The 224603-nt window shown below is 69.0% G+C and carries 204 protein-coding genes, 16 tRNA genes and 1 other RNA gene (2 of these 221 only partly in view); 161 read left to right on the forward strand and 60 right to left on the reverse strand.

The annotated features are described in order from the left end of the window. The 8 genes from ppk2 to hemA form a co-directional block, all read right to left on the reverse strand. Window positions 1–314, reverse strand: partial view of a polyphosphate kinase 2 gene (gene ppk2, locus AC1PK7_RS03985; RefSeq protein ID WP_371181155.1) — the start only. It extends 475 nt beyond the left edge of the window; the window shows 314 of its 789 coding nt (coding positions 1–314); the start codon lies at window positions 312–314; the stop codon falls past the left edge of the window. After that, a complete protein-coding gene (locus tag AC1PK7_RS03990; RefSeq protein WP_017911650.1) occupies window positions 311–655 on the reverse strand; it encodes a helix-turn-helix domain-containing protein in 345 nt (114 codons plus the stop codon). Before AC1PK7_RS03990 ends, ppk2 begins: the two co-directional genes overlap by 4 nt. Window positions 656–668: 13 nt before the next feature. Then, window positions 669–1187, reverse strand: coding sequence for a molybdenum cofactor biosynthesis protein B (gene moaB / locus AC1PK7_RS03995; RefSeq protein WP_481099956.1), 519 nt, complete (start codon window positions 1185–1187; stop codon window positions 669–671). Window positions 1188–1399: 212 nt separating this feature from the next. Then, on the reverse strand, window positions 1400–2032 hold the full coding sequence (locus AC1PK7_RS04000; RefSeq protein ID WP_481099957.1) for a hypothetical protein: 633 nt from the start codon (window positions 2030–2032) through the stop codon (window positions 1400–1402). Window positions 2033–2333: 301 nt separating this feature from the next. Continuing rightward, a complete protein-coding gene (locus tag AC1PK7_RS04005) occupies window positions 2334–4049 on the reverse strand; it encodes an O-linked N-acetylglucosamine transferase, SPINDLY family protein (protein ID WP_481099958.1) in 1716 nt (571 codons plus the stop codon). Window positions 4050–4089: 40 nt separating this feature from the next. Continuing rightward, window positions 4090–4542 (reverse strand): N-acetyltransferase family protein, encoded by a 453-nt coding sequence (locus AC1PK7_RS04010; RefSeq protein ID WP_481099959.1) that lies wholly within the window; start codon window positions 4540–4542, stop codon window positions 4090–4092. Beyond that, entirely contained in the window at window positions 4539–5624 is a 1086-nt protein-coding gene (prfA, locus tag AC1PK7_RS04015) for a peptide chain release factor 1 (RefSeq protein WP_481099960.1), read from the reverse strand. Before prfA ends, AC1PK7_RS04010 begins: the two co-directional genes overlap by 4 nt. Next, a complete protein-coding gene (hemA, locus tag AC1PK7_RS04020) occupies window positions 5602–6885 on the reverse strand; it encodes a glutamyl-tRNA reductase (RefSeq protein WP_041499938.1) in 1284 nt (427 codons plus the stop codon). Before hemA ends, prfA begins: the two co-directional genes overlap by 23 nt. Window positions 6886–6951: 66 nt before the next feature. Between hemA and AC1PK7_RS04025 the strand changes: the two genes are divergently transcribed. The 53 genes from AC1PK7_RS04025 to AC1PK7_RS04285 all read left to right on the forward strand — a co-directional run bounded on the left by AC1PK7_RS04025 (window position 6952) and on the right by AC1PK7_RS04285 (window position 48681). Continuing rightward, window positions 6952–8622: a tetratricopeptide repeat protein gene (locus AC1PK7_RS04025; protein ID WP_481099961.1), complete on the forward strand. Its 1671-nt coding sequence runs from the start codon at window positions 6952–6954 to the stop codon at window positions 8620–8622. Continuing rightward, window positions 8619–9272, forward strand: a complete 654-nt coding sequence (gene lolB / locus AC1PK7_RS04030; RefSeq protein ID WP_481099962.1) for a lipoprotein insertase outer membrane protein LolB — start codon at window positions 8619–8621, stop codon at window positions 9270–9272. The genes AC1PK7_RS04025 and lolB overlap by 4 nt, the downstream gene beginning before the upstream one ends. Continuing rightward, on the forward strand, window positions 9269–10135 hold the full coding sequence (gene ispE / locus AC1PK7_RS04035; protein WP_481099963.1) for a 4-(cytidine 5'-diphospho)-2-C-methyl-D-erythritol kinase: 867 nt from the start codon (window positions 9269–9271) through the stop codon (window positions 10133–10135). Before lolB ends, ispE begins: the two co-directional genes overlap by 4 nt. A gap of 13 nt (window positions 10136–10148) precedes the next feature. Beyond that, window positions 10149–10225, forward strand: a tRNA-Gln gene (locus AC1PK7_RS04040). A 141-nt stretch (window positions 10226–10366) separates the two neighbouring features. Further along, complete coding sequence (locus AC1PK7_RS04045) at window positions 10367–11326, forward strand: ribose-phosphate diphosphokinase (RefSeq protein ID WP_010341263.1); 960 nt, start codon at window positions 10367–10369, stop codon at window positions 11324–11326. Between the two features lie 167 nt (window positions 11327–11493). Then, a complete protein-coding gene (locus AC1PK7_RS04050) occupies window positions 11494–12141 on the forward strand; it encodes a 50S ribosomal protein L25/general stress protein Ctc (RefSeq protein ID WP_017907366.1) in 648 nt (215 codons plus the stop codon). A gap of 54 nt (window positions 12142–12195) precedes the next feature. Continuing rightward, window positions 12196–12780, forward strand: coding sequence for an aminoacyl-tRNA hydrolase (gene pth, locus AC1PK7_RS04055; RefSeq protein ID WP_010341265.1), 585 nt, complete (start codon window positions 12196–12198; stop codon window positions 12778–12780). A 73-nt stretch (window positions 12781–12853) separates the two neighbouring features. Then, the gene (ychF, locus tag AC1PK7_RS04060) at window positions 12854–13945 is read left to right on the forward strand and encodes a redox-regulated ATPase YchF (protein ID WP_010341267.1); all 1092 of its coding nucleotides are present in this window, start codon (window positions 12854–12856) and stop codon (window positions 13943–13945) included. Between the two features lie 159 nt (window positions 13946–14104). Further along, window positions 14105–14190, forward strand: a tRNA-Tyr gene (locus AC1PK7_RS04065). A 32-nt stretch (window positions 14191–14222) separates the two neighbouring features. Beyond that, window positions 14223–14296: transfer RNA gene (locus AC1PK7_RS04070), tRNA-Gly, on the forward strand. 30 nt (window positions 14297–14326) lie between these two features. Then, window positions 14327–14402: transfer RNA gene (locus AC1PK7_RS04075), tRNA-Thr, on the forward strand. Between the two features lie 45 nt (window positions 14403–14447). Then, entirely contained in the window at window positions 14448–15638 is a 1191-nt protein-coding gene (tuf, locus tag AC1PK7_RS04080) for an elongation factor Tu (protein ID WP_152182225.1), read from the forward strand. A 165-nt stretch (window positions 15639–15803) separates the two neighbouring features. Continuing rightward, window positions 15804–15879: transfer RNA gene (locus tag AC1PK7_RS04085), tRNA-Trp, on the forward strand. A 50-nt stretch (window positions 15880–15929) separates the two neighbouring features. Then, window positions 15930–16343, forward strand: coding sequence for a preprotein translocase subunit SecE (secE, locus tag AC1PK7_RS04090; RefSeq protein WP_010341346.1), 414 nt, complete (start codon window positions 15930–15932; stop codon window positions 16341–16343). Window positions 16344–16356: 13 nt separating this feature from the next. Continuing rightward, the gene (gene nusG, locus AC1PK7_RS04095) at window positions 16357–16914 is read left to right on the forward strand and encodes a transcription termination/antitermination protein NusG (protein ID WP_010341344.1); all 558 of its coding nucleotides are present in this window, start codon (window positions 16357–16359) and stop codon (window positions 16912–16914) included. A 200-nt stretch (window positions 16915–17114) separates the two neighbouring features. Further along, complete coding sequence (rplK, locus tag AC1PK7_RS04100) at window positions 17115–17543, forward strand: 50S ribosomal protein L11 (protein ID WP_010341342.1); 429 nt, start codon at window positions 17115–17117, stop codon at window positions 17541–17543. A gap of 3 nt (window positions 17544–17546) precedes the next feature. Further along, window positions 17547–18245: a 50S ribosomal protein L1 gene (rplA, locus tag AC1PK7_RS04105; protein WP_010341341.1), complete on the forward strand. Its 699-nt coding sequence runs from the start codon at window positions 17547–17549 to the stop codon at window positions 18243–18245. 479 nt (window positions 18246–18724) lie between these two features. Next, complete coding sequence (rplJ, locus tag AC1PK7_RS04110) at window positions 18725–19267, forward strand: 50S ribosomal protein L10 (protein ID WP_010341340.1); 543 nt, start codon at window positions 18725–18727, stop codon at window positions 19265–19267. A 63-nt stretch (window positions 19268–19330) separates the two neighbouring features. Next, complete coding sequence (gene rplL, locus AC1PK7_RS04115) at window positions 19331–19699, forward strand: 50S ribosomal protein L7/L12 (RefSeq protein WP_019797548.1); 369 nt, start codon at window positions 19331–19333, stop codon at window positions 19697–19699. A gap of 296 nt (window positions 19700–19995) precedes the next feature. Further along, the gene (gene rpoB / locus AC1PK7_RS04120) at window positions 19996–24147 is read left to right on the forward strand and encodes a DNA-directed RNA polymerase subunit beta (protein WP_010341337.1); all 4152 of its coding nucleotides are present in this window, start codon (window positions 19996–19998) and stop codon (window positions 24145–24147) included. 130 nt (window positions 24148–24277) lie between these two features. Beyond that, window positions 24278–28495: a DNA-directed RNA polymerase subunit beta' gene (rpoC, locus tag AC1PK7_RS04125; protein WP_010341336.1), complete on the forward strand. Its 4218-nt coding sequence runs from the start codon at window positions 24278–24280 to the stop codon at window positions 28493–28495. A gap of 228 nt (window positions 28496–28723) precedes the next feature. Next, entirely contained in the window at window positions 28724–29098 is a 375-nt protein-coding gene (rpsL, locus tag AC1PK7_RS04130) for a 30S ribosomal protein S12 (protein ID WP_003469157.1), read from the forward strand. Between the two features lie 12 nt (window positions 29099–29110). Next, the gene (gene rpsG, locus AC1PK7_RS04135) at window positions 29111–29578 is read left to right on the forward strand and encodes a 30S ribosomal protein S7 (RefSeq protein ID WP_010341334.1); all 468 of its coding nucleotides are present in this window, start codon (window positions 29111–29113) and stop codon (window positions 29576–29578) included. Window positions 29579–29716: 138 nt separating this feature from the next. Beyond that, entirely contained in the window at window positions 29717–31807 is a 2091-nt protein-coding gene (gene fusA / locus AC1PK7_RS04140; RefSeq protein ID WP_010341333.1) for an elongation factor G, read from the forward strand. A 90-nt stretch (window positions 31808–31897) separates the two neighbouring features. Further along, window positions 31898–33088, forward strand: a complete 1191-nt coding sequence (gene tuf, locus AC1PK7_RS04145) for an elongation factor Tu (RefSeq protein WP_043093035.1) — start codon at window positions 31898–31900, stop codon at window positions 33086–33088. A gap of 472 nt (window positions 33089–33560) precedes the next feature. Next, window positions 33561–33872: a 30S ribosomal protein S10 gene (gene rpsJ / locus AC1PK7_RS04150; protein ID WP_010341589.1), complete on the forward strand. Its 312-nt coding sequence runs from the start codon at window positions 33561–33563 to the stop codon at window positions 33870–33872. 11 nt (window positions 33873–33883) lie between these two features. Next, on the forward strand, window positions 33884–34534 hold the full coding sequence (gene rplC, locus AC1PK7_RS04155; protein WP_010341590.1) for a 50S ribosomal protein L3: 651 nt from the start codon (window positions 33884–33886) through the stop codon (window positions 34532–34534). Between the two features lie 12 nt (window positions 34535–34546). Further along, window positions 34547–35152: a 50S ribosomal protein L4 gene (gene rplD, locus AC1PK7_RS04160; protein ID WP_010341591.1), complete on the forward strand. Its 606-nt coding sequence runs from the start codon at window positions 34547–34549 to the stop codon at window positions 35150–35152. Further along, the gene (rplW, locus tag AC1PK7_RS04165) at window positions 35149–35448 is read left to right on the forward strand and encodes a 50S ribosomal protein L23 (RefSeq protein ID WP_010341592.1); all 300 of its coding nucleotides are present in this window, start codon (window positions 35149–35151) and stop codon (window positions 35446–35448) included. The genes rplD and rplW overlap by 4 nt, the downstream gene beginning before the upstream one ends. Window positions 35449–35458: 10 nt before the next feature. After that, complete coding sequence (gene rplB, locus AC1PK7_RS04170; protein WP_010341593.1) at window positions 35459–36286, forward strand: 50S ribosomal protein L2; 828 nt, start codon at window positions 35459–35461, stop codon at window positions 36284–36286. A gap of 6 nt (window positions 36287–36292) precedes the next feature. Beyond that, complete coding sequence (gene rpsS / locus AC1PK7_RS04175) at window positions 36293–36562, forward strand: 30S ribosomal protein S19 (RefSeq protein ID WP_010341594.1); 270 nt, start codon at window positions 36293–36295, stop codon at window positions 36560–36562. Between the two features lie 12 nt (window positions 36563–36574). Beyond that, entirely contained in the window at window positions 36575–36910 is a 336-nt protein-coding gene (rplV, locus tag AC1PK7_RS04180) for a 50S ribosomal protein L22 (RefSeq protein ID WP_003470663.1), read from the forward strand. 17 nt (window positions 36911–36927) lie between these two features. Continuing rightward, window positions 36928–37662, forward strand: a complete 735-nt coding sequence (rpsC, locus tag AC1PK7_RS04185; RefSeq protein WP_010341595.1) for a 30S ribosomal protein S3 — start codon at window positions 36928–36930, stop codon at window positions 37660–37662. A gap of 5 nt (window positions 37663–37667) precedes the next feature. Next, a complete protein-coding gene (gene rplP / locus AC1PK7_RS04190; protein ID WP_003470657.1) occupies window positions 37668–38081 on the forward strand; it encodes a 50S ribosomal protein L16 in 414 nt (137 codons plus the stop codon). Continuing rightward, a complete protein-coding gene (gene rpmC, locus AC1PK7_RS04195) occupies window positions 38081–38266 on the forward strand; it encodes a 50S ribosomal protein L29 (RefSeq protein ID WP_010341597.1) in 186 nt (61 codons plus the stop codon). The genes rplP and rpmC overlap by 1 nt, the downstream gene beginning before the upstream one ends. Window positions 38267–38277: 11 nt before the next feature. Beyond that, window positions 38278–38547: a 30S ribosomal protein S17 gene (gene rpsQ, locus AC1PK7_RS04200; protein ID WP_010341599.1), complete on the forward strand. Its 270-nt coding sequence runs from the start codon at window positions 38278–38280 to the stop codon at window positions 38545–38547. 14 nt (window positions 38548–38561) lie between these two features. Further along, window positions 38562–38930: a 50S ribosomal protein L14 gene (gene rplN / locus AC1PK7_RS04205; RefSeq protein WP_003486699.1), complete on the forward strand. Its 369-nt coding sequence runs from the start codon at window positions 38562–38564 to the stop codon at window positions 38928–38930. 15 nt (window positions 38931–38945) lie between these two features. Then, window positions 38946–39263, forward strand: a complete 318-nt coding sequence (gene rplX, locus AC1PK7_RS04210) for a 50S ribosomal protein L24 (protein ID WP_010341604.1) — start codon at window positions 38946–38948, stop codon at window positions 39261–39263. An 11-nt stretch (window positions 39264–39274) separates the two neighbouring features. Then, window positions 39275–39817 carry a 50S ribosomal protein L5 gene (rplE, locus tag AC1PK7_RS04215; protein WP_010341606.1) on the forward strand — a complete coding sequence of 181 codons (543 nt, stop codon included), beginning with the start codon at window positions 39275–39277 and terminating at the stop codon, window positions 39815–39817. A 111-nt stretch (window positions 39818–39928) separates the two neighbouring features. Continuing rightward, window positions 39929–40234 (forward strand): 30S ribosomal protein S14, encoded by a 306-nt coding sequence (gene rpsN, locus AC1PK7_RS04220; protein ID WP_010341607.1) that lies wholly within the window; start codon window positions 39929–39931, stop codon window positions 40232–40234. 252 nt (window positions 40235–40486) lie between these two features. After that, complete coding sequence (rpsH, locus tag AC1PK7_RS04225) at window positions 40487–40885, forward strand: 30S ribosomal protein S8 (RefSeq protein ID WP_010340446.1); 399 nt, start codon at window positions 40487–40489, stop codon at window positions 40883–40885. Between the two features lie 16 nt (window positions 40886–40901). Beyond that, on the forward strand, window positions 40902–41429 hold the full coding sequence (gene rplF, locus AC1PK7_RS04230) for a 50S ribosomal protein L6 (protein WP_017908703.1): 528 nt from the start codon (window positions 40902–40904) through the stop codon (window positions 41427–41429). A gap of 91 nt (window positions 41430–41520) precedes the next feature. Further along, the gene (gene rplR / locus AC1PK7_RS04235) at window positions 41521–41880 is read left to right on the forward strand and encodes a 50S ribosomal protein L18 (RefSeq protein WP_010340448.1); all 360 of its coding nucleotides are present in this window, start codon (window positions 41521–41523) and stop codon (window positions 41878–41880) included. Between the two features lie 155 nt (window positions 41881–42035). Continuing rightward, window positions 42036–42581: a 30S ribosomal protein S5 gene (gene rpsE, locus AC1PK7_RS04240; RefSeq protein ID WP_010340449.1), complete on the forward strand. Its 546-nt coding sequence runs from the start codon at window positions 42036–42038 to the stop codon at window positions 42579–42581. Next, window positions 42574–42765 (forward strand): 50S ribosomal protein L30, encoded by a 192-nt coding sequence (gene rpmD / locus AC1PK7_RS04245; protein ID WP_010340450.1) that lies wholly within the window; start codon window positions 42574–42576, stop codon window positions 42763–42765. Before rpsE ends, rpmD begins: the two co-directional genes overlap by 8 nt. A 6-nt stretch (window positions 42766–42771) precedes the next feature. After that, window positions 42772–43215: a 50S ribosomal protein L15 gene (gene rplO, locus AC1PK7_RS04250; protein WP_010340451.1), complete on the forward strand. Its 444-nt coding sequence runs from the start codon at window positions 42772–42774 to the stop codon at window positions 43213–43215. 7 nt (window positions 43216–43222) lie between these two features. Continuing rightward, window positions 43223–44593 carry a preprotein translocase subunit SecY gene (gene secY / locus AC1PK7_RS04255; RefSeq protein ID WP_010340452.1) on the forward strand — a complete coding sequence of 457 codons (1371 nt, stop codon included), beginning with the start codon at window positions 43223–43225 and terminating at the stop codon, window positions 44591–44593. A 339-nt stretch (window positions 44594–44932) separates the two neighbouring features. Beyond that, window positions 44933–45289 (forward strand): 30S ribosomal protein S13, encoded by a 357-nt coding sequence (rpsM, locus tag AC1PK7_RS04260; protein WP_010340453.1) that lies wholly within the window; start codon window positions 44933–44935, stop codon window positions 45287–45289. 9 nt (window positions 45290–45298) lie between these two features. Then, the gene (rpsK, locus tag AC1PK7_RS04265; RefSeq protein WP_003470632.1) at window positions 45299–45691 is read left to right on the forward strand and encodes a 30S ribosomal protein S11; all 393 of its coding nucleotides are present in this window, start codon (window positions 45299–45301) and stop codon (window positions 45689–45691) included. 14 nt (window positions 45692–45705) lie between these two features. Next, window positions 45706–46335 (forward strand): 30S ribosomal protein S4, encoded by a 630-nt coding sequence (gene rpsD / locus AC1PK7_RS04270; RefSeq protein ID WP_010340454.1) that lies wholly within the window; start codon window positions 45706–45708, stop codon window positions 46333–46335. A 51-nt stretch (window positions 46336–46386) separates the two neighbouring features. Then, window positions 46387–47385, forward strand: a complete 999-nt coding sequence (locus AC1PK7_RS04275; protein WP_010340455.1) for a DNA-directed RNA polymerase subunit alpha — start codon at window positions 46387–46389, stop codon at window positions 47383–47385. 200 nt (window positions 47386–47585) lie between these two features. Next, window positions 47586–47969: a 50S ribosomal protein L17 gene (rplQ, locus tag AC1PK7_RS04280; RefSeq protein WP_010340456.1), complete on the forward strand. Its 384-nt coding sequence runs from the start codon at window positions 47586–47588 to the stop codon at window positions 47967–47969. A gap of 199 nt (window positions 47970–48168) precedes the next feature. After that, window positions 48169–48681, forward strand: coding sequence for a disulfide bond formation protein B (locus AC1PK7_RS04285; RefSeq protein ID WP_043095224.1), 513 nt, complete (start codon window positions 48169–48171; stop codon window positions 48679–48681). 137 nt (window positions 48682–48818) lie between these two features. Here the strand turns inward: AC1PK7_RS04285 and AC1PK7_RS04290 are convergent, their stop codons facing one another. Together AC1PK7_RS04290 and AC1PK7_RS04295 are read right to left on the reverse strand one after the other, a co-directional pair. Beyond that, complete coding sequence (locus tag AC1PK7_RS04290) at window positions 48819–49721, reverse strand: alpha/beta hydrolase family protein (RefSeq protein WP_481099964.1); 903 nt, start codon at window positions 49719–49721, stop codon at window positions 48819–48821. Window positions 49722–50038: 317 nt separating this feature from the next. Continuing rightward, the gene (locus tag AC1PK7_RS04295; protein WP_481099965.1) at window positions 50039–52177 is read right to left on the reverse strand and encodes a TonB-dependent receptor; all 2139 of its coding nucleotides are present in this window, start codon (window positions 52175–52177) and stop codon (window positions 50039–50041) included. Window positions 52178–52377: 200 nt separating this feature from the next. On the opposite strand from AC1PK7_RS04295, the gene AC1PK7_RS04300 reads away from it, so the two are divergent. Together AC1PK7_RS04300 and AC1PK7_RS04305 are read left to right on the forward strand one after the other, a co-directional pair. Next, window positions 52378–53772 carry a class II 3-deoxy-7-phosphoheptulonate synthase gene (locus tag AC1PK7_RS04300; RefSeq protein WP_209248491.1) on the forward strand — a complete coding sequence of 465 codons (1395 nt, stop codon included), beginning with the start codon at window positions 52378–52380 and terminating at the stop codon, window positions 53770–53772. A 235-nt stretch (window positions 53773–54007) separates the two neighbouring features. Then, window positions 54008–55168 (forward strand): mechanosensitive ion channel family protein, encoded by a 1161-nt coding sequence (locus tag AC1PK7_RS04305; RefSeq protein WP_481099966.1) that lies wholly within the window; start codon window positions 54008–54010, stop codon window positions 55166–55168. Window positions 55169–55274: 106 nt separating this feature from the next. On the opposite strand, the gene AC1PK7_RS04310 is transcribed toward AC1PK7_RS04305, so the two are convergent. The 3 genes from AC1PK7_RS04310 to typA form a co-directional block, all read right to left on the reverse strand. After that, window positions 55275–57302: a ricin-type beta-trefoil lectin domain protein gene (locus tag AC1PK7_RS04310; RefSeq protein WP_481099967.1), complete on the reverse strand. Its 2028-nt coding sequence runs from the start codon at window positions 57300–57302 to the stop codon at window positions 55275–55277. 463 nt (window positions 57303–57765) lie between these two features. Further along, window positions 57766–58248 (reverse strand): DUF2127 domain-containing protein, encoded by a 483-nt coding sequence (locus AC1PK7_RS04315; protein ID WP_481099968.1) that lies wholly within the window; start codon window positions 58246–58248, stop codon window positions 57766–57768. Window positions 58249–58264: 16 nt separating this feature from the next. Next, window positions 58265–60094, reverse strand: coding sequence for a translational GTPase TypA (gene typA / locus AC1PK7_RS04320; protein ID WP_010340464.1), 1830 nt, complete (start codon window positions 60092–60094; stop codon window positions 58265–58267). A 199-nt stretch (window positions 60095–60293) separates the two neighbouring features. Between typA and AC1PK7_RS04325 the strand changes: the two genes are divergently transcribed. From AC1PK7_RS04325 to prpE, 10 genes are all read left to right on the forward strand, one after another. After that, window positions 60294–60788 (forward strand): peptidylprolyl isomerase, encoded by a 495-nt coding sequence (locus tag AC1PK7_RS04325; RefSeq protein ID WP_010340465.1) that lies wholly within the window; start codon window positions 60294–60296, stop codon window positions 60786–60788. 91 nt (window positions 60789–60879) lie between these two features. Further along, window positions 60880–61257, forward strand: a complete 378-nt coding sequence (locus AC1PK7_RS04330; RefSeq protein WP_481099969.1) for a glutaredoxin family protein — start codon at window positions 60880–60882, stop codon at window positions 61255–61257. A gap of 36 nt (window positions 61258–61293) precedes the next feature. Then, window positions 61294–62280 carry a malate dehydrogenase gene (locus AC1PK7_RS04335; RefSeq protein WP_152247409.1) on the forward strand — a complete coding sequence of 329 codons (987 nt, stop codon included), beginning with the start codon at window positions 61294–61296 and terminating at the stop codon, window positions 62278–62280. Window positions 62281–62349: 69 nt separating this feature from the next. Then, window positions 62350–63228, forward strand: a complete 879-nt coding sequence (locus tag AC1PK7_RS04340; protein ID WP_481099970.1) for a LysR family transcriptional regulator — start codon at window positions 62350–62352, stop codon at window positions 63226–63228. 78 nt (window positions 63229–63306) lie between these two features. Next, entirely contained in the window at window positions 63307–63927 is a 621-nt protein-coding gene (gene gstA, locus AC1PK7_RS04345; protein ID WP_481099971.1) for a glutathione transferase GstA, read from the forward strand. A 98-nt stretch (window positions 63928–64025) separates the two neighbouring features. Continuing rightward, entirely contained in the window at window positions 64026–66536 is a 2511-nt protein-coding gene (locus AC1PK7_RS04350) for a S9 family peptidase (protein WP_481099972.1), read from the forward strand. Window positions 66537–66558: 22 nt separating this feature from the next. After that, the gene (locus AC1PK7_RS04355; RefSeq protein ID WP_481099973.1) at window positions 66559–66867 is read left to right on the forward strand and encodes a hypothetical protein; all 309 of its coding nucleotides are present in this window, start codon (window positions 66559–66561) and stop codon (window positions 66865–66867) included. 70 nt (window positions 66868–66937) lie between these two features. After that, a complete protein-coding gene (locus AC1PK7_RS04360; RefSeq protein ID WP_267097059.1) occupies window positions 66938–67204 on the forward strand; it encodes a hypothetical protein in 267 nt (88 codons plus the stop codon). 61 nt (window positions 67205–67265) lie between these two features. Continuing rightward, complete coding sequence (locus tag AC1PK7_RS04365) at window positions 67266–67592, forward strand: hypothetical protein (RefSeq protein ID WP_481099974.1); 327 nt, start codon at window positions 67266–67268, stop codon at window positions 67590–67592. A 128-nt stretch (window positions 67593–67720) separates the two neighbouring features. After that, a complete protein-coding gene (gene prpE, locus AC1PK7_RS04370; protein ID WP_481099975.1) occupies window positions 67721–69592 on the forward strand; it encodes a propionate--CoA ligase in 1872 nt (623 codons plus the stop codon). A gap of 48 nt (window positions 69593–69640) precedes the next feature. Here the strand turns inward: prpE and AC1PK7_RS04375 are convergent, their stop codons facing one another. The 6 genes from AC1PK7_RS04375 to AC1PK7_RS04400 form a co-directional block, all read right to left on the reverse strand. Continuing rightward, window positions 69641–70249: a glutathione binding-like protein gene (locus AC1PK7_RS04375; RefSeq protein ID WP_481099976.1), complete on the reverse strand. Its 609-nt coding sequence runs from the start codon at window positions 70247–70249 to the stop codon at window positions 69641–69643. 122 nt (window positions 70250–70371) lie between these two features. Next, window positions 70372–70833, reverse strand: coding sequence for a cell wall hydrolase (locus AC1PK7_RS04380; RefSeq protein WP_010340474.1), 462 nt, complete (start codon window positions 70831–70833; stop codon window positions 70372–70374). Between the two features lie 299 nt (window positions 70834–71132). Then, the gene (locus AC1PK7_RS04385; RefSeq protein WP_481099977.1) at window positions 71133–72443 is read right to left on the reverse strand and encodes a hypothetical protein; all 1311 of its coding nucleotides are present in this window, start codon (window positions 72441–72443) and stop codon (window positions 71133–71135) included. A 276-nt stretch (window positions 72444–72719) separates the two neighbouring features. After that, window positions 72720–73874 (reverse strand): glycerophosphodiester phosphodiesterase family protein, encoded by a 1155-nt coding sequence (locus AC1PK7_RS04390; RefSeq protein WP_420009012.1) that lies wholly within the window; start codon window positions 73872–73874, stop codon window positions 72720–72722. Window positions 73875–74083: 209 nt separating this feature from the next. Further along, complete coding sequence (locus tag AC1PK7_RS04395) at window positions 74084–74980, reverse strand: glycerophosphodiester phosphodiesterase family protein (RefSeq protein ID WP_420009013.1); 897 nt, start codon at window positions 74978–74980, stop codon at window positions 74084–74086. A 23-nt stretch (window positions 74981–75003) separates the two neighbouring features. Further along, window positions 75004–77502, reverse strand: coding sequence for a TonB-dependent receptor (locus AC1PK7_RS04400; protein WP_481099978.1), 2499 nt, complete (start codon window positions 77500–77502; stop codon window positions 75004–75006). A 112-nt stretch (window positions 77503–77614) separates the two neighbouring features. Here AC1PK7_RS04400 and AC1PK7_RS04405 point away from each other — a divergent pair, with 112 nt between their 5' ends. After that, window positions 77615–78736, forward strand: a complete 1122-nt coding sequence (locus tag AC1PK7_RS04405) for an ROK family protein (protein ID WP_481099979.1) — start codon at window positions 77615–77617, stop codon at window positions 78734–78736. A gap of 105 nt (window positions 78737–78841) precedes the next feature. Here AC1PK7_RS04405 and AC1PK7_RS04410 read toward each other — a convergent pair whose 3' ends face one another. From AC1PK7_RS04410 to AC1PK7_RS04435, 6 genes are all read right to left on the reverse strand, one after another. Further along, complete coding sequence (locus AC1PK7_RS04410; protein ID WP_481099980.1) at window positions 78842–80170, reverse strand: MFS transporter; 1329 nt, start codon at window positions 80168–80170, stop codon at window positions 78842–78844. 86 nt (window positions 80171–80256) lie between these two features. Beyond that, window positions 80257–82305 carry an oxidoreductase gene (locus tag AC1PK7_RS04415; RefSeq protein ID WP_481099981.1) on the reverse strand — a complete coding sequence of 683 codons (2049 nt, stop codon included), beginning with the start codon at window positions 82303–82305 and terminating at the stop codon, window positions 80257–80259. Window positions 82306–82912: 607 nt separating this feature from the next. Continuing rightward, a complete protein-coding gene (locus AC1PK7_RS04420) occupies window positions 82913–83935 on the reverse strand; it encodes a zinc-binding alcohol dehydrogenase family protein (RefSeq protein ID WP_481099982.1) in 1023 nt (340 codons plus the stop codon). A 42-nt stretch (window positions 83936–83977) separates the two neighbouring features. Continuing rightward, complete coding sequence (locus AC1PK7_RS04425) at window positions 83978–85012, reverse strand: aldo/keto reductase (RefSeq protein WP_481099983.1); 1035 nt, start codon at window positions 85010–85012, stop codon at window positions 83978–83980. Between the two features lie 45 nt (window positions 85013–85057). After that, complete coding sequence (locus AC1PK7_RS04430) at window positions 85058–86353, reverse strand: SGNH/GDSL hydrolase family protein (protein ID WP_481099984.1); 1296 nt, start codon at window positions 86351–86353, stop codon at window positions 85058–85060. Next, entirely contained in the window at window positions 86350–87600 is a 1251-nt protein-coding gene (locus tag AC1PK7_RS04435; protein ID WP_481099985.1) for an MFS transporter, read from the reverse strand. The genes AC1PK7_RS04430 and AC1PK7_RS04435 overlap by 4 nt, the downstream gene beginning before the upstream one ends. A gap of 98 nt (window positions 87601–87698) precedes the next feature. On the opposite strand from AC1PK7_RS04435, the gene AC1PK7_RS04440 reads away from it, so the two are divergent. The 4 genes from AC1PK7_RS04440 to AC1PK7_RS04455 all read left to right on the forward strand — a co-directional run bounded on the left by AC1PK7_RS04440 (window position 87699) and on the right by AC1PK7_RS04455 (window position 91677). After that, a complete protein-coding gene (locus AC1PK7_RS04440) occupies window positions 87699–88610 on the forward strand; it encodes a LysR family transcriptional regulator (RefSeq protein WP_420009022.1) in 912 nt (303 codons plus the stop codon). 277 nt (window positions 88611–88887) lie between these two features. Then, window positions 88888–89985 carry an OmpA family protein gene (locus tag AC1PK7_RS04445; protein ID WP_160966123.1) on the forward strand — a complete coding sequence of 366 codons (1098 nt, stop codon included), beginning with the start codon at window positions 88888–88890 and terminating at the stop codon, window positions 89983–89985. 314 nt (window positions 89986–90299) lie between these two features. Continuing rightward, the gene (locus AC1PK7_RS04450; protein WP_481099986.1) at window positions 90300–90797 is read left to right on the forward strand and encodes a hypothetical protein; all 498 of its coding nucleotides are present in this window, start codon (window positions 90300–90302) and stop codon (window positions 90795–90797) included. A gap of 49 nt (window positions 90798–90846) precedes the next feature. Further along, a complete protein-coding gene (locus AC1PK7_RS04455) occupies window positions 90847–91677 on the forward strand; it encodes a pseudouridine synthase (protein ID WP_481099987.1) in 831 nt (276 codons plus the stop codon). On the opposite strand, the gene AC1PK7_RS04460 is transcribed toward AC1PK7_RS04455, so the two are convergent. Both AC1PK7_RS04460 and kbl read right to left on the reverse strand, forming a co-directional pair. Further along, window positions 91628–92020, reverse strand: a complete 393-nt coding sequence (locus AC1PK7_RS04460) for an HNH endonuclease (RefSeq protein ID WP_481099988.1) — start codon at window positions 92018–92020, stop codon at window positions 91628–91630. The two genes, AC1PK7_RS04455 and AC1PK7_RS04460, sit on opposite strands and share 50 nt — an antisense overlap. A gap of 1 nt (window position 92021) precedes the next feature. Then, window positions 92022–93224, reverse strand: a complete 1203-nt coding sequence (gene kbl, locus AC1PK7_RS04465) for a glycine C-acetyltransferase (protein ID WP_420009025.1) — start codon at window positions 93222–93224, stop codon at window positions 92022–92024. A 194-nt stretch (window positions 93225–93418) separates the two neighbouring features. Here kbl and AC1PK7_RS04470 point away from each other — a divergent pair, with 194 nt between their 5' ends. The 5 genes from AC1PK7_RS04470 to AC1PK7_RS04490 all read left to right on the forward strand — a co-directional run bounded on the left by AC1PK7_RS04470 (window position 93419) and on the right by AC1PK7_RS04490 (window position 98555). Further along, window positions 93419–94441, forward strand: coding sequence for a sulfate ABC transporter substrate-binding protein (locus AC1PK7_RS04470; RefSeq protein ID WP_420009026.1), 1023 nt, complete (start codon window positions 93419–93421; stop codon window positions 94439–94441). A gap of 4 nt (window positions 94442–94445) precedes the next feature. Next, window positions 94446–95546 carry an ABC transporter permease subunit gene (locus AC1PK7_RS04475; RefSeq protein ID WP_420009027.1) on the forward strand — a complete coding sequence of 367 codons (1101 nt, stop codon included), beginning with the start codon at window positions 94446–94448 and terminating at the stop codon, window positions 95544–95546. Further along, entirely contained in the window at window positions 95546–96502 is a 957-nt protein-coding gene (gene cysW, locus AC1PK7_RS04480) for a sulfate ABC transporter permease subunit CysW (RefSeq protein ID WP_481099989.1), read from the forward strand. The genes AC1PK7_RS04475 and cysW overlap by 1 nt, the downstream gene beginning before the upstream one ends. 7 nt (window positions 96503–96509) lie before the next feature. After that, complete coding sequence (locus tag AC1PK7_RS04485) at window positions 96510–97550, forward strand: sulfate/molybdate ABC transporter ATP-binding protein (protein ID WP_371181074.1); 1041 nt, start codon at window positions 96510–96512, stop codon at window positions 97548–97550. A 306-nt stretch (window positions 97551–97856) separates the two neighbouring features. After that, window positions 97857–98555, forward strand: a complete 699-nt coding sequence (locus AC1PK7_RS04490) for a TorF family putative porin (RefSeq protein WP_481099990.1) — start codon at window positions 97857–97859, stop codon at window positions 98553–98555. A gap of 85 nt (window positions 98556–98640) precedes the next feature. On the opposite strand, the gene tdh is transcribed toward AC1PK7_RS04490, so the two are convergent. Beyond that, complete coding sequence (gene tdh, locus AC1PK7_RS04495; RefSeq protein WP_029561876.1) at window positions 98641–99672, reverse strand: L-threonine 3-dehydrogenase; 1032 nt, start codon at window positions 99670–99672, stop codon at window positions 98641–98643. 151 nt (window positions 99673–99823) lie between these two features. Here tdh and AC1PK7_RS04500 point away from each other — a divergent pair, with 151 nt between their 5' ends. From AC1PK7_RS04500 to AC1PK7_RS04545, 10 genes are all read left to right on the forward strand, one after another. Further along, entirely contained in the window at window positions 99824–101983 is a 2160-nt protein-coding gene (locus tag AC1PK7_RS04500; protein ID WP_481099991.1) for a S46 family peptidase, read from the forward strand. Window positions 101984–102151: 168 nt separating this feature from the next. Beyond that, window positions 102152–102796: a histidine phosphatase family protein gene (locus tag AC1PK7_RS04505; protein ID WP_481099992.1), complete on the forward strand. Its 645-nt coding sequence runs from the start codon at window positions 102152–102154 to the stop codon at window positions 102794–102796. Between the two features lie 426 nt (window positions 102797–103222). After that, on the forward strand, window positions 103223–104482 hold the full coding sequence (folC, locus tag AC1PK7_RS04510) for a bifunctional tetrahydrofolate synthase/dihydrofolate synthase (protein ID WP_481099993.1): 1260 nt from the start codon (window positions 103223–103225) through the stop codon (window positions 104480–104482). Window positions 104483–104552: 70 nt separating this feature from the next. After that, complete coding sequence (locus tag AC1PK7_RS04515; RefSeq protein ID WP_481099994.1) at window positions 104553–105653, forward strand: SPOR domain-containing protein; 1101 nt, start codon at window positions 104553–104555, stop codon at window positions 105651–105653. Between the two features lie 95 nt (window positions 105654–105748). Continuing rightward, window positions 105749–106510, forward strand: a complete 762-nt coding sequence (locus tag AC1PK7_RS04520; RefSeq protein WP_420009034.1) for a CvpA family protein — start codon at window positions 105749–105751, stop codon at window positions 106508–106510. Between the two features lie 28 nt (window positions 106511–106538). Then, window positions 106539–108005, forward strand: coding sequence for an amidophosphoribosyltransferase (purF, locus tag AC1PK7_RS04525; protein ID WP_010341100.1), 1467 nt, complete (start codon window positions 106539–106541; stop codon window positions 108003–108005). Next, a complete protein-coding gene (locus AC1PK7_RS04530) occupies window positions 107998–108588 on the forward strand; it encodes a hypothetical protein (RefSeq protein ID WP_481099995.1) in 591 nt (196 codons plus the stop codon). The genes purF and AC1PK7_RS04530 overlap by 8 nt, the downstream gene beginning before the upstream one ends. After that, window positions 108585–109391, forward strand: coding sequence for a ferritin-like domain-containing protein (locus AC1PK7_RS04535; protein ID WP_481099996.1), 807 nt, complete (start codon window positions 108585–108587; stop codon window positions 109389–109391). Before AC1PK7_RS04530 ends, AC1PK7_RS04535 begins: the two co-directional genes overlap by 4 nt. A gap of 234 nt (window positions 109392–109625) precedes the next feature. Further along, on the forward strand, window positions 109626–110870 hold the full coding sequence (locus AC1PK7_RS04540; RefSeq protein WP_481099997.1) for a zinc-dependent metalloprotease: 1245 nt from the start codon (window positions 109626–109628) through the stop codon (window positions 110868–110870). A gap of 12 nt (window positions 110871–110882) precedes the next feature. After that, complete coding sequence (locus AC1PK7_RS04545; protein WP_481099998.1) at window positions 110883–111500, forward strand: hypothetical protein; 618 nt, start codon at window positions 110883–110885, stop codon at window positions 111498–111500. Between the two features lie 301 nt (window positions 111501–111801). Here the strand turns inward: AC1PK7_RS04545 and lpxH are convergent, their stop codons facing one another. From lpxH to AC1PK7_RS04585, 8 genes are all read right to left on the reverse strand, one after another. Then, window positions 111802–112539, reverse strand: coding sequence for a UDP-2,3-diacylglucosamine diphosphatase (gene lpxH, locus AC1PK7_RS04550; RefSeq protein ID WP_481099999.1), 738 nt, complete (start codon window positions 112537–112539; stop codon window positions 111802–111804). Between the two features lie 205 nt (window positions 112540–112744). Then, entirely contained in the window at window positions 112745–113269 is a 525-nt protein-coding gene (locus tag AC1PK7_RS04555) for a phosphatase PAP2 family protein (RefSeq protein WP_481100000.1), read from the reverse strand. After that, window positions 113253–114386 (reverse strand): glycosyltransferase family 4 protein, encoded by a 1134-nt coding sequence (locus AC1PK7_RS04560; RefSeq protein ID WP_481100001.1) that lies wholly within the window; start codon window positions 114384–114386, stop codon window positions 113253–113255. The genes AC1PK7_RS04555 and AC1PK7_RS04560 overlap by 17 nt, the downstream gene beginning before the upstream one ends. 477 nt (window positions 114387–114863) lie before the next feature. Beyond that, window positions 114864–116390, reverse strand: a complete 1527-nt coding sequence (ppx, locus tag AC1PK7_RS04565; protein ID WP_010341110.1) for an exopolyphosphatase — start codon at window positions 116388–116390, stop codon at window positions 114864–114866. 55 nt (window positions 116391–116445) lie between these two features. After that, entirely contained in the window at window positions 116446–118542 is a 2097-nt protein-coding gene (gene ppk1, locus AC1PK7_RS04570) for a polyphosphate kinase 1 (RefSeq protein ID WP_481100002.1), read from the reverse strand. Window positions 118543–118553: 11 nt separating this feature from the next. After that, window positions 118554–119879 carry a phosphate regulon sensor histidine kinase PhoR gene (gene phoR / locus AC1PK7_RS04575; RefSeq protein ID WP_481100003.1) on the reverse strand — a complete coding sequence of 442 codons (1326 nt, stop codon included), beginning with the start codon at window positions 119877–119879 and terminating at the stop codon, window positions 118554–118556. 64 nt (window positions 119880–119943) lie between these two features. Then, window positions 119944–120633, reverse strand: a complete 690-nt coding sequence (phoB, locus tag AC1PK7_RS04580) for a phosphate regulon transcriptional regulator PhoB (RefSeq protein WP_010341114.1) — start codon at window positions 120631–120633, stop codon at window positions 119944–119946. 83 nt (window positions 120634–120716) lie between these two features. Then, entirely contained in the window at window positions 120717–122360 is a 1644-nt protein-coding gene (locus AC1PK7_RS04585; protein ID WP_481100004.1) for a M48 family metalloprotease, read from the reverse strand. A 149-nt stretch (window positions 122361–122509) separates the two neighbouring features. On the opposite strand from AC1PK7_RS04585, the gene grxC reads away from it, so the two are divergent. The 3 genes from grxC (at window position 122510) to AC1PK7_RS04600 (ending at window position 124402) form a co-directional block, all read left to right on the forward strand. Next, window positions 122510–122821: a glutaredoxin 3 gene (gene grxC, locus AC1PK7_RS04590; protein WP_420009044.1), complete on the forward strand. Its 312-nt coding sequence runs from the start codon at window positions 122510–122512 to the stop codon at window positions 122819–122821. Further along, the gene (locus tag AC1PK7_RS04595) at window positions 122818–123231 is read left to right on the forward strand and encodes a carboxymuconolactone decarboxylase family protein (protein ID WP_010341117.1); all 414 of its coding nucleotides are present in this window, start codon (window positions 122818–122820) and stop codon (window positions 123229–123231) included. Before grxC ends, AC1PK7_RS04595 begins: the two co-directional genes overlap by 4 nt. Window positions 123232–123394: 163 nt before the next feature. After that, window positions 123395–124402 carry an isocitrate dehydrogenase gene (locus tag AC1PK7_RS04600; protein WP_153751193.1) on the forward strand — a complete coding sequence of 336 codons (1008 nt, stop codon included), beginning with the start codon at window positions 123395–123397 and terminating at the stop codon, window positions 124400–124402. A 144-nt stretch (window positions 124403–124546) separates the two neighbouring features. Here the strand turns inward: AC1PK7_RS04600 and AC1PK7_RS04605 are convergent, their stop codons facing one another. Beyond that, window positions 124547–125347 carry a Bax inhibitor-1/YccA family protein gene (locus AC1PK7_RS04605; RefSeq protein ID WP_481100005.1) on the reverse strand — a complete coding sequence of 267 codons (801 nt, stop codon included), beginning with the start codon at window positions 125345–125347 and terminating at the stop codon, window positions 124547–124549. A gap of 154 nt (window positions 125348–125501) precedes the next feature. On the opposite strand from AC1PK7_RS04605, the gene AC1PK7_RS04610 reads away from it, so the two are divergent. From AC1PK7_RS04610 to AC1PK7_RS04675, 14 genes are all read left to right on the forward strand, one after another. Continuing rightward, a tRNA-Pro gene (locus AC1PK7_RS04610) sits at window positions 125502–125578 on the forward strand. Between the two features lie 44 nt (window positions 125579–125622). Beyond that, window positions 125623–125699: transfer RNA gene (locus AC1PK7_RS04615), tRNA-Arg, on the forward strand. 36 nt (window positions 125700–125735) lie between these two features. Further along, window positions 125736–125812 (forward strand) — tRNA-His (locus AC1PK7_RS04620). Window positions 125813–125888: 76 nt separating this feature from the next. Continuing rightward, window positions 125889–125964: transfer RNA gene (locus AC1PK7_RS04625), tRNA-Lys, on the forward strand. A gap of 89 nt (window positions 125965–126053) precedes the next feature. Further along, a tRNA-Leu gene (locus AC1PK7_RS04630) sits at window positions 126054–126138 on the forward strand. A 190-nt stretch (window positions 126139–126328) separates the two neighbouring features. Beyond that, window positions 126329–127624: a trigger factor gene (tig, locus tag AC1PK7_RS04635; RefSeq protein ID WP_481100006.1), complete on the forward strand. Its 1296-nt coding sequence runs from the start codon at window positions 126329–126331 to the stop codon at window positions 127622–127624. 142 nt (window positions 127625–127766) lie between these two features. Beyond that, the gene (clpP, locus tag AC1PK7_RS04640; protein WP_010341121.1) at window positions 127767–128393 is read left to right on the forward strand and encodes an ATP-dependent Clp endopeptidase proteolytic subunit ClpP; all 627 of its coding nucleotides are present in this window, start codon (window positions 127767–127769) and stop codon (window positions 128391–128393) included. Between the two features lie 128 nt (window positions 128394–128521). Next, window positions 128522–129808, forward strand: coding sequence for an ATP-dependent Clp protease ATP-binding subunit ClpX (gene clpX, locus AC1PK7_RS04645; RefSeq protein ID WP_010341122.1), 1287 nt, complete (start codon window positions 128522–128524; stop codon window positions 129806–129808). A gap of 178 nt (window positions 129809–129986) precedes the next feature. After that, a complete protein-coding gene (lon, locus tag AC1PK7_RS04650) occupies window positions 129987–132455 on the forward strand; it encodes an endopeptidase La (RefSeq protein ID WP_010341123.1) in 2469 nt (822 codons plus the stop codon). An 88-nt stretch (window positions 132456–132543) separates the two neighbouring features. Then, window positions 132544–132957, forward strand: a complete 414-nt coding sequence (locus tag AC1PK7_RS04655) for an HU family DNA-binding protein (RefSeq protein ID WP_157835168.1) — start codon at window positions 132544–132546, stop codon at window positions 132955–132957. A gap of 11 nt (window positions 132958–132968) precedes the next feature. Next, a tRNA-Val gene (locus AC1PK7_RS04660) sits at window positions 132969–133043 on the forward strand. Window positions 133044–133070: 27 nt separating this feature from the next. After that, window positions 133071–133147 (forward strand) — tRNA-Asp (locus AC1PK7_RS04665). A gap of 117 nt (window positions 133148–133264) precedes the next feature. Beyond that, window positions 133265–133341: transfer RNA gene (locus tag AC1PK7_RS04670), tRNA-Asp, on the forward strand. A gap of 176 nt (window positions 133342–133517) precedes the next feature. Continuing rightward, window positions 133518–135506, forward strand: a complete 1989-nt coding sequence (locus AC1PK7_RS04675) for a peptidylprolyl isomerase (RefSeq protein ID WP_481100007.1) — start codon at window positions 133518–133520, stop codon at window positions 135504–135506. A 409-nt stretch (window positions 135507–135915) separates the two neighbouring features. Here the strand turns inward: AC1PK7_RS04675 and AC1PK7_RS04680 are convergent, their stop codons facing one another. After that, the gene (locus AC1PK7_RS04680) at window positions 135916–137130 is read right to left on the reverse strand and encodes a lytic transglycosylase domain-containing protein (RefSeq protein WP_481100008.1); all 1215 of its coding nucleotides are present in this window, start codon (window positions 137128–137130) and stop codon (window positions 135916–135918) included. Continuing rightward, complete coding sequence (gene gloB, locus AC1PK7_RS04685; protein WP_481100009.1) at window positions 137127–137894, reverse strand: hydroxyacylglutathione hydrolase; 768 nt, start codon at window positions 137892–137894, stop codon at window positions 137127–137129. The genes AC1PK7_RS04680 and gloB overlap by 4 nt, the downstream gene beginning before the upstream one ends. Before the next feature lie 12 nt (window positions 137895–137906). On the opposite strand from gloB, the gene AC1PK7_RS04690 reads away from it, so the two are divergent. The 3 genes from AC1PK7_RS04690 to dnaQ are packed head-to-tail and all read left to right on the forward strand — an operon-like array spanning window position 137907 to window position 139804. Next, complete coding sequence (locus AC1PK7_RS04690; RefSeq protein WP_481100010.1) at window positions 137907–138566, forward strand: hypothetical protein; 660 nt, start codon at window positions 137907–137909, stop codon at window positions 138564–138566. Between the two features lie 12 nt (window positions 138567–138578). After that, the gene (rnhA, locus tag AC1PK7_RS04695) at window positions 138579–139037 is read left to right on the forward strand and encodes a ribonuclease HI (protein ID WP_481100011.1); all 459 of its coding nucleotides are present in this window, start codon (window positions 138579–138581) and stop codon (window positions 139035–139037) included. Between the two features lie 29 nt (window positions 139038–139066). After that, on the forward strand, window positions 139067–139804 hold the full coding sequence (gene dnaQ / locus AC1PK7_RS04700; RefSeq protein WP_420009050.1) for a DNA polymerase III subunit epsilon: 738 nt from the start codon (window positions 139067–139069) through the stop codon (window positions 139802–139804). A gap of 199 nt (window positions 139805–140003) precedes the next feature. On the opposite strand, the gene AC1PK7_RS04705 is transcribed toward dnaQ, so the two are convergent. Continuing rightward, complete coding sequence (locus AC1PK7_RS04705; protein ID WP_048490132.1) at window positions 140004–140708, reverse strand: PP2C family protein-serine/threonine phosphatase; 705 nt, start codon at window positions 140706–140708, stop codon at window positions 140004–140006. Between the two features lie 208 nt (window positions 140709–140916). Here AC1PK7_RS04705 and AC1PK7_RS04710 point away from each other — a divergent pair. The 3 genes from AC1PK7_RS04710 (at window position 140917) to AC1PK7_RS04720 (ending at window position 143796) form a co-directional block, all read left to right on the forward strand. Continuing rightward, window positions 140917–141007, forward strand: a tRNA-Ser gene (locus AC1PK7_RS04710). Window positions 141008–141415: 408 nt separating this feature from the next. Continuing rightward, window positions 141416–143287: a rhamnogalacturonan lyase B N-terminal domain-containing protein gene (locus tag AC1PK7_RS04715; protein WP_481100012.1), complete on the forward strand. Its 1872-nt coding sequence runs from the start codon at window positions 141416–141418 to the stop codon at window positions 143285–143287. A 104-nt stretch (window positions 143288–143391) separates the two neighbouring features. Beyond that, a complete protein-coding gene (locus tag AC1PK7_RS04720; RefSeq protein ID WP_481100013.1) occupies window positions 143392–143796 on the forward strand; it encodes a DUF6165 family protein in 405 nt (134 codons plus the stop codon). Between the two features lie 46 nt (window positions 143797–143842). Here the strand turns inward: AC1PK7_RS04720 and AC1PK7_RS04725 are convergent, their stop codons facing one another. Together AC1PK7_RS04725 and AC1PK7_RS04730 are read right to left on the reverse strand one after the other, a co-directional pair. Continuing rightward, on the reverse strand, window positions 143843–144097 hold the full coding sequence (locus tag AC1PK7_RS04725) for a DUF2798 domain-containing protein (protein ID WP_481100014.1): 255 nt from the start codon (window positions 144095–144097) through the stop codon (window positions 143843–143845). 199 nt (window positions 144098–144296) lie between these two features. After that, window positions 144297–145346 (reverse strand): glycosyltransferase family 9 protein, encoded by a 1050-nt coding sequence (locus tag AC1PK7_RS04730; RefSeq protein ID WP_481100836.1) that lies wholly within the window; start codon window positions 145344–145346, stop codon window positions 144297–144299. 20 nt (window positions 145347–145366) lie between these two features. Here AC1PK7_RS04730 and AC1PK7_RS04735 point away from each other — a divergent pair, with 20 nt between their 5' ends. Genes AC1PK7_RS04735 through AC1PK7_RS04765 form a run of 7 tightly spaced genes read left to right on the forward strand, consistent with a single transcriptional unit; the run spans window position 145367 to window position 149525 of the window. After that, the gene (locus AC1PK7_RS04735) at window positions 145367–146116 is read left to right on the forward strand and encodes a 3-deoxy-D-manno-octulosonic acid kinase (protein ID WP_017907817.1); all 750 of its coding nucleotides are present in this window, start codon (window positions 145367–145369) and stop codon (window positions 146114–146116) included. After that, window positions 146116–146874: an MBL fold metallo-hydrolase gene (locus AC1PK7_RS04740; RefSeq protein WP_481100015.1), complete on the forward strand. Its 759-nt coding sequence runs from the start codon at window positions 146116–146118 to the stop codon at window positions 146872–146874. The genes AC1PK7_RS04735 and AC1PK7_RS04740 overlap by 1 nt, the downstream gene beginning before the upstream one ends. Beyond that, complete coding sequence (gene moaA / locus AC1PK7_RS04745) at window positions 146871–147905, forward strand: GTP 3',8-cyclase MoaA (protein WP_481100016.1); 1035 nt, start codon at window positions 146871–146873, stop codon at window positions 147903–147905. Before AC1PK7_RS04740 ends, moaA begins: the two co-directional genes overlap by 4 nt. A gap of 3 nt (window positions 147906–147908) precedes the next feature. Beyond that, window positions 147909–148283, forward strand: a complete 375-nt coding sequence (locus AC1PK7_RS04750; protein ID WP_481100017.1) for a nuclear transport factor 2 family protein — start codon at window positions 147909–147911, stop codon at window positions 148281–148283. 31 nt (window positions 148284–148314) lie between these two features. Next, entirely contained in the window at window positions 148315–148833 is a 519-nt protein-coding gene (moaC, locus tag AC1PK7_RS04755; RefSeq protein WP_371181183.1) for a cyclic pyranopterin monophosphate synthase MoaC, read from the forward strand. After that, window positions 148830–149075, forward strand: a complete 246-nt coding sequence (locus tag AC1PK7_RS04760; RefSeq protein ID WP_481100018.1) for a MoaD/ThiS family protein — start codon at window positions 148830–148832, stop codon at window positions 149073–149075. The genes moaC and AC1PK7_RS04760 overlap by 4 nt, the downstream gene beginning before the upstream one ends. A 3-nt stretch (window positions 149076–149078) precedes the next feature. Continuing rightward, window positions 149079–149525, forward strand: coding sequence for a molybdenum cofactor biosynthesis protein MoaE (locus AC1PK7_RS04765; RefSeq protein WP_481100019.1), 447 nt, complete (start codon window positions 149079–149081; stop codon window positions 149523–149525). 443 nt (window positions 149526–149968) lie between these two features. On the opposite strand, the gene ffs is transcribed toward AC1PK7_RS04765, so the two are convergent. Together ffs and AC1PK7_RS04775 are read right to left on the reverse strand one after the other, a co-directional pair. After that, window positions 149969–150065, reverse strand: an RNA gene (gene ffs / locus AC1PK7_RS04770) — signal recognition particle sRNA small type. Between the two features lie 260 nt (window positions 150066–150325). Then, window positions 150326–150418, reverse strand: a tRNA-Ser gene (locus tag AC1PK7_RS04775). 237 nt (window positions 150419–150655) lie between these two features. Here AC1PK7_RS04775 and dnaX point away from each other — a divergent pair. The 4 genes from dnaX to AC1PK7_RS04795 all read left to right on the forward strand — a co-directional run bounded on the left by dnaX (window position 150656) and on the right by AC1PK7_RS04795 (window position 154098). Beyond that, entirely contained in the window at window positions 150656–152515 is a 1860-nt protein-coding gene (gene dnaX / locus AC1PK7_RS04780; RefSeq protein WP_481100020.1) for a DNA polymerase III subunit gamma/tau, read from the forward strand. Between the two features lie 6 nt (window positions 152516–152521). Beyond that, a complete protein-coding gene (locus tag AC1PK7_RS04785; RefSeq protein ID WP_481100021.1) occupies window positions 152522–152842 on the forward strand; it encodes a YbaB/EbfC family nucleoid-associated protein in 321 nt (106 codons plus the stop codon). A gap of 218 nt (window positions 152843–153060) precedes the next feature. After that, window positions 153061–153675, forward strand: a complete 615-nt coding sequence (gene recR / locus AC1PK7_RS04790) for a recombination mediator RecR (protein ID WP_019802203.1) — start codon at window positions 153061–153063, stop codon at window positions 153673–153675. 75 nt (window positions 153676–153750) lie between these two features. Continuing rightward, a complete protein-coding gene (locus tag AC1PK7_RS04795; RefSeq protein WP_010342491.1) occupies window positions 153751–154098 on the forward strand; it encodes a histidine triad nucleotide-binding protein in 348 nt (115 codons plus the stop codon). Between the two features lie 84 nt (window positions 154099–154182). On the opposite strand, the gene AC1PK7_RS04800 is transcribed toward AC1PK7_RS04795, so the two are convergent. The 4 genes from AC1PK7_RS04800 to AC1PK7_RS04815 are packed head-to-tail and all read right to left on the reverse strand — an operon-like array spanning window position 154183 to window position 158555. Beyond that, window positions 154183–154701 (reverse strand): Slp family lipoprotein, encoded by a 519-nt coding sequence (locus AC1PK7_RS04800; protein WP_150410546.1) that lies wholly within the window; start codon window positions 154699–154701, stop codon window positions 154183–154185. After that, window positions 154698–156647, reverse strand: coding sequence for a transglutaminase TgpA family protein (locus AC1PK7_RS04805; RefSeq protein WP_481100022.1), 1950 nt, complete (start codon window positions 156645–156647; stop codon window positions 154698–154700). The genes AC1PK7_RS04800 and AC1PK7_RS04805 overlap by 4 nt, the downstream gene beginning before the upstream one ends. After that, the gene (locus tag AC1PK7_RS04810; protein ID WP_041499967.1) at window positions 156640–157596 is read right to left on the reverse strand and encodes a DUF58 domain-containing protein; all 957 of its coding nucleotides are present in this window, start codon (window positions 157594–157596) and stop codon (window positions 156640–156642) included. The genes AC1PK7_RS04805 and AC1PK7_RS04810 overlap by 8 nt, the downstream gene beginning before the upstream one ends. A gap of 5 nt (window positions 157597–157601) precedes the next feature. Next, on the reverse strand, window positions 157602–158555 hold the full coding sequence (locus AC1PK7_RS04815; protein ID WP_152243124.1) for an AAA family ATPase: 954 nt from the start codon (window positions 158553–158555) through the stop codon (window positions 157602–157604). Between the two features lie 36 nt (window positions 158556–158591). Here AC1PK7_RS04815 and AC1PK7_RS04820 point away from each other — a divergent pair, with 36 nt between their 5' ends. From AC1PK7_RS04820 to AC1PK7_RS04830, 3 genes are read left to right on the forward strand one after another with little or no spacing between them, the layout of a single operon-like run. After that, the gene (locus AC1PK7_RS04820; protein WP_481100023.1) at window positions 158592–160436 is read left to right on the forward strand and encodes an ArnT family glycosyltransferase; all 1845 of its coding nucleotides are present in this window, start codon (window positions 158592–158594) and stop codon (window positions 160434–160436) included. A gap of 48 nt (window positions 160437–160484) precedes the next feature. Next, entirely contained in the window at window positions 160485–161462 is a 978-nt protein-coding gene (locus AC1PK7_RS04825; RefSeq protein WP_481100024.1) for a glycosyltransferase family 2 protein, read from the forward strand. Then, on the forward strand, window positions 161459–163306 hold the full coding sequence (locus tag AC1PK7_RS04830) for a hypothetical protein (RefSeq protein WP_481100025.1): 1848 nt from the start codon (window positions 161459–161461) through the stop codon (window positions 163304–163306). The genes AC1PK7_RS04825 and AC1PK7_RS04830 overlap by 4 nt, the downstream gene beginning before the upstream one ends. A 1-nt stretch (window position 163307) precedes the next feature. On the opposite strand, the gene AC1PK7_RS04835 is transcribed toward AC1PK7_RS04830, so the two are convergent. After that, complete coding sequence (locus AC1PK7_RS04835; protein ID WP_481100026.1) at window positions 163308–163880, reverse strand: Maf family protein; 573 nt, start codon at window positions 163878–163880, stop codon at window positions 163308–163310. Between the two features lie 134 nt (window positions 163881–164014). On the opposite strand from AC1PK7_RS04835, the gene AC1PK7_RS04840 reads away from it, so the two are divergent. The 16 genes from AC1PK7_RS04840 (at window position 164015) to AC1PK7_RS04915 (ending at window position 176895) form a co-directional block, all read left to right on the forward strand. Next, on the forward strand, window positions 164015–164524 hold the full coding sequence (locus AC1PK7_RS04840; RefSeq protein ID WP_010342480.1) for a YceD family protein: 510 nt from the start codon (window positions 164015–164017) through the stop codon (window positions 164522–164524). A gap of 101 nt (window positions 164525–164625) precedes the next feature. Continuing rightward, window positions 164626–164820, forward strand: a complete 195-nt coding sequence (rpmF, locus tag AC1PK7_RS04845) for a 50S ribosomal protein L32 (protein WP_010342479.1) — start codon at window positions 164626–164628, stop codon at window positions 164818–164820. Between the two features lie 97 nt (window positions 164821–164917). Next, window positions 164918–165901: a beta-ketoacyl-ACP synthase III gene (locus AC1PK7_RS04850; protein ID WP_420009064.1), complete on the forward strand. Its 984-nt coding sequence runs from the start codon at window positions 164918–164920 to the stop codon at window positions 165899–165901. Window positions 165902–166448: 547 nt separating this feature from the next. Further along, window positions 166449–167393 carry an ACP S-malonyltransferase gene (gene fabD, locus AC1PK7_RS04855; protein ID WP_481100027.1) on the forward strand — a complete coding sequence of 315 codons (945 nt, stop codon included), beginning with the start codon at window positions 166449–166451 and terminating at the stop codon, window positions 167391–167393. A gap of 91 nt (window positions 167394–167484) precedes the next feature. After that, window positions 167485–168228 (forward strand): 3-oxoacyl-ACP reductase FabG, encoded by a 744-nt coding sequence (gene fabG, locus AC1PK7_RS04860; protein WP_152243112.1) that lies wholly within the window; start codon window positions 167485–167487, stop codon window positions 168226–168228. Between the two features lie 205 nt (window positions 168229–168433). Next, window positions 168434–168673: an acyl carrier protein gene (gene acpP / locus AC1PK7_RS04865; protein WP_010342475.1), complete on the forward strand. Its 240-nt coding sequence runs from the start codon at window positions 168434–168436 to the stop codon at window positions 168671–168673. A 129-nt stretch (window positions 168674–168802) separates the two neighbouring features. Continuing rightward, window positions 168803–170038, forward strand: a complete 1236-nt coding sequence (gene fabF / locus AC1PK7_RS04870; protein WP_242161390.1) for a beta-ketoacyl-ACP synthase II — start codon at window positions 168803–168805, stop codon at window positions 170036–170038. A gap of 184 nt (window positions 170039–170222) precedes the next feature. Next, window positions 170223–171572 (forward strand): aminodeoxychorismate synthase component I, encoded by a 1350-nt coding sequence (locus tag AC1PK7_RS04875; protein WP_420009066.1) that lies wholly within the window; start codon window positions 170223–170225, stop codon window positions 171570–171572. A 68-nt stretch (window positions 171573–171640) separates the two neighbouring features. Next, window positions 171641–172708, forward strand: a complete 1068-nt coding sequence (gene mltG, locus AC1PK7_RS04880; protein ID WP_481100028.1) for an endolytic transglycosylase MltG — start codon at window positions 171641–171643, stop codon at window positions 172706–172708. After that, window positions 172705–173376, forward strand: coding sequence for a dTMP kinase (gene tmk / locus AC1PK7_RS04885; RefSeq protein WP_371181195.1), 672 nt, complete (start codon window positions 172705–172707; stop codon window positions 173374–173376). The genes mltG and tmk overlap by 4 nt, the downstream gene beginning before the upstream one ends. Next, a complete protein-coding gene (locus AC1PK7_RS04890; RefSeq protein WP_481100029.1) occupies window positions 173373–174329 on the forward strand; it encodes a DNA polymerase III subunit delta' in 957 nt (318 codons plus the stop codon). The genes tmk and AC1PK7_RS04890 overlap by 4 nt, the downstream gene beginning before the upstream one ends. Before the next feature lie 2 nt (window positions 174330–174331). Next, window positions 174332–174685 carry a PilZ domain-containing protein gene (locus AC1PK7_RS04895; RefSeq protein WP_160966255.1) on the forward strand — a complete coding sequence of 118 codons (354 nt, stop codon included), beginning with the start codon at window positions 174332–174334 and terminating at the stop codon, window positions 174683–174685. An 87-nt stretch (window positions 174686–174772) separates the two neighbouring features. Then, window positions 174773–174847: transfer RNA gene (locus AC1PK7_RS04900), tRNA-Val, on the forward strand. A gap of 194 nt (window positions 174848–175041) precedes the next feature. Beyond that, window positions 175042–175524 carry an ImmA/IrrE family metallo-endopeptidase gene (locus AC1PK7_RS04905; protein ID WP_481100030.1) on the forward strand — a complete coding sequence of 161 codons (483 nt, stop codon included), beginning with the start codon at window positions 175042–175044 and terminating at the stop codon, window positions 175522–175524. Beyond that, window positions 175521–175979, forward strand: coding sequence for a hypothetical protein (locus AC1PK7_RS04910; RefSeq protein ID WP_481100031.1), 459 nt, complete (start codon window positions 175521–175523; stop codon window positions 175977–175979). The genes AC1PK7_RS04905 and AC1PK7_RS04910 overlap by 4 nt, the downstream gene beginning before the upstream one ends. A gap of 145 nt (window positions 175980–176124) precedes the next feature. Continuing rightward, window positions 176125–176895: a DNA-formamidopyrimidine glycosylase family protein gene (locus tag AC1PK7_RS04915; RefSeq protein WP_481100032.1), complete on the forward strand. Its 771-nt coding sequence runs from the start codon at window positions 176125–176127 to the stop codon at window positions 176893–176895. A gap of 180 nt (window positions 176896–177075) precedes the next feature. On the opposite strand, the gene AC1PK7_RS04920 is transcribed toward AC1PK7_RS04915, so the two are convergent. Continuing rightward, the gene (locus AC1PK7_RS04920) at window positions 177076–177801 is read right to left on the reverse strand and encodes an ArsR/SmtB family transcription factor (RefSeq protein ID WP_481100033.1); all 726 of its coding nucleotides are present in this window, start codon (window positions 177799–177801) and stop codon (window positions 177076–177078) included. Between the two features lie 13 nt (window positions 177802–177814). Here AC1PK7_RS04920 and AC1PK7_RS04925 point away from each other — a divergent pair, with 13 nt between their 5' ends. After that, entirely contained in the window at window positions 177815–178372 is a 558-nt protein-coding gene (locus AC1PK7_RS04925) for a nuclear transport factor 2 family protein (protein WP_481100034.1), read from the forward strand. A gap of 79 nt (window positions 178373–178451) precedes the next feature. On the opposite strand, the gene AC1PK7_RS04930 is transcribed toward AC1PK7_RS04925, so the two are convergent. The 5 genes from AC1PK7_RS04930 to AC1PK7_RS04950 all read right to left on the reverse strand — a co-directional run bounded on the left by AC1PK7_RS04930 (window position 178452) and on the right by AC1PK7_RS04950 (window position 185641). Then, window positions 178452–181664: an error-prone DNA polymerase gene (locus AC1PK7_RS04930; RefSeq protein ID WP_481100035.1), complete on the reverse strand. Its 3213-nt coding sequence runs from the start codon at window positions 181662–181664 to the stop codon at window positions 178452–178454. Next, a complete protein-coding gene (locus tag AC1PK7_RS04935) occupies window positions 181661–183085 on the reverse strand; it encodes a Y-family DNA polymerase (RefSeq protein WP_481100036.1) in 1425 nt (474 codons plus the stop codon). The genes AC1PK7_RS04930 and AC1PK7_RS04935 overlap by 4 nt, the downstream gene beginning before the upstream one ends. Before the next feature lie 10 nt (window positions 183086–183095). After that, window positions 183096–183716 carry a translesion DNA synthesis-associated protein ImuA gene (imuA, locus tag AC1PK7_RS04940; protein WP_481100037.1) on the reverse strand — a complete coding sequence of 207 codons (621 nt, stop codon included), beginning with the start codon at window positions 183714–183716 and terminating at the stop codon, window positions 183096–183098. Continuing rightward, entirely contained in the window at window positions 183716–184324 is a 609-nt protein-coding gene (lexA, locus tag AC1PK7_RS04945) for a transcriptional repressor LexA (protein ID WP_481100038.1), read from the reverse strand. The genes imuA and lexA overlap by 1 nt, the downstream gene beginning before the upstream one ends. A 75-nt stretch (window positions 184325–184399) precedes the next feature. Beyond that, window positions 184400–185641, reverse strand: a complete 1242-nt coding sequence (locus AC1PK7_RS04950) for a citrate/2-methylcitrate synthase (RefSeq protein WP_481100039.1) — start codon at window positions 185639–185641, stop codon at window positions 184400–184402. A gap of 119 nt (window positions 185642–185760) precedes the next feature. Here AC1PK7_RS04950 and prpB point away from each other — a divergent pair, with 119 nt between their 5' ends. From prpB to prpF, 6 genes are all read left to right on the forward strand, one after another. Further along, window positions 185761–186648 carry a methylisocitrate lyase gene (prpB, locus tag AC1PK7_RS04955; protein ID WP_010342451.1) on the forward strand — a complete coding sequence of 296 codons (888 nt, stop codon included), beginning with the start codon at window positions 185761–185763 and terminating at the stop codon, window positions 186646–186648. A gap of 31 nt (window positions 186649–186679) precedes the next feature. After that, window positions 186680–187288, forward strand: a complete 609-nt coding sequence (locus tag AC1PK7_RS04960) for a DUF1003 domain-containing protein (RefSeq protein WP_481100040.1) — start codon at window positions 186680–186682, stop codon at window positions 187286–187288. Window positions 187289–187328: 40 nt separating this feature from the next. Then, window positions 187329–188492 carry a bifunctional 2-methylcitrate synthase/citrate synthase gene (prpC, locus tag AC1PK7_RS04965; RefSeq protein ID WP_153751164.1) on the forward strand — a complete coding sequence of 388 codons (1164 nt, stop codon included), beginning with the start codon at window positions 187329–187331 and terminating at the stop codon, window positions 188490–188492. A 290-nt stretch (window positions 188493–188782) separates the two neighbouring features. Further along, a complete protein-coding gene (acnD, locus tag AC1PK7_RS04970) occupies window positions 188783–191398 on the forward strand; it encodes a Fe/S-dependent 2-methylisocitrate dehydratase AcnD (protein ID WP_481100041.1) in 2616 nt (871 codons plus the stop codon). Between the two features lie 30 nt (window positions 191399–191428). Then, entirely contained in the window at window positions 191429–191932 is a 504-nt protein-coding gene (locus AC1PK7_RS04975) for an SRPBCC family protein (RefSeq protein WP_481100042.1), read from the forward strand. Between the two features lie 39 nt (window positions 191933–191971). Beyond that, window positions 191972–193165 carry a 2-methylaconitate cis-trans isomerase PrpF gene (gene prpF / locus AC1PK7_RS04980; RefSeq protein WP_481100043.1) on the forward strand — a complete coding sequence of 398 codons (1194 nt, stop codon included), beginning with the start codon at window positions 191972–191974 and terminating at the stop codon, window positions 193163–193165. A gap of 59 nt (window positions 193166–193224) precedes the next feature. Here prpF and AC1PK7_RS04985 read toward each other — a convergent pair whose 3' ends face one another. Beyond that, a complete protein-coding gene (locus tag AC1PK7_RS04985) occupies window positions 193225–193746 on the reverse strand; it encodes a hypothetical protein (RefSeq protein ID WP_481100044.1) in 522 nt (173 codons plus the stop codon). A gap of 637 nt (window positions 193747–194383) precedes the next feature. On the opposite strand from AC1PK7_RS04985, the gene AC1PK7_RS04990 reads away from it, so the two are divergent. From AC1PK7_RS04990 to pbpC, 14 genes are all read left to right on the forward strand, one after another. After that, window positions 194384–196603 carry a TonB-dependent receptor gene (locus AC1PK7_RS04990; protein WP_481100045.1) on the forward strand — a complete coding sequence of 740 codons (2220 nt, stop codon included), beginning with the start codon at window positions 194384–194386 and terminating at the stop codon, window positions 196601–196603. 75 nt (window positions 196604–196678) lie between these two features. Further along, a complete protein-coding gene (locus AC1PK7_RS04995; RefSeq protein WP_481100837.1) occupies window positions 196679–197668 on the forward strand; it encodes a nucleoside hydrolase in 990 nt (329 codons plus the stop codon). Between the two features lie 508 nt (window positions 197669–198176). After that, window positions 198177–203066 (forward strand): alpha-2-macroglobulin family protein, encoded by a 4890-nt coding sequence (locus AC1PK7_RS05000; RefSeq protein ID WP_481100838.1) that lies wholly within the window; start codon window positions 198177–198179, stop codon window positions 203064–203066. A gap of 472 nt (window positions 203067–203538) precedes the next feature. Next, window positions 203539–204627, forward strand: coding sequence for an MFS transporter (locus AC1PK7_RS05005; protein WP_481100046.1), 1089 nt, complete (start codon window positions 203539–203541; stop codon window positions 204625–204627). 29 nt (window positions 204628–204656) lie between these two features. After that, complete coding sequence (locus AC1PK7_RS05010; RefSeq protein WP_481100047.1) at window positions 204657–205316, forward strand: HAD family hydrolase; 660 nt, start codon at window positions 204657–204659, stop codon at window positions 205314–205316. After that, window positions 205313–206104, forward strand: coding sequence for a DeoR/GlpR family DNA-binding transcription regulator (locus tag AC1PK7_RS05015; protein WP_481100048.1), 792 nt, complete (start codon window positions 205313–205315; stop codon window positions 206102–206104). Before AC1PK7_RS05010 ends, AC1PK7_RS05015 begins: the two co-directional genes overlap by 4 nt. Before the next feature lie 230 nt (window positions 206105–206334). Beyond that, window positions 206335–209256 carry a TonB-dependent receptor gene (locus AC1PK7_RS05020; protein ID WP_481100049.1) on the forward strand — a complete coding sequence of 974 codons (2922 nt, stop codon included), beginning with the start codon at window positions 206335–206337 and terminating at the stop codon, window positions 209254–209256. A gap of 19 nt (window positions 209257–209275) precedes the next feature. Next, window positions 209276–210217: a glycerophosphodiester phosphodiesterase family protein gene (locus AC1PK7_RS05025; protein WP_481100050.1), complete on the forward strand. Its 942-nt coding sequence runs from the start codon at window positions 209276–209278 to the stop codon at window positions 210215–210217. A 147-nt stretch (window positions 210218–210364) separates the two neighbouring features. After that, complete coding sequence (locus AC1PK7_RS05030; protein ID WP_481100051.1) at window positions 210365–211615, forward strand: efflux RND transporter periplasmic adaptor subunit; 1251 nt, start codon at window positions 210365–210367, stop codon at window positions 211613–211615. Between the two features lie 21 nt (window positions 211616–211636). After that, on the forward strand, window positions 211637–212407 hold the full coding sequence (locus AC1PK7_RS05035; RefSeq protein WP_481100052.1) for an ABC transporter ATP-binding protein: 771 nt from the start codon (window positions 211637–211639) through the stop codon (window positions 212405–212407). Further along, window positions 212404–214845 carry an ADOP family duplicated permease gene (locus AC1PK7_RS05040; protein ID WP_481100053.1) on the forward strand — a complete coding sequence of 814 codons (2442 nt, stop codon included), beginning with the start codon at window positions 212404–212406 and terminating at the stop codon, window positions 214843–214845. The genes AC1PK7_RS05035 and AC1PK7_RS05040 overlap by 4 nt, the downstream gene beginning before the upstream one ends. Before the next feature lie 42 nt (window positions 214846–214887). Further along, a complete protein-coding gene (locus tag AC1PK7_RS05045; RefSeq protein ID WP_481100054.1) occupies window positions 214888–216282 on the forward strand; it encodes a sigma-54-dependent transcriptional regulator in 1395 nt (464 codons plus the stop codon). Window positions 216283–217081: 799 nt separating this feature from the next. Next, entirely contained in the window at window positions 217082–217570 is a 489-nt protein-coding gene (locus AC1PK7_RS05050) for a sensor histidine kinase (RefSeq protein ID WP_481100839.1), read from the forward strand. Between the two features lie 302 nt (window positions 217571–217872). Further along, on the forward strand, window positions 217873–220266 hold the full coding sequence (pbpC, locus tag AC1PK7_RS05055; RefSeq protein ID WP_481100055.1) for a penicillin-binding protein 1C: 2394 nt from the start codon (window positions 217873–217875) through the stop codon (window positions 220264–220266). A gap of 571 nt (window positions 220267–220837) precedes the next feature. Here the strand turns inward: pbpC and AC1PK7_RS05060 are convergent. Both AC1PK7_RS05060 and AC1PK7_RS05065 read right to left on the reverse strand, forming a co-directional pair. Beyond that, window positions 220838–221422: a ferritin-like domain-containing protein gene (locus AC1PK7_RS05060; RefSeq protein WP_481100056.1), complete on the reverse strand. Its 585-nt coding sequence runs from the start codon at window positions 221420–221422 to the stop codon at window positions 220838–220840. Between the two features lie 37 nt (window positions 221423–221459). After that, window positions 221460–221942, reverse strand: a complete 483-nt coding sequence (locus AC1PK7_RS05065; RefSeq protein WP_010341348.1) for a peroxiredoxin — start codon at window positions 221940–221942, stop codon at window positions 221460–221462. A gap of 169 nt (window positions 221943–222111) precedes the next feature. Between AC1PK7_RS05065 and AC1PK7_RS05070 the strand changes: the two genes are divergently transcribed. Further along, window positions 222112–222579 carry an Hsp20/alpha crystallin family protein gene (locus AC1PK7_RS05070; protein WP_160946351.1) on the forward strand — a complete coding sequence of 156 codons (468 nt, stop codon included), beginning with the start codon at window positions 222112–222114 and terminating at the stop codon, window positions 222577–222579. A 135-nt stretch (window positions 222580–222714) separates the two neighbouring features. Beyond that, window positions 222715–223602 carry a DnaJ C-terminal domain-containing protein gene (locus tag AC1PK7_RS05075; protein ID WP_048490191.1) on the forward strand — a complete coding sequence of 296 codons (888 nt, stop codon included), beginning with the start codon at window positions 222715–222717 and terminating at the stop codon, window positions 223600–223602. Between the two features lie 225 nt (window positions 223603–223827). Here AC1PK7_RS05075 and pilH read toward each other — a convergent pair whose 3' ends face one another. Both pilH and AC1PK7_RS05085 read right to left on the reverse strand, forming a co-directional pair. After that, window positions 223828–224205 (reverse strand): twitching motility response regulator PilH, encoded by a 378-nt coding sequence (gene pilH, locus AC1PK7_RS05080; RefSeq protein WP_010340114.1) that lies wholly within the window; start codon window positions 224203–224205, stop codon window positions 223828–223830. Window positions 224206–224287: 82 nt separating this feature from the next. Then, window positions 224288–224603, reverse strand: partial view of an acrylyl-CoA reductase family protein gene (locus AC1PK7_RS05085; protein WP_481100057.1) — the 3' end only. The gene runs 689 nt beyond the window's last position; the window shows 316 of its 1005 coding nt (coding positions 690–1005); its start codon lies off the right edge, out of view — the gene reads right to left on this strand; its stop codon occupies window positions 224288–224290.

The following is a 224603-nucleotide window of genomic DNA, read 5'->3' on the forward strand; positions in this document are numbered from 1 at the left end:
CCGGCACGGTTGTACCAACTGCGGTCCATCAGCACGATCTCGCCGGCGGCCGGCAGGTGCGCGATGTGGCGCTGGAAATACCACTGCGTGGCCTCGCGGTCGGTCGGCTTGGGCAGGGCGACCACGCGGCACTGGCGCGGGTTCAGGTGTTCGGCGATGGCCTGGATCGCGCCGCCCTTGCCGGCGGTGTCGCGGCCTTCGAACAGCACCAGCACGCGCTCACCGCTGTGCTGCACCGCCTGCGCCATCGCGGTCAGCTCCAGTTGCAGCGGTTGCATCAGAGCCTTGTACTGCTTGCGCTTGAGGTGACTCATTTGCTGCTCCGCTTGCGGGTACCGGTACCTGCCATGCTGCGCGCCACTTCCAGCAGCGCGCCCTGCTGGCGGGTGTCGAGGGCGCGGTAGGCCTGCAGCAGATCGTGTTCGCCGCGGGTACGTGCCGGGTCCAACTGGCTGGCCAGTTCGCCGAGCAGCGCACCGGCGGGCACGCCGAAGGTGCGTGCCAGGGCGGTGAGCTGGGCGCGTCCGGGCAGCTTCTCGCCGGCCATCCAGGCCTTGACCGTGGCCGCGCCGGCGCGCGGGATGGCCGCGGCGATGTCCGCGGCGCTCATGCCGCTGGCCTTGGCCAGCAGGCGCAACGTGGTGTCCAGGGGCATGCGGGAGTCCAGGTCATTCCTTCAGCCGCGGGCGCAGCGTGGCCAGATTGCAGGGACGGGTGCGGGCATCCAGTTGCGCGGCGATGATCCGCTCCCAGGCGGTGCGGCAGGCCGAGGTGGAGCCGGGCAGGCAGAACAGGAAGGTGCCATTGGCCAGGCCGGCGAAGGCGCGCGACTGCAGCGAGGAGGTGCCGATCTCCTCGACGCTGATTGCACGGAACAGCTCGCCGAATCCGGGCATCTCCTTGTCCAGCAGCGGCAGCAGCGCCTCGGGCGTGGAATCGCGGCCGGTGAAGCCGGTGCCGCCGGTGACCAGGATGCCGTCCACCTGCGGGTCGGCGATCCAGGCCGAGACCGTGGCGCGCATCCGGTAGCGATCGTCCGGCAACAGCGCCCGCGCATGCAGGCGATGACCGACGCCCTGGAGGGCGGCGACCAGGTAGTCGCCGGAGCTGTCCTGGTCGAGGGTGCGCGTGTCCGAGACAGTCAGCACGCACAGGTTCAAGGCGATGAAGTCGGCGTTGGCGCTCATGCCGGCAGCCTAGCCGCTCGCCCGGCCGGCGTACAGCCTGGGCGCGCCGGCGCTTCAGCCGCGGATGCGCTGTGCCAGTTCCATCGAGCAGCGGCACGGACAGGATTGCCGACCGCCGAGGGGTGAATGCCTGAACGCGGCATTCGTGGGCGTGGTCCGCGGTGCGGGCGGGAAGCAACGCACACGCACGCTGCAGGCACGTGTCTGTCGACTCAGGCGTGGATGCGGACGGAGGGCACTTCGTCGCCTGGCAGGACCAGGGCACGTGGCCGGAAGCGGCTGACGCGCGCGGCGCGATCGGCGGCCAGCGGCAGGCGCTCGGGTTCGCGCTGCAGTGCGCGACGCTGCGCATCCGCGCTGTGCCACTCGGTGCATTCGAGCAAAGTGCGGCCGTCGTCGGACAGGTACAGATGCGCGGCGATCAACCCACGCAGCGCGTGCGGGCCATCCTGCAGCGCGGCGAAGGCGGCATCGGCGCGGTCCTGCGCCTGCGCCGCATCGCGTGTCGCGATGCGGGTGACCACCACGCAGGACGGCGCACGATGGGGGGCGGACACGCCGCTGCGGATGCGCTGGTAGCGACGCAGCGTCCGTCGCAGCGCCGGCAGGCGTGCACGCAGCAGTCCATGCAGTTCCGGCGCCGCGTCGTAGCAGCAGCGCGCGTACAGCAGGTCGGGGGCATCGCCCAGCGATTCCATCCAGGTCAGGGCCTGCAGGCGGTGGTCGCACAGGCCGCGCACGCAGTCGAACAACGCGGTCCTGTCGGAGACGGCGGCCTCGGCCAGCAGCATGCTGCGCGCGGGTGCGGGAGGAGGGGGCAGGGGAGTGGGGGACGACAGCGACATCGCGGGATCTGCACGGGGAGCGTGCGTGCAGTGTCGGACCTCAAGTTGACTTGAGGTCAAGCATCTAGGCTGATCCAAGTGGTGGAGGTGCATATGCACATCTTGCGTCTCGCAGTCGCTGCCGGTGTGGTCTGCAAGGATCGGAAGTCCTCGTCGCTGGGTGAGTCGCGACGTCGCACGCACTCGGCGATCGGAGCATGTGATGCCAAGTTTTATCGGATAGACGAGGGCGAGAGGGAATCCGTTTCAGCGCCTCGCGCTACTCGATACATCTTGCGGCATGCAGCGCTTGCCCACGCGATTAGGCAGCGGCCGCGCCTTGCCAACCGTGGCGGGCCGCGGTGTCGCGCAGCAGCGCGGCGAAGTCCTCGGCGAAGCCCTGCATGTCGAACAGGCCGCTGTCCGCGCGCCGCGCGTGCAGTTGTTCGCGCAACGCCTGCAGCGCCGCGGGATCGCGCCCCAGGCGCACCGCGGTGGCGACGAATGCCGCGTCGTCGGCGGCATTCATCTCGTCCAGGCCGAGATGATGGTTGAGGCTGCCGGCCACGCGCGCGGCGAAGGTGCTGCCGGGGCAGGTCAACACCGGGCAGCCGGCCCACAAGGCATCGGAGGCGGTTGTGTGCGCGTTGTACGGATGCGTGTCCAGGAACAGGTCGGCGTGCCGATAGCGCGCCAGATAGTCCGGATGCGCCAGCTTGGGCATGAAGCGCAGGCGCGTCGCGTCCACGCCGGCCGCCGCAGCGGCCGCACGCAGCCGGTCATCGGCCTGGCCCGGGCCGGACAGCAGCCACAGCACGCTGTCGGGCACCTGCCGCAGCACCTCCAGCATCCGCGCCATGCTGCGCGGGCCGAGCTTGTAGCTGTTGTTGAAGCAGCAGAACACGGTGCCGCGCTCGGGCAGGCCGCAATCGCGACGCGTCGGCGGGGTGCCGACGACGCGGGTGTCGTCGGACGGCTGGAACGCGCGCGGCAGCCGCAGCACCCGCTCGCTGTAGTGCGCGTCCAGTGCCGGCGGCAGCGCGTAGGCGTCGCCGACCACGTAGTCGATCCATGGCGCGCCGGAGGTGCCGGGGTAGGCCAGCCAGTTCAATTGCACCGGTGCCGGACGCAACGCCAGCACTTCCGGCGTGCCGCCGCCGCCCCAACCGCGCAGATCGAACAGCAGGTCGATACCGGCGTCGCGGATCTGTTGCGCGGTCTGCCGATGCGGCTGCCCGGCCACGTCGTGCCAAGCGTGTGCAGCCGCCTGCAGGCGCGCGCGCAGCGCGCTGCGGTCGTCGCCATTGAGCGCGAACAGGTGCACCTGCAGGTCGGTATGCGTGCGCAGGCGCTCGAACAGGGCGACGGTCAGCAGGCCGGTGGGATGCGCGCCGAAGCCGTTGGACAGGAAGCCGATGCGCAGCGCGCCATCGCGGCGCACCTGTGCAGCCGGCAGAGGCGCGACGGTACGCGCCAGCGCCTGGGCGCGGTTGCGTGCGCAGCGCAGTTGTTCGTCCGCGCCTGCGTCCTCGTTGAGGAAGGCGAACGGTTCGATCGCCGGGTGTCCTTGCCGCACCGCGCTGCGCACCTGCTGTGACAGCGCGTCCAGCCCGCGCCAGTCGCACAGCTTGCGGCGCCAGTTCAGCAGGTAGGCTGCGATCGATGGCTCCTGCGGCAGCAGGGCGTGCGCATGTGCGTAGGCCTGCGCCGCCGCTTCGGCCTCGCCGCTGTCCTCCAGCGCGTGGCCCAGCCACACCGCGATGCCCGGGTGCTGCGGCGCTTGCTGCAGCGCCTCGCGCAACGCGTGCGCGGCTTCGGCATGGCGACCCTGGGTCCAGCGCACCCGGCCCAGGCGCGCCAGCGCCTCCGGATGACCGGGGCGCAACTGCAGCGCGCGCAGCGCGGCCTGTTCGCCGGCCGCCACCGCGCCGGCGCCAAGTTCGGCGTCGGCGAGCATCACCCAGGCCAGGAAGTCCTGCGGATCGCGCCGCACCGCGGCCTGCAGTTGCAGGCGTTCGTCGGCGCCGCCGCCGTTCATGCGGCCGTGGCGGCCGCGACCGACCGTGGGTGGCGCACGCTCACGGCACCAGCGCCTTGACGTAGTGCTGCGCGCTCAGCTCCTGCTGCCAGCCGCAGGCGCGGTACAGGGCCTGCGCAGCGAGATTGTCCTGCGCCGTCTCCAGCACGATGCGCACTGCGCCGTCGTCCGCGGCATGGCGTTCGGCGGCGTGCAGCAGCGCCTGCGCCACGCCGTGCCGGCGGTGCGCGGGTGCCACGTACAGATCGTTGAGGATCCACAGCCGTGCCGCCCGCACCGAGGAGAAGGACGGATACAACTGCACGAAGCCGGCGGCCTGTGCATCGCGTTCGGCCAGCAGCACGACCGACTCGGCGTTGGCCAGGCGCGCGGCGAGAAAGGCGTGCGCAGTCGCCGCATCCGGCGCCTGCCCGTAGAACTGGCGGTAGGCGTCGAACAGCGCCGCCAGGACCGGCAGGTCGTGCGCAGCGGCCTGGCGCACGCGCACGCTCATGGGCTGTCGCTCAGGCGCGCCAGTTCGTCGACCTGGTGCTCGTGGCTCAGGCGCCCGATCAGCGCATCCAGGTCACCCTCGATCACGTTCGGCAGGTCGTACAGGGTCAGGCCCTCGACGCGGTGGTCGGTGATGCGGCCCTGCGGGAAGTTGTAGGTGCGGATGCGCTGGCTGCGGTCGCCGCTGCCGACCTGCAGCTTGCGGTCCTGCGCCTCGGCCGCGGCCTGCTTGCTGCGCTCGGCCTCCAGCAACTGCGCCTTGAGCCGCTTCAGCGCCTTGTCGCGGTTGGCATGCTGGCTGCGTTCGGTCTGGCACTCCACCACCACGCCGCTGGGCACGTGGGTGATGCGGATCGCCGACTCGGTCTTGTTGACGTGCTGGCCGCCGGCGCCGGAGGAGCGGAAGGTGTCGATCTTCAGGTCGGCCGGGTTGATCGTGATCTCCTCCACGTCGTCGGCTTCGGGAATGATCGCCACCGTTGCCGCCGAGGTGTGGATGCGGCCCTGCGACTCGGTCGCCGGCACGCGCTGCACGCGGTGCGTGCCGGATTCGAACTTCAGCTTGGAGTAGGCACCGCGGCCGACGATGCGCGCCACGACCTCCTTGTAGCCGCCGTGCTCGCCGGGGCTGTCCGATTCCACTTCCACCTTCCAGCCCTGGCGTTCGGCGTAGCGCGCGTACATGCGGAACAGGTCGCCGGCAAAGATCGCCGCCTCGTCGCCGCCGGTGCCGGCACGCACTTCCAGGAACAGGTTGCCGTCGTCGCGCGGATCGCGCGGCACCAGCAGCAGCGCCAGTTCCGCGTCCAGCTCGGCCAGGCGCGCCTGCGCGGCGGCGATTTCCTCCTCGGCCAGCTCGCGCAGTTCCGGATCGGCGCGCATCGCCTCGGCCGAGGCCAGGTCGGCCTTGGCCGCCGCCTCGGCGGCCAGCGCGGCGGCGACCGGTTCCAGTTGCGCGAACTCGCGCGAGTAATCGCGGAAGCGCGTGTTGTCGCTCACCACCTCGGGGTCGGACAGCAGGCGTTCGAGTTCTTCGCGACGCTCGGCCAGCGCCTCCAGCTTACGGCGCAGGGTCGGTGTCATCGGTCTTCAGGATCGGGTGGAAATAGCCCGGCTTCTCCGGGAACAGGCGCTCGGCGGCGCGCGCCAGCTCGGCGTCGCCGCGCAGCGCCGCCTCGCGCAGCGCCGCGGTGGGCGGGTGCAGCAGTCGGTTGGTCAGGGTGTTGGCGAGGAACTCCAGCACCTCGTCGGCCGGCTTGCCGTGCGCCAGTTGCTGCCGCGCCTTGGCCAGCACGTCGTCGCGGGTGCTGTCGCCGTGCGCGCGCAGGCGCTTGAGCGGCGCCTGGCGGGTGCTGGCCTGCAGCGCCTCCATGTAGCGCACCACCTGCAGGTCGATGATCGCCTCGGCCGCCTCGGCGGCCTCGCGGCGGCCGCGACGGTTGTCCTCGACTGCGCGCTCCAGGTCGTCGACGGTGTACAGGTAGGCGTCGGCCAGGTCGGCCACGGCGGCCTCGATGTCGCGCGGCACCGCCAGGTCGAACAGCAGCATCGGCTTGTGCTTGCGTGCGCGCAGCGCCTGTTCGACCTGCGCCCGCGTCACCACCGGCTCGCGCGCGGCGGTGGCCGAGAACACCACGTCGGCTTCGTGCAGGTGGCGCTCCAGCTCGCTCAGTGGCAGCGCCACGCCGCCGTGGCGGCTGGCCAGTTCCTGTGCGTGGGCGAGGGTGCGGTTGGCGATCAGCAGGCGCCGCACGCGGCCCTCGCTGAGATGCTTGGCGGCCAGCTCGATGGTCTCGCCGGCGCCGACCAGCAGCACGGTCGATTCGCTGAGCCGGGCGAAGGAGCTCTGCGCCAGGCGCACCGCGGTGGAGGCGACCGAGACCGGATTGGCGCCGACCCGGGTGTCGGTGCGCGCGCGCTTGGCCACCGAGAAGGTCTGCTGGAACAGCCGGTCCAGGCGGCTGCCCATCGCCCCGTGCTCGCGCGCCAACGACCAGGCGTCCTTCACCTGGCCGAGGATCTGCGGCTCGCCCAGCACCATCGAGTCCAGCCCGGTAGCGACGCGGAACAGGTGCCGCACCGCGTCCGCGTCCTGGTGCTGGTACAGGTAGCCGTGCAGGCCGGCGGCATGCGAATCCAGCCAGTCGGCCAGGTGCTGCGCATCGCCGGCGATGGCGTACAGCTCGGTGCGGTTGCAGGTGGACAGCAGCGCCGCCTCGGCGACGTCGGGCAGCGCGCGCAGCGATTGCAGCGCGCGCGGCAATGCGTCGCCGGCGAATGCCACCCGTTCGCGCAGGTCGACCGGCGCGGTCTGGTGGTTCAATCCGAGCACCCACAACGTCATCTGTTCAGTTGCTTGCGATAAGCTGCTGGCCATTCAGGGCCCCATTTTACGGCCCGGCCGCTTCCGATGCCCGCACTGATTCGCATCCGTACCTTTCTGCTGCTGTCCGCAATCGCCGCCGTGGCCGCACCGGCCGCGGCCAAGGCGCCGAGTCCCGCCCAGGACGTGATGACCCCGGTGCTGGCCGGCGAGTTCGCCCTGCAGGCCGGGCAACTGGCCGACGCGTCGCGCTGGTATCTGCAGGCCGCCAACGACAGCCCCGGCGACGCCGGCCTGGCCGAACGCGCCACCCGCATCGCGATGCTGGCCAACGACAGCACCGCCGCCGCCCAGGCCCTGGCGCTATGGCGGCAGCGCGCGCCCGAGTCGCTGGCCATGCGCAGCGCCGAGGCCTCGCTGGCCCTGCGCAGCGGCAACCTGCGCCAGGCGCGCAGCCTGCTGGTGGCCATGCTGCGCGACAAGGACCCGCGCGGCTGGCGTTTCGCGCTGATCGCCCTGGTCAGCGGCAACCGCGATCCGGAAGTGGCGGCCAAGGCCCTGGACCAGTTGCTCGACGCCAATGCCATCCCCGACCAGCTCGAGGCCTGGCAGGAGTTCGGGCGCCTGGCGCTGCGCCTGGACCAGCCCAAGCTGGCCGAGCGCATCGTCGACCAACTGGTCAAGCGCTTCCCGCAGGAGCCGCGGGTGGCGCTGCTGCATGCCACGCAGTTGCAGCAGGCGGGCAAGACCGAGCAGGCGCGTGCGCTGCTGCAGGGCGTGGAGCCCAAGGTGGAGGGCGACCCGGAACTGCGCACCGCGCTGGCCTATGCCTACGATGCCATCGGCGACACCGCTGCCGCAGCGCGGGTGCTGGCGCTGGGGCCGCAGACCACCCAGAACTATGGCCTGCGCGCTTCGATGCTGGCCAAGCTGCAGGACAACGCGGCCCTGACCGCGCTGTACGACGAACTGCGCAAGGGCGCCGACCGGCCCGATCCGGAGCGGCGCCTGCTGCTCGGCAAGATCGCCGAGTTCCTCAAGCGCAACCAGGAGGCGGTGGACTGGTACCGCGGCGTGCCGGGCGGCCCGCTGCGCAGCGAGGCGCGGCTGCGCGCCGCCGGCGCGTTGTACGCGCTCGGCCAGAAGGACGCGGCCTTTGCCGAGGCGCGCGCGCTGCAGGACGACGCCGAGGCCGACGATGCCGCGCGCCGCGACGCCTACGTGCTGGAGGCGGAACTGCGCCAGCGCAGCGGCGACGACGCCGGCGAGCTGCAGGTGTTCGAGCGCGGCCTGGCCGCGTACCCGGACGACAACGCGCTGCTGTACGCGCGCGGGCTGTCCTGGGAGCGTCGCGACCGCATCGACCGCGCCGAGGCCGACCTGCGCAAGATCCTGGTCACCGAGCCGGAGAACGTGGCGGCGCTGAACGCGCTCGGCTACACCCTGGCCGACCGCACCAAGCGCTATCGCGAAGCGCTGCAGCTGATCGACCGCGCACGCACCGCCGATCCCGACAATGCCGCGATCATCGACAGCTATGGCTGGGTGCTGTACCGGCTCGGCAAGACCCAGGAGGCGCTGGTGCAACTGCGCCGCGCCTGGAGCCTGGTGAAGGATCCGGAGATCGCCGCGCATATCGGCCAGGTGCTGTGGGAGCAGGGCAAGCACGAAGAGGCCAACAAGTACTTCGACGAGGCGCGCAAGCTCGATCCGGACAATCGCGCGCTGCGCCGGGCCCTGGAACAGGTGGCGCCGTGAGGGCTGGTCTGCGCACCGCCTGGGCGCTGGCCGCCGGGCTGTCGCTGGCCGGTTGCAGCGTGGTGCCGACCCGCACTCCGGCGCCGGTCGTCGTCGCTGCACCCGATGCCGCCGCGCAACAGGCCGAGGCGGCGCGCACGCAGTGGCTGCAGGCGCATCCGGACTGGGCGTTCCAGGGCCGGGTGGCGATCACCAAGGGGCGCAACGGCGGCAGCGGCCGCATCGACTGGACCCAGCGTCAGCGGCAGTACGAAGTGCAGCTCAGTGCGCCGGTGACCCGGCAGAGCTGGCGCCTGATCGGCGACAGCCACTCCGAGGCCGGGCGCCTGGAAGGGCTGGAAGGCGGGCCGCGCGACGGCGAGAACGCCGAACAGTTGCTGCTGGAAGCGACCGGCTGGGAGATCCCGGTCAACCTGCTGCCGGATTGGGTGCGCGGGCTGGTGGCGACCGACGCGCAGGCGCCGGAGCGGGTCGACTACGACGCGCAGGGCCGGCCGCACACGCTGCAGCAGATGGGCTGGGAGATCGAATTCCAGGACTGGTACCCGCCCAGCGACGGCCGTCCGGCGCTGCCGCGGCGCATCGAGGCGCGCAACGGCGACGCCAAGGTGCGGCTGCTGGTCGACGCCTGGACCGTGCCCGCGTCATGAGCGGGGCCGTCGATGGCGGGGGCTGGTCGTCCTGGCCGGCCCCGGCGAAGCTGAACCTGTTTCTGCAGATCACCGGCCGCCGGCCGGATGGCTACCATCAGTTGCAGACCGTGTTCCGCCTGCTGGACTGGGGCGATACGGTGCACCTGCGGCTGCGCGAGGACGGCGTGGTGGCGCGGATCGGGCCCTCCGTCGCCGGCGTCGCCGAGGCCGACGACCTGCTGGTGCGTGCTGCGCGGCTGTTGCAAAAAGCGGCGAACGTCGTGCAGGGTGTCGATATCCGCGTCGAAAAGCGCATTCCGGCAGGCGGCGGATTCGGCGGCGGCTCGTCCGACGCGGCGACCGCGCTGGTGGCGCTGAACGCGCTGTGGCGCGCCGGGCTGGACGAGGATGCCCTGGCCGAACTCGGCCTGTCGCTGGGCGCGGACGTGCCGGTGTTCGTGCGCGGACGCGACGCCTGGGCCGAGGGCGTGGGCGAGCAACTGACCCCAATCGCCCTGCCGCCCGCCTGGTACGTGCTGGCCGATCCGGGCGTGCACGTGCCCACCGCGGCGCTGTTCCAGTCCCCGGATTTGACGCGGGATGCTGCGCCCGCGAAAATAGCGGACTTCGTTTCAGGTTTCCTGCTCGGTAACGCGTTCGAGCCGGTCCTGCTTCGCCGCGAACCGGCCGTCCAGGCCACGTTCCAGGCGCTTGCGCAGATCGGTACGCCACGCCTGACCGGGTCGGGAAGCGGTTGTTTCGTCGAGTTCGCCGATCGCGCTGCCGCCGTGCGCGCGCTGGCGGACTTGCCGGACGGGATGCGCGCCTGGGTGGCGGGCGGCGTCCCGCGTTCGCCGCTGCTCGACGCGCTGGAGGCTTGACACAGGTTTACGCAGGGGCGTCGCCAAGAGGCCCAAGGCACCAGGTTTTGATCCTGGCATTCGTAGGTTCGAATCCTACCGCCCCTGCCATTTAGGTATGCAGATCCCTCTGCAAAAAGCCCGCACCTCCATGTGCGGGGATTCAATGGGAAAGGCATCGCTTCTCCTCGCGTTCCGATTCACCCTCTTTCCGTCGCCACACGCTCTTCGCAGCCACCCGAGAGACCCCTCATGCAAGACCAACGCAACCTGCTGGTGTTCTCCGGCAACGCCAACAAGCCCCTGGCCAAAAGCATCTGCCGCGAGTTGGGCGTGCGCCCGGGCAAGGCGATGGTCTCCAGCTTCTCCGACGGCGAAGTGCAGGTGGAGATCGAGGAGAACGTGCGTCGGCAGGAAGTGTTCGTGATCCAGCCGACCTGCGCGCCCAGCGCAGAGAACCTGATGGAGTTGCTGGTGATCATCGACGCGCTCAAGCGCGCCAGCGCCGCCAGCGTCACCGCGGTGGTGCCGTACTTCGGCTATTCGCGGCAGGACCGGCGCATGCGCTCCTCGCGCGTGCCGATCACCGCCAAGGTCGCGGCGAAGATGTTCAGCGCGGTCAACGCCGACCGCGTGCTGACCGTGGACCTGCACGCCGACCAGATCCAGGGCTTCTTCGATATCCCGGTCGACAACGTCTACGCCTCGCCGCTGCTGCTGGCCGACATCTGGCGCGCCTACGGCACCGACAACCTGATCGTGGTGTCGCCGGACGTGGGCGGCGTGGTGCGCGCCCGTGCGGTGGCCAAGCGCCTGGACGATGCGGACCTGGCGATCATCGACAAGCGCCGCCCGCGCGCCAACGTGTCCACGGTGATGAACATCATCGGCGACGTCGAGGGCAAGACCTGCGTGCTGGTCGACGACATCGTCGACACCGCCGGCACCCTGTGCGCCGCCGCGGCCGCGCTGAAGGAGCGCGGCGCCCTGAAGGTCGCCGCGTACTGCACGCATGCCGTGCTGTCCGGCCCGGCGGTGAGCAACATCACCAATTCGCAGCTGGACGAACTGGTGGTCACCGACACCATCCCGCTGTCGGAGGCCGCCCGCGCTTGCGGCAAGATCCGCCAGCTCAGCGTCGCCGAACTGCTGGCCGAAACCATCCGCCGCATCGCCTTCGGCGAGTCGGTGAGCTCGTTGTACGTGGATTGATCAAGAGCCGGGATTGGGGATTCGAAATTCGGGATTCGCAACAGCGCCGCTTCGGCCAATCCCCAATCCCGAATCTCCAATCCCGGCTTTCCAACGACTCTTCTGGTCGCGGAAGAGTCCTTCAAACCGCCGCGAGGCGGTTCATTCAACCAAGGTAGTAAACGCAAATGGCAACCACGCATGAAATCAAGGTGCAGCGCCGCGAAGTCGAGGGCAAGGGTGCGAGCCGCCGCCTCCGTCGCGACGGCCTGATCCCGGCGATCGTCTACGGTGGCGATCTGAAGCCGGTCAACATCCAGCTCGACCACAACGAAGTCTGGCTGGCCAGCCAGAACGACTGGTTCTATTCGTCCATCCTCAGCCTGAGCCTGAACGGCGACGTGCAGAAGGTGCTGCTGCGCGATATGCAGCGTCACCCGTTCAAGCAGCTGATCATGCACATCGACTTCCAGCGCGTGAACGACAACGAAGCCCTGCACGCCTCGGTGCCGCTGCACTTCATCAACGAGGACGTGTCCCCGGCCGGCAAGTCGGCCGAAGTGGTCGTCACCCACGAGCTGAACGAAATCCAGGTCGTGTGCCTGCCGAAGGACCTGCCGGAGTTCGTCGAAGTCGACCTGGCCGCGCTGTCGGTCGGCGACGTGATCCACCTGTCCGATCTGAAGCTGCCGGCCGGCGTCGAGCTGCCGGAACTGAAGCTGGGCAAGGAGCACGACGTGGCGGTGGTCATCGCCAAGCACGGTCGTGTCGAGGAAGAGCCGGAAGCCACCGACGCGGCGGCCGCCGCCGAGCCGGCCAAGAAGGACGGCAAGTAATCGCCTGCGCGGCGTCCGGGCCACCGGTCCGGACGCCGCGGCGATGCATTGCGCATGACTGGTCTGCGTCTGATCGTCGGCCTGGGCAACCCCGGTGCCGAACACGCGAATACCCGGCATAACGCCGGGTTTCGTTTTGTCGACGCGTTGGCCGAGCGGGCCGGCGCGCGCTGGAGCGTGGACGCCAAGCTGTTCGGCGAGACCGCCAGGGTCGAGGTCGCGGGGCAGTCGGTGTGGCTGCTGAAGCCGGCCACCTTCATGAACCTCAGCGGCAAGTCGGTGACGGCGGCCTTGCGCTTCTGGAAGATCGAACCGGCGCAGGCGCTGCTGGCGCACGACGAACTGGATCTGGCGCCGGGCACGGCGCGGCTCAAGTTCGACGGCGGCCACGGCGGCCAGAACGGACTGCGCGATACCATCCGGCTGCTCGGGCATGCGGGCTTCCACCGCCTGCGCATCGGCATCGGCCATCCCGGCCACAAGGACAAGGTGGTGCCGTGGGTGCTGGGGCGCGCCGGCAAGGACGACCAGGTCCTCATCGATCGCGCCATCGACGACGCCATCGACGTGCTGCCGCTGGCCGTGCAGGGCGACTTCAACGAGGCGATGAAGCGGTTGCATACGAGCAGGGATTCGTGATTGGGGATTGGGGATTCGTGGCCGCGCGGCTGGCGAATCCCCAATCCCGAATCCCAAATCCCGGATCACACATATGGGCATCAAATGCGGCATCGTCGGCCTGCCCAACGTCGGCAAGTCGACCCTGTTCAATGCGCTGACCAAGGCGGGTATCGCCGCGGCCAACTTTCCGTTCTGCACCATCGAGCCGAACGTGGGCGTGGTGCCGGTGCCGGATCCGCGCCTGAACGCGCTGGCGGCGATCATCAATCCGCAGAAGGTCGTGCCGACCGCGGTCGAGTTCGTCGACATCGCCGGCCTGGTCGCCGGTGCGGCCAGTGGTGAAGGCCTGGGCAACAAGTTCCTTGCGCACATCCGCGAGGTCGATGCGATCACCCACGTGGTGCGCTGCTTCGAGCATGGCGACATCATCCACGTGAACAACAAGGTCGACCCGGTCTCCGACATCGAGACCATCGACACCGAGCTGGCCCTGGCCGACCTGGACAGCGTGGAGAAGGCGCTCAATCGCGCCGAGCGTTCGGCCAAGGGCGGCGACAAGGACGCGGCTGCGCGCAAGCCGGTGCTGGCCAAGCTGCAGGCCGCGTTGGCCGAGGGCAAGGCCGGCCGCAACGCCGGGCTGGACGAGGAGGAGAAGGCGCTGGTGCGCGATCTGTTCCTGCTCACCCTCAAGCCGGTGATGTACATCGCCAACGTGCTGGAAGACGGTTTCGAGAACAATCCGCACCTGGACGCGGTGCGCGCGCATGCCGCGGCCGAGGGCGCCGAGGTGGTGCCGGTGTCGGCGGCGATCGAGGAAGAGCTGTCGCAGTTGGACGACGCCGACCGCGACGCGTTCCTGGCCGACCTGGGCCTGAGCGAGCCGGGTCTGAATCGGGTGATTCGCGCCGGCTACACCCTGCTGGGGCTGCAGACCTATTTCACCGCCGGGGTGAAGGAAGTGCGCGCCTGGACGGTCAAGGCCGGGTCGACCGCGCCGCAGGCCGCGGCGGTGATCCACACCGACTTCGAGAAGGGCTTCATTCGCGCCGAAACCATCGCCTACGACGACTTCATCAAGTACAAGGGCGAGGCCGGCGCCAAGGAAGCCGGGCGCCTGCGCCTGGAGGGCAAGGAGTACCGCGTGCAGGAAGGCGATATCCTGCATTTCCGCTTCAACGTCTGATGCGTGCGCGTGTCCTGGCCGGGCGCGCGCAGGCCACGACGATTTCCTGCGACATCGCGTCAAAATACTGTTGACAAGGCGAGGATGTCAGGGAAGAATAGCGGGCTGTTTCACCCCTCTCTGATTTCGGCGTCGCAGCCGGGTTCGAGTGGGTAAGTTGGAGGGATACCCAAGCGGCCAACGGGGGCAGACTGTAAATCTGCTGGCTTACGCCTTCGGTGGTTCGAATCCACCTCCCTCCACCAGTTATTTTGTTGTGGCAGTGCGGCATCCCGTAGCGGGAGTAGTTCAACGGTAGAACCTCAGCCTTCCAAGCTGATGGTGCGGGTTCGATTCCCGTCTCCCGCTCCATTGAACGCGCTTGTGTCACAATAGAACAACGCTCACGTAGCTCAGTCGGTAGAGCACCTCCTTGGTAAGGAGGAGGTCGAAGGTTCGATTCCTTTCGTGAGCACCATATTCAGTCGTCAAATCTTTCTACGATCACCGAGAAGAAGCAGCCATGGCCAAGGGTAAGTTCGAGCGCACCAAGCCGCACGTCAACGTCGGCACCATCGGTCACGTCGACCACGGCAAGACCACGCTGACCGCGGCGCTGACCAAGATCGGCGCAGAGCGCTTCGGCGGCGAGTTCAAGGCGTACGACGCGATCGACGCGGCGCCGGAAGAGAAGGCGCGCGGCATCACGATCTCGACCGCCCACGTGGAATACGAATCCCCGACGCGCCACTACGCGCACGTGGATTGCCCGGGTCACGCGGACTACGTCAAGAACATGATCACCGGTGCGGCGCAGATGGACGGCGCGATCCTGGTGTGCTCGGCCGCTGACGGCCCGATGCCGCAGACCCGCGAGCACATCCTGCTGTCGCGCCAGGTCGGCGTGCCGCACATCGTGGTGTTCCTGAACAAGGCCGACATGGTCGACGACGCCGAGCTGCTCGAGCTGGTCGAGATGGAAGTGCGCGAGCTGCTGAGCAAGTACGACTTCCCGGGCGACGACACCCCGATCATCCACGGTTCGGCCCGTCTGGCGCTGGAAGGCGACCAGAGCGAGATCGGCGTGCCGGCGATCCTGAAGCTGGTGGACGCGCTGGACTCGTTCATCCCGGAGCCGCAGCGCGACGTGGACAAGCCGTTCCTGATGCCGGTGGAAGACGTGTTCTCGATCTCGGGCCGCGGCACCGTGGTGACCGGCCGTATCGAGCGCGGCGTGATCAAGGTGGGCGACGAAATCGAAATCGTCGGCATCCGTGCGACGCAGAAGACCACCGTGACCGGCGTGGAAATGTTCCGCAAGCTGCTGGACCAGGGCCAGGCGGGCGACAACGCGGGCCTGCTGCTGCGCGGCACCAAGCGTGACGACGTGGAGCGCGGCCAGGTGCTGTGCAAGCCGGGTTCGATCAAGCCGCACACCGAGTTCGAAGCCGAGGTGTACGTGCTGTCGAAGGATGAGGGCGGCCGTCACACCCCGTTCTTCAAGGGCTACCGTCCGCAGTTCTACTTCCGCACCACCGACATCACCGGTGCGGTGCAGCTGCCGGAAGGCGTGGAAATGGTGATGCCGGGCGACAACGTCAAGATGGTGGTGACGCTGATCAACCCGGTGGCGATGGACGAAGGCCTGCGCTTCGCGATCCGCGAAGGCGGCCGTACCGTCGGCGCCGGCGTGGTGGCCAAGATCATCAAGTAATGCCCTCTGGCGGCTGCGGCCGCCAGGCTCGACGGCAGGACGGCGGCTTCGGTCGCCGGAATCCGACGAAGTGTAGGCGGCTCCGGCCGCCGGGTTCAGCGAAGGGCGGGCCGGAACCTTCGGTCCGCCTTCGCCGTCTCAGGGAAGTGCAGTCGTTCTTACTACACGCCAGTAGCTCAATTGGCAGAGCAGCGGTCTCCAAAACCGCAGGTTGGGGGTTCGAGTCCCTCCTGGCGTGCCAATCTGCCGCTCCCTATCCAGTGACCTCGGTCGCATAGCAGCAAGAGTCGGATGAACAGCAAGATCGAGCATTCCAAAGGCCCCGCCGCATCTTCCGGCGGCGATATCGTCAAGTACGTCATCGCTGCGCTGCTGGTGGTCGCCGGCCTGTTTGTCTGGTTCTGGTTCGGCGAGCCGAGTCGCGCGACGCAGCTGGGTAGCTGGTCCGGGCCGCTGCGTGCGCTGGCGGTGGTGATCGGCCTGGTGGCCGGTGCCGCGGTGTTCCTGCTGACGGCCAAGGGTCGCGAAGGCCGCGAGTTCCTGTCCGAGTCCCGTTTCGAACTGCGCAAGGTGGTGTGGCCGACCCGTCAGGAAGCCATTCGCACCACCTGGGTGGTGATCGTGGTGGTGATCATTCTGAGTCTGCTGCTGGGTGGGTTCGATTTCCTGATCCAGAAGCTGATGCAGTGGTTCGTGAGCCGTTGAGGAGAGTGCAGCAGTGAAGCGTTGGTATGTCGTTCACGCCTATTCAGGCTTCGAGAAGTCCGTGGCGCAAGCGCTGCGCGACCGTATTGCGCGTGACGAGATGCAGGAGCGCTTCGGCGACGTGCTGGTCCCCACCGAGGAAGTGATCGAGATGCGCTCCGGCCAGAAGCGCCGTTCCGAGCGCAAGTTCTTCCCGGGCTACGTGCTGGTGCAGATCGAGACCCATGACGAAGGCGGCATTCCGCGCATCGACAACGAAAGCTGGCACCTGGTCAAGGAAACGCCGAAGGTGATGGGCTTCATCGGCGGCACCGCCGATCGTCCGCTGCCGATCCGCGACGAAGAGGCCGATGCGATCCTGCAGCGCGTTCAGGATGGCGTGGAGAAGCCGCGTCCGAAGGTGCTGTTCGAGCCAGGCCAGATGGTCCGCGTCACCGACGGTCCGTTCAACGACTTCAACGGCGTGGTCGAGGAAGTCAATTACGAGAAGAGCCGCCTGCGCGTGGCGGTGCTGATCTTCGGCCGCTCCACCCCGGTGGAGCTGGAATTCGGCCAGGTCGAGAAGGCCTGAGCCCGCGCCGGCGCGGCTGCGCCGGGCGCCAAAATCTCTGCTATACTGCGCGGCTCCCTGTCCAGGCAAGCCGCCGGGCAGAACGGAAGCCGCCGCGAGGCGGCTTTCTGCGCACTTCAAAAACGTGATGGCGGGACACGTGATTTTCCCGTCGCGATGGGGAGCCTGCGGTTTAGGCGCTAGCACCCGGAGACACTAAAATGGCAAAGAAAGTCGTCGGTTACATCAAGCTGCAGGTGAAGGCCGGTCAGGCCAACCCCTCGCCGCCGGTCGGTCCTGCGCTGGGTCAGCGCGGTCTGAACATCATGGAATTCTGCAAGGCGTTCAACGCCGCCACGCAGAAGCTGGAGCCGGGCCTGCCGACTCCGGTCATCATCACGGCCTACTCGGACCGTACCTTCACCTTCGTCACCAAGAGCACCCCGGCCAGCGTGCTGCTGAAGAAGGCCGCGGGCGTCAGCTCCGGCTCCAAGCGCCCGAACACCGAGAAGGTGGGCAAGGTGACCCGCAAGCAGCTCGAAGAGATTGCCAAGGCGAAGGAAGCCGACCTGACGGCGGCGGAGCTGGAAGCGGCGGTACGCACGATTGCGGGTTCCGCCCGCAGCATGGGCCTGACGGTGGAGGGTTAAGCAATGGCACAGACCAAGCGACAGAAAGCGATCCGTGCTGCCGTGCAGCCGGGCAAGGCGTATTCGATCGACGAAGCGCTGAAGATCGTCAAGACCACCAGCAAGGCCAAGTTCGTCGAAGCCGTCGACGTGGCCGTGCGTCTGGGCGTGGACGCCAAGAAGTCCGACCAGCAGGTGCGCGGTTCCACCGTGCTGCCGGCCGGTACCGGCAAGAGCGTGCGCGTGGCCGTGTTCGCCCCCGCCGGCGCCAAGGCTGACGAGGCGCTGGCCGCCGGTGCCGACGCCGTCGGCATGGACGACCTGGCCGAGAAGATGCAGGGCGGCGACCTGAACTACGACGTGGTCATCGCCACCCCGGACGCGATGCGCGTCGTCGGCAAGCTGGGCACCCTGCTGGGCCCGCGCGGCCTGATGCCGAACCCCAAGGTCGGCACCGTGTCCGCCAACCCGGCCGAAGCGGTGAAGAACGCCAAGTCGGGTCAGGTGCGCTACCGCACCGACAAGGCCGGCATCATCCACTGCACCATCGGCAAGGCCAGCTTCGAAGACGAAGCGTTGAAGAACAACCTGCAGGCGCTGCTGCTGGACCTGGTCAAGGCCAAGCCGGCGACCTCGAAGGGCACCTACCTGCAGAAGATCTCGGTGAGCTCGACCATGGGTCCGGGCGTCACCATCGATCAGGCCTCGCTGTCCCTGAAGTAATCGCAATACGGCGCCGCCCGTCAGGCGGCGCCGGTTTCACCCTTTTGAAGGCGTCGCCCGGGGCAACCCGATGCGAAGCCGTCAAAGACCGCAGGCGCGGTCTGCGCATACCGACGACGGGCAAGGAAGCTCGACACGGCAAGGAGTCGCCGTCGGTACAGCGGGATCGCTTAATCAGCCCCTCGGGGCCAGCCGGCGTAGATGGTGCCGCCTTTCTGGAGTTTTTCTGGTGCAGGCCAGCCCGGTGTTCCGGGCGCGCTCACTCCAGGTCTGGAACGGCCACCAACTGGGATGCCATGCGGCATCCCCGGCATCCAGGATGGAGGCCGCCCAGGACCGCAAGCGGCAGGAGCCGCGAGCGGAGTAAGTTTGAAGCAGGGATCCGAGATTCGGGATTGGGGATTGGCAAGAGCGGCGGTATCGCTCCTGACGCATCCCAGGTCGCGCATTTCAACTCCCGGCTTTAACGGAGGAGTGCAATGGCTCTCAATCTGTCCCAGAAGCAAGAAGTCGTCGCCGAACTGGCCGACGTCGCCGCGAAGGCCCACTCCTTGGTTGCTGCCGAGTACGCCGGCATCACGGTCTCCCAGATGACCGCGATGCGCAAGAAGGCGCGCGAAACCGGTGTGTACTTGCGTGTTGTCAAGAACACCCTGGCCGCGCGTGCCGTTGCCGGTACCGAATACGAGTGCGTCCAGGACGCGCTGGTCGGTCCGCTGCTGTATGCGTTCTCGACGGAAGAACCCGGCGCTGCCGGTCGTCTGATCAAGGAATTCGCCAAGGGTAACGACAAGCTGCAGGCCAAGGTCGTGTCGCTGGGTGGCCAGCTGTATCCGGCCGCTCATCTCGAGGTGTTGGCGTCGCTGCCGACCCGCGAGCAGGCGCTGGCCATGCTGGCACGCGTGCTGGCCGAGCCGGCGAGCATGTTCGCCCGTGCGGTCAAGGCCGTGGGCGACAAGCAGGGTGGCGGCGACGCCGCGCCTGCCGACGCCGAAGCGGAAGCCCCGGCCGAAACGGCTTAAGTTCGCGACACCTGAAACGGTTCACTAGAACCTCATCCAGAAAAAATTCCAAAGGTAATCACAATGTCCCTGTCTAACGAGCAGATCGTCGACGCAATCGCCGAAAAGACCCTCATGGAAGTGATGGAGCTGGTCAAGGCCATCGAAGACAAGTTCGGCGTCTCCGCCGCCGCTCCGGTCGCCGCTGCCGGCCCGGCCGTGGCCGCTGCCCCGGTCGAAGAGCAGACCGAGTTCAACGTCATCCTGGTCGACGCCGGCGCCAAGAAGGTCGACGTCATCAAGGCCGTCCGCGCCATCACCGGCCTGGGCCTGAAGGAAGCCAAGGACCTCACCGAGGCCGGCGGCGTCCTGAAGGAAGCCGTGTCGAAGGAAGACGCCGACAAGTTCAAGAAGGACCTGGAAGCCGCTGGCGCGAAGGTCGAAGTCAAGTAAGCAGTCCCTTGCATCGCCAGCCGTTCAAGGCGATGCACTGAAGGCTGGGGGCGAAAGCCCCCGGCCTTTGGCCGTTGTTGTAACGCCGGGATTGGATATTCGGCATTGGAGATTCGAGAGGCGGTCGCTGACCCATCCCGAATCCCCTCATCCCCAATCTCGGCTTCACCGAGTTGGTAGTTGGAAGTAGCGGGAGAAGGCGTGCTGGTGCCGGCAATACCAGCGACTTCCAACTGACAATTTATGTTCACTCAGGGCCGCGGACGCGTGGCCCGCATCAGCCAAGGTGATACCTCATGACGTCTTATTCGTTCACCGAAAAGAAGCGTATCCGCAAGGACTTCGGCAAGCAGCGCTCGATCCTCGAAGTGCCGTTCCTGCTCGCCATCCAGGTGGATTCCTACCGCGAATTCCTGCAGGAGAACACCGACCCGAACAAGCGTTCGGACCACGGCCTGCACGCGGCCCTGAAATCGGTGTTCCCGATCTCCAGCTACAGCGGCAACGCGGCGCTGGAGTACGTCGGCTACAAGCTCGGCGAACCGGTGTTCGACGAGCGTGAATGCCGCCAGCGCGGCATGAGCTACGGCGCGCCGCTGCGCGTGACCGTGCGCCTGGTGATCTACGACCGCGAGTCCTCGACCAAGGCGATCAAGTACGTCAAGGAGCAGGAGGTCTACCTCGGCGAAATCCCGCTGATGACCGACAACGGCACCTTCATCGTCAACGGCACCGAGCGCGTCATCGTCTCGCAGCTGCACCGTTCGCCGGGCGTGTTCTTCGACCACGACCGCGGCAAGACCCACAGCTCGGGCAAGCTGCTGTACAGCGCCCGCATCATTCCGTACCGCGGCTCCTGGCTGGACTTCGAGTTCGACCCGAAGGACGCGCTGTTCACCCGTATCGACCGCCGCCGCAAGCTGCCGGTGTCGATCCTGCTGCGCGCGCTCGGCTACTCGAACGAGGAGATGCTCTCGGAGTTCTTCGAGATCAACACCTTCCACATCGACCCGAAGGAAGGCGTGCAGCTGGAGCTGGTGCCCGAGCGCCTGCGCGGCGAGACCCTGAACTTCGACCTGGCCGATGGTGACAAGGTCATCGTCGAAGCCGGCAAGCGCATCACCGCGCGCCACGTCAAGCAGCTCGAGGCCTCCGGCATCGCCGCGCTGGCCGTGCCCGACGAGTACCTGGTCGGCCGCATCCTGTCGCACGACGTGGTCGACGCCTCGACCGGCGAACTGCTGGCCAGCGCCAACGACGAGATCAGCGAAGATCAGCTGACCGCGTTCCGCAAGGCCGGCGTCGACGCCGTGGGCACGCTGTGGGTCAACGACCTGGATCGCGGTCCGTACCTGTCCAATACCCTGCGCATCGATCCGACCAAGACCCAGCTCGAGGCGCTGGTCGAGATCTACCGCATGATGCGTCCGGGCGAGCCGCCGACCAAGGATGCCGCGCAGAACCTGTTCCACAACCTGTTCTTCACCTTCGAGCGCTACGACCTGTCCACGGTCGGCCGCATGAAGTTCAACCGCCGTGTCGGCCGCAAGGAAGTCACCGGCGAGTCGGTGCTGTACGACAAGAAGTACTTCGGCGAGCGCAACGACGAGGAGTCCAAGCGCCTGGTCGCCGAGCACGGCGACAGCTCCGACATCCTGGACGTGATCAAGGTCCTGACCGAGATCCGCAACGGCCGCGGCGTGGTCGACGACATCGACCACCTGGGCAACCGTCGCGTGCGCTCGGTCGGCGAAATGGCCGAGAACGTGTTCCGCGTGGGCCTGGTCCGCGTCGAGCGCGCGGTCAAGGAGCGCCTGTCGATGGCCGAGTCCGAAGGCCTGACCCCGCAGGAGCTGATCAACGCCAAGCCGGTGGCCGCCGCGATCAAGGAGTTCTTCGGCTCCTCGCAGCTGTCGCAGTTCATGGACCAGAACAACCCGCTGTCGGAAGTGACGCACAAGCGTCGCGTCTCCGCGCTGGGCCCGGGCGGCCTGACCCGCGAGCGCGCCGGCTTCGAAGTGCGCGACGTGCATCCGACCCACTACGGCCGCGTCTGCACCATCGAAACCCCGGAAGGCCCGAACATCGGCCTGATCAACTCGCTGGCGGTGTATGCCCGCACCAACCAGTACGGCTTCCTGGAGACGCCGTACCGTAAGGTCGTGGACGGCCAGATCACCGACGAGGTCGAGTACCTGTCGGCGATCGAGGAGAACGAGTACGTCATCGCCCAGGCCAACGCGCTGCACGATGCCAAGAGCCGCCTGACCGAGCAGTTCGTGCCGTGCCGCTACCAGGGCGAGTCGCTGCTGAAGCCGCCGGCGGAAGTGCACTTCATGGACGTGTCGCCGATGCAGACCGTGTCGATCGCGGCCGCACTGGTGCCGTTCCTGGAGCACGACGACGCCAACCGCGCGCTGATGGGCGCGAACATGCAGCGCCAGGCCGTGCCGACGCTGCGTGCGCAGAAGCCGCTGGTCGGTACCGGCATCGAGCGCGCCGTGGCGCGCGACTCGGGCGTGACCGTGAACGCGCGCCGTGGCGGCGTGATCGAGCAGATCGACGCCGGCCGCATCGTGGTCAAGGTCAACGAGGCCGAGATCGGCGGCGGCACCGACGCCGGTGTCGACATCTACAACCTGATCAAGTACACCCGCTCCAACCAGAACACCTGCATCAACCAGCGTCCGCTGGTGAACGTGGGCGACGTGATCGCGCGCGGCGACGTGCTGGCCGACGGCCCCTCGACCGACATCGGCGAGCTGGCCCTGGGCCAGAACATGCTGATCGCGTTCATGCCGTGGAACGGCTACAACTTCGAAGACTCCATCCTGCTTTCCGAGCGCGTGGTGGAAGAGGATCGCTACACCACGATCCACATCGAAGAGCTGACCTGCGTGGCGCGCGACACCAAGCTGGGGCCGGAGGAAATCTCCGCCGACATCCCCAACGTGTCCGAGCAGGCGCTGAACCGTCTGGACGAGAGCGGCGTGGTGTACATCGGTGCGGAAGTGCGCGCCGGCGACATCATGGTCGGCAAGGTCACGCCGAAGGGCGAGAGCCAGCTGACCCCGGAAGAGAAGCTGCTGCGCGCGATCTTCGGCGAGAAGGCCTCCGACGTGAAGGACAGCTCGCTGCGCGTGCCGCCGGGCATGGACGGCACCGTCATCGACGTGCAGGTGTTCACCCGCGACGGCATCGAGAAGGACAAGCGCGCCCGCCAGATCGAGGAAAACGAGATCAAGCGGGTCAAGAAGGACTTCGACGACCAGTTCCGCATCCTGGAAAGCGCGATCTATGCGCGTCTGCGTGGCCAGCTGATCGGCAAGGTCGCCAACGGCGGTCCGAACCTGAAGAAGGGCGACACCATCAGCGACGCCTACCTGGACGGTCTGAAGAAGTCCGACTGGTTCGCGCTGCGCATGAAGGACGAGGACGCCTCCGAGGCGATCGAGCGCGCGCAGAAGCAGATCCAGGCGCACGAGAAGGAGTTCGAGCGTCGCTTCGCCGACAAGCGCGGCAAGATCACCGCCGGCGACGACCTCGCCCCGGGCGTGCTGAAGATGGTCAAGGTGTTCCTGGCGGTGAAGCGCCGCATCCAGCCCGGCGACAAGATGGCCGGTCGCCACGGCAACAAGGGTGTCGTGTCGATGATCCAGCCGATCGAGGACATGCCGTACATGGCCAACGGCGAGACTGTGGACATCGTGCTGAACCCGCTGGGCGTGCCGTCGCGTATGAACATCGGTCAGGTGCTGGAAGTGCACCTGGGTTGGGCCGCCAAGGGCCTGGGTCGCAAGATCCAGAACATGCTCGAGGCCCAGGCCAAGGTGGCCGACCTGCGCAAGTTCCTGGCGCAGATCTACAACCACGACCAGAAGCTGGGCGAGGACCGCGTGGATCTGGACCAGTTCAGCGACGCGGAACTGCTGGCGTTGTCGAAGAACCTGACCGACGGCGTGCCGATGGCCACCCCGGTGTTCGACGGTGCGACCGAGGCCGAGATCAAGCACATGCTCGAACTCGCCGACCTGCCGATCAGCGGCCAGACCCAGCTGTACGACGGCCGCACCGGCGAGGCGTTCGATCGCCACACCACGGTCGGCTACATGCACATGCTGAAGCTGAACCACCTGGTCGACGACAAGATGCACGCGCGCTCCACCGGCCCGTACTCGCTGGTCACCCAGCAGCCGCTGGGCGGCAAGGCGCAGTTCGGCGGCCAGCGCTTCGGCGAAATGGAAGTCTGGGCGCTGGAAGCCTACGGCGCGGCCTACACCCTGCAGGAAATGCTGACGGTGAAGTCCGACGACGTGCAGGGCCGCAACCAGATGTACAAGAACATCGTCGACGGCGAGCACGAGATGGTCGCCGGCATGCCGGAGTCCTTCAACGTGCTGGTGAAGGAAATCCGCTCGCTGGCGATCAACATGGAACTGGAAGACTGAGGGCAGGGAATGAGGAGTCGGGACTAGGAAACCGCCCGGGCGTTTGCCCACAGGCCGCCGGCGTTTCCTGTCCCGCCTCTCCGCTTCCAACGATTCCCTATTCGCTATTCCCGATTCCCGGAGAAATCAAATGAAAGACCTGCTCAACCTCTTCAACCAGCAGCGCCAGACGCTGGACTTCGACGCGATCAAGATCGCGCTGGCCTCGCCGGACCTGATCCGTTCGTGGTCCTTCGGCGAAGTGAAGAAGCCGGAAACCATCAACTACCGCACCTTCAAGCCCGAGCGCGACGGCCTGTTCTGCGCCGCCATCTTCGGCCCGATCAAGGACTACGAGTGCCTGTGCGGCAAGTACAAGCGCATGAAGCACCGCGGCGTGGTCTGCGAGAAGTGCGGCACTGAAGTGACCCTGGCCAAGGTGCGCCGCGAGCGCATGGGCCACATCGACCTGGCTTCGCCGGTCGCGCACATCTGGTTCCTGAAGTCGCTGCCCTCGCGCATCGGCCTGATGCTGGACATGACCCTGCGCGACATCGAGCGCGTGCTGTACTTCGAAGCCTACGTGGTGACCGAGCCGGGCCTGACCGCCCTGGAGCGCCGCCAGCTGCTGACCGAAGAGCAGTACCTGACTGCGCGCCAGGAGCATGGCGACGACTTCGACGCCGCCATGGGCGCCGAGGCCGTGTACGAACTGCTGCGCACCATCGACCTGCAGTCGGAAATGACCCGCTTGCGCGAAGAGATCGCCAGCACCGGTTCGGAAACCAAGCTCAAGCGCCTGACCAAGCGCATCAAGCTGATCGAGGCCTTCATCGAGTCCGGCAACCGTCCGGAGTGGATGGTGATGACCGTGCTGCCGGTGCTGCCGCCGGATCTGCGTCCGCTGGTGCCGCTGGACGGCGGCCGCTTCGCGACCTCCGATCTGAACGACCTGTACCGCCGCGTCATCAACCGCAACAACCGCCTGCGCCGCCTGCTCGAGCTGAACGCGCCGGACATCATCGTGCGCAACGAAAAGCGCATGCTGCAGGAATCGGTCGATGCGCTGCTGGACAACGGCCGCCGCGGCCGTGCCATCACCGGCACCAACAAGCGCCCGCTGAAGTCGCTGGCCGACATGATCAAGGGCAAGCAGGGCAGGTTCCGCCAGAACCTGCTCGGCAAGCGCGTGGACTACTCCGGCCGTTCGGTGATCGTGGTCGGCCCGACCCTGCGCCTGCACGAGTGCGGCCTGCCGAAGAAGATGGCGCTGGAGCTGTTCAAGCCGTTCGTGTTCGCCAAGCTGCAGCGTCGAGGCCTGGCCACCACCATCAAGGCCGCCAAGAAGCTGGTCGAGCGCGAAGAAGCCGAGGTCTGGGACATCCTGGAAGAGGTGATCCGCGAGCACCCGGTGCTGCTGAACCGTGCGCCGACCCTGCACCGTCTGGGCATCCAGGCGTTCGAGCCGGTGCTGATCGAAGGCAAGGCGATCCAGCTGCACCCGCTGGTCTGCACCGCGTTCAACGCCGACTTCGACGGTGACCAGATGGCCGTGCACGTGCCGCTGTCGCTGGAAGCGCAGCTGGAAGCGCGCGCGCTGATGATGTCCACCAACAACATCCTGTCGCCGGCCAACGGCGAGCCGATCATCGTGCCGTCGCAGGACGTGGTGCTGGGTCTGTACTACATGACCCGCGCGCTGGAGAACAAGAAGGGCGAGGGCATGGTCTTCGCCAACATCGCCGAAGTGAAGCGCGCCTACGACAACCGTGCGGTCGAACTGCACGCCAAGGTCAAGGTCCGCATCACCGAGACGGTGATCGACGAGGACGGCAACCGCACCAAGAAGGCCTCGATCGTGGACACCACGATCGGGCGCGCGCTGCTGGCCGAAATCCTGCCGGAAGGCCTGCCGTTCGCGCTGGCCAACACCGAGCTGACCAAGAAGAACATCAGCCGCCTGATCAACTCCAGCTACCGTCAGCTGGGTCTGAAGGACAGCGTCGTGTTCGCCGACAAGCTGATGTACACCGGCTTCGCCTACGCCACCCGCGCCGGCGTGTCGATCGGCATCGACGACATGCTGATCCCGTCGGAGAAGAAGGGCATCCTCGGCGAAGCCGAGCAGGAAGTGCTGGAGATCCAGGAGCAGTACCAGTCCGGTCTGGTCACCGCCGGCGAGCGCTACAACAAGGTCGTGGACATCTGGTCGCGCACCAACGAGCGCATCGCCAAGGCGATGATGGACACCATCGGCACCGAGAAGGTGGTCAACGCCAAGGGCGAGACCATCGACCAGAAGTCGATGAACTCGCTGTACATCATGGCCGACTCCGGCGCGCGTGGTTCGCAGGCGCAGATCCGTCAGCTGGCCGGCATGCGCGGTCTGATGGCCCGCCCGGACGGTTCGATCATCGAGACGCCGATCAAGGCGAACTTCCGCGAAGGCCTGAACGTGCAGGAGTACTTCAACTCCACCCACGGTGCCCGTAAGGGTCTGGCCGATACCGCGCTGAAGACCGCCAACTCCGGTTACCTGACCCGCCGCCTGGTCGACGTGGCGCAGGACGTGGTGATCACCGAGCCCGATTGCGGCACCACCGACGGCCTGACCATGACCCCGATCGTGGAAGGCGGCGACGTGGTCGAGCCGCTGCGCGACCGCGTGCTCGGCCGCGTGGTGGCCGAGGACGTGTTCCTGCCGGGCAACGACGAGGATCCGATCGTCACCCGCAACACCCTGCTCGACGAGCAGTGGGTGGCCAAGCTGGAAGAGGCCGGCGTGCAGTCGGTCAAGGTCCGCTCGACCATCACCTGCGAATCGGCGTTCGGCGTGTGTGCGCGCTGCTACGGCCGCGACCTGGCTCGTGGCCACCTGGTCAACATCGGCGAAGCGGTGGGCGTCATCGCCGCGCAGTCGATCGGCGAGCCGGGTACCCAGCTGACCATGCGTACCTTCCACATCGGCGGCGCGGCCTCGCGTGCGGCGGCGGTGGACAACATCACGGTCAAGACCACCGGTTCGATCAAGTTCAACAACCTCAAGTCGGTCGAGCACGCCAACGGCTCGCTGGTGGCGGTGTCGCGTTCGGGCGAACTGTCGGTGCTCGACGGCCACGGCCGCGAGCGCGAGCGCTACAAGCTGCCGTACGGCGCCACCATCACCGCCAAGGACGGTGATGCGGTCAAGGCCGGTCAGTCGGTGGCGAACTGGGATCCGCACAACCACCCGATCGTGTCGGAAGTGGCCGGTTTCATCCGCTTCATCGACTTCATCGACGGCGTCACCGTCATCGAGAAGACCGACGAACTGACCGGCCTGGCCTCGCGCGAGATCACCGATCCGAAGCGTCGCGGCACCCAGGCCAAGGACCTGCGCCCGATCGTGCGCATCGTCGACGCCAAGGGCAACGACCTGACCATCCCGGGCACCGATCTGCCGGCGCAGTACCTGCTGCCGCCGCGCTCGATCGTCAACCTGCAGGACGGCGCGCCGGTCGGCGTGGGCGACGTGGTCGCCAAGATCCCGCAGGAAGCGTCCAAGACCCGCGACATCACCGGTGGTCTGCCGCGCGTGGCAGACCTGTTCGAAGCGCGCAAGCCGAAGGATCCGGCGATCCTGGCCGAGCGTTCGGGCATCATCAGCTTCGGCAAGGACACCAAGGGCAAGCAGCGCCTGATCATCAAGGACACCGACGGGTCGGAGCACGAAGAGCTGATCCCGAAGTACCGCCAGATCATCGTGTTCGAAGGCGAGCACGTGGCCAAGGGCGAAACCGTGGTGGACGGCGAGCCGAGCCCGCAGGACATCCTGCGTCTGCTGGGCGTCGAGCCGCTGGCCGCGTACCTGGTCAAGGAAATCCAGGACGTGTACCGCCTGCAGGGCGTGAAGATCAACGACAAGCACATCGAGGTCATCACCCGGCAGATGCTGCGCAAGGTCGAGATCACCGACCAGGGCAACAGCAAGTTCCTCAACGGCGAGCAGGCCGAGCGCCAGCGCGTCATCGAGGAGAACGCCCGCCTGGCGACCCGCAACGAGCTGCCGGCCAAGTACGAGCCGGTGCTGCTGGGCATCACCAAGGCGTCGCTGGCGACCGAGTCGTTCATCTCGGCCGCGTCGTTCCAGGAGACCACCCGCGTCCTCACCGAGGCGGCGGTCCGCGGCACCAGCGACACGCTGCGCGGCCTGAAGGAAAACGTGATCGTGGGTCGCCTGATCCCGGCCGGTACTGGCCTGGCGTACCACAACACGCGCCGCCGCAACGCCAGCGGCCTGACCGAGTCGGAGATGCAGACCCTGTCCGGCGGCAGCGCCGAGCCGGCGGTCGAGACCTCCGCCCCGGCGGCTGCCGGCAGCGAAGAGTAAGCAACACGCCGGACCGGTCCCGCCCGCGGGGCCGGTCTACCACGCGAAAGGGGGCGCAGCGGAAGCGCCCCGTATTCCGGCCCCGGATGGGCCAGCAAGTAAAAATTCCGTTGTGTTGACGGCGCTTTGACTTGCCCGCTATACTTTCCTGTCTCGGCAGGCCGTCCTTCGGCCTGCCTTCGTTTTCACGCATCCAGGCCCGACGGCCTCAATCAGAAGAATCCACTGATGGCGACGATCAACCAGCTGGTCCGCAAGCCGCGGCAGGCGACCACCTACAAGAGCGCCTCTCCGGCGCTGGACAAGTGCCCGCAGCGCCGTGGCGTCTGCACGCGCGTGTACACCACCACCCCGAAGAAGCCGAACTCGGCCCTGCGCAAGGTCGCCAAGGTGCGCCTGACCAACCAGGAAGAGGTCATCAGCTACATCGGCGGCGAAGGCCATAACCTGCAGGAGCACTCCGTGGTCCTGATCCGCGGCGGCCGCGTCAAGGATCTGCCGGGCGTGCGCTACCACACCGTGCGCGGTTCGCTCGACGCCGCCGGCGTCGCCAAGCGTCGCCAGGGTCGTTCCAAGTACGGCGCCAAGCGCCCGAAGAGCTAAGGGAAAGTACACATGTCTCGTAAAGGTAATACGCCGCAGCGCGCCGTTCTCCCGGATCCCAAGCACGGGAGCGAAACCATCGCCCGCTTCATCAACATGGTGATGCTGAGCGGCAAGAAGTCGGTCGCCGAAAAGATCGTGTACGGCGCGATGGACGTGATCGGCGAGAAGAACCCCAACGCCATCGAGCTGGTGCAGAAGGCGCTGGACAACGTCGCTCCGGCGGTCGAAGTCAAGTCCCGCCGCGTCGGCGGTGCCACCTACCAGGTGCCGGTCGAGGTGCGTTCCTCCCGTCGCATGGCGCTGGCGATGCGTTGGCTGATCGACTCGGCGCGCAAGCGTGGCGAGAACTCGATGCCGCGCAAGCTCGCGGCCGAGCTGGTCGACGCCTCGGAAAACCGTGGCGGCGCCATCAAGAAGCGCGAAGAGACTCACCGCATGGCGGAAGCGAACAAGGCGTTCGCGCACTACCGCTGGTGACCTTCCGGGCCTTGGAAACGGGGCCCGCTGGCACCATCTGAGTGCCGCTAGCCGCGCCGTTGTGCGTGGCACAAATCCGAAGGCCGCCGCAAGGCGGCGTTCGGCCATCCGAAATCCAAGAAATTTGAGAGGCTCCCTGTGGCCCGTACCACTCCCATCGAGCGTTACCGCAACTTCGGCATCATGGCTCACATCGATGCCGGCAAGACCACCACCTCCGAACGCATCCTGTTCTACACCGGCGTCAGCCACAAGATCGGCGAGGTGCATGACGGTGCCGCGACGATGGACTGGATGGAGCAGGAGCAGGAGCGTGGCATCACGATCACCTCCGCGGCCACCACCGCGTTCTGGACCGGCATGGACAAGTCCATGCCGCAGCACCGCTTCAACATCATCGACACCCCCGGGCACGTGGACTTCACCATCGAAGTCGAGCGCTCGCTGCGCGTGCTCGACGGCGCGGTGTTCGTGCTGTGCGCGGTCGGCGGCGTGCAGCCGCAGTCCGAGACCGTGTGGCGTCAGGCCAACAAGTACGCGGTGCCGCGTCTGGCGTTCGTCAACAAGATGGACCGCACCGGCGCCAACTTCGATAAGGTCGTCGAGCAGCTGAAGGCCCGCCTGGGCGCCTACCCGGTGCCGATGCAGGTGCCGATCGGCGCCGAAGACGGCTTCGAGGGCGTGGTCGACCTGGTCAAGATGAAGGCGATCCACTGGGATACCGCCTCGCAGGGCACCGTGTTCGAATACCGTGACATCCCCGCGCACCTGGTCGACAAGGCCACCGAAGCGCGCGCGTTCATGGTCGAGGCCGCGGCCGAAGCCAACGAAGACCTGATGGACAAGTACCTCAACGAGGGCGACCTGTCCGAGGCCGAGATCCTGGGCGGTCTGCGCGAGCGCACCCTGAAGGTGGAAGTGGTGCCGGTGTACTGCGGCACCGCGTTCAAGAACAAGGGCGTGCAGGCCATGCTCGACGGCGTGATCCAGCTGCTGCCGTCGCCCAGCGACCGTCCGCCGGTCAAGGGCATCGACGAAGACGAGAAGGAAGACAGCCGTCCGGCCACCGACAACGCCCCGTTCTCGGCGCTGGCGTTCAAGATCATGACCGACCCGTTCGTCGGCTCGCTGACCTTCTTCCGCGTCTACTCGGGCACGCTGAACTCCGGCGACCAGGTGTACAACCCGGTCAAGTCGAAGAAGGAGCGCGTGGGTCGCATCCTGCAGATGCACTCCAACAACCGCGAAGAGATCAAGGAAGTGCGCGCGGGCGACATCGCTGCGGCGGTGGGCCTGAAGGACGTCACCACCGGCGACACGCTGTGTGCGCAGGACCACATCATCACCCTGGAGCGCATGGTGTTCCCGGAGCCGGTGATCTCGATGGCGGTCGAGCCGAAGACCAAGTCCGACCAGGAAAAGATGGGCATCGCGCTGAGCCGTCTGGCGCAGGAAGATCCCTCGTTCCGCGTCAACACCGACGAAGAGTCCGGCCAGACCATCATCCGCGGCATGGGCGAGCTGCACCTGGAAATCATCGTCGACCGCATGAAGCGCGAGTTCAACGTCGAGGCCAACGTCGGCAAGCCGCAGGTGGCCTACCGCGAGACCATCCGCAAGGCGGTCAAGCAGGAAGGCAAGTTCGTGCGTCAGTCCGGCGGTAAGGGCCAGTACGGTCACGTCGTGCTCGAGATCGAGCCGCAGGAACGCGGCCAGGGCTATACCTTCGAGAATGCGATCGTCGGCGGCGTGGTGCCGAAGGAATACATCCCGGCGGTGGACAAGGGCATCCAGGAGGCGGTGGCCAACGGCGTGATGGCCGGCTACCCGATCGTGGACGTCAAGGTGCGCCTGATCGACGGTTCGTACCACGACGTCGACTCGTCGGAAATGGCGTTCAAGATCGCCGGCTCGATGGGCTTCAAGGAAGGCTTCAACAAGGCCAACCCGGTGCTGCTGGAGCCGATCATGAAGGTCGAGATCGTCACCCCGGAGGATTACCTGGGCGACGTGATGGGCGACGTGAGCCGTCGTCGCGGCATCCTGCAGGGCCAGGACGACAGCCCGTCGGGCAAGGTGATCAACGCGATGGTGCCGCTGGGCGAAATGTTCGGCTACGCCACCACGCTGCGCTCGATGTCGCAGGGTCGCGCCACCTTCTCGATGGAGTTCGACCACTACGCCGAAGCGCCGGCCAACATCGCCGACTCGGTCATCAAGAAGAACTGAGATTAGAGCGACGGGATGCGTGCCGCGGACTCGATCCGCGCCGCATCCCGCTCTCTCGTCCCCCAATACGAATCACGAGGTAAAGAAGACATGGCAAAGGGTAAGTTCGAGCGCACCAAGCCGCACGTCAACGTCGGCACCATCGGTCACGTCGACCACGGCAAGACCACGCTGACCGCGGCGCTGACCAAGATCGGCGCAGAGCGCTTCGGCGGCGAGTTCAAGGCGTACGACGCGATCGACGCGGCGCCGGAAGAGAAGGCGCGCGGCATCACGATCTCGACCGCCCACGTGGAATACGAATCCCCGACGCGCCACTACGCGCACGTGGATTGCCCGGGTCACGCGGACTACGTCAAGAACATGATCACCGGTGCGGCGCAGATGGACGGCGCGATCCTGGTGTGCTCGGCCGCTGACGGCCCGATGCCGCAGACCCGCGAGCACATCCTGCTGTCGCGCCAGGTCGGCGTGCCGCACATCGTGGTGTTCCTGAACAAGGCCGACATGGTCGACGACGCCGAGCTGCTCGAGCTGGTCGAGATGGAAGTGCGCGAGCTGTTGAGCAAGTACGACTTCCCGGGCGACGACACCCCGATCATCCACGGCTCGGCCCGTCTGGCGCTGGAAGGCGACCAGAGCGAGATCGGCGTGCCGGCGATCCTGAAGCTGGTGGACGCGCTGGATTCGTTCATCCCGGAGCCGCAGCGCGACGTGGACAAGCCGTTCCTGATGCCGGTGGAAGACGTGTTCTCGATCTCCGGCCGCGGCACCGTGGTGACCGGCCGTATCGAGCGCGGCATCATCAAGGTGGGCGACGAAATCGAAATCGTCGGCATCCGTGCCACGCAGAAGACCACCGTGACCGGCGTGGAAATGTTCCGCAAGCTGCTGGACCAGGGCCAGGCGGGCGACAACGCGGGCCTGCTGCTGCGCGGCACCAAGCGTGACGACGTGGAGCGCGGCCAGGTGCTGTGCAAGCCGGGTTCGATCAAGCCGCACACCGAGTTCGAAGCCGAGGTGTACGTGCTGTCGAAGGACGAGGGCGGCCGTCACACCCCGTTCTTCAAGGGCTACCGTCCGCAGTTCTACTTCCGTACCACCGACATCACCGGTGCGGTGCAGTTGCCGGAAGGCGTGGAAATGGTGATGCCGGGCGATAACGTCAAGATGGTGGTGACGCTGATCAACCCGGTGGCGATGGACGAAGGCCTGCGCTTCGCGATCCGCGAAGGTGGCCGTACCGTCGGCGCCGGCGTGGTGGCCAAGATCATCAAGTAATGCCCTCGGCGGCGCAGGCCGCCGGTCACATCGCCAGCGACTGCGGTCGCCGGCATCGCGAAGGGTCGGCGCATGCCGGCCCTTCGTCGTTTCGGGCCATGCAGAAATCTTGCGATTTGCGGCGCCGTGGTGTTGCGGAGGCGTGAAGTCGTCGCTATAATGCGCGGCTCGGCGTTCCTGGGTAGGGCGCCGGTAAGACAGCGAAAAGAGAGGCAGGACGCCGCTCGTGTTCGCAGGACCGGGAAGGTCGCGTCGCATGGAGCACTCAACAGCCCCGGGTTGTTGACGCTGCTCTAGCTGCGCATTATACTTTTCCGTCTGGGCAGGCCGGGTCGACTGGTCTGCCCCAGTTTTTGGGGCGGAGGAATGCCCCCGCCGAGCCGGATGCTCTGCGGTACGACATCAGGAAACAACCGGGGCAGGTATCCCAGAGGCCTTGCCCGTCGCTCTTTTAACGAAGGAACCCACCGTCATGGCGGACCAAAAGATCCGGATTCGGCTGAAGGCGTTCGATCATCGTTTGATCGACCGTTCGGCCAGCGAGATCGTCGAGACAGCCAAGCGGACCGGCGCGCAAGTGCGTGGCCCGATCCCGCTGCCGACCAAGATCGAACGCTACACCATCCTCGTTTCCCCGCACGTCGACAAGGACGCGCGTGACCAGTACGAGACCCGCACGCACAAGCGCGTGCTCGACATCGTCGACCCCAACGACAAGACCGTGGACGCGCTGATGAAGCTCGAACTCGCGGCTGGCGTCGATGTCCAGATCAAGTTGACCTGAGGACTACGACCATGACGAAGAAGTATTCGTTGGGCTTCGTGGGCCGCAAGGCCGGCATGAGCCGCGTCTTCACCGAAGACGGCCGCTCCATCCCGGTCACCCTGATCGAAGCGACCCCGAACCGCATCACCCAGCTCAAGACCGTCGAAGCCGACGGCTACAGCGCCGTGCAGATCACCGTGGGCGCCCGTCGCGCCGCGCTGGTCAACAAGCCGGCGTCCGGCCATTTCGCCAAGGCGAAGGTCGAAGCGGGTCGCGGCCTGTGGGAGTTCCGCGTCGAGGACGCGCAGCTGGGCGAGTTCGCCGTCGGCGGCGAAATCAAGGCGGACATCTTCGCCGTCGGCCAGAAGGTCGACGTGCAGGGCGTCACCAAGGGTAAGGGCTTCCAGGGCACCATCAAACGGCACAACTTCCGCATGGGCGATGCCACCCACGGTAACTCGCTGTCGCATCGCGCGCCGGGTTCGCTGGGTCAGCGCCAGACCCCGGGTCGCGTTTTCCCGGGCAAGAAGATGTCCGGCCACATGGGCGCGGTGCAGCAGAGCACGCAGAATCTGGAAGTGGTCAAGGTCGACGTCGAGCGTGGCCTGATCGCCATTCGCGGCGCTGTGCCTGGCGCTGCCGGTGGCGACGTGATCGTGCGTCCGGCTAGCAAGGCATAAGGAGAGATGACGATGGAACTCGTTATCACGGGTAGCAACAACAAGGTCTCGGTCTCCGACGCCGTGTTCGGCCGCGATTTCAGCGAGGATCTGGTCCACCAGGTCGTCGTCGCCTATCGCAACGCCGGCCGCGCCGGCACCAAGGCGCAGAAGACGCGTTCGGAAGTCAACGGCACCACCAAGAAGTCGAAGAAGCAGAAGGGCGGTGGCGCTCGCCACGGCGCGCTGACCGCTCCGATCTTCGTCGGCGGTGGCGTGACCTTCGCGGCCAAGCCGCGCAGCTTCGAGCAGAAGGTCAACCGCAAGATGTACCGCGCGGCCATCTGCGCGATCCTCTCGGAACTGAACCGCCAGGGCCGCCTGATGGTCGTCGACGCGTTCGACGTCGAGGCCAGCAAGACCAAGGGCCTGGTCGAGAAGCTGAAGGGTCTGGAAGTGGGCAAGCGCCCGCTGATCGTGACCGAAGAAGCGTCCGAGCATCTGTACCTGTCCGCCCGCAACCTTCCCTACGTGGAAGTGCGCGACGTGCAGGGCCTGGATCCGGTGTCGCTGGTCGGGGCCGATACGGTCGTGATCACCGCCGATGCGGTCAAGAAGGTCGAGGAGTGGCTGGCATGAGCAGCAACGAAAAAATCTTCAGCGTGCTGCGCGCTCCGCGTGTCTCCGAAAAGACCGCGCGCCTGCAGGAACTCTCCAATCAGTACGTCTTCGAGATTTCGAACGAAGCCACCAAGGCCGATGTCAAGGCCGCGGTCGAGCAGCTGTTCGACGTCAAGGTCGAGTCGGTCAACGTGTTGAACGTCAAGGGCAAGAACAAGTCCTTCCGTTCGCGCAGCGGTCGTCGCGGCGATTGGCGCAAGGCGTACGTGCGTCTGGCCGAAGGCCAGTCCATCGACGTAACGGCCAAGGCCTGAGGTACATCCCATGCCATTGATGAAATTCAAGCCCACCTCCGCAGGCCGTCGTTCGGCCGTGCGCGTGGTCACGCCCGATCTGCACAAGGGCGCCCCGCACGCTGCACTGGTGGAAAAGCAGAGCAAGTCCGGTGGTCGTAACCACCACGGCCGTATCACCACCCGCCACGTCGGCGGTGGCCACAAGCAGCACTACCGCGTCATCGACTTCAAGCGCAACAAGGAAGGTATCCCGGCGCGCGTGGAGCGGATCGAATACGATCCCAACCGCACCGCCCATATCGCCCTGCTGTGCTACGCCGACGGCGAGCGCCGCTACATCATCGCGCCGAAGGGCCTGAAGGCCGGCGATCAGGTGATCGCGGGTTCGGATGCGCCGATCAAGACCGGCAACACCCTGCCGCTGCGCAACATCCCGGTCGGTACCACCGTCCACGGGATCGAGCTGAAGCCGGGCAAGGGCGCGCAGATCGCGCGTGCCGCGGGCGCCGCGGTGCAGCTGGTCGCGCGTGAAGGCATCTACGCCACCCTGCGTCTGCGCTCCGGCGAAATGCGCAAGGTGCCGTCCGAGTGCCGCGCCACCATCGGCGAAGTCGGCAACGACGAGCACAACCTCGAGAAGCTGGGCAAGGCGGGCGCCAAGCGCTGGCGCGGCGTGCGTCCGACCGTTCGCGGTGCGGCCATGAACCCGGTCGACCACCCGCACGGTGGTGGTGAGGCGAAGGCCGGTCAGGGTAATCCGCATCCGGTCACCCCGTGGGGTGTCCCGACCAAGGGTTACAAGACGCGCCATAACAAGCGCACCGAACAATTCATCGTCCGCGATCGTAGGGGCTAATCGACCATGGCACGTTCACTCAAGAAGGGCCCGTTCGTCGATCACCACCTCGTCAAGAAGGTGGAGGCCGCGGCCGGTAGCAAGCGTCCGATCAAGACCTGGTCGCGTCGCTCGATGATCCTGCCGGAGATGGTGGGTTTCACCATCGCCGTGCATAACGGCAAGAACCACGTTCCGGTGCTGGTCAACGAGAACATGGTCGGCCACAAGCTCGGCGAATTTGCCGTCACCCGGACCTTCAAGGGTCACGGTGGCGACAAGAAGTCGGGCCGGTAAGGAGAGATGACGATGGAAGCGAAAGCAATCCTGCGCACCGCGCGCATCTCCCCGCAGAAGGCCCGCCTGGTCGCCGACCAGGTCCGTGGTCTTTCCGCCGAGCGGGCGGTCAACCTGCTGAAGTTCTCGGACAAGAAGGCTGCCCACCTGATCAAGAAGGTGGTGGAGTCGGCGATCGCCAATGCCGAGAACAATCAAGGCGCGGATGTCGACGAGCTGAAGGTCAAGACCATCATGGTTGATGAAGGTCCGACCCTGAAGCGTTTCATGGCGCGGGCGAAAGGCCGCGGTACCCGCATCCTCAAGCGCACCAGCCACATCACTGTGGTTGTGGGCGCCGCCAAGTAAGCGGAAAGGAAAAGACGATGGGTCATAAAGTTCATCCGATCGGAATCCGCCTGGGTATCGCCAAGGACTGGAATTCCAAGTGGTACGCCAACAAGGCCGAGTTCGCCGGTTACCTGGCAGCCGACCTCAAGGTCCGGGAAATGCTGCGCAAGAAGCTGGCGCAGGCGGGCATCAGCAAGATCCTGATCGAGCGTCCGGCCAAGACCGCGCGCGTGACGATCCACACCGCCCGCCCGGGCGTGGTGATCGGCAAGCGCGGTGAGGACATCGAGAAGCTGCGCAAGGAAGTGAGCGAGATGATGGGCGTCCCCGCCCACATCAACGTCACCGAAGTGCGCAAGCCGGAACTGGACGCGCAGCTGGTCGCCGAGTCGATCGCGCAGCAGCTGGAGCGTCGCATCATGTTCCGCCGCGCGATGAAGCGCTCGGTCGGCAACGCGATGCGCCTGGGTGCCCTGGGCATCAAGGTCAACGTCGCCGGCCGTCTGAACGGTGCGGAAATCGCCCGTTCCGAGTGGTACCGCGAGGGCCGCGTGCCGCTGCACACGCTGCGTGCCGACATCGACTACGGCTTCGCCGAAGCCAAGACGACCTACGGCATCATCGGCATCAAGGTCTGGATCTACAAGGGCGAGATCTTCGATTTCTCCCAGGTTGGCCAGGAAAAGCAGGACGATTCCCCGCGCAACGATCGTAACGATCGCGGCGACCGTGGCGACCGTCCGTCGCGTCCGGCCCGTGAAGCGAGGTAACGGCAATGTTGCAACCCAAGCGAACCAAATACCGCAAGATGCACAAGGGTCGTAACGACGGCCTGGCGTGGAGCGGAAACGCCGTCAGCTTCGGCGAGTACGGGCTGAAGGCCACGGCGCACGGTCAGCTGACCGCGCGCCAGATCGAGGCGGCGCGCCGCTCGATCAGCCGCTACGTCAAGCGCGGCGGCAAGATGTGGATCCGCGTGTTCCCGGACAAGCCGATCACCAAGAAGCCGATCGAAGTGCGAATGGGCTCCGGTAAGGGTAACGTCGAGTACTGGGTCGCGCAGATCCAGCCCGGTCGCATGATCTATGAAATCGAAGGCGTCGGCGAAGATGTCGCGCGCGAGGCGTTCCGCCTGGCCGCTGCCAAGCTTTCGGTGACCACCACCTTCGTGACCCGGACGGTACGCTGATGGACATCAAACAACTCCGCGAGAAGTCGGCCGACGATCTGAAGGCCCACCTGACCGATCTGCGCAAGGAGCAGTTCGCCCTGCGCATGCAGCAGGTCACCGGGCAGCTGCCGAAGACTCACGAAACCCGCCGGGTGCGCCGCGAGATCGCTCGCGTCAAGCACCTGCTCGGCAGCACGAAGTAAGGATGGCCGCGATGAGCGACAATAACGAAAGCAAGACGCTGCGCACGGTCGAAGGCCGTGTGGTCAGCAACAAGATGGACAAGACCGTCACCGTGCTGGTGGAGCGTCAGGTCAAGCATGCGCTGTACGGCAAGTACATCAAGCGCTCGACCAAGCTCCACGCCCACGATGCCGACAACGCCTGCAACGAAGGCGATGTCGTGCGCGTGACCGAGATTGCGCCGATGTCCAAGACCAAGAACTGGCGGGTGGTGGAAATCGTCACCCGCGCGGCCGAATAAGGGAGATCTGAATCATGATCCAGATGCAGAGCTACCTCGACGTCGCCGACAATTCCGGTGCCAAGGAAGTGATGTGCATCAAGGTGCTCGGCGGCTCCAAGCGCCGCTACGCGCACATTGGCGACATCATCAAGGTCACCGTCAAGGACGCGATTCCGCGCGGCAAGGTCAAGAAGGGCGAAGTCTACGACGCCGTCGTCGTGCGTACCCGCAAGGGCGTGCGTCGTCCGGACGGTTCGTTGATCCGCTTCGATGGCAACGCCGCGGTGTTGCTCAACAACAAGCAGGAGCCGATCGGTACGCGCATCTTCGGGCCTGTGACCCGCGAGCTGCGTTCCGAGAAGTTCATGAAGATCGTCTCGCTCGCTCCCGAAGTGCTGTGAGCGGAGGACATACACATGGCTAACCGTATCAAGAAGGGCGACCAGGTCGTCGTCACCACCGGCAAGGACAAGGGCAAGCAGGGCGAAGTCGTCCGCGTCGACGGCGACCGCGTGGTCGTCTCCAACGCGAACATCGTCAAGCGCCACACCAAGCCGAACCCGCAGGCGGGCGTCGCCGGTGGCGTGGTCGAGCGCGAAGCGTCGATCCATATTTCCAACGTTGCGATCCTCAACCCGGCCACGGGCAAGGGCGACCGCGTTGGCTTCAAGGTGCTGGAGGATGGACGCAAACTGCGTGTGTTCCGCTCCAGCGGTGAGGCGCTCGACGCCTGAGGAATGACACAATGACTTCCCGTCTCGAAAAGATCTACAAGGAAGAAGTGGTACCGGCTCTGATGAAGAAGTTCGGTTACACCAATCCGATGGAAGTGCCGAAGCTGGTCAAGGTCACGCTGAACATGGGCGTGGGCGAAGCCGCGACGAACAAGAAGATCCTGGAAAACGCCGTCGCCGACATGGCCAAGGTCTCCGGCCAGAAGCCGGTGGTGACCAAGTCGCGCATCTCGGTGGCTTCGTTCAAGATCCGCGATGGTTGGCCGATCGGCTGCAAGACCACGCTGCGTCGCGCCAAGATGTACGAGTTCCTGGACCGCCTGATCAACATCTCGCTGCCGCGCGTGCGCGACTTCCGTGGTGTCTCGGGGCGTTCGTTCGACGGCCGCGGCAACTTCAACATGGGCGTGAAGGAGCAGATCATCTTCCCGGAAATCGACTTCGACGCCGTCGACGCGATCCGCGGTATGGATATCGCCATCACCACCACCGCCAAGACCGACGCCGAAGCCAAGGCGCTGCTCGAAGCGTTCAAGTTCCCGTTCCGTAACTGATTGACAGCCGGGATTCGGGATTCGGGATTCGGGATGGAAGGGCGCTGCGCCCGGTACATCCCGGATTCTGGAAATCTCCAATCCCCACTCTCGAATCCCGAGGATTTACTGATGGCAAAGACCTCCATGGTCAACCGCGACATCAAGCGCAAGAAGCTGGCGAAGAAGTTCGCCGACAAGCGTGATGCGCTGAAGAAGATCATCGCCTCCGGCACCGCCTCGTACGACGAGAAGGCCGAGGCCGTGACCAAACTGCAGAAGCTGCCGCGCGATTCGTCGCCGAGCCGCCAGCGCACCCGTTGCGAACTGTCCGGTCGCCCGCGTGGCGTGTACGGCAAGTTCGGCCTGGGCCGCAACATGCTGCGCAAGGCGACCATGAACGGCGACGTTCCGGGCCTGCGCAAGGCCAGCTGGTAAATCCAGCGGCACCGGTCCCGTCTGCGGGGCCGGGCAGGGCGGTCCAGCCGCCCGCGTGTCGTTCAGACAACGAGTCCGACGCAAGTCGGACTTTTTGTCGTATACTCCCGCTCCTTGCCTCGCGGCAGGGACGGGTATGGCAGCCGCCGCGGGTTCCTCCGGCGGCTGCGCGCTTCACCCCCTGCGTCATTCCACCGCTCCACCACAAGATTTTCGCGAAAGCGGATATCGGTGCACTCAAAGGTAGACACCATGAGCATGACTGATCCCATCGCCGACCTGCTGGTCCGCATCAAGAATGCGGCCGCGGTTGGCAAGCCGACGGTGAAGATGCCGTCCTCCAAGATCAAGGTTGCGATCGCGGAAGTGCTGAAGGCCGAAGGCTACATCAGCGATCTGCGCGTCAACGCGATCGAAAACAACAAGTCCGAACTGGAAATCGTGCTGAAGTATTTCGAGGGCCGTCCGGTCATCGATACGCTCAAGCGCGTTTCGCGTTCGGGTCTGCGCCAGTATCGCGGCAAGACCGAGCTGCCGAAGGTTCTCGGCGGTCTGGGCGTTGCCATCATTTCCACGTCCAAGGGCATCATGACCGATGCGCAGGCCCGTCAGGCCGGCGTCGGTGGCGAAGTCCTGTGCTTCGTGGCCTAAGGGAAGGAGCACTCACATGTCCCGCGTAGCCAAGAAGCCGATCTCCCTCCCGAAGGGCGTCGAACTTACCGTCCAGGCCGATCAGGTCAGCGTCAAGGGCCCGAAGGGCACCCTGTCGCTGCCGAAGCCGGCCGGCGTCGAAATCAAGCAGGAAAACGGTGTCGCCACGCTGTCGGCGAACGATCCGTCGCACATCGCCATCACCGGTACCGTTCGCGCCATCCTGGCGAACATGGTGCAGGGCGTGTCCGCGGGCTTCGAGCGCAAGCTCGAGCTGGTGGGCGTCGGCTACCGTGCCACGATGCAGGGCAAGGACCTGAGCCTGGCGCTCGGTTTCTCGCACCCGATCGTGTTCAGCGCGCCGGAAGGCATCACCCTGGCCGCTCCGACCCAGACCGAGATCCTGGTGCAGGGCGCCGACAAGCAGCGCGTCGGCGAAGTCGCCGCCAAGATCCGCGGTTTCCGTCCGCCGGAGCCCTACAAGGGCAAGGGTGTGAAGTACGCCGGTGAAGCCATCATTCGCAAGGAAGCCAAGAAGGCCTAAGGCAGGTCCTTCTGCGAGGAGCCCGGCCATCCATGGCCGGACTCTTCAATGCAAAAGCCTGTTCCCCTTCAGCTTTCCTAGGACACATACCATGAGCATCAACAAGAACATCGCCCGCCTGCGTCGCGCCAAGTCGACCCGCGCCCACATCCGCGAGCTCGGCGTCGCCCGCCTGTCGGTGCTGCGCACCGGCCAGCACCTGTACGCGCAGGTCTTCACCGCCGACGGCTCCAAGGTCCTCGCCGCGGCGAACACCCTGCAGGCCGACGTCAAGGACGGCCTGAAGAACGGCAAGAACAGCGACGCCGCCGCCAAGGTCGGCAAGCTGATCGCCGAGCGCGCCAAGGCCGCGGGCGTCGAGAAGGTCGCCTTCGACCGTTCGGGCTACCGCTACCACGGCCGCATCAAGGCGCTGGCCGACGCCGCGCGCGAAGGCGGCCTGCAGTTCTGATCCTTGCGGACGCGGCGATGCCGCGCCCGTCCCGCCGATGCGGGCTGCATCGGACCTTGGCGCGCCTTCTGCGCGCGCCCGGGGAACACGGCTCCAGACCACAACCACAAGCGGCACCGAAGCCGTAAATCTTTTCCTCTATCAAGGACATCACAATGGCTGAAGAACAGCGTGCACCGCGGGGTCGTGATCGCGACCGCAACCGCGAAGAGAAAGTCGACGACGGCATGATCGAGAAGCTGGTCGCGGTCAACCGCGTCAGCAAGACGGTCAAGGGCGGTCGCCAGTTCACCTTCACCGCGCTGACCGTGGTCGGCGATGGCAACGGCAAGATCGGCTTCGGTTACGGCAAGGCGCGCGAAGTGCCGGTCGCGATCCAGAAGTCGATGGAGTATGCGCGCAAGGGCATGCTCAACATCGATCTGAACAACGGCACCCTGTGGCACCCGGTGAAGTCCGGCCACGGTGCGGCGCGCGTGTTCATGATGCCGGCCTCGGAAGGTACCGGCGTGATCGCCGGCGGCGCGATGCGCGCCGTGCTGGAAGCGGTGGGCGTGAAGAACGTGCTGGCCAAGGCCGTCGGCTCGCGCAACCCGATCAACCTGGTGCGCGCCACCCTGCGCGGCCTGGAAGACATGCAGTCGCCGGCCCGCATCGCGGCCAAGCGCGGCAAGAAGGTGGAGGATCTGACCCATGGCTAATGAATCCACCAAGACCGTCAAGGTGCGCCTGGTGCGCGGCCTGCGTGGTACCCAGTCGCGTCACCGCCTTTCGGTGCGTGCCCTGGGCCTGAACAAGCTCAACGATGTGCGCGAACTGAAGGACAGCCCGCAAGTGCGCGGCCTGATCAACAAGGTTCAGTACCTCGTCCAGGTTGAGGAGTAATCGACCATGACTTTGCATCTGAATGATCTGAAGCCCGCGCCGGGCGCGCGCACCGAGCGCACCCGCGTCGGTCGCGGCATCGGTTCCGGCCTGGGCAAGACCGCCGGCCGCGGCCACAAGGGTTCGTTCGCGCGCAAGGGCGGCGGCAAGATCAAGGCCGGCTTCGAAGGCGGCCAGACCCCCATGCAGCGCCGTCTGCCGAAGATCGGCTTCCGTTCGAAGATGGCCAAGGACACCGCCGAAGTGCTGTCCTACCAGCTCGACAACCTGCCGGCCGGCGAGATCGATTTCGCCGCGCTGCGCGCCGCGAAGCTGGTCCCGAGCACCGCGAAGAAGGCCAAGGTGGTCCTGAAGGGCGAACTGACCAAGAAGTTCGTGCTGAAGGGCGTTGCCGCGACCGCCGGTGCCAAGGCGGCAATCGAAGCTGCCGGCGGCAGCGTGCAGGAGTAACACGCAGATGGCGCAGGCTGGCATGGGGAATCTCGGCGGCGGGCTCGGCAAGTTCACGGAACTTCGCCAGCGCCTGTTGTTCGTCATCGGCGCATTGATCGTCTACCGCATCGGCTGCTACGTGCCGGTGCCGGGCGTCAATCCCGAAGCCATGCTTGCGCTGATGCAGGCGCAGGGCGGCGGCATCGTGGACATGTTCAACATGTTCTCGGGCGGCGCCCTGCACCGTTTCAGCATCTTCGCGCTGAACGTGATGCCGTACATCTCGGCATCGATCGTGATCCAGCTGGCCACGCACATCTTTCCGTCGCTGAAGGCGATGCAGAAGGAAGGCGAGTCGGGCCGGCGCAAGATCACCCAGTATTCGCGCATCGGCGCGGTGCTGCTGGCGGTGGTGCAGGGCGGCAGTATCGCCCTGGCGCTGCAGAACCAGACCGCACCGGGCGGCGCGCCGGTGGTGTACGCCCCCGGCATGGGCTTCGTGCTCACCGCGGTGATCGCGTTGACCGCCGGCACCATCTTCCTGATGTGGGTCGGCGAGCAGGTGACCGAGCGTGGCATCGGCAACGGCGTCTCGCTGATCATCTTCGCCGGCATCGTCGCCGGCCTGCCGGCGGCGGCGATCCAGACCGTCGAGGCCTTCCGCGACGGCAACATGAGCTTCATCGCGCTGCTGCTGATCGTGCTGACTATCCTCGCCTTCACCCTGTTCGTGGTGTTCGTCGAGCGCGGACAACGGCGGATCACGGTGAACTACGCGCGCCGCCAGGGCGGCCGCAACGCGTACATGAACCAGACCTCGTTCCTGCCGCTGAAGCTCAACATGGCCGGCGTGATCCCGCCGATCTTCGCCTCGAGCATCCTCGCCTTCCCGGCGACGCTGTCGATGTGGTCGGGCCAGGCTGCCTCCAACAGCACCTTCGGCAGCGTGCTGCAGCGCATCGCCAATGCGCTCGGCCCGGGTGAACCGGTGCACATGATCGTGTTCGCTGCGCTGATCATCGGCTTCGCGTTCTTCTACACCGCGCTGGTGTTCAACTCGCAGGAAACTGCGGACAACCTGAAGAAGTCCGGCGCGCTGATTCCGGGCATCCGTCCGGGCAAGGCCACTGCCGATTACGTGGACGGCGTGCTGACCCGCCTGACCGCGGCCGGTTCGGTGTACCTGGTGATCGTGTGCCTGCTGCCGGAAGTGATGCGTGCCCAGCTCGGCACCTCGTTCCACTTCGGCGGCACCTCGCTGCTGATCGCGGTCGTGGTGGTGATGGACTTCATCGCGCAGATCCAGGCGCACCTGATGTCGCACCAGTACGAAAGCCTGTTGAAGAAGGCCAACCTCAAGGGTGGCTCGCGCGGCGGCGGTTTTGCCCGCGGTTGATTGCTATACTGTTTGAATCCTTCCGCGAAGACGCCCCGGCTCCCGGGCGCAGTCTTCCGACTTGAAGGGCGGCCCGTGCAGCGGTCTCGTGCGCGGGTGAGACGTGGTGGTCCTGCGCTGGAGTAGCGCGGGCGGCAGGGCGGAGGTTTCTCCCTGTCAACGACGTCCGGCGCCGGAGCATGGGCACACTCCCCATGCCGGGCTTGCGGAACCTCGCGGTTCCGCGGGCTTCCATGTAACCCGAGACCTTGCTAGACTTACAAGTTCACTTTTTGATCCATCCTGCCGGATGGCGCCGTGGTGCGCCGTCGGGCCATCACTCAGTTGGAGAACCGCGTCATGGCGCGTATTGCAGGCGTCAACCTGCCAGCCCAGAAGCACGTCTGGGTCGGGTTGCAAAGCATCTACGGCATCGGCCGTACCCGTTCGAAGAAGGTCTGCGAAGCCGCAGGCGTGACCTCGACCACCAAGATCCGCGACCTGTCCGAGCCGGAAATCGAGCGCCTGCGTCTCGAAGTCGGCAAGTACATCGTCGAAGGCGACCTGCGTCGCGAAATCGGCATCGCCATCAAGCGACTGATGGACCTGGGCTGCTACCGCGGCCTGCGTCACCGTCGTGGCCTGCCCCTGCGCGGTCAGCGCACCCGTACCAACGCCCGCACCCGCAAGGGTCCGCGCAAGGCGATCAAGAAGTAAGGGACCGACATGGCTAAGCCCGCAGCAGCAAAGACCAAGAAGAAGATCAAGCGCGTCGTCACCGACGGCGTCGCCCACGTCCACGCTTCGTTCAACAACACCATCGTGACCATCACCGACCGTCAGGGCAATGCGTTGTCCTGGGCGACCTCCGGTGGCGCCGGTTTCCGCGGTTCGCGCAAGTCCACGCCGTTCGCGGCGCAGGTGGCCGCCGAGAAGGCCGGGCGCGCTGCGCTCGACTACGGCGTGAAGTCGCTGGAAGTGCGCATCAAGGGCCCGGGTCCGGGTCGCGAGTCCGCCGTCCGTTCGTTGAACAACGTCGGATACAAGATCACCAACATCATCGACGTGACGCCGATCCCGCACAACGGGTGCCGTCCGCCGAAGAAGCGTCGCGTCTAAAGGAGCGATAAGAAATGGCTCGTTATATCGGTCCTACCTGTAAGCTCGCGCGCCGCGAAGGCGCCGATCTTTCCCTCAAGAGCCCGGCGCGTGCGCTGGACTCCAAGTGCAAGCTGGAGCAGAAGCCCGGCCAGCACGGCGCGACCGCCCGCAAGGGCAAGCTGTCCGACTACGCCACCCAGCTGCGCGAAAAGCAGAAGGTCAAGCGTATCTACGGCCTGCTGGAGCGTCAGTTCCGCAACTACTACAAGAAGGCCTCGACCAAGAAGGGCAACACCGGCGAGAACCTGCTGCAGCTGCTGGAAACCCGCCTGGACAACGTCGTCTACCGCATGGGCTTCGCCGTCACCCGTCCGGCCGCGCGCCAGCTGGTGTCGCATCGCGGCGTGCTGGTCAACGGCAAGTCGGTGAACCTGGCCTCGTACCAGGTCAAGGCCGGCGACGCGATCGCCCTGTCGGAAAAGGCGCAGAAGCAGCTTCGCGTGCAGGAAGCGCTGACCGTTGCCGAAACGCATGACCTGAACCCGTCGTGGGTCGAGGTCGATTCGAAGAAGTTCAGCGGCATCTTCAAGGCCGTGCCGGACCGTGCGGACCTGCCTGCCGACATCAACGAAGCGCTGATCGTCGAGTTGTATTCGAAGTAATCACATCGGAGAGCCTCCGGTCCACGGAGGCTCGTCAGGAGAACCCGCAACATGACGGTTACCGCCAACCAGGTTCTGCGCCCGCGTGGGCCGCAGATCGAACGCCTTACCGACAACCGCGCCAAGGTCGTGATCGAGCCCTTGGAGCGCGGGTATGGGCATACGCTGGGCAACGCCCTGCGTCGCGTGCTGCTGTCCTCGATTCCCGGCTTCGCGATCACCGAAGTCGAGATCGACGGCGTGCTGCACGAGTACACCACGGTCGAAGGGCTGCAGGAGGACGTGCTGGAAGTCCTGCTGAACCTCAAGGACGTGGCCATCCGCATGCATACCGGTGACAGCGCCACGCTGTCGCTGTCCAAGCAGGGTCCGGGCACGGTCACTGCCGCCGACATCAAGACCGACCACAACGTCGAGATCCTCAACAACGACCACGTGATCTGCCACCTGACCAAGGACACGGCGATCAACATGCGTCTGAAGATCGAGCGTGGCTTCGGCTACCAGCCGGCCGCTGCGCGTCGCCGTCCGGACGAAGAGACCCGCACCATCGGTCGCCTGGTTCTGGACGCCTCGTTCTCGCCGGTGCGCCGCGTCGCCTACGCGGTCGAGTCGGCCCGCGTCGAGCAGCGTACCGACCTGGACAAGCTGGTCCTGGACATCGAAACCAACGGCACGATCGATGCCGAGGAAGCCGTGCGCACCGCCGCCGACATCCTCAGCGACCAGCTGTCGGTGTTCGGCGACTTCACCCATCGCGACCGTGGCGCGGCCAAGCCGGCCAGCAACGGCGTGGATCCGGTGCTGCTGCGTCCGATCGACGATCTGGAACTGACCGTGCGTTCGGCCAACTGCCTGAAGGCCGAGAGCATCTACTACATCGGCGATCTGATCCAGAAGACCGAAGTCGAGCTGCTCAAGACCCCGAACCTGGGCAAGAAGTCGCTCACCGAGATCAAGGAAGTGCTGGCCCAGCGTGGCCTGTCGCTCGGCATGAAGCTGGAGAACTGGCCGCCGGCCGGCGTCGCCCAGCACGGCATGCTCGGCTGAGTTTTGCGCATCCGGCCGGTGCCGCAAGGCATCGGCCGCGTGTCGTTCGCTTCATCCGCATCACCACGTCGACGGGTCGCCAAGCCCGCGGCGTCGCCCGGTCAGGGACGGCCGGCACGGACCATCCGCAGTCCACATTCAACGCCAGGACGGCGACAGCGATCTCCAACAGTCCCACTCTTCCATAGGAATCCCAACCCATGCGTCACCAGAAATCCGGCCGCAAGTTCAGCCGCACCAGCGCCCACCGCGAAGCGATGTTCAAGAACATGGCGGCGTCGCTGATCAAGCACGAGCTGATCAAGACCACCCTGCCGAAGGCCAAGGAACTGCGCCGCGTCGCCGAGCCGCTGATCACCCTGGCCAAGGTCGACAACGTCGCCAACCGCCGCCTGGCGTTCGCCCGCCTGCGCGACAAGGAAGCGGTGGGCACCCTGTTCACCACGCTGGGCCCGCGCTACCAGGCGCGCCCGGGTGGTTACCTGCGCATCCTCAAGTGCGGCTTCCGCGCCGGCGACAACGCGCCGATGGCCTACGTCGAGCTGGTCGATCGTCCGGCCGTGGCCGAGGAAGTGGCCGAGTAATCGGTCCGCCCCTGCAGCAGCAAGAAGCCCGGCATGTCCGGGCTTTTTTGTTTTTGGCGCCGGGATTGGGGAGTCGGATTGGGGATTGGTAGCGCCGTTGTCGCCGGGCTGGCGAACGGTGGCAAAAGCGCCGGGGCGCATGGTGATGGAGCGCACGATCGCGGATAATGCGCGGATCGTCGATGCGAGTTCGAGTCCGATGAATCCGTTACGTTGGGGTTTCCGCGCGCAGTTCCTGCTCGGCTTTCTGATCTGCGCCGGCTTGCTGGGCTATGCGATCTTCGTGCAGCTGCAGCTGGGCATCGAGCCGTGCCCGCTGTGCATCTTCCAGCGCATCGCCTTCGCCGCGCTGGGCGTGCTGTTCCTGCTCGGTGCCCTGCATGGGCCGCGCAGCGCCGGCGGGCGCAAGATCTACGGCGTCCTGGCCTTCCTGGCCGCGCTCGTGGGCGCCGGCATCTCCACCAAGCACGTCTCGGTGCAGCTGTTCCCGGATCCGATGGCGTCCTGCGGCCCGCCGCTGAGCTTCCTGCGCGAGACCATGGGGCCGTTCGAGGTGCTGCGCCGGGTGCTGACCGGCACCGGCGACTGCGGCAACATCGACTGGCGTTTCCTTGGCCTGTCGATGCCGATGTGGTGCCTGATCTGCTTCGTGCTGCTGGCGGTGTTCGCGCTCTATGCCGGGTTCAAGAGCCGCAAGCGCACGTTGATCTGAGCGTGCGCCTGCTGCGCGTCGATCGCCCGGCCTGACGAGGTGCCTGGCGGCAGCGTTGTTGGGCGGTGCCGCGGTCACGCTGGGAAGCGTCGGCGCTCGCTGTCGTCGCGCACAGGTCGCCTTGCGATCCTGCCGGCCTACCTGGCTGGCGCCTCCGTCGCTGGCGCGAGACCGGCCTGCGCAGGCGCCTTCGTCGCCTGCGGCAGGACCTGGGCGAGAAACGCCGCCACCGGTGTTGCCCACACCGACGGATCGGCCTGGGCGAAGGTTTTGTGGCCGTCATCGCCGAATGGCGGCAGATCGACGAAGCTCACCGGCGACGTCGAGCCGGCGCGGTAGGCGGCATACATGCGGTGCGCCAGTTCGCGTCGGAAGAAGTGATCGTTCTCGGCGTACAGCCACAACTGCGGCAGCGTGTTGGCCGCACCCAGAGTCTTCTCCGCCTCGATCAGGCGGTCCTCGCCGGCGCAGATGACCTCCTTGCCGTTGCTGCCGCGCCCGCCGGCGAAGCTGATGACGCCGCGCACGCCCGGCGGTGGCGCATCGGCCAGCGCCACCGCGCCGAGGCCGCCGGCGGACTGGCCGACCACGACGATGCGCTGCGGGTCCACGTCAGGAAGGCGTGCGGCGGCGTCGACGATCGCCGCCTCGGCCGCCGCGATCCTGTGCCCGGCGACGACGAAATCGACGTCGTGGCAGTTGCCTGCGCCTTCCAGGTAGCTGCCGCTGGAGCTGCCGTAGCCGGGCCGCAGCGCCAGCACCACCATGTCGCCGCGGGCAACGAACCAGCGCGCGGCGCGGGCGAAGCCAAGGCGGGTGTCGGCGAGCTTGCGCTTGTCCGCGGGCGTGCCGTGGTGGATGACGATCAGCGGGAACGGACCGTGGCCCGTGGGGCGATACACGCGCGCGGCGAGATCGTAGTCGACGCCTTCCACGACCACCGGCATCCGGAAGTCCGTGACGCGTTCGGCATGCACCGGTAATGGCGCAGCGCAGGCGAGAAGGGTAGCCGCGAAGGCGGCGAACAGGTGCTTGCGCATGTGCGAAACCTGCCTGGACGGGCGTGGCAACGCGTCGTGGCTGTTCGTGTGCGATCGGCGTGCCGTGTGGCGCTGCCTCCGCTGGGCGATCCCACGGCCACGACGCGGCGCGCGGCTTCGCTGTCCTGCTGGACGTGCCTTGGTCTGGTGGTCCGGATGCATCTTAACCGGCGATTGGCTGCGGCCCCTCGACCGACCGGGAGCCGTTTCCGGGCGGTCGCTGCGCCTGCATTAGTCCGCCACAACCACCGTCGTCCACTGTGTCGCGGCCTGCGGCACGTCGATCGACATGCCGCAGGCCAGCGCCAGGGCCTTGCTCAGAAGTCCTGCTGCAGGCTCAGGTAGACGCCCCGGCGCGGCGCCCATTGCGGCGCGAATACGCCGATGCCGCCGCCGTCGCGCAACTGGTAGTGGCGGTCGAGCACGTTGAGCACCGCCAGCTGTGCGTGCAGCGGGTGGCTGCTGGCCAAAGCGAAGTCGTGGCCGGCGCTGAGGTTGAGCTGGAAGTACGCCGGCAGCTCGCCGCCGTTGGGCACGCCATCGGCGTCGGTGCGCAGGCCGCTGCCGAACAGGTAGTCGGCGCCGATGCGGCTGTCCTCGGCCAGGGCGTAGTTGATGCCGCCGGAGGAGGTCAGCTTCTGGTCGTGGTCCAGGTGGATCCAGTGGTCGTTGGCGTAGGCCAGCGCATCCGGGTCGAAGTTGTACAGGCTGGTCATCACCTGCTTGCCCATGGCCTTGCTGTAGGCCGCGTTGAAGTAGGCGTTGATCGGGCCGTTGCTGTAGTCGGCGCTGAACTCGGCGCCGCGGATGCGGCCGTAGCGGTAGTTGAAGGTGGAGTAGACGTAGGCGGCGCCGAACTGGCCTTCGTCCTGCAGGCGATCGGCCTTGCGGTAGTAGGTATCCAGGCCCAGGGTCAGGTGGTCGCCGACCATCTGCGAGATGCCCAGGTCGTAGTAGTCGCTGCGCTCGCTCAGCGGCTTGGTCGAGGCGCCGTTCGGCGACTGCTGGTTGGTGGTGCCGTCGTACAGGGCGATGTCGCTGGTGGAGATCAGCTCGGTGGCCGGCGGGGTGAAGTAGCGCGCATAGCCAGCGTGCAGGGTAGTGCTGTCGCTGGCGTGCCAGACCACGCCCAGGCGCGGGCTGAGCTGGCCCTCGGTGGTGCCGAAGGCCTTGTAGCGGTCGCCACGCACGCCGTAGTTGATGGTCCAGGCGTCGCTCGGCTGCCACTCGTCCTGCAGGTAGACCGCGTAGGTGCTGGCGTGGAAGCGGCTGCTGTCGGGAATGAACAGCGGCACGTCGCTGCTCTGGCTGCCGTCGTCGTTGGCCGGGAACACGTAGGCGTTGTTGCTGGCATTGGCGTGCTCGAAGTTGCCGTACACGCCGTAGCGCAGGGTGTGGGTGCTGCCCCACGGCGTGGAGAAGTCGGCCTGCAGGGTGCTGGCGCGGTTGGCGCGCTGCACCTGCGAGGCGATGCCGTTGAAGATCAGGTCGCCGGCGATGTCCGGGGAGAAGGCCACGCTGCTGTAGCGCTGGCCGGCCGACAGCTGGTAGCTGGTGTCGCCGAGCGCGCCCTGCAGCACCAGGGTGCCGAAGCGGGTGTTCTCGCGCTGGTTCTCGTCGAGCTGGGAGGAATCGAAGGTACTGGTGCCCTGGTAGGTGAACGCCGGCGTCTGCCCCGGGTTGTTGGGGATCTGGAAGCGGTTGTTGGCGTAGCCGACCAGCAGGCTGAGCCGGGTGTTCTCGTTCAGCAGGTAGCTGAGGTCGGCGAAGCCCTTGCCCTGGTGGGTCTTGTCGTGGATCGGGTTGTCGCTGTCGGTCGGGTTCTCCATGCCGATGCGGTTCTGCAGGTAGTTGCCGCTGGCGAACCAGCTGAAGCGGCCGTCGCTGCCCCACCACGAGGCGTTGGGGTTGAGCGTGCCGTAGGAGCCGGCGGTGATGCCGACGCTGCCGCCGTTGCCCAGTTCCACGCCGTTCTTGGTGGTGATGTCGACCACCGCCGCGGTGCGGTCGCCGAACTGCGCCGGCAACGCGCCATCGAGCAGGCGGATGTTCTTGATCGTGCGCGGGTCCAGGGTCTGGCCGAAGCCGGAGATCGACTCGGGGATCATCACGCCGTTGATGCGGTACTGGAGGTTGGCGTGGTCGCCGCGCACGTGCACGCCGCCGTAGGAATCCTGGACCACGCCCGGCGCCTGCAGCAGCACCTGGTTGAGCGGGGTGGAGGCGCCCAGCGGCAGACGCGCGATGTCCTCGGCGCTGATCGCGTACTGGCTGCTGCCGATGTCCGGCGACAGCGCGTTGCGCGCGGCTTCCAGCTTGGCGGTGACCGTGACCGGGTCGAGATCGACGGTCGGTTCGGCGGCAGCGGTGCTGTCGGTGGCATCCGCGGCGAAGACGAGGCCGGGGGCGACCAGCAGGACCAGGGCGATGGCGGAGGAGAGGGGGCGAGGTGTCATGGCGAGGCGGACCGAAGGGGAAGGAATTGTTACTTAATAACAGTGTGCTTTCGCAAAAACGCCGGCGTAGGCCGGAAGTCATGGTGGCATCGCGGTGTTGCTTGCCGTTCATATCCTGGCGCTGCCAGCGTGACCGGGGTGCGGCGCTATGCGGCGCGCCCCGGCTCTGCGAACATCGCACACTGCCAAGGAGTCCTTTCATGAATCTGTCCGCCGCCGCCGTGTCCGCCTCCCCCTCGCCGTCCTGGTCACCTGCCAGTTGGCGTGAGCGGCCTGCGCTGCAGATGCCGGTGTATCCGGACCCGCAGGCGCTGGAGGCCGCGCTGGCGGAGTTGCGGCACTTGCCGCCACTGGTCACCTCCTGGGAGATCTTCGCGCTGAAGAAGCAGCTGGCCGAGGCGCAGGAGGGCAAGCGCTTCCTGCTGCAGGGCGGCGATTGCGCGGAGAACTTCAACGATTGCGAATCCGGCACCATTTCCAACCGGCTCAAGGTGCTGCTGCAGATGAGCCTGGTGCTGGTGCACGGCCTGCGCCTGCCGGTGGTGCGGGTCGGCCGCTATGCCGGGCAGTACGCCAAGCCGCGCTCGGCCGATACCGAGACCCGCGACGGCGTGACCCTGCCCAGCTATCGCGGCGACGTGGTCAACGGCCCGGAGTTCACCGCGCAGGCGCGTGTGCCGGATCCGCGACGCATGATCACCGCGCATTCGCGTTCGGCGATGACCATGAACTTCGTGCGTGCGCTGATCGACGGCGGCTTCGCCGACCTGCACCATCCCGAGTACTGGAACCTGAGCTGGGTCGGCTATTCGCCGCTGGCCGAGGACTACCAGAAGATGGTGGCCTCGATCGGCGATGCGGTGCGCTTCATGGAGACCCTGTCCGGCGCGCAGCTGTACAACCTCAATCGGGTCGATTTCTACACCTCGCACGAGGCCTTGCTGCTGCCCTACGAGGAGGCGCTGACCCGCGAGGTGCCGCGGCAGTGGGGCTGGTTCAACCTCAGCACGCACTATCCATGGATCGGCATGCGCACCGCGGCGCTGGACGGCGCGCACGTGGAGTACTTCCGCGGCATCCGTAATCCGATCGCGATCAAGGTCGGGCCGTCGGCGCAGCCGGATCAGTTGCTGCGCCTGATCGACGTGCTCAATCCGGAAGACGAACCGGGCCGACTGACCTTCATCCATCGCATGGGTGCGGCGCAGATCGCCGAGAAGCTGCCGCCGCTGCTGGACGCGGTAAAGCGCGACGGCCGCCGCGTGCTGTGGGTGTGCGATGCGATGCACGGCAACACCGAGAGCACCAGCAACGGCTACAAGACCCGCCGCTACCAGAACGTGCTGGGCGAGGTGGAGCAGTCGTTCGACATCCATGCCGCGGCCGGCACCCGGCTGGGCGGCGTGCATCTGGAGCTGACCGGCGAGGACGTCACCGAATGCACTGGCGGCGCGCGCGAACTGACCGAGCGCGACCTCGAGCGTGCCTACCGCTCCAGCGTCGATCCGCGCCTGAACTACGAGCAGTCGCTGGAGATCGCGATGGCGATCGTGCGCAAGCAGAACGGGCGTACCGTCGCCACGCCGCTGGCGTAATCGCTTGGGGTCGCCGGCGGCGCGCGCAGCGCGCGTCGACGCAGGCAGCGTGCAACGACCTGCGCTGCGGCGTTGCGCAGCGGGTCGGGACGCAACTGGTTTCTGAGACGTGCACAGGCGCGGTGCCCTCCGCGATGGCGGCCGTCGCCCGGGCGCCGCTGCACCCGCTCGACATCGCGCTAATCCCCGCACTGCCAGACTGTCGCGACTCCTCCCCCCGACAAAGGAGCGCATCTTGCCCCTCGATCTTCATTGGGTGCCCTGGCGTGCCTATACGCTGCCGATCGGCGCCGCACTGATTCTCGGTTTCCTGGCCTGGTGGCTGCTGCTGCGCATCGCCCAGCGCATGCGCGGCCGCGACTACCGGCGTGCGCGCATCGTGCGCGTGATCAGCGTGCCGGTCGCGTTCCTGCTGCCGATGCTGATGCTCAGCTTCGCGCTCGAATCCACGCCGCTGGACGAGAAAGCGTTGACCGACCTGCAGCACCTGCTGCACATCGGCATGATCGGTTGCGTGACCTGGTTGCTGGTGCGCGGCGTGGCGGCGCTGGAAACGGCGATCCTGCGCAGCCATCCGATCGAGGTGGCGGACAACCTCACCGCGCGCCGCGTGCAGACCCAGACCCGGGTGCTGGCGCGGGTGGCGATGGGCACGATCATCCTGGTCGGCACCTCGATCGTGCTGCTGACCTTCCCGGCGGTGCGGCAGATCGGCACCACCTTGCTGGCTTCGGCCGGCATCATCGGCCTGGTCGCCGGTATCGCCGCCAAGCCGGTGTTCGGCAACCTGATCGCCGGCCTGCAGATCGCGCTGACCCAGCCGATCCGGCTCGACGACGTGGTCATCGTCGAAGGCGAGTGGGGCCGCATCGAGGAGATCGGCAGCTCCTACGTGGTGGTGCGGATCTGGGACGAGCGGCGCATGGTGGTGCCGCTAACCTGGTTCATCGAGAACCCGTTCCAGAACTGGACGCGCAACAGCGCCGACCTGCTCGGCACCGCATTCCTGTGGCTGGACTACCGCACGCCGATCGCACAGGTGCGCGCCGAACTGGAGCGCATTTGCAAGAGCGAACCGCTCTGGGACGGACGGGTCTGCGTGACCCAGGTGACCGACACCAGCGAACGCACGATCCAGGTGCGACTGCTGGTCAGCGCACGCAACTCCGGCGATGCCTTCGACCTGCGCTGCATCGTGCGCGAGCGCATGCTGGATTTCCTGGTGCGCGAGCACGCCTACGCCTTGCCGCTGCTGCGCGCGGAAATCGCGCCGGAGCCAGCACGTGTGTCGCATCCGCCGGTGCGCGCCAGCGATTCGGAGGCGATGCGGTCGCCTGGCGCCGAGGATGGGGCCGCAGCGGCCGCGCCTGCGCCCGGACAACGCGGTGCGGCATAAGCGCATGAAGCGCCGCGCGCTGTTCGCTTGACCGCGCGGCCGCGGTCTCGGCAGCGCAGGCACCGTGATTCACGAATGCCCGGCCGATGGCCGGGCATTCGCGTGTTCAGTTGGGCTGCACTTCCCAGAGCTGGTTGACGTTGCCCAGGCATTCCCACATCTGCGCGATGGCGCCATTGCGCGCGCCGCCAGCGGAGTCGTCCAGGCACTTGCCGTTCAGGTCGCTGCGGATTTCGCCACGGATCCGCCACGCCTGCGCACTCGTGCCGGTGCAGGCGGCCATGCGCACGACGGTGCCGTTCTGGGCGAGGTTCACCGCTTCCAGGCAGTTGCCGCCGTAGCCGACGATCGACCCGTTCTTGCCGAGCTGCCAGACCTGGTTCTTGGTGCCGGTGCAGTCCCAGATCTGCACCGGTGTCCCGGTGGTCACGCCGAATTCCGCCACGTCCAGGCAGCGTCCGGTCGAGACCCGGATTTCGCCGGTTGCGGGAATGTACGACCAGCGCTGGTTGGCGCCGCCGAGGTTGTCCCAGAGCTGCATCCGCGCGCCGTTGCCCGATCCGGCGGCCACCACGTCCAATACCTTGCCGCCGGTGGCGATGAGCGAGGCATTGGTGAAGCGCCAGCCCTGGTTCTCCGTGTTCAGCGATTGATAGAGCTGGAGCGGCGCACCGTTGGCGCGGCTCACGCCGCTGATGTCGAGGACCTTGTCGGTGCCTTCGCCGCGCAGGCTGCGGCTGCCGCGCTGGAACGACCACTTCTGCTGGCGGAACCCGTTGCAGCTCCAGACCTGGACGGGGGAGGCGTTGTCGGTCGCCCCACCCGCGACGTCGAGGCATTTGCCGGAGGGGCCCATGACCTGGCCGGGCGAACTGGAATCGTCCAGCGGCACCACGGTCTGTCGATATTGCACGACGTTCGGCACCGTGGTGAGGAAGGCGCGGGCGTTGTCGGCCTGGTCCTGCACACCGCAGGGTTGCCCGTTGCAGGTGGTGATCGACGGCGACGAGTACACCAGGATCTCGCTTTGCCCGTTGATCGCGTAGGCCATCGTGGTGTGGAAGCTGCCCACGTCGTTGCGATGGCCGAAATTGAAGCCCGGTTCCTGGCCGGTTTCGTGCTGGTGGCCGGAGCCGAGCAGGTGGCCGAACTCATGGGCGAGGGTGCCACGGGTGCAGTAGTAGCCGCCGTCCACGCCATCGGAGATCACCGCGTAGCCCCAGCGCGAATCGGTGCCGCCGGATTGCCAGGCGACACCGCAACTCTGCTGGGCACCATTGAAGCGCCGCACCAGGCCGACCATGTCGGCGCCGAGGCGATCGCGCGCATCGTGCAGCGGCACCAGCGCCGCGGCGGTGGCCTGGCCGACGCCGGTGAGTTCGTTGAGGGTGCCGTCGTTGAGCGTGTTGTCGGGATAGCTCACCTGTACGGTCCCGACCAGCCGGTAGCGCACATTGATGTTGGCGTTGGCGAAGGACAGGTTCGCCGTCTCCACCAGATTGGTGAGCACCGTGTCGATCGCCGTGATGCCGCCGCGATAGTCGCGATAGCCGGGCGTATAGCCGAGCAGCACGTCGATCGTGTTGGTCGAGGTGCTGCCCGCCTGCGCGTTGACCTGCGCCAGGCTGCTGTACCCGGCGATATAGCCCTGCGCAGTGTCGCCCGCGGGCAGTTGGATGACCGCATCGGCGAGCTTCCGCCCATCGGTGCGGCTGCCGGCGGAATGCAGGTCGGCGCTGACGGCTGCCATGATGTAGGGCTTGCCTTCGATCGTGGTGAGCTGGTAGGTCATGCCATCGATGGTGCCCAGCGATCCGAACACCGCGTCCTTGCCGAAGCTGATGACCGCTTCATTGCCCACCGGTTGGCCGTCCACCCGCCCGACCCAGGTCCAGATGCCGCCCTTGGCGTCGCGCCTGCTCAGATAGCTGATTTGCAGGGTCTTTCCGTCGGGCGTCGGCAACGTCATCGTGCCGTCGACGCTGGCCTTGATGGCATGCGCCTCGCTGACGGTGATCGGGTACAGGGCGAACGCGCCGTCGTGTCCGGTCGGGGTGCGGCTGGTATAGCGGATCAGGGCACCGCTGTCTTTCGCATCGAACAGGGCGGCGTGCTGTACGGCGGCCGCAGCCATGGCGGGCGTGCCTGCAGCCAGGGCCGTCAGCTGCTGCCTTGCCCCGTTGGACCCCGCGGTGCCCTTGTCGCCGACCGCACTGCCGCAGGCGCTCAAGCCCGCGCACAACAGTGCCGCCACACTCCACCCCATCGCTTCTGCGAACCGCATTGGAATCCCCCTGTGCCAGTTTCCGCCATCGGCCGGCTGGCCGTCATGGCACGCGTTCCGGACGCGCCCAAACTACGCCAAAACAGCATCGGCAAGTGCGGTCGATTCTGTAGACGAATGAACGCTTTAGCGCAGTGGGAATCGCATTGCGTGAAATGCGTCCATGCGCAGCGTGATGGGCATTAGGGAATCGTGGCGGCCGGCCTGGTGCCAGGCAACATCCAGGCGTTGGGCCAGATCAGGGTAGCGATGCGCTGTGTCGAGCGACACGCTGCGGTAGCGGCGTCCCGTCTCTTGCATCGGGCAATGCGGCTCAGGCCGGAGGATGCCGGCGGCGCCGCACCAGGTCGCGGGCGAGGATGCCCACCACGGCGAGGTTGATCGCCAGCACCGCCCACGACGCCCAGCCGGGGTGGCGCACGATCGCGTAGACGTCGAACGGCAGGTAGATGGCCGCGGAGACGCAGCCCAGCAGCGAGGCCCAGGCCTTGGCGCGCCACAGGCCCCAGGCCTCGATGAGGTGCAGCACGCCGTAGGCGAGCATGCCGGCGGCGGCCAGGTGTACCGCGCCGGGGTTGATCATGGTCAGCAGCGAGGGCAGGGCACCGTGGTCCGGGTCCAGGCTGAAGCGCACGATCAACTTGTCCACCCCCGCGCGCAGCGGGGCCGGACCCATCAGTTCCAGCCCCGTGGCCGCCAACACCGCGAGCAGGCCCTTGCCGGCCTCCAGCAGTGCGATCAGGTGCAGGCCCGGATGCGCGTGCGGATCCGGGTTGTACGCCTTGTCGGCGGCCATGGGCGTGCGCTGCCGCTTAGCCCGCGCGACCGGCGCGCTTGCGCTCGTTTTCGGTCAGGTGCTTCTTGCGCAAGCGGATCTCCTTCGGGGTGACTTCGACCAGTTCGTCGTCCTCGATGAAGTCCAGCGCCTGCTCCAGCGTGTACTTGATCGCCGGGGTCAGCTTGATCGCATCGTCCTTGCCCGAGGCACGCATGTTGGTCAGCGGCTTGGTCTTGATCGCGTTGACGGTCAGGTCGTTGTCCTTGGAGTGGATGCCGACCAGCTGCCCTTCATACACGTTGTCGCCTTCGGCGGCAAACAGGCGGCCGCGCTCTTCCAGCGGGCCCAGCGCGTAGGCGGGAGTGGCGCCCGGCGCGTTGGCGATCATCACGCCGTTCTGGCGCTTGGCGATGGCGCCCTGTTCCTTCGGGCCGTAGTGGTCGAACACGTGGAACAGCAGGCCCGAACCCTGGGTCAGGGTGCGGAACTCGTTCTGGAAGCCGATCAGGCCACGCGCCGGGATCATGTAGTCCAGGCGCACGCGGCCCTTGCCATCCGGCTCCATGTTCTTGAGCTGGCCCTTGCGGATGCCCAGCTTTTCCATCACGCCGCCCTGGTGCTGCTCCTCGATGTCCACCACCAACTGCTCGACCGGCTCCATCAACTGCCCGTCGATCTCCTTGATGATGACTTCCGGGCGCGACACGGCCAGTTCGAAGCCCTCGCGGCGCATGTTCTCGATCAGCACCGACAGGTGCAGTTCGCCGCGGCCGGAGACCAGGAACTTGTCGGCGTCTTCCAGCTGCTGCACCTTCAGCGCCACGTTGTGCACGGTCTCGCGCTCCAGCCGGTCCTTGAGCTGGCGGCTGGTCAGGAACTTGCCGCCGGACAGGTCCTTGTTGCCGGCGAACGGCGAGTTGTTGACCTGGAAGGTCATCGAGATGGTCGGCTCGTCCACGGTCAGCGGCGGCAGCGCCTCGGGGGCTTCCAGCGCGCAGACGGTGTCGGAGATGGTCAGCTCCTGGATGCCGGAGATGGCGACGATGTCGCCGGCCTGCGCGCTGTCCTGCTCGATGCGCTCCAGGCCCAGGAAGCCCAGCACCTGCAGCACCTTGCCCTGGCGCTTCTTGCCTTCGCGGTCGATCACCGCCACCGGCATGTTCTTCTTCAGCACGCCGCGCTGGATGCGGCCGATGCCGATCACGCCGACGAAGTTGTTGTAGTCCAGCTGGCTGATGCGCATCTGGAACGGACCGTCCGGGTCCACGTCCGGCTTCGGCGCGTGCTGCATGATCGCTTCGTACAGCGGGGTCATGTCGCCGTCGCGCACGCTGTCGTCCAGCGAGGCGTAGCCGTTCAGCGCCGAGGTGTAGACGATCGGGAAGTCGAGCTGCTCGTTGGTCGCGCCGAGCTTGTCGAACAGGTCGAACACCTGGTCGATCACCCAGTCCGGGCGCGCGCCGGGGCGGTCGATCTTGTTGACCACCACGATCGGCTTGAAGCCCATCGCGAACGCCTTCTGGGTCACGAAGCGGGTCTGCGGCATCGGGCCGTCCATCGCGTCGACCAGGATCAGCACGGTGTCCACCATCGACAGCACGCGCTCCACCTCGCCGCCGAAGTCGGCGTGTCCGGGGGTGTCGACGATGTTGATGCGGTTGCCCTGCCAGGTGATGGCGGTGTTCTTGGCCAGGATGGTGATGCCGCGTTCCTTTTCCTGGTCGTTGCTGTCCATCACGCGCTCGGCCAGCACCGTGCGCTCGGACAGGGTGCCGGACTGCTTCAGCAGGCAGTCGACGAGGGTGGTCTTGCCGTGGTCGACGTGGGCGACGATGGCGATATTGCGAAGATTTTCGATGGACATGCGAAAGGGGGCCAGCCGGCGCCAGGAGGAAGGAAAGGAAGCCACCTAGTATACCCGGATCCCGTGGCGCCTGCCGGCGCCCGGCGGCGGTGGGCCGGGCGGGCCCGTTCAGGCGCCGGCGGCGGGCGCGGGCGAAGCCTGAACAAGGCGCCGTGTATCCTATGCGCCCCTCATGACGCTCCCGTTTCCAAGGAATCCCATGTCCCTGATCGCCCATTTCGACACCGCCCGCGGCCCGATCAAGATCGAGCTGTATCCCGACAAGGCCCCGCTGACCGTGGCCAACTTCGTGAACCTGGCCAAGCGCGGCTTCTACGACGGGCTGAACTTCCACCGCGTGATCGCCGACTTCATGATCCAGGGTGGTTGCCCGGAAGGCTCCGGCCGCGGCGGCCCGGGCTACCGCTTCGAGGACGAGACCAACAACGGCGTGCGCCACGAGCGCGGCGTGCTGTCCATGGCCAATGCCGGCCCCAGCACCAACGGCAGCCAGTTCTTCATCACCCACACCGCCACCCCGTGGCTGGACGGCAAGCACACCGTGTTCGGCAAGGTGCTCGAGGGTCTGGATGTGGTCGACAGCGTCGCCCAGGGCGACGTGATCAACAAGATCACCATCGAAGGCGACGCCGACGCGGTGCTGGCGGCCAAGGCCGACCGCGTCGCCGAGTGGAACCGCACCCTCGACGCCTGATCCGGCGCTGTCCGCGCGACCGGTCCTGCGGCCGGGCGCGCGGAGCCTGCGTGCTACCATTTTCCCGATTGATTGCCGCACCCGACCGCCGATGACGATGCGCCCCCTTGTGTTGTGCCTGCTGCTGCTCGTTATCGGCAGCGGCGTGCATGCCTGGTGGCGCAGCGCGGACCCGGCGCCGTCGGCCGCACTGGCCGCGGGCGACCCGCGGCGGCTGACCGGCGACGACGGCATCGTCATGCTCGCCGCCGACTGGTGCGGCTACTGCCGCCGGCAACAGGCCGATTTCGCCCGCGCCCAGGTCCGCTACACGGTCCTGGACGTGGAGCAGGAGGCCGGCCGCCAGGCCGCCGCCGCGCTGGGCCTGGAAGGCGTGCCGATCACCGTGATCGGCCAGCACGTGGTCGAAGGCTACGACACCGCCGCCCTGGACCTGCACCTGCAGCAGCTGGGCTATCGCGTCTACTGATCCACCCCACCCACTTTCTTAGCAGAGGAATCCCCCATGAAAGCACCCGTTCGTGTTGCCGTGACCGGCGCCGCCGGCCAGATCGGTTATGCCCTGCTGTTCCGCATCGCCTCCGGCGAAATGCTGGGCAAGGACCAGCCGGTGATCCTGCAGTTGCTGGAACTGCCGATGGAGAAGGCCCAGGCCGCGCTGAAGGGCGTGATGATGGAGCTGGAAGACTGCGCGTTCCCGCTGCTGGCCGGCATGGTCGGCACCGACGACGCCGAAGTGGCGTTCAAGGACGCCGACATCGCCCTGCTGGTCGGCGCGCGTCCGCGCGGCCCGGGCATGGAGCGCAAGGACCTGCTACTGGAGAACGCCAAGATCTTCACCGCGCAGGGCGCGGCGCTGAACAAGGTGGCCAAGCGCGACGTCAAGGTGCTGGTGGTCGGCAACCCGGCCAACACCAACGCCTACATCGCCATGAAGTCGGCGCCGGACCTGAACCCGAAGAACTTCACCGCGATGCTGCGCCTGGACCACAACCGCGCGCTGAGCCAGCTCTCGCTCAAGCTCGGCAAGCCGGTCGGCGGCATCGAGAAGCTGGTGGTGTGGGGCAACCACAGCCCGACCATGTACCCGGACTACCGCTTCGCCACCGCCGACGGCGCCTCCATCGCCGACGCGATCAACGACCAGGAATGGAATGCCGGCACCTTCATCCCGACCGTGGGCAAGCGCGGCGCGGCGATCATCGAAGCGCGCGGCCTGTCCTCGGCCGCCTCGGCCGCCAACGCCGCCATTGACCACGTGCGCGACTGGGTGCTGGGCAGCAACGGCAAGTGGGTGACGATGGGCGTGCCGTCCGACGGCTCCTACGGCATCCCGGAAGGCGTGATCTTCGGGTTCCCGGTCACCACCGAGAACGGCAGCTACACCATCGTCAAGGATCTGCCGATCGACGACTTCAGCCAGAAGTACGTCGACAAGACCCTGGCCGAGCTGGAAGAAGAGCGCAGCGGCGTGGCCCACCTGCTGGGCTGATCGCCAACGCGATCGCGTCGTCACGGAACGCCGGGCACCGCCCGGCGTTTCGCGTTCTGGGAGCCCGACATGATGAATCTGATCCACTGGCGGCTGTACGTCGCCGTCGTCGAGTGCGGCAGCATCAGCGCTGCCGCCGCGCGCTGCGGCATCACCCAGTCCGGCGCCAGCCAGGCCATCGCGCAGATGGAACACGTGCTGGGCGCGGCGCTGCTGCTGCGCGAGCGCGGGCGGGTCCGACCGACCCCGTTCGGGATGCAGGCGCTGGCGCATGCGCGGGCGATGCTGGCCGAACTGGGGCAGATCCAGGCCCTGGCCAGGGCGGAGCGTGCACCGGGGGCGGCCTCGCTGCGGGTGGCCGGCTTCGCCTCGTCGCGGCCGTGGCTGGCGCCGCGCCTGCGCGCGTTCGAGCGGGCGCATCCGGATGCCAGCGTGGTCTGGCTGGAAGGCAGCGACGAGGAGGTCGAGGCCTGGCTGGCGGCGGGCACGGTCGACCTGGGCGTGGTGCTGGATCCGGCGCCGGAGCGCGACGCCACGGTGTTCGGCCGCGATGAATGGCTGGCGGTGCTGCCGCCGGCGCTGGCGCGTCCGCAGGCGCGCGACATCGCCCTGGCGGAACTGCTGGCGCTGCCGTTCGTGCTGGCCACCGGCGGCTGCTGGCTGCACGCGCAGCGCCTGGCCGAACGCGCCGGGCTGGCGATTGCCGACCTGCGCCTGCAGGTGCGCGACTGGTCCAGCGCCTGGGCGCTGGTGCGCGATGGCGCGGGCGCCAGCCTGCTGCCGGCGTCGGTGCTGCCGGCCGAGCGCGACGGCGTGCAGGTGCTGCCCTTGCAGCCGCGGCTGCAGCGCCGCTTCGCGTTGGTCGCCGCTGCGCAACCGGCACCGGCCGCGCTGCAGTTGCGCGCGTTCCTGGAACAGGCCATCAGCGGCGCTACTGACCCGCACTGACATTCTTGTTTCTCTACAGGCCGCCATGCCGCGCACACTGCGCGCGCCGACTGTCCGGCGCCCCTGCGAGACGTTCCGATGCTCCTCTATGCCGCTCCTGGCGCCTGTTCCCTGGCGCCGCACATCGTGCTGCGCGAACTGCAGCTGCCGTTCCGGCTGGTGCGCGTGGACCGCCGCAGCAAGCGCACCGACGAGGGCGGGGATTACCTCGCGATCAACCCCAAGGGCTACGTGGCGGCGCTGCAACTGGACGACGGCCAGGTGCTGACCGAAGGGCCGGCGATCCTGCTGTACCTGGCCGATCGCTGTCCGCAGGCGGCGCTGGCGCCACCCGCACCCGCAGACGCGTTGCCGCGCTATCGCCTGTACGAGTGGCTGGCCTTCATCAACAGCGAACTGCATGCCGGCAGCGTGCCGCTGTTCGATGCCGCGCTGGCGCCGGAGCGGCGCACCGCGGTCGCCGCCCGGCTGCTGCAGCGCTATGCCCATGCCGAGGCGGCGCTGCGCACGCAGCCGTACCTGCTGGGCGAGCGCTTCGGCGTGGCCGATGCCTATCTGTTCACCGTACTCGGCTGGCTGCCGCGGTTCGGCCTGTCGCTGGACAGGTACCCGGCGTTGGCCGCCTACCTCGCACGCATCGCGCAGCGTCCCAGCGTGGTCGCGGCGCTGGCCGCCGAGCAGACGTTGGCGCCGGCCTGAGCGCGGCGCGCGGGCGGGCAGGCCATGACCTTCGGCGCTCGGCCGCGGCGCGGCGGCCGTGCTAGGTTGCCGGGGTCATTCGAAAGGGGATTTCGACAATGCTCATGCCGTTCCGCTGGATCGGCGTGCTGGCGCTCGCCAGTGCGTTGCCCGCTACCGCCCATGCCGCCGCCGACAGCGGGTATCGGCAACCGCCCGAGCCGCTGCTCGGCGTGATGCGCGCCCCGCTCAATCCGTCGCCGCGGCTGGATCCGACCGGCCGCACCCTGTTGCTGGTGGAACGCCAGGCCTACCCGCCGATCGCGCGCGTCGCCGAGCCGTACCTGAAGCTGGCCGGGGTGCGCGTGGAACCGCGCACCCATGCCCGCCACGACATGTCCAACGGTTACGGCATCCGCGCCTGCCTGGACGGCTTCAGCCTGGTCGACGTGGCCAGCGGCAAGCAGACCGCGGTGACCCTGCCGGCCGGCGCCTGCCCGGCGCAGCCGGTGTGGTCGCCGGACGGGCGCCGCTTCGCCTTCAACAACACCGCGGCCGACCGCGTCGAGCTGTGGCTGGGCGACGTCGCCACCGGTGCGGTGCGCCGCATCGACGGCGTGCAGCTCAATCCGGTGCTGGGCGGCGAGATCCAGTGGCTGGGCGGCAGCGACACGCTGCTGGTGCGTGCGGTGCCGCAGGATCTGGGGCCGGCGCCGGTGAAGGCGGCGGTGCCGCCGGGGCCGGAGGTGAAGGAAGCGATCCGCGGCAAGGGCGAGAGCAGCACCTACGAGGCCCGCGACACCCTGTCCAGCCCGGAGGACGAGGCGCAGTTCACCTACTACGCCACCTCGCAACTGGTCACCGTGGACGCCGCCAGTGGCAAGCTGCGCACGGTCGGCAAGCCGGCGGTGTACTCGGTGGTCGACGGTGCGCCGGACGGCCGCCACGTGCGCGTGGAGCGCTTGCAGCGCCCGTATTCCTACGTCACCACCTACGGCCGCTTCGCCCACGACGTGGCGGTGCTGGATCTGGCCGACGGCAGCGAGCGGGTGCTGGCGAACCTGCCGGTGGCCGACCGGGTGCCGGTGCACGGGGTGCCGACCGGGCCGCGCGCCTACAGCTGGCGCGCCAATCAGCCGGCGACGCTGGTGTGGGCCGAGGCGCTGGACGGCGGCGACTGGAAGACGAGCGTTCCTGCCCGCGACAAGCTGCTGACCCTGGCGGCGCCGTTCACCGGCAAGCCGCGCGAACTGGCCAAGGTGACCCAGCGCTACGCCGGCCTGAGCTGGTTCGCGCAGGGTGGCCAGGTGCTGCTGGACGAGGACGACGAGAACCGCCATTGGCGCCGCACTACGCTGCTCGACGCCGACCGCCCCGGCAGTGCCGGGCGGGTGCTGTTCGACCTGTCCACGGACGACCTTTACGCCGATCCCGGCACGCCCGAGCTGCGCCGCCTGGCCAACGGCGAGTACGTGCTGCGCGAGGACAACGGTGCGCTGTTCCTGAGCGGGCAGGGCGCGACTCCGGCCGGCGACCGGCCGTTCCTGGACCGCTACGACCTGGCGAGCGGCAAGACCCAGCGCCTGTTCCGCAGCGGCACCGACGTGGACGAGGCCTTCGCCGGGTTCGCCGGCGACGACACCACCCGCCTGCTCACCTGGAGGCAGTCGCCGAGCGACCCGCCGAACGTGTACCTGCGCACGCTGGGCCAGCCGCAACCGGCCGCGGCAGTCGGCGAGGCGGTGGTCGCCTCCACCCTGGCGCCGGTGACCCGCTTCCCCGACCCGACTCCGGTGGTACGGCAGATCAAGAAGCGCCTGGTGACCTACAAGCGCAAGGACGGCGTGGAGTTGTCCTTCACCCTGTACACGCCGCCCGGCTACAAGGAAGGCACGCGGGTGCCGGCGATCCTCTACGCCTATCCGCTGGACTACGCCGATGCGTCCAAGGCCGGCCAGGTCAGCGGCGCCAACGACCGCGACTTCACCCGCCTGCATTCCTATCAGCTGCTGTTGCTGGCGGGTTACGCGATCATCGACGATGCCGCATTCCCGATCGTCGGCGACCCCAAGACCGCCTACGACACCTATCTGCAGCAGCTGGTCGACAACGCCCAGGCGGCGGTGGACAAGGCGGTGGAGTTGGGCGTGGTCGACCGCGACCGCATCGGCGTCACCGGGCACAGCCACGGCGCGCTGATGGCAGCCAACCTGCTGGCGCACACCGACCTGTTCCGCGCCGGCGTGGCCACCAGCGGCAGCTACAACAAGACCCTGACCCCGTTCGGCTTCCAGAACGAGCGGCGGTCGTTCTGGGCCGCGCCGGAGGTATATGCGCAGGCCTCGGCGTTCTTCCACGCCGACAAGATCAACGAACCGCTGCTGCTGGTGCACGGCATGGACGACGCCAACCCCGGCACCGAGACCACCCAGGCCCCGCGCATGTTCCAGGCCATCCGCGGCCTCGGCGGCACCGCGCGGCTGGTGCTGCTGCCGTTCGAACCGCACTGGTACACCGCGCGCGAGTCCAACGAGGACGTGGTGGCGGAAATGCTGGAGTGGTTCGACCGCTACGTGAAGCAGGCGCCGCCGCGTGCGGCGGCGGAGACCGCGGCGGCACAGAAGCAATAACGCGACGACCTGGGAGCGCACGATGAAATTGCGTTTTCTTTGCGCGCCAGTGCTGCTGGCGCTCACCGCATGCGGCGCCGTCGACACGGTGAAGAATGCGTACGCGCATTCGCAGGAAGTGGCGGCCGACCTGGAGAAATCGGTCGGCAGCAAGCCCGCGGTCGGCTTCAACTGGGCGAACGGCTCGCTGGTCCAGGTTACGGTCAACTTCCAGGGCGTGCCGCACAAGCCGCTGGCGCAGATCGTGCAACTCAGCAAGGATTCGGTCGCCACGCGCTTCGAGCAGGCGCCTGGGAATGTGGTGGTGACGTTTACGGTGCCGGGGAAGTAGGTCCGTCTCCGGCGATTCGTCCAGCCGACGCCGCGTTGCGGCGCGGCTAGATCCAGGCGTGAGGCGAGCCATGTCCAGTCCCTGCTACCCCGGTACAACGACACCTGTTCGTCGTGGCGACCTGGTCAAGTGGCGCAATGACGAACGTCCGTCGCGAGTGCTCTTTGTCATCAGCACCGACGACTTTCCACCCGAAGAAGACGTCGCATCAAGAGCGTGGTTCCGGTCGGAGTTCGGCGAAGGCATCATGATCGACACGCCGACCGCGGGTTGGGTGCTCGAATCGGAAGACTGTGCGAACCTGGAATTGGTGCATGCGGTCGATGAGCGCGCCTGACGAAGCGCGCCCGAGCCGAGGTGTCTCGCAGCAATGGTGAATCGTGGTGAAGGAACTTTGCATGCATCGCACTGATGACGCGGTTGAGATCGAGCGACTTGTCAACGTGTTGGTCCCAGAAGGGTATTTCGCATACTGCAGGTGGGATGGCACGGTGCCGCTCTTGTTCGCGCTCGGCGAAAAGAAGACGCACTCGGTGGATGTGCGGCGTCGTGAGCGGCACGTGGCCGTGCATTACTGGTTCGGGTATCCCGACGACGACTTCATTCGCGAAGAACGATTCCAGACCTTCGCCGAGACGCTGGCGCCGGTGAGGGCTTGGCTCGCCAGGGATCCAGGGATACCCCGAGCTGACACGGCGTCGCGGCAGCTTCGTTCAAGGGTTTGACAGCGCGCGCTGCGCTGGAGCTGGATCCGCGTTGTCCGTCTAGGCCCCGTTCGACCAAGGTCGGAACGACGCCCTCCCCGCCGAAGGACTATGCTCGGAGCCGGTGCACCGGCCTTGGGAGGGGCGGCATGGACTACGCGACGCTGTACCGACGTTCGATCGAGCGGCCCGAAGAGTTTTGGGCCGAGCAGGCCAGGGCGATCCACTGGGAGCGCCTGCCGCAGACGATCCTGGAGTACGACACGCCGCCGTTCCGGCGCTGGTTCGCGGGCGGCCTGACCAACCTGTGCCACAACGCGGTCGACCGGCACCTGCCGGCGCGCGCCGCGCAGTTGGCGCTGGTCGCGGTGTCCAGCGAAACCGGGCAGACCCAGGAAATCACCTATGCGCAGCTGCACCGCGAGGTCAACGCCTTTGCCGCGGTGTTGCAGCGGCTGGACGTGCAGCGCGGCGACCGCGTGGTCATCTACATGCCGAACATGGCCGAGGCGGTGTACGCGATGCTGGCCTGCGCGCGCATCGGCGCGGTGCACTCGGTGGTGTTCGGCGGCTTCGCCGCGCACAACCTGGCGCTGCGCATCGACGATGCGCGGCCCAAGCTGCTGATCGCCGCCGACGCCGGCAGCCGCGGCGGCAAGCGCATTCCCTACAAGCCGCTGGTCGATGCGGCGTGCGCCGAAGCCAGCGCGCCGCCGCCGAAGGTGCTGATCGTCTCGCGCGGGCTGGATCCGGCGCAGCCGCGCGTGCCCGGGCGCGACGTCGACTACGCCGAGTTGCGTGCCGACGTCGGCGATGCGCAGGTGCCGGTGGTGTGGCTGGAATCCAACGAACCCAGCTACCTGTTGTACACCTCCGGCACCACCGGCAAGCCGAAGGGCGTGCAGCGCGATGTCGGCGGGCATGCGGTGGCGCTGGCGCTGTCGATGCGCACGGTGTTCGACTGCGGCCCCGGGCAGGCCATGTTCTCCACCTCCGACGTGGGCTGGGCGGTGGGGCATTCGTACAACGTGTACGGTCCGCTGATCGTCGGTGCGACCTCGCTGTTGTACGAAGGCCTGCCGGTGCAGCCGGATCCGGGTGTGTGGTGGGCGCTGTGCGAGAAGTACCGGGTGCGCACCATGTTTTCCTCGCCCACCGCGATCCGCGTGCTGAAGAAACATCCGGCGCGCTACCTGCGCGAGCGCGACCTGAGCGCGCTGCGCTATCTGTTCCTGGCCGGCGAGCCGCTGGACGAGCCGACCGCGCTGTGGATCGGCGAGGCGCTGGGCAAGCCGGTGATCGACAACTACTGGCAGACCGAGACCGGCTGGCCGGTGCTGACCCTGCTGCCGGGCGTCGAACTGCGGCCGGTCAAGCCGGGATCGCCGGGCTTTCCCAATCTCGGCTATCGCACGCGTATCGTCGACGAACACGGCGTGGAGGTGCCGGCCGGGCGCAAGGGCGTGCTGGTGATCGAGCCGCCGTTGCCGCCGGGCTGCATGACCACGGTGTGGAACGACGACGCGCGCTTCCTGCGCAGCTACTTCAGCCACTTCGACACGCTGCTGTACAGCTCGCTGGACTGGGCGATCCGCGACGAGGACGGCTACACCTTCATCCTCGGCCGCACCGACGACGTGATCAACGTCGCCGGGCATCGGCTGGGCACGCGCGAGATCGAGGAAGCCATCGCCGGCCACGCCGACGTGGCCGAAGTGGCGGTGATCGGCATGCACGACGAGTTGAAGGGGCAGGTGCCGGTGGTGTTCGCGACGCTGAAGCAGGCTGCGCCGGATGCCGCGGCGGTGGTCGAGGAACTGCGCCAGTGCGTGGTGCAGCGTCTTGGCGCGGTGGCGCGTCCGGCGCAGGTGTATCTGGTGCAGGCACTGCCGAAGACGCGCTCGGGAAAGCTGTTGCGGCGTTCGTTGCAGGCGCTGGCCGAGCAGCGCGATCCTGGCGATCTGTCGACGCTGGACGATCCCAGCGCGCTGGAGGAGATCCGTCGCGCCTTGCGCAGTTGACGTCGACGTGCGACGCCGGCGCAGACGCGCCGGCGTTCGCAGCGCCGATCAGCTCAGCTCTTCGGCCTGCAGCGCCGCCTGCACCTGCGGGTCCGCGGACATGCGTTCGAAATGCAGCTGCAGATTGGGTCCGAGCGCGATCTGCTGCGCGCGCGCCCAGCGCAGGGTGACGAACAGGTACGCATCGGCGATGGAACGGCGCGCGCCGCCCAGCCAGGTCTGCTGTTCCAGCGCAGCTTCCACGCGCGCGTACAGCGTGCGCACGCGTTCGCGCGCATGTTCCTGGGTGCGGGCGATCACCGCGGCATCGTCGAGATAGCGGGTGCTGCCGAACAGCGGATGGAACGCGGGATGCAGATCGGCGTTGAGGAAGGCCAGCCAGCGCTGCACTTCGGCGCGACTGCGCGGGCTGCCGTCGCCGGTCAGGTGTGCGTCGGGCGCGAGGTCGGCGATGTAGTTGAGGATCGCCGAGTTCTGGGTGAGCACCCAGTCGTCCATCTGCAGCGCGGGCACCGCGCCGGCCGGATTGATCGCCAGATACGCGGGCCCCTTCATCGCGGCGGCGTCGAGCAGCTTCAGTTCGAACGGCAATCCGGCCCAGCGCAGCGCGATGTGATCGGCCAGCGAACAGGCGCCGGGCTTGGAATAGAGTTTCATGGCAGGCAGTTCCGCATCAGTCAGGACGGCAGAGCGTACCTGCTGCGCGGGGCGCTTGGCGATCAACGCGCCATGCATGGCACGCGGGAGCCTGCGTCAGGACATGCCTGCGCGGTGAACGCTTACGACGCGTTGCGCGGGCGCAGCTTCTGCACGCGATAGAACGTGTGGTCGCCGATGGTCGCGACCTGGTAGGCATTGCGCCAGCTCGGGCTGGCGATCGCGTGCGCGGCGAAGTGGCTGGCGCCGGGCACGATCTCCTTGCGCTGGCCCTGCGGCAACGCCCAGTTGCGCTCGGCGTCGAAGGAGACCTTGACCGCATCGGCCCAGGCGTCGTCGTTCTTCAGTTCCGTTCCCGGCTTCACCAGGCCCGGCGCGAACTGCTTGCGTGCGGTGACCACCTCGCACATGGAATCGCCCCACAGGCCGCTGTCCAGGCGGCGCAGTGCGACTTCGGCGACGGCTTGTTGTCCGCGCAGGGTTTGGTCGCGCGCTTCCAGGTACACGGTGGTGCTGAGGCAAAGCGAATCGGCAGCGGGTTGCGGCAACAATTGCGACAGCCAGAGAATCCAGGCCAGTTTCATCGTACTCCTTGCTCCGTATGGGCCGTGGTCGTGGCGCTGCGCCGGAGTGGCGCGGCAAGCGATGCGGCTTGGCGTCATGGGGAGGCGGCCTGTCACGGGCCGCCCGGGTGCCGGCAATCTGAAGTCCGGCGGGACCCGCCAAGATGGGCGGATCGGAAGAGGGGCGCACAATAGGCGCCGCTTCCCGAATCGCAACTGAACCCCGTCCCTTGACAGGGTTCACATCTCGCTTTGCGGCAATGCCGTCGCGTCTGGCTGCGCGACGGCATGGTGCAGTGCCGCAACGGAGGACATCACACTCAGGAAAATTGTTTGCGCTGCATCAGCATCGCGTACACCTTCACCACCGGATCGGCGTGTCCGCTCAATTGCGCCAGGCGTTGGTCGCGATCGGGCCAGCGTTGTGCCTGCTCCGCGACTACGCGCAGATCGCCGAACCAGGTGTCGTGATCGCGTGCGTAGTAGGGGCCGCTCAGCAACGCGGCAAGCAGGCGCATGCCGCGGTCGCGCGCCGCGCCGGCCGGCGCGTACTCGAGATAGCGCAGCAGCTCGCGCAGGCGCGCGCGCTGCACGCGGCCGCTGTCGTCGCTGGCTGCGGCCTGCTGCAGCGCGCCGCGGTCGAGCTGGTCGAGGAATTCCACTGACGCTTTTTCGATGGCGGCATCGCCTGCACTGGCGGTGGGGTCCAGCAATTGCGCGCGGATGTTGTAGCCCGCCTGGCGGATCAACGAAATCGCATCCGCATCGACCGTCATCGCGGGCACCGGCGGCGCCGGCATGATGCGTTCGGCCGGCACGTCGGCGACGAAGCGCTGCTCCAGCAGCCAATGGTCGCCGAGCACGCTGGACGCACAGCGGGTCTGCGCCAGATGCGCGGCGACATAACCGCGGTAGGCGCCATGCAGGCGCTCGCGCAGCGCAGGGTCGGACACTTGTTGCAGCAGCAGTGGCATGTCGCCGGCCACGCTCAGCTCGGTGGCAGTGAAACCGGCATCGTCGCCGCGGATGCGCTCGAACATGCGCACCAGGCTGTCGGCGAGCTGTGCCTGTCCGGCGCTGTCCAGCGGCGCAGCGGCGAGCGCCATCTTCAGCGCCGGGGCGGTGTCGGTTTCGTGTTGCGCCGCGTCCACGCGTGCGGCGAGCGCACTGGCGCGCGCTGCCGGTTGTGCCGGCTGCAGTGCGCTGGCCAACGCATAGGTCGGGCTGGGATCGTCGAGATAGTCCGCATCGCAACTGCCAGCGTGCGGCGTCGGCAGCGCGGCGAACAACGCCTGCGCCTGCGCCTGCGCCTGGGTGGCGCGTTGTTCGGCGCGCGTCTGCAGCGTCAGTTGATCCAGGCCGGCGGTGCGCGGCGTCCGCAACTCGTTGTCGCGCTCTTCGTCGATGCTGCCGACGCGGGCCAGGCCAGGCATATGCCGTTGCGCGCGCTCGGCCAGTGCCACGGCCTGTTGTGTCAATCGTTGTGCGGCAGCGGCGCGATCGCCGTCGGCTGGCAGATCGGTGGATGCAGCTAGACGCAGCAGCACATCGGCCTGGAAGTCGGCCGGCAGCGCCTGCGCCGCGGCCAGCACCACGCTGGCGGGTGGCCCGGGCACGGCGCTGCCGTTCACCAAAGCGGCGCCTGTGGGCAACGGGGTCTGCGCGTTTGCTGGGCCGGCGTGCGGGTGCGTTGCGAGCGAGTCGGGCGCTGCGGTTTGCGCGCTGTGGGCGGTGGCCGCGCGTTGCAGCAGCGGCACGCACGCGCCGGCGACCAGCAGCGCGAGAAGCAGATGGCGGGGACGTGTGGCGGAACGCATGGGAACTCCTGAAGGCGGGCGACGGACTGCACGGCGCATGGGCGCCGTGCAGGGCCGGGGAGCGCACTCCCCGGCGCGACCATCCAGTGGTCAGTTGTAGCGCGCGGTGTTGCGCGGCACGTTGGCGCGAATCACGCCGAGCGGATCGTCGGTGATGATGCTGGTGAAGCCGGCGGTGACCTGCGCGCGGAAGTCCGGACGGTCGTCCGCGGTCTCGTTGCCGAAGTACTTGGTTTTCGTCAGGTAGTCGTCCAGCGACGCACAGCAGGTGCCGTTGCTGCGCACATAGTGCTGGCCGTCATGGCTGCTGAGGCGGTACTCGGGCACCGGCGAGAACGCACCGATCGCCTGCTTCTGCGCCTGGTTCGCGGCCAGCAGTTCGGCAGTCGGATCGCCGCGGCGCGGCTGCTTGTTGCCGATCTCCAGCCAGGCGAACCCGCTCTGCTTGCGCACTTCGGTGATCCAGGCGCTGACCCGGCACTGCGGCGTGTTGGGCGCGGTGAAGCCGCACAGGCCGACGTAGTTGTCGGCGATCCTGTCCATGTCGCCCGCATAGACGGTCGGGGCGAACGGGACGCCCTTGGTGAAGCGGGTGATGTCGCTGGGCGTCCTCGGCAGCAGCGAGGCGCTGAACTTCAGCACCACCTGGTTCTGCATCTTGAACGCATTGACCTGGTCGGCCGCGCGCGACACCGCGTCCAGCGACTTCAGGTCCAGCACCACCACCATGTGGTTGGCGTAGTGGCTCACCGCGTCCAGTGCGATGCCCAACGAGGCCGGATGGTCGTTGGTCTTGGCGAAGTTCTTGTCGCGCAGGTACATGTTGATCAGATCATGGCTGCTCAGGGTGCTGATGTCCGGATTCCAGCCCGACGGATTGGCGGCCGGCTGGAAGATGTTGAAGCCGGGGGTGTGATCGATGACGCGGCCGGCGTTCTGGTCGTGGAACAGCCAGAGGACGCCATCGGACGCCTGCTTGACGTCCAGTTCGATCGCTTCGATGTTCTCGTTGTAGGTATCGAGGATCGAGCAGGTGGAGTTCTCGGCGCAGCCGTTGCCGACCAGGCCGCGATGCGAGATCACCACGACGTCGGCGTGATTGCCCTGGTAGGGATTCTTCATCACGTTGAGGATGTGTTCCGGGTTCCAGTTGCTGGCGGCCGACGCCATGCCGGACAGCGCCGTCAGCGACGCGCAGGCCAGCGCCAGGGCGAGAACCTTGGCGGGTTTCTTGGGCAGTTTCATGTGCTCTCTTCCGTTCGGGGTTGATGGAATGAAATGAAGCAGGCGCAACGCACTGCAAGCGACGGACGCATGGGCGTGTCGTCTGCAGCGCAATGCTCGAAGCGACGGGCATCGTCCTGGCGTTGCATGCCACCCGTCTGAAACTGAACTCCTGGCGACGCCCCGCGTGGGCCACCGCGTGGCGTCGCCGGGATTTGGACCGAGGCCGGCTACCGCGGCGTGTCCGCGCCGTGCAGGTAGCGTTGCAATGCCAACGGTTCGTCGGTTTGGATCATGCTGACGCCATGCTTGCGCAGCCCACCCCATATCTCGGCCGGATCGCGCAGCGCGCGCTGGTCGGTGTAGTTGGCCGACAGCCGCATCGGCCTGCCGCTGGCGATGTCGTTGGTCATGGTGTTGACGAACAGGCGCGTGTGCGGCGCCAGTTCGCGTTGCGCGATGTCCAGCACCGCCGGGTCGTCGAACATCAACTGCACCACCGCCGGCCGCAACGCGGCGGCGCGGCGCAGGGCCTGCTCGGGCGGCAGCGTCGACGCACGCTGCAGGTACAGCGCCTGCACCGCGATGTCGGCCTTGCGCGCGCGCTGCAGCACCGCTGCGGGCACGTCCAGCGGTACGTTGAGCAGCACGTCGCGTTGCGCGCCGGCCGCCTCCACCGCGTCGATCACCTGGTCCAGTGCCGCGGCCTTGATGTCCAGGTTTACCAGCACCTTGCCGCGCGCCACGGCCAGCGCCTGCGCCAGCGTCGGCGGATGCCGCGCGGTGAGGGTGCTGTCGCGCCCGCCGCCCCGGCTGCGCACGCGCAAGGCGGCGATCTGCGCGGCGTCCAACTCGGCCACCGCGCCATGCCCGTCGGTGGTGCGGTCCACGGTGTCGTCGTGCATCAGCACCAGCGCGCCGTCGCGGCTGGTGCGCACGTCGATCTCGACCATGTCCACGCCGCGCGCGATGCATGCGGCGATGCCGTCCAGCGTGTTCTCGGACGCGAACGTCCAGCAGGCGCGGTGCGACACCACCAGCGCCGGCCCGTGCGGGTCGCGCAGGCGCTCGGGCAGGCTCGGCGTCGCCGCCAGGGCCAGTATCGGCAGCGACAGCGCTGCGCTCATCAGCATTCCTCGGCAGCGCATGCTCACCACCTCCAGGTCAGCGACGCGTTGTAGTTGCGGCCGAAGATCGGCCGTGCGTAGATCGCGTCGGCGGTGCCCTGGCCGGACAGCGTGTCCACGCGCGCATTGCCTTCGGTCAGGCCGAGCGCATTGCTGACGTTGGCCGCGTGCAGCTGCAGTTCCAGGTGCGCGCTCAGCCGCGCGAACAGGCCCAGGTCGTAGGTGGTGTAGGCGGGCAGGGCGGTGGCGTTGGTGTAGTCCACGTAGCGCTGGCCCATGCGATAGGCGGTGGCCGACAGTTCGACCGGTCGGCCGTCGATGTCGACGTACAGGGTCGGGCTGAGCGAGGCCATGAACTTGGGAATGCGCGAGATCTGCTTGCCGTCCAGGTCGCCGTAGCTGAGGCCGGTGGTCGCGTTGCTCAGGCCGCGCGTCTGCGGATTCTGCAGCGTGGCCGAGCCGGTGATGCCGAACAGCGGCGACGGTCGCCAGGTGAACTCCGATTCCAGGCCCAGGGTGCGGGTCTTGCCGACCAGCGCCAGGCTCTGCACCGCGCCGCTGCCGTCGAGGACGATGGCGCTGATCGACAGATCGTTGAAGCGGCTCCAGAAAGCCACCGTGGAGAACGAGAAGCTGTCGCCGAAGCTGCCGCGCAGGCCGGCCTCGGCCTGGTCGATGTCGGTGACGTCGGCGTTCTGGGTCTGGTAGACGTTCTGCAGCCGCGGCAGACGCTGCGACTGCGTGTAGCGGGCGAAGGTCTGCAGCTGCGGGGTGAGCGCGAACTCGGCACCGAGCGTCCACTGCGTGGCGTGGCGATGATCGGTGCGCGGACTGAACGCGCCGCTGAGGCCGCCGACGTTGTCGTCGGCCAGCGTGGTCGGATCGCCGAGATTGCGCGTGGTGGTGGCGTAGACGCCGCCGTTGGCGTTGTAGCGGGTGTAGCGCACGCCGGCATCCAGGCCGAGGCGGCCGAGGCGTACCGAATCCCACAGGTACGGCGACAGATAGGTGCCGTTGGCGAAGCCGCTGGTGACGCCGTTGCCGTAGCGCACGAAGCCGTTCTGGGTGACCGAACCGACCACGTTGCCGGCGGCGTCGTAGGCCAGCACGTCCAGACGCTGCGCGTTGTTCTGCAGCGTGGTCAGCACCGTGTTCTGCAGCCGGTCCTGGCGGTACTCGAAGTGCTGCACGTTGAGGCCGGCGGTGAGCGTGTGCTGGCCCAGCGCGGTGTCGTCGAACGCCTTGCTCAGGCGCAGGTCGTCGGACAGCGTGCGCAGATGGGTGCGCGCATTCCACAGGCCGCTCTCCAGCACCAGGCCGTCGGCCGCGGCCGGATCGTAGGCGGCGCCGTTGCGGGTGGTGACGTAGCCGACCCGCGCCACCCGCGCGCCGAAGCCGTTGCGCGCACGGCCGAGTTGCGTGTTGAGGTAGGCGCCGGCGTCGTAGGGCGCGGCGCCGGAGAACAGTGCGGTGTAGTCCACCTCCGCATCGACGAAGCGCATGCGGTTGTTGAGGGTCAGGCCGTCGCCCAGGTCCCATTCCAGGTGCGTGCCGAGTTGCTTGACCTTGTTGTGGATGCCGTCGGCCAGGTCCAGGTCGCGCGCCAGCGATGTAGTGCCGTCGAATGTCAGGGCCGTGGTATGGCGCAGGTCGTTGGACAGCAGCGTGCCGTCCAGCGGGTCGATCAGCGCCGACAGCGATTGCGCCGGATTGCGCGGGTCGGCCAGTGGGATCGGGTTGTAGAAGGCGGTGCGGTCGTTGAGGTACTTGGCGTCGACGTCGAGGACCGCATCGCCCATCAGGAAGGTCAGGTTGCCGCGCAACTGGCCGCCCTGGTCGGCGGTGTAGCCGGTGCGGCGCAGGCCGTCGTCGCTGCGGTGGTAGCCGCCGATGCTGTACAGCACGTTCTCGCTGAGCGGGCCGGCACTGTAGGCGTCCTCGCGACGCAGGCCATCGCTGCCGACGGTCATGCGCACCGCGCCCTCGGGCGTGGCGGTGCCGTGGCGGGTGATGGCATTGACCGTGCCGCCCGGCGCATTGGTCGCGAACAGCGGCGAGGTACCGCCGCGCACCACTTCCAGGCGCTCGGTCATCATGTCCAGCGCGAACAGGGTGTCGACGTTGAAGAAGCTTTCCTGCGGCTCCTCGAACAGGGTCAGGCCGTCTTCCTGGTATTGCACGTAGTACCAGCCGCCCGCCGGCAGGCCGCGCACGTAGAGGTTCTGGCCGCCACCCTGGCCGCCTGAGGGTTCGGCGGAGAAGCCGGGGACCGCCCGCAGCATGTCCACGCTGCTGCTCGGGGTGCTGCGCTCCAGGCGTTCCTTGGACACCACGCTGATCGCGAACGGCGCGTCCTTCTGCGACTGGCCCTGTGGCGTACCGGTGACCACGATCTGGTCCAGCGTGGTGGTGGCGTCGGCCGGCGGCGCCGGCGCGTCCTCGGCGTGGACGGCAGCGGCGCTGCCGAGGATGGATGCGAGCGCCAGTGCCAACAGGCTCGGGTGCGGGTGAACGGTACGCATGAAGACCCCCAGTAAAAGAATGTGGGGTTAATACTATTTACCATGTATGAAACTTCTATGTCCACGTGCTAGGTTGTCGCGGTCGTGCATCCATCACGCTTTGCGCCCGCCTATGCCGCATCCCGATTTCCCGCCGCGCGTCAGCGCTGGCGGCCGCCAATTGCTCGACCGTGTGTTCAAGACTGGGGTGCAGACCCAGGCGGCGCTGAGCCGCGACCTGGACCTGTCGCAGCCCACTGTGGCGCGCCTGCTGCAGGGGTTCGTGCAGGACCGCATGGTCCAGCTCAGCGCTCGTGCCGCCGAGGGCCGTGGCAATCCCAGTGTCGACGTGCGGCTGGCGCCGGATTACGCCTACGCCTTCGGCATCGGCCTGATGGGCGACGTGGTGGCGCTGGCGCTGGTGGATTTCGCCGGCAACGTGCGCGGCCAGCGCCGCATCGGCCTGGCCGACATGCGCCGCGCGCCGGTGCTGGCGCAGTTGCAGCGGTTCCGTGCCGAGTTGCTGGCCGAGAGCCGAGTGGACCCGGCGCGGGTGGTCGGCACCGGCATGGCGATCTCGGCGTTCTTCACCGGGCAGGGCCGGCAGATGGCCGGGCCGCCCGCGCTGGAGGACTGGACCCAGGTGGACCTGGTGCCGATCCTGGAAGAGGCCCTGGGCGGCGCGGTCACGCTGGAGAACGACGGCGCGGCGGCGGCGGTGGCCGAGAGCCTGTACGGGGTCGGCCGCGACTGCCGCGACTTCGTCTACCTGCACCTGACCAACGGCTTTGGCGGCGGCATCATTGCCGATGGCCGGCTGTTCCGCGGTTACCGCGGCAATGCCGGCGAGTTCGGCGGCATCTGGACCGTCGGCGGCATGGCCTATCCGAACCTGGACGCGCTGTTGTCGCTGGTGCGCGCCGCCGGCCAGGACTACGCCGGGGTCGAGCAGATGCTCGGCGCGATCGACGCGCACACGCCGGGCGTGGACGCCTGGCTGGACATGGCCGAGGCACCGTTCTCGCAGCTGTGCGCCTACTTGGCCTACGCGCTGGATCCTCAGGCGATCGTGATCGGCGGGCGACTGCCGGCCGCGATCGCGCAGCGCCTGATCGAGCGTATCCGTATCCCGCGCGCGCCCAACCGGCATGGCCTGGCGCCGCCGCTGCCGCAGTTGTGCATTGCGCGCACCGTCGGCGACGCGGTGACCCTGGGCGCGGCGTTGATGCCGCTGCAGCAGGCGTTCTTCGCCTGAGGCCTGCAACGGCGGGCGCAGCGCGTCGCGCCGCGCTGCGGATGTGCTGCTGGCCAGGCGCTCGCTCGCGGTGCATCGCGGCGGCGTCGACCGTGCGTCGCGGTCTCAGCCGCTGCTCGCGTGCGCCGCCAGGCCGGCACCGAGCGGAGGCGATCGGCCGCGCCCGGTGAGCCATGCCAGCAGCAGGCACAACGCCCCGCACAGCAGCGGGCCGGCCGCCATCGCCCAGCACAGCAGCAGGCAGTGCCCGTCGCGGTAGTCCAGCGCGTCCAGCAGCACGCCGATCAGCACCACCCCGGCGGCCAGTGCGACCTGCGCGGCCGCGGTCAGCGCGGCGAAGCACAGCGCGTGCTCGGCGACCGCCCGGGTCGCGGTGCACTGCGCATGCCAGGCCCACACCAGTTGCCCGCCGCTGCCGCCGATGGCGCCGATGCAGGCGGCCGCGGCCAGGCTCAGCAGTGGCTGCGCCGGCAACGCCAGCGCAAACAACGGGGCGCACAGCAGCAGCGCGCCGCCGAGCCAGGCCAGGCGTTGCGTCGGCGTGCGCTGCCGGCCCCAACGCGCGGCCAGCGGTTGCACCAGCACCGTGCCGAGCGCGTAGGCGATCAGGACCGCACTGCCCCAACCGGGCGAGAGCAGGCCGTAGGCAGCCACGTACGGGGCGAGCTTGGTGAACGCGGGCAGGGTCAATGAGACCGCCGCGATCAGCGCCAGCGGCTGCCAGGGAATCGCGCGCCAGGAGGGCGCTTGGTCGGTTGCTGCCACGGCCTGGGTGTCGGCGGGTGCCGGGTGGACGGCGGCGTGGCGCAGCACGCGCTGCAACTGCCAGGCGCATAACATCGCCACGGCCGCCAGCACCGCGCTGGCCTGCAGCGCCAGGCTGCCGCCATCGGCGCCGCGCGCCAGCACGGCGCCGACCACGCTGCTGATCAGCAGCGCCGCGGCGCCGCTGCCTGCCAGGCGCAGCGCACTGGCGCCGTCGTGGCCGCGCCAGGGCCACTGCGCCAGGCTCAGCAAGGTGTTCTGGGCCACGTCGCAGGCGGCGTAGGCCAACCGGAACAGCAGGCTCACCGCCAGCACGTAGCCCAGCCGCCACGGCGGCGGCAGCAACGGCGCGGCGAACACCAGCAGCAGCGCCAGCGCCGCGGCGGCCAGGCCATGCCATTGCAGGCGCCCGGCGCTGCCCACGTCGCGCAGGCGCCGACGCAGGCCCCAGCCGGCGCCGAGGCCGATCGCGGCGCTGAGCAGCAGGCCCAACGCCAGCACCACACCGGCTGCGATCGCGCGCAGGCCGGCGTGTTCGGTCAGCGAATAGATCAGCAGCAGCTCGCCGGCGTACCACAGCAGGCTCTTGCCGAAATGCGCGCCGGCATACGCCGCCAGGGCCGCCTGCGGCAGCCGGGGTAGAGCGGGCAGGGGCGAGGGACGCGGCATGCCCCAGGCTTATAGCCGCGCGATGCGACAGCACCAAGTCCGCTGCCCTGGCCGGCGGCCTTCCGACGGCCAGCGCGAGGCGCGCCCTACAGTTGCGCGGCCAGCCGGCTGCCCTGGGCGATGGCGCGCTTGGCGTCCAGTTCGGCGGCGACGTCGGCGCCGCCGATCAGGTGCGCGCTGCGGCCGGCGGCCTGCAGTGCCGCCTGCAGGTCGCGCCGCGGTTCCTGGCCGGCGCAGACCACCACGGTCCCGACCGGCAACACTTGCTCGGCGCCGTCCACGCGGATGCGCAGGCCGCTGTCGTCCACACCCAGGTATTCGACGCCGCCCAGCATGGTCACGCCCTTGGCCTTGAGCGTGGCGCGATGGATCCAGCCGGTGGTCTTGCCCAGCCGCGCGCCGGGCCGGCCCGGGCTGCGCTGCAGCAGCCATACGCTGCGCGCCGGCGGCTCCGGGCGCGGCTTGCACAGCGCGCCGCGGCCTTCGAACTGCGGGTCCACGCCCCACTCGGCCATCCACCGCGCCGGGTCCAGCGCGGTCGACGCACCGGCGTGCACCAGGAACTCGCCGACATCGAAGCCGATGCCGCCGGCGCCGATGATCGCCACCTTGTCCGCCGCCTGCACCCGGCCCTGCAGCACGTCCAGATAGCTGACCACGCTGGGATGGTCGGCGCCGGGGAAATCCACGGTGCGCGGCACGATGCCGGTGGCCAGCACCACCTCGTCGAAGTCGGCCAGCAGCGCCGCATCGGCGGTGGTCTGCAGGCGCAACTCCACGCCGGTGGCGTCGATCTGGTGGCGGAAGTAGCGCAGCGTCTCGTGGAATTCCTCCTTGCCGGGAATGCGCTTGGCCACGTTGAACTGGCCGCCGATCTCGCCGGCGCTGTCGAACAGGGTGACGCGGTGGCCGCGCTGTGCGGCCACAGTGGCGCAGGCCAGGCCGGCCGGGCCGGCGCCGACCACGGCGATGCGCTTGGGCGCGCGGGTCGGCAGGTAGTTCAGTTCGGTCTCGGCGGCCGCGCGCGGATTGACCAGGCAACTGGCGGTCTTGTTCTCGAATACGTGGTCCAGGCAGGCCTGGTTGCAGGCGATGCAGGTGTTGATCGCCTGCGCCTGGCCGCGCTGCGCCTTGTTCGCCCATTCCGGGTCGGCCAGCAGCGGCCGCGCCAGCGACACCATGTCGGCGCCGCCGCCGGCGAGGATGCGCTCGGCCACGTCGGGCATGTTGATGCGGTTGGTGGCGATCAGCGGCAGCCGCACGTGCGGCTTGAGCTTGGCGGTCACCGCCGCGAACGCTGCGCGCGGCACCGAGGTGGCGATGGTCGGCACCCGCGCCTCGTGCCAGCCGATGCCGGAGTTGATGAGGGTCGCGCCGGCGGCCTCGATCGCCTGCGCCTGCAGCACGATCTCCTGCCAGTCGCTGCCGTCCTCGACCAGGTCCACCAGCGACAGCCGATAGACGATGATGAAGTCCGGCCCGCAGGCGGCGCGGATGCGGCGCACGATCTCCACCGCGAAGCGCATGCGCTTGGCGGCGTCGCCGCCCCAGGCGTCGTTGCGGCGGTTGCTGCGCGGGGCGATGAACTCGTTGATCAGATAGCCTTCCGAGCCCATCACTTCGACGCCGTCGTAGCCGGCCTCGCGCGCCAGCTTGGCGGCATGGGCGTAGGCATCGATCTGACGTTCGACGCCGCGCGCCGACAGCGCACGCGGGGTGAATGGGTTGATCGGCGCCTTCAGTTTCGACGGCGCCACCGACAAGGGGTGATAGGCGTAGCGCCCGGCGTGCAGCAGTTGCAGGCAGATCTTGGCGCCGTGCGCGTGCACCGCGGCGGTCACCTGCCGGTGTGGGCGGACCTCCCACGGCCACGACAGCTTGCCGCCGAACGGTTTCAGCCAGCCGACCACGTTCGGCGCGAAGCCGCCGGTGACGATCAGGCCGACGCCGCCGGCGGCGCGCTCGGCGAAGTACGCGGCCAGTTTGGGGAAGTCGCGGGCGCGGTCTTCCAGGCCGGTGTGCATGGAGCCCATCAGGATGCGGTTGCGCAGCTGGGTGAAGCCCAGGTCCAGCGGGGCGAACAGGTGCGGGTAGGCGGTGGGGTCGGGGTCGGGCTGGCCGGGGGCGGGCGACATGGCGTGGATACGCAGGCGTACGGAAGGGCGCAGGGTGCCGTGAAACCGGGCTGGCGGCAAGTAGGGCGATGCTTTCACGTCGATGTGGACGTTTGCCCTGGTTCTGGTGCTGGCATTTTTGAAGCTTGGAGCTTTCGAAGCAGAGCAACGGCAACAGCTTCCGCTGGGCGCGGGTCACTTTTCTTTGCTTGTGCAAAGAAAAGTAACCAAAAGAAAGCACACCCCGCAGCGCGCCTTGCGCGCTAACGCGCTCCAGGTTCGCAGCCACGTCGGGCATTTTCCGACGGCACTTGTCCGCTACGCGGCCAAGCCCGGGGCAGGCGCCTCACGGCGCCAGCCCGTTCGCCGGGGCGAAGCAGTGCTTCGCCTTTATCCGGCTCACCCATGTGCCGGCGGAAAACGACGCGCATCCTGCGCGTCGCCCTTCGGGTATTCGCCCGCCGTGGCTGCCGCGCCGAGGGGGCCCGGTAGATCAAAAGCACGGCAAAGGCAGAAGCACAGCAACAGCAACGGCAACAGCAGGAGCGGTTGCGGTCAATGGGGTAGCCAACCATCGCCACGCGCACAAAGCAGAGCCGTCGCACCAATGTTCCGATCGCTGCGCCACTCAGCCCCAGCCGACCAGGGCCAGTTTGCCGATGGTGCTGCCTGATTCCAGGCGGCGGTGCGCCTCGCGCAGGGTGGTGGCGTTGATCGGGCTCAGTGTCTCGGTCAGGGTGGTGCGCAGTTCGCCTGCGTCCACCAGGCTGGCGGTGCGCGCCAGGATGCGGTGCTGTTCGATCATGTCCTCGGTGCGGAAACGGGCGCGTGCGAACATCATTTCCCAGTGGATGCCGATGCACTTGGCCTTGTACGGATCGCCGATGTGCAGCGGACCGCTCGGCTCGACGATCAGGCCGACGTGGCCCTGCGGTGCCAGCAGCTCGCCCAGCGCCTGCCAGTAGCGGTCGGTGTCGGCCAGGTTCAGCGCCGCCTGCACCTGGTCGATGCCCAACGCCTGCAATTGCGGCCCCAGCGGCTGGCGATGGTCGATCACGTGGTGTGCGCCGAGTTGCAGGCACCAGTCGCGGGTCTGCGGCCGCGAGGCTGTGGCGATCACTTCGAAGCCGGCGTGCCGCGCCAACTGGATCGCGATCGAGCCGACCCCGCCGGCGCCGCCGATCACCAGCAGGCGGCGGCCGCGGTTGCGTGCGTCGTCGAAGTCGAAGGGCATGCGCTGGAACAGCAGTTCCCAGGCGGTCAGCGTGGTCAGCGGCAGCGCCGCGGCCTGGGCGAAGTCCAGCGTGGCCGGCTTGCGCGCCACGATGCGCGCATCCACCAGTTGGTACTGGGCGTTGCTGCCGGCACGGGTGATGTCGCCGGCGTAATAGACCTCGTCGCCCGGCTCGAAGCCGTCGACGTCCGGCCCGACTGCCTCGACCACGCCGGCGGCGTCGTAGCCCAGCACCTTGGGCTGGCCGTCGCTCGCGCCCTTGGCGCGGACCTTGGTGTCCACCGGATTGACCGAGACCGCTTCGACCCGCACCAGCAGGTCGTGGCCGCCGGGCGCGGGTGGCGTCGGCAGGTCGAGGTCGTGCAGCGACTGCGGATCGTCGATCGGCAGGGGATGGAGGGTGGCGACCGCTTTCATGGAGGCTCCTGGACGTGAGGGAAAGGAGGGCACGGCCGCGGCTCAGACCGGCCGCGGGTTGCGCTCGGCGAAGCCGCGCTGGTGCCAGGACGGATACGCCGGCACCGCGGCGCTGGCTGCATCCAGTTGTTGCAGGTGGGCGGCATCGAGGGTCCAGCCGACCGCCCCCAGATTCTGCCGCAACTGCTCCTCGGTCCGTGCGCCGATGATCACGCTGCTGACCGTCGGCCGCTGCAGCAGCCAGTTCAGCGCGATCTGCGGCACGCTTTTGCCGGTCTCCGCGGCGATCGCCTCCAGCGCGTCGATCACGCGGTACAGGCGCTCGTCCTCCACCGGCGGGCCGGCCTCGGTCACCGCCTTGTCGTGCAGGCGGCTGCTATCCGGCAGCGGCTGGCCGCGACGCAGCTTGCCGGTCAACCGGCCCCAGCCCAGCGGGCTCCACACCAGCGCACCCACGCCCTGGTCCAGGCCTAGCGGCATCAGTTCCTCCTCGTAGTCGCGGCCGATCAGCGAGTAATAGGCCTGGTGCGCGACATAGCGCGACCAGCCGTGGCGGTCGGCCACCGCCAGCGACTTCATCAGGTGCCAGCCGGAGAAGTTGGACACGCCCAGGTAGCGGATCTTGCCGGCACGCACCAGGTCGTCGAGCGTGGACAGGGTTTCCTCCACCGGCGTGCGCGCGTCGAAGCCGTGCAACTGGAACAGGTCGAGATAGTCGGTGCCCAAGCGGGTCAGCGCTGCCTCCACTGCGCGGATCAAATGGAAGCGCGAGGAACCGACGCTGTTGGGCGACTCGCGGTCGAAGCGGAAACCGGCCTTGGTCGAGAGCAGCACCTGGTCGCGGCGGCCCTTGATCGCCGCGCCCAGCACCGATTCGGCAGCGCCGCCGGAGTAGACGTCGGCGCTGTCGAACAGGGTGACGCCGGCTTCCAGGCAGATGTCGATCAGGCGCCGCGCCTGATCCACGTCCGAATTGCCCCAGGTGGCGAAGAACGGATCGGTGCCGGCGAAGGTGCCGGTGCCGAAACTGAGCACGGGAACCTTGAAGCCGGATGCGCCGAGATAACGGTATTCCATGGAGAACTCCTGATAGCGAAGGGGGAAGTGAGGAGAGAGAAGGCGTCAGCGCGCCGCGGCGTCGGTGTCGACGGCATCGGTCGCAGCGGAGGTGGAAGCGGGCGCGGTGGCGCCGAGCAACTGCGCAGCGGCCTCGGCGATGGCCGCGTAACCGGCGTCGCCGGGATGCAGGTGATCGCCCGAGTCGAAATCCGCACGCATCCGCGTGGGGTGCGCGGGGTCGCGCAGCAGCGCATCCAGATCCAGGATCGCGTCGAAGCCATTGCCGGCGCGCAGCCAGGCATTGACCTGCTGGCGCACGGCCTCCTTCTGCGGGCTGTAGTAGCCGGGGATCGGCGAGTCCGGCAGCGCGCCCTCGAACGGGGTGAGGGTGGCGCCGATCACCCGCAGGCCGCGTGCCTGCGCGCGCTGCAGCAATTGCCGGTAACCGGCGATCAGGTCCTCGGCCGGCACTGGCGCATCGTTCGGCGCGAACGGCGTGCCGTACCAACTGATGTCGTTGATGCCCATCAGCAGGATCACGGTGTGCACGCCGGGCTGCGCAAGCACGTCGCGGTCCAGCCGCGCCAGCGCGTTCTGGCCCATGCGGTCGCGCAGCACGCGGCCGCCGGAGATGCCGGCGTTGAGCACCGCCACCCGCTGTGCCGCCAGCCGCGTGGCCAACTGATCCGGCCACCGCCGGTCCTGCCCTGGCGTCGAGGCGGCGCCGTCGGTGATCGAATCGCCCAGCGCCACCACCGCGCCGACGGCATCGGCACGGCGCACCTGGACGCCGCTGACGAACAGCCGCACCGGCAGCGCCTTCGCCTCGGCCAGGCTGGCGTCGGCGGTGCGCTCGCCCTCGGCCAACCAGGCGCTCTGCAGGCCTTCCCAATGGAAGGTGGACGGCGCGGTCGGCTGCGGCAGGTACAGACTGATGCTGAGCCGGGCCAGGTCCGGCACGCTCAGCGCCACCGGGTCGCTGAGCACCGGCGCGCCTGGCGGCACGGTCACCTCGGTCCTGCCGCCGAAGCGCAGCGGCCGCTGCGAGCCGGGCACGATTGCCGCGCCGTCGCCGGCCAGCGCCAGCGACGCGGCGCCGATGTGCAGCGGCGCATCGCCATAGGCGTTGCTCAGTTCCACCCGCACCTCGCTGCCGCCCAGGCTGACCCGCGCCACCTGGCGCACGGTCTGCCGCCACAGGTGGAACGGCGTCTGCGTCGGGAACGGGAAGTCCGCGCTCCACAGCGGCTGCGGGCTGGCCTGCCAGGTCGCGATCCAGTCGCGCGGCGCCGCGTCCCCAACGACCGCCGTGCCCAGCAGCGCCGCGGCCAGCGCGGCCGTCGCCATCGGCCGGCTCATGCCGCACCGCCGGCGGCGCAACCCGCGCCGTGATTGGCGGCGGGTGTGGCGCTGGCCGGCGACAGCCGCAGCGCGCCCAGCGCCACCGCCAGCCCGGCCAGGGTCAGCAGTGCCGCCACCCAGGGCAGTTGCGACAGGTTGCCGCCATGGCCGAGCACCAGGCCGCCCAGCCAGGCGCCCAGCGCATTGCCCAGGTTGAACGCACCGATGTTCAGGCTTGAGGCCAGGTGCCGGCCGGCCTCGCCGGCCTTGCCCAGCACCCATACCTGCAGCGGCGCCACCGTGGCGAACGCGGCCACGCCCAGCAGACCGATGCCCAGCGCCATCGCCGGCGGCGAGGGCAGGGCGAGGGTCAGCGCCGCCAGCACCACCGCCAGCACGCCCAGGCTCAGCGGCAGCGCCTGCCGCGGGCGGCGGTCGGCCAGGCGTCCGCCAAGCACGTTGCCGACGATCATGCCCACGCCGAATACCAGCAGCAGCGGCGACACCGCACTCTCGGACACCCCGGTGACCTGGGTCAGCAGCGGCTGCACGTAGGTGTACACGGCGAACACGCCGGCATAGCCCAGCACCGTCGTCGCCAGGCCCAGCAGCACCGGGGCGCCGCCGACCGCGCGCAGTTCCTCGCGCAGCGGCACGGTCGCCGGTGCGGCGCGGTCGGCCGGCACCAGCGCGGCGATCACCACGGTGGCCAGCGCGCCGATCGCCGCCACCGCCCAGAACGTGGCGCGCCAGCCGTAGTGCAGCCCCAGCCAGGCGCCGGCCGGCACCCCGAGCAGGGTGGCGACGGTGAGGCCGGTGAACATGGTCGAGATCGCCGAGGCCTTGCGCTGCGGCGGGACCAGGGTGGTGGCGACCACCGCGCCGACGCCGAAGAAGGTACCGTGCGCCAGCGAGGTCACCACCCGCGCCGCCATCAGCGCCGCGTAGCTCGGCGCCAGCGCGCAGGCCAGGTTGCCGGCGGTGAACACCAGCATCAGCGTCAGCAGCACGCGCTTGCGCGGCCAGCGCCGGCTGGCCACGGTCAGCAGCGGCGCGCCGAGGAACACGCCCAGCGCATAGCCGGAGATCAGCAGCCCGGCGGCCGGAACGCTGACCCGCAGGTCGGCGGCGACCTGCAGCAGCAGGCCCATGATCACGAACTCGGTGGTGCCGATGCCGAAGGCGCCCGCGGTCAGTGCGAACAGCGCGATCGGCGTGCGCCCGGCAGCGGGCGGATGGGGAGGTGGGGCGAGCGAGGCGGCCATGCGGCGGCTCCGGAGTGGCGGGAGGACGGCAGCCTAGGCCTGCAGGTTCTCAGCAAAAACAGTAAAAATATTGAACGACTTTCAATGGAATCCACACAATGGACCGGATCGGCGACATCGCTCTGTTCCTGCGCGTGCTCGACCTCGGCTCGATCAGCGCCGCCGCGCGCAGCCTGGACCTGTCGGTGGCGGTCGCCAGCCAGCGGCTGCAGCGGCTGGAACGCGCGCTCGGCGTGCGTCTGCTGCACCGGACCACGCGGCGCCTGCACCCGACCCCGGAAGGCCTGCAACTGGCCGAGCAGGGGCGGCCGCTGGTCGAGGACCTGGAATCGCTGGCCGGCGGCCTGCGTCAGGCCGGCGCCAGCGCCGCCGGTACCCTGCGGGTGACGATGTCGGCCGCGTTCGGGCGGCTGTATGTCTCGCCCGTGCTGCCGCGCTTCATGGCCCTGCATCCGCAGGTGCGGCTGAGCGTGCACCTGAGCGACAACGTCGTGGACCTGGTCAGCGAAGGTTTCGATTTGGCGATCCGCATCGGCACCCTGCGCGACTCCAGCCTGGTCGCGCGGCGCCTGGCCGGCAATCGACGCATGCTCTGCGCCTCGCCCGACTATCTGCGCCGCCACGGCACCCCGGCCACGCCGGCTGACCTGGCCGCGCACGCCTGTTTGCTGCTGACCGGCAGCGACGGCCGCCAGGACACCTGGCGGCTGCAGGCACCCGACGGCGAGATCGCGGTGCGCGTGGCCGGGCCGCTGGAGACCAACTTCGGTGAGGTGCTGCGCGATGCCGCGGTCAACGGCCAGGGCATCGCCCTGCATTCGGAATGGCACGTGGCCGAGGACCTGCGGCAGGGACGGCTGTGCCAGGTGCTGGCCGACTACCCGCTGACCGAGACCGGCATCTACGCGGTGATGCCGCAGCGGCGGCTGGTGCCGCCACGGGTGCGGGCCTTCGTCGAGTTCATGCAGGCCGAGTTGGCCGACCCGCCGCCGTGGGCGCGGCCGGGGTGAGACCTGGGTCGCCCTGCGGGTCCTTGTCTACGACCGCAAACGGTCATGCGCCTGCCGCATTGCGGGATTTCATCAAGCTGTATAGGGTGTATCCACGGCCTGGCAGCGGCTGGCGTTGACTTTCACATGTTACGTGCTCGTTAACGCCATCTTCACTATGCCGCGCATAATGTGCGCGGCGATGGCGTGCGGAAACGGCCGTCTGGATGTGACGAGACATCTGTACTGAACCATGCCTCTACCGGTTTCTATCTCCCCGAAACAAGGAGTTGTATTAATGAACAAGAAAATTCTCACCGCCGCGTTGCTGGGCGGTCTGGCCGTCGCCCAGGCAGCGTCCGCGCAGGAATTCGACGACCGCTGGTACCTGACCGGTTCGGCTGGTTTCAACTTCCAGGACAAGGACCGCACCACCAACGATGCGCCCTTCGTCACCCTGGGCCTGGGCAAGTTCATCAACCCGAACTGGTCGCTGGACGGTGAGCTGAACTATCAGAACCCGAACTTCGACAAGAACCAGGACCTGAACTGGAGCCAGTACGGCATCTCGTTCGACCTGCGTCGCCACTTCATCCAGGAAGGCCGCGGCTGGAACCCGTACCTGCTGTTCGGCCTGGGCTACCAGCGCTCGGAAGAAGAGTTCGACACCGGCGGTCCGGTCTCCCCGGGCCAGCGCAAGGACGGCAACTTTGCCGCCAAGGCCGGCGTCGGTCTGCAGACCACCTTCGACAAGCGCGTTGCCGTGCGTGCCGAAGTGGCCTACCGCGCTGACTTCGACGACCAGAGCGTTGCCGCTCCGTCGCAGAACTGGTTCGGCGACGTGCTGGCTTCGGTCGGCGTCGTGATCCCGCTGGGCCCGCCGCCGGCTGCCCCGGTCGCCCCGCCGCCGCCGCCGGCCGCTGCGCCGAGCTGCGCCGATCTGGACGACGACGGTGACGGCGTCAACAACTGCGACGACAAGTGCCCGAACTCCCAGCCTGGCCAGACCATCGGTCCGGACGGCTGCCCGGTGCCGGTGTCGATCGACCTGAAGGGCGTCAACTTCGACTTCAACAAGGCGAACCTGCGTCCGGACGCCGTGGCGATCCTGGGCGAGGCCACCGAGATCCTGAAGCGTTACCCCGACCTGCGCGTCGAGGTTGCCGGTCACACCGACTCGAAGGGTACCGAAGCCTACAACCAGAAGCTGTCCGAGCGCCGCGCCCGCGTCGTGTACGACTACCTGACCAAGAACGGCGTGGACGCTTCGCGTCTGGTCGGTCCGATCGGCTACGGCGAGAGCCGTCCGATTGCCCCGAACACCAACCCGGATGGTTCGGACAATCCGGAAGGCCGTGCCAAGAACCGTCGTACCGAGCTGAACGTCCAGAACTAATCGGACGCTTCCAGTCTCAAGCAAAGCCCGGCCTCGCGCCGGGCTTTGTTTTTGTGGGGAGGGCATGCGTGGCGCTGTCCTCGCCTTATCGCCGTAGGCGCGGCTTTAGCCGCGACAGACGTTCTCAGGAATGCCCATCGCGGCTAAAGCCGCTCCTACGCGGAGACCGGGCGCCGACCTGTGCTCGCGACGCGTTCAAGCTGAACTTTTTCAGCAATCCCAATTATTTAGCGCATGTAGTGCCGGTAACAGTTGAAAGCACGCCGGGGCCTGCCTACACTCGCTCGTCGACTCGCCTGAATGGAAAAAAACCGATGCTGCGTATCGTGACGGCCAGCCTGCTCGCGCTTGCCCTGATTCCTGCGGCCCACGCCGCACCGGATTGCTCCGGCGATCTGCTGCCCAAGCCGCTGGCGCTGCCGGCGACGGTCGCCGCACCGGTCGCTTCGGAACTGTTCAGCCGCAACGTGCAGTTGGGCATGCCCAGCGGCGTGCTGACCCAGTCCTACAGCAGCGACCAGTCGCTGGACCGCGTGCTGCTGCGGTTGCGCGCCGAAGGTTGCCAGAGCCTGGCCAATGCCACCCCTGGCGCGGTGAAGCCGAACGATCCGGCTGCCTACAAGCCGGCCACCGCGTTCGACAACACCCCCTGGCGGTTCGACATGAGCCAGAACGGCAAGCGCATGACCGCCGAGGAGTTCGACGCCTGGATGAAGGCGCGCGGCGTGCGCGTGGTCAAGGCGCGTCCGGCGCCGGCACCGGCTGCCGCCGAGGCGCCGGCACCGGCTCCGGCCGAGCCCAACAAGCAGTAAGTCCGGTGCGCGGCCGCCCGCGGCCGCGCCCGTCGACGCCGTGCGAGGGGTGAAGCCGCCGCGTTCCCGCCGTCCGGCGTCTCCCCCGGTGGCGTCCGCGCGTCCGCGCCTGCCTGCGCGCGGCGCCGCGCCGGCCGCGCCACGGCACGGCCTGGCCCGCACCCTGTCCAAACTGGGCCTGTGCTCGCGCACCGAGGCCGCGCGCTGGATCGCCGCCGGCCGCGTCGCCGTCGACGGACGCATCGTCACCGATCCCGAATTTCCGATCCTGCAGGGCCGCCACCGGCTGGCCCTGGATGGCGCGGCCCTGGCCGATACCAAGCGCCTGTACCTGATGCTCAACAAGCCGCGCGGGCTGGTCACCAGCGCGCAGGACGAACGCGGCCGCGACACCGTCTACCGCTGTTTCGATGGCGCCGGCCTGCCGTGGCTGGCCCCGGTCGGGCGCCTGGACAAGGCCAGCGAGGGCCTGTTGCTGTTCAGCAACGACCCGCAGTGGGCGGCGCGGGTCACCGATCCGGTCAGCGGTCCGGACAAGACCTATCACGTGCAGGTGGATGCGATCCCCGACGCGGCGCTGCTGGCGCGGATGTGCGCCGGCGTGGTTGCCGAGGGCGAAGCGCTGCGGGCCAAGCAGGTGCGCCTGCTGCGCCAGGGCGAACGCCATGCCTGGCTGGAAGTGGTGCTGGACGAAGGCCGTAACCGGCAGATCCGGCGCCTGCTCGCCGCACTGGGCCTGGACGTGCTGCGGCTGGTGCGGGTGGCGATCGGCGAGCTGGCGCTGGGCGAGCTGGGCAAGGGCGCATGGCGCGAACTCAGCGCCGTCGAAGTCACGGCGTTGGCGCCGGCGGCGGACGCCAGCGCGCCAGCCGCGCGCTGAGCAGGGCGGCGACCACCTCGCGGGCGCGCGCGTCCTGCGGCCCGCGCGCATCGTGGTGGCGGCCCTTGGCGTGATTGCAGCCGGCGCAGGCCAGCGCGAGATTGCGCGCGTCGTTGGGATCGTCGCCGACCTGGGCGCACAGCGTCGCGGCGGCGCGTCGGCCGAACCAGGCCTGCGGCACCACATGTTCGAGCGAGCAGTGGCCCAGCGGCTCGCCGTCGCCGCGCAGATCCAGGCGTCGCCGGCAATGCAGGCAGCGGCTGCGCCAACCGCCTGGGACGGACTCCGCCTGCGCGTCGGTCTGCGCCGCCAGCAACAGCCGTTGGCGCAGCGCGGCGCGCATCTCAGGCGGTGATGACGCCCAGTTCGCGGCCGATGCGGGTGAACGCGTCGATCGCCCGGTCCAGGTGGTCGCGGGTATGCGCGGCGCTGATCTGGGTGCGGATCCGTGCCTGGCCCTTGGGCACCACCGGGAAGAAGAAGCCGATGGCGTAGATCCCTTCTTCCAGTAGCCGCTCGGCGAAGCGCTGCGCCAGCGGCGCGTCGTACAGCATCACCGGGCAGATCGGATGGGTGCCGGGCTTGATGTCGAACCCGGCGGCGGCCATGCGCTCGCGGAAGTAGGCAGTGTTCTCGACCAGGCGCGCGCGCAGGTCGTCGGCGGCGTCGAGCATCGCGAAGGCCTTGCTCCCGGCGGCGACCACGTGCGGCGGCAGCGAATTGGAGAACAGGTAGGGCCGCGAGCGCTGGCGTAGCAGTTCGATCACCTCGCGGCGGCCGGTGGTGAAGCCGCCCAGCGCCCCGCCCATGGCCTTGCCCAGGGTGCCGGTGAAGATGTCGATCCGGTCCAGCACGCCCTTGACCTCGGCCGAGCCGCGGCCGCTGGCGCCGAGGAAGCCGGTGGCATGGCATTCGTCGATGTGCACCAGCGCGTTGTATTTCTTCGCCAGCGCGGTGATCTCGTCCAGCGGAGCGATGAAGCCGTCCATCGAGAACACGCCGTCGCTGGTGATCAGCTTGGTCTTGCAGCCGGCGGCGTCGGCCGCCTGCAACTGCGCTTCCAGGTCGGCCATGTCGCAGTTGGCGTAGCGGAAGCGCTTGGCCTTGCACAGGCGCACCCCGTCGATGATCGAGGCGTGGTTGAGCGCGTCGGAGATGATCGCGTCGTGCTCGCCCAGCAGCGGCTCGAACAGGCCGCCGTTGGCGTCGAAGCAGGCGGCGTAGAGGATGGTGTCCTCGGTGCCGAAGAACGCGGCGATCTGCGCTTCCAGTTGCTTGTGCAGGTCCTGGGTACCGCAGATGAAGCGCACCGAGGCCATGCCGAAGCCGTGCGTGTCCAGCGCGTCCTTGGCCGCCTGGATCAGGTCGGGATGATCGGCCAGGCCCAGGTAGTTGTTGGCGCAGAAGTTGAGCACGCGGCGGCCGTCGGCGAGGACGATTTCCGCCGCCTGCGGGCCGACGATGATACGCTCGGACTTGAACAGGCCCTGGGCGCGGATCGCGTCCAGTTCCTCGGCGTAGTGCTGGGTGAGGCGGGAGTCGGTCATGACGGGCACGCGCGGCGGAAAGAAGTGGCGATTTTACCGCGGTGCCCACAGGCGTCGGTGTCGTCATGCGCAAATGGCATGAGCCGCTGCCCGGAAGTCATTTCACCCGTCGCCTGCCGCTGCGCAGCATGCGTCATGGTCCGCGGCGGGCATTGGCCGCGGCGTTTACCTGTGGGTTTGCCGGAGAACCGTCCATGTCCAGCCTTCCGTCGCGCCGCTGGCGCCTGCTCCTCGCGCTCGCGTTGGGCGCGCTCGCCGGGGCCGCGGCCGCCGCCGAGACGCAATTGCTCAACGTCTCCTACGATCCCACCCGCGAGCTGTACCGGGACTACAACGCCGCCTTCGCCAAGCACTGGGCGCAACTGCATCCCGGCGAGCAGGTCACGGTGGAGACCTCGCACGGCGGCTCCGGCAAGCAGGCGCGCGCGGTGATCGACGGGGTCGAGGCGGACGTGGTGACGCTGGCATTGGCCTACGACGTCGATGCGATCGCCGCCAAAAGCAAGCTGATCGATGCGAACTGGGCCACGCGCTTGCCTGACAACAGCGCGCCGTATACCTCGACCATCGTGTTCCTGGTGCGCAAGGGCAATCCCAAGGGCATCAAGGACTGGCCGGATCTGCTGCGCAGCGGCGTGTCGGTGATCACCCCCAATCCCAAGACCTCCGGCGGCGCGCGCTGGAACTACCTGGCCGCCTGGGCCTACGCCGACCACATCTTCAAGGGCGATCGCGAACGCATCCTCAACTACATGCGCGCGCTGTTCCGCAACGTGCCGGTGCTGGACACCGGTGCGCGCGGCGCCACCACCACCTTCGTCCAGCGCGGTATCGGCGACGTGCTGCTGGCCTGGGAGAACGAGGCGTTCCTGGCGCAGCAGGAACTGGGCCAGGACAAGTTCGAGATCGTGGTGCCGAAGCTGTCGATCCTGGCCGAGCCGTCGGTGGCGCTGGTCGACAAGAACGTGGACAAGCACGGCACCCGCGCGGTCGCCGAGGAGTACCTCAAGTACCTGTACTCGCCGGAAGGACAGAAGATCGCGGCCAAGCACTATTACCGGCCGCGCCATCCCGAGTACGCCGATCGCGCCGATCTGGCGCGGCTGCCGAAGGTGCGCCTGGTGACCATCGATCAGGCGTTCGGCTCCTGGGCCAAGGCGCAGGCCACGCACTTCGACGACGGCGGCCTGTTCGACCAGATCCAGGCGAGCAAGTGACGCGATGGCCGTGACCGCCGCTGCCGTTCCCCGCGTACCGCGCCAGCGCCGGGTGATGCCGGGCTTGGGGCTGAGTCTGGGCATCACCCTGACCTGGCTGGGACTGGTGGTGCTGATTCCCTTGCTCGGCGTGCTGCTCAAGACCAGCGGGCTGGGTTGGGAAGGCGTGTGGCGGGTGTGGAGCGAGCCGCGGGTGCTGGCGGCGTTGCGCCTGAGCTTCGGCACCGCGCTGGCCGCGGCCGCGTTCAATGCGGTGATGGGCACCTGGGTGGCCTGGGTGTTCGTGCGCTATCGCTTTCCCGGCAAGCGCCTGTTCGACGCGATGATCGACCTGCCGTTCGCGCTGCCGACGGCGGTGGCCGGCATCGCCCTGACCGCGCTGTACGGCAGCAACGGCTGGATCGGCCGTTGGCTGGAGCAGCCGGCGCAGGCGCTGGCGGCCAGCCTGCCGGTGCTGGCCTGGTGGTGGCCGCGGCTGGCACTGTTGCTGGCGTTGTCGGCCACCGGTTACGCGCTGCTGCGGCGCAGCCAGGCGCTGCTGCCGGCACCGCTGCGCGCACTGCAGCGCCTGTTCGGCACGGTCGCGGTGCTCAGCCTGGCCGCGCTTGGCGTGGGTGGCCTGCTGATCGGCTATGCCGGGCTGATGCACAGCAGCGGCGCAGGCGGGATCAAGGTCGCCTACACGCCGCTGGGCATCGTCGTGGCGCTGGTGTTCGTGGGGCTGCCGTTCGTGGTGCGGATCGTGCAGCCGGTGCTGGCCGAGGCCGAGCGCGAGCTGGAAGAGGCGGCGGCCACGCTCGGCGCCGGGCGCTGGCAGACGGTGCGCCGGGTGCTGCTGCCGACGCTGTGGCCGGCGGTGCTGACCGGGTTCGCGCTGGCGTTCGCGCGCGGGGTCGGCGAGTACGGCTCGGTGATCTTCATCGCCGGCAACCTGCCCAACGCCACCGAGATCGCGCCGTTGCTCATCACCATCCGCCTGGAAGAATTCGACTACGGCGGCGCCAGCGCGATCGCCGCGGCGATGCTGCTGTTGTCGCTGCTGTCGTTGTTGCTGGTCAACGCGGCGCAGGCCTGGTTCGCGCGGCGCGGCAGGGCGGTGGCGTGATGGCGTCGGTGGTGGCCGCGCTGGCGGCACGCGGCCCCGGGCAGGCCGATGCAGTCTCCATTCCGGTGCACGCACAGGCCTCGGTGGTGGACGAACCGCGCTGGGTGCGGCGCTTGCTGATCGGCGGCGCGCTCGGCTTCCTGCTGGCGTTCCTGCTGCTGCCCTTGCTGCTGGTGTTCGTCGAGGCGTTGCGCGGCGGCGCCGGCGTGTTCTGGCGTGCGATCTCCGATCCGGACGCGCTGGCGGCGATTCGCCTGACCCTGCTGGTGGCGGCGATCGTGGTGCCGTTGAACCTGGTATTCGGCGTGGCCGCGGCCTGGGCGGTCAGCAAGCATCGCTTCCCCGGCAAGCGCCTGCTGGTGAGCCTGATCGATCTGCCGTTCTCGGTATCGCCGGTGGTCGCCGGGCTGCTGTTCATCCTGATCTTCGGCCGCAACGGCTGGGCCTGGCCGCTGATCGACGAGGGCGTGCGCCTGCACCTGCCGCCGTTCGGCGAGGTCCTGCTGCACCTGCCGCGGATCGTGTTCGCGCTGCCGGGCATCGTGCTGGCGACCACCTTCGTCACTTTTCCGTTCATCGCCCGCGAGCTGATGCCGCTGATGGAGCAGCAGGGCGACGACGAGGAACTGGCGGCGCTGAGCCTGGGCGCCAGCGGCTGGCAGACCTTCCTTCGGGTGACCTTGCCGAACATCCGCTGGGGCCTGCTGTACGGCGTGCTGCTGTGCAGTGCGCGGGCGATGGGCGAGTTCGGTGCGGTGTCGGTGGTGTCCGGGCATATCCGCGGGCGCACCAACACGCTGCCGCTGCATGTGGAGATCCTCTACAACGAATACGCCTACAGCGCCGCGTTCGCCTGCGCGAGCCTGCTGGCGCTGACCGCGCTGCTGACGCTCGCCGTGAAGTCCTGGCTGCACTGGCGCCACGGCGCGGCGCTGGCCGCCACTCACCGACATTGAGGTTGCAATGAGCATCCGCGTACAGCACCTGGGCAAGCGCTTCGGCGACTTCGCCGCGCTCGACGACATCAGCCTGGACATCCGCCAGGGCGAACTGCTGGCGTTGCTGGGGCCGTCCGGCTCCGGCAAGACCACGCTGCTGCGGGTGATCGCCGGACTCGAACACGCCGATCGCGGACGCGTGCTGATCCACGGCGAGGACGCCACCGCGCTGTCGGTGCAGGCGCGCCGGGTCGGCTTCGTGTTCCAGCACTACGCCTTGTTCAAGCACATGAGCGTGTACGAGAACGTCGCCTTCGGCCTGCGTGTGCGCCGCGAGGCGCGCTGGACCGAGGCGCGTATCCGCGCGCGGGTGCAGGAGCTGTTGGCGTTGGTGCAGTTGCACGACCTGGAGCGGCGCTACCCGGCGCAACTGTCCGGCGGTCAGCGCCAGCGCGTGGCGCTTGCGCGCGCGCTGGCGATCGAGCCGCGCGTGCTGCTGCTCGACGAACCGTTCGGCGCGCTCGACGCACAGGTCCGCCGCGACCTGCGGCGCTGGCTGCGCGAACTGCACGAACGCACCGGCCTGACCACGGTGTTCGTCACCCACGACCAGGAAGAGGCGCTGGAGCTGGCCGACCGCGTGGCGATCCTCCACCGCGGGCGGATCGAGCAGGTCGGCAGCCCGGCACAGGTCTACGAGCAGCCGGCCTCGCCCTTCGTGTACGGCTTCGTCGGCGCGGTGAACCGGCTGCCGGCGCGCCTGCACGACGGGGCGGTGCAGGTCGGCGGGCTGGCCTTGCCGGCGCCGTCGACCCCGCTGTCCACCGGCCCGGTCGAGCTGTATGTGCGGCCGGAAGACCTGGCGCCAGGCAGCGAGGGCTGGGCGGCGACGGTGCTGTCGATCCAGCGCAGCGGCCCGCGCCTGCGCCTGCGTGCGCAACTGGCGCATGGCCACGACGAGGTGGAGGTGGAACTGCCGGCGGGCGAGGGCGCATCCGACTATGCGCCGGGCCAGCCGCTGCACCTGCGCGCGCGCCGCTACGGCGTCTTCGCCCGGCCGGATTGAGGCGCCATCGCGCCATTTTCAGCGGCCGCTGACACGCCTGCGTGCCGGTGCCCCTGGCGGCTGTCCGCTCGGTCGCGGCGTGACTACCACGGCGCCGGCCGCCCCTCCAGTCTGGCCGGCCCGTGACCGCGATCGACGGACCGGGGATGTCCGCGCCTGACCCGGACCGGCGGCTGTATGCCCGGTCATGTCGCGCGGCAGACGAAAAGTTGTTGCGCTGCAAGATCAAAGCGGTTAAAAAACCGTGAAGGCGCTTCTGCGCCAGCGCTGCAACCCCATCCCTCGTCAACCGCAGGAGAATGACCGGTGAACAAGACCACTCTCGCCCTGGCCGTCGCACTGGCCGCTTCGCCGCTCACCGTCCTGGCCCAGGACGCGCCCACCTCGCCGATCACCGGCTCCTACGGCGTGGTCAGCGACTACGTGTTCCGCGGCGTCTCCCAGACCGACAAGGGCCCGGCGTTCCAGGCCGGCCTCACCTACACCTCGCCGTTCGGCCTGTACGTGGGCGCCTGGGGCTCCAACGTCGATTTCGGCGCGGGCGATCCGGATTGGGAAACGGACGGCTTCGTCGGCTACAACGTCGATTTCTCGCCGGAATGGAACTTCGACGTGATGGTCAACCGCTACGGCTATCCGGGCGCCGGCCGGTTGAACTACAACGAACTGATCACCAAGACCAAGTTCCTCAAGACCTACACCCTGACCGTGGCGTACACCGACAACGTGTACAACCTAGACAAGGACAGCTTCTACTACGCGCTGGACGGAAACTGGTCGCTGCCGCAGGGCTTCAGCGTCGGCGCGCACGTCGGCCGCACCACCTACGAAAGCGCGCTGACCGCGTACCAGGACTACACCGACTACAACGTCAGCGTGGGCAAGATGGTCGGCCCGCTGGCGCTGAGCGTGGGCTACTACGACACCGACAACAAGGGCCCGGAGAACTTCACCGAGCGCCTGGCCGGTCACCGCGTGGTGGTCTCGGGCACGATCGCGTTCTGATCGGATTGCCGCGTTGTAACGACGAAGGGCGCCGCAAGGCGCCCTTCGTGTTTTCCGGCACCGCCGCGTTGCCGCGGCGCGCGCATTACCAGCTCAGCACGACCTTGCCGGCCTTGCCTTCTTCCATCAGGTCGAAGCCCTTCTGGAATTCGTCGATGGTCAGCTGGTGGGTGAGGACCTTGCCCAGCGGGAAGCCGGACAGCACCAGTTGGGTCATCTTGTACCAGGTCTCGTACATCTTGCGGCCGTAGATGCCCTGCACGGTCAGGCCCTTGAAGATGATCTTGTCCCAGTCGCAGCCGGCGCCGCGCGGCATGATGCCGAGCATGGCGATCTTGCCGCCGTGGTACATGCAGTCGAGCATGTCGTTGAACGCGCGAGGGTTGCCGCTCATCTCCAGGCCCACGTCGAAGCCTTCCATGTGCAGGTCGGCCATCACGTCCTTGAGCGAGGTGTTGGCGACGTTGACCACGCGGGTCGCGCCCATGTCGGCGGCCAGCTTCAGGCGGAAGTCGTTGACGTCGGTGACCACCACGTTGCGCGCACCGATGTGCTTGCATATGCCCGCGGCGATGATGCCGATCGGACCGGCGCCGGTGATCAGCACATCCTCGCCGATCACGTCGAACTCCAGCGCGCAGTGCGCGGCGTTGCCGTAGGGGTCGAAGAACGCGGCCAGCTCGGACGGGATCTGGTCGGGGATCGGCCACAGGTTGGAGGCCGGCATCACCATGTACTCGGCGAAGGCGCCGTTGACGTTGACGCCGATGCCGACCGTGTTCGGACACAGATGCGGACGCCCGCCGCGGCAGTTGCGGCAGTGGCCGCAGACGATGTGGCCTTCGGCCGAGACGCGCTGGCCGACCTCGTAGCCGGTGACCGCCGAGCCGAGCTGGGCGATGCGGCCGACGAATTCGTGGCCGATGGTCAGGCCGGGCTTGATGGTGCGCTGGCTCCACTCGTCCCACAGATAGATGTGCAGGTCGGTGCCGCAGATCGCGGTCTTTTCCAGCTTGATCAGCACTTCGTTGGGGCCGGGGACCGGCACCGGCACCTGTTCCAGCCAGATGCCCTTGGCGGCGTCGCGCTTGACCAGCGCCTTCATTGTTTGCGCCATGTCGGTGCAGATTCGATGGGAAGAGGGCGCGCAGTATAAGCGCCCGGCCGATGCGCCCATGTTGCGGCGCGGTCAGGGTGCCATTGGTCACGGTCCGGGCGATTGGTTGCAGCCGTTACACTCTAACGTCTGTCATCAAGGAAACCGCTCGATGCGTTCGAATTCGTTGGCTGTCGCCATCGCCGCCGTGGCCGCCCTGTCCGGCGCCCCCGCCGCCCATGCCGGCGAGGGCATGTGGGTCCCGCAGCAGTTGCCGGACATCGCCGGGCCGCTGCAGCAGGCCGGCCTGAAGCTGTCGCCGCAGCAACTGTCCGATCTCACCGGCGACCCGATGGGCGCGGTGGTCTCGCTCGGCGGCTGCACCGCCAGCTTCGTCTCGCCGCAGGGCCTGGTGGTGACCAACCACCATTGCGCCTATGGCGCGATCCAGCTCAACTCGACCCCGCAGAAGAACCTGATCCGCGACGGCTTCAGCGCCGCCAGCCAGGGCGCCGAGCTGAGCGCCGGTCCGAACGCACGCATCTATGTGCTCGACCGCATCACCGACGTCACCGCGCAGGCCAAGGCGGCGATGGCCGCCGCCGGCACCGACGCGCTCAAGCGCACGCAGGCGCTGGAGGACTTCGACAAGGCCCAGGTCGCCGCGTGCGAAGCCGACGCCGGCTACCGCTGCGAGCTGTACAGCTTCTCCGGCGGCAACACCTACCGCCTGGTCCGCACCCTGGAAATCCGCGACGTGCGCCTGGCCTACGCGCCGCCGTCGGGCATCGGCAAGTTCGGCGGCGACGTCGACAACTGGATGTGGCCGCGCCACACCGGCGATTTCTCGTTCTACCGCGCCTACGTCGGCAAGGACGGCAAGCCGGCCGCCTACGCCAAGGACAACGTGCCGTACCAGCCCAAGCACTTCCTGAAGTTCGCCGACCAGCCGCTGGGCGCCGGCGATTTCGTCATGGTCGCCGGCTACCCGGGCCGTACCAATCGCTATGCGCTGGCCTCCGAGTTCGATGCCACCGCGAGCTGGGGCTATCCCACCGCCGCGCGCCAGTACCGCGACCTGATCGCGCTGGTCGAGCAGGCCGGCAAGCAGAACCCGGACATCCAGGTGAAGTACGCCGCGACCATGGCCAGTTGGAACAACGTCGCCAAGAACTACGAGGGCCAGTTGGAAGGCTTCAAGCGCATCGACGCGGCGGCCAAGAAGCACGCCGAGGAAGACGCCGTGCTGGCCTGGCTCAAGCGCCAGGGCGGCGAGGGCAAGGCCGCGTTGCAGGCGCATGCGCAACTGCTGGCGCTGGGCGAGCAGGCCAAGGCCACCCGCGACCGCGACCTGGTGCTGCGGCAGATGCAGCGGACCGGCACGCTCGGCAGCGCGATCATGCTGTACCGCCTGTCGATCGAACGCGCCAAGCCGGATGCCGCGCGCGAGCCGGGCTATCAGGAGCGCGATCTGCCCGAGCTCGAGGGCGCGATGAAGCAGATGGAGCGCCGCTACGTCGCCGCCATGGACAGCCAGCTGCAGCGCTACTGGTTCGAGCAGTACCTGAAGCTGCCGAAGGCGCAACGCCTGCCGGCGCTGGACCAGTGGCTGGCCGGTGCCGATGCGCAGGCCGCCGCCACGCGCCTGGCCGGTACCCAGTTGGGCAGCACCGAGCAGCGACTGAAGTGGCTGCATGCCGACCGCGCCGCGTTCGAGGCCAGCGACGACCCGGCGCTGCGCTATGCGGTGGCGCTGATGCCGACCCTGCTGCAACTCGAGCAGGATCAGAAGCGTCGCGATGGCGAGGAGTTGCTGGCGCGGCCGCGCTACCTGCAGGCCGTGGCCGACTACAAGAAGAGCCAGGGCGAGTTCGTGTATCCGGACGCCAACTCCTCGCTGCGCATCACCTTCGGCAACGTCAAGGGCTACTCGCCCAAGGACGGCGTGGAATACACCCCGTTCACCACGCTGGAAGGCGTGGTCGCCAAGGACACCGGCACGGAGCCGTTCGATTCGCCCAAGGCGCTGCTGGATGCGGCCAAGGCCAAGCGCTACGGCGGGCTGGAGGACAAGCGGCTGGGCACGGTGCCGGTGAATTTCCTGTCCGACCTGGACATCACCGGCGGCAACTCCGGCTCGCCGGTGATGGACGCGCACGGCAAGCTGGTTGGCCTGGCCTTCGACGGCAACTGGGAGTCGGTGAGTTCGAACTGGGTGTTCGACCCGGCGATGACCAGGATGATCGCGGTCGATGCGCGCTACCTGCACTGGATCATGCAGGAGGTGATGCCGGCGCCGCGGCTGTTGAAGGAGTTGAACCTGGCCAAGTGAGCCAGGTCCCGATGGGCGGCGGCCACGGCTGCCGCCCGTGTGTCCGCCCCGCCAGGCCGGGGCGAGGCACGGGGATGCAGCGCAGGGTTTCCGGCGACGGAGCGGGTATCATGCCGCTCCGTTTTCGTTTGCGAGACGGGCCCTTCCTCCCCCCAAGGATTCCAGCGCATGCGCATTCTGCTCGCCCGCCATGGCGAAACCCCGTGGAACGCCGAAGGCCGCTACCAGGGCCAGATCGACATCCCGCTGTCGCCGGTCGGCGACGCGCAGGCGCAGGCGCTGGGCGCACGCCTGCGCGAGGTGCCGCTGACCCGCGCCGTGGCCTCGCCGCTGTCCCGTGCGCAACGCACCGCGCGCTTCGCGCTGGGCCCTGAGCGCGAGGCGTTACTGCAGACCGATCCGGACCTGCAGGAGATCGCCCATGGCGAGTGGGAAGGTCTGCTGGCCAGCGAGATCCACGAGAAGGACCCGGCGCGTCTGCGCGCCTGGCGCGAGGAGCCGGATACGGTGCTGATGCCGGGCGGCGAGTCGCTGCGGCAGGTGCTGGAGCGCTCCTGGCGCGGCCTGGCCCGCGCCGCCGAGGGCCTGGGCGAGCACGACACGCTGCTGGTGGTGGCCCACGATGCGGTGAACCGGGTGATCCTGTGCCGGGTGCTGGGCCTGCCGATCGCGCGGCTGTGGAGTTTCCGCCAGGCGCCGACCACGCTGAATCTGCTGGAAGGGCCGGACGTGGAGCATCTCGAAGTGGTGCGCTTGAACGATTGCGCGCATCACACGCCGTTCTTCGGCGAGGCGAAGCATCGGGCGCTGTAGGACGAACATGATGCGCGTGTAACGTGCGCCGTCCGATCGGCTGCCTGTTCCGTTTCACTTCCGATGCGCGCCGCTTGGTCATTGCCGTTGTCTTTGCCTTTGCCGTGCTTTTGCCGTTGCCGTTGCTCTGCTTTTCGGGATCCCGTGAGCCGCGGCACTTGGCCTGGGCGAAAACCCCGAAGGGGCGGCGCGCAGGAGGCGCGCCGTTTTTCGCCGGCACATGGATGTGCCGTCGAAAAATGCCCAGGCCAAGTGCGGACCCGGAGCGCGCAGCGCGGAGGGCGCGGCGCCCGGGTGTGCTTTCTTTTGGTTACTTTTCTTTGCACAAGCAAAGAAAAGTGACTCGCGCGTCAGCGCGAAAGCTGTTGCTCCTGAGTGGTGAGCGAGCAAGCGCACACCTCTCGTCGAAAGGTTGAAAATACCCACATGAACACCCTTTCCGAATGGCTCGCCTACATCGAGCGCCAGCACCCCCAGGACATCGCCATGGGCCTGGAGCGGGTGCGCGCCGTGGCCGCGCGCATGCGCCTGACCAAGCCGGCCAAGCACGTCATCACCGTCGGCGGCACCAACGGCAAGGGCTCGACCGTCGCCTTCGTCGAGGCGATCGCGCGTGCCGCCGGCTGGCGGGTGGGCAGCTACACCTCGCCGCACCTGCTGCGCTACAACGAGCGCGTGCGCATCGACGGCGACGAGGCCGGCGATGCCGACCTGGTGACCGCCTTCGCGGCAGTGGAGGCCGCGCGCGGCGACACCGCGCTGACCTACTTCGAGTACGGCACGCTGGCGGCGCTGTGGCTGTTCCAGCAGACCAAGTTGGACCTGGTCGTGCTGGAAGTCGGCCTCGGCGGCCGGCTGGATGCGGTGAACCTGGTCGATGCCGACGTCGCGGTCATCACCACCGTGGACATCGACCACACCGACTGGCTCGGCACCGACCGCGAGGCGATCGGTGCGGAGAAGGCCGGCATCGCGCGGCCATGGAAACCGCTGGTGCTCGGCGAGATCGATCCGCCCTCCAGCGTGCTGCGCCGCGCCTACGCGATTGGCGCCAATGCGCTGCGCGCCGGCAGCGACTTCTTCCACGAGCCGATCGACGCCGAACGCTGGCGCTGGCGCGACGTCGGCACCGAACTGCAGTTGCCGCTGCCGCAGTTGCGCGCGCCGGTGCAGCGCGCCAACGCCGCCACCGCCATCGCCGCCCTGCGCGCGCTGCGCCGGTCGCTGCCGCGCAACGCCTACGCCGAGGGCATCGCCGCCGCGCGCCTGCGCGGGCGCCTGCAGCCCTGCGTGCGCGACGGGGTGGAGGTGCTGGTCGACGTCGGCCACAACCCGCAGGCCGCGCGCGAACTGGCCGCCGCGCTGCAGGCGCAGCCGGTCGCTGGCCGCACCTGCGCGGTGTTCGCGGCGCTGGCCGACAAGGACGCCGCCGGAGTGGTGGACGCCCTGGCCGCGCAGGTCGACGCCTGGCACTTGGCCGGCCTGGGCGGCAACCGCGGCCAGAGCGCTGCGCAGTTGCGCACGCGGCTCGCGGGCACGGCCGCCGCCGCGGCCGGCACCGCCGAGAGCGTGGCGGAGGCGCTGCAGTTGGCGCTTGCACAGGCGCAACCGGGCGACCGGGTGCTGGTGTTCGGCTCGTTCCATACCGCTGCCGAGGCGCTGCACTGGCTGCATTCAGCCGCCTGATCCCGCCTCCGCGCGGGCCGACCTTATAATCGGCACGGCACTCCGCCACGCCGCCCCCCTCAGCCTTTCCGTGGATACCGTCCTGAAACAGCGATTGATTGGCGCCCTTGTCCTGGTAGCGCTCGCCGTGATCTTCCTGCCGATGCTGGTGAAGGGGCCTGCGCCCGACAGCGGCGTGGCCAACGTTCCGCTGAAGGCGCCCGAGGCGCCGGCCGACGGCCAGTTCGAGACCCGCGAGCTGCCGCTGGTGACCCCGGGCGACGCGCCCAGCGGCGGGGCGGTGGGCATGGCCAAGGCGCCCGGCGCCGCCGCTGCGCCAGCCGCCGCGCCGGCGCCGGTCCAGAACAATCCCGATGCCGCCGATCTCGCCGATCCGGCCGCCGGCAGCAGCGCCGCGCAGCCACTGCCGCCGAGCACGGCCGCCGGCAACTACGCGGTGAACTTTGGTGCCTACGCCACCGCCGCCGACGCCGATGCGGTGATCGCACGGCTCAAGCAGGCGCAGCTGCCGGGCTTCCGCGAGCAGGCCACGATCGGCGGACGCCAGGCCTGGCGGGTGCGGATCGGGCCGTATGCCGATCGCGCCCAGGCCGAATCGGTGCGCCTGCAGGCGGTCAAGGTGCGCAACGACGTCAATGCCCAGGTGGTGACCCTGGACGCGGCGCCGAGCAACGCCACCCCGGCCAGCGCCGCGCCAGCTGCCGCCAGCAACGTCGCCGCTGCCGCGCCCGCCGCCCCGGCCAAGACCGAGGCGCTGCCGCCGGAGCCGGCCAAGCCGGTCGCCAGCGCCAAGCCGGCGACGCCGCCGGTGACCAAGCCGGAACCGGCCAAGCCGGCCGTGACCAAGCCCGAACCCACCAAGCCGGCAACCACGCCGGCCACCGCGGCGACCGCCAAGCCGGCCCCGAGCGTGCCGGCCGCGCCGGCGGCCTCCGGCACCGGCTTTGCCGTGCAGCTGGGCGCCTTCGGCAAGGCCGAGGACGCCAATGCCCTGCGCGACAAGGTGCGCGCGGCCGGCTTCAGCGCCTTCGTCGAGCAGGTGCGTACCGACAAGGGCGCGCTGAACCGGGTGCGGGTCGGGCCGGTCGCCAACCGCGCCGATGCCGAGCAGTTGCGCGCCCAGGTGGCGGCCAAGGTCGGCATCAGCGGTATGGTACGTCCACATCCTTGATCGGGCTTCGGCCCACGGAGTAGCACGATGGTCCAGGGAAGGCAGGCGCGACGCGCGATCGGCGCGATGCAGCGGCTCGGCCGCGGGAGGCACGCATGATCGACATGGTGCTGTTGACGGTGATCCTGGTCTCGGCGCTGCTCGGCGCCCTGCGCGGGTTCGTCGGCATCGTGGTCGGCACGCTGTCCTGGTTCCTGGCCGGCTGGGCCACGTTCCAGTTCGGCGGCAATGCCGGGCGCTGGCTCGCCGATGGTGCGCGGCCCAGCATGAGCTATTACCTGGGCGGCTACGCGCTGACCTTCGTGACGGTGATGGCGGTGGTCGCCATCGTCGGCATGGTGATCCGCACGGCGGTGCGCTCGACCGCGCTGTCGGGCACCGACCGCGCGCTCGGCTTCGGCCTGGGCGCGGCGCGCGGCGGTTTCTTCGCCGCGGTGCTGGCGTTCCTGATGAGCTTCACGCCGCTGACCCGCGAGCCGGACTGGCAGCGCTCGATGGTGCTGCCGGTGCTCAGCCCGGGCGTGGGCTGGATGCGCGCGCAGCTGCCGGACTGGCGCATGCCGCAGATGCCGCAGTTGAACCTGTCGCAGATGCCGCAACTGAACGTGTCGCAGATGGATTTGGGCAACATGCCCGCGGCAGGCGATAATGCGGCGTTGGGCAACGCCCTGCAGGCCAGTGGGCTGCAGGAGATGATGTCCAAGGCCCTGGGGCGTCCCGGGGTGCGGTCCGCGCAGCCCGGGGGCGATCCGTCGCAACTGATGCCCGCGAACATCGATCCGGCGCAGGCGCGTCCGGCGCAATCCGACCCGGCACGGGTCGAATCCAACGGCCAGGCACGGCCACCTTCCCAATAGCGGCGTCCCCGCCGCGGAGAGCGTTGACATGTGTGGCATCGTCGGAATCGTCGGCAACCAGAATGTGGCCGGGCAGCTCTATGACGGCCTGGCCGTGCTGCAGCACCGTGGCCAGGACGCGGCGGGCATCGCCACCGCCGACGGCACCCGCCTGCGCGTGCAGAAGGCCAACGGCCTGGTCCGCGACGTCTTCGACGAGAAGCGCATGGCGGTGCTGGAAGGCCGTGTCGGCATCGCCCATTGCCGCTATCCGACCGCCGGCTCGGAGGGCATGGACGAGGCGCAGCCGTTCTACGTGAATTCGCCGTACGGCATCGCGCTGGCCCACAACGGCAACCTGGTCAATACCGAGGCCCTGCGCCAGCAGGTGTTCGAGGCCGACCGTCGCAACATCAACACCGACTCGGACAGCGAAGTGCTGCTGAACGTGTTCGCCTACGAACTGGACGCGCAGCGCATGCTGACCCCGGAAGCGGCGATCCGTGCGGTGGCCGGCGTGCACCGCCGCTGCAAGGGCGGCTACGCCGTGGTCAGCGTGGTGCTGGGGCTGGGCCTGGTCGCGTTCCGCGACCCGCACGGCATCCGCCCGCTGGTGCTGGGCAAGCGCGAGGGCGTGGAGGGCGACGAGTACATCGTCGCCTCCGAGTCCTCGGCGCTGGACATCCTCGGCTTCACCCGCGTGCGCGACGTGCGGCCCGGCGAGGCGCTGGTCATCACCGGCCGCGGCGAGCTGTTCTCGGAAGTGTGCGCCTCGCCGACCGACCACACCCCGTGCATCTTCGAGTACGTGTACTTCGCGCGCCCGGACTCGATGATCGACAACGTCTCGGTGCACAAGGCGCGCATGCGCATGGGCATGAAGCTGGGCGAGAAGATCCTGCGCCTGCGCCCGGACCACGACATCGATACCATCATCCCGATCCCGGACACCTCGCGCGACGCCGCGCTGGAGATCTCCAACGTGCTCGGGGTGAAGTACCGCGAGGGCTTCGTCAAGAACCGCTACATCGGCCGCACCTTCATCATGCCGGGGCAGGGCGAGCGGGTGAAATCGGTGCGCCGCAAGCTCAACCCGATCCACCTGGAATTCCGCAACCGCGTGGTGCTGCTGGTCGACGACTCGATCGTGCGCGGCACCACCAGCCGGCAGATCGTGCAGATGGCGCGCGACGCCGGCGCGCGCAAGGTGTACCTGGCCAGCGCCGCGCCGCCGGTGCGCTACCCCAACATCTACGGCATCGACATGCCGGCCGCCGACGAACTGGTGGCGCATGGCCGCAGCGAGCAGGAGATCCAGGAGTTCCTCGGCTGCGACTGGCTGATCTACCAGGACCTGGAAGACCTGGAGACCGCGGTGCGCGAGGGCAATCCGGAGCTGAAGACGTTCGACTCCTCCTGCTTCAACGGCCAGTACACCACCGGCATCGAATCCGGCTATTTCGAGCGGATCATGCAGCTGCGTTCGGACGAGGCCAAGCGCAAGCGCCGTGCCTGAGTCCCGCGGCGCACGCGCCCGCGCGTGGCCCCTGTTCGCGCTGGCGGGACTGGCCGCGCTGTGCGGCGGCTGCGCCGGCGACGATGCCATGCGGCCGGTGCGCACGCTGGACGATCCGCGCCTGCGCGACGGCAGCGTGCCGAGCGCGCAACTGACCGCGCTGCAGCTGTACATGACCCCGGACCAGCTGGCGCTGCTGCAGCCCGACTACCGCGCGCCGCTGGCGATCGTCGGCGCGCAGCGCATCGGTGACGACCTGCTGCTCCTGCGCCTGCGCGCGCAGCGCTCCTCCGACGATGTGCGCGCCGATGCGCCGCAGTGGGGATATGCGGTCGACTGCCGCGACGGCACCTCGCGCCTGCTCGCCGCCGGCATCGGCGTCGACGCCGGTTGGCCATCGGGCGCACCGCTGGCGCAGATTCCGGAACCGGCGGCGGCCGACCGCCGCAGCGCCTTCGCCCTGGCCTGCGCGCATCGCGTCGACTGCGTGTTCAAGGTGGCCGGCAACCGTTGCGAGCAGGCCCAGCGCACCTGGCTGGAACGGCGCGAGGCGGCCGCGCATCCGCCGGCGGCGGCGCCGTGAGTGGCGACCTGTACCAGGCTGCGCGCGCCTGCCTGGACGCGGCCGACCCCGACGAGAAGGTCGCGCTGACCCAGCGCCATGCGGCGGCCTGGCGCGAGGGTGCGCTGGCAGTGCCGGCCACGGCGCCGGCACCCGAGCCGATCCGCATGCCGGGGCGGCCGCCGCGGCCGCTGCTGGTGCATCCGCGCGAACTGCCGCGGCGCGGCCTCGGCAGTGCCGAGGGCCGCGCCGCCTTCATCCACGCCATCGCCCACATCGAGCTCAACGCCATCGATCTGGCCTGGGACGCGGTCTACCGCTTCCGCGGCCTGCCGCCGGCGTTCTATGCCGACTGGGTGGCGGTGGCGGACGACGAGTCGCGCCATTTCGTGCTGCTGCGCGACCGCCTGCGCGCGCTGGGCCACGCCTACGGCGACTTCGCCGCGCACAACGGCCTGTGGGAGATGTGCGAGAAGACCGCGCACGATGGCCTGGCGCGGATGGCGCTGGTACCGCGCGTGCTGGAAGCGCGCGGCCTGGACGTGACCCCGGGCATGATCGCCAAGCTGCGCGCGCTCGGCGACGACGCCACCGCCGACATCCTGGAGATCATCCTGCGCGAGGAAGTGGCACACGTGGCCGCCGGTTCGCGCTGGTACCGCTGGTACTGCGCACAGGCCGGGATCGAGCCGCGCGCCCGCTTCGCCGCCCTGCTGCGCGAGTACGCCGGCGGCTACCTGCATGGCCCGTTCAACCTGCAGGCGCGCCTGCTGGCGGGGTTCGACGAGGACGAATTGCTGGCCCTGCAGCAGCAGGCCGGCTGAGGCGGCGGGATTTCTTCGGGACTGTGCGTGTGCTGCGAGAAGGCACGCGCACGCACGGCATGAGCGCCGGGCGGCGCTTTCTGTGACCTCTATCTCCGAGTTGCGACCCGGCTGCATTTGTTGCTTGCGCTGAACGGTGGCTGAGCGGCTAATCGAACTCCCCCACGCGGCCTCCCCCGTCTCCGGCCGTGCGCGGGGCGACGTTCGTCCCTACTCACCACCCAGGAGTCCGACATGAAGTCGATGTGCAGCCTGACCGCGATGCTTGCCCTGTGTGTCGCCGGTTCCGCCTCCGCAGCCGGAACGCCCCTGTTCCAGAGCAGCCAATACGTGTCCAAATCCATCGCCGGCGAGCCGGCGCTGAGCCGCCTGCTGGCCAATCCCGCTACCGGTGCGGTGCAGCGGGTCGGCGTGAATGCCGCCGCCGTGACCGCCGGACAGCAGCAACTCGAGCTGGACCTGCTGGGCCAGCGCATCACCGCCACGCAGTTGAAGACCGAGCAATTGGAAGGCGGCAACAGCATCTGGTACGGCAATCTCGGCAATGCCGCGGTGGCCCGGACCCGTGCGCCCTCCGGTCTGGATCCGCTGAACTCGGCGATCCTGGTGCGCAGCGGCGACACCATCACCGGCAGCATCCGCAGCAACGGCACGCTGTTCCACCTGCGTCCGGTCGCCGGCGGCGGCCATGTGCTGGTGGAAGTCGACGAACGGCGCATGCCCGCCGAGCATCCGGCCGACTACGCGCTGCTGCCGACCGTGCAGATGCCGCAGTCGGTGATCGACGAGCGGGTGACCGCCGCCGGCGCCTCGTCCGGCTCGCCCGCGACGATCCGCGTGCTGGTGGTGGCGACCAACAAGGCGGTGACCAGCTATGGCGGCAACATGCAGTCGCTGGTGCAACTGGCGGTGGCCGAGTCCAACCAGGGCTACACCAACAGCAACGTCGGCATCACCATGCAACTGGCCGGCTACGAGACCACCAACTACACCGAGTCCGGCGACTTCAATACCGACCTGACCCGTTTCCGCGGCACCAGCGACGGCTACATGGACAGCATCCATACCTCGCGCAACAACACCGCGGCCGACGTCGGCGTGCTGATCATCGACAACTCCGCCTATTGCGGCCTTGCCTCGGGCATCGGCTCCACCGCCGCCACCGCGTTCGCGGCGGTGTACTGGGATTGCGCCACCGGCTACTACAGCTTCGCCCACGAGATCGGCCACCTGCAGAGCGCGCGCCACGACGTGGCCACCGACTCCAGCACCTCGCCGTACGCCTATGGCCACGGCTATCGCTACGGCAACAGCTGGCGCACGATCATGGCCTACAACTGCACCAGCAGCTGCCCGCGGCTGAACTACTGGTCCAACCCGAACGTGTCCTACAACGGCGTGCCGATGGGCAATGCCAGCACCGCCGACAACCAGCGCGTGCTGGTCAACACCAAGGCGACGGTGGCCGGGTTCCGCTGAGCCGGCCAGCACGTGGCGCAGGCCGCCTGCCTGCGTCAGGTGCGGCGAAGACGGCCGGAGCGGACGCGGCGGCGTCCGCTTCGGCTATGCTGGGAAGCGGTGCCGGCACGGCCGGTGGCGACCGACTTCCTGGGAACGACGATGTTCAAGCGCATGCGACTGCCGGCCGCGCTGCTGCTGGCGATGCTGAGCGCGGGCTGCGGCCCCGCCCCCGATCGGCAGACCGACACGCCGTCGCCGACCGCCAAGACCGAGGCGCCACGGGCCACCCCGCCGGCCGCGCCCGCCGACGCCTTCGACGACCAGCGCGCGATCGACGTGTTGCAGGCGCGCCTGTCCGCCGATCACGCCTATCCCGACCTGCAGTGCTTGGGCTACGCCGTCGAGGACGCGAGCGCGGACGACGCGGCGGCCGCTGCGGGTGCGGCTGCCGTCGCACCGGCGGTGATCGAGATCGCCGTGCGCGAGAAGCACGGCGACGGCTGTCCGGGCGACCCGCAAACCGAGCCGGTCCGCGACCGTTTCCGCGTCGAGCGCTCCGGCGCGATCGGCTGGTACGACATGGTCGACGGCGACTTCGTCGATTACGCGCAATGGCGACAGCAGCGTGCCGGCGGTGGTCTGCCCTGAGCGCTGGTGTTCGCACCGTGCTGTAGGCGTGGCTGCGCCGGTGCGCGGCGAGGAAGTGCGGATGGACGGTGCTGGGTCGACGCTGGTCGGTGCCGACGCCGCACGCGCTGCCGGCCCGATAGCGGCGTTCCATGAGGTACGCATAGACGGTCGGGCGGCGCAGTCAGCGGCCCTGCGAAATCCTGCGTCGAAGCGCAGTTAGGTGCCGTCCTGCAGCCGCGCCGCAGTCGCGGGGCAATGCGTTGCCGCGGAGTGCTGAGCAAGCGTCGCGTAGCCGCGCGCGCCGCGCCGGACCTTGGCGCTAGAGCTGTTGCAGCTTGCAGCCCTTCGCATCGACGCGCAGCACCGAGCCCTGTTCGTACCAGTCGCCGAGCACGATGCGGGTGCAGGCGCGACCGTCCACGTCCAGCGCATGCACCGCCGGCCGATGGGTGTGGCCATGGATCATCTTCGCCACGCCGTAGCGGGCGAAGGTGGCGGCGACTTCGCCCGGGGCCACGTCGGTGACGGTCTCGAACTGCGCGCTGTCGTCCTGTTTCAACTCGGCCTGGCGCGCCTGGCTGGCGGCGCGCGCCTGCTGCGCGTAGGCGATGCGCGCGGCCAGCGGCTGCGCCAGGAACTGCTGCTGGAAGGCCGGATCGCGGGTCTGCGCACGGAACGCCTGGTAGGCGGTGTCATCGGTGCACAGCAGGTCGCCGTGCAGCAGCAGGGTCGGCTCGCCGTACAGGTCGATCACGCAGGGATCGGGCAGCAGGCGCAGACCGGCGCGCTGCGCGTAATCGGCGCCGAGCAGGAAGTCGCGGTTGCCGTGCATGAAGAACACCGGCACCCCGGCCTGGTGCAGCGCGTGCAGCTCCAGCGCCACCGCATCGGCCGCCTCGGACGGCGTGTCATCGCCGATCCAGGCCTCGAACAGATCGCCGAGGATGTACAGCGCCTCGGCCTGCCGCGCCTCCCCGCGCAGGAAGTCGAGGAACAGCGCGGTGATCGCCGGCCGTGCCGGGTCCAGATGCAGGTCGGAGATGAACAGCGTGGTCATTTGGCCATTGTACGGCCGGGATTGGGGATTCGGGATTTGGGATTGGATGGCAGCCGCGAGCGCGGGCATTACCGCGCTTTCGTAGGAGCGGCTTCAGCCGCGCCCCGTTGGTTTTGCATGCGTCGCGGCTGAAGCCGCTCCTACGCTGACTGCTGGGATGGCCTCACGCCATCCCGAATTCCCAATCCCGAATCCCGGCTCCTCATCAAACCAACCACAACGACACGCCCGCCAGCGCCGCGCCGATACCGGTGGCGGCGAGCACGTCGCTGGGGTAGTGCAGGCCCAGGACCACCCGCGACAGCGCCACGCAGACGATGAACGGCACCAGCAGCGGCGCCAGCCAGGGGTAGTAGGCGAGGGCGACGATGCCGAAGGACACCGCGTGCAGGGTGTGGCCGGAGGGGAAGCTGAACTCGTCCAGCGGCGCCACCCAGGCGCGGATGCGCAGGTCGGCGGCGTACGGGCGCGGGCGCCGGGTCCAGCGCTTCAGGCCCTTGTACAGGCTCAGCGCGACCACGCCGGTGGCGGCCATGTGCGCGGAGGCGAACACGCCGTCCATGCCGTCGCACAGCACCAGCAGGGTCATCAGCGCGTACCAGAACACGCCGTCGCCGAGCCGGCTGATCGCCGAGAAGAAGCGCCGCACCGAACGTCGCCGGCACCAGTGGTTGGCGCGCCGGCACCAGCGGGTCTCGTGCCCGCGCAGGATCTCAAGCCGCGTCGACATGCGTCCTCCGGGTGTTCGCCAGTTCGGTGAGCAGTGCATCGAAATCGGCCACCACGCGCTCCGGGCGCAGTTGCTGCATCGACGCGCAGGCGGCCTCGCCCAGCCGGCGACGCAAGGCGTCGTCGCTGCCCAGGCGCAGGGCGGCGGCGATGAACGCCTCGTCGTCGGCCACCGCCGCGCCGTTGAGGCCATCGCGCAGGTATTCGCGTGCCGCGCCGTAGTCGAAGGCGACCGTGGCCACGCCGCTGGCCATCGCCTCCAGGGTCACGTTGCCGAAGGTCTCGCTGCGGCTGGGGAACAGGAACAGGTCGCCGCTGGCGAAATGCCGTGCCAGCGCGTCGCCGCGCTGCACGCCGCAGAAGATGAAGTCGGGATTCTCCTGCGCCAAACGCTCGCGCAGCGGGCCGTCGCCGACCCAGACGAAGCGCGCACGCGGGCGCAGTTGCTGCAACTGGCGGAACGCGCGCACCGCCAGCGGCAGGTTCTTCTCCGAGGCGATGCGGCCCACGTACAGCACCGCGCAATCCTCGTCCTGCAGGCCCCACTGCGCGCGCAACTGCGCATTGCGGCGCTGCGGCTCGAACTGCTTGCTGTCCACTGCGCGCGCCAGCAGGCGTACCCGCTCGAAGCCCTGGGTGGCGAGGAAGTCGCGCAGCTCGCGGGTCGGCACCAGGGTCGCCTGGGCCTGGTTGTGGAAGCGCCGCATCCAGCGCAGCGCGGTCGACTGCAGCCAGGCCGCGCCGTACTGCGGCAGGTATTCGTCGAAGCGGGTATGGAAGCCGGTGGCGATCGGAATGCCCAGGCGGCGCGCGCTGCGCAGCGCCGACCAGCCCAGCGGGCCCTCGGTGGCGATGTACACCGCATCCGGCGGCGCCGCCTGCCACAGCCGGGTCAGGCGCCGCGGCGCCGGCAGGCCGAACTTCAGCCCCGGATAGCGCGGCAGCGCCGCACCGCGCACCAGCCGCAGATCCGCCGGGTCGGCATCGCCGACCTGGCGCGGACGCACCACGTCGACGGTATGGCCGCGCGCGCGCAGCCCCAGTTCCAGCCCCTGCACGGTCAGCGCAACGCCGTTGACCTCAGGGGGATACGTCTCGGTGACGATCGCGTAGCGCATGCGGGGGCTCCGGTTTGACTAAGCCTCGCGCAATGCAGTGAAGCGAACATGTCCAGCGCATGTAGGAACGATGACGCCAAACGCCGGGATTCGGGATTCGGGATTCGGGATTCGGGATTTTCGCAAGTTCGTCGCCGTGCCGCTTTTCTGTGGGAGGGGCTTCAGCCCCGACGCGGTATCGGTAAGGCGTCGGGGCTGAAGCCCCTCCCACAAAAAAGCCGCGGTGTCGCGGCTTCAGGGAGGGCGGCTTTTCTTTCAAAAACCGGCATTTTTTTCATCAAATCGCTTGACCGCGATTTGACCGCGGACAGCATGCTGCCATCCCGAATCCCGAATCCCGAATCCCGAATCCCGAATCCCGAATCCCGAATCCCGAATCCCGAATCCCGAATCCCGAATCCCGAATCCCGAATCCCGAATCCCGAATCCCGAATCCCGAATCCCGAATCCCGAATCCCGAATCCCGAATCCCGGCCCTCAAGCCACAAACGGCCGGAAATTGATCCCCAACCCCGCCATGCCCTCGACCTCGCCGATCAGGTCGGCGCGCTGCAGCGGCCGCGATTCGATCCACGGCTGCGACAGGATCAGGTGCAGGTTGGCGCCGTCGGCCTTCAGTTCCAGCGCCGGGATCGGGTCGGCCTCGTGCGCGCGGTGCAGCAGCACCGCCAGGCGCAGCAGCGCGGCCTTGCGCTTGGCGCTGAGCAGCAGGCGGTCGGGCAGCGCGTCGAACGCGGTCTTGGAGACGTTGCGGCGGTGCGTGCGCACCAGCGTGGCCAGCACCTGCTGCTCCTGCCGCGAGAAGCCGGCGATGTCCGAGTGTTCCAGCACGTAGGCACCGTGCACGTGGTACTGGCTGTGCGCGATGGCCTGGCCGAGTTCGTGCAGGCGCGCGGCCCAGCCGAGCATGCGCGCGTCGTCGGCATCCAGCGCCCAGTCACCGGCGACCTGCTCGAACAGCGCCATCGCGGTGTGCTCCACGCGCGCGGCCTGCGCCTCGTCGATGCCGTAGCGCTGGGTGAGCGCGGCGATCGCGGTTTCGCGCGGATCGTTCTCGCCGCCGCGGCCGAGCATGTCGTAGAGGATGCCTTCGCGCATGGCCGCCTTGCTCACCATCAGCCGTTGCAGGCCCAGCGCCTGGAACGCCGCTTCCAGCACCAGCACGCCGCCGGCGATGATCGGCCTGCGGTCGGCGGACAGGCCGGGCAGGTCGATGTCCTCGATGCGCTTGGCCAGCAGCAGGCGGTCGCGCAGTTGCGGCAGCGCCTCGGCGGTGATCGCGCCCTTGGTCAGCTTCATCGCCGCGCAGATCTCGCCGATCGCCTTGTGCGTGCCGGACGAGCCCAGCGCCTCGTGCCAGCCCAGCGCGCGGTACTGCCCGGCGAACTGCTGGAACTCGGCGCCGATCTCGGTCAACGCGTCCTTCCACTTCTTCTTGGACAGCTTGCCGCCCGGGAAGAAGCGCCGCGTGCTGGCGATGCAGCCGGCCTGCAGGCTCTCGCGTTCCAGGGTCTGGAAGCCGCTGCCGATGATGAACTCGGTGGAGCCGCCGCCGATGTCGATCACCAGGCGGCGTTCGTTCGGCTTGGGCGGCTGCGCATGGGCCACGCCCAGGTAGATCAGGCGCGCTTCCTCGCGGCCGCTGACCACTTCGATCGGATGGCCGAGCGCGGTTTCGCCGGGAATCAGGAAGGTCTGCGGCGAGCGCAACTGGCGCACGGTGTTGGTGGCCAATGCACGCACGCGCAGCGAGGGCAGGTCGCGGATGCGCTGGCCGAAGCGTGCCAGGCATTCCAGCGCGCGCTGCCGCGCCTCGGCGGATAGCCCGCCCTTGTTGTCCAGGCCGTCGGCCATGCGCACGGTCTCGCGCAGGCGGTCCACCACCCGCAGCTGCCCGAGCTGATAGCGGGCGATGACCATGTGGAAACTGTTGGAACCCAGGTCGATGGCGGCCAGCAGGTCGCCGTCGCGCAGCGGCGGATGAGTGGGGGAAGTGGCAGGCATGGCGGAATGGTAGCCGATGCGCGGCGCACGCCGTGGAGACGGCGCCGCGACGCGCTCAGAGCCCGTCGAGCAGGGCCAGCTGCGCCGAATGCGGCGGCTGGTCCTGGCCCGGGGCCAGCTTGCGGTAGTTGCCGTCGGCGTCCAGTTCCCAGGCGTTGAGATTGTCGGCCAGGTAGTTCTGCAGCACCTCGCGGTGGATGCGCTTGACCAGATCCGGATCGAGGATCGGGAAGCCGGTCTCCACGCGCCGCAGCAGATTGCGTTCCAGCCAGTCGGCGCTGGCGCAGAACAGTTCCGGCGCGCCGTCGTTGCCGAACCAGTAGACCCGGCTGTGCTCGAGGAAACGGCCGACGATCGAGCGCACCCGGATGTTGTCGGACACGTCCGGCACGCCGGGGCGCAGGGTGCAGGCGCCGCGCACGATCAGGTCGATCTTCACGCCTGCCTGCGAGGCCGCATACAGCGCGCGGATCACCTGCGGCTCGTTGAGCGCGTTCATCTTGGCGATGATGCGGCCGGGGCGGCCCGCATGCGCCAGTTTGGTCTCGCGTTCGATCCGGTGCAGCACGCCCGGGTGCAGGGTGAAGGGCGATTGCAGCAGGCGCTTGAGGCGGATCTTCGGCGCCAGCCCGGACAACTGCTGGAACAGCAGGTGCACGTCGTTGCCGATGTCCACGTCGGCGGTGATCAGGCTCAGGTCGGTATAGGCGCGCGCGGTGCCGCTGTGGTAGTTGCCGGTGCCCAGGTGCACGTAGCGGCGCAGCTTGCGGCCCTCGCGGCGCACGATCAGCAGCATCTTGGCGTGGGTCTTGTAGCCGACCACGCCGTACACCACCTGCACGCCGGCTTCCTGCAGGCGGTCGGCCAGGCCCAGGTTGGCCTCTTCGTCGAAGCGCGCGCGCAGTTCCACCACCACGGTGACGTCCTTGCCGTTGCGCGCGGCCAGCACCAGTGCATCGACGATCGCCGAGTCCTTGCCGGTGCGGTACAGGGTCTGCTTGATCGCCAGTACGTTGGGGTCGACCGCGGCCTGCTTGATCAGGTCCAGCACCGCGGTGAAGGCGTCGAACGGGTGGTGCAGCAGCACGTCGCCGGCGGCGGCGATCTCGAAGATGCCCTCGCTGTCGCGCAGCGTGCGCGGGTTCATCGGCGGATACTTCAGGTCCGGGCGCTGCACCAGGTCGTAGACCTGGTTGACCCGGCTCAGGTTGACCGGGCCGTTGATGCGGTAGACCGCGTTTTCCGGCAGCTCGAAGTTCTGCAGCAGGGTGCGCACGATCGACTTCGGGCAGTCCTCGGCGATCTCCAGCCGCACCGCCGGCCGGTAGCCGCGGTTGACCAGTTCGTCGCGCAGCGCCAGCGCCAGGTTCTCCACTTCCTCTTCGTCCACCACCAGTTCCGAGTTGCGGGTGACGCGGAACTGGTAGGAGCCCATCACCTCCATGCCCGGGAACAGCTCGTCGACGAAGGTGGACAGCACCGAGGACAGGAACACGAAGCTCTGGCCGCCCTCGGCCAGGCTTTCCGGCAACTGGATGATGCGCGGCAGCGAGCGCGGCGCGCGCACGATCGCCAGGTGGCCGACACGGCCGAACGCGTCGGTGCCCTTGAGCACCACCACGATGTTCAGCGACTTGTTGAGGATCTTCGGGAACGGATGCGCCGGGTCCAGGCCCAGCGGCGACAGCACCGGCATGATCTCGTTGCGGAAGTAGGCGCGCAGCCAGCGCTTCTGCCGCGCGTTCCAGGAATGCCGACCGAGCACGCCGATGCCGGCGTCCTTCAACGCCGGGCGCAGCACCTCGTTCCAGCAGCGGTACTGCTGGTCGACCAGTTGCGCGGCGCGGTCGTGGATCGCGTTGAGGATGGCGTTGGGGCTCATGCCGTCCGGTGCTGGCGGCAGCCCGAACTCCTGGGCATGGCGCACGGTGGCGGCACGGATCTCGAAGAATTCGTCCAGGTTGGTGCAGGAGATGCACAGGAAGCGCAGCCGCTCCAGCAACGGCACCTGCGGATCCTGCGCCTGCGCCAGCACCCGGAAGTTGAAATCCAGTTGCGACAGTTCGCGGTTGAGGTACAGCGCCGGATCGCGCAGCGGGTCGCTGGGAACGTCCGGTGGCGGCGTGGGCGGCAGGGCGGCGGCGCGGGGCATGGCGATACTCGTTAGGCGGAAGTCAGGGTGGCATGGTCGTGCCGCGGATGCACGCGCCCGGCGCCGAAGTGACAGGAGAAGGTGCTGCCCTTGCCGACTTCGCTCTCGATCTCCAGCCGCGCCTGGTGCAGGCCGAGCACGTGCTTGACGATCGACAGGCCCAGCCCGGTGCCGCCGCTCTCGCGCGAACGGCTGCTGGAGACCCGGTAGAAGCGCTCGGTGATCCGCGGCAGGTGATGCGCGGGAATGCCGTAGCCGCTGTCGCGCACCGACAGCACCGCACCGTCGCCCTCGCGGGCGAAGGTGATGCGGATGGTGCCGCCGGCCGCGGTGTAGCGCACCGCGTTGGTGACCAGGTTGGAGAAGGCGCTGTGCAGCTCCTTGTTGGAGCCGACCAGGTCGCAATCGGCCTCGTCGTGGACCTCGATGCGGTGCCGGCCCTGGCTATGCGCTTCGGCCTCGCGGCGCAGCGTGGCCAGCATCGGCGCCATCGCGATCGACTCCTCGTTGGCGTGCTCCTGCGATTCCAGCCGCGACAGGGTGAGCAGGTCCTCGACCAGTTGGGTCATGCGCTGCGACTGCTTGCGCATCTCGGCGATCATCGGTCCCGAATCCGGGAAGTCCTCCGGATCGAGCATGTCCAGATAGCCGTGGACCACGGTCAGCGGCGTGCGCAGTTCGTGCGAGACGTTGGCGACGAAATCGCGGCGCACCTGCTCCAGTTGCAGCAGCTTGCTGACGTCGCGGGCGACCAGCAGCCAGTGGTCCTCGGAATAAGGGATCAGGCGCAGGTTCAGGCGCAGGCGCTCGTCGACCGGCGAGGGCATGTCCAGCATCGGCTCGGCGTTGCGGCCGGCGCTGAGCCAGTGCGCCAGCGGCATCGGCTGCAGCCGCTCCACCACCGGCGCGCCGAGGTCGCCGGGATGGCGCAGGCCGAGCAGGGTGCCGGCCGCTTCGTTGAACCACTGGATGCGCTGGCTGTTGCGGTCCACCACCACCACCGCGTCGGGTAGCGCCGCGGCGGCAGCGCGGTAGGCGCGCAGCATGTCCAGCAGACGCCGCTTGCGCACGCGCATTTCTGCCTGGCTGCGGTACAGCAGCCGGTCCAGTTCGTTCCACACGCCGGTGCCTGCCGGCGGCTCCCAACGCTGGCGCGCGGTCAGCCGCCGCAGCACCCGCCGCAGCCGCCAGTAGTGCCAGCCCATCACCCCCAGCGACATCAGGGTCAGCGCCATCCACACGTGGCCGCCGATCCAGCCGGCCAGCAACGCCAGCAACAGCAGGCCGGCGAGCGTGCCGAGGGTCTTCAACCAGGCGGAGCGGATGTGGCGGGGCATCGGGAACGCACTCTGTCGCAAAGGATCGTGATCCGTCCGCCGTTATAGCAGGCCAAGCTGGCGGTCAGATGGACGCAGAGAAGCGATAGCCGGAACCGCGGACGGTCTGCACCATGTTTTCCACCGCGAACGGCTCCAGCGTCTTGCGCAGGCGGCGGATGTGCACGTCGATGGTGCGCTCTTCCACGTAGACGCTGCCGCCCCAGACGTGGTCGAGCAACTGCGCGCGGCTGTACACGCGCTCGGGATGGGTCATGAAGAAGTGCAGCAGGCGGTATTCGGTCGGGCCGATCGGCACCGGGGCGTCCCCGGCGAACACCCGGTGCGCGGCGCCGTCGATGCGCAGGCTGCCGACCGAGACGCTGCCGTCCTCGTCGTCCTCGCGGGTGCGGCGCATCACCGCGCGGATCCGCGCCAGCAGCTCGCGCGCGGAGAATGGCTTGACCACGTAGTCGTCGACGCCGGCCTCCAGGCCGCCGACACGGTCGTTCTCCTCGCCGCGGGCGGTGAGCATGATGATCGGCACTTCGCGGGTCATCGCATCCTTGCGCCAGCGCCGGGCCAGTTCCAGGCCGCTGGTGCCGGGCAGCATCCAGTCCAGCAGGATCAGGTCCGGGACCCGGTCGGCGATCGAGGTCTGCGCCTCGCGGGCATCTCCGGCGTGCACCGGCTCGAAGTCGCCCTTGCGCAGGGCGAACGCGACCATGTCGCGGATGGCCGGTTCGTCGTCGACGATCAGGATGCGTTTCTGCACAACGGCACCGTGGAACTGGGGAGGAAGGTCGCCAGTAGACTACGGTTTTATTACGTTTAAGTGACGCCTGCCAAGGGCGCGTTTCAGTGCCGTTGCATGTCCGGGTCCTGCACGCCCTGGCGGCGCAGTTCCAGCACCGTCGGGGTGATCGCGGCGATGCGCGCATCGATGCGCGCGCGCGCCACATAGTCCAGGTCGCTGCGCTTCTTCAGGTTGTTGAGCTGGATCAGCGCCTGCTCCGGGTGCCCGTTCAGGTAGGCGGCCTCGGCATAAGCCTCGCCGGCGCGGGTCTCGTCGCCGGCCAGTTCGCAGGCGCGGGCGAAGGTGCGCTGGAACACCGGATCCTCCGCGGCCGCCCCCAGCAGCGGCCGCAGCACCGCTTGCGCGCGCTGGCCGGCCTGGCGGCCGCCCTGTTCGTTGAGGGCGGTGGCATAGCTCAGCGCCACCGCGCGGTTGCTGGGCATGCGCTTGACCAGCGCCTCGAAGCGCTGGTCGGCGGCCTGGGGCCTGCCGGCCTTGGCGTCGGCCTCGGCCACCGCCACGGTCAGCCACCAGTTGTCCGGGTGCGCCTGCAGCAGGCCCTCCAGCGTCTGCGCGACGTCCTGTGCGCCGCTGCCGGCGCGCAGCCGCGCCAGCGCCAGGCCGTAGCGCTGGGCATCGCTCAGACCCTGCTTGCTGCCCTGGCGCAGGCCCTCGTACTCGCGGATCGCATCGGCCGGGGTGTTGGCGCTGAACACCCGCAGCCGCTCGCGGGCCCACTCGAACTGGCCGCTGGGGCCGCGCGCGTAGTTGGCGAACGGCAGTTGCAGGCCGCCCGGCAGCAGCGGATTGCTGGGCGCGCCCAGCGGCTGGCTCAGCGACACGTCGTTCGGGTCGACCCGCTCCTGCAGGGTGCCGCCGGGCACGCTGGTGGTCACGGTCAGGGTGTTCTTCTTCATCTGTTCGGCGCGCTCGCGCGCCTCGCTGATGCGGGTGGTGGTGACCGGGTGGGTCATCAGAAAGTCGGGGGTGCTGTAGCCGCCCTGGTTGCCGCGCATCGCCAGCGACATGCGCTCGAAGAAGCCGGCCATCGCGTCGACGTCGTAGCCGCTGCGCGCCAGGGTGCGGATGCCCAGGCGGTCGGCCTCCGATTCGTTGGAGCGGGTGTAGTCGATCTGGCGCTGCTGCATCAGCCCCAGGCCGCTGGCGATCGCCGCCTGGGTGGCGTCGCCGCTGGAGCGCCCGCCGGCCTGCTGCGCGGCGACCACCGCGGCGAGCATGCCGAGCAGGATCGGGATCTGGTCGCGCTGCGCCCGCTCCACCCCGCGCAGCACGTGCTGCTGGGTGACGTGGGCGATCTCGTGCGACAGCACCGCGGCCACCTCGTCCTCGCGCTCGGCCGTCAGCACCAGGCCGGCGTTGACCGCCACGTAGCCGCCGAGGGTGGCGAAGGCGTTGATCTGGCGGTCGCGCAGCATGAAGAAGGTGAACTTCTGCTGCGGCTGGTCGCTGTTGGCGCCGAGCCGGGTGCCCATGGTCTGCAGCCAGTCGTCGATCAACGGGTCCTCAAGCACGTAGCCGTAGCTGCGCAGCTCGGCCAGCATCATCTTGCCGTACTCGGCCTGGCGCGCCGGGGTCAGCAGCTCGCCGGCGGAGGAGCCGATGTCCGGCAGCTTGTTCTCCTGGGCCAGCGCCACGGCGCAGGCGGTGGCCAGGGTGATCGCGAAGGCGAGCGGCAGCAGGCGCAAGACGGGCTCCAAGAGGGCAGGCGGACGCCGGGTGGCGGCCGGGACGACGGTGAATCCGGGATGATTCGCAGTGTTGCGGCAGCGGCCTCGAAAATCCACCCGGCCGCTACCATAGTGGCTTGGACCCTCTACACCGCCCGGAGTTTCCCGTGGACAACCCAACTGCCGACACCGGCCACGCCGGCGGCCCGCCGATCACCCTCTATTCCACCGCGATCTGCCCGTACTGCGTGGCGGCCAAGAACTTCCTCAAGAGCAAGGGCCGCACCTGGAACGAGGTGCGGATCGACCTGGACCCGGCCGAGCGCGAGAAGATGGTCGCCCTGGCGCGGCGCACCAGCGTGCCGCAGATCTTCGTCGGCGACGTGCACGTCGGCGGCTACGACGACATGATGGCGCTGCACCGCGCCGGCAAGCTTGAGCCCTTGCTCGACGGCAACGCCCCCGAGGCGCAGGCATGAGCGGCGCCGCGACGGGCGAGGGCGGGGCGTCCGGGCAGGACCGGGTGCGCGAGTTCACCGAGTTCCGCCAGCGCATGAACCAGCGCATCCTGGCCGAGCCGAACCAGGTGGTGCGGCGCTTCTTCGCGCTGGACACCCAGACCTACCAGGCCGGCGCCCTGGACGTGAAGACCAAGGAACTGCTCGGCCTGGTTGCCTCGCTGGTGCTGCGCTGCGACGACTGCATCAGCTACCACGTGGCCCAGTGCAAGGAGGCCGGGGTCAGCCGCGAGGAGTTCTTCGAGACCTTCTCGGTGGGCCTGGTGGTCGGCGGTTCGATCGTGATCCCGCACCTGCGCCGCGCCGTGGACTTCCTCGACACGCTGGAGGCCGGCGAGGCCGCCGCCCCGGCGCAGCACGCGCACGACTGAGCCCGCCGCGGGCTACCCCGATGGCCGCCGGCGCCGCGCCGGCGGCCGCCCGGTTTTGGGCGCCTTCACCGGCTTCGGGCATAATTACCGCTGAAACCTCCTTGCGCCTGCAGCCCCGGTTCCCGGGCGGCGCTCCCCCCTCTTGTACGGAAACCGCAACCCTATGACGCAGACAATCACGGTCATCCGTGGCGATGGCATCGGCCCGGAGATCATGGACGCCACGCTGTTCGTGCTCGACGCGCTGAACGCCGGCCTCACCTACGAATACGCCGATGCGGGCCTGGTGGCGCTGGAGAAGCACGGCGACCTGCTGCCGGCCGCCACGCTGGAGTCGATCCGCAAGAACAAGGTGGCGCTGAAGAGCCCGCTGACCACGCCGGTGGGCGAGGGCTTCAGTTCGATCAACGTGGCCATGCGCCGCCAGTTCGACCTGTACGCCAACGTGCGTCCGGCCAAGTCGTTCCCGAACACCAAGTCGCGCTTCGGCGCCGGCGTGGACCTGATCACCGTGCGCGAGAACACCGAAGGCGCCTACCTGAGCGAAGGCCAGGAAGTGTCCGCCGACGGCGAGACCGCGCTGTCGATGGCCAAGGTGACCCGCAAGGGTTCCGAGCGCATCGTCCGCTACGCCTTCGACCTGGCCCGCGCGACCGGCCGCAAGAAGGTCACCGCGGTGCACAAGGCCAACATCATCAAGTCCACCTCGGGCCTGTTCCTGAAGGTGGCGCGTGAAGTGGCGGCGAACTACCCGGAGATCGAATTCCAGGAAATGATCGTCGACAACGCGTGCATGCAGTTGGTGATGCGTCCGGAGCAGTTCGACATCATCGTCACCACCAACCTGTTCGGCGACATCCTGTCGGACCTGTGCGCCGGCCTGGTCGGCGGCCTGGGTCTGGCCCCGGGCGCCAACATCGGCGTGGACGCGGCGATCTTCGAAGCCGTGCACGGCTCGGCCCCGGACATCGCCGGGCAGGGCAAGGCCAACCCGTGCGCGCTGCTGCTGGGCGCGGCGCAGCTGCTGGACCACATCGGCCAGCCGCAGAACGCCGAGCGCCTGCGCAACGCCATCGTCGCCACGCTGGAAGCCAAGGACGGTCTGACCCCGGACCTGGGCGGCAGCGGCAACACCATGGGCTTCGCCCAGGCCATCGCCAGCCGCCTCTGAGCGCGCCGGAAGATCGCACAAGAAGAAAGAAAGGGCGCCCAGGGCGCCCTTTCTTTTGCTCGCAAGTTGTCTGAAGCCGCTTCAGCTCATCGATCAACGGCAGTCGCTCTTGCGATTCCCCAATCCCGATTCCCGACTCCAGCTTCAATTCCGCGACTGCAGCTTCGACAGCAGGCGCAGGAACTCCAGGTACAGCCACACCAGCGTCACCATGAGGCCGAACGCGCCGTACCACTCCATGTACTTGGGTGCGCCCTGTTCGACGCCGCTTTCGATGAAGTCGAAGTCCAGCACCAGGTTCAGCGCCGCCACCACCACCACGAACAGGCTGAACAGGATGCCGACCGTGCCGGAGGCGTGGATGTAGGGGATCTGGATATTGAAGAAGCCCAGCACCATGGTCGCCAGGTACACCAGCGCGATGCCGCCGGTGGCCGCGACCACGCCCAGCTTGAAGTTCTCGGTGGCCTTGATCATGCCGCTGCGGTAGGCGAACAGCATCGCGAACAAGGTGCCGAAGGTCAGCATCACCGCCTGCAGCACGATGCCGTTGAAGCGCACTTCGTACATCGCCGAGATCGATCCCAGGAAGAAGCCTTCCACCAGCGCGTACAGCGGGGCGGTGATCGGCGACCATTCCTTCTTGAAGATCGTGATCAGGGCCAGGATGAAGCCGCCGATCAGGCCGCCCAGCGCGTAGCCGGCCACGCCCGGGGCGATCATCGCGTTGCCCGCGGCATCGATCGAGACCGACTGGCTCCAGGCGAATACGGCGGTGAGTGCCGTCAGCATCAGCAGGATGCCGGTCTTGTTGGCGGTACCGTTCAGTGTCATCGCGCCGCTGTCGCGCGCGGCGACCGCGCTGCTCCCGGGCGAGACCACGGTGCCGCTGCGCAGATCGAGGAAGGTGGATTCCTTCAGGGCGGGATTGCCGCTGCGAAACATGCTGTTTTCTCCTTACAAAAAGGCGCTCGGCCGATGCCGATGGCAAGGCCTGAGCATAGCGCAGGCGATGTTGCGTGCATGCGACGTTGACAGCAGGCCGCAAGCTTCCCACAATAGCCGACCTTTCCGGCCTTGGCCGCGAGGGATGTTCCGCCGGGGTATAGCGCAGTCTGGTAGCGCGCCTGCTTTGGGAGCAGGATGTCGGGGGTTCGAATCCCTCTACCCCGACCAATCCGATGTCCAACGGCGGAAAGGAATGCGACAATCCAGCCAGGGCGCCCGTAGCTCAACTGGATAGAGCACCGGCCTTCTAAGCCGGCGGTTACAGGTTCGATTCCTGTCGGGCGCGCCAACACCGGCGCCGGGCAGGAGATGCAAGGTTTCAATGGTGGCTGTAGCTCAGTTGGTTAGAGTACTGGATTGTGATTCCAGATGTCGGGGGTTCGAGTCCCCTCAGCCACCCCATTGATCGCGTGACCCGATGCTTCGCGGGGTGTTGCAACGAAGCAAAAAAGCACATAGAATGTGCGACTCAGTTTCAGGGCCGTTAGCTCAGTTGGTAGAGCAGTTGACTCTTAATCAATAGGTCCAAGGTTCGAATCCTTGACGGCCCACCAAAACAAAAGGCACCTGCTCCGGCAGGTGCCTTTTTCTTTGCCGGCCGGCCTGCAACAATGTGCCGGCAGGCGTCATCCGGCGCCGCAGCGCGAAAGTGGCGGAATTGGTAGACGCCCTGGTTTTAGGTACCAGTGCCGCAAGGCGTAGGGGTTCGAGTCCCCTCTTTCGCACCATCCAGCCCCTTGCGGGCCCTCGCGGCGATGGTGGGTTCGGCGTCGCCACGGTGGCCGCTCGGCCCTGCGCTGGCAGGCGCCGCGGGAATAGGCGAAACTATCCGGCTGCGGCGGCTGTCCCGTGCCCGCGCCAACCCGTACTTTTCTACATCGTGCCGAGAGCCGTGGGCTCCCGGTGGCAGGAGTCCACATGCAAGCTTCGATCGAAACCACCGGTACCTTGGAACGGCGTCTGACCTTCACCCTGCCGGAGGATCGCCTGGAAACCCATGTCGGCGGCCGCCTGCGCGAAGTCGCGCGCACCGCGCGGATCAAGGGCTTCCGTCCGGGCAAGATTCCGGCCAAGGTGATCGAGCAGCGCTTCGGGCCGCAGATCCGCGCCGAGGCGCTGGACGGCCTGCTGCGCGAGACCTTCGATTCGGCCGTGCGCGAGCACGAGCTGCGCCTGGCCGGCAACCCGCGCATCGACCGCGCCGGCGACAACGAGCTGCAGTTCGTGGCCACCTTCGAAGTGGTGCCGGACTTCGGCGACATCGACGTGTCCACGCTGCAGGTGATCCGCCACACCGCCGAGGTCACCGACGCCGACATCGAGCAGATGATCGAGAATCTGCGTCTGCAGCGTCGCACCTGGCAGCCGGCCGCGCGTCCGGCGCAGGGCGGCGACCTGGTGACGCTGGAGACCTGGTCGCAGGTCGGCGACGAGCGCCTGCCGACCGAGGGCGTGGAGAAGGGCAGCAGCGTGATCGGCTCGGGCGTCATGTTCCCGGCGATCGAACAGGGCCTGGTCGGCCTGTCCAAGGACGAAGAGAAGACGCTGACGGTCGAGTTCCCGGCCGACTGGCGCGTGCCGCAGTTCGCCGGCAAGCAGGTCCAGGTGCACGTGAAGGCGGTCGACGTCGCCGCGCCGGTGCTGCCGGAGGTGGACAAGGAGTTCATCAAGAGCTTCGGCGTGAAGAGCGGCGATGTCGAGCAGTTCCGCAAGGACATCCGCATCAACCTGGAGCGCGAGCTCAAGGGCGCGCTGATGAACCGCCTGCGTCGCGAAGTGGGCGAGCAGCTGATCGCCGCCTACGCCTCGGTGGAGATGCCGCCGCGCCTGGTCGAGAACGAGGCGCGCGCCATGCTGGCGCAGCAGGTCGAGCAACTGCGCCGTTCCGGTCGCGACCCGGGTCAGGTGCCGGACGACGCCCACCAGGGCTTCATGGACGCCGCACGCAAGCGCGTGCTGGTCGGCCTGCTGGTCGGCGAGGTTGCCCGCCGCAACGAACTGCGCCTGGACCCGAAGCGGGTCTCGGAGACGCTGCGCCTGATCGCCTCGACCTACGAAGAGCCGGAACAGGTCATTGAGATGTACCGCAACGATCCCCAATTGATGGGGGGACTGCAGAGCCGCGTGATGGAAGAGCAGGTGATCGACTGGATCGCCGAGCGCGCCCAGCACACCGAGCAGGCGATGTCGTTCCAGGACGCGATCCGTCAATAAGACGACGCGTCACCGTCTCGCGCATCCCGGCATGCGCGAGGTGGATCCCCGTTTCACTCCCCGTGGCGGCGGGGCGCAACACGATGCGAAGCCCTGCACACCCCCGTGCAGGGACGGACCCCGAGCAGCAGGAGATCACCGCGTGGACAATGTGACCAAGGCCTTGAATCTGGTTCCGATGGTGGTCGAACAGACCAGTCGTGGCGAGCGTGCCTACGACATCTATTCGCGTCTGCTGAAGGAGCGCCTGATCTTCCTGGTTGGCCCGATCGACGACCACATGGCCAATGTGATCGTGGCCCAGCTGCTGTTCCTGGAAGCGGACAATCCGGAGAAGGACATCAGCATCTACATCAACTCGCCGGGCGGCGTGGTCACCGCCGGCATGGCGATCTACGACACCATGCAGTACATCAAGCCGGACGTGAGCACCATCTGCGTCGGCCAGGCCGCCTCGATGGGCGCGCTGCTGCTGGCGTCGGGCGCGGCCGGCAAGCGCTATGCGCTGCCGAACTCGCGGGTGATGATCCACCAGCCGCTGGGCGGCTTCCAGGGCCAGGCCACCGATATCGACATCCACGCTCGCGAGATCCTGACCCTGCGCGCGCGGCTGAACGAAATCCTGGCCAAGCACACCGGCCAGTCGCTGGAGACCATCGCCCGCGACACCGAGCGCGACAACTTCAAGAGCGCCATCGACGCGCAGGCCTACGGCCTCGTCGACCAGGTCCTGGAGCGTCGTCCGGATGAGTCCATCCAGCCGGCATAAGGCTTGCATGTACTGCAAAACGCAGCGTATTCCGCAGGGCCGGGGTCGGGCTAGCGTCCTCCCGGCCCTGTGCTATTCTCGAAATCGAACCCCCGTTCATCGGGTGGGGTAACTGGGTAAGCGAAGCAATGAGCGAAGACCGGCAAGGCCGTTCCGGCGACAGCAACAAGATCCTGTACTGCTCGTTCTGCGGCAAGAGTCAACACGAGGTCCGTAAGCTGATCGCCGGGCCCAGCGTGTTCATCTGCGACGAATGCGTCGAGTTGTGCAACGACATCATCCGCGAGGAGCTCGAGGAGAAGGCGCAGTCGGCACGCAGCAGCCTGCCCAAGCCGCGCGAGATCCTGGAAGTGCTCGACCAGTACGTGATCGGCCAGCAGCGCGCCAAGCGCACGCTCGCCGTGGCCGTGTACAACCACTACAAGCGCATCGAGAGCCGGCAGAAGAACGACGAGGTCGAACTGGCCAAGTCCAACATCCTGCTGGTCGGTCCGACCGGTTCGGGCAAGACGCTGCTGGCCGAAACGCTGGCGCGCCTGCTCAACGTGCCGTTCACCATCGCCGATGCGACCACGCTGACCGAAGCCGGCTACGTCGGCGAGGACGTGGAAAACATCATCCAGAAGCTGCTGCAGAAGTGCGACTACGACGTCGACAAGGCGCAGCAGGGCATCGTCTACATCGACGAGATCGACAAGATCTCGCGCAAGAGCGAAAACCCGTCGATCACCCGCGACGTGTCCGGCGAAGGCGTGCAGCAGGCGCTGCTGAAGCTGATCGAAGGCACGGTCGCCTCGGTGCCTCCGCAGGGCGGGCGCAAGCATCCGCAGCAGGAATTCCTGCAGGTGGACACCAAGAACATCCTGTTCATCTGCGGCGGCGCGTTCGCCGGCCTGGACAAGGTGATCCAGCAGCGCTCCAACGATGCCGGCGGCATCGGCTTCGGCGCCAAGGTCAAGAGCGTCGAGCGCAAGCGCGAGGTCGGCAAGATCCTGGCCGACGTCGAGCCGGAAGACCTGATCAAGTTCGGCCTGATCCCCGAGTTCGTCGGCCGCCTGCCGGTGGTCGCCACGCTCGAGGAACTGGACGAGCCGGCGCTGATCAAGATCCTCACCGAGCCCAAGAACGCCATCACCAAGCAGTTCAAGAAGCTGTTCGAGATGGAAGGCGTGGAGCTGGAGTTCCGCCAGGACGCGCTGCTGGCCATCGCCAAGAAGGCGCTCAAGCGCAAGACCGGCGCGCGCGGCCTGCGCACCATCGTCGAGTCGGTGCTGCTGGACACGATGTACGAGCTGCCGTCGCAGGAGAACGTCAGCAAGGTGGTGGTGGACGAGTCGGTGATCGAGCACAAGTCCGAGCCGTACCTGATCTACCAGACCCCGCCGGCGGCGCCCAAGGTCGCCTCCGCGGAGTGACCCCGGGCCGGTGCTGCGCGGCGACCCCGCCGCGTGCCGTCCGCCTGCAGGTAAGTCGCTGAAACATAAAGGAGTTCTGCGCTCCCCTTGCATCGCCCAGCCGATGGCCCCATAACGGGGCCATCGGCGTTTTTATGGCCGCCCGCATCGCGTTCCCGCCTCCCAAATCGGAATCCTCATGGCCCAGTCCCAATCCGAAGTCCTCGACCTGCCGGTCCTGCCATTGCGCGACGTCGTGGTCTTTCCGCACATGGTCATCCCGCTGTTCGTCGGTCGCGACAAATCCATGCGCGCGCTCGAGCACGCGATGGAGGCCGACAAGCGCATCCTGCTGGTCGCGCAGAAGTCCGCCGAGACCGACGATCCGGCGGCCGCCGACCTGTACAACGTCGGCACGCTGGCGCAGGTGCTGCAACTGCTGAAGCTGCCCGACGGCACCATCAAGGTGCTGGTCGAAGGCCTGTCGCGGGTCAGCGTCGACAAGGTCGCCGAGCGCGACGGCGCGCTGCAGGGCGAAGGCCGCGAGATCGATGCCGCCGAATCGCGCGAGGAGCGCGAGGTCGAGGCGATCGCGCGTTCGCTGATGTCGCTGTTCGAGCAGTACGTCAAGACCAACCGCAAGCTGCCGCCGGAGCTGCTGCAGACCCTGTCCGGCATCGACGAGCCCGGCCGCCTGGCCGACACCATCGCCGCGCACATCGGCGTGCGCCTGGCCGACAAGCAGCGCCTGTTGGAAACGCTGGAAGTGGGGGAGCGCCTGGAGATGCTGGTCGGCCTGGTCGACGGCGAGATCGACGTGCAGCAGCTGGAGAAGCGCATCCGCGGCCGGGTCAAGTCGCAGATGGAGAAGAGCCAGCGCGAGTACTACCTCAACGAGCAGATGAAGGCGATCCAGAAGGAACTGGGCGACCTCGACGATGCGCCGGGCGAGCTGGAGGAGCTGGCGCGCAAGATCGCCGAGGCCGGCATGCCCAAGCCGGTGGAGACCAAGGCCAAGGCCGAACTCAACAAGCTCAAGCAGATGTCGCCGATGTCGGCCGAAGCCGCGGTGGTGCGCAACTACCTCGACTGGCTGCTGGGCGTGCCGTGGAAGAAGCGCAGCAAGGTGCGCAAGGACCTGAAGGTCGCGCAGGAAACCCTCGATGCCGATCACTACGGCCTGGAGAAGGTCAAGGACCGCATCCTCGAGTACCTGGCGGTGCAGTCGCGGGTGAAGCAGATGAAGGGGCCGATCCTGTGCTTGGTCGGACCGCCGGGCGTGGGCAAGACCTCGCTGGGCCAGTCCATCGCCAAGGCGACCAACCGCAAGTTCGTGCGCATGTCGCTGGGCGGCGTGCGCGACGAGGCGGAGATCCGCGGCCATCGCCGGACCTACGTCGGTTCGATGCCCGGTCGCATCGTGCAGAACCTCAACAAGGTCGGCAGCAAGAACCCGCTGTTCGTGCTCGACGAGATCGACAAGATGTCGATGGACTTCCGCGGCGATCCGTCCTCGGCGCTGCTGGAAGTGCTCGATCCCGAGCAGAACAACGCCTTCAACGACCACTACCTGGAAGTGGACCTGGACCTGTCCGAAGTGATGTTCGTGGCGACCTCCAATTCGCTGAACATCCCCGGCCCGTTGCTGGACCGCATGGAAGTGATCCGCATCCCCGGCTACACCGAGGACGAGAAGCTCAACATCGCGACGCGCTACCTGGTGCCCAAGCAGCTCAAGGCCAATGGCCTGAAGCAGGACGAGCTGGAGATCGGCGCCGACGCGATCCGCGACATCGTGCGCTACTACACGCGCGAATCCGGCGTGCGTAACCTCGAGCGCGAAGTCGCCAAGATCTGCCGCAAGGTGGTCAAGGAGATCGCCCTGGCCGGTCCGCAGCCGGCCGCACCGGCGAAGAAGGCCGCAGCGAAGAAGGGTGCCGTGCGCAAGGACAAGGCCCGCGTGAGCGTCGGCTCGAAGAACCTGGACAAGTACCTGGGCGTGCGCCGCTACGACTTCGGTCGTGCCGAGGAGCAGAACGAGATCGGCCTGGTGACCGGCCTGGCCTGGACCGAGGTCGGCGGCGATCTGCTGCAGATCGAATCGACCCTGGTCCCGGGCAAGGGCGCGGTGATCCTGACCGGCCAGCTCGGCGACGTGATGAAGGAATCGGCGTCGGCCGCGTTGTCGGTGGTGCGCTCGCGCGCCGAGCGGCTCGGCATCGAGGCGGACTTCCTGCAGAAGCACGACGTCCACCTGCACGTGCCGGACGGCGCCACGCCGAAGGACGGCCCCAGTGCCGGCATCGCGATGGTGACCTCGCTGGTGTCGATGCTGACCAAGGTGCCGGTCAAGTCGGAGGTGGCGATGACCGGCGAGATCACCCTGCGTGGCCGCGTCTCGGCGATCGGCGGACTCAAGGAGAAGCTGCTGGCCGCACTGCGCGGCGGCATCCGCACCGTGCTGATTCCCGAGGAGAACCGCAAGGATCTGGCCGACATCCCGGAGAACGTCACCCGCGATCTGAAGATCGTGCCGGTGAAGTGGATCGACGAAGTGCTGGATCTGGCACTGGAGCGTCCGCTCGCGCCCAAGCCCGCCGCCGATGCCGAACAGGCACCGTCGCGGCGCAAGCAGAAAGCATCCTCGAACCCGCGCGTCAAGCACTGACGCGCGCTGAACCGCACCCGCGCAAACGGCTCAAACCCGCGCCGTTGTTGGCTTTTCGGCTTGCGCGGGTATTGGCCCGCTGGTATAAATGCAGCGCTTGCGAGCACCGCGAACGGGCGTGCTTGGTAGTGCAAAACATATCCATCGGGGTCTCGCCCAGGCGAGGCAGGCCACGCCGACACCCGATCCTCAATCCGCGGTCTTCTGCCGCACATGGAGTCATCAAGAAATGAATAAAGCCGAACTGAACGACGCGATCGCCGCTGCCGCCGACATCTCCAAGGCCGAAGCCGGTCGTGCCATCGACGCCTTCGTGTCGGAAGTGACCAAGGCCCTGAAGAAGGGCGACAGCGTCACGCTCGTGGGCTTCGGCACCTTCCAGGTGCGCGACCGTGCCGAGCGCACCGGCCGCAACCCGAAGACCGGCGACTCCATCAAGATCGCGGCGTCGAAGAATCCGACGTTCAAGGCTGGTAAAGCGCTGAAGGATGCCGTAAACTAATCGACTCGCTAGGGTGCTTAGCTCAGCGGTAGAGCGTCTCCTTTACACGGAGAGGGTCGGGGGTTCGAAACCCTCAGCACCCACCAGAGCACCAAGCGACAGGTTTCAAAAGCGGAGTGGTAGTTCAGTCGGTTAGAATGCTGGCCTGTCACGCCGGAGGTCGCGGGTTCGAGTCCCGTCCACTCCGCCAGTTGTACCGAAGCCCCCGAGCGATCGGGGGTTTCGTTTCTCGCAGTCGCCGCCACGCGCCAGCGTCGGCCTAGCAGCTCCGGGAAAGCGGGCCTCGCGCCCGCCTCCGTTCAAACGCGGAGTGGTAGTTCAGTCGGTTAGAATGCTGGCCTGTCACGCCGGAGGTCGCGGGTTCGAGTCCCGTCCACTCCGCCATTTGTACGCGAAACCCCCGAGAAATCGGGGGTTTCTTTTTTTCCGCAAGGCGCTGGCGTTCGCCCCCCGATTGCCGCCGCGGCGCATGAGCGGCGCGGGCTGCGGGGCGGCCGGTTCTGCCGTAAGGCGTGAAGCGGGTTAAACTGCGCGGCTCGCCAATAGGCCGTCGGTTCCCAATGCTGCAGAAACTTCGCGAAAAGACCTCGGGCTGGATCGCCACCGCGATCATCGGTCTGTTGATGATTCCGTTCCTGTTCGTCATCGACAACAGCTACCTCGGTGGCGTCGGTGCCAACAATGTCGCCAAGGTGCAGGCGCCGCCGTCGTGGTGGTCGTCGGCGCCGTCGTGGTGGCCGGTGTCGCTGCTGTGGCAGCACCACGAAGTGAGCACGGAGCAGTTCCGTACCCGCTTCGAGCAGGCGCGCATCCAGGCGCGCGAGCAGCAGGGCGAGAACTTCGATCCGCGTGCGTTCGAAAGCATCGACAACAAGCGCAAGCTGCTCGATCAACTGATCGACGAGCAGGTGGCGAAGCTGTCGGCCGAGCGCGCCGGCGTGGTCATCGGCGATGCCGCGGTGCGCGATTACATCAGTTCCATGCCTGCGTTCCAGAACGACGGCAAGTTCGATCCGGAGCGCTACCGCCTGGCCCTGGCCTCTGGCACGCCGCCGCGCACGCCGACCATGTTCCAGCAGTTGGTGCGCGATGCGCTGCAGCAGTCGGTGATTCCGTCGGGCATCGCCGAATCGGCGTTCGCCACCAAGCAGGAGACCGATCGCCTGCTGAAGATGCTGGGCGAAACCCGCGACGTGGAGATGGCGCTGTTGCCGGAGATGCCGGCCGACACCGCGCCGGTCAGCGACGCGCAGGTGCAGCAGTGGTACGACTCGCACAAGTCCGACTTCAAGCAGCCGGAAACCGTGACGATCGAGTACGTCGACCTCAACGCGGCCAGCCTGCCGCCGGTCAAGCCGGCCGACGAGGCGACGCTGCGCAAGCGCTACGACGACGAGAAGGCGCGCTTCGTTGAGCCAGATCAACGGCTGGCCTCGCACATCCTGATCAGCGCCGGCAAGGACGCGGCCTCGCAGAAGGCGGCCGAGGCCAAGGCGGCCAAGCTGGCGGCCGAAGCCAAGCAGCCCGGCGCCGATTTCGCCGCGCTGGCCCGCGCCAACTCCGACGATCCCGGTTCCAAGAATGCCGGCGGCGATCTGGGCTGGGTGGAGAAGGGCGTGATGGTGAAGCCGTTCGAGGATGCGCTGTTCGCGATGAAGCCCGGCGAGATCGTCGGTCCGGTGAAGAGCGAATTCGGCTATCACGTGATCCAGCTGCGCCAGGTCAAGGGCGGTCAGGGCAAGTCGTTCGAGCAGGTGCGCGACCAGCTCGCCAGCGAGCAACTGAAGGCCGACAGCGAGAAGGCCTTCAGCGACCTGAGCGGCAAGCTGGTGGACCTGGTCTACAAGAACCCGACCGCGCTGGCCTCGGCGGCGAAGGAAGTGGGTCTGCCGGTGCAGACGCTGGGGCCGTTCTCGCGCGCCAACGCCAGCGGCATCGCTGCGCAGCCGGCGGTGTTGCGCGCCGCGTTCTCCGACACCCTGGTGCAGGACGGCACGGTCAGCGACCCGATCAACCTGGGGCCGAACCACAGCGTGCTGATCCGCGTGACCCAGCACCAGCCGGAGCAGATCCAGCCGCTGGCCAAGGTGCACGAGCAGGTCGTCGCCGCGGTGCATGCCGATCGCACCGCCAAGGCCGCCGCCGCCAAGGCCGACGCGCTGCTGGCGCGCCTGCGCAAGGGCGAAACGTTGCAGGCCCTGGCTGGCCCGGAGAAGCTGCAGATCAACCCGATGCCGGGGCTGCCGCGCAACGTGCCGATGCCGAGCGCACAGGCCAGCCAGGCGATCTTCAGCGCGCCGCAGCCGGCCGACGGCAAGCCGTCGGTGGGCAAGGTCGAGTTGCCTGCCGCGCCGGGCACGGTGGGCAAGCGCTATGCGCTGTTTGCCGTCACCAAGGTCACGCCGGGCGATCTGAGCAAGGTGCCGGCCGAGCAGCAGACGATGTTCCAGCAGCAGCTGGCGCGTATCGAAGGCGAGGCCGATGCCAAGGCCTACGTCGATGCGATGCGCAAGCACTTCAAGATCAGCGTGCAGGAGTCGCAGCTGTAACAGCGGCGCCGTCGATACGTGCTGTCACGCAACAGGCCCGGCATTGCCGGGCCTGTTGCATTTCAGACGGGCATCAAGGTGTGCGTCTTGCCGCGCACAGCGCAGCGGCAACGTGCGCGCAAGCACAGGACGGGCGCCGGCTGGTAGGTTGGGTGGGCACGAAGGGCAGCAGCGGCCGCCATCGCTCGCCCGAGGCGCTGTTGCAAGCTGGCTGCGATCGAGGCAAAGCGTCCTGCCCATCGGGCAGTGCGCTGGTTGCCGCAGGTGCTGGACGCGGTGAAACGCCAAGCTCGCAGAGGTTCGCGTCGGTGTCAGGTGCCGCTCGGGTCGTGGTCATTCCCGCGACCCGGCTGCATGTCCGCCGGCGTTGCAGCGTGTCTCGGACGTCGTCCCGCCGAGGCGGGAGCGCTCAGTCCTCGTAGCTCAGCACCATGCCGGGGCGCAGCACGCTGCGTGCGGACAGGCCGTTCTTCATCAGCAGCGCCTGCACCGTGATGCCGTAGCGCTTGGCGATGTTCCAGGCGGTGTCGCCGTCGCGCACGGTGTGGGTATGGCGGGAGCGTGCGCCAGCGCGGGTGGCGCGGCTCGGCGCGGGGCTGTCGTCGGCGCTGGCCACGGTGGCGACAACCGGAGCGTCGTCCTGCGTGGGCGGTGCGGTGTCCTGCTGGGCCAGCACGGGGCCGCCCACGCTGCGCGGTGCCAGCACCGGCAGTGCGCGCTTGGCGCCGCGGCCGGTGCCCAGGGCCGGATTCAGCCGGGCGAGCTGGTTGCCCTGCAGCGCCTGGCGCCGGGCCCACTCGTCCAGCGCCATGCCGGCGGGCAGGGTCTGCGCCTGCAGGATCGGCACGTCGCGGTCCAGCGAGGCCATCCATTCGTCGCGGGTCTGCGCCTGTTCCAGCACGCAGGCCAGCGCGTGCAGCTTCTCGACGTACGCATAGGTGACCGAGGACAGTCCGGGCAGCTTGTCCGGCTGCGCGTTCTGCGCGTTCATGCCGGCGCGGCGCATCGACTGCAGCACGCGGTATTCGCCGGCGTTGTAGGCCATGATCGCCAGGCGCCAGTCGCCGCCGAACATGCCGTGCAGGGTCTTCAGGTAGCGCACCGCGGCGCGGGTGGAGTCGACCGCGGACAGGCGGCCGTCGTAGCCGTTCTCCAGCGGAACATCGTGGTTGCGCGCGGTGCCGGGGATGAACTGCCACAGGCCGGCGGGGCCGCCGCTGTTGCGCGCGGCCGGACGGTAGCCGCTTTCCACGAACGGGATCAGCGCGAACTCGGTCGGCAGGTTGGCCGCGCGCAGCTCGTCGACCACGTAGCCGAACAGGGGCAGCACGTCCTCGTCCTCGTCGGCCAGGCGCGAGGGGGCGCGCGAGAACTGCTGCTGCCAGCGCGCATCGGTGGCGCCGGCGTCGCAACGCGCGTCGGCCAGGCCGTCGCGGAAGCGGGCGAGGATGTCGTGCCCGTTACGGGTGGTGGGCGGCGGCAGCGCCGCCGCATCCGTCGGCAGGCCGTTCAGCCCGGCCACGGTCTGCTCGAGTGCGGCCGCAAGCGGGGTCGCGGCCGCCGCAGGGGGCGCCGCCGACGCCATCGCCAGCGTCAGCGCCGCCGTCAACGCCAGCGCCCTCATGCGCGGAAATCGTCTTTCCAGCGCCTCAATTCGGCGAAGACTTCCACTTCGTCGGACACCCCCCGGCCGAGCCGGGCGCCGATCGCCTGCTGGATCGCCGCCGAGGCGGTACGCAGGAACGGATTGGTCGCCAGTTCGCTGGCGAGGGTGACGGGAACGGTGGGGCGGGCAGCGTGACGCATGGCCAGGGCTTCCTGATGGCGCTGCCGCAGGGCAGCGTTGGTGGGATCGACCGTGACGGCGAATGCCGCATTGGCCAAGGTGTATTCGTGTCCGCAGCAGACCAGCGTCTGCCCCGGGAGGGCGGACAGGCGCTGCAGCGAACCCAACATCTGGGAGGGCGTACCTTCGAACATGCGCCCACAGCCCAGGCTGAACAGCGTATCGCCGCTGAACAGGTGACCGTGGCCGACATAGGCCAAGTGCGAGCGGGTGTGGCCGGGGACGGACAGGGTATCGAACTGCCAGTCCAGCACCTTCACGACATCGCCGTCGCCGACCCGCTCGCACGCAAGTCCGGCGATCCGCGGGTCGTCCGGCGCGTACACCGGGATGTCCGGCCAGCGCTCGCGCAGCGCCGCCACGCCGCCGATATGGTCGTCGTGATGGTGGGTGAGCAGGATGGCGGCCGGCTGCAGGCCTTGCGCAGCGGCCTCCAGGACCGGTTCGGCCTGGCCTGGATCGACCAGCAACGCACGCCCGCCGTCCGTGGCGATCGCCCAGATGTAGTTATCCTGGAATGCGGGCAGGGCGATCAGTCGCATAGAATTGGCACCATGCCTGCCGTGTCGCTCCCTCGTCAAGCCAACGTCTCATCCTGGTTTGATACGGCCGGGGCGCAGGCGCTGCTCCAGGCCGAGCAGCCGCTGATCCTCGATGCCCTGCTCAAGCGCCCCGCGCAGCCCTGGCTGTGGCTGGCGCCGGTGCCGCTGCCGCCTCCCGGGCGCGAGCTGCCGGGACGGGGCGTGCGCCTGCACCGCAACCCTCGTGGCTATGCCGGCGACCTGGTGTGCACGCTGCCGCTGCCGCTGCCGTCGGAGAGCGTCAACGCCATCGTCCTCCAGCACGTGCTCGCCGCCGACGCGGCGGAACTGCTGGAGGAATGCGAGCGCATCCTGATGCCGGGCGGCCGCGTGTGGCTGTTCGCGCTCAACGCGATGAGCCCGTACCGGCTGCGCTGGCGCCGCCAGGGCCTGGTGGCGCGCCCGCCGGGCAGTTGGCGTGGCCTGCTGGAACAGGTCGGCCTGCCGTGCGTGGAGCAGTTGCGCTATCTCGGGCCGGTGTGGCCGACCCGCAGTGGCGTCGGCCAGGCCACCTCCACCGCGCCGCTGCGCGCGGTCTGCATGCTGCAGGCGGAAAAACGCACCGCCGCCGGCATCGGCCCCATCCCGCTGCGCGCGCCGGTCCGCTGGCGCGGCTCGGTCGCTTCGATCTGAACACGGAGTTTCATGAAGATTGTCGACATCCATACCGATGGCGCCTGCCTCGGTAATCCCGGCCCCGGCGGCTGGGCCGCGCTGCTGCGCTACAAGGGGCTGGAGCGCGAGGTGGCCGGCGCCGAGGCGCACACCACCAACAACCGCATGGAATTGATGGCCGCGATCATGGCCCTGGAGACGCTCAACGAGCCCTGCCAGATCGTGCTGCACACCGACTCGCAGTACGTGCGCCAGGGCATCACCGAATGGATGCCGGGTTGGGTGCGGCGGCAGTGGAAGACCGCTGGCGGCGATCCGGTCAAGAACCGTGATCTGTGGGAACGGCTGCACGCAGCGGCGCAGCGGCATACGATCGACTGGCGCTGGGTCAAGGGCCACAACGGCGATCCGGACAACGAGCGGGTCGACCAGCTGGCGCGCAACCAGGCCCTGCACGTGCGCGCCGGTGGCGCCGTGGTCGCGCCTTGATCCCGTCTCCCTTTTCCGCTGCGAGTCCCATGCGTCAGATCATCCTCGATACCGAAACCACCGGCCTGGAATGGAAGAAGGGCAACCGTGTCGTGGAAATCGGCGCGGTGGAACTGCTCGAACGCCGCCCCAGCGGGCGCAACTTCCATCGCTACCTGCGCCCGGACTGCGATTTCGAACCCGGCGCGCAGGAAGTCACGGGCCTGACCCTGGACTTCCTCGCCGACAAGCCGGAATTCCACGAGGTGGTCGACGAATTCCTGGAGTTCATCGACGGCGCCGAGCTGATCATCCACAACGCCTCGTTCGACCTGGGCTTTCTGGACTACGAACTGTCGCGGCTGGGCGAGTCCTACGGCCGCATCCTCGACCGCGCCACGGTGATCGACACCTTGCTGCTGGCGCGCGAGCGCTTCCCCGGCCAGCGCAATTCGCTGGACGCGCTGTGCAAGCGGCTGGGCGTGGACAACTCGCACCGGCAACTGCACGGCGCGCTGCTCGATGCGCAGATCCTCAGCGACGTGTACATCGCGCTGACCTCCGGCCAGGAGGAGATCGGCTTCGCCCTGGCCGAGGACGGCGCCGCGCATGCGGCGGCGCAGGGTCCGGCATTCGACATGACCATGCTGCTGCCGCGGCCGCGGGTGTTGCCGACGGCCTCGGAACTGGAAGCGCACCAGGCGCGGCTGGAGAAGCTGCGCAAGAAGGCCGGCCGCGCGTTGTGGGACGAGGCCGAGCCGGTCGTGGCGGACGCGGTGGCCGGTTGAAGGGCGCCTCGAATGACGGCGGGAGTGTTGTAGGAGCGGCTTCAGCCGCGATGGGGCGTCCCCGGGAAGGCCCCATCGCGGCTGAAGCCGCTCCTACAAGGGCAGCCTGGCCGGCTTGGGCGTGAAGAATGCAGATGCCCAGCGGTGCCCTGACGTCGTTTGCGCGGCCGGCCGGAGCCGCCGCCGCGCCGCACCGAATTCAGTGACAGCGCACCAGGATCGCGGTGATGTTGTCCGAGCCGCCTTCGTCGAGCGCGGCGGCGACCAGCATGTCCACGCACTCCTGCGCGCTGCAGTCGTCGTGGCCCAGCGCGCTGGCCAGGCCGGCATCGTCCACTTCCTCGGTCAGCCCGTCGCTGCACAACAGCAGGCGCATGCCCGGGCGCAGTTCGCCGGTCATCGTGGCCACGTTGAGGTGCTGGGGATCGGTCACGCCCAGCGCCTGGGTGACCACGTTGCGGTGCGGATGGGCGCGGGCCTGCTCGGCGGTGAGCGCGCCCTGCGCGATCAGTTCCTGCACGTAGCTGTGGTCCTGGCTGAGCTGGGCCAGCTTGCCGTCGCGCCACAGATAGGCGCGGCTGTCGCCGACCCAGGCGACCTCGAAGCGGTTGCCCTGCACCCGCGCGGCCACCACCGTGGTGCCCATCGGCAGGGTATCGTTGCGGCGCTGCGAGGCGCGGATGATCTCCTCGTCGGCGATGCGGATGGCCTGCGCCAGCGCGGTGCCGCCGCGCACTTCACGGACGATGGCCTCGCGCGCAAGGGCGCTGGCGACCTCGCCGCAGGCGTGGCCGCCCATGCCGTCGGCCACCAGCCACAGCCCCAGTTCGTGGTCGCCGTAGTAGGTGTCCTCGTTGAGGTCGCGGCGCAGGCCGACGTGGGTGAGGTGTCCGAATTCGATCATTGTGCGCCTGCGGCCGGCGGGTGTTTTCTGGGGTCGACGGGCATCATCGCGGTCGCGCGCGGATCAGGCAATCGCCGCGCGCGGCGCCAAGCAGGCGGGGTTCATCGCCCCGCGCCGCCGGGCGCTTGCGGGGCCTCCGCGCCGGGCCGCTTGTCCGCGCGCGACGGGAACCGTATGATGCACGCCCCCGGTCCGCCGGGGACCACCCGGGAAGGTGGCAGAGTGGTTGAATGTACCTGACTCGAAATCAGGCAGGCGTTTATAGCGCCTCGGGGGTTCGAATCCCCCCCTTCCCGCCAGTTCTTGCGTCTCGCGCTTCCGCGAGGCCGCGTCTCCAGGGCATGTCCCTGCTCCGCGCCGGGCCTGCAAACGCCGCTGGCGATGCCAGCCGCGCTTGGCGGTAGCGCCGGTCAACCCCGTGTCCCCGCGCCGCGATGATGCCTCAACGGTTCGTGCGCGGCGGTAAGCCAGCATGCTGGGCATCGGCCGCCCTGTCGTAGGCCAATCACCACAGCCCCTGCGCGTGGCGTGCCTCCCGTTGCGTTCGCCGCTTGGACCGATCCTGCCTCGCCACGGGTAATGCGACCGCCTGGCCCGCCGATGCGGTGCGTCGTCGGGCCTGGATGCCGTCGCGTCGCAGGCGCTCCCATTCTGCGCTGGACAAGCCCGTTCTCCCGGTTCATCCATCGTCCAGCGGTCGTGTTCGCATGCTGTCGCCCCCTGGTTTCGGCATTGGCGCAATGGACAGTCGGGTTGGCTTCGAGCGTGCGGGTCGACATGCCGACGCATGTCCCGGCGTCACCGCGGCGTTGCAGCGCGCACAGGCGATGAAAACGGCGAGCGCAGGCCGGCGCCCAGGATCGCGTCGGTGTTCCTCCTTCATCACGATGTGCATCCTGCTGTTTGCCGCGGTCGGCGCCACGGCCCAGCGCGGCGCTGCAGCGCCGCTGCCGCACGCCCCGGCGTCCGCGCGCGCGGCACGGTTCGGGCTCAGCGAACGCCCGGATGCCTATGTCGTCGACACCGGTGCGGGGTTGACCTTCGCCGTGCGGCGCATCGCCGGCCGCAGTGGATTGCAGAGCGCGGGCGGCCTGTGTTCGCTGCGCTGGAATGGCGTCGAGTACCAGGATCCGGCCAAGGACAGCCACGTCAACTCGGGTTTCGCCGGCCTCTACGCGGATGCCGGGCCGGTCGCCGTCGAGGCGCGACAGCTCGATGCCGACACGATCCGGGTGACGGTGCGCTCGGGCGATCTGGTCCACTATTACCTGGCCCGGCGCGGCGAGCCGCGCATCTACATGGCCGACCGCTTCGGCAGCGAACCGAAGCCCGGGTTGCTGCGCTTCGTCGTGCGCGTGCCCTGGGCGCTGCTCCCGCATGGCCCCGAACCCGCGAACCTGCACGGGACCGACCGGACCATCGAGGCGCACGATGTGTTCGCTCGCCCGGACGGGCAGACCCGCTCGAAGCACTACTCCAACATGCGGCTGCTCGACTGGCGCTACTTCGGCGCGACCGGTGCGCATGTCGGGATGTGGATGGTGCGCGACGACAACGAGGGCGGCTCCGGCGGCCCGTTCTACCGCAGTCTGCTGGACCAGGGCACCGTCGACCAGGAACTGACCTACATCGTCAATTACGGCGAAGGCCAGACCGAGCCGTTCCGCACCGGCGTCCTCGATGCCTATACGCTGGTCTTCACCGATGGTGCGCCGCCGGGGCCTGTCGATACCGGCTGGTTCGCCGGTGCGGGCCTGGACGGTTACGTGCCGCCGGCGGCGCGCGGCGCGGTGGCCGGTACGGCACGCGGCCTCGATCCCGCCTTTGCCTACACGGTGGGTTTCGCCTCGGCGCAGGCGCAGTACTGGACCGGCGTCGGCGCGGACGGGCGTTTCGAACGCAGCGGCATGCTGCCGGGCGTCTACCGGGTGACGCTCTACAAGAACGAACTGGCCGTCGCGCAGGGCGAGGCCACCGTGGCGGCAGGCCGTGCCGTGGCCACCGGGACGCTGCGCGCCGACGATCCGGACGCCGTGCCGGCGTTGTGGCGGATCGGGCGCTGGGACGGCTCGCCGCGCGAGTTCTTGAATGGCGACAAGGTGACGACCATGCACCCGTCGGACGTGCGCATGGCGAACTGGCGGACCGCGCCGTTCACGGTCGGCGCGTCGTCAGCGGCGCAGGACTTTCCTGCGTATCAATGGCAGGACGTGAACAACGCGCTGCACGTGCGCTTCGTGCTTGAGCGCCTGCCGGCGGCGCCGCCGACGTTGCGCATCGGCATCACCACCGCCGCGTTTCACGGGCGCCCGGTGCCCGCGATCGGCGGGTGGCAGGCGGCGGTTCCCACGGCGTCGCAGCAACCGACCTCGCGCACGCTGACGGTGGGCACCTATCGCGGCAACAACACCGTCTATCGCTTCGTCATCCCGTTGTCCGCGTTGAAGGTCGGGAGCAACGACCTGACGTTGCGCGTCGCCAGCGGTCAGCATGGGCAGGGTTTCCTCAGTCCGGGCGTTTCGTACGATGCGATCGATCTGATCCAGGACGCGCCGGCGGGCGTCGCTGCGGCGCGCTGACATCCGTGCTCCGCTCCAGGCGGGCGCGCCGCCACGACGCAGCGCCGACGCCGTCTTAAGGCAGAGCCGTTACACTGGCGCGACTTCTGTTTTTGGTGTCTGCCATGTCCGAAATCCTGGTGCCCGTGTCTTTTGGCGAATTGCTCGACAAGATCGCCATCCTGCAGATCAAGTCCGAGCGCATCGAGGATCCGGGCAAGCTGGCCAATGTGCACGCCGAACTGTCGGCGTTGGAAAAGACCTGGATGGCGCATCCGGCGGCCGGCGGCGACGTGGCGCGCCTGCGCGCGGAGCTGAAGGCGGTCAACGAGCGTCTGTGGGTGATCGAGGACGAGATCCGGATCAAGGAGAAGGCGCAGGCCTTCGACGAGGAGTTCATCAAGCTGGCGCGCAGCGTGTACTACGAAAACGACGAACGCGCGCGGCTCAAGAAGGAAATCAACCTGGCCCTGGGTTCCAGCTACGTGGAAGAGAAGTCCTACCAGGACTACCGCAACGCCTCGGCGTGAGGGCGTTGACCGGGAGGCGTTGCCGCCTCCCGGAACGCCGCGCTTCTCAGGCGCGCGCGACCACCAGGCCGGTCAGGCGCCGCACCAGCGGCAGGACCAGCAGCAGGGTGGGGAATGCGACCAGCCAGGACAGCGCCCAGGCGCCGAGCCAGAGCGCGCCGACACCGGGCGCCAGCCCGACGCTGCGCAGGGTGCTGATCATCGAGACGATGCAGGTCATCAGCACCGACAGCAGCAGCGGGGTCACCCAGGCGGCATGGCGCGGGGGCAGCTTGCGGGAAAACAGCGGGGAACGTGACATTGCGGACTCTCCGTAAGCCGGTCGATCGAAGGCGCCACCCGCCAGCGGCCTGCCAGGCCCGGGCGGGAAACAGCCCCGGACGGATCCGGCGCAGTTGGCGCGTTGATTGACGTAAACGCTTACGGCGGCTCCTGCAGGCCGGGTCGGCGGCAGGACGCGCGGCGATGGTAGAGCGATGCCCGCGCCGCCGCAACTGGCCTCAGCGGCCGTGGTCGTCGCGGTAGCGCTCGAATGCGGCGATCGCGTCGTCCACGCCGATCAGTTCCATCACCCCGTCGAATTCGATCTTGCTGCCCCACTTCAACTGCGCGGCTGGCTTGCCCAGGTATTTGCGCGCAGCCGCGTCGTACTTGTCCACGCAGTAGCGGATATCCGAATACGGGCCGCTGCGGCGCGGGTTGCTGGCCGCGTGCAGGCCCAGCACCTTGGTGCCCATGGCGTTGGCGATGTGCATGGGGCCGGAGTCGGGTGTCATCACCAATGCGGCGCGCTGCAGCAGCGCCGGCAGTTGCTTGAGCGTGTCGCGGCCGACCAGGTCCAGCACCGGCGTGCGCGCCGCGGCGACGATGGCGTCGGCGGTGCTGCGTTCCAGATCGCTGCGGCCGCCGCACAGCACCACCCGCCAGCCCTGAGTGGCCGCATGGTCGGCCACCGCGGCATAGCGCTCGGCATACCAGTTGCGGCGCTGGTGGCTGGAGCAGGGCGAGATCAGCAGCGCCGGACGGCCGTCGTCGGGCCATTGCGCGCGCGCCCAGGCGTGGGCGTCGTCGGGCACCGGCAGGTCCCAGCGCACCTCGGTCTGGCGCAGCCCCAGCGGCTCGCAGAAGCTGCCGATCGCCTCCAGCACGTGGATGCCGGGGCGGTCGGGGATGCGCTCGTTGACGAACAGGCCGTGCAGATCCTTGGAGCGGCTGCGGTCGTAGCCGATGCGCCGGCGCGCCGGCACGAACGCCGACAGCACGTTGGCGCGCAGCGCCACCTGCATCTGCAGCAGTGCGTCGAAGCCCTGCGCCGGCAGGGCGCGGCGCAAGGCGCGCATGCCGGCCACGCCGCTGCGCTTGTCGTAGGGGTGGAACACCACGCCCGGCAGGCCGTCCAGCAACCTGTGCCCGGCCTTGTCGATGATCCAGTGCAGTGCCGGCCCCTGCGGCCAGGCGCGCTGCAGGGTCCGCACCAGCGGCACCACGTGGGTCACGTCCCCCAGCGCCGACAGGCGCAACAGGCACAACGAAGGGAGCGTTGCCGGCATGGTGTTGTTAGACTCGCTGGATGGTTGCATTCGACGCCACCGAAGCGCTGACGCCGTACCGCGAGGGCCGCGGCTACGGGGCCATTCTGTTCGACCGCGAACGACTGCGGCAAGCCGAACCGGCGCTGTTCTCCGCCGCCGCCTGGGGCGAACGTGCGCGCCCGGTGGATGCCGGCGGCCGCGGTGGTGCCTGGTTCGTCGATGCGCCGTTCGGCAGTTGCGTGCTGCGCCAGTACCGCCGCGGCGGGCTGGTCGCCAAGCTGGTGCGCGACCGCTACCTGTGGACCGGCGCCGACCGCACCCGCAGCTTCGCCGAGTTCCGGCTGATGCGCGCGCTGATCGCGCGCAAGCTGCCGGTGCCGCGGCCGTTGGCGGCCTGCTATCTGCGCCAGGGGCTGCGCTATCGCGCGGCGATCCTGATGGAGCGGCTGGAGGGCGTACGCTCGCTGGCCGATCGCGCGCATCTGGCCGGCCGCGGCGCGCCGTGGGAGGAGGCGGGGCGGCTGATCGCACGCTTCCATCGCGCCGGTCTCGACCACGCCGACCTCAATGCGCAGAACATCCTGTTCGACGGCAACGGCCGCGGCTGGCTGATCGATTTCGACCGCGGCGTGCTGCGCATTCCCGCCACGCGCTGGCGCGAGCGCAACCTCAAGCGGCTGCGCCGTTCGCTGCTGAAGCTGCGCGGCGAACGCAGCGTCGATGCGGTGGAGAAGGACTACGCGCGCCTGCGTCGCGCCTACGATCTGGCCTGGGAGCGCGGCTGCTGATGACGGATTGGGCGCTGCGCTTCCAGGGCGTGGGCAATGCCTCGGCGGTGGCGCTGGGCTCGCCGATGGCCACCATCGAGCGCGATGGCCGGCCATGGCTGACCATCGACTGCGGCGGCGAGGGCCTGACCGCCTACCAGGCGCACTACGGCGCGATGCCGCAGGCGCTGTTCGTCACCCACGTGCATCTGGACCACGTCGCCGGCTTCGAGCGGCTGTTCGTGGACAGCTATTTCTCCGCGCGCCGCGGCAAGGTGCGGCTGTATGTGCCGGCCACGGTGGTGCCGCTGCTGCACCGCCGCGTGGCCGACTATCCGAACGTGCTGGCCGAGGGCGGCGCCAACTTCTGGGATGCGTTCCAGCTGATCGTGGTGGGCAATGCGTTCTGGCACGAGGGCGTGCGCCTGGAGGTGTTCCCGGTGCGTCACCACTGGCCGGAGACTGCCTACGGCCTGCGCCTGCAGGGCGCACTGGTGTGGAGCGGGGATACCCGGCCGATCCCGGAAATGCTGAACCGGTATGCCGACGACGGCGAACTGGTGGCCCACGACTGCGGTCTTCACGGCAACCCGTCGCATACTGGGGTCGACGACCTGGAGCGGGAATACCCCGCCGAGCTGCTGCAACGGACCATGCTCTACCACTACGCCAGCGACGACGATGCCGAGGCCCTGCGCGCACGCGGCCACCGCGTGGCGCGGCCGGGCGAGCGCGTGGCGCTGTCCGCCCCGCGCGCGCCGCAGGTCCCGGCGGGATGAACGCGCTGCCGCGCGCGCCGTTCGCGTCGGCGACGGCGGCGGACCGGCGCGGGCGGCCGTTGCGCGACCTGCGCCTGTCGGTGATCGAGGCCTGCAACTTCCGCTGCGGCTACTGCATGCCGGCCGACAAGGTGCCGGACGATTACGGCTTCGACGCCGCATCGCGGCTGTCGTTCGCGCAACTGGAGACGGTGGCGCGTGCCTTCGTCCGCAACGGCGTCAACAAGCTGCGCCTGACCGGTGGCGAACCGCTGCTGCGCCGCGATCTGCCGGAGCTGGTGCGGCGGCTGGCGCGCATTCCCGGCGTGGACGATCTGGCCATGACCACCAACGGCGCGCTGCTGGCGCGGCACGCCCAGGCCTTGCGCGAGGCCGGGCTGCGTCGGGTCACGGTCAGCCTGGATGCGATCGAGCCAGCGGTGTTCCGGCAACTTTCCGGCGGCCGCGGCGAGATCGCGCAGGTGCTGGAAGGCATCGACGCGGCAGTCGCGGCCGGGCTGGGGCCGGTCAAGCTCAACTGCGTGGTCCAGCGCGGCATCAACGACGACCAGGTGCTGCCCTTGCTGGCGCATTTTCGCGGCAGCGGCCACGTGCTGCGCTTCATCGAATACATGGACGTGGGCACCTGCAATGCCTGGCGTCGCGAGCGGGTGGTGCCGGCCGCCGAGTTGCGCGACCGCATCGCCGCGCGCTGGCCGCTGCAGGCGCTGGCGCCGCACTATGCCGGCGAGGTCGCCGCGCGCTACGCGTTCGCCGATGGCGGCGGCGAGATCGGCTTCGTCACTTCGGTCAGCGCGCCGTTCTGTGGCGACTGCCACCGCGCCCGGGTCTCGGCCGACGGCCATCTCTACACCTGCCTGTTCGCGGGAGAGGGCACCGACCTGCGGCCGGCGCTGGCCGGCGGCGAGGCGGCACTGGCCGAGCGCGTGCGTGCGCTGTGGGAGCGCCGCGACGACCGCTACAGCGAATTGCGTGGCGCGGCGCCGGCCACGCGCGGCAAGCACGTCGAAATGTTCCTGATCGGCGGTTGAGCGATGGACGCCGCAGTGCAACGTGCGCTGGTCGCGCTGGAGCTGGAATTGCTGGAGCCGGCAGTGCGCGCCTCGGCCGAGCGCGTGGCCGAACTGCTCGACGACGCCTTCGTCGAGTTCGGCGCCTCCGGTCGCCGCTTCGATAAGCTGGCGGTGCTGCAGGCGTTGGAGATGGAGTCTAGTGAATTCCGCTACCGCGCCTTCGACATCGACGCGCAACTGCTGGCCCCCGCGTTGGCGCAACTGCGCTATCGCAGCGAGCGCAGCGGCGGTGGCGAGCCGCCGCGGCAGGCGCTGCGCAGTTCGCTTTGGCAGTATCGCGACGGCCGATGGCGCATGCTGTTCCACCAGGGCACGCCGATCCCCGGCGGCGCCTGAAGATCGCGCCGTGGGAGCGGCAGCGCAGTCCATGACCAAGAAGACCTCCGCCACGTCCGCGCGCGCCGCCGCGCCGGCGCTGACCCACCTGGACCCGCAGGGGCTGCCGACCATGGTCGACGTCTCCGCCAAGACCGCCACCGCGCGCGTGGCGGTGGCCGAGGCGCAGGTGCGCTTTCCCGCGGCCGTGGCCGCGCAATTGCGCGCCGATGCGTTGCGCAGCGCCAAGGGCGGCATCGTCGACACCGCGGTGATCGCCGGCACGATGGCGGTCAAGCGCACCCACGAACTGATTCCGTTCTGCCATCCGCTGCCGATCGACGGCTGCCGCTTCGCCATCGACTGGCGCTCGCCGCAGGTGCTGGGCATCGAATGCACGGTGCGCACCGTGCACCGCACCGGCGTGGAGATGGAGGCGCTGACCGGTGCCAGCGTCGCTGCGCTGACCGTCTACGACATGTGCAAGGCGCTGACCCACGCGATGACCATCGGCCCGGTGCGGCTGGTCGGCAAGCGTGGCGGCAAGCGCGACGTCGGGAGCGTGGCATGAGCGCAGAGGTGAGCGTGCTGTACTTCGCCAGCCTGCGCGAGGCCGCGGGCCTGGAGCGCGAACAGGTGCACACCGATGCGCCGGACCTGCGCGCGCTGTATGCCGAACTCGATGCCCGCCATGGCTTGCGCTGGCCGCTGGATCGGTTGCGGGTGGCGGTGGACGGCGCCTTCGTCGGCTGGGACGAGGCGGTGCGCGACGGCAGCGAAGTGGTGTTCATCCCGCCGGTCTCGGGAGGCTGAGCCATGTCCACCGAACCGCGTTTCCGGCTGGACGACCACCCGCTCGACATCGCCACGCTGCGCGCCCCGCTGGCGCATGCCCAGGCCGGCGCCTACGCCAGCTTCGAAGGCTGGGTACGCGACCACAACGATGGCCGCGCGGTCGATGGCCTGCACTACGAGGCGTATGCCGCGCTGGCCGAGGCCGAGGGCCAACGCATCGTCGACGAGGCCCTGGCCCGCTTCGCCATCCTCGACCTGCGCTGCGTGCATCGCGTCGGCGAACTGGCGATCGGCGATCTGGCGGTGTGGGTCGGTGTGGTCGCCGCGCACCGTGGCGACGCGTTCGACGCCTGTCGTTACGTCATCGACGAGGTCAAGGCGCGCGTGCCGATCTGGAAGCGCGAACGCTATCGCGACGGCGATGCGGGGTGGTTGCATCCGGAGGCGCAGGCGTCGTCGCACGAATAGCGGCGTCCGCGATCGAGATCGAGGCTGATCATTCGTCGTCTTAGAAGGGTGGTAACCCCGCCGGCTGACCGCGCCGCGCCAAGCATATCCTGCCGCCGCAAAGATCTCTGTGCCGTCGCCACGGCCGGAACGAATGACAGGCCGGGATGGCTGTTGCTTTCTGCAGACGCAGTCTGCTGCTTGCGATCGAGGGCTGATCGTTCGTCGTAGAAGGGTAACCCCGCCGGCTGACCTCGGCGCCCGCGTCGATCGATATGCGCCGAAGTAGCGCCGCCGGTGCAGGGATGCCTGCGCCGTCGCCACGGCCGGTGCCAACGACTAGCCAGGGGCACGAAGCTAGCCGGGCGCGGTGTGTGCCGCAAGGACGCTCATGCTCGGTAGGGCACATCGCACAGGCGAGAATGTGTCCATGCGGCAGGCAGCGTTGCGGTAGGAGGGCGGTAACCCCGCCGGCTGACCTCGGCGCCCGCGTCGATCGATACCGTTGCTGCCTTCCGGCCCTGGCGGGGTTTTCGACCTAGCGTCGCGAGGGGCCGACGGGGCCACCATAGAGACGAAACCGCGCCAGTGGCGCGGTCTTTCCCTTTGAGTTCTTACGCCATGGGCGAAGCAACTCTGCGAGGGAAGCGCATTCGAATCTGGCGGAGAGAGGGGGATTCACTCGGCATCTTCGATGCCTCGCCCTGCGGGCGGCTTCGCCGTGCAGGTGGCTACGCCACCTGTCGAACCCGGGGGTTCTCACCCCCCCTCCCAGACGCCGGCGAAACTCACGCGACTGGGCCATCTCAACACTTTCAATCTGGCGGAGAGAGGGGGATTCGAACCCCCGAAGCGCGGTTTAGACGCTTACACACTTTCCAGGCGTGCTCCTTCAACCACTCGGACACCTCTCCGGGTCTTGCGCGGGCCATGCGGTCCGGGCAAGGGCGGGAATTCTAGCCGTCATGGCCGCCGTTCACAAGGCGAGCCGCCGCGGCCGCGCTGACCGGCGTCACCTTTGCCCCTGTTCATCGTCACAAGCGGCCCTACGCCGGAGGCGGCGCGCGTCGGGACGGCGGCTGACCGGGCGACTGAACGATCGCGGTGGCCCGGCGTGGCACAATGGTGGTTCAGATGAAGACGGTCGCCTGATGTCCTATCTCGTTCTCGCCCGCAAGTGGCGCCCCAAGCGTTTCGCCGAGCTGGTGGGGCAGGAGCATGTGGTCCGCGCGCTCACCAACGCGCTGGACAGCGGCCGGGTGCACCACGCGTTCCTGTTCACCGGTACCCGCGGCGTCGGCAAGACCACCATCGCGCGCATCTTCGCCAAGTCGCTGAACTGCGAGCAGGGCACCAGCGCCGACCCGTGCGGCCAGTGCGCGGCCTGCCTGGACATCGACGCCGGGCGCTACATCGACCTGCTGGAGATCGACGCCGCGTCCAACACCGGCGTGGACGACGTGCGCGAGGTGATCGAGAACGCGCAGTACATGCCCTCGCGCGGCAAGTTCAAGGTCTACCTGATCGACGAAGTGCACATGCTCTCCAAGGCGGCGTTCAACGCGCTGCTGAAGACCCTGGAAGAGCCGCCGGAGCACGTGAAGTTCCTGCTCGCCACCACCGACCCGCAGAAGCTGCCGGTGACGGTGCTGTCGCGCTGCCTGCAGTTCAACCTCAAGCGTCTGGACGAGGAGCAGATCCAGGGGCAGATGACCAAGATTCTGGCCGCCGAGCAGATCGAGGTGGATGCCTCGGCGATCGTGCAACTGGCCAAGGCCGCCGACGGCAGCCTGCGCGATGGCCTGTCGCTGCTCGACCAGGCCATCGCCTACGCCGGCGGCGCGCTGCGCGACGACGTGGTGCGAACGATGCTGGGCACGGTCGACCGCACCCAGGTCGGGGCGATGCTGGACGCGCTGGCCGATGCCGACGGGCAGCGGCTGCTGCAGGTGGTGGCCGGCCTGGCCGAGTTCTCGCCCGACTGGGGCGGGGTGCTGGAGGCGCTGGCCGAGGCCCTGCACCGCATCCAGGTGCGGCAGCTGGTGCCGGGCGCGGCTACGCCCGCGCTGGATGGCCTAGACCCGGCACCGCTGGCCGAGCGCCTGCGGCCGGAGATCGTGCAGCTGTGGTACCAGATGGCGCTGAACGGGCGCCGCGACCTGTACCTGGCGCCGAGCCCGCGCGCCGGGTTCGAGATGGCGCTGCTGCGCATGCTGGCGTTCCGTCCGATGGGCGCCGCGGCGCTGCCGGCCGGCAGTGCGACCGGTGCGGCGGCGCAAGGACACGGCACTGCGCCGGCCGCTGCGGCCAGTGCGCCTGCCGCGGCGACGGCACCGGCGGCGGTGGCTGCCGCCGCCCCGGGGACGGCTGCCGTTGCCGCGCCGGCGCCGGTTCCGGCTGCGCCCGTGGCGGCTGCGCCCATTGCGGCCCCGGCTCCAGTGGATCCGCCATGGGATCCACCGGCACCGCCAGCGGCGCGCCCCGTTCCGTCCGTGCCGGTCGCCGCGCCGGTGCCAGCGGTCGCGCCGGCCGCGGCCGCCGAGCCGGAAATGGCGATGGTGCCGCCGCTGGCGCCGCCGCCGCGCACCCACGCCGCCGTGTCCGATACGCCGCGCGCGCTGCACAGCGCCGAGGACTGGCTGGAGCTGGTCGCCGATTGCGGCCTGAACGGCCCCTCGCGGCAGCTTGCCGCCAATGCCGCCTTCGTCAGCCATGCCGATGGCGTGTTGCGCCTGTCGCTGTCGCCGGGCTTCGAATACCTGCAGTCCGAGCGCTCGCTCGGCGAACTGGCTGCGGCCCTGGCCGATGCGCTGGGCCAGCGGCCGAAGATCGTCATCGAAAGCGGCATCGCGGTCGATGCCGAAACCCTGCATGAGCGCTCGCACCGGCAACGCGGCGAGCGCCAGAACGCCGCCGAGGCCGCGTTCATGAACGACCCGGCGGTGCAGGCGCTGATCCAGCAGCAAGGCGCGCGGGTCGTCCCCGATTCCATCCGTCCCTACGATGAGTGAACCACGATGCGCGGCAATATCGCCCAACTGATGCAACAGGCGCAGAAGATGCAGGAAAACCTGCAGCGCGCCCAGGAAGAACTGGCCAAGCTGGAAGTCACCGGCAGCGCCGGCGGCGGCATGGTCAACGTGACCCTGACCGGCGCCAAGGAGTGCCGCAAGGTGCGGATCGATCCGAGCATCCTGGCCGACCAGGAAATGGCCGAGGACCTGATCGCCGCCGCCTTCAACGATGCGTGCAACAAGATCGATGCCGAATCCAAGGCGCGCATGGGCGCGGCCACCGCCGGCATGCCGATCCCCCCGGGCATGAAGCTGCCGTTCTGAGTTGCCGGGATTCGGGATTCGGGAGTGGGGATTTGCGGTTTCTCGCGAGCGTGTTGCCTCTCCTGCTTAGGTGAATTTCCCGCGTAGGAGCGGCTTCAGCCGCGAGGGGCATTACCGGTAAAGCTCCTCGCGGCTGAAGCCGCTCCTACGACAACATCGCGTGACCGCGATGTTTCTTTTACGAATCCCCAATCCCCACTCCCGAATCCCCAACCTCAATGAGCTCGCCGCTGCTCGAACAACTGATCGATGCGTTCCGCGTGTTGCCTGGCGTCGGCCAGAAGACCGCGCAGCGCATGGCCTACCACGTGCTCGAGCGCGAGCGCGAAGGCGGGCAGCGGCTGGCCGAGCGGTTGCACGAGGCGATCGAGCGTATCGGCCATTGCGCGCAGTGCCGCGATTTCAGCGAAACCGAGGTCTGCGCGATCTGCGCCAGTCCCGCCCGCGATCGTCAGCAGCTGTGCGCGGTGGAATCGCCGGCCGACCGGCTGGCGATCGAGCATGCCACCGGCTACCGCGGCCTGTACTTCATCCTGCAGGGCCGGCTGTCGCCGCTGGACGGGATCGGCCCGCGCGAGCTGGGCCTGGACCGGCTCGGCGCGCGGCTCGCGCAGGGCGAGGTAGCCGAGCTGATCATCGCCACCAACTCCACGGTCGAGGGCGAGGCCACCGCGCATTACCTGGCGCAACTGGCGCGCCAGCACGGCGTGCGGCCGAGCCGGCTGGCGCAGGGCCTGCCGCTCGGCGGCGAGCTGGAGTACGTGGATCGCGGCACGCTGTCGCACGCCTTCGGCAGCCGCAGCGAAGTGCCGCGCGCCGGCGCCGGCGAGTAAGCGCCGCACGCGGCTGCGGCGCGACGCCGAATTGGGCTATAACGGCGGCCCCTTCTTTCGTTCCGGGCGCGCTTCATGGACACCATCTTCGGCAAGATCATCCGTCGCGAAATTCCGGCCAGCATCGTCTACGAGGACGATGCCGTGCTCGGCTTCAAGGACATCGCGCCGCAGGCGCCCGTGCATGTGCTCTTCATCCCCAAGCAGGTGGAGATTCCGACCCTGGACGACCTGGCGCCGGAGCAGGCGACCCTGGTCGGCCGGCTGGTGCTGGCTGCGGCCAGCTATGCGCGCGAGCAGGGCCTGGCCCAGGACGGCTATCGGGTGGTGATCAACTGCCGCGAGCACGCCGGGCAGACCGTGTTCCATCTGCACCTGCATCTGCTCGCCGGCGCGCCGCTGGGACGCTTCGGCACGCCCTGAGTCGCGCGGCCGGCGCCAACCGGCAGGTATAAAAAAACGCCGCTGGGATCAGCGGCGTTTTTCGTTGCGGCAGAAACGCAGGGCTTACCACCAGCCCCAGCGCGGGCCCCACGGACCCCACGGGCCGCCCCAGGGGCCGTACGGGTAGGCGGGCACCACTTCGACCTGGCGCACCACCGGCCACAGGTAGACCACGTCCGCGTCCATCTTCGGCAGGCGGTAGTCGTAGTCGCCGATGCGGGTGTTGTCGTAGCCGGACACGTGGCCGATGAAGGTCACCTCGCGGCCGGGCTCGAACACCGCCGGATCGTAGAAGCCGGCGCGGCAGGCGATGAAGCGGCCATCGCTGGCGTCGGCGGCATCGCTGTCCGGGCGGCCGCTGGCATTGAGCGGACGCGACAGCATCTGGAAGCAGGTCTGGCCCTGGCCGGGCGTGGTCTTGATGATCTTGCCGCCCCAGCGCACCGGCGCGCCGGCCTGCTGGCCGGCGACCGAGTCGCGCGGGCTGACGGGCGCGAACTGGCCCTGCAGCGGCTTGGGGGCGGTGGCGCAGGCGCCGAGCGCCAACGCAGCGATCACGGGGAACAGCAGGCGAATCTTCATCGGGATGCTCCAGTGGGCGGACGGTGCCTGCGCAGGTCGCGCAACAATGAAGCGCTGTCCGAATCAGCGCCAGCGTAGCGCGCATCGGCGAAACGCCGGCTGAGCGGAATCAGGCTCGCATCGCCGGTTTCCCGCTCTACGCGCGCTGCCCAGGTCAGTGCCGGTTCGTGCGGGTCGCGGCCCAGCCCGCGCCGGGCGTAGCGCCGGCCCAGCGCCCGCCAGGCCCGCAGCAGCGGATCGCGTTCGCGCTCGCCGCGGGCCAGCCACCAGGCCATCGCACCCAGCAGCACCGCGGCGAATCCGGCGAACAGCGCCACCAGTTGCCCGGGTTCCAACCGGGCGATGCCGAACTGGCTGAGCAGGCGCTGCTGGCGGCTGGCATCGAAGGACAGCACCAGGTCGTTCCAGCCGCGCCGCGCCCAGTCGGCGAGGTCGCGCCAGCGCCAGTCGCCGGCGCCGCCCTGCGCGCCGGCGCCGCCATCGAGCCGGTCCTCCAGGGTGTCGTAGATGCGTTCCGGCGCCACCGCCGCGGTCGGGTCCACCCGCACCCAGCCGCGTCGCGGCAGCCACACCTCGGCCCAGGCGTGCGCATCCATCCGCCGCACCACCCAGTAGTCGCCGAACGGATTGCGGGTGCCGCCGGCATAGCCGGTGACCACGCGTGCGGGAATGCCGGCGCCGCGCATCAGCACCACGAACGCCGAACTGAAGTGCTGGCAGAACCCGGCTTTCTGCTGGAACAGGAACTCGTCCACGCCGTCGCGGCCGGGTGGCGGCGTCTCAAGGGTGTAGGCGAAGTCGCGGCGGATCCATTGCAGGGCGCGGGCGACGATCGCCGCATCGTCGGCACCGGCCTGCTGCCGCCACTGCCGGGCCAGCGCCAGGGTGCGCGGGTTGTAGCCCGGCGGCAGCGCCAGCGCGCGCTGTCGTTGCGCCGGCGCGAGATCGGGCTCGACCCGCTGCGGCAGTGCCGAACGCAGCCGCCAGCGGGTCAGGGCGCTGAGCGGGCGCTCGGTCTGCAGCACGGCGTCGGCCGTCAGCCGGGTGCCGGACGGCGCCTGCCGCGGCAGGTCCAGGGCGACCAATTGCCGGCGGTCGGTCGGTTCCACCTCGAGCTGGTAGTCCCAGCCGCCGGGTGCGAGCTGGATCGGCGGTGCCGGTGCGAAGGCGTTGTCGCGCGGCGCACGCCAGGTCTGGCCGTCGAAGTCCCACAGCACCGGCCCGCGCCAGTAGCGCTGCGCCGGCGCCGGCACCGGGCCGAAGAACTGCACGCGCAACGCCGGGGTGTCGTCGGCCAACAGGTCCAGCCACTGCCCCGGACTCATCGTGTCCGACAGGCCGGGTCGGCCCAGCGCACGTTCCGGCACGCCCCACAGCGGCGAACCCAGGCGCGGGAACAGCCAGAACGCGGCCAGCGCCAGCGGCAGGCCCAGCGCCAGCAGGCGGCCGACGCCGCGCAGTTGCCCGCGCAACGGACGACGCGCGCTGTGGCCTTCCTGGTCGGCCAGGCGCTGCATGCACAGCAGCGCCGCGATCACCGCGGCCAGCCCCAGCGCCATCGTCACCGGCCCCTGGTCGAGCAGGAAGGCGGCGAACGGGGCGAACAGGGCGAAGCCGAGCAGGCTGCGCGCATCGCGCAGGCTCTTCAGTTCCGAGGGCTTGATCGCCAGCATCGCCGCCAGCAGTGCGCAGCCGGTGTCGCGGCCGAAGCGCAGGCCGACCTGCCAGTACAGCGCCGCGAGCATGACCGCGACCAGGACCAGGCGCAGCAGCGCCGGCAGCGGCCGCCACGCCGAACTGGCGCCGATCAGCAGGGCGGACAGCGCGATCAGCCAGGCCAGGGTGCCGGGCAATTGCAGCAGCAGCGGCAGCAAGGCCAGCAGCGCCGCGCCCAGCGCCCAGGCGCGGCTGGCGGCATGCAGCGTCGGCGAGCGTGGCTCAGCCATGCGGCAGCAGCGCCAGTGCGCGCAGGCACAGATGCCGGTGCTGCGGCCCGCGGCCCGGCCCCAGCGCCGGCTGCCCCGGTAGTAGCAGGCGGTAGCGGCGGCCGTCGCGCTCGGCTTCCTCGACCCAGCGCGCCAGCCGCGCGATGCGGCGTTCGTGCGGCAACGCCGGCAGCGTGCGCCAGTCCAGTACCACGTCCACCCCGATCGGACGTTCGTACTCGCGCACCAGCAGGGTGTCGCGGCGCGCCGAGTGCTTCCACGCGATCGCCCGCGGTGCGTCGCCGGCCCGATACGGGCGCAGCTGGTGCAGCTCTTCGCCCAGTGCGTGCAGGCGGGTCTGGGTCGGGGTGCCGGCGCCTGCAGGCAGCGGCGGGCCGTCGGCTTCCGGTTGCGGATAGACCAGCAGTGGGGTGTCCGGCCAGAACCAGGCCCAGGCGCGCAGCAGGCCCAGCGGCTGGGTGGTGGAGACCTGGATGCGTTGCAGGTCGAGCCAGCCGCGGCGCTCGGTGGGCACCTCCAGGTCGGCCTCGTTGCGATCGTCGCGGTGCAGGTCGAGGTAGGTGTGCGCGGCGCCGTGGCGCACGCGCAGGCCGCGCCGGCGGCGGCCGTCGGCGGTGGCCAATGCCAGCCGCAGGCGCAGCGGTTGCCCGGCCGCGACCGGCTCTGCCGACAGCGCCTCCAGGCGCAGTCCGGACAACTGCAGGTGGGCGACGATGGCGCTGGCCATCGCCGCCGCGCCGAGCAGCATCGCCAGCAGCAGCGCCGGGTTGTTGTTGTAGTTCAGCGCGCCGAGCAGCATCGCCGCCAGCAGCAGCGCCAGGAAGCCGCCGAACGGCGTGGGCAGGATGTAGATGCGGCGCCGGTCCAGATGCACCGGCAGCGCTTCCGGCGCGCGCGGCGCGGCCAACTGCGCCAGTCGCTGTCGCCAGTCGCGCCGCCCGCCCGGCATCGGTGTCAGTCCACCGCGACGCTGTGCAGGATCGCCTTGGCCAGGGCCTGGCCGGACGCCGATTCCTGTTCGGCCACCAGGCGATGCTCGGCCACGGCCACGAACAGCGCCTGCACGTCCTCCGGCAGCACATGGCCGCGGCCGAGCAGCAGCGCATGCGCCTTGGCCGCGCGCAGCAGGGCGATGCCGGCGCGCGGCGACAGACCCACGCGCACGCCCGGATGCTGGCGGCTGCGCGCCAGCAGCGCCTGCACGTAGCCGACCAGCGCCTCGCTGGCATGGATCTGCTCCACGCCCTGGCGCAGGGTCGCCATGTCGGCCTCGCCGAGCAGCGGCTGCGCCTGCGCGATCAGGTCGCGGCGGTCGCTGCCGCTGAGCAGCGCGCGTTCGGCCTCGGCGTTGGGATAGCCCAGCGCCAGCCGCAGCAGGAAGCGGTCCAGTTGCGAGTCGGGCAGGGGGAAGGTGCCCGACAGGTCCACCGGGTTCTGCGTGGCGATCACGAAGAACGGCGAGGGCAGCGGATGGGTGGTGCCGTCGAGGGTGACCTGCTGTTCGGCCATCGCTTCCAGCAGCGCGCTCTGCGTGCGCGGCGGCGCGCGGTTGATCTCGTCGGCGAGCAGCACGTGGGTGAACACCGGGCCGGGATGGAACTGGAACTGGCGCGACTGCGCGTCGTACACCGACACGCCGAGCACATCGGCCGGCAACAGATCGGAGGTGAACTGCACGCGCTGGAAGCCCAGTCCCAGGCTCGCGGCCAGCGCATGCGCCAGCGTGGTCTTGCCCAGGCCGGGCAGGTCCTCGATCAGCAGATGTCCGCCGGACAGCAGGGCGACAAACGCCATGCGCACCTGTTGCGGCTTGCCCAGGACCAGCGCGTTGACCTGCTGCTGGGCACGCGTGAGCGCCTCGCGCAACGTATCGGTTAGCATTTCCGGCAAGCGGAGCGGAGTAGGCATCGCAGTCTCGCAACGGTTTCAGGGAGTTTACGGGCAATGCAAGGGGAACAACGTGCACGCAGCGTCTTCATCGTGCTGTGGACGCTCGTCACTGCCGCCAAACTGCTGGTCGCCGCGCGCCTGCCGTTGTTCGTGGACGAGGCATTCTATTGGCAGGAAGGCCAGCACCTGGCGCTGGCCTACTCGGACCTGCCCGGGCTGACCGCGTGGCTGGCGCGGCTGGGCGTGGCGCTCGGCGGCGACCACCTGTTGGCGCTGCGCGCGCCGTTCCTGCTGCTGGGCGCGGCCGTGCCGTGGCTGATCGCACGCATCGCCACGCGCTGGTTCGGCGCAGTGGCGGGCTGGCGCGCCGGCAGCCTGGCCTTGCTGATGCCGCTGTCCGGCACCCTGGGCATCCTGGCGCTGCCGGACGTGCCGATGGCGCTGGCGACGATCCTGTGCATCGACGCCACCGCGCGGCTGCTGCGCCAGACCGAGGCGCTGAGCGCGGTGGAGCTGGCGCTGGGCCTGGTCATCGGCGCGCTGAGCCATTACCGCTTCGTCGGCGTGATCGGCGTCGGCGCGATCGCGCTGCTGCTGATCCCGCAGGGCCGGCGCATGCTGCGCGATCCGCAGGTGTGGGTCGCGCTGGCGCTGGGCATGGTCGCCTGGCTGCCGCTGCTGGCCTGGAACGCGGACAACGGCGAGGCCGGTCTCAAGTTCCAGTTGGTCGACCGCCACCCCTGGAGTTTCCAGCCCGCCGGCATCGCCTTCCTGCTGATCCAGTTGCTGCTGGTCACGCCGCTGCTGGCGGTGGCGATGACCAAGGTGGCGCTGATGGCCACGCGCGGCGGCAGCAGCGGCACGCGCGTGCAGTGGCGGTATTTCGGCCTGCTCGGCGGCGTGTCCACGCTGGGCATCTTCCTGCTCGGGTTCTTCACCGACGCCGAGCGGGTCAGCTTCCACTGGCCACTGCCTGGCTATCTGGCGCTGCTGATCGCCACGCCGGTGATCCTCAACGGCTGGAGCAAGCCGCTGCGCCGCGCCACCTGGCTGCTGGCCGGGCTGGGCCTGGTCGGTGCGTTCGGCTACTACCTGGCGGTGTCGGTGCCGGCGGTGCGCGAGCACACCGCCGGCGACAAGTACTACCCGCGCAACTTCGCTGGCTGGCGGCCGCTGGCCAGCGCGGTGCGGCGCGAACTGGCGGGCATGCCGCCCGGCACCAAGGTACTGGCGGACAACTTCAAGGTCGGTGCCGAACTCGGCTTCGAACTGCGCGACCCGAACATCCAGGTGTTGCCGCATCCGTTGAACGACAAGCACGGGCGCAGCGCGCAACTGCAGCAGTGGGGACTGCTCAGCGATGGCCACCGCGACGGTCCGCGCCTGCTGGTGCTCTCGCCCAGCGACATGAAGTACCGGCTGCTGCTGCAGCGCTACCACGCGGTGTGCGACCTGGTCGGCCCGCTGCCGCCGCCGCGGGTGGTGTCCAGCGACCACGGCAGCCAGCGTTTCCTGCTGTTTGCGCTGCCGGCGCAGCGTGCGAGCGGGCCCTGCACCACGCCGGCGATGGCCTGGTTCAACACCCCGGACGTGGACGCCAGCGTCGGCCGCCGCTTCGACGTGTCCGGCTGGGCGTTCAAGGACGGGGTGGGGATCGACCGGATCGAGGTGCTGCTCGACGGCAAGGTCGCGGCGCAGGCGCACTACGGCGACGTCTACGACGTGACCAGGTTCTGGAAGATCTCCACCGATCCCCACCATCCGCACATCGGCTTCCGCGCCACCGTCGATGCCAGCGGCCTGGCACCGGGCACGCACTGGCTGGGCCTGCGCCTGCATGGCCGCGACGGCAGTGTCGAGGACTGGTGGGAACAACCGATCGTGCTGCGCCCGCACTGAGCTAGGATGGCGCGCCTTTCCGCCGCCGCGCAGGACCGCACGCCGCCCATGTCCAGTTCCCCCTCCGACCGTCCCGCGGCCGCGCCGCGGATCGCGGTGCTGGTGCCGTGCCACAACGAGGCGGCCACCATCGGCCAGGTGGTGGCCGATTTCGCCATGCATCTGCCTGGCGCGCAGGTCCACGTGTTCGACAACAACTCCAGCGACGCCACCATTGCCCGGGCGCGTGCGGCCGGCGCGGTGGTGCGCGAGGTCGCGCTGCAGGGCAAGGGCAACGTGGTGCGGCGCCTGTTCGCCGACATCGAGGCCGACGTCTACGTGCTGGTCGACGGCGATGCGACCTACGATGCAGCGATGGCGCCGGCTCTGGTCGAGCGCCTGCTGCGCGACGGGCTGGACATGGTGGTGGGCGCGCGCCGCAGCGATGCGGCGGCCGCTTACCGCGTCGGCCATCGCGCCGGCAACGTGCTGCTGACCCGCTGCGTGGGCTTCCTGTTCGGCCGCAGCTTCGACGACATGCTGTCCGGCTACCGGGTGTTCTCGCGGCGCTACGTGAAGTCGTTCCCCGCGCACGCCGCCGGCTTCGAGACCGAGACCGAACTGGCGGTGCACGCGCTGCAGCTGCGCATGCCGGTGGCGGAAGTGGACACCGCCTACGGCGCGCGTCCGGAAGGATCGCAGAGCAAGCTGCGCACCTGGCACGACGGCACCCGCATCCTGTTGACCATCCTGCGCCTGTTCAAGGCCGAGCGACCCTTGCTGTTCTTCTCGCTGGGGTTCGGCGCCTGCGTGCTGCTGGCGCTGGCGCTGGCGGTGCCGTTGTTTCAGACCTACCTGGAGACCGGCCTGGTGCCGCGCTTCCCCACCGCGATCCTGTGCTCGGCGCTGGTCCTGCTCGGCGTGCTGCTGCTGGCCTGCGGGCTGATCCTGGACACGGTCACGCGCGGCCGCATCGAGGCCAAGCGCCTGGCGTACCTGGCGATCCCGGCCTGGCCGGTGGACGCGCAGCGGAGCGACGGCGCATGAGCGCGTCCGTTGCTGCGGCGGCCGTGCCGCGCCCGACCTGCCGCCAGCGCCTGCTGGCCGCGCTGGATCGCCGCTTCGCCTTCCACAGCCGCGGCAACGTGATCGCCGCCGGCGTGGCGGTGGCGTTGCTGGGCGGGCTGTTGTCGCTGTGGCTGGGCCAGGACGCCAACTGGGACCTGCGCAACTACCACCTGTACAACGGCTACGCCGCGCTGCACGGCCGCCTCGGTATCGACCTGGCGCCGGCGCAGATGCAGAGCTACTTCAATCCGCTGCTGGACGTGCTGCATTACGCGCTGTTCGTCGGCCTGCCTGCGCCGCTGGCCGGGTTCGCGATGGGCGTGCTGCATGCGCTGGCGTTCCTGCTGCTGGCCGGCATCGTCTGGCAGGTGCTGGACCCGCGGCTGGACCGCGCGCGCCTGGTGCCGTGGCTGGCGTTGGCCGGCCTGTGCAGCGCCGCGTTCCTGTCCGAGTTCGCCGGCACCATGGGCGACAACACCAGCGCGCTGCCGGTGCTGGGCGCGCTGCTCGCCGCACTGCACGCGCAACGCCGCCAACAGGCCGCGAGGCACGGCGTGGCGCTGGGCTGGTGGACGCTGGTCGGCGCCCTGCTCGGGCTGGCGATGGCCTGCAAGCTGACCAATGCGCTGTTCGCGCTGGCCCTGGGCGTGGCCGCGCTGGTCGCCGGCGGGCGCCCGCGGCAGCGGATCGGCGGTGCCGCGGTGCTGACCGCGGTGACGGTGCTCAGCTTCGCGCTGCTGGCCGGGCCGTGGCTGCTGCGGGTCTGGCAGACCTTCGGCAACCCGCTGTTCCCGCAGTTCAACAGCCACTTCCTGGCGCCGCTGGCGCAACCGGTGGCGGTCAGCGACACGCGCTGGTTGCCGAAGACGCTGTGGGAGTGGCTGACCTGGCCGCTGCAGTTCTCGCTGGCGCCGAACCGGGTCAGCGAGGTGCGCCTGCGGCAACTGGTGTGGCCGCTGCTGTATCTGCTGGGCCTGGTCGCGCTGCTGCGCTGGATGCTGCGGCGTCCGCGCGCCTGCGCGCCGGCGGAGGTGGTCGCGCCGGCGTGGCGTGCGGTGCTGGTGTTCGTGGTGGTGGCCTTCCTCGCCTGGCAGGCGGCCTTCAGCATCCAGCGCTACCTGGTGGTGCCGGAGCTGCTGGCGCCGCTGCTGCTGTGGGTGGGGCTGCGGCGGCTGTTGCCGGCGCGCATCGCCGCGCCGGCGGCGCGCTGGACCCTGATCGCCTGTGCGGCCTTTGCGCTGTACGGCTGGGGCGAGTGGGGGCACGAGCGCTGGGCGCGCGAGGCGTTCCGGGTGCAGGCGCCGCCGATGCCGCAACCCGAGCGCAGCCTGGTGCTGCTGGTCGGCGATGCGCCGGAGTCCTGGCGCATTCCGTTCCTGCCCGGGCAGGCGGCGTACGCGTCGGTCGCCTCCAATTTCCCGGAAACGCCGGCCTACGCCGCGCGGGTGCGCGAGATGCTGGCGGCGCGCGGGCAGGGCTACGCGATGTTGCCGGCGGAAGTGGATCGCAATGTCGAGCGCCTGCAGCGGCTCAATGCAGTGGCCGCGCGCCTGGGCCTGGATCGCGGCCCGGACTGCGCGCTGATGCGGCGGCTGGCGTATCGCCCGGTGCGCGCGGGCGTGAACGTCGATGCCGGCCGCTGCCGCTGGGTGCTGCTGCCGGAACGGGCCGTGGATGTCGCCGCCGCGGACCGCCAGGCCCAGGCGCTGGCCGCGCAGCAACTGGCGCGCTACGGCCTGGCGCTGCAGCCGGGGTCCTGTCAGCTCTACGCGTCCTGGGTCGGGCAAGCGCGCTTCCCGTACCAGTGGTGCCGTCTGCAGTGAACTAGGGCAGGGTGTAGCCGGCCTCGCGCAGCAGTTCGGACAGCGCGATCAGCGGCAGGCCGATCAGCGCGGTCGGATCCTGGTTGCGGATCGCGCGGAACAGGCTGATCCCCAGGCCTTCGCACTTGAAGCTGCCGGCGCAGTCCAGCGGCTGTTCGGCGGCGACGTAGCGGGCGATGGCGTCGGGCTGCAGGTCGCGGAACTGGACCTCGGTGAGGTCGCAGGCCTGCAGCGTGCGCGTGCCGCGCTGCAGGCACACGGCGGTATGGAAACGCACGCTGCGCCCGGACATGGCCGCCAGCTGCGCGTGCGCCGCGGCCACCTCGCCGGGCTTGCCCAGCGGTCGGCCATCCAGTTCGGCCACCTGGTCCGAGCCGATCACCCAGGCCTCCGGCATGCTGGCCGCGACCGTCGCGGCCTTGGCTGCCGCCAGCCGCTGCGCCAGCGCCAGCGGCGCTTCGCCGGGCAGCGGGGTCTCGTCGACCTGCGGACGCGCGCAGTCGAAGGGCAGGCGCAGCCGCTGCAGCAGCTCGCGGCGGTAGGCGGAAGTGGAAGCCAGGATCAGCGGCGGCATCGGCAAAGGGGCGGGGCGGCGGCGGGCCGGGGCCGGCAGTCTGCGGCGGCCGGCGCGGGCCGGCAAGGCGGCCAGTGCCGAGCGGGCGGGGCGGTTTGACAGCGGCCCCTGCATTCCTTAACATTCTGCGGCTTATGTCCGCGAACGTGCCCGAACTGTTGGATGCCTGGCGGATGGTCGCAGCGCGCAGGGTCTTCGAAGACCGCCTGCCGCTCTCGGCGATGACCCGTCTGCAAGGCAGCCTGGCCGACACCGAAGGCGAATGCCGCTACACGCTGGAATTCGGCCGCGACGCTGTACTGCAAGTGTCCTATGTCGAACTGAAGATCGAAACCGAGCTGCCGCTGATCTGCCAGCGCAGCCTGCAGCGCTTCCTGCTGCCGGTGTCGAGCGTGCAGCGGCTGGGGCTGATCCGCAGCGAGGAAGAAGAAGCCGCGCTGCCGCCGGATCACGAGGCCTTGCTGGTGCCGGAAGACGGCATGCTGCGGCCGGCCGATCTGGTCGAGGACGAGTTGGTGCTGGCGGTGCCGCTGGTGCCGGTGGCGCCCGGAAGCGAGGCGGTCGATCGCGACTGGCCGGCGACCGAGGAAGAAACGAGCAAGGTCAACCCGTTCGCGGCGTTGGCGGCGCTGAAGAAACAGTAGCGGTCGGTCCGCCTGCCGCTGCCTGAGGTTGTTGCCGGACGCGCGCGTCCTGCGCGACGTAATGACGACAGATGTAAACGAACCGAGTTTGGAGCAATCCCATGGCTGTGCAGAAATCCCGTGTCACCCCGTCCCGCCGCGGCCAGCGCCGTTCGCACGACGCCCTCAGCGCCAAGCAGCTGTCGACCGATCCGACCAGCGGCGAGATCCACCTGCGCCACCACGTCACCGCCGACGGTTACTACCGTGGCAAGAAGGTGATCGCCACCAAGACCGCGCAGGTCGAAGAAGATTGATCCGTGCCCGTCCACCGCGCTGCGGCGGACGGAGTCACCCATCTTCACAGGCCGCGCCGCACCGGGGCGGCCTGCGTAACAGGCAACAGGAACCAGCATGAGCAAGCGGATCTATTCCAGGATCGCGGGCACCGGCAGCTATTTGCCTGAAAAAGTGTTGACCAACGACGATCTGTCGCAGATGGTCGACACCAGCGACGAATGGATCCGCAGCCGTACCGGCATCCGCGAGCGGCACATCGCCGCCCCCGGCCAGACCGCCGGCGACCTGGGTTACGAGGCCGCGCTGAAGGCGATCGAAGCCGCCGGCATCGATGCCGCCGAACTCGACATGATCGTGGTCGGCACCACCACGCCGGATCTGATCTTCCCGTCCACCGCCTGCCTGATCCAGGCCCGCCTCGGCGTGGTCGGCTGCCCGGCCCTGGACGTCAACGCCGCCTGTTCGGGCTTCGTCTACGCGCTCAGCGTGGCCGACAAGTTCATCCGCAGCGGCGACGCCAAGACCGTGCTGGTGATCGGCACCGAAACCCTCAGCCGCATCGTCGACTGGACCGAGCGCACCACCTGCGTGCTGTTCGGCGACGGCGCCGGCGCGGTGGTCCTGCGCGCCGACGAAGACACCGGCATTCTCAGCACCCATCTGCATGCCGATGGCAGCAAGAAGGAACTGCTGTGGAATCCGGTCGGCATCGCCACCGGACTGGGCGACGGCACCGGCGATCCGGCCGCCGGCGGCATCCAGATGAAGGGCAGCGAGGTGTTCAAGTACGCGGTCAAGGCGCTGGACGCCGTGGTCGACGAGACCCTCGAGGCCAACGGCCTGGACAAGCACGACCTGGACTGGCTGATCCCGCACCAGGCCAACCTGCGCATCATCGAGGCCACCGCCAAGCGCCTGGAACTGCCGATGGAGCAGGTGGTGGTGACGGTGGACATCCACGGCAACACCTCCTCCGCCTCGGTGCCGATGGCGCTGGACGTGGCGGTGCGTTCGGGCCGCGTGCAGCGCGGCCAGTTGCTGCTGCTGGAAGCCTTCGGCGGCGGCTTCACCTGGGGCTCGGCGCTGCTGCGCTACTGAGCCTGTTTCCGCGCCCGGCGCCGTTGGCGGCGTCGGTGCGCGGATGCCAATCCAATACCGGTGTTGGGCGTCGTCACCACGACGCGCTGCAATGCGCTGGCCGAATCCAATTCTCCTGACGCCAGCGCGCGCATCGCGGCGCGTGGTCTGCGCTGCCCGTACCGCGCGCTGCGTCTGCGATCGCCTTCCTTTCGCAAACATCACGCCGCGCGCGAAAAGCGCGATTCGCCCAGCGTGGTCGCCTGTGGGTGCGCGCTTTTTGCGTTGTCGCCTGGGCGTCCAGCCGCGCCCATCGGACATGCCCCTCGTTCCGCTTCTCCCCGGTTACGCGCTGCCAGCCCCCTTGCCCGCCCTCGTGATCGCAACGCCGTGCGCCCGCGTGCGTCCCGCGCTTCACGTGTGCTGTCGGCCTGACACCGGTCGTCGCCGAGCGAGGCGCGAACGGCGGCATGCGATGGGCGAGCCGCCATTTCACATACGCCCGGGTACAGACGCCCGGCCGGTTTCGCCCGTATCATCGCCGCTTGATTTTCGCAGGGCCAACCGCGTGACCGACTCCACACTCGCCTTCGTCTTCCCCGGCCAGGGTTCGCAATCGCTGGGCATGCTGGCCGAACTGGCCGAATTGCATCCGCAGCTGCGCGACAGCTTCGCCGAAGCCTCCGACGGCGCCGGCGTGGACCTGTGGGCGCTGAGCCAGGGCGGCCCGGAAGAGATGCTCAACCGCACCGAGTACACCCAGCCGGCGCTGTTGGCCGCGAGCGTGGCGCTGTGGCGGCTGTGGCTGGCCGAGGGCGGGGCGCGTCCGGCGCAACTGGCCGGGCACAGCCTGGGCGAATACAGCGCGCTGGTCGCCGCCGGCGCCCTGTCGCTGCACGACGGCGCGCACCTGGTGCGGCTGCGCGGGCAACTGATGCAGGACGCCTCGCCGGCCGGCGTGGGCGCGATGGCCGCGGTGCTCGGCGCCGAGGACGCGCTGGTCGAAGAGGTCTGCGCGCAGGCCGCCGGCAGTCAGGTGGTGGTGCCGGCCAACTACAACTCGCCGGGGCAGGTGGTGATCGGCGGCGATGCCGCGGCGGTCGACCGCGCGCTGGCGCTGCTGGCCGAGCGCGGCGTGCGCAAGACGGTGAAGCTGGCGGTCAGCGTGCCGTCGCACACCCCGCTGATGCGCGAGGCCGCCAATCGCCTGGCCGAGGCGATGCGCGGGCTGGCCTGGCAGGCGCCGCAACTGCCGGTGGTGCAGAACGCCGACGCGCAGGTGCACGAGGGTGTCGAGGCGATCCGCCAGGCGCTGGTCGAGCAGTTGTACCTGCCGGTGCGCTGGACCGGGTGCGTGCAGGCGCTGGCCGCCGGTGGCGCCACCCGCCTGGCCGAGTGCGGACCGGGCAAGGTGCTGACCGGGCTGGTCAAGCGCATCGACAAGTCGCTCGACGGCCGTGCCCTGGGCACGCCCGCCGAGTTCGCCGGCGCGCGCGAGGCCTGGGCCTCCTGATCGCCGGCCGCCGCGCGGTGCGTCTCGCGTCCGCGCCGGTCTCCTTCCTTTCCCCCGGCGCCATGCGCCGTCCGTCTCCAAGGAAACGCACATGAGCAAGCCATTGCAGGGCGAGATCGCGCTGGTCACCGGCGCCAGCCGCGGCATCGGTGCCGCCATCGCCGACGAACTGGCCGCGCAGGGCGCCACCGTCATCGGCACCGCCACCTCCGACGCCGGCGCGCAGGCGATCGGCGCGCGCCTGGCCGCCCACGGCGGCCACGGCCGCGCGCTGGACGTCACCGACGGCGCCGCGGTCGATGCGCTGATCGAGGCGATCGCCAAGGAGTTCGGCCCGGTCTCGATCCTGGTCAACAACGCCGGCATCACCCGCGACAACCTGCTGATGCGGATGAAGGACGACGACTGGCAAGCGATCCTCGACACCAACCTGACCAGCGTGTTCCGCACCTCCAAGGCGGTGCTGCGCGGCATGATGAAGGCGCGCAAGGGCCGCATCGTCAACATCGCCTCGGTGGTTGGCGTGACCGGCAATCCGGGCCAGGCCAACTACGCCGCGGCCAAGGCCGGCATCATCGCCTTCTCCAAGTCGATGGCCAAGGAAATCGGCTCGCGCGGCATCACCGTCAACGTGGTCGCGCCGGGCTTCATCGATACCGACATGACCAAGGCGCTGCCGGAAGCGCAACGCACCGCGCTGCTGGAGCAGATCGCGCTCGGCCAGCTCGGCCAGCCGTCCGACATCGCCAACGCGGTGGCGTTCCTGGCCGGGCCCGGCGCCGGCTACATCACCGGCGAAACCCTGCACGTGAACGGCGGGATGTACATGCCGTGAGCCTGCGGCGCAACGGACGCGCCTAAGTGGCTGATCGGCCGGCATTTGTGCAGCGCTGCAAGGGCCAGTCGGTTTCCACTACACTATCCAACGCGGCCATCGCAGCCCGATGGCGTTTTGTGAGTCCCTCACAGGAGCACCGCACATCCGAGTGCGGGGATCCTAAAACTCGAACCACCACTACTCCATCTGGAGCGATATCCCAATGAGCACCATCGAAGAACGCGTCAAGAAAATCGTCGTCGAACAGCTCGGCGTCAAGGAAGAAGAAGTCACCAACAACGCATCGTTCGTCGATGACCTGGGTGCCGACTCGCTGGACACCGTCGAGCTGGTGATGGCCCTGGAAGAAGAGTTCGAGTGCGAGATCCCGGACGAAGAAGCCGAGAAGATCACCTCGGTGCAGCAGGCCATCGACTACGTCAAGGCGCACGTCAAGAGCTGAGGCTGCGTTCGCGATCGCCATCGGCGCCTGCGTGGGCCCGATGCGCGTGACAATCCCATGGGGCCGCGCATGCGGCCCTGTGTTTTTACAGCGTCAAGGCCGCGCGTATCGCGGTGAGGAGATTTCGCAATGAGCCGTCGTGTCGTCGTAACCGGCATGGGCCTGGTGTCGCCGTTGGGCAATGACCTGGCCAGCAGTTGGGAAGGGATCGTCAACGGACGCTCCGGCATCGGCCCGATCACCCAGATCGATGCGTCTCAGTTCACCACCAAGATCGCCGGCGAGATCAAGGATTTCGATCCGACCAAGTTCATCTCGTCCAAGGACGCGCGCAAGATGGACTCGTTCATCCATTACGGCGTCGGCGCCTCGTTCATGGCGCTGGACGATTCCGGCCTGGAGATCACCGAGGCCAATGCCGAGCGCATCGGCGCGATCCTCGGCTCCGGCATCGGTGGCCTGCTCGGCATCGAGGAACAGACCGTCAAATTCCACGAGGGCGGCGCGCGCAAGATCTCGCCGTTCTACGTGCCCAGCACCATCATCAACATGCTGCCGGGCCAGGTGAGCCTGATCAAAGGGCTGAAGGGGCCGACCTTCTCCGCGGTCTCGGCCTGCGCCACCTCCAACCATTCCATCGGTACCGCGATGCGCATGATCCAGCACGGCGACGCCGACGTGATGCTGGCCGGCGGCGCCGAGCGCGGCTCCTCGCCGACCTCGGTGGGCGGCTTCTGCTCGATGAAGGCGATGTCCACCCGCAACGACGATCCCGCCGCCGCCTCGCGCCCGTGGGACAAGGAGCGCGACGGCTTCGTGCTCGGCGACGGCGCCGGTGTGCTGGTGCTGGAAGAGTACGAACACGCCAAGGCGCGCGGCGCGCGCATCTACGCCGAACTGGTCGGTTTCGGCGCCAGCTCCGACGCCTTCCACATGACCGCCCCGAGCGAGGACGGTGAAGGCGCCGCGCGCAGCATGGTGGCGGCGATGAAGGACGCCAAGCTCAACCCGGACCAGGTCGACTACCTCAACGCGCACGGCACCTCCACGCCGCTGGGCGATCTGGCCGAGACCCTGGCGATGAAGCGCGCGCTGGGCGATCACGCCTACAAGACCATGGTCAGCTCCACCAAGTCGATGACCGGCCACCTGCTCGGCGCCGCCGGCGGTGCCGAAGCGATCTTCTCGGTGATGGCGATCCACGCCGGCATCATCCCGCCGACCATCAACCTGCACGAGCCGGGCGAAGGGTGCGATCTGGATTACGTGCCGAACGTGGCGCGCGAGAAGCAGATCGACGTGGCGATGTCGAATGGGTTCGGCTTCGGTGGGACCAACGGGACGTTGGTGTTCAAGCGGGTCTGAGGGGGCGTAGCCCCCTCGGGATTCGGGAGTGGGATTCGGGATTGGGTAAAGCCGGCGCCTGATTGATGCCGCGCTTTTTCTCCCTGACACGGGTGCGCGGCATGTCCGCGCTGCCATCCCCGGCGCCGCATCGCCCGGCGGCGCCTTCGCCGCCTCACGTTTTCATTCTTCCAGCGGATCTTCGATGCTGCGTACCGTTCCCTTGCCGGCCGAGGTCGATCTGCTGGCGCTGCATCGCCTGGCGCCGCAGCGGTATCCGGTGTTGCTGGAATCGGCGGCGTCGGGCACGGCGCAGGGGCGCTGGGATCTGTTGCTGGTCGCCGACGGGCAAGGCCTGCGGCTGGATCGCGACGGGGGCACTCGCGCGTTGGACGGTACGGCGGTCGCCGGCGATTTCCTCGATGCGCTGGACGCGCACTGGCAGGCCGAGCGCTGCGAACGCGACGAACCGCGCTGGCCGTTTCGTGGCGGCTGGGCGCTGCTGCTGGACTACGAACTCGCTGCGCAGGTGGAGCCGGTGCTGCAGTTGCCGCAGTCCGCCGCGGCCTCGCCTGCCGCGCTGGCCTTGCGCTGTCCCGCGGCGCTGCTGCGCGATCACGTCACCGGCGACTGCGTGGCGCTGGCCGAACCCGCGCATGCGGCATTGCTGGAGGCCGTGCTCGACGATCTGCAGGCGCTGCCTACAGCCACACCGGCGCCCGCCTGGCAGGCGCCGCTGGCGATCGAGGAAGACCCGCCGCAGCGCTTCGTCGATGGCGTGCGCCGCATCCTCGACTACCTGCGCGCCGGCGACGTGTTCCAGGTCAACCTGTCGCGGCGCTGGTCGGCGCGCTTCGCCGCGCCGTTGGCGCCGGCGGCGCTGTACGCGCAACTGCGCCGCGCCAATCCCGCACCGTTCGCCGGCCTGTTCGTCGGCCACGGCCGCGCCGTGGTCAGTTCCTCGCCGGAACGGCTGGTGTCGGTGCGCGGCGACGTGGTCGAGACTCGGCCGATCGCCGGCACCCGCGCACGCGCGCCGGGCGACGACGAGGCCGCGCGCATCCGCGAACTGGTCGGGCACCCCAAGGAGCGCGCCGAGCACGTGATGCTGATCGACCTGGAGCGCAACGACCTGGGGCGGATCTGCGCGCCGGGCAGCGTCGAGGTCGACGAGCTGATGACCGTGGAGAGCTACGCCCACGTGCACCACATCGTCAGCAACGTGCGCGGCCGGCTGCGTGCGGGCACCACCCCGGGCGGGACGATCCGCGCCACCTTCCCCGGCGGCACCATCACCGGCTGCCCCAAGGTGCGTTGCATGCAGATCATCGCCGAGCTGGAGCAGACCCCGCGCGGTGCCTACACCGGCGCGTTCGGCTGGCTCAACCGCGACGGCGACATGGACCTGAACATCCTCATCCGCACCGCCGAGGTGGACGGCGCGCAGGTGCAGTTCCGCACCGGCGCCGGCATCGTGTTCGACTCCGACCCGGAGCGCGAACTCGACGAGACCCGGGCCAAGGCGCGCGGCCTGCTGCGTGCGCTGGAGCCGTGAGCGGGGCGACGCGATACCGGGCAGCACCGGCCGCGCGGTATCCTGCACGCCATTGAATTCGCTCCGAGGTGGTCGTGGCTTGGGCTAAACGCGGGTGTCTGACCCTGCTGGGAACATTGCTGGTGCTGGCGCTGCTGGTGGCCGCGGCCGGCGCCTGGTGGTGGCACAGCTATCGCGCCTTCGCCGAGCAGCCGCTGCAGGCGAGCCAGCCCAGCGTGGAGGTGGCGCGCGGCGCCTCGCTCAACGGCGTGCTGCGCAAGCTGCGCGCCGCCGGCGTGACCCAGGGCAGCGACCTGCAATGGCAGGTGCTGGCGCGCGAACTGGGCGTGGCCGGCAAGCTCAAGTTCGGCGAATACGCGTTGCAGCCGGCACTGAGCCCGCGCGAGCTGCTGCTGCGCATGCGCAAGGGCCAGGTGATCCAGTACCGCTTCACCATCGTCGAAGGCTGGAACGTGCGCCAGTTGCGCAGCGCCTTGAACGCGGCCACGCCGCTGGTGCACACCACCGCCGACCTCAGCGACAGCGAACTGATGGCCAAGCTCGGCCAACCCGGCCAGCACCCGGAAGGCCGCTTCCTGCCCGAAACCTACCTCTACCAGCGCGGCGACACCGACCTGCAACTGCTGCGCCGCGCGCATGCGGCGATGGACAAGGCCCTGGCCGATGCCTGGGACGCGCGCGCCAAGGACCTGCCACTGCAGTCGCCGGAGCAGGCGCTGATCCTGGCCTCGATCGTGGAGAAGGAAACCGGCCTGGCCGCCGAGCGCCCGCAGATCGCCGGCGTGTTCGTGCGCCGCCTGCAACTGGGCATGAAACTGCAGACCGACCCGAGCGTGATCTACGGCATCGGCAGCGCCTACGACGGCAACATCCGCAAGCGCGACCTGGAGACCGATACGCCGTACAACACCTACACCCGCACCGGCCTGACCCCGACCCCGATCGCCATGCCCGGGCGCGAGGCGCTGCGTGCCGCCACCAATCCGGCGCCGGGCGACAGCCTGTACTTCGTGGCCATTGGCGACGGCAGCGGCGCGCATGCGTTCTCCGCCAACTACGCCGAGCACAACGCGGCGGTGGCGCGCTACCTGCAGCGCCTGCGCCAGGCGCGCAACGGCGCGGCGGTGTCGCCATGAGCGAGGCCGTGCTGCGTCACCATCGCTTCGTCAGCCTGGAAGGCGGCGAGGGCGCCGGCAAGACCACCGCGATCAACGCGATCCGCGACGCATTGCAGGCGCAGGGCCGCGAAGTGGTGCTGACCCGCGAACCGGGCGGCACGCCGCTGGCCGAGCGCATCCGCGCGCTGCTGCTGGACAAGACGCCCGGCGAAGTCGCCGAGCCGCTGGCCGCCGAGACCGAACTGCTGCTGGTGTTCGCCGCGCGCGCGCAGCACGTGCGCGAGGTGATCCGGCCGGCGCTGCAGCGCGGCGCCTATGTGGTCAGCGACCGCTTCACCGATTCCAGCTACGCCTACCAGGGCGAAGGCCGCGGCCTGGACCGCGCCTGGATCGCCGACCTGGAACGGCGCGCGGTCGGCCTGCAGCCGGGCCTGACCCTGCTGCTGGACCTGGACGTGCAGATCGGCCGCGCCCGCACCAGCGGTCGCGACCTGTGGCCGGACCGGATCGAGAGCGAGCAGGACGATTTCTTCCAGCGCGTGCGTGCCGGCTTCCGCCAGCGTGCCGCGCAGGATCCGCAGCGCTTCCGCGTCATCGACGCCAGCCAGCCGCCACAGGCGGTCGCCCAGGCGGTTGCCGCCGCGCTGGCGGCGTGGATGCAGCAGCAACGGGAGCCGACGCCATGAGCGATCTGCCGTTTGCGCCGTGGCAGCAGCGCGCCTACGACCAGACCGTGGCCGCGCTCGATGCCGGCCGCCTCGGCCATGGCCTGCTGATCTGCGGGCCGGAAGGCCTGGGCAAGCGCGCGGTGGCGCTGAAGCTGGCCGCGCACGTGCTCGGCCAGGGCGAGCCGGCCGCGGCCCTGCGCAGCGCGCAGCTGATCGCTGCCGGCACCCATCCCGACCTGCAACTGATCTCGTTCATTCCCAACCGCACCGGCGACAAGCTGCGCACCGAGATCGTCATCGAGCAGGTGCGCGAGATCTCGCAGAAGCTGGCGTTGACCCCGCAGTACGGCGTGGCCCAGGTGGTGGTGGTGGACCCGGCCGACGCGATCAACCGCGCCGCCTGCAACGCCCTGCTGAAGACGTTGGAAGAGCCGCAGCCCGGCCGCTATCTGTGGCTGATCAGCGCGCAGCCGGCGCGGCTGCCGGCGACCATCCGCAGCCGCTGCCAGCGCCTGGAGTTCAAGCTGCCGCCGGCCGACGAAGCGATCGCCTGGCTGCTGGCCCAGGACTTTCCCGAGAAGACCGCACGCGAAGCGCTGGATGCCGCGCGCGGCCATCCCGGCCTGGCCGCACAGTGGTTGCGCGAGGACGGATTGAAGCTGCGCCGGCAGGTGGCCGCCGACCTGGAGCAGGTCGCTGCCGGCAAGCTCGGCGCGCTGGACGCCGCGCAGCGCTGGAGCGGGGACGCACTCGCCGAGCAGCGCCTGGGCCATGCCGCCGACCTAGCGCTTGCCCAGGCGTCGCAGGCCGGCTTGACCGACCCGGCGCGATTGCACAAGCTGGCCGCGTGGTTCGACGCCGTCAATCGCACTCGCGATCTGCTGCGGACCACCGTGCGCGCCGACCTGGCGATCGCGGAACTGTTGCTGGCCTGGCGCGATGGCGATCGCCCGGCCCGGAGAGGGGCATAACGATGAGCGCGATGAGCGGACGCCAGGGCATCCTGTCGCTGGCGGTGAAGGACAAGGCGGCGCTATACAACGCCTACATGCCGTTCGTGAAGAACGGCGGCATCTTCGTGCCTACCCCCAAGCGCTACTTCCTCGGCGACGAGGTGTTCCTGCTGCTGACCCTGCCCGATTCCAGCGAGCGCCTGCCGGTGGCCGGCAAGGTGATCTGGGTGACCCCGGTCGGCGCCCAGGGCAACCGCGCCGCCGGCATCGGCGTGCAACTGCCGGACAACAGCGAAGGCGAGACCATCCGCACCAAGATCGAGACCCAGCTGGCCGGCACCCTCAACGCCGACAAGCCCACCCAGACCATGTAGCGGCGCCGTGGCGACGCCGCGCCACGGTCCTCGACAGGACCCATTGACGCCGCGCGCCACAGCCCTATAATGTGCGGCTCGCGACACGGGCGGTTAGCTCAGCGGTAGAGCATTGCCTTCACACGGCAAGGGTCGCAGGTTCGAACCCTGCACCGCCCACCATGCAATCAGCGTTGTTTGACTAAACCGGCCTTGAGCCGGTTTTTTCGTAATTGCTTGGCCTAAGGGCGTACGCGGCAGTTGTTAGTGGGATTACTAAATGATAGTTTGGTGGCGTAAGCTTGTGGGCATGCCCGTTGGCGTACGTTTCACACGGATGTTCCAGATGCGCACTCAGGAGAATGAGAGGTCAGCCGATGTTTGAACGGAAAGCAGCAAACGATCTGCTCGTTCGTCATTGGAGCGGTCGTCCAATTCCAGTCGATGCCTCCGACATCGCTAGGCGGGAAGGTATTGAGCTTGTCCCCTGCACAGCGGCGCAACTGCAGGGTGCGAGCGGTTGGTACCTGCGCAATCAAGGCGCCCGTCCGCGGATCCTTTACAACGTGCAGGATCCTCCCAATCGCCAACGGTTCACGATCGCTCACGAGTTGGGACATCATGCGCTTGGACACCAAGACAGTCCCCGCGATACGGCAGCCGCTTTCAGTACTGCCACTTGGGATCCTAAGGAAGTGGCGGCGAATAGGTTTGCCGCTGAGTTGCTGATGCCTGAGTTCGCAGTGAAGACGCTGGTACTCGACAGGCGCATTTCATCCACTACAGAGCTTGCGCGGGCATTCCATGTCTCAGACGTGGCGATGAGCTACCGCCTGAAGAATTTGGGGCTTGCCCGATGAATGACTCGGTCGATCCCACGACCGATTTATCCGGTGAAAACCGCGCCGGTGATTCCGCTAGGCAGTCTGGTCAAGTGGTTTTGGCGGTGCCTCCCACTGACCAGCAAGCAAAGAACTTCATCCAGCGCTATCGGATGCGGAGTTTTCTATTTAACAGCCTGCTGATTGCCACAGGCCTGTTCCTTCTAAATCTGCTATGCCTGCTGTGGTCGCTCTGGCATGGTAAGGCTTTGCTACTTGCATTCAGCGGCGTAAAGGTTCAAGCACTAACTTTCTACGCAGTTGTCCTGACAGTGTCCGCGGCAGTGCCACTTTCGATCATTCTCGCTCTGGTCAAGATGTCGTCCGAGCCACAAGTCAAGAGTAGCGATGAGCCTACAAGTGGCGTCCTCGCGACGCCGATCGGCGAAATCGTTAAGGCCTTCGCTGAAGCCTGCAAAAGCTTCAAAGGATAGTGGATTTTAGTTACTAAGAAGATCCCTGCGGAAGTGGGGGTTTTCTTTTGAGGTGTCGCTGTCACCCCGCCGATGCAGCCTCTCCCAGGTTGCCATGTAGGGTTAGGCTCACGACCCGCTCACGCCAGCGCTCGATACTGAGACCATGCCCGAAGGTCCCTCGATCGTCATCCTCAAAGAAGAAGCCGCCGCGTTCGCCGGGCGCAAGGTGTTGCGGGTCTCCGGCAACAGCAAGCTGGACCTGGAGCGAATGCGCAATCGCAAGATTCTGTCGCTGCGCAGTTGGGGCAAGCATTTCCTGATCGAGTTCGATGCGTTCAGTGTGCGCATCCATTTCCTGCTGTTCGGTAGCTACCGGATCAATGCACGTAAGGACGCGTCGGCGCGTCTGAGCCTGGGCTTCGCCAAGGGCGAGGAGCTGAACTTCTACGCGTGTTCGATCAAGTTCATCGACGGTCCGCTGGATGCGGTCTACGACTGGACGGCGGACGTGATGAATCCCGACTGGGATGCGGCGCAGGCGCGGCGCAAGTTGCGGCTGCGGCCGCAGACGCTCGCTGCCGATGCCTTGCTGGATCAGGATGTGTTCGCCGGCGTCGGCAACATCATCAAGAACGAGGTGCTGCACCGGATTCGTGTGCATCCGGAGAGCGAGATCGGTGCGTTGCCGCCGCGCAAGCTGGGCGAACTGGTGACGCAGGCGCGCGAGTACAGCTTCGATTTCTATCGCTGGAAGAAAGCCTACGAACTGAAGAAGCACTATCAGGTGCACACCAAGACGGTGTGTCCGCGCGACGGTCATTTGCTCACCTATCGCAAGCAACTCGGCAAGGCGCAGCGGCGCGCGTTTTTCTGCGAGCATTGTCAGCGGCGGTATGCGCTGGATGATGGGCTCCAGACCGACATGTTCAAGTAATCCTGCTACCGTCAGCGACGTGCTGATGGTGTTGGCAACTGAAAAGGCATGTGGCTTGGCTGCAGTGTCCGCGTTGGATGAGGTGACGGAGACCGTGTAGTCGGTGCCGGTGGCCGGCGCGCATGCGTCAGGCAAGGCAATGGGGCGTCGCCGTCCACCACGCGCGCCGATCGTCCTGCGTCAGGAGGGCAGCGCCACGGCCTCGTCTTCGAACCGCCGAATGCCGAGTTCGACGAGTAGGCCGGCCCAGCCTAGATCGGTGATCACCAACGCGCGGGAGCCGTCGAGGCGGCGTAGCCAGTGTCTGGCGCAGAACTGATCGAGCAGGGCGGCGCCCAGGGCGCCGGCGAGGTGGTGGCGACGTTCGGTCCAGTCCAGGCAGCGCCGGGCCAGAGCCCGGCGGCTTTGGGCAAGCTGTGGCAGCTCCACGCCCATGCGCGCGAACCATGCCGCGCCTTCGGGAGAGATGGCGTAGCGGTTGGTGTCGTCGTCGCCGGTCAGCCAGGCGCGCTGTTCCAGTGCCTCGGTGATCGCCACGCCGAGACGCCCGGCGAGGTGGTCGTAGCAGCAGCGTGCCAGGCGCAGCGATTGGGCGTCGCGATGCGGGGTGCGGCGGCGTGATGTCTGTGGTGGCGCGAGAGTGGCCAGCGTCTCGAGCACGGTGGCGACGTGCGCGTTGGCCAGGCGGTAGTAGCGGTGGCGGCCTTGGACCTCGACCGCGAGCAGGCCGCCGTCCAGCAGTTTTGCCAGGTGTGCGCTCGCGGTCTGCGGGGTGACGCCGCCGGCGAAGGCCAGTTCGCCAGCCGGCAGTGCGCGCCCATCGACCAACGCCATCAGCATGGCGGCGCGGGCCGGGTCGGCGATCAGGAACGCGGTCGCTGCCAGCTTGGGGTCTTCCAGATGCATCGTCACGCTCCTGATGGACGTGGTGATCATAGGGCTGGCCACGCCGCAATGTTTCGATGCGCACCGAAACGATGTGCCTGGCGGATTCCTAGACTGCGCGGATTCCCACCGGAGCCTGCCGATGCAGACGAACGAAACGTCGCCGAACCCCATCGAGCGCGATGCGCACCTCGTGTTCGAACATTGGCATCGGCATGTGGTCGCGCGCGATTTGCCGGCGTTGATGGCGCTGTATGCGCCGGATGCGCAGTTGGAATCGCCGTTGGCCTATGTGGCGTCGGCGGCGCGGCAGGACGGGCGGCTGCAGGGGCGCGACGCCATCGCGGCCTTCTTCGCTGCGTCCTTTGCCCAGCCCGAGAACGGCCTGGGGCGTTGGTATCGCAGCGGCCGCCGGCATGTGTCGGGGCTGCAATTGGTCTGGGAATATCCGCGCGAAACCCCGCAGGGCGATCAGGTCGATCTGGTGGAAGTGATGGACCTGGACGCCGCTGGGTTGATCGCCTGCCATCGCGTGTACTGGGGCTGGAAAGGCGTGCAGACGCTGCTGGCTGCGCTGGGTAGGCAGTCCTGAACTTGTGGATGTCACAGTAGCGAGCGCAACTGCACGTGCGCAGGCATCGCGTCCATCCGCGCGCCGCCGCGGCACCACCTCAATGAAAATCCCGGCTGCGGATGTCCAGGCCGAGCAGCATGGGCGTCAGGTCTTCGAGATGGCCGGCGATCAGGTGGCGGACCTTGCCTTCGGTCTCGACGCGACCGCGCACCAGCAGCAGCCGGGATTCGAGCAGGGCCTGGCGCTGGCGCTCGGCCAAGCGCCGCCACACCACCACGTTGACCAGGCCGTGCTCGTCTTCGAGGGTGACGAAGGTGACGCCGCTGGCGGTCTGCGGGCGCTGGCGCATGGTGACCAGGCCGGCGATGGCGACGGCACTGGCGTGCGGCAGCGCGCGCAGTTCGCCGGAATGGCGGTAGCGGCGCGCGCGCAGCTGCGCGCGCAGCAGGGTCAGCGGGTGCTTGCCCAGGGTGGTGCCGAGCGTCGCGTAGTCGGCGCGGATGTCTTCGCCCTGGCTGGGCAGCGGTAGCGCGACCTGCTGTTCGGGCGTCGCTGCGAGCGCTTCGAACAGCGGGCGCTGCGCCTCGACGCCGGCCACGGCCCAGCGGGCACGATGGCGATGGCCGGCCAGGGCTTTCAACGCGCCGGCGTCGGCGAGCGCGGCGCGGGCCTTGTCGTCGAGCGCGGCGCTGTGACACAGGTCGGAGAGGTCGTGGAACGGCGACTGCGCGCGCGCCTGCTGCAGGCGCAGCGCGGCGTCCTCGGCCAGGCCGCGGACCAGGCGCAGGCCCAGGCGGATCGCCGGCTGCACCTGCGGGTCGGGGCTGTACGCTTCCAGGCTGCAGTCCCAGTCGCTGTAGCGCACGTCCACCGGCCGCACCTGCAGGCCGTGGCGGCGCGCGTCCTGCAGCAACTGATCGGGGCTGTAGAAGCCCATCGGCCAACTGTTGATCAGCGCGCAGGTGAACGCCGCCGGCTCGTGGCACTTGAGCCAGCAACTGGCGTAGGTGAGCAGGGCGAAACTGGCGGCGTGGCTCTCGGGAAACCCGTAGCTGCCGAAGCCCTTGATCTGCTCGAAGATGCGTCCGGCGAATTCGGCGGTGTAGTTCTTCTTCAGCATGCCTTCCAACAATTTCTCGCGATGCGGTTCCAGCCCGCCGTGGCGTTTCCAGGCCGCCATCGAACGGCGCAGCTGATCGGCCTGGCCCGGCGTGTAGCCGGCAGCGACCACCGCGAGTTGCATCACCTGTTCCTGGAACAGCGGTACGCCGAGCGTGCGTTTGAAGACCTCGCGCAACTCGTCTGGCAGATCGTCGGTGGCTTCCTCGCCGCTGCGCCGGCGCAGGTACGGATGCACCATGCCGCCCTGGATCGGGCCGGGGCGCACGATCGCCACCTGGATGACTAGGTCGTAGAACTCTTTCGGCTGCAGTCGCGGCAGCATCGCCATCTGCGCGCGCGATTCGATCTGGAACACGCCGATGGTGTCGGCGCGCTGGATCATCGCGTAGGTCTGCGGGTCTTCGGCGGGAATGGTGGCGAGCGTGTAGTCGCGGCCGCGGTGCGCGCGCAGCAGGTCCAGGGTGCGCCGCAGCGCGCTGAGCATGCCCAGCGCGAGCACGTCGACCTTCATCAGCCCGACCAGCTCCAGGTCGTCCTTGTCCCACTGGATCACCGTGCGCTCGGCCATGGTCGCGTTCTCCACCGGCACCAGGGTGTGCAGCGCATGCTCGGAGATGACGAAGCCGCCGGGATGCTGCGACAGGTGCCGCGGGAAGCCGATCAGTTGGCTGGCGAGCACCAGCAGCCGCCGCATCACCGGCGTGTCCGGATCGAAGCCGCGTTCGCGCAGCAGCTCCTGCGCCGATTCCACCGGATCGCGCTGGCCCAGTGCGGAGGACAGCGCGTCTACGGTGTCGCTGGGCAGGCCCAGTGCGCGCGCCACGTCGCGTACCGCGCTGCGCGTGTGGTAGCTGATCGCCACCGCGGCCAGCGCAGCGCGCTCGCGCCCGTAGTGGCTGAAGATGTACTGGATCACTTCCTCGCGGCGGTCATGCTCGAAATCGATGTCGATGTCCGGCCGCTCCTTGCGCTCTTCGGAAATGAAGCGTTCGAACAGCATGCCGATGCGGTCCGGATCGATCGCGGTGATGCCCAGCGCGTAGCACACCGCCGAGTTCGCCGCCGAGCCGCGGCCCTGGCACAGGATGTCCTTGGAGCGTGCGAAGCGCACCAGGTCGTAAACGGTGAGGAAGTAGGACTCGTACTTCAGCCGCTCGATCACGCCGAGTTCGTGTTCGATCAGGCGCCGCGCCTTGTCCGGCACGCCGTGCGGCCAGCGCTCGGCCGCGCCGCGTTCGGTGAGGATGCGCAGCCATTGCGTGGGCGTGTGCGCGGGGGGCACCAGTTCGTGCGGGTATTCGTACTTCAGTTGGCCGAGGTTGAATGTGCAGCGCTGGGCGATGCGCACCGTTTCGGCCAGCAGCGCCGGCGGATACAGCGACGCCAGCGTGGCGCGCGGGCGCAGGTGGCGTTCGCCATTGGGGTACAGGTAGGCGCCGGCTTCGTGCAGCGGCAGGCGATGACGGATCGCGGTCAAGGTGTCCTGCAGGGCGCGACGGCCGCGTGCGTGCATGTGCACGTCGCCGCTGGCCACGGCCGGTAGCTGCAGCGCATGCGCCAACTGCAGGCGCGCCTGCAGCAGCGCGGCATCGTCGGGGCCGCGCAGCAGTTCCACTGCCAGCCAGAGCCGCTGCGGAAAACGTGCTTGCAGCCAGGCGCCGTCCGCGGCGTCGTTGCCGTCGCCGCGCGGCAGCCACAGGCACAGCAGGCCCGAGCCGTCGTCCGCGCTGGCCAGATCCTCGCGCAGCGCGCGGTAGCTGCCCTTGTTGGCGCGGCGCCGCGCCAGGGTGATCAGCCGGCACAGCCGCTGGTAGCCGTGCAGGGTCTCGGCCAGCAGCACCAGCTTGGGGCCATGCTCGAACTGGATCTCGCTGCCGACGATGAGGTGCAGGTCCATGTCCCGGGCCGCCTGCCACGCACGCACGATGCCGGCCAGGCTGCATTCGTCGGTGATTGCCAGCGCACGGTAACCGTGGCGCAGCGCGCGTTCGCACAGTTCCCAGGGGTGCGAGGCGCCACGCTGGAAGCTGAAGTTGGACAGGCAATGCAGTTCGGCGTAGTCGGGCAGCGCTGCGCCGGCTGGCGCACGTGGCGCGCTGGTGGCGGGCGCGCTGGTTTGCGCAGGCGCCGGCGTCGGCAGCAGCCGCAGGCGCGGCGGCATGCGCGGGTGCGGCGGGGTGTGGCTCATGCGAACCAGCCGTGCAGCATCAGTGCGTCCGGTGCGTCGGCCGGGGCGAAGGCCCAGGCGCGCTGGCCCTGGCGGGTGCGCACGACGTAGTAGTCGCGACGCACGTCGCCGTCGTCCCACCAGCCGCTCTCGATACGTTCCGGCCCGGCAAGGCGCTCGGGCGCGCGTTCGCGCAGCGGCACTGGCCGCGCCAGCAGCCAGCCGGGCCGTGGTGGCGCGTTGGCGGCGGGCGTGGCCGTGCTGCGCGCCGGCGTGGACTCGGCGCGCCAGGCCAGTTCCGGGCGGTGGTCGGCGTGCGCGCGCAGGCCATGCACGGCGTCGTCGCCCAGGCGCGCACGCAGGCGTTCGCGCAGTTGCTCCCACGGCAGCGCCTGCTGCGCGCGCTCGTCGAACAGTTCGCGCGCGGCCGGCACGAACGGCGGCAGTTCGTCGGCGCACAGGCGCAGCGCCTGCACCGGCGCCGGCACACTGGCCTGCTGCAGGCGCCCGCGCGCCAGTTCGAACAGCATCGCCGCATCGCGCTCGGCGGCGAGCAGGCCCACCGGCACCACGCTGGGCTCCAGGTCCTCGTGCTCCAGCAGCAGGCGGAAGCGCTGCACGCCGCCGTCGCGTCCGGCCAGGAACGCGGCCAGGTCCTGGGTCAGGCGGCGCAGCGGGAACAGCAGCGCCTGGTTGGATTCGGTGGCATAGCCCAGTTCCACACGCGCATCGAAGCGATCCGGCGGCAGGTAGTACTGCAACGGCAGCGGCGCCTGCCCGCGCAGCGCATCCAGGTGCTGCAGCAGGGCCGGCGGATAGCGCCGTGCCAGCGCGGTGCGCGGCAGGGCGAACAGTTGCTGCAGGCGGCGCAGGCCCATCCGCGCGAAGCCGTCGGCCAGGGCCGGCGGCAGCCCGGCACGGGCGATCGGCAACTGCCCCAGCGCGCGCTGCAGCGCGGCGTTGTCGAGCAGGGCGATGCCATCGTGGGCATTGACCAGTGCGCGCGCGGCCAGTGGATGCGGCGCGACCACGATGCGGTGGCGGAAGCCCAGCGCGGTCAGTTCCTCGCGCAGCCGCGCCTCGAAGCGCGGCCAGGGCCCGAACAGGCCGAGGCTGGCCTCGATCTCCAGCAGCAGCGCGCCGGGGTAGTCGGTGCTGACCAGCGAACTGAAGCGGTACGCCCAGGCGGCCAGGAACTGCTGGCTGCGGCGGCTTTCCTCGGCATCGTGCAGGGCGGTGGCGAAGCGGTCGCACAGCGCCTGCGCGGTCACCAACGATTGCCCGGGGCGCAGGCCGCGGGCGCGCGCGGCGGCGTTGACCGCCTTCAGCGTGCGCCGCTGCGGCGGGCCGTCGAGCAGCGCCAGCGGTTCGTCCGGCGACGGCCAGCGGCGCAGGACGGTGTCCAGCGCCAGTTGCGGCAACAGGATGCAGGCCCAGCGCATGCCCGCGGCCTCACCCGGTCGCCAGAGCAGACAGGGCGATCGGCTGCGCCGGCGGCAGCCCGCCGCGGCACTTGAGCACGCGCAGCTGCGCCGGCGCGCCATCGATGGCGATGCGCAGCGCGGCCGGCGACGGATTGGCGGCGGCCTTCAGCGGCCGATAGGCGAAGCCCAGGGTGCGTCCGGTCTCGGCGGCCACCTGCAGCCGGCGCAGGGTCTTGTCGGCGGCCAGCCCCGGCCAGCACAGCACCGCCGCGCAACTGCCGGCGCGCAGGCACTGCTCGGCGGCCCAGGCCGCGTCGGCGCCGGCGCGGACGATCTGCAGTTGCGCCAGCGCCACGCCGGCCTGGGCCCAGGCGGCGGGGTAGGGCAGGTACGGCGGATCGACCAGCACGATGCGGCCGCCGCCCTGCGACAGCCGCGCCAGGGTCGGCCACAGCAGCTGCAGTTCGCCGATGCCGTCGGCAGCGTGCAGCAGCTCGGTCAGCGCCATCTCCGGCCAGCCGCGCGCGGGCAGCACCGCGTCCAGCGCGGCGTGCCCGGTGGGCTGGGCGCTGTGCGGCAGCGCCGTCGGCTGGCCGCGCCAGACCCGGCGCTCGGCCAGCAGGCGGTCGAGGGCGACGACGGCGGCCATCAGCCGGGCCGGATCAGGCCGCAGTAATGCCCTTCGATGGCGAAGTCCTGCCCAGGAGCGACCACGATCGGCGCATAGGCGGGATTGCGCGGCAGCAGCGCGATGCCATCGCCATCGGCGCGGTAGCGCTTGATGGTGAGTTCGCCGTCCAGCCGCGCCACCACGATCTGGCCGTTGCGCGCGTCGGCGGCGCGGCGCACCCCGACCAGGTCGCCGTCGAGGATGCCGTCGTCGATCATCGAGTCGCCCTGCACCCGCAGCAGGTAGTCCGGACGCAGCGCGAACACCGCACGGTCCAGGCGCAACTGCTGGTCCAGGCCGATGTCGGCACCGATCGGCGCGCCGGCGGCGACCCGGCCCAGCACCGGCAGCTGCAGCAGTTCGCTGCGGTTGCCGGCCTGCGCCGGGCGCAGGCTGCGCGCCTGCTGCGGCACCTGCGCCAGCAGCCCGGCCTCGACCAGCGCCTGCACGTGCTTGCGCGCGGCATTGCGCGAGGCGAAGCCGAAGCGTTCGGCGATCTCGGCCAGGCTCGGCGGCCGCCCGTCCTGCTCGGCGCAGGCGTGGACGTAGGCAAGGATGGCGGCGCGCTGCGGGGACAGGGGGATCATGGTGTACATTTGTACACCGATGGCGCGACCTTGGCGAGATGGGGGCGCTGAACGGGTTTGGCGTCTCCCGACGTTTCAGCCGCGCCCAGCGCCATCCTCCGGCATCGCCCCGGTGTAGCGGGCGCGTGGTCGGATCAGTTTGCCCAGGGCCTGCTGCTCCAGGGCGTGGGCCAGCCAACCGGCCTGGCGGGCGGCGGCAAACAGCACCAGGGCGTGCGCCGCTGGCAGGTCGTGGACGAAGCAGAGCGCGGCCAGCAGGCAGTCGATGTTCGGGCGCTGGCCGCTGCAGTCCTGGGCGGCGGCGATCACCGCGTCCACGTGCTGCATGCGTGCGCTACCCGCGCAACGTTCGCGCAGCAGGCGCAGCACTTCGGCCGCGCGTGGGTCGCCGTCGGGGTACAGGGCGTGGTGGAAGCCGGGCAGGTCGTCGCCGCGCTGCCAGCGTTCGGCGATCAGGGCGGCGGCGCTGGGCGCGTCCTGGGCGTCGCGCAGCAGGGCGTGGGCGCGGGCGGTGGCGCCGCCGTGGCGCGGGCCGGACAGCGCGGCCAGGCCGGCGCTGACCGTGGCGTGCAGTGGCGCGCCAGTGGAGGCGACCACGCGGGCGGCGAAGGCAGAGACGTTGAGCTCGTGGTCGGCGCACAGCAGCAGCGCGGCGCGCACCAGTTCGGCGAAGTCGGCATCGCCGGGACGCCAGTGGTCGGCGATCAGGCGATGCAGCGGGCGCGCGTCCGGCGCGGTGCCGACCAGCAGCGCGGCGTTCTGCCGCAGCAGGGTGGCGGCGATCTCGCGGCGCACGCCGGGGGCGGCGTTGAGCGATTGGCGCAGGTCCAGGGCCAGCAGCGGGATGCAGGCCATGGCGCGTTCCAGCGGCGGCAGCGCGGCATGCCCGGCCAGCGGCGCCAGCACCGCCGGCCACGGCGCGACCGGCGCGCTGGCGAACGGGTCTTCGCCGTCCGGGCAGTCCCACAGCAGCCGCGCGACGTCCTCCAGGCTGGCGCCGGCGCGGACCATGGCCACCGCCGAACGCCCGCGGTAGTAGGGGCCGTCGGGGCGGATCAGCGAGATCCGCGTCTCCAGCACCGGCAGGCCGCGGTCCAGGCTCTGCGCGGCACCGCGCGCGGCGCCGCGGCCGGCGCGCTTGCGCTGCGCCAGCCGCTCCACTTCGGCGCGCAGGTAGGCGCGGCTGCGGTGGTCGGCGCCGGCGCGCGAGCTGAGCAGGCCACGGCTGACGTAGGCATACAGGGTGGCGCTGCTGATGCCGAGCAGGGCGCAGGCCTGCGCGGCGGAGATCAGGTTGCGGTCAGGGCTGTCGGACATGAAGGGACGATAGGTTGATTCATTGAATCAAGATTGATCCATGCCGGCGAGAGTGCCAGATTGGCGCCCATCGCGGAACGCCCGGCGGGGCATTGCCGCCTCTTCGTCAGGAGCCGCCCATGTCCCTCGTTTCCCCCGGCGCCGGTTTCCGCGCCGCCCTGGCCGCCGAAGCGCCGTTGCAGGTGATCGGTGCGATCAACGCCAATCATGCGCTGCTGGCGCAGCGCGCCGGCTACAAGGCCATCTACCTGTCCGGCGGCGGCGTCGCCGCCGGCTCGCTGGGCCTGCCGGATCTGGGCATCAACACCCTGGAGGACGTGCTGATCGACGTGCGTCGCATCACCGACGTGTGCCCGCTGCCGCTGCTGGTGGACATCGACACCGGCTTCGGCCCGAGCGCGTTCAACATCGAGCGCACGATCAAGGCGCTGATCAAGGCCGGCGCGGCCGCCTGCCACATCGAGGACCAGGTCGGCGCCAAGCGCTGCGGCCACCGCCCGGGCAAGGAGATCGTGAGCCAGGGCGAGATGGTGGACCGGGTCAAGGCCGCGGCCGATGCCAAGACCGATCCGGACTTCTTCCTGATCGCGCGCACCGACGCGATCCAGACCGAAGGCGTGGACGCGGCGATCGAGCGCGCCATCGCCTGCGTGGAGGCCGGTGCCGACGGCATCTTCGCCGAGGCCGCCTACGACCTGGACACCTACCGCCGTTTCGTCGACGCGGTGAAGGTGCCGGTGTTGGCCAACATCACCGAGTTCGGCAAGACCCCGCTGTTCACCCGAGACGAACTGGCTTCGGCCGGCGTGGCGATCCAGCTGTTCCCGCTGTCGGCGTTCCGCGCCGCCAACAAGGCCGCCGAGGACGTATACACCGCGATCCGCCGCGACGGCCACCAGCAGGGAGTGCTGGAGCGCATGCAGACCCGCGAGGAACTGTACGAGCGCATCGGCTACCACGCCTTCGAGCAGCGCCTGGATGCGCTGTTCGCCGGCAAGGGCGCATGATCGGCGGCGATTTTCCTGCCCGGGCCTGCCCATGAATACCCACGCCAGCGCTGCGTCGTTCCTGCGCAGCCGCATCGATCGCCGCCAGACCGCGCGACACCTGCTGCAGACCGAACTGGACAAGCTGTCCGAGGCCGAGCGCGAGGTGGTGGAGCGCTTCATCGCCAAGCGCCACGTGGCCCGCGACATCGTCACGCAGGCCGACCGCGACCGCTCGCTGGGCGAGCGCGTCGCCGACCGCGTCGCCGCGATCGGCGGCAGCTGGAGCTTCATCATCGGCTTCTGCGTGGTGCTGCTGGGCTGGATCGTGCTCAACAGCCTGGTGCTGGCGCACGCCTTCGATCCGTATCCCTACATCCTGCTCAACCTGTGTCTGTCGTGCCTGGCCGCGATCCAGGCGCCGGTGATCATGATGAGCCAGAACCGCCAGGCGGCGGTGGACCGCCTGCATGCGCAGAACGACTACGAAGTGAACATCAAGGCCGAGCTGGAGATCCTGCAGGTGCACGAGAAGCTCAACCAGCTGCGCGAGCAGGACTGGGCGACGCTGGTGGAACTGCAGAACCGTCAGATCCTCATGCTGCAGCAACTGCTCGAGCGCGCCGGCGTCACGCCGCCGCCGCAACCGCAGGCCCCCTGATCCACCGCACTCATCCGACCGCAACACCGGGAGATTCGCCATGAACGACACCGCTCCGCAGACCGCCCCCGCCTTCAAGCCGAAGAAATCGGTGGCCCTGTCCGGCACCGCCGCCGGCAACACCGCGCTGTGCACGGTGGGCCGCAGCGGCAACGACCTGCACTACCGCGGCTACGACATCCTGGACCTGGCCCGCACCAGCCAGTTCGAGGAGATCGCCTACCTGCTGGTGCACGGCAAGCTGCCAAGCAACAGCGAGCTGCGCGGCTACAAGGCCAAGCTGCGCTCGCTGCGCGGCATCCCGGCCGCGGTCAAGGCCGCGCTGGAGCAGTTGCCGCCGTCGGCGCATCCGATGGACGTGATGCGCACCGGCGTGTCGGTGCTGGGCTGCGTGCAGCCGGAGAAGGACGACCACAACCATCCCGGCGCGCGCGACATCGCCGACAAGCTGATGGCCAGCCTCGGCTCGATGCTGCTGTACTGGTACCACTACAGCCACAACGGCCGGCGCATCGAGGTGGAGACCGACGACGATTCGATCGGCGGGCATTTCCTGCGCCTGCTGCACGGCTTCAAGCCACACGAGGAATGGGTGCAGGCGATGCACACCAGCCTGATCCTGTACGCCGAGCACGAGTTCAACGCCTCCACCTTTGCCTGCCGGGTCATCGCCGGTACCGGCAGCGACATGTACAGCGCCATCGCCGGCGGCATCGGCGCGCTGCGCGGGCCCAAGCACGGCGGCGCCAACGAGGTCGCCTTCGAGGTGCAGAAGCGCTACGACACCCCGGACGAGGCCGAGGCCGACATCCGCGCGCGGGTCGAGCGCAAGGAAGTGATCATCGGCTTCGGCCACCCGGTGTACACGGTGTCGGACCCGCGCAACCAGGTCATCAAGGACGTGGCGCGCGAACTGTCCGAGGCGCAGGGCAGCCGCAAGATGTACGACATTGCCGAGCGGCTGGAGACGGTGATGTGGGACATCAAGAAGATGTTCCCGAACCTGGACTGGTTCAGCGCGGTCAGCTACCACATGATGGGCGTGCCGACGGCGATGTTCACCCCGCTGTTCGTGATCGCCCGCACCGCCGGCTGGAGCGCGCACATCATCGAGCAGCGCATCGACGGCAAGATCATCCGCCCCAGCGCGAACTACGTGGGGCCGGAGGATCAGGCGTTCGTGCCGATCGATCAGCGCAAGTGATGCGCCTGCACGCCTCGACCCCGAGTGACACTCCCCTCTCCCGTCGGGAGAGGGGCCGGGGGTGAGGGTACGGGCGCAGCCTCGTGGTGTTGGGTTGCACGGAGCTTCGTTTGCACCTCATCCGCCCTCATGAGAAATCAGGTTGCACCAGGCTTCGCCCGTACCCTCATCCGCCCCTCATGAGGAATCGGATTGCACCAGGCTTCGCCCGTACCCTCATCCGCCCCTTCGGGGCACCTTCTCCCGATGGGAGAAGGGATACGTCTTCGCTTTTTTAACTGTAGCCAGCCATGAACAGCCACTACCGTAAATCCCTGCCCGGCACCGCGCTGGACTACTTCGATGCGCGCGCCGCGGTCGATGCGATCAGCCCGGGCGCCTATGCCGGCCTACCCTATGTGGCGCGCGTATTCGCCGAGAACCTGGTGCGCCGCTGCGATCCGGATCTGCTGCACGCTGCTTTGCTGCAGTTGATCGAGCGCCGCCGCGACCTGGATTTCCCGTGGTTTCCGGCGCGGGTGGTGTGCCACGACATCCTCGGCCAGACCGCGCTGGTCGACCTGGCGGGACTGCGCGACGCCATCGCCGAGCAGGGCGGCGATCCGGCCAAGGTCAATCCGGTGGTGCCGGTGCAGTTGATCGTCGATCACTCGCTGGCGGTGGAGTGCGGCGGCGACGATCCGCAGGCCTTCGCCAAGAACCGCGCGATCGAGGATCGCCGCAACGAGGATCGCTTCCACTTCATCGACTGGAGCAAGCGCGCGTTCCGCAACGTGGACGTGATCCCGCCGGGCAACGGCATCATGCACCAGATCAACCTGGAGAAGATGTCGCCGGTGATCTACGTGCACGACGGCGTCGCCTTCCCCGATACCTGCGTGGGCACCGACAGCCACACCCCGCATGTGGACGCGCTGGGCGTGATCGCGATCGGTGTCGGCGGGCTGGAAGCGGAGAGCGTGATGCTCGGCCGCGCCTCGTGGATGCGCCTGCCGGACATCGTCGGCGTGGAGCTGAGCGGCCGGCCGCAGCCCGGCATCACTGCCACCGACGTGGTGCTGGCGCTGACCGAGTTCCTGCGCCAGGAGCGTGTGGTCGGCGCGTACCTGGAGTTCTTCGGCGAAGGCGCCGCCGCGCTGACCATCGGCGACCGCGCCACCATCTCCAACATGTGCCCGGAATACGGCGCCACCGCGGCGATGTTCTACATCGACCAGCAGACCCTGGACTACCTGCGCCTGACCGGGCGCGAGGAAACGCAGGTGGCGCTGGTGGAGCAGTACGCGCGCACCACCGGGCTGTGGGCCGATGCGCTGGCCACCGCGCAGTACGAGCGCGTGCTGCGCTTCGACCTGTCGCAGGTGGTGCGTAACATGGCCGGCCCGAGCAATCCGCACAAGCGCGTGGCGACCACCGAGCTGGCCGCGCGCGGCATCGCCGACCCGGCCAAGCTGGCCGCCGGGCAGGCCGAGCAGGCGCAGGGGCGCATGCCCGACGGCGCGGTGATCATCGCCGCCATCACCAGTTGCACCAACACCTCCAACCCGCGCAACGTCATCGCCGCCGGCCTGCTGGCGCGCAATGCGCGCGCGCGCGGCCTGGCCCGCAAACCGTGGGTGAAAACCTCGCTGGCGCCCGGATCCAAGGCGGTGCAGCTGTACCTGGAAGAGGCCGGCCTGCTGCCGGACCTGGAGGCGCTGGGCTTCGGCATCGTCGCCTTCGCCTGCACCACCTGCAACGGCATGAGCGGCGCGCTGGATCCGCGCATCCAACAGGAGATCGTGGAGCGCGACCTGTACGCCACCGCGGTGCTGTCGGGCAACCGCAACTTCGACGGGCGCATCCATCCCTACGCCAAGCAGGCGTTCCTGGCCTCGCCGCCGTTGGTGATCGCCTACGCCATCGCCGGCACGGTGCGCTTCGACATCGAGAAGGACGTGCTGGGCACCGATGCCGACGGACGCGCGGTGCGGCTGAAGGACATCTGGCCCAGCGACGCCGAGATCGATGCGGCGGTGCGCGCCGCGGTGAAGCCGGAGCAGTTCCGCCGCGTCTATGCGCCGATGTTCAACGTGCGCGTGGAGCAGGGCGCGCCGGTGGCGCCGCTGTACGCCTGGCGCCCGCGCAGCACCTACATCCGCCGCCCGCCGTACTGGGAAGGCGCGCTGGCCGGCGCGCGCACGCTGCGCGGCATGCGCGCGCTGGCGGTGCTCGGCGACAACATCACCACCGACCACCTGTCGCCGTCCAACGCGATCCTGGCCGACAGCGCCGCCGGCGAATACCTGGCGCACATGGGCGTGCCGGAGGAGGACTTCAATTCCTACGCCACCCATCGCGGCGACCACCTCACCGCGCAGCGCGCCACCTTCGCCAACCCGAAGCTCATCAACGAAATGGCGGTGGTCGACGGCAAGGTGCAGCAGGGCTCGCTGACCCGGCTGGAGCCGGACGGGCAGGTGCTGCGCATGTGGGAAGCGATCGAGACCTACATGACGCGCAAGCAGCCGCTGATCGTGATCGCCGGCGCCGACTACGGCCAGGGCTCCTCGCGCGACTGGGCGGCCAAGGGCGTACGCCTGGCCGGGGTCGAGGCGATCGTCGCCGAAGGCTTCGAGCGCATCCACCGCACCAACCTGATCGGCATGGGCGTGCTGCCGCTGCAGTTCCTGCCGGGCACCACACGCACGACCCTGGGCATCGACGGCAGCGAAACCTTCGACGTGGTCGGCGCGCGCACCCCGGGCGCCACGCTGACCCTGCGCATCGTGCGCAAGGACGGCGACGTGGTGGAGGTGCCGGTGCTGTGCCGCCTGGACAGCAACGAGGAAGTGTCCATCTACGAAGCCGGCGGCGTGCTGCAGCGCTTCGCCCAGGATTTCCTCGAGGACGCCCGCAGCGCCTAAGCCGACTGCCGCTGTCATCGGGCGCGTGCCATGCTGGCCGCGCCCGCCACCGCTGAGGAGACCGCCATGAGCACGTCCGCCACCACCACCGGGACCGTCCACTTGCATCGCGTGCTGCGCGCGCCGGCCGAGCGCGTCTATCGCGCCTTCCTGGAGCCGGCGGCGCTGGTCAAATGGCTGCCGCCGCATGGCTTCGTCGCCACCGTGCACGCGCTGGACGCGCGGGTGGGCGGCAGCTACCGGATGAGCTTCACCAACCTCGGCACCGGCACCAGCAGCGCCTTCGGCGGCACCTATCTGGAACTGGTGCCCGGCCAGCTGATCCGCCATACCGACCGCTTCGACAACCCGGACCTGCCCGGCGAGATGATCGTGACCGTGCGGCTGCGGCCGGTGGCCTGCGGCACCGCGCTGGAAATCGTGCAGGAGGGCATCCCGCCACAGATCCCGGTGGAGTTCTGCCACCTCGGCTGGCAGGAGTCGCTGGCCCTGCTGACGCAACTGGTCGAGCCCGAGATTCCCGATTCGCCCTGATCCGCCGTCTCTTCATTTTCGTACGTACCCGGAACCGCCATGGCCCACGCTCCGCAACTCCGCATCCCCGCCACCTACATGCGCGGCGGCACCTCCAAGGGCGTGTTCTTCCGCCTGCAGGACCTGCCCGCGGCGGCGCAGACGCCGGGCCCGGCGCGCGACGCGCTGCTGCAGCGGGTGATCGGCAGCCCCGATCCCTACGCCAAGCAGATCGATGGCATGGGCGGGGCCACCTCCAGCACCAGCAAGACCGTGATCGTGGCGCCGAGCACGCGCCCGGACCACGACGTGGACTATCTGTTCGGCCAGGTGGCGATCGAGCGTGCGTTCGTGGACTGGAGCGGCAACTGCGGCAACCTGTCGGCCGCCGTGGGACCGTTCGCGATCGCTGCCGGGCTGGTGGATCCGGCGCGGATTCCGCGCGATGGCGTGGCTACGGTGCGGATCTGGCAGGCCAACATCGGCAAGACCATCGTCGCGCAGGTGCCGATCACCGATGGCGCGGTGCAGGAGACCGGCGATTTCGAACTGGACGGGGTGACCTTCCCCGCGGCGGAGATCGCGCTGGAATTCCTCGACCCGGCCGCCGACGAGGACGGCGCCGGCGGCGCCATGTTCCCCACCGGCCACCTGGTCGACACGCTGGAGGTGCCGGGCGTCGGCAGCTTCCAGGCGACCCTGATCAACGCCGGCATTCCCACCATCTTCCTCGAGGCGCAGGCGCTGGGTTACCAGGGCACCGAACTGCAGGACGCGATCAACGGCGATGCGCAGGCGCTGCAACGCTTCGAAACCATCCGCGCGTACGGCGCGCTGCGCATGGGCCTGATCGCCACCCTGGACGAAGCGGCGACGCGCCAGCACACGCCCAAGGTCGCCTTCGTCGCGCCGCCGGCCGATTACACCGCTTCCAGCGGCAAGCCGGTGGCGGCTGCCGACATCGACCTGCTGGTGCGGGCGATGTCGATGGGCAAGCTGCACCACGCGATGATGGGCACCGCGGCGGTGGCGATCGGCACCGCTGCGGCGATCCCCGGCACCCTGGTCAACCGTGCCGCCGGCGGCGGCGAACGCACCGCGGTGCGCTTCGGTCACCCCTCGGGCACCTTGCGGGTCGGCGCCGAGGCGCGCCAGGTGGACGGCCAGTGGACCGTCACCAAGGCCTTGATGAGCCGCAGCGCGCGCGTGCTGATGGAAGGCTGGGTGCGGGTGCCGGAGACGCCGGCGGGCTGAGCTGGCAGGCCGTGCGCAGGCACAGCTCCGCACGGCACCGCCAATGCTGATGGGGCCGCTCAACTGCAGTCCTCGTTGAGCGACGGGTAGGCCGTGTTGAGCAGCCACTTGCCGTTCGTGGTCCTCGAATTGGCGTACCAGAAGCAGACCTTCACCGGCTTGAATTTGCGCCAGTTGGTGCAGATGCCGTCCCCGTCCGCGGAGGTGCAGGCCCATCCCGCGGTGATGCCGACGCTGGCCGCATCGACGATGTCCTTCGCACCGCCACTGGTGCCGCAGTCGACGTGCTTGCCGGTCGTGGCGGCTGCCCACTTGCTGAAGGCGCCCTGGAACGTCGCCCAGTTGGCGAACGCCGATTTCCCGAGCTGACTCTGCGCGCCGCCGGGCGGCAGCGGCGTCGTGGCGTTCTGCATGTGCAGGCCGACATGCCCGCCAGTGCCGCCAGCGTCGCGATTGGCGGTGTCCGACGCGGTGCTGGCCACGATGTTGTCGACCGCGGTGCAGGTCTTGGCCTGGGCGGAACAGGTGAGCAGCGTCGCGCAGAGCACGGCGACGAGGGACAGGGATCGGGGTGTGAACATCGGGTCTCTCCAAGGCAGCGCGGATGCGCGCTCTTCAGACGTCGGCAGCGGTCGCCGTGTGAAGCGGCGCGCGGCTTGCGATGCGATTTCGTGCGGCCTGGGTGGGCTTGCGGCAGCGGGATGGCCGTCTGCGCTGCTTGCCTTTCGGCCGAGTGCGACGAACGTGCGGTTTGGCGTGGGCGTTTGGAAAAGCGGTGTGCCATGGATCGAGCGTCGTCGCGGCGTGTTGCTGCCACCGGTGCGCCAAAGCGGTCTGGAGCCTGAGGGCTTCGCGCGTCGGGACTGAAGTCCCTCCCACAGGGCATCTCGGCGGTTCCGCGCTCTGCCGCCAGCGTCACGGCCACGGCCACCGGCGACCGGCGACCGGCGACCGCGCGCTGTGCCTGTCCTTGTGGGAGGGACTTCAGTCCCGACGCGACCAAAAGCGGCTGTGGCCATGCGAGAACGGAAGCCGGCCCGGGCCGGCAGGCGAGCCGCCGTCAGCCCCCGCGTTTGCCAATCCCGACTCCCCAATCCCAAATCCCGGCCCCCCCAGGTGACGCCGGCCGCCGCAGGTTGTATATTTTGTGTTAATTATGCTGCGGCGCGGCAAGGACTCGGCGCGCTCCCGATTACGCCCACCCATCCCGGAGTTCCCATGTCTGCCAGTTGGTCGCTGCGCGCCAGTGCGCTTGCCGTTGCCGTCGTTTCCGCGCTTTCGTTCCCCGCCGCCGCCCAGCAGGCGGACAGCACCGACGGGGTCGCCCGTCTGGACACGATCAAGGTCACCGCCGAGCGCCGCGCCGAGGACTCCAAGGACGTGCCGGTGTCGGCCAGCGTGCTGCGCCCGGAATACCTGGACGCCATCGCCACCAGCGGCTCGGACGTGCGCGTGCTGGCCGGCAAGGCGCCCAGCCTCAACGTCGAGTCGTCCAACGGCCGCGTGTTCCCGCGCTTCTACATCCGCGGCTACGGCAATACCGACTTCAACACCTACGCCTCGCAGCCGGTGTCGCTGATCTATGACGACGTGGTCGCCGAGAACGCGTTCCTGAAGGGCTTCCCGATCTTCGACCTGCAGAGCCTGGAAGTGCTGCGCGGCCCGCAGGGCACGCTGTTCGGCCGCAACACCCCCGCCGGCGTGGTCAAGTTCAACTCGGTCAAGCCGACCATCGGCGCCAACGACGGCTACGCCAGCCTGTCCTACGGCACCTACGGCACCATGACCATGGAAACCGGCCTGAGCGTGGCGATGGGCGACAAGTGGGCCGCGCGCCTGTCGGCGCTGGGCCAGCGCCGCGGCGACTGGGTCGACAACACCGTCGACAACCGCTCCTTCGAAGGCTACATGGATTCGGCGGTGCGCCTGCAGGTGCTGTTCCAGCCGGGCGAGGACTTCAGCGCGCTGTTCAACGCGCACGCGCGCCACCTCGACGGCACCGCGCGGCTGTTCCGCGCCAACATCTTCCAGCCGGGCACCAACCAGCTGGTCGCCGGCTTCGACCCGGACAAGGTGTCCATCGACGGCAAGAACACCCAGGAACTGCAGACCTACGGCGGTAGCGCCAACCTGACCTGGGACCTGGGCGACATCGTGCTGCACTCGATCACCGGCTACGAGGGCATCGGCAAGTACTACAGCCGCGGCGACATCGACGGCGGCTACGGCGCGGTGTTCGCGCCGCCGTCCGGCCCCGGGGTGATCCCGTTCCCGGTGGAGACCGCCGGCGGCATCAAGAACCTGGACCAGTATTCGCAGGAGCTGCGCGCCGAGTCGCAGTACGCCGGGCCGCTGAACTGGCAGGCCGGCCTGTACTACTTCAACGATTCGGTGGAAGGCGAGAACTACACCTACAACACCCTGGCCGGCGGCACCCTGGCCAGCTACCAGCTGACCCGCCAGCGCAACACCTCGTGGGCGGCGTTCGGCTCGCTGAACTATGCGGCCACCGAGCGCCTGGACCTGCGCGCCGGCATCCGCTACACCTACGACAAGAAGACCTTCGACGTGCTCGCGCTGGACCGCGTGACCCTGCAGCAGCCCTCCAGCGGCAGCACCGACAACTCCAAGGTCACCGGCGACCTCAGCGCCACCTACACCATCAACGACGACGTCAACGTCTATGCGCGCGCCGCCCGCGGTTTCCGCGGCGCCAGCTTCGGCGTGCCGTCGGCCACCGCGCCGCTGACCGTGGCCGCGCCGGAGACCGTGGATTCGTACGAGATCGGCATCAAGTCCGACCTGTTCGACAAGCGCGCGCGCCTGAGCTTCGACGTCTACGACTTCAAGGTGAAGAACCAGCAGCTGACCGCGGTCGGCGGCGCCTCCAACGACGTGCGCCTGCTCAACGCCAAGGCCTCCAAGGCGCGCGGCGCCGAGTTCGACTTCGAAGCGCTGCTGACCCAGAACCTGCGCATGACCCTGGGCGGCGCCTACAACTGGACCCGCATCGAGGACCCGACCCTGTCGGTCGGCGTGTGCCGCACCTGCACCGTGACCGATCCGATCAATGCCTCCGGCCGCGCCCTGATCGACGGCAACGTGCTGCCGCAGGCGGCCAAGTGGATGGGCAACGCGACCCTGCGCTACGGCATCCCGGTCGGCGACGACGCCGAGTTCTTCTTCTTCACCGACTGGTCCTACCGCAGCGAGATCAACTTCTTCCTGTACGACTCGCGCGAGTTCGTCGGCCAGCCGCTGCTGGAGGGCGGTGCCAAGATCGGCTACAACTGGGGCGCCGGCGCGTACGAGGTCTCGGTGTTCTGCCGCAACTGCACCAACCAGATCCGCGCCACCGGTGCGATCGACTTCAACAACCTCACCGGCTTCATCAACGATCCGCGCATCGTCGGCGCGCAGTTCCGCGCCAACTTCTGATCGGCGGCCTCGCCGTTGCAACACCGACCGCCGGCTATCATGCCGGCGGTTCTTTTTTGGGAGACGCGCATGCGCGTGCTGAAGCAATGGGCGGCGTCGGCGCTGCTGATCGCGGCCACCTGGGCGGCCGATGCGGTGGCGGCGCCAGCGCCAACGACGAGCGCACCGGTGCAGAAGGTGGTGGTGTCCACCGACGTCGGCGACGACATCGACGATGCATTCGCGCTGGCGCTGCTGTTGCGCAGCCCGGAGCTGCAGGTGCTGGGCATCGCCTCGGCCTGGGGCGACACCAGCCTGCGCGCGCAACTGCTGCAGCGGCTGCTGCAGCAGGCCGGTCGCAGCGACATCCCGCTGGCGATCGGCCAGCGCACCGACAGCACGATTCCCTTCAGCCAGGCGCGCTGGGCGGCGAAGGGTACGCTGCCCAGCAAAGCGCCGGATGCGGCGCAGTTCATCCTGGACCAGGCGCGGCGCCATCCCGGCGAAGTCACCCTGCTGGTGCTCGGCCCACTGACCGACGCGGCGCGCGCGCAGCAGCGCGACCCGGCCGGTTTCGCGCAGCTCAAGCAGGTGGTGCTGATGGGTGGTTCGGTGCGCGTGGGCTACGGCAAGTCGCGCTACCGCTCGCCGAATCCGCCGGCGGCCGAGTACAACATCGCCGCCGACATCCCCGCCGCGCAGCGCGTGTTCGGTGCCGGCGTGCCGATCGTGATGCTGCCGCTGGACGCCACCCAGGTGACCCTGGAGGAGCCGGAGCGGGTGGCGCTGTTCGCCCATGGCGAGCCGCTGACCGACGCGCTGGCGCAGCTCTACTACCAGTGGCGCGATACGGATCAGCCCTGGGCCAGCGCCACCCCGACCCTGTTCGACGTGGTGCCGGTGGCGCAGTTGCTCGACCCGGGCCTGTGCCCGACCGTGCCGCTGCGCATCGTGGTCGACGACAAGGGCTATACCCGCGAGACGCCGACGGCAGACGCGTCGGGGGCTGCGGCCAACGCGCAGGTGTGCCTGGCGCTGGACCGATCGCGGCTGATCGCGCTGTACATGCAGCGGGTGCTGCGCTGACGTGTCGTTGCGACGAGCGGAGTCGCTGGCCGATCTGTTGCTCTGCAGTCGGGACTGAAGTCCCTCCCACATAGGACGCGTGTCGTGGGTGCTGTCGGCATGGGCGATCGGATTGGCTCCCCTGTGGGAGGGACTTCAGTCCCGACGCGTGGAGCCATCGGTACACCCAGCGCCGTCGCGTCTCGACCGAAGTCCCTCCTACATGACCTCGAAGCGAGGGTGCGCGGATACTCATCCAGGGGGTAGGAGCGGCTTCAGCCGCGACGGGCTTTCCCGGGAACGCCGGTCGCGGCTGAAGCCGCTCCTACAGGGGCTCCATGGCGATCGGTGGTGCCGTGGCGGGAGGGACGTCCGCGCCGACGGCGGCCTGCCGCACACACGCCGACGGATGGTGCACCGTCGCCCCTCCTGACCGTCGCGCCGGCGCTTTATACTCGCGCCACATTCACGGAGCGAACGCATGCACACGGATTCGAAGCGGCGCTGGGCGGGCCTGCGCGCGGGGTTGATGGGGACGTTCTTGCTGCTGGGCCTGGCGCTGGCGCTGGGCGGCTGCAAGCGCAACGAATCCGGGCAGTTGCCCGAGGCCAGCGGCGAGCCGGTGAAGGGGCAGAAGGAAGCGATGAAGGGCTTCGGCCTGGTCCGCGCCTATCCCGACCAGAAGGGCGACGGGCTGTCGCTGGCGCTGGAGTTCTCGCGGCCGCTGGTCGGCACCCAGGATTTCGACAAGCTGCTGCGCTTCGAGGAGAAGGTCGGCACCGACGAGAGCGCCTGGTCGCTGTCCGACGATGGCAAGACCCTGCGCTACCCCTACGTGGAAGCGGCCAAGGACTACACCGTGGTGATCTCGGCCGACCTGCTGGCCGCCGACGGCAGCCGCCTGGGCAAGCCGCTCAAGCAGAAGGTCTACACCGGCGAACTGACCCCGGCGGTCGGCTTCGCCTCGCAGGGCAGCGTGCTGCCGGCGCGCGAGAGCCGCGGCCTGCCGGTGGTCTCGCTCAACGTGCCGGAAGTGGACGTGGAGTTCATGCGGGTCAAGGACAGCGCGCTGCCGGCGTTCTTCGCCCAGTACCAGCGCGGCGGCCGCCGCGGCACCTGGGAGCTGGACAGCGACTACGGCGACCACACCCCGATCTCGCAACTGGCCGACTCGGTCTATACCAACCGCTTCGTGCTCGGCGGCGACAAGAACGAGCGCGCGCTGACCTACCTGCCGATCCAGGAGATCAAGGAACTGCAGGCGCCGGGCCTGTACTTCGCGGTGCTGCGCCGCCCCGGCAAGTTCGACAACGAGTACGACACCGCCTTCTTCACCGTCAGCGACATCGGCCTGCACGCACGCGCCTACAAGGACAAGCTGTTCGTCCACACCGCCTCGCTGCAGAGCGGCGAGCCGCTGAAGAAGGTGGAGCTGCGCGTGCTCAACGCCGACGGCGAGCTGTTCCTGAAGGGCCAGACCGACGACAACGGCAATGCGCTGCTGAACTACACGCTCGACGCCGGCCAGGTGCTGGTGGCGCGCAGCGGCACCGACCTGTCGATGCTGCCGTTCAACCAGCCGGCGCTGGATCTGAGCGAGTTCGCGGTGGCCGGGCGCGAGAACGCCTGGTTCGACGTGTTCGCCTGGTCCGGCCGCGACCTGTACCGCCCCGGCGAGACCGTGCGGGTGTCGGCGCTGCTGCGCGACAACGACGGCAAGCCGGTGCCGACCACCGGCAAGGGCGCGCAGCCGGTGTTCCTGCGGCTCAAGCAGCCCGACGGCAAGATCTTCCGCGAGACCCGGCTGCAGCCGGGCGAGCAGGGCTACTTCAGCTTCGAGCAACTGATCCCCGCCGATGCGCCGACCGGGCGCTGGCAGGTGGAGTTCCGCACCGACCCGACCAGCAAGGAAGCGGTGCAGGGCATGACCCTGCGCATCGAGGAGTTCCTGCCCGAGCGCATGAAGCTGGACCTGGACAGCGCGCAGAAGACGCTCAAGCCGGGCGAGCCGTTCAAGCTGCAGGCCACCGCCGCCTACCTGTACGGCGCCCCGGCCGCGGGCAATCGCTTCACCGCCAAGCTGGCGGTGGCGGTCGAGCAGCATCCGGTGGAGGCGCTGCCGGGCTACTTCTTCGGCGACCCGACCCTGCAGTTGCCGCGCGAAGCCAAGGACGTGGTCGATACCGAGTTCGGCGCCGACGGCAAGCTCAGCGAGGACCTGGCGCTGCCCGACGAGGCCAAGCCGACCAGCACCATCGCCGCGCTGGTCTCGGCCAGCGTGTACGAGACCGGCGGCCGCACCGTCACCCGCACGCTCAAGCGCGTGCTGTGGCCGGCGCCGGCACTGGTCGGCGTGCGCCCGCTGTTCGACGACAAGGACGGCGCCGACGCCAACGCCAATGCGCGCTTCGAACTGATGCGGGTGGATGCGCAGGGCAAGCCGCAGCCGGCCAAGGGCCTGAAGGTGACCCTGGTGCGCGAGCTGCGCGACTACCACTGGGCGTTCACCGACAACCGCTGGGACTACGACTTCACCCGTCGCTTCGAGAACAAGCAGACGCTCACCGTCGATGCCGGCGCGAGCGCCGCCAAGTTCGATTTCCCGGTGGAGTGGGGCGAGTACCGGGTGGACGTGTTCGACCCGGCCACCGGCCTGACCACGCGCTATCCGTTCCATGCGGGCTGGAGCTGGAACGACGACAACCGCGGCCTCGACGCGCGCCCGGACAAGGTCAAGCTGGCGCTGGACAAGACCGGCTACAAGGCCGGCGACACGCTCAAGGTCACCCTGACCCCGCCGCATGCCGGACCCGGCCTGCTGATGGTCGAGAGCGACCGCATGCTGTACGTGCAGGACATCGACGTGAAGCCGGGCAGCCGCTTCGAGATCCCGGTGACCAAGGACTGGGAGCGGCACGACGTCTACGTCACCGCGCTGGTGTTCCGCGGCGGCTCGGCGCCGAGCAAGATCACCCCGGCGCGCGCGGTCGGCGTGGCCTACGTGCCGATGGACCGCAAGGCCCGACGCGTGGCGGTGGGCCTGGTCGCGCCCAAGCAGATGCGCCCGGAGCAGCCGCTGCCGGTGACGGTGAGCGTGCCGGAGTTGGCCGGCAAGCAGGCGCACGTGACCATCTCCGCGGTGGACGTGGGCATCCTCAACATCACCCGCTTCCCGGTGCCCGACGCCAACGCGCAGTTCTTCGCGCAGCGGCGCCTGGGCGTGGACGCCTACGACATCTACGGCCGGGTGATCGAGAGCTTCGAGGGCGGCACCGGCAAGCTGCGCTTCGGTGGCGACATGGCGCTGGCGGCATTGCCGCAGGCCAAGCGTCCGACCGCGCGGGTGCAGACCGTGGACCTGTTCTCCGGCCCGGTGCAGCTCGACGCCAAGGGCAACGCCCGCGTGCAACTGCCGGTGCCGGACTTCAACGGCACCCTGCGCGTGTCGGCGCTGGTCTATTCGGACGAGCGCTACGGCAACCGCGACGTGGAGACCCTGGTGCGCGCGCCGATCGTGGCCGAGGCCAGCATGCCGCGGGTGATGGCGCCGGGCGACCGCAGCACGGTGACCCTGGACGTGCAGAACTTCACCGGCCAGCCGGGCGAGTTCAAGGTGCGGGTGGATGGCGAAGGCCCGCTGGCGATCGCCGACAACGCGCGCAGCGCCAAGCTGGGCAAGGACGGCAAGGCCACGCTGAGCTTCCCGCTGGTGGCGCAGGAGGGCTACACCGTGGCCAAGGTGCGGGTGCGGGTGGAAGGCAATGGCTATGCCGCCGACCGCCGCTACGACCTGCCGGTACGCGCGGCGTGGCCGTCGGTGCTGCGCGCGCAGACCCGCGTGCTCGACCCGTTGGCGCCGGTGACGCTGGGCGCCAGCGATGCCGAAGGCCTGATGGCCGGCTCGGTCAACGCGCGCATGCTGGTCAGCGCCTTGCCGCCGATCCCGTTCGCCAGCGCCCTGCAGGGCGCGCTGGAATACCCCTACGGGTGCGCCGAGCAGACCACCAGCAAGGGCTACGCCGCGCTGCTGCTCGACGATGCCACCGCGCGCCTGCTCGGGGTCAAGGGCCTGGATGCGGCCACGCGCCGCGCGCGCATGGAAGGCGCGTTCGGGCGGCTGGCCTCGATGCAGGTCTCCAGCGGCCACTTCTCGATGTGGGGCGACGACGGCTACGTCAATCCGGGGCTGACCCCGTACATCGCCGAGTTCCTGCTCGACGCCAAGGACGCCGGCTTCGCGGTGCCCGACAACGTGCTGCAGAAGGCGTTGAACCGGCTCAGCGAGGACCTGCTGTCCGGCGGCAACAACTTCTACGGCCAGGACCGCCGCGAGAACCTGAAGTTCGCCAACCAGGCCTGGTCCGGCTACGTGCTGGCGCGGGTCAACCGCGCGCCGCTGGGCACGCTGCGCGCGTTGTACGACAACGACCGCGGCAAGGCGCTGACCGGCCTGTCGCTGGTGCACCTGGGCGTGGCGCTGTCGCTGCAGGGCGACAGGAAGCGCGGCGAAGCGGCCATCGCCGCCGGTTTCGCCAAGGACAGCGCGGACCGGCCGCGCTACTTCGGCGACTACGGCAGCGTGGTCCGCGACGATGCGCTGATGATCGCGCTGCTGCACGAGCGCGGCCTGGCCAAGCCCGAGTACGACGCGCGGGTGATGGCGCTGGGCCGCGAGCTGGACGCGCGCCGCCGCGGCGGCTGGCTGTGGCTGAGCACGCAGGAGCAGGTGGCGCTGGCGCGCATGGGCAAGGCCTTGCTCAACAGCCAGACCGCGCAGGTGTCCGGGCAGTTGAGCATCGGCGACAGCAGCGAGGCGATCGCCCCGGCCAAGGCGTTCGGCCGCCAGTTCGGCGAGGCCGAACTTGCGCGCGGCGTGCACTTCGTGCCGCAGGGCCAGCCGCCGCTGTACGCCAGCCTGGAAATTGCCGGCGTGCCGCGCACCCCGCCGGCGGCGGACGACAGCACGCTGAAGGTGGAGCGCAGCTTCTACGGCACAGACGGCAAGCCGTGGACGCCGCAGCCGTTGAAGGAAGGCGAGGCGCTGATCGTGCGCGTCACCATCACCTCCGACACCAGCATGCCCGACGCGTTGCTGACCGACCTGCTGCCGGCCGGCCTGGAGATCGAGAACTTCAACCTGGGCGACGCCAAGCAGTGGGCCGACGTGGTGGTGGACGGCATCGAGATCAGCGACCGCTCCAACGCCGCCGACGTCAAGCACGAGGAGTTCCGCGACGACCGCTACGTGGCCGCACTGAGCCTGTCGGCGGGCAGCAAGGCGCAGGTGTTCTACCTGGTGCGCGCGGTGACCCCGGGCACCTACACGGTGCCGCCGTCGCTGGTCGAGGACATGTACCGCCCCGACCTGCGCGGGGTGGGGCGCAGCAACCCCGGTACGATCAACGTCGTGCAGCCCTGATAGACCTCCCCTCTCCCTCCGGGAGAGGGGCAGGGGTGAGGGTACGGCGGCCAGAAATGCACCAGAAACCACCGCGCTCACCCCCCTCTCCCTGCGGGAGAGGGGGCGGCGGTGAGGGTACGACCGCCACCAATGCACCAAAGCCCCCCGCGCCCAACCGCGCTGCAGACGCCCCCACACTTCGCAGCACCCAAGACAGGACCCAGCAGGGTCCTGTCGTCGTTTGCGGCCAGCGCCTGCGTCGCCGCAGCGCTAACTCCCAGGCGGAATCGCGCCGGCCGCTGCTCAGAGACCGAATGACCGCCGCATACCCCGACGTCGATGAATGCACGTTTTTGCACGATTATGCACGTTCGTCTAAGCTGGGCTCGCATCTGATCGCAGGTCCCCCCGCATGCCGTCCGCCTCGCCTCCAGCTTCCGCGCCAACCTCTGCGCCCACCGTCTCCCGCGCCGTCGCCGCCACCCGCGGCATGTTCCTGCTCTCAGGCATGGCCATGGCCGCCTGGGCGCCGATGGTCCCGTACGTGAAGGCGCGCTTCGCGCTGGACGATGCGCGGCTGGGCATGGTGCTGCTGGCCTTCGGCGCCGGCTCGGTGCTGGCGATGCCGCTGGGCGGGCTGCTCAGCCACCGCCTGGGCGCGCGTACGGTCATCGTCGCCAGCGCACTGGCGCTGTGCCTGGCATTGCCGGCGTTGGCGCTGGCGCCCAGCGTGCCGTGGCTGGTCGCGGCGCTGCTGTATTTCAGCGCGGCGCTGGGCGCGCTCGACGTGTCGATGAACGCGCATGCGGTGGAGGTGGAGCGGCGCCTGCAGAAGGCGGCGATGTCCGGCTTCCACGGCCTGTTCAGCGTCGGCGGGCTGATCGGCGCGGCCGGCATGAGCGCCTTGCTCGGTGCCGGCCTGCCGCTGTTGGCCGGTGCCCTGCTGGTCGCCGTGCTGCTGCTGGGCGTGCTGCTGTGGCAGCGCGGCGGCTTGCTGCGGCACGCGGCGTCCACCAGCGAAGCGGTGCCGCTGCGCCTGCCGCAGGGGCCGGTGCTGCTGCTGGGCGCGCTGTGCTTCGTCTGCCTGCTGGCCGAGGGCGCCATGCTCGACTGGAGCGCGGTGCTGCTGCGCGAGCATCACGGCCTGGCGCCCAGCGCGGCGGGCATGGGCTATGCCGCGTTCTCGGTGGCGATGGCGCTGGGCCGGCTCGGCGGCGACCGCCTGGTGGCCTGGCTGGGGCCGGTGCGCACCGTCGCCCTCGGCGCGGTGCTGGCCGCGGCCGGGCTGGCGCTGGCCAGCCTCGGCACCTTGCCGGGCAGCGGCCTGCTCGGCTGCGTGCTGGTCGGCCTGGGCGCGTCCAACCTGGTGCCGGTGATGTTCGGCGCCGCCGGGCGCATGCCCGGTACTTCGCCCGCGCTGGCGCTGGCGACCTTGACCACGCTCGGGTATACCGGCCTGCTCGCCGGACCGGCGCTGATCGGGTTCCTGGCCAGCGCCATCGGCCTGCCGCTGGCGCTGGCCGCGGTGGCGGCGCTGTTGTTGCTGGTCGCCGTCGGCGCGCGCCTGGTCCGTCGCTGATCCCCCACTCTCGTCTGCTGGAGCCTGCCATGCCGTCGTCCGATCCCTCCGCCTCGCCTCGCCTGGACACCGTGGTGTTCGATCTCGGCGGCGTCCTGATCGACTGGAATCCGCGCCATCTGTATCGCCAACTGTTCGACGAGGAGGCGGCGATGGAAGCCTTCCTGCGCGAGGTGTGCAGCCCGCAGTGGAACGAGCGCCAGGACGCCGGGCGGCCGTGGCAGGAGGCGGTGGCCGAACTGAGCGCGCTGCATCCGGCGCATGCGCCGATGATCGCCGCCTACCACGCACGCTGGCCGGAGATGCTGGGCGGCGCGCTGGACGCCACGGTGGCGGTGCTGGACGAACTGCGCGGGCAGGGCGTGCGGCTGTACGCGTTGACCAACTGGTCGCACGAAACCTTCCCGATCGCGCGCGAACGCTTTCCGTTCCTGCAGTGGTTCGAGGGCGTGCTGGTGTCGGGCGAGGAGCGCCTGGTCAAGCCGGACCCGGCGATCTTCGCGCTGCTGTGCGAACGCTACGCGATCGACCCGGCGCGGGCGGTATTCATCGACGACGCGCCGCGCAACGTGCACGCCGCGGCCGCCACCGGCATGCACGCGCTGCAGTTCCGCGACGCCGCCGCGCTGCGCGAGGAGTTGGTCGCGCTCGGCCTGCTGCCGCCGCGCACCGACGCCGCGGCGCCATGAGCGGCGAGCGCGACACGCTGCCGCAGGAGCGGCAGCAGGCGATCCTGCAGCGCCTGCGCGAACACGGCCGGGTGGTGGCCGCGGAACTGGCCGAGCGCTTCGCGGTGTCCGAGGATTCGATCCGCCGCGACCTGCGCGAACTCGCCGCGCAGGGGCTGTGCCGGCGCGTCTACGGCGGCGCGCTGCTGCCCACGCCGACCTTCGCGCCGCTGCCGCAGCGCCAGGCCGAGCATGCCGAGCGCAAGCGTGCGCTGGCGTTGGCCGCGGTCGCGCTGGTCAAGCCCGGGCAGCGGCTGTTGATCGATGCCGGTTCCACCAACAGCGCCATCGCCGCTGCGCTGCCGGCGCGGCAGGGGCTGAGCGTGGTGACCAATGCGCCGGACATCGCGCAGATCCTGCTGCGTCGCGAGGGCATCGAGATCCTGCTGATCGGCGGCCGCCTGGATCCGCGCAGCGGCGCGGCGGTGGGCGCCCAGGCGCTGCAGCAAGTGCGGCAACTGCGCGCCGACCTGTGCTTTCCCGGCGCCTGCGCGATCGACCCCGAGCGCGGCCTGTGGGGCGTGGACGACGAGGAAAGCCTGTTCAAGCGGGCGATGGTCGAGGCCAGCGCCGAGACCGTGGCGGTGGTGACCAGCGACAAGCTCGGCACCCTGGCCGCGCACCGCGTGGTCGGCGTGGAGGCGATCGACCGGCTGGTGGTGGAGCACGACGCCCCGGATGGTGTGCTTGCCGCGTTCGCCGCGCAGGCGGTGCAGGTGCATCGCGCTGCGTCGGCTGACGTCGCCTGAGGGACGGCGGCCGGGCGGCCGCTGCAGCGCACACGACGGCATCGAACGCGGCAAGGGCGCGGCGTCCGCACAGCTATGCCATCGCGAGTGACCCGCTGCCCGAGCCGAGTCAGGCTGGGCCGTGCCGCCGTGTCTTCGCGCTTTCCTCACGCCGCCATCGCAGCGTCATATCCCTGGGATTAAATAACGAACTTTAAGTTACTTAATTCGGTCAACCAGGGGACATCGCCATGCAACCACTCACCCATCGGCGCCGCGCGCTGATCGTCTGCGCGCTTGCCGCCAGCTGCCAGGCCGCGCTGGCGCAGGACGCCGCCTCCACCACCGCGACGGTCGCCGCCGACGCCAGCGCCGTCGTGGCCACTGCGCCGGCCGTCGGCGACACCGCACCTACCTCCACGCCCGACACCGCGCCCAGCGCCGCCGCCAGCGCCGACGGCACCACGACGCTGTCCAGCGTGATGGTCACCGGCGTGCGCAAGGCCAATGCCGCCGCGATCGAGAGCAAGCGCGCGGCCACCAACATCACCGACGTGGTCAGCTCCACCGACGTGCGTGCGCTGCCCGACACCACCATCGTCGAGGCGCTGCGCCGCATCCCCGGCCTGTCGGTGCTGCCGGCCACCGACAACGAACATCCGCGCGACGAAGCCGCCACCCCGGTGCTGCGCGGCCTCGGTCCGTCCTACAACAACGTCACCATCGATGGCCTGACCGTGGCCTCGCCGGGCACGCCCAACGGCACGCTCGGCTCGATCACCCGCGGCGTGCGCCTGGACATCCTGCCGGCCTCGATGGTCAGCGAACTGCAGGTCATCAAGACCTTCACCCCGGACCTGGACCCGAACGCCACCGGCGGTGCGATCAACCTCAAGACCCGCAGCGCGTTCGAGAACGGCGGCAAGCCGTTCTTCACCGCCGAGGCCTCGCTGGGCCATGCCAACGACGTCGGCAAGCCGCGCGACCAGGACGACCCGGGCTACCGCCTGCTCGCCACCGGCAGCCGCACCTTCGGCAGCGAAGGCCAGTACGGCCTGACCCTGTCCGGCAACTACCAGACGCTGAGCAGCTACACCGAAACCCACATGACCACCGACACGGTGCACTACGGGTTCTACGACAGCACCGGCACCCTGCAGAGCGGCACCAACCTGGGCAACGGCTGGGCCGTGCCGCAGCAGGACAAGTACTGGTACGTGATGGACAAGCGCGACCGCTACGGCCTCACCGGCAAGTTCGAAGCGCGGTTGAGCGAGTCCCTGCAGGCCTACGCGATGGCCGGCTACTACTACTTCCGCGACAACATGGAGCGCAACGAGATCATCCTCGATCCGCGCAACCGCAACCGCGTCTACAACCAGACCGCCACCAGCGGCACGTACCCGGTCGGCGACGTGGAAGTGGGCTACTCCAACCAGATCACCACCACCCGCACCAAGCTCGGCCAGACCGGCTTCGAATGGCGCCCGGACGACCGGCAGGTGCTGTCGGCGCGCGCGTCCTGGTCCGATGCCACCTATGCCGAACCGATCAAGATGATCAAGTACGTCACCGGCGCGCAGCGCCCGGCGGCGGTGCCCACCGGGCAGACCGGCGCCGGCGTCACCGTGGTGCCGACGGCGGCCTATGGCTTCAACTACGACACCTCCGCACTCAACCAGCGCTTCCCGATGTCGGCGCAGTCGTACTACAACTACGACAACTACAGCCTGCTGTACTGGCGCCCGGACTACCAGCGCAATGCGCGCGACAAGGTGCTCACCGGGCGCCTGGACTACGCCTTCAACCGCGGCGAGATGGACCGCGGCTTCGGCTTCGGCAGCGGCCTGAGCTACACCCGCGACGAACCCGGCTTCGACATCTACCGCGTCGAATACCAGCCCAACCGCAGCGCCCCGCCGCTGAAGATCGCCGACGTGCTGGCGCCGTCCAACGCGCCGATGCGCTACCTGGGCCTGAACCTGATCGCGATCGATCCGGACAAGGCCAACCAGATCCTCAGCGCCACCCCGCTGAGCGCGTTCAACCGCACCGACCAGAGCGCCTTCAGCAACCAGGACAACTTCAGCCACCGCGAAGAAATCTTCGGTGCCTACGGCCTGGTCGGCTATCGCGCCGACGATTTCGATGTGGAAGCCGGCCTGCACTACGACCATACCGACCAGTCCACGGTCGGCCGCCAGCGGCAACTGGACGCGGCCACCGGCAGCTACGTCTACGTCGATGCGCCGACCGAGTCGCGCTATGCCAAGGTGCTGCCGTCGGCGGTGATGACCTACCACGTCAACGATCGCCTCGACCTGCGCGCCGGCGCCAGCCGCACGCTCGGCCGCCCGCCGTACGACGCCTATGCCGCGCGCACCTCGATCAGCTTCGTCAACAGCAGCGACATGGGCAATCCCAACGCGCAGGGCGTGACCGTCACCATCGGCAACCCCGACATCAAGCCGCGCGTGTCCACCAACCTGGACCTGTCGCTGGAATGGCGCCTGCCCGACGACTTCGACGGCATGCTCGCCGCGGCGCTGTTCGACAAGCGCATCCAGGACGAGATCTTCACCCTCTCGCGCACCGACCAGTTCAGCTTCAACGGCACCACCTATTCCAACGTGCTGATCAGCACCCCGGCCAACGCCGCCAAGGCGCACGTGCGCGGCCTGGAACTGAGCGCGGTGTTCAACACCTTGTTCCCGGGCGTGCCGGCGCTGTCCGGCCTGGGCGCCAGCGCCAACCTGGCCCTGCTCGATGGCGGCATGGACGTGCCGTTCACCAGCGGCAGCGCGCCCAACCTGGTGCAGAGCCAGCGCACCGTCGATCGCCTGGTCGGGCAGCCGGACTACACCGCCAACGCCTCGCTGTTCTACACGGTCGGCGGCGTGGAACTGCGCGCGGCCTACAACCGCCAGGGCAAGGCGCTGCGCGCCATCGTCAGCAACATCGCCTGGCAGGATCTGTACTGGGCGCCGCGCTCGCAGCTGGACCTGTCGGCGACCTGGGCGGTGAGCAAGCAGCTCAGCGTGGTCGGCCAGATCAGCAATGTCACCCACAGCCGCCTCACCAGCTTCACCGGCCCCGGCGAGAACCTGCTGAAAGACAGTTATTCGATGCCGACCACCTACTGGCTCGGCCTGCGCTTCACCCCGTCGCTGTGACCGTTGCCGGAGACCTTCCATGAACCTGCTTTTCTCGCGCGGCGCGGTCATTGCCACGCTGCTGACCGCCACGGCCCCGGCCGTGGCCGCCATCGCCCCGATCCAGGCGCGCCTGGCCAATCCCGACGGCGGCATCTTCGTCGTCGCCCACCGCGGTTGCCACAACCCCGCGCCCGCGCACGGCTTCGCCGGGCACGCACCGGAGAACTCGCTGCTGGGCCTGGAGCGCTGCGTGGCGCTGGGCGTGGACATGCTCGAAACCGACATCCGCCGCGCTGGCGACGGCACCCTGGTGATGTTCCATGACGCCACCGTCGACCGCACCACCGACGGCACCGGCAAGGTCGCCGAACTGACCTGGCCGCAACTGGCGCGGCTGCGCCTGCGCGACGACGAGGGCGGCGCCGACGCGCCGCTCACCGACCAGCATCCGCTGACCCTGCAGCAGATGCTGGCCGCGGCCAAGGGCCGGATCATGCTCAACCTCGACGTCAAGGCGCCGATCTACGCCGAAGTGGTCGACGCGGTACGCCGCGCCGGCATGGAGCGGCAGGTGGTGGTCAAGACCGAGGTCGGCGTCGCCAGCCAGGACCTGGCGTCGATGCCGCCGTTCGACCGGATCAACTTCACCCCGGTGCTGCTGAACCCGCCGGGCACCGACGACCTGGTGCAGACCGTGCGCACCCAGACCGACGGCAAGGTGCGGCCGGTGGCGATCGAACTGCCGCGGATGCGCCTTGCGCAGTTGCCGGCGGTGGCGGCCCTGGCCAAGCAGCGGCACGTGCGGTTGCTGGTCAATACGCTGTGGGACGGCTTCGTCGCCGACGTCGGCGGCGATGCCGATGCGGTGCGCGATCCGGACGCGGTGTGGGGGCGGCTGTATCGCGCCGGCATCGGCGCATTCCAGACCGACGAACCGGAAGCGTTGCTGCGCTATCGCGCGTCGCTGGAAAAGCCCTGACCTTCGCCTGGTCGCGCCACTGTCCGTAATCGGTCGGTGCGCGACCGCTTGCGGACGCGGCGACCGCGCGCGTCGCGGTCGCGGCGCAGCTGATTCAATGGGTTAGCGCGGTTCGGGGATTGGCATGCCACCTGCTGTACAGCAGGCATGGATATCGCGAAATCACCGAACCGTGCGTTCTGGCGCCACCGCCGCCGCTGGCTGGTGGCGGCCACCATCGGCGTGGTGCTGCTGGGCGTGGCGCTGCTCGGCAGCGGCCGCGCCGCGCCGCGGGTGGCGCGCAGCGAAGTGTGGATCGATGCGGCCACGCGCGGCGAGATGCGCCGCGAGGTCCGCGCCAACGGCGTGCTGGTGCCGCGGCAGATCCGCTGGATCACCGCCGGCGCTCCGGCCACGGTGCAGCAGCAACTGGTCGAGGCCGGCGCGCGCGTGCAGGCCGAGACGCCGCTGCTGCAACTGGCCAATCCTGAACTGGAAGCCGGCCTGGACCGCGCCCGCGCCGCGCTGGTCGCTGCCGATGCCGACCTGGCCGCACTGCACGCCGCACTGGCCTCGCAGCTGCTGGACCAGCAGGCGCTGCAGGCGCAGGCCGAGTCCGAATTGCAGATCGCGCAGATCAAGGCCAAGGCCTACCGGCGCGGCCACGACGGCGGCGCGATCTCGGCGATCGACCTCACCCAGAGCCAGATCGTCGAGGCGCAGCAACGCAGCCGTGCCGACATCGAACGCAAGCGCGTCGCCGCGTTCCGGCAGAACATGGCGGCGCAATTGCGCGCCGCGCAGGCACGGCGTGCGCAGGCCGCCAGCGCCCTGGCCATCGCGGCGGAACAGGCCGCCTCGCTGCAGGTGCGCGCCGGCAGCGACGGCATCCTGCAGCAGGTGGACGTGGAACCCGGCCAGCGCGTCGAGGCCGGCGCCAAGCTGGCACGGGTGGCGCGCCCGGACGACCTGCTGGCACGCCTGCAGGTGCCCGAAGTCCTGGCCAAGGACGTGATCGATGGCTTGCCGGTCGTCGTGGATACGCACAACGGCGTGATCCGCGGGCAGGTGGCGCGGATCGATCCGGCAGTGCGCAGCGGCAGCGTGGTGGTCGACGTACGGCTGACGCCGCCGCTGCCGCCCGGCGTGCGCCCGGACCTGTCGGTGGATGGACGCATCGTGCTCGGCACGCTGCACGACGTGATCAGCATTCCGCGCCCGGCGCTGGCCGTGCCCAACACCGCCGGCAGCCTGTTCGTGCTGGGCGACGGCGGCCAGACCGCACAGCGCATCCGCGTGCGCTTCGGCGCCGCCTCCAGTGACCGCATCGAAGTGCGCGCCGGCCTGCGCGCCGGCGATCGCGTCGTGCTGTCCGACACCAGCCAGTGGAATGCCGACGCCACCTTGCGCTTACGCTAGCCTCACCAGGAGAGATCCCGCATGACTGCACTATCCGCACCATCCGCCGCGCCGCTGATCCACCTGCACGGGCTCAGCAAGGTGTTCCACACCGAGGAAGTGGAGACCCGCGCCCTGGCCGAGATCGCACTGGACGTGGCGCCTGGCGATTTCGTCGCCATCACTGGCCCGTCCGGCTGCGGCAAGTCGACGCTGCTGTCGATCCTGGGCCTGCTCGATGCACCCAGCGGCGGCACCTACCGGCTCAACGGCCGCAGCGTCGCCGAGCTGGACACGGTCGGTCGCGCGCGCATCCGCAACGCCGAGATCGGCTTCATCTTCCAGGCCTTCAACCTGATCGCCGACCTCACCGTGGAAGAGAACGTGGCGCTGCCGCTGACCTACCGCGAGGGCGCCCAGCGCAGCCAGATCCGCCAGCGCGTGCGCGAGGTGCTGGAGCTGGTCGGCATGCAGCATCGCCACAAGCACTATCCGGGGCAGTTGTCCGGCGGCCAACAGCAGCGCGTGGCGGTGGCGCGCGCGCTAGCCGGCAATCCGGCGATCCTGCTCGCCGACGAACCCACCGGCAACCTGGACAGCCGCAACGGCGAGGCGGTGATGCAGTTGCTCGAACAACTGCACGACCACGGCACCACCTTGTGCATGGTCACCCACGATCCGGCGTTCGCGCGGCGCGCGCAGCGCATCGTGCACATGCTCGACGGCCGCATCGTCGACGAGGACACCTTCGAGCGGTTGCGCCACGAACAGGACGTGGCGTTGCCGGCGCGCGCCGCGGGGCAGGCACGATGAGCGCCGCCCTGCAGTGGGCCGAGATGCGGCAATCCTGGCGCACGCTCGCGCGCAGGCCGGGCTATCTGCTGCTGGCGGTGCTGACCCTGGCGCTGGGCGTGGCCACCACCACCGCGGTGTTCGCACTGCTCGACCAGGCCTTGCTGAAGCCGCTGCCGTTCCCGCAGCCGGAACGGCTGGTCACCCTCGGCCTGTCCAGCGACCCTGGCCGCAACGTCGCTGCACCCGGCTATTACCCGGTGTTGCGGCGCATGTCGAGCCTGCAGTCGATCGGCATCGCGCGCGGGTTCCCAGTGCCGGCCAACATCGCCCGCGGCGCTGCCAGCGAGGTGGTCGCGTCGATCAGTGCCGATGCCGGCGTCCTGCGCACGCTCGGCCTGCCGATGGCGGCCGGGCGCAACTTCAACGACGAGGAAAGCCGGCCCGGCGGGCCGCAGGCGGTGATCCTCAGCCATCGCTTCTGGCAACGCTATTTCGCTGCCGACCCGTCTGCGGTGGGACGCACCCTGCAGGTGGAAGGTACGCCGGTGCAGATCGTCGGCGTGCTGCCGGCGGAGTTTCCCTGGCCCGAGCCGTTCGACCTGATCCGCAACATGCAGCCGGACCTGGCCGCGACCAACCTGTCCACCAACGAGATCGTGGTGGCACGCTTGCGCCCCGGCGTCAGCGTGGCCGCCGCTTCCGCGCAGACCGCGACGACGCTCCAGGCCCTGTTGCGCAACAGCCCGCACATGGACGCGTCGTGGTGGGCGTCGCTGCAGCGACGGCCGCCCAATGCGCTGCCGCTGCAGGACAGCCTGTATGACGCCAACAGCGGCAACACGCTGTGGCTGTTCTTCGCCGCGGCCGCCTGCGTGCTGCTGATCGCCGCGATCAACCTGACCAGCCTGATGTTGTTGCGCGCGCTCGGGCGCAGCCACGACAGCGCGGTGCGTGCCGCGCTGGGCGCATCGTGGCTGCGCTTGAGCCTGCCGGCATTGGCCGAAGGCGTCCTGATCGGCGCGCTCGGCAGCCTTGCCGGACTGGCCCTGGCCTGGCTGGGGCTGCGCCTGCTCGGCGGCTGGGTGCCGCTGATGTGGATGCGCGGCGAGGCCCCGCACCTGACCGGCGCCAGTGTGCTGTTCGCGCTGCTCGCCGGTGGCGTAACGGCGCTGTTGGCCGCCGCGCTGGGCATCGTCCGCGGCCGCCGCCGCAATCTGGTGACTGAACTAGCTGGCGGTGGGCGGGGCGGCTGGAGCCTGCAGGCCGGCCGCCTTGGCCGTGTCCTGGTGATCGCGCAGGTGGCCATCGCCGTGGTGCTGCTGATCGGCGCGGCCCTGTTCACCCGCACCCTGCAGAAGCTGGCGGAGGTGCCGATGGGCTTCGAGAGCCGCTCGGCGGTGGTGTTCACCCTGGCGCCGGTGAAGGAGCGCTACGTCACCGCGGCCGCTGCGGTGGAGCAGACCCGGCGCATCGTCGCGCGGTTGCAGCAGGTGCGGGGCATCGACCGCGTGGGGGTGTCGACCAATCCGCCGACGGCGACGCGGTTGAGCTGGAGCGTGGAGATCGATGGCGCGCCGTCTGTCGACAGCCAGTACCGGTTGGCCACACCGCAGTTCCTGGAGGTCTTCCGCATTCCCTTGCTGGCCGGGCGCGGGATCGCCGACAGCGATGTGGCCGGAGGCGAGCGGGTCTGCGTGGTCAGCGCCAGCTTCGCTGCGCGCTACCTGCACGGACAGGCGCTCGGCAAGATCGTCACCTTGCCCGACGACGGCGGCGATCAGCGCGTGTCGATGCGCGTAGTCGGCGTGGTTGGCGACGTGCGCCACACCAGCCCGGCCGAGCCACCGGAGCCGACCGTGTACCAGCCGCTGGCACAGATGAGCGAGCCGATGTGGCAGATCATCCGCGGCTTCGGCGCGCTGACCTATGCGGTGCATCTGCGGGCCGGCGCACTCGGTGCCGACGAGCGCGCGCTGCGCGCGGCGATCGACGAAGTGGCGCCGCAGCAGCCGATCGCCGAGTTGCAGCCGATGCAGGCGCTCGTCGCCAGTACCACCGGCGAACAGAAGCTCAACCTGCTGCTGGTCGGCCTGTTCGCTGGGCTGGCGCTGCTGCTGGCGGCGGTCGGGCTGTACGCGGTGATGGCGGTGGCGGTGGCCGCGCGCCAGCACGAGTTCGGCGTGCGCGCCGCGCTCGGCGCACCGCCGGCGCGGCTGCGGCGGCAGGTGCTGGGCGAGGCCGGCGTGCAGATCGGCGTGGGCCTGCTGCTGGGCCTGGGCGTGGCGATGGCGCTGTCGCGGCTGCTGCAGCGGTACTTGTTCGAGGTGCGCGTGGCCGACCCGCTGGCGATCGGCGCGGTGCTGCTGGTGCTGGCCGCGGCCGGCCTGCTCGCCGCGCTGGCACCGGCGCGGCGCGCGGCGCGAGTGCCGCCGATGCAGGCCTTGCGTGCCGAATGATCGCCTCGTTTCTCGATGCGGCAGGCCGCTAGACTCTGCGCCATGACCGACCCTCGCACACCGCCCTTGCCGCGCATCCTCGTCGTCGACGACCAGGCCGACGTGCGCGAGGCCTTGCGCATGCTGCTCAAGAGCGCCGGCTACGGCATGGTCGGCGCCGAGTCGCCGGAACTGGCGCTGGCCTGCCTGCGCGGCGACGCGTTCGCCGCGGTGCTGGTGGACATGAACTACGCCCGCGACACCACCTCCGGCGCCGAAGGCCTGGCGTTGATCGCGCAGATCGCCGCGCAGTGGCCGGGGCTGCCGGTGATCGCGATGACCGCCTGGGCCAGCATCGAGCTGGCGGTGGCGGCCATGCGTGAGGGCGCGGTGGATTTCATCGAGAAGCCCTGGCAGAACGCGCGGGTCCTGGCGGTGCTGGAGAGTCGCATCGCACTGGACCGCAGCCGCCGCGCCGCGCAACGGCTGGGCGAAGCGCAGGCGCTGTTGCTGCAGGATGGCGCCGCCGGCTTCGTCGCCGAATCGGCACCGATGCAGCGCCTGGTCGAGGATCTGCTGCGCATCGCCGGCAGCGGCGCCAACGTGCTGCTGCTGGGCGAGAACGGCACCGGCAAGAGCCTGCTGGCGCAGTTGCTGCACCAGTGGTCGCCACGCCGCACGCAGGCCTTCGTCAAGGTCAACATCGGCGGTCTGGCACCGACCCTGTTCGAGGCCGAACTGTTCGGTCACGTGCGCGGCGCCTACACCGACGCGCGCCAGGACCGCGCCGGCCGTTTCGAACTGGCCGACGGCGGCACCCTGTTCCTGGACGAGATCGGCAACCTGCCGCTGCAGCAGCAGCCCAAGCTGCTGCGCGCGATCGAGGACGGCGAGTTCGAGCGACTCGGCTCCTCGCGCACGCAACGGGTGGACGTGCGCATCGTCGCGGCGACCAATGCCGACCTGGAGGCGGAAGTGGCCGCCGGCCGCTTCCGCCAGGATCTGCTGTACCGGCTCAACACCTTCCAGGTGCGGGTGCCGCCGCTGCGCGAGCGCGGCGCCGACATCCTGCCGCTGGCGCGGCATTACCTCGCCGCCGCCTGTACCCGCTACCGGCGGCCGCTGCCGACACTGGCGCGCGACGCCGAGCGCGCGCTGCTCGGTTACGCCTGGCCCGGCAACGTGCGCGAGCTGGCGCATGCGATGGAGCGTGCAGCGCTGCTGGCCGACGGCAGCATCCTGGGCAGCGACGACCTGCGCCTGCAGCCGGCGACGAATGCCGCGCCGGCACTCTCGACGCAACTTACCCTGGAAGAAGCCGAGGCGCTGCTGCTGAAGCAGGCGCTGGCGCAGCACCAGGGCAATCTGCAGCGCACCGCCGACCAGCTCGGCATCACCCGGCAGAGCCTGTACCGGCGCCTGGGCAAGCACGGGCTGCGCAGCGATGACGCCGGCTGAGCGACAGCGCTTCCGGCCGCTGTGGCTGGTGGCGCCGGCTTCGCTGGCCTTGGTGCTGGTGCTCGCCGCCGGCGCGCCGCGGTGGCCCGAGGCGGTGCTGTTGCTGCTGTGCGTGCTGCTGCTGACCGCGGCGCTGTGGCGCTGGCAGCAGCGCGACGCCGGGCAGCGCCTGCGCACTCTCGGTGGCCTGCTGGACGCGCTGCGCGAGGGCGACTACAGCGTGCGGGCGGCGCAGGACGCGCGCGATGCCGACGGCCTGCTGGCGCGCTTCAACGCCCTGGCGCAACGCCTGCAGGACGAACAGCGTGATTCGCACGAAAGCCTGCAACTGCTGAGCAAGACCCTGGCGGCGCTGGACGGGGCGGTGTTCGCGTTCGAGCAGGACCAGCGCCTGCGCCTGATCAATCCGGCCGGCGAGCGCCTGCTCGGCGTCGCCGCCCAGCAGGCGATCGGGCAATCCGTGCAGGCGTTGGGACTTGCCGGCCTGTTCGACGCGCCGTCGGGCAGCATCCAGGCGCATGCGTTCGCCGGGCAGCAGGGGCGCTGGCAGATCGGTCACGCCGCCTTGCGCAGCCGCAGCCAGGCCGGTCGGCTGCTGCTGGTGCAGCCGATGGAGCGCGCGCTGCGCGAGGAGGAGGCGCAGGCCTTCCGCCGCCTGCTGCGCGTGCTCAGTCACGAGATCAACAACTCGCTGACGCCGATCGCCTCGATCGCCGACACCCTCGCGCGGCTGCTGGCGGCCGCGCCGCAGGCACTCGACGCCGAACTGCAGGCCGACCTGCACAACGGACTGGGCGTGATCGAACAGCGCAGCGCGGCGCTGCAGCGCTTCCTGGGCGGCTACGCGCGGCTGGCCAGGCTGCCCGCGCCGGTCCCGGCGCCCGTGGCGCTGGCGCCGCTGTGCGCGCGCGTGCAGCGACTGCTGGACGATGCACGAGTGCATGTGGAGATCGACCCGGCGCTGCACGCGCGCGCCGATGCCGATCAGCTCGAACAGGTGCTGATCAATCTGCTGCGCAACGCCCTGGAAGCCGGTGGCAGTGCGCCGGTGACGCTGCGTGCCTGCGGCGACGGCGCCAATGTGCGGATCGAAGTGCGCGACGGCGGTGCCGGGCTGCCGCCCAGCGACAACCTGTTCGTGCCGTTTTTCACCACCAAGCCCGGCGGTTCGGGCATCGGCCTGGTGCTGTCGCGGCAGATCCTGGAAGCCCAGGGCGGCAGCCTGAGCCTGGAGGCGCGTACCGATGCGCCCGGCAGCGTGGCGACGCTGCGCCTGCCGCTGGCATAGGGTGGGGTGGGGAGCTCCGGCGGGATCCACCCTTGCGCCACATGCTGGCATTGCGCGTCTTCGGGAAGTTCCATGCAGTCGTAGGAGCGGCTTCAGCCGCGACGGGCGTTCCCGATAACCCCCGTCGCGGCTGAAGCAGCTCCTACAGAACGCAAGCGCGTCCAACCGTGTCGCGGCAACCGCGAACTGTTGGCGGTGTTCCGACCCGCGTATCGCCGATGGCGCCGTACGCGCCGGGGGCGATCCCGCTCGCCGTGCCGTCGCCGCAACAGGCAAAATGGCCGCTTCCATCGGGAGCCCGCATGCCACTGGACGACACCGCCGCCCCGCACGCCGCGCGGCGCCCCCGGCGCTGGATGCGCCTGCTGCCGTGGCTGCGCTGGGGCACGGTGGCGCTGCTGTCGAGCCTGTTGTTGCTGGACCTGGCGTTCCCGCTGCCGCTGCCGAAGTCGCGCGACACCTCGACCCTGGTGGTGGCCGCTGACGGTACGCCGCTGCGTGCCTTCGCCGACAGCAACGGCGTCTGGCGTTATCCGGCCACGCCGGACAGCGTCTCGCCGCTGTACCTGCAGGCGCTGCTGAACTACGAGGACCGCTGGTTCTGGCAGCATCCCGGGGTCAATCCGTGGGCGCTGCTGCGCGCGGCCAAGCAGTGGCTGTTTTCGCGCCACATCGTCTCCGGTGGTTCCACCCTGACCATGCAGGTGGCGCGCATCCTGATGCCGCCCGAAGTCAGCACGCGCACGCCATGGGGCAAGGCCCAGCAGGCGCTGCGCGCGCTGCAGCTGGAGGCGCACCTGAGCAAGCGGCAGATCCTGCAACTGTACCTGGAGCGCGCGCCCTACGGCGGCACCATCGAAGGCGTGGAGGCGGCCAGCTGGGCCTACCTGGGCAAGCCGGCCGCGCGCCTGTCGCAGGCCGAGGCGGCGTTGCTGGCGGTGCTGCCGCAGGCGCCGAGCCGGTTGCGTCCGGACCGGCATCCGGAGGCGGCGCGCCCGGCGCGCGACAAGGTGCTCGAACGCATGGTCGCGCTGCGCGTGTGGCCGCGCGCGCAGGTCGACGACGCGCGCATCGAACCGGTGGTGGCGCGCTCGCTGCAGACGCCGCTGCACGCCGCGCTGCTGGCCGAGCGCCTGCGTCAGCAGCGCCCGCACGCCGCGCACATCGTCTCCACCCTCGACGCCGACCTGCAGCGCACCCTGGAGGACCGGGTCAGCGCCTACTTCTCGCAACTGCCCGAGCGCACTTCCGCGGCGTTGCTGGTGGTGGACAACCGCGACCTGCAGGCGCGCGCCTACATCGGTTCGGTGCAGTTCGGCGACCGCCGCCGGCTCGGCGACGTGGACATGGTGCAGGCCTGGCGCTCGCCCGGCTCCACGCTCAAGCCGTTCCTGTACGGCATGGCCCTGGACGATGGCCTGATCCATTCCGAAAGCCTGCTGGTCGACGCGCCGCAGAGTTTCGGCGACTACCGCCCGGGCAATTTCGACGAAGCCTTCAATGGCCCGATCGGCGCGGCCAGCGCCCTGCGCCTGTCGCTCAACGTGCCGGCGGTGGACCTGCTCGACCGGGTCGGGCCGGCGCGCTTCGCCGCGCGGCTGAGCAACGCCGGCATCGGCCTGCGGTTCCCGCGCGGCAGCACGCCCAACTTGGCGCTGATCCTCGGCGGCACCGGCGCGAAGCTGGAGGAACTGGTCGGCGCCTTCGCCGCGCTCAACCGCGACGGCATCGCCGGCCACGTGCGCTACAGCGCGTCCGACCAGCGCATCGAGCGGCGCCTGATGTCGCCCGGCGCGGCCTGGATCGTGCGCGAGATGCTCGAGGCCAATCCGCGTCCCGGCTACGGCATCGGCACCTTCGACGTCGGCGCGCGCCCCCGGGTGGCCTGGAAGACCGGCACCAGCTACGGCTACCGCGACGCCTGGGCGATCGGCAGTACCCGCCGCTACACCGTCGGCGTCTGGGTCGGCCGCCCCGACGGCACCCCGCTGCCCGGCCAGTACGGCGCGGTGACCGCCTTGCCGCTGATGTTCGAGACCATCGACAGCCTGCCGCGCCTGCGCGGCGACAACGCACCGCGGCCGATGCCGGCGTCGGTGCAGCAGGTGGACGTGTGCTGGCCGCTGGGCATCGCCGCCGAGCAGACCCCGCCGGCCTTGTGCCAACGGCGCTTCTCCGCCTATGCGCTGGATGGCGCGGTGCCACCGACCTTCGCCGAGCGCGACGCGCGGCTGTGGAGCGCCGGCCGCGAGACCGTGCAGGTGGACGCGCACAGCGGCCTGCGCCTGTCGCCGGACTGCGCGCAGCCGCATGAGGCGGTCACCCGCGACCTGGCGCGCTGGCCGGCGCTGCTGACCCCGTGGCTGCACGCCAGCGAGCGCCAGGCCGGGCAATTGCCGGCGCTGTCGCCGGACTGCCGCGACGACGGCCGCGGCCGCAGCGACGTATTGCGCATCGAAGGCCTCAACGACCGCGCCACCCTGGCACGCGCGCCGGGCAGCACCACGGTGCGTCTGCAGGTGCGCGCGCTGGGCACGAGCACCCCGGTGGACTGGCTGCTGGACGGCCGCTGGATCGCCCGCACCGAGGGCGCGCGCACCTTCCAGCGCGACTTCGCCGATGCCGGCGACCACACCCTGACCGCCTTGGCCAGTAACGGCGCCTGGACCCAGGTGCGGTTTCGGGTGTTGCGTTGAGCAGCGGAGGCGCGCGCTCGTAGAAGCCAACTGTCACGCAACGACGACGATCAGAGTAGACGGGCGATCCGACCTCGGAAGCAGTCGGGACTGAAGTCCCTCCCACATCGCTCCCGGACACCGATAACTGCGGTCCCTGCGGGCGGCTGTCGCTTGGCTTTGGCTTTGGTTGCTGCTGTTGCTGTCGCTCTTGCTGTTGCTTTTGACTTGCCGGGTTCCCTTCCGAAGCGGCGGCCATCGCGGGGAAACACCCGAAGGGCGGCGCACATGGATGTGCGCCGTCCGCGGCAGGGGCAGGATGCCCCTTCCGCGGATCCCCGCGATGGACGCGGACCCGGAGCGCGTCAGCGCGGAGGGCGCGAGGCAGGGTGTGCTTTCTTTTGGTTACTTTTCTTTGCACAAGCAAAGAAAAGTGACTCGCCCGTCAGGGCGAAAGCCTTCGCTTTAGCTTGAGATTTGCGTATCGCGCGAAAAGAAAAACAGTAGGAGCAGCTTTGCCGCGACAGGCGCCATCGAAACGGCCTGTCGCGGCTGAAGCCGCTCCTACGAGAGGGCGTAACGCTGAACCGGCTTACTTCCCGATCCAGCCTTCCAGCATGTCCGAGAACTCGTCGGCGTGCTCTTCTTCCTGGGCCAAGATGTCTTCCAGGATGCGCTTGGTGGTGGTGTCCTTGTCGCCGACGAAATTGATCATCTCGCGGTAGCTGTCGATGGCGATGCGCTCGGCGATCAGATTCTCCTTGACCATGTCGCGCAGATCCTCGCCTTCCTTGTACTCCGCGTGCGAGCGCGCAGTCAGCGTGTCCGGATTGAGGTCCGGTTCGCCGCCCAGCTGCACGATGCGCTCGGCGAGCTTGTGCGCATGCGCCTGCTCCTGCTGCGCGTGCTCCAGGAACTCGGCCTTCACCGCATCGGCGAGCATGCCGGCGGCCATGAAGTAGTGGCGGTAGTAGCGCAGCACGCACACGTACTCGGTGGCGAGCGCGTCGTTGAGCATCTTGATCACCGCCTCGCGGTCGGCGCAGTAGGTCTTGGTGATCGCGCCGTCCTCGATGCTCTGGCGGGCATTGGCGCGCAGCGTGGCGGTGTCGGTCAGGCCGGCGGTGTGCTGCAGCGGCTTGGCATCGGTCTTCGGGGAGGCTGGCTTGTTGGACATGGCTGGCCGTTTCCTGTGGTGGGTAAGGGGAAGGGGATCAGTCGGGAAGATGCTGGAGCACGTAGTCGGCGGCGGAGACCTTGAACTCGCCGGGCGCCTCGACGAACAGCGCACGCACCACGCCGTCGTCGGCGTACAGCGCGAAGCGGCGCGCCCGCACGCCCATGCCGTAGCTGCTGGCGTCCAGTTCCAGGCCCAGCGCCTTGGCGAAGTCGCCATTGCCGTCGGACAGCATCTGCAGGCCGTCCGGCACCAGCTGGCTCTTGCCCCAGGCCTGCATCACGAACGGGTCGTTGACCGCCATGCAGTACACCTCGATGCCGCGCTTGCGGAACTCCTCGAAGTGCTCCACGTAGCCGGGCAGGTGCTTCTCCGAACAGGTGGGGGTGAAGGCGCCGGGTACCGCGAACAGCAGCACGCGGCGGCCGTCGAACAGGGTGCGCGTGTCCACGGCTTCGACGCCGTCGCGGATGCGCTGCAGCACCACTTCGGGAATGCGTTCGCCGGTCTGGATGGGCATGTCGGGCTCCTTGGATGAACCGAGTCTAGAAACGGAAATGGGAAGGTGGCGTCAACGCCTTGAAAAGCGCCGCGGCAGGCCTATCTGACGGGCATGGACGGCGGGCCGGTCCCGCCGCCGCGAACCGTCCCCTTCGGGGTGTACCTCATTCACGTTTCAGGAGACCACGATGAGCATCGTCCGTTATCGCCAGTGGCCGGCCCAGGCCGCATTCCAGAACGAGATCAAGCAGGTGTTCGACCGCTTCTTCGACCCCAATGGCGGCACCGACGAATCGGCCGTCGTCACCGCGCAGTGGGTGCCGCGCGTGGACATCAAGGAGGAGCCGGAGCGCTTCGTGCTGTACGCCGACCTGCCGGGCATCGACCCGTCGGAGATCGAGGTGTCGATGGACAAGGGCATCCTCTCGATCAAGGGCGAGCGCAAGAGCGAATCGGCCGCCGACAGCGAGCGCTTCTCGCGCATCGAGCGTCGCTACGGCAGCTTCCACCGCCGCTTCGCGCTGCCCGACAGCGCCGATCCGGATGGCATTTCCGCCACCGGCTACCATGGCGTGCTGGAAGTGCGCATCCCCAAGCGTCCGGCGAGCACGCCGCGTCGAATCCAGGTCGATACCGGGGCCACGATCGTGCAGTAAGCGCGCGCTCGCAGCGGCGTCGCCATCGCGACGCCGCGCCACCGCTGCCGGCCGTAGAATGGCCGGGCGATGGCGCAGTGCATGCAACCGGCCCGTTGCCGCAAGGCGGCGGGCCGACTCTTTTTGAGGTGATGGATGGAATTCAAGGATTACTACGCGACCCTGGGCGTGGAACCCAGCGCCGGCGATGCCGAGATCAAGACCGCGTACCGGCGGCTGGCGCGCAAGTACCATCCCGACGTCAGCAAGGAGCCTGGGGCCGAAGAGAAGTTCAAGGCGATCAATGAAGCCTACGAGGCCTTGCGCGACCCGCCCAAGCGTGCCGCCTACGACCAGTTGCGCGCGCAGGGCTACCGCCCGGGCGAGGAGTTCCACGCGCCGCCCAACTACGGTGGTGCGCAGGGCTTCGATTTCGAGGAGGTATTCGGCAACGGCGGCGCCGGTGGCGGCTTCAGCGACTTCTTCGAGAGCCTGTTCGCCCGCCAGCAGCGCGCCCGCCAGGGCGGCGCCGGCCCCGGGCCGGGACCCGGCGCGCCGCGTGGCGATACCCGCGCCAAGCTGGCGGTGCCGCTGGAGGCGGTGTACGCCGGCGACAGCGTGCGCATCACCATCAACGGCAAGCAACTGGACGTGCGCGTGCCCAAGGGCGTGCGCCCCGGCCAGGTGATCCGGTTGAGCGGGCAGGGCAACGGCGGCAGCAACCTGCTGCTGGAGATCGAGTACGCCGCGCATCCGCAGTTCGAGGTGGACGGCCGCAACATCCTCTACACCCTGCAGGTGACGCCATGGCAGGCGGCGCTGGGCACCAGCATCAGCGTGCCGACCCTGGGCGGGGCGGTGGAACTGAAGATCCCGCCCGAGTCCGACGCCGGCCGCAAGCTGCGGCTGCGCGGCCGCGGCCTGCCGGGCACCCCGCCGGGCGACCAGATCGTCGAACTGGAAGTGCTGGCGCCGGCGCCGGAAACCGAAGCGCAGCGCAAGGCGTATCGCGGGTTGGCCAAGGCGTTTGGCGAGGCCGTATGAAGTGAGGCGGGATTGGGGAGTCGGGATTGGGGATTCGCAAAAGCGGGCTCCCCTCGCGCTGCAACGTCGTAGGAGCGGCTTCAGCCGCGACAGGCATTACCGGTAACGCCTGTCGCGGCTGAAGCCGTTCCTACAAGGCGCGCCGATTGCATGCGGCCTTACGCCGCGCACTCAAACGCCGCCCGTAAACCCGCCCTTACGATCCCCAATCCCCAATCCCGGCCTCTACGGCGCATCCTCGCCACTGAACACGCGCTCGATCACCTCGTACAGCTCGTCCTCGGAGAACGGCTTGGTGATGTAGGCGCGGGCGCCCTGGCGCATGCCCCACATGCGGTCGGTGTCCTGGTCCTTGGTGGTGACCAGGATCACCGGGATGTTCTGCGTGGTCGGCTCGCGGCGCAGGGTGCGGGTGGCCTGGAAGCCGTTGAGGTTGGGCATCACCACGTCCATCAGCACCAGGTCCGGCAAGGCCGCCTTGGCCGCTTCCACGCCGGCGGCGCCGTCGGTGGCGGTGATCGTTTCGTGCCCCAGCTTTTCCACGATGCGCTGGATGCCCAGCAACTGCGACGGCGAATCGTCGACGATCAGAATGCGTGCCATGTAGTTCCCCCTAGGAGGCTCCGAGTGTAGAGGCAGCGGCGCGAAGGCGGAAAGCGTTGCGTGTCACAAAGCGTCGGCGTGGCTACGCGCTTGGATCCAGCCGCACCACGGTGCGCCCGAACGACTGCCCGGCCAGCATCGTGGCGAACACCTCCGGCAGGCCGGCCAGGTCCACTTCGCGGGTGCAGATCGTCTCCAGGTGGCGGGGCTTCCAGTCGCTGCCCAGGTGCTGCCAGATGCGGTCGCGCAGGTCGCGGGCGGTGCCGGCCGAGCCGATGCCCAGCAGCGACACCCCGCGCAGGATGAAGGGCATCACCGTCATGTCCAGCTCCGCGGTCGCGGCCAGGCCGGCGCTGGCGACGTTGCCGTACGGCGCCGTCTGCGCCAGCAGGCTGGTC

It is taken from the genome of Xanthomonas sp. NCPPB 3174, assembly GCF_056725205.1.

Bases quoted from the DNA above. Each gene is read 5' to 3' on its own strand.
- AC1PK7_RS03990 (WP_017911650.1), bottom strand. From the start codon at position 655: ATGCCCCTGGACACCACGTTGCGCCTGCTGGCCAAGGCCAGCGGCATG.
- moaB (WP_481099956.1), bottom strand. From the start codon at position 1,187: ATGAGCGCCAACGCCGACTTCATCGCCTTGAACCTGTGCGTGCTGACT.
- AC1PK7_RS04000 (WP_481099957.1), bottom strand. From the start codon at position 2,032: ATGTCGCTGTCGTCCCCCACTCCCCTGCCCCCTCCTCCCGCACCCGCG.
- AC1PK7_RS04005 (WP_481099958.1), bottom strand. From the start codon at position 4,049: ATGAACGGCGGCGGCGCCGACGAACGCCTGCAACTGCAGGCCGCGGTG.
- AC1PK7_RS04010 (WP_481099959.1), bottom strand. From the start codon at position 4,542: ATGAGCGTGCGCGTGCGCCAGGCCGCTGCGCACGACCTGCCGGTCCTG.
- prfA (WP_481099960.1), bottom strand. From the start codon at position 5,624: ATGACACCGACCCTGCGCCGTAAGCTGGAGGCGCTGGCCGAGCGTCGC.
- hemA (WP_041499938.1), bottom strand. From the start codon at position 6,885: ATGACGTTGTGGGTGCTCGGATTGAACCACCAGACCGCGCCGGTCGAC.
- AC1PK7_RS04025 (WP_481099961.1), top strand. From the start codon at position 6,952: ATGCCCGCACTGATTCGCATCCGTACCTTTCTGCTGCTGTCCGCAATC.
- ispE (WP_481099963.1), top strand. From the start codon at position 9,269: ATGAGCGGGGCCGTCGATGGCGGGGGCTGGTCGTCCTGGCCGGCCCCG.
- AC1PK7_RS04045 (WP_010341263.1), top strand. From the start codon at position 10,367: ATGCAAGACCAACGCAACCTGCTGGTGTTCTCCGGCAACGCCAACAAG.
- AC1PK7_RS04050 (WP_017907366.1), top strand. From the start codon at position 11,494: ATGGCAACCACGCATGAAATCAAGGTGCAGCGCCGCGAAGTCGAGGGC.
- pth (WP_010341265.1), top strand. From the start codon at position 12,196: ATGACTGGTCTGCGTCTGATCGTCGGCCTGGGCAACCCCGGTGCCGAA.
- ychF (WP_010341267.1), top strand. From the start codon at position 12,854: ATGGGCATCAAATGCGGCATCGTCGGCCTGCCCAACGTCGGCAAGTCG.
- tuf (WP_152182225.1), top strand. From the start codon at position 14,448: ATGGCCAAGGGTAAGTTCGAGCGCACCAAGCCGCACGTCAACGTCGGC.
- secE (WP_010341346.1), top strand. From the start codon at position 15,930: ATGAACAGCAAGATCGAGCATTCCAAAGGCCCCGCCGCATCTTCCGGC.
- rplK (WP_010341342.1), top strand. From the start codon at position 17,115: ATGGCAAAGAAAGTCGTCGGTTACATCAAGCTGCAGGTGAAGGCCGGT.
- rplA (WP_010341341.1), top strand. From the start codon at position 17,547: ATGGCACAGACCAAGCGACAGAAAGCGATCCGTGCTGCCGTGCAGCCG.
- rplJ (WP_010341340.1), top strand. From the start codon at position 18,725: ATGGCTCTCAATCTGTCCCAGAAGCAAGAAGTCGTCGCCGAACTGGCC.
- rplL (WP_019797548.1), top strand. From the start codon at position 19,331: ATGTCCCTGTCTAACGAGCAGATCGTCGACGCAATCGCCGAAAAGACC.
- rpoB (WP_010341337.1), top strand. From the start codon at position 19,996: ATGACGTCTTATTCGTTCACCGAAAAGAAGCGTATCCGCAAGGACTTC.
- rpoC (WP_010341336.1), top strand. From the start codon at position 24,278: ATGAAAGACCTGCTCAACCTCTTCAACCAGCAGCGCCAGACGCTGGAC.
- rpsL (WP_003469157.1), top strand. From the start codon at position 28,724: ATGGCGACGATCAACCAGCTGGTCCGCAAGCCGCGGCAGGCGACCACC.
- rpsG (WP_010341334.1), top strand. From the start codon at position 29,111: ATGTCTCGTAAAGGTAATACGCCGCAGCGCGCCGTTCTCCCGGATCCC.
- tuf (WP_043093035.1), top strand. From the start codon at position 31,898: ATGGCAAAGGGTAAGTTCGAGCGCACCAAGCCGCACGTCAACGTCGGC.
- rpsJ (WP_010341589.1), top strand. From the start codon at position 33,561: ATGGCGGACCAAAAGATCCGGATTCGGCTGAAGGCGTTCGATCATCGT.
- rplC (WP_010341590.1), top strand. From the start codon at position 33,884: ATGACGAAGAAGTATTCGTTGGGCTTCGTGGGCCGCAAGGCCGGCATG.
- rplD (WP_010341591.1), top strand. From the start codon at position 34,547: ATGGAACTCGTTATCACGGGTAGCAACAACAAGGTCTCGGTCTCCGAC.
- rplW (WP_010341592.1), top strand. From the start codon at position 35,149: ATGAGCAGCAACGAAAAAATCTTCAGCGTGCTGCGCGCTCCGCGTGTC.
- rplB (WP_010341593.1), top strand. From the start codon at position 35,459: ATGCCATTGATGAAATTCAAGCCCACCTCCGCAGGCCGTCGTTCGGCC.
- rpsS (WP_010341594.1), top strand. From the start codon at position 36,293: ATGGCACGTTCACTCAAGAAGGGCCCGTTCGTCGATCACCACCTCGTC.
- rplV (WP_003470663.1), top strand. From the start codon at position 36,575: ATGGAAGCGAAAGCAATCCTGCGCACCGCGCGCATCTCCCCGCAGAAG.
- rpsC (WP_010341595.1), top strand. From the start codon at position 36,928: ATGGGTCATAAAGTTCATCCGATCGGAATCCGCCTGGGTATCGCCAAG.
- rplP (WP_003470657.1), top strand. From the start codon at position 37,668: ATGTTGCAACCCAAGCGAACCAAATACCGCAAGATGCACAAGGGTCGT.
- rpmC (WP_010341597.1), top strand. From the start codon at position 38,081: ATGGACATCAAACAACTCCGCGAGAAGTCGGCCGACGATCTGAAGGCC.
- rpsQ (WP_010341599.1), top strand. From the start codon at position 38,278: ATGAGCGACAATAACGAAAGCAAGACGCTGCGCACGGTCGAAGGCCGT.
- rplN (WP_003486699.1), top strand. From the start codon at position 38,562: ATGATCCAGATGCAGAGCTACCTCGACGTCGCCGACAATTCCGGTGCC.
- rplX (WP_010341604.1), top strand. From the start codon at position 38,946: ATGGCTAACCGTATCAAGAAGGGCGACCAGGTCGTCGTCACCACCGGC.
- rplE (WP_010341606.1), top strand. From the start codon at position 39,275: ATGACTTCCCGTCTCGAAAAGATCTACAAGGAAGAAGTGGTACCGGCT.
- rpsN (WP_010341607.1), top strand. From the start codon at position 39,929: ATGGCAAAGACCTCCATGGTCAACCGCGACATCAAGCGCAAGAAGCTG.
- rpsH (WP_010340446.1), top strand. From the start codon at position 40,487: ATGAGCATGACTGATCCCATCGCCGACCTGCTGGTCCGCATCAAGAAT.
- rplF (WP_017908703.1), top strand. From the start codon at position 40,902: ATGTCCCGCGTAGCCAAGAAGCCGATCTCCCTCCCGAAGGGCGTCGAA.
- rplR (WP_010340448.1), top strand. From the start codon at position 41,521: ATGAGCATCAACAAGAACATCGCCCGCCTGCGTCGCGCCAAGTCGACC.
- rpsE (WP_010340449.1), top strand. From the start codon at position 42,036: ATGGCTGAAGAACAGCGTGCACCGCGGGGTCGTGATCGCGACCGCAAC.
- rpmD (WP_010340450.1), top strand. From the start codon at position 42,574: ATGGCTAATGAATCCACCAAGACCGTCAAGGTGCGCCTGGTGCGCGGC.
- rplO (WP_010340451.1), top strand. From the start codon at position 42,772: ATGACTTTGCATCTGAATGATCTGAAGCCCGCGCCGGGCGCGCGCACC.
- secY (WP_010340452.1), top strand. From the start codon at position 43,223: ATGGCGCAGGCTGGCATGGGGAATCTCGGCGGCGGGCTCGGCAAGTTC.
- rpsM (WP_010340453.1), top strand. From the start codon at position 44,933: ATGGCGCGTATTGCAGGCGTCAACCTGCCAGCCCAGAAGCACGTCTGG.
- rpsK (WP_003470632.1), top strand. From the start codon at position 45,299: ATGGCTAAGCCCGCAGCAGCAAAGACCAAGAAGAAGATCAAGCGCGTC.
- rpsD (WP_010340454.1), top strand. From the start codon at position 45,706: ATGGCTCGTTATATCGGTCCTACCTGTAAGCTCGCGCGCCGCGAAGGC.
- AC1PK7_RS04275 (WP_010340455.1), top strand. From the start codon at position 46,387: ATGACGGTTACCGCCAACCAGGTTCTGCGCCCGCGTGGGCCGCAGATC.
- rplQ (WP_010340456.1), top strand. From the start codon at position 47,586: ATGCGTCACCAGAAATCCGGCCGCAAGTTCAGCCGCACCAGCGCCCAC.
- AC1PK7_RS04285 (WP_043095224.1), top strand. From the start codon at position 48,169: ATGAATCCGTTACGTTGGGGTTTCCGCGCGCAGTTCCTGCTCGGCTTT.
- AC1PK7_RS04290 (WP_481099964.1), bottom strand. From the start codon at position 49,721: ATGCGCAAGCACCTGTTCGCCGCCTTCGCGGCTACCCTTCTCGCCTGC.
- AC1PK7_RS04295 (WP_481099965.1), bottom strand. From the start codon at position 52,177: ATGACACCTCGCCCCCTCTCCTCCGCCATCGCCCTGGTCCTGCTGGTC.
- AC1PK7_RS04300 (WP_209248491.1), top strand. From the start codon at position 52,378: ATGAATCTGTCCGCCGCCGCCGTGTCCGCCTCCCCCTCGCCGTCCTGG.
- AC1PK7_RS04310 (WP_481099967.1), bottom strand. From the start codon at position 57,302: ATGGCTGCGGCCGCCGTACAGCACGCCGCCCTGTTCGATGCGAAAGAC.
- AC1PK7_RS04315 (WP_481099968.1), bottom strand. From the start codon at position 58,248: ATGGCCGCCGACAAGGCGTACAACCCGGATCCGCACGCGCATCCGGGC.
- typA (WP_010340464.1), bottom strand. From the start codon at position 60,094: ATGTCCATCGAAAATCTTCGCAATATCGCCATCGTCGCCCACGTCGAC.
- AC1PK7_RS04325 (WP_010340465.1), top strand. From the start codon at position 60,294: ATGTCCCTGATCGCCCATTTCGACACCGCCCGCGGCCCGATCAAGATC.
- AC1PK7_RS04330 (WP_481099969.1), top strand. From the start codon at position 60,880: ATGACGATGCGCCCCCTTGTGTTGTGCCTGCTGCTGCTCGTTATCGGC.
- AC1PK7_RS04335 (WP_152247409.1), top strand. From the start codon at position 61,294: ATGAAAGCACCCGTTCGTGTTGCCGTGACCGGCGCCGCCGGCCAGATC.
- AC1PK7_RS04340 (WP_481099970.1), top strand. From the start codon at position 62,350: ATGATGAATCTGATCCACTGGCGGCTGTACGTCGCCGTCGTCGAGTGC.
- gstA (WP_481099971.1), top strand. From the start codon at position 63,307: ATGCTCCTCTATGCCGCTCCTGGCGCCTGTTCCCTGGCGCCGCACATC.
- AC1PK7_RS04350 (WP_481099972.1), top strand. From the start codon at position 64,026: ATGCTCATGCCGTTCCGCTGGATCGGCGTGCTGGCGCTCGCCAGTGCG.
- AC1PK7_RS04355 (WP_481099973.1), top strand. From the start codon at position 66,559: ATGAAATTGCGTTTTCTTTGCGCGCCAGTGCTGCTGGCGCTCACCGCA.
- AC1PK7_RS04360 (WP_267097059.1), top strand. From the start codon at position 66,938: ATGTCCAGTCCCTGCTACCCCGGTACAACGACACCTGTTCGTCGTGGC.
- AC1PK7_RS04365 (WP_481099974.1), top strand. From the start codon at position 67,266: ATGCATCGCACTGATGACGCGGTTGAGATCGAGCGACTTGTCAACGTG.
- prpE (WP_481099975.1), top strand. From the start codon at position 67,721: ATGGACTACGCGACGCTGTACCGACGTTCGATCGAGCGGCCCGAAGAG.
- AC1PK7_RS04375 (WP_481099976.1), bottom strand. From the start codon at position 70,249: ATGAAACTCTATTCCAAGCCCGGCGCCTGTTCGCTGGCCGATCACATC.
- AC1PK7_RS04380 (WP_010340474.1), bottom strand. From the start codon at position 70,833: ATGAAACTGGCCTGGATTCTCTGGCTGTCGCAATTGTTGCCGCAACCC.
- AC1PK7_RS04390 (WP_420009012.1), bottom strand. From the start codon at position 73,874: ATGAAACTGCCCAAGAAACCCGCCAAGGTTCTCGCCCTGGCGCTGGCC.
- AC1PK7_RS04395 (WP_420009013.1), bottom strand. From the start codon at position 74,980: ATGAGCGCAGCGCTGTCGCTGCCGATACTGGCCCTGGCGGCGACGCCG.
- AC1PK7_RS04400 (WP_481099978.1), bottom strand. From the start codon at position 77,502: ATGCGTACCGTTCACCCGCACCCGAGCCTGTTGGCACTGGCGCTCGCA.
- AC1PK7_RS04405 (WP_481099979.1), top strand. From the start codon at position 77,615: ATGCCGCATCCCGATTTCCCGCCGCGCGTCAGCGCTGGCGGCCGCCAA.
- AC1PK7_RS04410 (WP_481099980.1), bottom strand. From the start codon at position 80,170: ATGCCGCGTCCCTCGCCCCTGCCCGCTCTACCCCGGCTGCCGCAGGCG.
- AC1PK7_RS04415 (WP_481099981.1), bottom strand. From the start codon at position 82,305: ATGTCGCCCGCCCCCGGCCAGCCCGACCCCGACCCCACCGCCTACCCG.
- AC1PK7_RS04420 (WP_481099982.1), bottom strand. From the start codon at position 83,935: ATGAAAGCGGTCGCCACCCTCCATCCCCTGCCGATCGACGATCCGCAG.
- AC1PK7_RS04425 (WP_481099983.1), bottom strand. From the start codon at position 85,012: ATGGAATACCGTTATCTCGGCGCATCCGGCTTCAAGGTTCCCGTGCTC.
- AC1PK7_RS04430 (WP_481099984.1), bottom strand. From the start codon at position 86,353: ATGAGCCGGCCGATGGCGACGGCCGCGCTGGCCGCGGCGCTGCTGGGC.
- AC1PK7_RS04435 (WP_481099985.1), bottom strand. From the start codon at position 87,600: ATGGCCGCCTCGCTCGCCCCACCTCCCCATCCGCCCGCTGCCGGGCGC.
- AC1PK7_RS04440 (WP_420009022.1), top strand. From the start codon at position 87,699: ATGGACCGGATCGGCGACATCGCTCTGTTCCTGCGCGTGCTCGACCTC.
- AC1PK7_RS04445 (WP_160966123.1), top strand. From the start codon at position 88,888: ATGAACAAGAAAATTCTCACCGCCGCGTTGCTGGGCGGTCTGGCCGTC.
- AC1PK7_RS04450 (WP_481099986.1), top strand. From the start codon at position 90,300: ATGCTGCGTATCGTGACGGCCAGCCTGCTCGCGCTTGCCCTGATTCCT.
- AC1PK7_RS04460 (WP_481099988.1), bottom strand. From the start codon at position 92,020: ATGCGCGCCGCGCTGCGCCAACGGCTGTTGCTGGCGGCGCAGACCGAC.
- kbl (WP_420009025.1), bottom strand. From the start codon at position 93,224: ATGACCGACTCCCGCCTCACCCAGCACTACGCCGAGGAACTGGACGCG.
- AC1PK7_RS04470 (WP_420009026.1), top strand. From the start codon at position 93,419: ATGTCCAGCCTTCCGTCGCGCCGCTGGCGCCTGCTCCTCGCGCTCGCG.
- AC1PK7_RS04475 (WP_420009027.1), top strand. From the start codon at position 94,446: ATGGCCGTGACCGCCGCTGCCGTTCCCCGCGTACCGCGCCAGCGCCGG.
- cysW (WP_481099989.1), top strand. From the start codon at position 95,546: ATGGCGTCGGTGGTGGCCGCGCTGGCGGCACGCGGCCCCGGGCAGGCC.
- AC1PK7_RS04485 (WP_371181074.1), top strand. From the start codon at position 96,510: ATGAGCATCCGCGTACAGCACCTGGGCAAGCGCTTCGGCGACTTCGCC.
- tdh (WP_029561876.1), bottom strand. From the start codon at position 99,672: ATGGCGCAAACAATGAAGGCGCTGGTCAAGCGCGACGCCGCCAAGGGC.
- AC1PK7_RS04500 (WP_481099991.1), top strand. From the start codon at position 99,824: ATGCGTTCGAATTCGTTGGCTGTCGCCATCGCCGCCGTGGCCGCCCTG.
- AC1PK7_RS04505 (WP_481099992.1), top strand. From the start codon at position 102,152: ATGCGCATTCTGCTCGCCCGCCATGGCGAAACCCCGTGGAACGCCGAA.
- folC (WP_481099993.1), top strand. From the start codon at position 103,223: ATGAACACCCTTTCCGAATGGCTCGCCTACATCGAGCGCCAGCACCCC.
- AC1PK7_RS04520 (WP_420009034.1), top strand. From the start codon at position 105,749: ATGATCGACATGGTGCTGTTGACGGTGATCCTGGTCTCGGCGCTGCTC.
- purF (WP_010341100.1), top strand. From the start codon at position 106,539: ATGTGTGGCATCGTCGGAATCGTCGGCAACCAGAATGTGGCCGGGCAG.
- AC1PK7_RS04540 (WP_481099997.1), top strand. From the start codon at position 109,626: ATGAAGTCGATGTGCAGCCTGACCGCGATGCTTGCCCTGTGTGTCGCC.
- lpxH (WP_481099999.1), bottom strand. From the start codon at position 112,539: ATGACCACGCTGTTCATCTCCGACCTGCATCTGGACCCGGCACGGCCG.
- AC1PK7_RS04555 (WP_481100000.1), bottom strand. From the start codon at position 113,269: ATGTCGACGCGGCTTGAGATCCTGCGCGGGCACGAGACCCGCTGGTGC.
- AC1PK7_RS04560 (WP_481100001.1), bottom strand. From the start codon at position 114,386: ATGCGCTACGCGATCGTCACCGAGACGTATCCCCCTGAGGTCAACGGC.
- ppx (WP_010341110.1), bottom strand. From the start codon at position 116,390: ATGCCTGCCACTTCCCCCACTCATCCGCCGCTGCGCGACGGCGACCTG.
- ppk1 (WP_481100002.1), bottom strand. From the start codon at position 118,542: ATGCCCCGCGCCGCCGCCCTGCCGCCCACGCCGCCACCGGACGTTCCC.
- phoR (WP_481100003.1), bottom strand. From the start codon at position 119,879: ATGCCCCGCCACATCCGCTCCGCCTGGTTGAAGACCCTCGGCACGCTC.
- AC1PK7_RS04595 (WP_010341117.1), top strand. From the start codon at position 122,818: ATGAGCGGCGCCGCGACGGGCGAGGGCGGGGCGTCCGGGCAGGACCGG.
- AC1PK7_RS04600 (WP_153751193.1), top strand. From the start codon at position 123,395: ATGACGCAGACAATCACGGTCATCCGTGGCGATGGCATCGGCCCGGAG.
- AC1PK7_RS04605 (WP_481100005.1), bottom strand. From the start codon at position 125,347: ATGTTTCGCAGCGGCAATCCCGCCCTGAAGGAATCCACCTTCCTCGAT.
- tig (WP_481100006.1), top strand. From the start codon at position 126,329: ATGCAAGCTTCGATCGAAACCACCGGTACCTTGGAACGGCGTCTGACC.
- clpX (WP_010341122.1), top strand. From the start codon at position 128,522: ATGAGCGAAGACCGGCAAGGCCGTTCCGGCGACAGCAACAAGATCCTG.
- lon (WP_010341123.1), top strand. From the start codon at position 129,987: ATGGCCCAGTCCCAATCCGAAGTCCTCGACCTGCCGGTCCTGCCATTG.
- AC1PK7_RS04655 (WP_157835168.1), top strand. From the start codon at position 132,544: ATGCAGCGCTTGCGAGCACCGCGAACGGGCGTGCTTGGTAGTGCAAAA.
- AC1PK7_RS04675 (WP_481100007.1), top strand. From the start codon at position 133,518: ATGCTGCAGAAACTTCGCGAAAAGACCTCGGGCTGGATCGCCACCGCG.
- AC1PK7_RS04680 (WP_481100008.1), bottom strand. From the start codon at position 137,130: ATGAGGGCGCTGGCGTTGACGGCGGCGCTGACGCTGGCGATGGCGTCG.
- gloB (WP_481100009.1), bottom strand. From the start codon at position 137,894: ATGCGACTGATCGCCCTGCCCGCATTCCAGGATAACTACATCTGGGCG.
- AC1PK7_RS04690 (WP_481100010.1), top strand. From the start codon at position 137,907: ATGCCTGCCGTGTCGCTCCCTCGTCAAGCCAACGTCTCATCCTGGTTT.
- rnhA (WP_481100011.1), top strand. From the start codon at position 138,579: ATGAAGATTGTCGACATCCATACCGATGGCGCCTGCCTCGGTAATCCC.
- dnaQ (WP_420009050.1), top strand. From the start codon at position 139,067: ATGCGTCAGATCATCCTCGATACCGAAACCACCGGCCTGGAATGGAAG.
- AC1PK7_RS04705 (WP_048490132.1), bottom strand. From the start codon at position 140,708: ATGATCGAATTCGGACACCTCACCCACGTCGGCCTGCGCCGCGACCTC.
- AC1PK7_RS04715 (WP_481100012.1), top strand. From the start codon at position 141,416: ATGCTGTCGCCCCCTGGTTTCGGCATTGGCGCAATGGACAGTCGGGTT.
- AC1PK7_RS04720 (WP_481100013.1), top strand. From the start codon at position 143,392: ATGTCCGAAATCCTGGTGCCCGTGTCTTTTGGCGAATTGCTCGACAAG.
- AC1PK7_RS04725 (WP_481100014.1), bottom strand. From the start codon at position 144,097: ATGTCACGTTCCCCGCTGTTTTCCCGCAAGCTGCCCCCGCGCCATGCC.
- AC1PK7_RS04730 (WP_481100836.1), bottom strand. From the start codon at position 145,346: ATGCCGGCAACGCTCCCTTCGTTGTGCCTGTTGCGCCTGTCGGCGCTG.
- AC1PK7_RS04735 (WP_017907817.1), top strand. From the start codon at position 145,367: ATGGTTGCATTCGACGCCACCGAAGCGCTGACGCCGTACCGCGAGGGC.
- AC1PK7_RS04740 (WP_481100015.1), top strand. From the start codon at position 146,116: ATGACGGATTGGGCGCTGCGCTTCCAGGGCGTGGGCAATGCCTCGGCG.
- moaA (WP_481100016.1), top strand. From the start codon at position 146,871: ATGAACGCGCTGCCGCGCGCGCCGTTCGCGTCGGCGACGGCGGCGGAC.
- AC1PK7_RS04750 (WP_481100017.1), top strand. From the start codon at position 147,909: ATGGACGCCGCAGTGCAACGTGCGCTGGTCGCGCTGGAGCTGGAATTG.
- moaC (WP_371181183.1), top strand. From the start codon at position 148,315: ATGACCAAGAAGACCTCCGCCACGTCCGCGCGCGCCGCCGCGCCGGCG.
- AC1PK7_RS04760 (WP_481100018.1), top strand. From the start codon at position 148,830: ATGAGCGCAGAGGTGAGCGTGCTGTACTTCGCCAGCCTGCGCGAGGCC.
- AC1PK7_RS04765 (WP_481100019.1), top strand. From the start codon at position 149,079: ATGTCCACCGAACCGCGTTTCCGGCTGGACGACCACCCGCTCGACATC.
- dnaX (WP_481100020.1), top strand. From the start codon at position 150,656: ATGTCCTATCTCGTTCTCGCCCGCAAGTGGCGCCCCAAGCGTTTCGCC.
- AC1PK7_RS04785 (WP_481100021.1), top strand. From the start codon at position 152,522: ATGCGCGGCAATATCGCCCAACTGATGCAACAGGCGCAGAAGATGCAG.
- recR (WP_019802203.1), top strand. From the start codon at position 153,061: ATGAGCTCGCCGCTGCTCGAACAACTGATCGATGCGTTCCGCGTGTTG.
- AC1PK7_RS04795 (WP_010342491.1), top strand. From the start codon at position 153,751: ATGGACACCATCTTCGGCAAGATCATCCGTCGCGAAATTCCGGCCAGC.
- AC1PK7_RS04800 (WP_150410546.1), bottom strand. From the start codon at position 154,701: ATGAAGATTCGCCTGCTGTTCCCCGTGATCGCTGCGTTGGCGCTCGGC.
- AC1PK7_RS04805 (WP_481100022.1), bottom strand. From the start codon at position 156,647: ATGGCTGAGCCACGCTCGCCGACGCTGCATGCCGCCAGCCGCGCCTGG.
- AC1PK7_RS04810 (WP_041499967.1), bottom strand. From the start codon at position 157,596: ATGCCGGGCGGGCGGCGCGACTGGCGACAGCGACTGGCGCAGTTGGCC.
- AC1PK7_RS04815 (WP_152243124.1), bottom strand. From the start codon at position 158,555: ATGCCTACTCCGCTCCGCTTGCCGGAAATGCTAACCGATACGTTGCGC.
- AC1PK7_RS04820 (WP_481100023.1), top strand. From the start codon at position 158,592: ATGCAAGGGGAACAACGTGCACGCAGCGTCTTCATCGTGCTGTGGACG.
- AC1PK7_RS04825 (WP_481100024.1), top strand. From the start codon at position 160,485: ATGTCCAGTTCCCCCTCCGACCGTCCCGCGGCCGCGCCGCGGATCGCG.
- AC1PK7_RS04830 (WP_481100025.1), top strand. From the start codon at position 161,459: ATGAGCGCGTCCGTTGCTGCGGCGGCCGTGCCGCGCCCGACCTGCCGC.
- AC1PK7_RS04835 (WP_481100026.1), bottom strand. From the start codon at position 163,880: ATGCCGCCGCTGATCCTGGCTTCCACTTCCGCCTACCGCCGCGAGCTG.
- AC1PK7_RS04840 (WP_010342480.1), top strand. From the start codon at position 164,015: ATGTCCGCGAACGTGCCCGAACTGTTGGATGCCTGGCGGATGGTCGCA.
- rpmF (WP_010342479.1), top strand. From the start codon at position 164,626: ATGGCTGTGCAGAAATCCCGTGTCACCCCGTCCCGCCGCGGCCAGCGC.
- AC1PK7_RS04850 (WP_420009064.1), top strand. From the start codon at position 164,918: ATGAGCAAGCGGATCTATTCCAGGATCGCGGGCACCGGCAGCTATTTG.
- fabG (WP_152243112.1), top strand. From the start codon at position 167,485: ATGAGCAAGCCATTGCAGGGCGAGATCGCGCTGGTCACCGGCGCCAGC.
- acpP (WP_010342475.1), top strand. From the start codon at position 168,434: ATGAGCACCATCGAAGAACGCGTCAAGAAAATCGTCGTCGAACAGCTC.
- fabF (WP_242161390.1), top strand. From the start codon at position 168,803: ATGAGCCGTCGTGTCGTCGTAACCGGCATGGGCCTGGTGTCGCCGTTG.
- AC1PK7_RS04875 (WP_420009066.1), top strand. From the start codon at position 170,223: ATGCTGCGTACCGTTCCCTTGCCGGCCGAGGTCGATCTGCTGGCGCTG.
- tmk (WP_371181195.1), top strand. From the start codon at position 172,705: ATGAGCGAGGCCGTGCTGCGTCACCATCGCTTCGTCAGCCTGGAAGGC.
- AC1PK7_RS04890 (WP_481100029.1), top strand. From the start codon at position 173,373: ATGAGCGATCTGCCGTTTGCGCCGTGGCAGCAGCGCGCCTACGACCAG.
- AC1PK7_RS04895 (WP_160966255.1), top strand. From the start codon at position 174,332: ATGAGCGCGATGAGCGGACGCCAGGGCATCCTGTCGCTGGCGGTGAAG.
- AC1PK7_RS04905 (WP_481100030.1), top strand. From the start codon at position 175,042: ATGTTTGAACGGAAAGCAGCAAACGATCTGCTCGTTCGTCATTGGAGC.
- AC1PK7_RS04910 (WP_481100031.1), top strand. From the start codon at position 175,521: ATGAATGACTCGGTCGATCCCACGACCGATTTATCCGGTGAAAACCGC.
- AC1PK7_RS04915 (WP_481100032.1), top strand. From the start codon at position 176,125: ATGCCCGAAGGTCCCTCGATCGTCATCCTCAAAGAAGAAGCCGCCGCG.
- AC1PK7_RS04920 (WP_481100033.1), bottom strand. From the start codon at position 177,801: ATGCATCTGGAAGACCCCAAGCTGGCAGCGACCGCGTTCCTGATCGCC.
- AC1PK7_RS04925 (WP_481100034.1), top strand. From the start codon at position 177,815: ATGGACGTGGTGATCATAGGGCTGGCCACGCCGCAATGTTTCGATGCG.
- AC1PK7_RS04930 (WP_481100035.1), bottom strand. From the start codon at position 181,664: ATGAGCCACACCCCGCCGCACCCGCGCATGCCGCCGCGCCTGCGGCTG.
- AC1PK7_RS04935 (WP_481100036.1), bottom strand. From the start codon at position 183,085: ATGCGCTGGGCCTGCATCCTGTTGCCGCAACTGGCGCTGGACACCGTC.
- imuA (WP_481100037.1), bottom strand. From the start codon at position 183,716: ATGGCCGCCGTCGTCGCCCTCGACCGCCTGCTGGCCGAGCGCCGGGTC.
- lexA (WP_481100038.1), bottom strand. From the start codon at position 184,324: ATGATCCCCCTGTCCCCGCAGCGCGCCGCCATCCTTGCCTACGTCCAC.
- AC1PK7_RS04950 (WP_481100039.1), bottom strand. From the start codon at position 185,641: ATGTCCGACAGCCCTGACCGCAACCTGATCTCCGCCGCGCAGGCCTGC.
- prpB (WP_010342451.1), top strand. From the start codon at position 185,761: ATGTCCCTCGTTTCCCCCGGCGCCGGTTTCCGCGCCGCCCTGGCCGCC.
- AC1PK7_RS04960 (WP_481100040.1), top strand. From the start codon at position 186,680: ATGAATACCCACGCCAGCGCTGCGTCGTTCCTGCGCAGCCGCATCGAT.
- prpC (WP_153751164.1), top strand. From the start codon at position 187,329: ATGAACGACACCGCTCCGCAGACCGCCCCCGCCTTCAAGCCGAAGAAA.
- acnD (WP_481100041.1), top strand. From the start codon at position 188,783: ATGAACAGCCACTACCGTAAATCCCTGCCCGGCACCGCGCTGGACTAC.
- AC1PK7_RS04975 (WP_481100042.1), top strand. From the start codon at position 191,429: ATGCTGGCCGCGCCCGCCACCGCTGAGGAGACCGCCATGAGCACGTCC.
- prpF (WP_481100043.1), top strand. From the start codon at position 191,972: ATGGCCCACGCTCCGCAACTCCGCATCCCCGCCACCTACATGCGCGGC.
- AC1PK7_RS04985 (WP_481100044.1), bottom strand. From the start codon at position 193,746: ATGTTCACACCCCGATCCCTGTCCCTCGTCGCCGTGCTCTGCGCGACG.
- AC1PK7_RS04990 (WP_481100045.1), top strand. From the start codon at position 194,384: ATGTCTGCCAGTTGGTCGCTGCGCGCCAGTGCGCTTGCCGTTGCCGTC.
- AC1PK7_RS05000 (WP_481100838.1), top strand. From the start codon at position 198,177: ATGGGGACGTTCTTGCTGCTGGGCCTGGCGCTGGCGCTGGGCGGCTGC.
- AC1PK7_RS05005 (WP_481100046.1), top strand. From the start codon at position 203,539: ATGTTCCTGCTCTCAGGCATGGCCATGGCCGCCTGGGCGCCGATGGTC.
- AC1PK7_RS05010 (WP_481100047.1), top strand. From the start codon at position 204,657: ATGCCGTCGTCCGATCCCTCCGCCTCGCCTCGCCTGGACACCGTGGTG.
- AC1PK7_RS05015 (WP_481100048.1), top strand. From the start codon at position 205,313: ATGAGCGGCGAGCGCGACACGCTGCCGCAGGAGCGGCAGCAGGCGATC.
- AC1PK7_RS05020 (WP_481100049.1), top strand. From the start codon at position 206,335: ATGCAACCACTCACCCATCGGCGCCGCGCGCTGATCGTCTGCGCGCTT.
- AC1PK7_RS05025 (WP_481100050.1), top strand. From the start codon at position 209,276: ATGAACCTGCTTTTCTCGCGCGGCGCGGTCATTGCCACGCTGCTGACC.
- AC1PK7_RS05030 (WP_481100051.1), top strand. From the start codon at position 210,365: ATGGATATCGCGAAATCACCGAACCGTGCGTTCTGGCGCCACCGCCGC.
- AC1PK7_RS05035 (WP_481100052.1), top strand. From the start codon at position 211,637: ATGACTGCACTATCCGCACCATCCGCCGCGCCGCTGATCCACCTGCAC.
- AC1PK7_RS05040 (WP_481100053.1), top strand. From the start codon at position 212,404: ATGAGCGCCGCCCTGCAGTGGGCCGAGATGCGGCAATCCTGGCGCACG.
- AC1PK7_RS05045 (WP_481100054.1), top strand. From the start codon at position 214,888: ATGACCGACCCTCGCACACCGCCCTTGCCGCGCATCCTCGTCGTCGAC.
- pbpC (WP_481100055.1), top strand. From the start codon at position 217,873: ATGCCACTGGACGACACCGCCGCCCCGCACGCCGCGCGGCGCCCCCGG.
- AC1PK7_RS05060 (WP_481100056.1), bottom strand. From the start codon at position 221,422: ATGTCCAACAAGCCAGCCTCCCCGAAGACCGATGCCAAGCCGCTGCAG.
- AC1PK7_RS05065 (WP_010341348.1), bottom strand. From the start codon at position 221,942: ATGCCCATCCAGACCGGCGAACGCATTCCCGAAGTGGTGCTGCAGCGC.
- AC1PK7_RS05070 (WP_160946351.1), top strand. From the start codon at position 222,112: ATGAGCATCGTCCGTTATCGCCAGTGGCCGGCCCAGGCCGCATTCCAG.
- AC1PK7_RS05075 (WP_048490191.1), top strand. From the start codon at position 222,715: ATGGAATTCAAGGATTACTACGCGACCCTGGGCGTGGAACCCAGCGCC.
- pilH (WP_010340114.1), bottom strand. From the start codon at position 224,205: ATGGCACGCATTCTGATCGTCGACGATTCGCCGTCGCAGTTGCTGGGC.